At 60.2% G+C, this 227,020-nt stretch carries 214 protein-coding genes, 1 rRNA gene and 3 pseudogenes; 88 read left to right on the top strand and 130 right to left on the bottom strand.

Going from position 1 to position 227,020, the window contains the following annotated elements:
- The first annotated feature begins 94 nt into the window (after positions 1–94).
- From PseuLF5_RS13055 to PseuLF5_RS13030, 6 genes and pseudogenes are all read left to right on the top strand, one after another.
- Complete coding sequence (locus tag PseuLF5_RS13055) at positions 95–1,099, top strand: asparaginase (protein ID WP_123469965.1); 1,005 nt, start codon at positions 95–97, stop codon at positions 1,097–1,099.
- A gap of 167 nt (positions 1,100–1,266) precedes the next feature.
- Positions 1,267–2,262, top strand: a complete 996-nt coding sequence (locus tag PseuLF5_RS13050) for an AraC family transcriptional regulator (RefSeq protein WP_123469967.1) — start codon at positions 1,267–1,269, stop codon at positions 2,260–2,262.
- A gap of 197 nt (positions 2,263–2,459) precedes the next feature.
- A complete protein-coding gene (locus tag PseuLF5_RS13045) occupies positions 2,460–3,485 on the top strand; it encodes a histone deacetylase family protein (protein WP_222834027.1) in 1,026 nt (341 codons plus the stop codon).
- A pseudogene (locus tag PseuLF5_RS13040) lies at positions 3,482–4,582 on the top strand (polyamine ABC transporter substrate-binding protein). Before PseuLF5_RS13045 ends, PseuLF5_RS13040 begins: the two are co-directional and overlap by 4 nt.
- A gap of 144 nt (positions 4,583–4,726) precedes the next feature.
- Entirely contained in the window at positions 4,727–7,171 is a 2,445-nt protein-coding gene (locus tag PseuLF5_RS13035; protein WP_340133710.1) for a dermonecrotic toxin domain-containing protein, read from the top strand.
- 55 nt (positions 7,172–7,226) lie between these two features.
- Positions 7,227–9,329, top strand: coding sequence for a hypothetical protein (locus PseuLF5_RS13030; RefSeq protein WP_340133709.1), 2,103 nt, complete (start codon positions 7,227–7,229; stop codon positions 9,327–9,329).
- Here the strand turns inward: PseuLF5_RS13030 and pdxR are convergent.
- Positions 9,286–10,839, bottom strand: a complete 1,554-nt coding sequence (gene pdxR, locus PseuLF5_RS13025; protein WP_340133708.1) for a MocR-like pyridoxine biosynthesis transcription factor PdxR — start codon at positions 10,837–10,839, stop codon at positions 9,286–9,288. The genes PseuLF5_RS13030 and pdxR overlap by 44 nt on opposite strands.
- Positions 10,840–10,931: 92 nt before the next feature.
- Here pdxR and PseuLF5_RS13020 point away from each other — a divergent pair, with 92 nt between their 5' ends.
- The 3 genes from PseuLF5_RS13020 to PseuLF5_RS13010 are packed head-to-tail and all read left to right on the top strand — an operon-like array spanning position 10,932 to position 12,696.
- Positions 10,932–11,555, top strand: a complete 624-nt coding sequence (locus PseuLF5_RS13020; protein WP_123469976.1) for an FMN-binding negative transcriptional regulator — start codon at positions 10,932–10,934, stop codon at positions 11,553–11,555.
- Between the two features lie 10 nt (positions 11,556–11,565).
- Positions 11,566–12,012, top strand: coding sequence for a GNAT family N-acetyltransferase (locus tag PseuLF5_RS13015; protein WP_128613610.1), 447 nt, complete (start codon positions 11,566–11,568; stop codon positions 12,010–12,012).
- Between the two features lie 12 nt (positions 12,013–12,024).
- Positions 12,025–12,696, top strand: coding sequence for a GNAT family N-acetyltransferase (locus tag PseuLF5_RS13010; protein ID WP_128613609.1), 672 nt, complete (start codon positions 12,025–12,027; stop codon positions 12,694–12,696).
- A gap of 100 nt (positions 12,697–12,796) precedes the next feature.
- Here the strand turns inward: PseuLF5_RS13010 and PseuLF5_RS13005 are convergent, their stop codons facing one another.
- Positions 12,797–13,696 carry a homocysteine S-methyltransferase family protein gene (locus PseuLF5_RS13005; protein WP_128613608.1) on the bottom strand — a complete coding sequence of 300 codons (900 nt, stop codon included), beginning with the start codon at positions 13,694–13,696 and terminating at the stop codon, positions 12,797–12,799.
- Between the two features lie 113 nt (positions 13,697–13,809).
- Between PseuLF5_RS13005 and PseuLF5_RS13000 the strand changes: the two genes are divergently transcribed.
- A complete protein-coding gene (locus PseuLF5_RS13000; RefSeq protein ID WP_128613607.1) occupies positions 13,810–14,631 on the top strand; it encodes an ABC transporter substrate-binding protein in 822 nt (273 codons plus the stop codon).
- Positions 14,628–15,464 (top strand): amino acid ABC transporter permease, encoded by an 837-nt coding sequence (locus PseuLF5_RS12995; RefSeq protein ID WP_340133707.1) that lies wholly within the window; start codon positions 14,628–14,630, stop codon positions 15,462–15,464. Before PseuLF5_RS13000 ends, PseuLF5_RS12995 begins: the two co-directional genes overlap by 4 nt.
- A gap of 32 nt (positions 15,465–15,496) precedes the next feature.
- Here PseuLF5_RS12995 and PseuLF5_RS12990 read toward each other — a convergent pair whose 3' ends face one another.
- The gene (locus tag PseuLF5_RS12990) at positions 15,497–15,775 is read right to left on the bottom strand and encodes a helix-turn-helix domain-containing protein (protein ID WP_128613606.1); all 279 of its coding nucleotides are present in this window, start codon (positions 15,773–15,775) and stop codon (positions 15,497–15,499) included.
- Positions 15,772–15,963 (bottom strand): annotated as a pseudogene (locus tag PseuLF5_RS12985) (type II toxin-antitoxin system HipA family toxin); the annotation flags it as partial. The pseudogene PseuLF5_RS12985 and the gene PseuLF5_RS12990, both read right to left, overlap by 4 nt.
- 166 nt (positions 15,964–16,129) lie before the next feature.
- On the opposite strand from PseuLF5_RS12985, the gene PseuLF5_RS12980 reads away from it, so the two are divergent.
- Together PseuLF5_RS12980 and PseuLF5_RS12975 are read left to right on the top strand one after the other, a co-directional pair.
- Positions 16,130–19,087 (top strand): autotransporter outer membrane beta-barrel domain-containing protein, encoded by a 2,958-nt coding sequence (locus PseuLF5_RS12980; protein ID WP_340133706.1) that lies wholly within the window; start codon positions 16,130–16,132, stop codon positions 19,085–19,087.
- A 198-nt stretch (positions 19,088–19,285) separates the two neighbouring features.
- Positions 19,286–21,535, top strand: coding sequence for an autotransporter outer membrane beta-barrel domain-containing protein (locus PseuLF5_RS12975; protein ID WP_340133705.1), 2,250 nt, complete (start codon positions 19,286–19,288; stop codon positions 21,533–21,535).
- Positions 21,536–21,706: 171 nt separating this feature from the next.
- On the opposite strand, the gene oadA is transcribed toward PseuLF5_RS12975, so the two are convergent.
- Together oadA and PseuLF5_RS12965 are read right to left on the bottom strand one after the other, a co-directional pair.
- Positions 21,707–23,515, bottom strand: coding sequence for a sodium-extruding oxaloacetate decarboxylase subunit alpha (gene oadA / locus PseuLF5_RS12970; protein WP_123469993.1), 1,809 nt, complete (start codon positions 23,513–23,515; stop codon positions 21,707–21,709).
- A gap of 98 nt (positions 23,516–23,613) precedes the next feature.
- Positions 23,614–25,029, bottom strand: coding sequence for an acetyl-CoA carboxylase biotin carboxylase subunit (locus PseuLF5_RS12965; protein ID WP_123469995.1), 1,416 nt, complete (start codon positions 25,027–25,029; stop codon positions 23,614–23,616).
- 190 nt (positions 25,030–25,219) lie between these two features.
- Between PseuLF5_RS12965 and PseuLF5_RS12960 the strand changes: the two genes are divergently transcribed.
- On the top strand, positions 25,220–26,182 hold the full coding sequence (locus tag PseuLF5_RS12960; RefSeq protein WP_123469996.1) for a LysR family transcriptional regulator: 963 nt from the start codon (positions 25,220–25,222) through the stop codon (positions 26,180–26,182).
- Here PseuLF5_RS12960 and PseuLF5_RS12955 read toward each other — a convergent pair.
- The 3 genes from PseuLF5_RS12955 to PseuLF5_RS12945 all read right to left on the bottom strand — a co-directional run bounded on the left by PseuLF5_RS12955 (position 26,124) and on the right by PseuLF5_RS12945 (position 30,446).
- On the bottom strand, positions 26,124–26,336 hold the full coding sequence (locus PseuLF5_RS12955; protein ID WP_123469998.1) for a PA3496 family putative envelope integrity protein: 213 nt from the start codon (positions 26,334–26,336) through the stop codon (positions 26,124–26,126). The two genes, PseuLF5_RS12960 and PseuLF5_RS12955, sit on opposite strands and share 59 nt — an antisense overlap.
- Before the next feature lie 242 nt (positions 26,337–26,578).
- Complete coding sequence (gene hexR / locus PseuLF5_RS12950) at positions 26,579–27,445, bottom strand: transcriptional regulator HexR (RefSeq protein WP_007962240.1); 867 nt, start codon at positions 27,443–27,445, stop codon at positions 26,579–26,581.
- A gap of 127 nt (positions 27,446–27,572) precedes the next feature.
- On the bottom strand, positions 27,573–30,446 hold the full coding sequence (locus tag PseuLF5_RS12945) for a putative bifunctional diguanylate cyclase/phosphodiesterase (protein ID WP_186743841.1): 2,874 nt from the start codon (positions 30,444–30,446) through the stop codon (positions 27,573–27,575).
- Between the two features lie 257 nt (positions 30,447–30,703).
- Here PseuLF5_RS12945 and uvrD point away from each other — a divergent pair, with 257 nt between their 5' ends.
- From uvrD to PseuLF5_RS12925, 4 genes are all read left to right on the top strand, one after another.
- Positions 30,704–32,887 carry a DNA helicase II gene (gene uvrD / locus PseuLF5_RS12940; RefSeq protein WP_123470002.1) on the top strand — a complete coding sequence of 728 codons (2,184 nt, stop codon included), beginning with the start codon at positions 30,704–30,706 and terminating at the stop codon, positions 32,885–32,887.
- Positions 32,888–33,033: 146 nt separating this feature from the next.
- Positions 33,034–33,474, top strand: coding sequence for an EamA family transporter (locus PseuLF5_RS12935; protein WP_016984014.1), 441 nt, complete (start codon positions 33,034–33,036; stop codon positions 33,472–33,474).
- A gap of 176 nt (positions 33,475–33,650) precedes the next feature.
- Entirely contained in the window at positions 33,651–34,526 is an 876-nt protein-coding gene (locus tag PseuLF5_RS12930) for a Tim44 domain-containing protein (protein WP_336347587.1), read from the top strand.
- Positions 34,527–34,664: 138 nt separating this feature from the next.
- Complete coding sequence (locus PseuLF5_RS12925; RefSeq protein ID WP_123470006.1) at positions 34,665–35,072, top strand: SMI1/KNR4 family protein; 408 nt, start codon at positions 34,665–34,667, stop codon at positions 35,070–35,072.
- A gap of 21 nt (positions 35,073–35,093) precedes the next feature.
- Here the strand turns inward: PseuLF5_RS12925 and PseuLF5_RS12920 are convergent, their stop codons facing one another.
- On the bottom strand, positions 35,094–36,857 hold the full coding sequence (locus PseuLF5_RS12920) for a cation:proton antiporter (protein ID WP_123470007.1): 1,764 nt from the start codon (positions 36,855–36,857) through the stop codon (positions 35,094–35,096).
- 280 nt (positions 36,858–37,137) lie between these two features.
- Here PseuLF5_RS12920 and PseuLF5_RS12915 point away from each other — a divergent pair, with 280 nt between their 5' ends.
- A complete protein-coding gene (locus tag PseuLF5_RS12915) occupies positions 37,138–37,620 on the top strand; it encodes an acyl-CoA thioesterase (protein ID WP_003229693.1) in 483 nt (160 codons plus the stop codon).
- A 123-nt stretch (positions 37,621–37,743) separates the two neighbouring features.
- On the opposite strand, the gene pdxY is transcribed toward PseuLF5_RS12915, so the two are convergent.
- Entirely contained in the window at positions 37,744–38,616 is an 873-nt protein-coding gene (gene pdxY / locus PseuLF5_RS12910) for a pyridoxal kinase PdxY (protein ID WP_128615994.1), read from the bottom strand.
- 117 nt (positions 38,617–38,733) lie between these two features.
- Between pdxY and PseuLF5_RS12905 the strand changes: the two genes are divergently transcribed.
- Positions 38,734–39,147, top strand: coding sequence for a DUF3301 domain-containing protein (locus PseuLF5_RS12905; RefSeq protein WP_123470010.1), 414 nt, complete (start codon positions 38,734–38,736; stop codon positions 39,145–39,147).
- A gap of 25 nt (positions 39,148–39,172) precedes the next feature.
- Here PseuLF5_RS12905 and PseuLF5_RS12900 read toward each other — a convergent pair whose 3' ends face one another.
- A complete protein-coding gene (locus PseuLF5_RS12900; protein ID WP_336347589.1) occupies positions 39,173–40,138 on the bottom strand; it encodes a CobW family GTP-binding protein in 966 nt (321 codons plus the stop codon).
- A 27-nt stretch (positions 40,139–40,165) separates the two neighbouring features.
- Here PseuLF5_RS12900 and PseuLF5_RS12895 point away from each other — a divergent pair, with 27 nt between their 5' ends.
- On the top strand, positions 40,166–40,522 hold the full coding sequence (locus PseuLF5_RS12895) for an NADH:ubiquinone oxidoreductase (protein ID WP_186743833.1): 357 nt from the start codon (positions 40,166–40,168) through the stop codon (positions 40,520–40,522).
- A gap of 4 nt (positions 40,523–40,526) precedes the next feature.
- Here PseuLF5_RS12895 and PseuLF5_RS12890 read toward each other — a convergent pair whose 3' ends face one another.
- Together PseuLF5_RS12890 and zigA are read right to left on the bottom strand one after the other, a co-directional pair.
- Positions 40,527–41,177: a DUF1826 domain-containing protein gene (locus tag PseuLF5_RS12890; RefSeq protein ID WP_123470016.1), complete on the bottom strand. Its 651-nt coding sequence runs from the start codon at positions 41,175–41,177 to the stop codon at positions 40,527–40,529.
- Positions 41,177–42,382, bottom strand: a complete 1,206-nt coding sequence (gene zigA, locus PseuLF5_RS12885; RefSeq protein WP_336347590.1) for a zinc metallochaperone GTPase ZigA — start codon at positions 42,380–42,382, stop codon at positions 41,177–41,179. The genes PseuLF5_RS12890 and zigA overlap by 1 nt, the downstream gene beginning before the upstream one ends.
- Positions 42,383–42,606: 224 nt before the next feature.
- On the opposite strand from zigA, the gene PseuLF5_RS12880 reads away from it, so the two are divergent.
- Positions 42,607–42,984 carry a glutamine synthetase gene (locus tag PseuLF5_RS12880; RefSeq protein WP_340133700.1) on the top strand — a complete coding sequence of 126 codons (378 nt, stop codon included), beginning with the start codon at positions 42,607–42,609 and terminating at the stop codon, positions 42,982–42,984.
- On the opposite strand, the gene PseuLF5_RS12875 is transcribed toward PseuLF5_RS12880, so the two are convergent.
- Positions 42,981–44,183 carry an N-acetylmuramoyl-L-alanine amidase gene (locus PseuLF5_RS12875; protein WP_340133698.1) on the bottom strand — a complete coding sequence of 401 codons (1,203 nt, stop codon included), beginning with the start codon at positions 44,181–44,183 and terminating at the stop codon, positions 42,981–42,983. The genes PseuLF5_RS12880 and PseuLF5_RS12875 overlap by 4 nt on opposite strands.
- Before the next feature lie 84 nt (positions 44,184–44,267).
- On the opposite strand from PseuLF5_RS12875, the gene folE2 reads away from it, so the two are divergent.
- Genes folE2 through PseuLF5_RS12845 form a run of 6 tightly spaced genes read left to right on the top strand, consistent with a single transcriptional unit; the run spans position 44,268 to position 49,474 of the window.
- Positions 44,268–45,164: a GTP cyclohydrolase FolE2 gene (gene folE2 / locus PseuLF5_RS12870; protein WP_340133696.1), complete on the top strand. Its 897-nt coding sequence runs from the start codon at positions 44,268–44,270 to the stop codon at positions 45,162–45,164.
- Positions 45,161–45,829, top strand: coding sequence for a metal ABC transporter ATP-binding protein (locus PseuLF5_RS12865; RefSeq protein ID WP_186743828.1), 669 nt, complete (start codon positions 45,161–45,163; stop codon positions 45,827–45,829). Before folE2 ends, PseuLF5_RS12865 begins: the two co-directional genes overlap by 4 nt.
- Positions 45,829–46,695, top strand: coding sequence for a metal ABC transporter permease (locus PseuLF5_RS12860; RefSeq protein WP_123470025.1), 867 nt, complete (start codon positions 45,829–45,831; stop codon positions 46,693–46,695). The genes PseuLF5_RS12865 and PseuLF5_RS12860 overlap by 1 nt, the downstream gene beginning before the upstream one ends.
- 11 nt (positions 46,696–46,706) lie before the next feature.
- Positions 46,707–47,582, top strand: a complete 876-nt coding sequence (locus tag PseuLF5_RS12855; RefSeq protein ID WP_340133694.1) for a metal ABC transporter substrate-binding protein — start codon at positions 46,707–46,709, stop codon at positions 47,580–47,582.
- A complete protein-coding gene (locus PseuLF5_RS12850) occupies positions 47,579–48,139 on the top strand; it encodes a gamma carbonic anhydrase family protein (RefSeq protein WP_128615744.1) in 561 nt (186 codons plus the stop codon). The genes PseuLF5_RS12855 and PseuLF5_RS12850 overlap by 4 nt, the downstream gene beginning before the upstream one ends.
- Before the next feature lie 3 nt (positions 48,140–48,142).
- Positions 48,143–49,474, top strand: coding sequence for a dihydroorotase (locus tag PseuLF5_RS12845; RefSeq protein WP_123470032.1), 1,332 nt, complete (start codon positions 48,143–48,145; stop codon positions 49,472–49,474).
- A 120-nt stretch (positions 49,475–49,594) separates the two neighbouring features.
- Here PseuLF5_RS12845 and PseuLF5_RS12840 read toward each other — a convergent pair whose 3' ends face one another.
- Positions 49,595–50,113: a DUF3617 domain-containing protein gene (locus PseuLF5_RS12840; protein WP_123470034.1), complete on the bottom strand. Its 519-nt coding sequence runs from the start codon at positions 50,111–50,113 to the stop codon at positions 49,595–49,597.
- Positions 50,114–50,244: 131 nt separating this feature from the next.
- Here PseuLF5_RS12840 and cls point away from each other — a divergent pair, with 131 nt between their 5' ends.
- Positions 50,245–51,684: a cardiolipin synthase gene (gene cls, locus PseuLF5_RS12835; protein WP_340133692.1), complete on the top strand. Its 1,440-nt coding sequence runs from the start codon at positions 50,245–50,247 to the stop codon at positions 51,682–51,684.
- Between the two features lie 33 nt (positions 51,685–51,717).
- Here the strand turns inward: cls and cfaB are convergent, their stop codons facing one another.
- The 8 genes from cfaB to hflK (PseuLF5_RS12795) form a co-directional block, all read right to left on the bottom strand.
- On the bottom strand, positions 51,718–52,905 hold the full coding sequence (gene cfaB, locus PseuLF5_RS12830) for a C17 cyclopropane fatty acid synthase CfaB (protein ID WP_340133691.1): 1,188 nt from the start codon (positions 52,903–52,905) through the stop codon (positions 51,718–51,720).
- Between the two features lie 84 nt (positions 52,906–52,989).
- The gene (locus tag PseuLF5_RS12825; protein WP_340133690.1) at positions 52,990–53,775 is read right to left on the bottom strand and encodes a DNA-binding domain-containing protein; all 786 of its coding nucleotides are present in this window, start codon (positions 53,773–53,775) and stop codon (positions 52,990–52,992) included.
- The gene (bufB, locus tag PseuLF5_RS12820; RefSeq protein ID WP_123470040.1) at positions 53,766–54,611 is read right to left on the bottom strand and encodes an MNIO family bufferin maturase; all 846 of its coding nucleotides are present in this window, start codon (positions 54,609–54,611) and stop codon (positions 53,766–53,768) included. The genes PseuLF5_RS12825 and bufB overlap by 10 nt, the downstream gene beginning before the upstream one ends.
- A gap of 65 nt (positions 54,612–54,676) precedes the next feature.
- A complete protein-coding gene (gene bufA2 / locus PseuLF5_RS12815; protein WP_123470041.1) occupies positions 54,677–54,928 on the bottom strand; it encodes a BufA2 family periplasmic bufferin-type metallophore in 252 nt (83 codons plus the stop codon).
- Positions 54,929–55,040: 112 nt separating this feature from the next.
- Entirely contained in the window at positions 55,041–56,948 is a 1,908-nt protein-coding gene (locus tag PseuLF5_RS12810; RefSeq protein WP_340133689.1) for a heavy metal translocating P-type ATPase, read from the bottom strand.
- Entirely contained in the window at positions 56,945–58,006 is a 1,062-nt protein-coding gene (hflK, locus tag PseuLF5_RS12805; RefSeq protein WP_186743815.1) for a protease modulator HflK, read from the bottom strand. The genes PseuLF5_RS12810 and hflK (PseuLF5_RS12805) overlap by 4 nt, the downstream gene beginning before the upstream one ends.
- The gene (hflC, locus tag PseuLF5_RS12800; RefSeq protein ID WP_123470046.1) at positions 58,003–59,043 is read right to left on the bottom strand and encodes a protease modulator HflC; all 1,041 of its coding nucleotides are present in this window, start codon (positions 59,041–59,043) and stop codon (positions 58,003–58,005) included. The genes hflK (PseuLF5_RS12805) and hflC overlap by 4 nt, the downstream gene beginning before the upstream one ends.
- Entirely contained in the window at positions 59,040–61,001 is a 1,962-nt protein-coding gene (hflK, locus tag PseuLF5_RS12795) for a protease modulator HflK (protein WP_340133687.1), read from the bottom strand. Before hflK (PseuLF5_RS12795) ends, hflC begins: the two co-directional genes overlap by 4 nt.
- Before the next feature lie 210 nt (positions 61,002–61,211).
- Here hflK (PseuLF5_RS12795) and lpdA point away from each other — a divergent pair, with 210 nt between their 5' ends.
- Positions 61,212–62,612 (top strand): dihydrolipoyl dehydrogenase, encoded by a 1,401-nt coding sequence (lpdA, locus tag PseuLF5_RS12790; RefSeq protein WP_222834003.1) that lies wholly within the window; start codon positions 61,212–61,214, stop codon positions 62,610–62,612.
- A 94-nt stretch (positions 62,613–62,706) separates the two neighbouring features.
- Here lpdA and PseuLF5_RS12785 read toward each other — a convergent pair whose 3' ends face one another.
- Positions 62,707–63,180: an Lrp/AsnC family transcriptional regulator gene (locus PseuLF5_RS12785; RefSeq protein WP_123470052.1), complete on the bottom strand. Its 474-nt coding sequence runs from the start codon at positions 63,178–63,180 to the stop codon at positions 62,707–62,709.
- 144 nt (positions 63,181–63,324) lie between these two features.
- Between PseuLF5_RS12785 and PseuLF5_RS12780 the strand changes: the two genes are divergently transcribed.
- The gene (locus PseuLF5_RS12780; RefSeq protein WP_123470054.1) at positions 63,325–63,954 is read left to right on the top strand and encodes a LysE family translocator; all 630 of its coding nucleotides are present in this window, start codon (positions 63,325–63,327) and stop codon (positions 63,952–63,954) included.
- On the opposite strand, the gene PseuLF5_RS12775 is transcribed toward PseuLF5_RS12780, so the two are convergent.
- From PseuLF5_RS12775 to PseuLF5_RS12750, 6 genes are all read right to left on the bottom strand, one after another.
- Entirely contained in the window at positions 63,951–66,086 is a 2,136-nt protein-coding gene (locus PseuLF5_RS12775; protein ID WP_340133684.1) for a hypothetical protein, read from the bottom strand. The genes PseuLF5_RS12780 and PseuLF5_RS12775 overlap by 4 nt on opposite strands.
- Positions 66,073–67,269: a DUF3142 domain-containing protein gene (locus PseuLF5_RS12770; protein WP_340133683.1), complete on the bottom strand. Its 1,197-nt coding sequence runs from the start codon at positions 67,267–67,269 to the stop codon at positions 66,073–66,075. The genes PseuLF5_RS12775 and PseuLF5_RS12770 overlap by 14 nt, the downstream gene beginning before the upstream one ends.
- Before the next feature lie 73 nt (positions 67,270–67,342).
- Entirely contained in the window at positions 67,343–68,176 is an 834-nt protein-coding gene (locus PseuLF5_RS12765; protein WP_123470059.1) for a class I SAM-dependent methyltransferase, read from the bottom strand.
- Positions 68,170–68,409: a hypothetical protein gene (locus PseuLF5_RS12760; protein WP_336347606.1), complete on the bottom strand. Its 240-nt coding sequence runs from the start codon at positions 68,407–68,409 to the stop codon at positions 68,170–68,172. Before PseuLF5_RS12760 ends, PseuLF5_RS12765 begins: the two co-directional genes overlap by 7 nt.
- A complete protein-coding gene (locus PseuLF5_RS12755) occupies positions 68,399–69,319 on the bottom strand; it encodes a class I SAM-dependent methyltransferase (protein ID WP_340133681.1) in 921 nt (306 codons plus the stop codon). Before PseuLF5_RS12755 ends, PseuLF5_RS12760 begins: the two co-directional genes overlap by 11 nt.
- The gene (locus tag PseuLF5_RS12750) at positions 69,316–70,620 is read right to left on the bottom strand and encodes a glycosyltransferase (protein WP_340133680.1); all 1,305 of its coding nucleotides are present in this window, start codon (positions 70,618–70,620) and stop codon (positions 69,316–69,318) included. The genes PseuLF5_RS12755 and PseuLF5_RS12750 overlap by 4 nt, the downstream gene beginning before the upstream one ends.
- A gap of 58 nt (positions 70,621–70,678) precedes the next feature.
- Between PseuLF5_RS12750 and PseuLF5_RS12745 the strand changes: the two genes are divergently transcribed.
- Positions 70,679–72,064: a glycosyltransferase family 4 protein gene (locus PseuLF5_RS12745; protein ID WP_340133853.1), complete on the top strand. Its 1,386-nt coding sequence runs from the start codon at positions 70,679–70,681 to the stop codon at positions 72,062–72,064.
- A 128-nt stretch (positions 72,065–72,192) separates the two neighbouring features.
- On the opposite strand, the gene PseuLF5_RS12740 is transcribed toward PseuLF5_RS12745, so the two are convergent.
- From PseuLF5_RS12740 to PseuLF5_RS12695, 10 genes and pseudogenes are all read right to left on the bottom strand, one after another.
- Entirely contained in the window at positions 72,193–74,223 is a 2,031-nt protein-coding gene (locus tag PseuLF5_RS12740) for a pyridoxamine 5'-phosphate oxidase family protein (RefSeq protein ID WP_340133679.1), read from the bottom strand.
- Between the two features lie 45 nt (positions 74,224–74,268).
- Positions 74,269–74,895 (bottom strand): glutathione S-transferase family protein, encoded by a 627-nt coding sequence (locus tag PseuLF5_RS12735; RefSeq protein WP_222833995.1) that lies wholly within the window; start codon positions 74,893–74,895, stop codon positions 74,269–74,271.
- Between the two features lie 105 nt (positions 74,896–75,000).
- A complete protein-coding gene (locus PseuLF5_RS12730; protein ID WP_123470073.1) occupies positions 75,001–75,912 on the bottom strand; it encodes a LysR family transcriptional regulator in 912 nt (303 codons plus the stop codon).
- 389 nt (positions 75,913–76,301) lie between these two features.
- A pseudogene (locus PseuLF5_RS12725) lies at positions 76,302–76,487 on the bottom strand (pyridine nucleotide-disulfide oxidoreductase); the annotation flags it as partial.
- Positions 76,488–76,496: 9 nt separating this feature from the next.
- Positions 76,497–76,985 carry a cyclin-dependent kinase inhibitor 3 family protein gene (locus PseuLF5_RS12720; RefSeq protein WP_340133678.1) on the bottom strand — a complete coding sequence of 163 codons (489 nt, stop codon included), beginning with the start codon at positions 76,983–76,985 and terminating at the stop codon, positions 76,497–76,499.
- Positions 76,986–76,995: 10 nt separating this feature from the next.
- Positions 76,996–77,709: an arsenical resistance protein ArsH gene (arsH, locus tag PseuLF5_RS12715; protein WP_340133677.1), complete on the bottom strand. Its 714-nt coding sequence runs from the start codon at positions 77,707–77,709 to the stop codon at positions 76,996–76,998.
- Between the two features lie 29 nt (positions 77,710–77,738).
- Positions 77,739–78,209: an arsenate reductase ArsC gene (locus tag PseuLF5_RS12710; protein WP_099456559.1), complete on the bottom strand. Its 471-nt coding sequence runs from the start codon at positions 78,207–78,209 to the stop codon at positions 77,739–77,741.
- Positions 78,210–78,224: 15 nt separating this feature from the next.
- Positions 78,225–79,508: an arsenic transporter gene (locus tag PseuLF5_RS12705; RefSeq protein ID WP_222833992.1), complete on the bottom strand. Its 1,284-nt coding sequence runs from the start codon at positions 79,506–79,508 to the stop codon at positions 78,225–78,227.
- 27 nt (positions 79,509–79,535) lie between these two features.
- On the bottom strand, positions 79,536–79,892 hold the full coding sequence (locus PseuLF5_RS12700; RefSeq protein ID WP_123470081.1) for a metalloregulator ArsR/SmtB family transcription factor: 357 nt from the start codon (positions 79,890–79,892) through the stop codon (positions 79,536–79,538).
- Complete coding sequence (locus tag PseuLF5_RS12695; RefSeq protein WP_340133676.1) at positions 79,889–80,311, bottom strand: arsenate reductase ArsC; 423 nt, start codon at positions 80,309–80,311, stop codon at positions 79,889–79,891. Before PseuLF5_RS12695 ends, PseuLF5_RS12700 begins: the two co-directional genes overlap by 4 nt.
- Positions 80,312–80,698: 387 nt before the next feature.
- Between PseuLF5_RS12695 and PseuLF5_RS12690 the strand changes: the two genes are divergently transcribed.
- A complete protein-coding gene (locus tag PseuLF5_RS12690; protein ID WP_340133675.1) occupies positions 80,699–81,241 on the top strand; it encodes an arsinothricin resistance N-acetyltransferase ArsN1 family B in 543 nt (180 codons plus the stop codon).
- Positions 81,242–81,289: 48 nt separating this feature from the next.
- Here the strand turns inward: PseuLF5_RS12690 and PseuLF5_RS12685 are convergent, their stop codons facing one another.
- From PseuLF5_RS12685 to rpmH, 22 genes are all read right to left on the bottom strand, one after another.
- Positions 81,290–81,436, bottom strand: a complete 147-nt coding sequence (locus PseuLF5_RS12685; protein ID WP_340133673.1) for a hypothetical protein — start codon at positions 81,434–81,436, stop codon at positions 81,290–81,292.
- A 124-nt stretch (positions 81,437–81,560) separates the two neighbouring features.
- A complete protein-coding gene (gene glmS, locus PseuLF5_RS12680) occupies positions 81,561–83,393 on the bottom strand; it encodes a glutamine--fructose-6-phosphate transaminase (isomerizing) (RefSeq protein ID WP_123470086.1) in 1,833 nt (610 codons plus the stop codon).
- Between the two features lie 2 nt (positions 83,394–83,395).
- Positions 83,396–84,172: a DeoR/GlpR family DNA-binding transcription regulator gene (locus tag PseuLF5_RS12675; RefSeq protein ID WP_064116539.1), complete on the bottom strand. Its 777-nt coding sequence runs from the start codon at positions 84,170–84,172 to the stop codon at positions 83,396–83,398.
- Between the two features lie 215 nt (positions 84,173–84,387).
- Entirely contained in the window at positions 84,388–85,755 is a 1,368-nt protein-coding gene (glmU, locus tag PseuLF5_RS12670; RefSeq protein WP_336347613.1) for a bifunctional UDP-N-acetylglucosamine diphosphorylase/glucosamine-1-phosphate N-acetyltransferase GlmU, read from the bottom strand.
- Positions 85,756–85,873: 118 nt separating this feature from the next.
- Positions 85,874–86,299, bottom strand: coding sequence for a F0F1 ATP synthase subunit epsilon (locus tag PseuLF5_RS12665; protein ID WP_007954164.1), 426 nt, complete (start codon positions 86,297–86,299; stop codon positions 85,874–85,876).
- A gap of 45 nt (positions 86,300–86,344) precedes the next feature.
- Positions 86,345–87,724, bottom strand: a complete 1,380-nt coding sequence (atpD, locus tag PseuLF5_RS12660) for a F0F1 ATP synthase subunit beta (protein WP_016772406.1) — start codon at positions 87,722–87,724, stop codon at positions 86,345–86,347.
- A 27-nt stretch (positions 87,725–87,751) separates the two neighbouring features.
- The gene (gene atpG / locus PseuLF5_RS12655; RefSeq protein ID WP_008084419.1) at positions 87,752–88,612 is read right to left on the bottom strand and encodes a F0F1 ATP synthase subunit gamma; all 861 of its coding nucleotides are present in this window, start codon (positions 88,610–88,612) and stop codon (positions 87,752–87,754) included.
- 50 nt (positions 88,613–88,662) lie between these two features.
- Positions 88,663–90,207 (bottom strand): F0F1 ATP synthase subunit alpha, encoded by a 1,545-nt coding sequence (gene atpA / locus PseuLF5_RS12650; RefSeq protein WP_123470091.1) that lies wholly within the window; start codon positions 90,205–90,207, stop codon positions 88,663–88,665.
- Between the two features lie 21 nt (positions 90,208–90,228).
- Positions 90,229–90,765, bottom strand: a complete 537-nt coding sequence (locus PseuLF5_RS12645; RefSeq protein WP_007911956.1) for a F0F1 ATP synthase subunit delta — start codon at positions 90,763–90,765, stop codon at positions 90,229–90,231.
- Between the two features lie 12 nt (positions 90,766–90,777).
- Positions 90,778–91,248: a F0F1 ATP synthase subunit B gene (locus PseuLF5_RS12640; protein WP_007954149.1), complete on the bottom strand. Its 471-nt coding sequence runs from the start codon at positions 91,246–91,248 to the stop codon at positions 90,778–90,780.
- A gap of 58 nt (positions 91,249–91,306) precedes the next feature.
- The gene (gene atpE, locus PseuLF5_RS12635) at positions 91,307–91,564 is read right to left on the bottom strand and encodes a F0F1 ATP synthase subunit C (protein WP_003097235.1); all 258 of its coding nucleotides are present in this window, start codon (positions 91,562–91,564) and stop codon (positions 91,307–91,309) included.
- Positions 91,565–91,697: 133 nt separating this feature from the next.
- Positions 91,698–92,567, bottom strand: a complete 870-nt coding sequence (gene atpB / locus PseuLF5_RS12630) for a F0F1 ATP synthase subunit A (protein ID WP_007954148.1) — start codon at positions 92,565–92,567, stop codon at positions 91,698–91,700.
- Positions 92,568–92,583: 16 nt separating this feature from the next.
- Positions 92,584–92,991, bottom strand: a complete 408-nt coding sequence (locus PseuLF5_RS12625) for a F0F1 ATP synthase subunit I (RefSeq protein ID WP_123470093.1) — start codon at positions 92,989–92,991, stop codon at positions 92,584–92,586.
- Positions 92,992–93,139: 148 nt separating this feature from the next.
- A complete protein-coding gene (locus PseuLF5_RS12620) occupies positions 93,140–94,012 on the bottom strand; it encodes a ParB/RepB/Spo0J family partition protein (RefSeq protein WP_041073587.1) in 873 nt (290 codons plus the stop codon).
- A gap of 9 nt (positions 94,013–94,021) precedes the next feature.
- Positions 94,022–94,819, bottom strand: coding sequence for a ParA family protein (locus tag PseuLF5_RS12615; RefSeq protein ID WP_003229787.1), 798 nt, complete (start codon positions 94,817–94,819; stop codon positions 94,022–94,024).
- An 18-nt stretch (positions 94,820–94,837) separates the two neighbouring features.
- Entirely contained in the window at positions 94,838–95,482 is a 645-nt protein-coding gene (gene rsmG / locus PseuLF5_RS12610; protein WP_340133670.1) for a 16S rRNA (guanine(527)-N(7))-methyltransferase RsmG, read from the bottom strand.
- Positions 95,479–97,377, bottom strand: coding sequence for a tRNA uridine-5-carboxymethylaminomethyl(34) synthesis enzyme MnmG (mnmG, locus tag PseuLF5_RS12605; RefSeq protein WP_123470094.1), 1,899 nt, complete (start codon positions 97,375–97,377; stop codon positions 95,479–95,481). The genes rsmG and mnmG overlap by 4 nt, the downstream gene beginning before the upstream one ends.
- A 554-nt stretch (positions 97,378–97,931) precedes the next feature.
- Complete coding sequence (gene mnmE, locus PseuLF5_RS12600) at positions 97,932–99,302, bottom strand: tRNA uridine-5-carboxymethylaminomethyl(34) synthesis GTPase MnmE (protein ID WP_340133669.1); 1,371 nt, start codon at positions 99,300–99,302, stop codon at positions 97,932–97,934.
- Between the two features lie 81 nt (positions 99,303–99,383).
- Positions 99,384–101,066 carry a membrane protein insertase YidC gene (yidC, locus tag PseuLF5_RS12595; protein WP_123470098.1) on the bottom strand — a complete coding sequence of 561 codons (1,683 nt, stop codon included), beginning with the start codon at positions 101,064–101,066 and terminating at the stop codon, positions 99,384–99,386.
- Positions 101,067–101,068: 2 nt separating this feature from the next.
- Positions 101,069–101,314, bottom strand: a complete 246-nt coding sequence (gene yidD / locus PseuLF5_RS12590; RefSeq protein WP_010565858.1) for a membrane protein insertion efficiency factor YidD — start codon at positions 101,312–101,314, stop codon at positions 101,069–101,071.
- On the bottom strand, positions 101,307–101,708 hold the full coding sequence (gene rnpA / locus PseuLF5_RS12585) for a ribonuclease P protein component (protein ID WP_011336726.1): 402 nt from the start codon (positions 101,706–101,708) through the stop codon (positions 101,307–101,309). The genes yidD and rnpA overlap by 8 nt, the downstream gene beginning before the upstream one ends.
- A gap of 16 nt (positions 101,709–101,724) precedes the next feature.
- The gene (rpmH, locus tag PseuLF5_RS12580; RefSeq protein WP_003213577.1) at positions 101,725–101,859 is read right to left on the bottom strand and encodes a 50S ribosomal protein L34; all 135 of its coding nucleotides are present in this window, start codon (positions 101,857–101,859) and stop codon (positions 101,725–101,727) included.
- A gap of 566 nt (positions 101,860–102,425) precedes the next feature.
- On the opposite strand from rpmH, the gene dnaA reads away from it, so the two are divergent.
- From dnaA to gyrB, 4 genes are read left to right on the top strand one after another with little or no spacing between them, the layout of a single operon-like run.
- Positions 102,426–103,949: a chromosomal replication initiator protein DnaA gene (gene dnaA, locus PseuLF5_RS12575; protein WP_186743775.1), complete on the top strand. Its 1,524-nt coding sequence runs from the start codon at positions 102,426–102,428 to the stop codon at positions 103,947–103,949.
- Between the two features lie 39 nt (positions 103,950–103,988).
- Entirely contained in the window at positions 103,989–105,092 is a 1,104-nt protein-coding gene (dnaN, locus tag PseuLF5_RS12570) for a DNA polymerase III subunit beta (protein WP_016772390.1), read from the top strand.
- Positions 105,093–105,106: 14 nt separating this feature from the next.
- Positions 105,107–106,210 carry a DNA replication/repair protein RecF gene (gene recF, locus PseuLF5_RS12565; protein WP_123470104.1) on the top strand — a complete coding sequence of 368 codons (1,104 nt, stop codon included), beginning with the start codon at positions 105,107–105,109 and terminating at the stop codon, positions 106,208–106,210.
- Positions 106,211–106,215: 5 nt separating this feature from the next.
- On the top strand, positions 106,216–108,633 hold the full coding sequence (gene gyrB / locus PseuLF5_RS12560; protein WP_007960764.1) for a DNA topoisomerase (ATP-hydrolyzing) subunit B: 2,418 nt from the start codon (positions 106,216–106,218) through the stop codon (positions 108,631–108,633).
- Positions 108,634–108,744: 111 nt separating this feature from the next.
- Here the strand turns inward: gyrB and PseuLF5_RS12555 are convergent, their stop codons facing one another.
- Entirely contained in the window at positions 108,745–109,464 is a 720-nt protein-coding gene (locus tag PseuLF5_RS12555; protein ID WP_222833988.1) for a response regulator transcription factor, read from the bottom strand.
- Between the two features lie 169 nt (positions 109,465–109,633).
- Between PseuLF5_RS12555 and PseuLF5_RS12550 the strand changes: the two genes are divergently transcribed.
- A complete protein-coding gene (locus PseuLF5_RS12550; RefSeq protein WP_128615004.1) occupies positions 109,634–111,166 on the top strand; it encodes a sensor histidine kinase in 1,533 nt (510 codons plus the stop codon).
- 129 nt (positions 111,167–111,295) lie between these two features.
- Here the strand turns inward: PseuLF5_RS12550 and PseuLF5_RS12545 are convergent, their stop codons facing one another.
- The 4 genes from PseuLF5_RS12545 to glyQ all read right to left on the bottom strand — a co-directional run bounded on the left by PseuLF5_RS12545 (position 111,296) and on the right by glyQ (position 115,706).
- Positions 111,296–112,075: a lysophospholipid acyltransferase family protein gene (locus PseuLF5_RS12545; RefSeq protein ID WP_340133665.1), complete on the bottom strand. Its 780-nt coding sequence runs from the start codon at positions 112,073–112,075 to the stop codon at positions 111,296–111,298.
- Between the two features lie 82 nt (positions 112,076–112,157).
- Positions 112,158–112,697, bottom strand: a complete 540-nt coding sequence (gmhB, locus tag PseuLF5_RS12540) for a D-glycero-beta-D-manno-heptose 1,7-bisphosphate 7-phosphatase (protein WP_177490547.1) — start codon at positions 112,695–112,697, stop codon at positions 112,158–112,160.
- A gap of 4 nt (positions 112,698–112,701) precedes the next feature.
- Positions 112,702–114,756 carry a glycine--tRNA ligase subunit beta gene (gene glyS, locus PseuLF5_RS12535; protein ID WP_123470111.1) on the bottom strand — a complete coding sequence of 685 codons (2,055 nt, stop codon included), beginning with the start codon at positions 114,754–114,756 and terminating at the stop codon, positions 112,702–112,704.
- Complete coding sequence (gene glyQ / locus PseuLF5_RS12530; RefSeq protein WP_003187265.1) at positions 114,753–115,706, bottom strand: glycine--tRNA ligase subunit alpha; 954 nt, start codon at positions 115,704–115,706, stop codon at positions 114,753–114,755. Before glyQ ends, glyS begins: the two co-directional genes overlap by 4 nt.
- 81 nt (positions 115,707–115,787) lie before the next feature.
- Between glyQ and PseuLF5_RS12525 the strand changes: the two genes are divergently transcribed.
- The 3 genes from PseuLF5_RS12525 to PseuLF5_RS12515 all read left to right on the top strand — a co-directional run bounded on the left by PseuLF5_RS12525 (position 115,788) and on the right by PseuLF5_RS12515 (position 117,586).
- Complete coding sequence (locus tag PseuLF5_RS12525; RefSeq protein ID WP_128615007.1) at positions 115,788–116,345, top strand: DNA-3-methyladenine glycosylase I; 558 nt, start codon at positions 115,788–115,790, stop codon at positions 116,343–116,345.
- A gap of 40 nt (positions 116,346–116,385) precedes the next feature.
- A complete protein-coding gene (locus PseuLF5_RS12520; RefSeq protein WP_123454916.1) occupies positions 116,386–117,273 on the top strand; it encodes a lysophospholipid acyltransferase in 888 nt (295 codons plus the stop codon).
- Between the two features lie 73 nt (positions 117,274–117,346).
- Entirely contained in the window at positions 117,347–117,586 is a 240-nt protein-coding gene (locus PseuLF5_RS12515) for a PilZ domain-containing protein (RefSeq protein WP_123470115.1), read from the top strand.
- A gap of 1 nt (position 117,587) precedes the next feature.
- Here the strand turns inward: PseuLF5_RS12515 and PseuLF5_RS12510 are convergent, their stop codons facing one another.
- From PseuLF5_RS12510 to def, 5 genes are all read right to left on the bottom strand, one after another.
- Positions 117,588–117,902: a tetratricopeptide repeat protein gene (locus PseuLF5_RS12510; RefSeq protein ID WP_123470116.1), complete on the bottom strand. Its 315-nt coding sequence runs from the start codon at positions 117,900–117,902 to the stop codon at positions 117,588–117,590.
- 168 nt (positions 117,903–118,070) lie between these two features.
- Positions 118,071–119,447 (bottom strand): Trk system potassium transporter TrkA, encoded by a 1,377-nt coding sequence (gene trkA, locus PseuLF5_RS12505; protein WP_007911861.1) that lies wholly within the window; start codon positions 119,445–119,447, stop codon positions 118,071–118,073.
- A gap of 22 nt (positions 119,448–119,469) precedes the next feature.
- Complete coding sequence (rsmB, locus tag PseuLF5_RS12500) at positions 119,470–120,780, bottom strand: 16S rRNA (cytosine(967)-C(5))-methyltransferase RsmB (protein WP_340133663.1); 1,311 nt, start codon at positions 120,778–120,780, stop codon at positions 119,470–119,472.
- Complete coding sequence (fmt, locus tag PseuLF5_RS12495; RefSeq protein WP_128615010.1) at positions 120,777–121,736, bottom strand: methionyl-tRNA formyltransferase; 960 nt, start codon at positions 121,734–121,736, stop codon at positions 120,777–120,779. Before fmt ends, rsmB begins: the two co-directional genes overlap by 4 nt.
- Positions 121,737–121,793: 57 nt before the next feature.
- On the bottom strand, positions 121,794–122,300 hold the full coding sequence (gene def, locus PseuLF5_RS12490) for a peptide deformylase (RefSeq protein ID WP_027610272.1): 507 nt from the start codon (positions 122,298–122,300) through the stop codon (positions 121,794–121,796).
- Positions 122,301–122,459: 159 nt separating this feature from the next.
- Here def and PseuLF5_RS12485 point away from each other — a divergent pair, with 159 nt between their 5' ends.
- From PseuLF5_RS12485 to PseuLF5_RS12470, 4 genes are all read left to right on the top strand, one after another.
- On the top strand, positions 122,460–123,485 hold the full coding sequence (locus PseuLF5_RS12485; protein ID WP_123470122.1) for a LysM peptidoglycan-binding domain-containing protein: 1,026 nt from the start codon (positions 122,460–122,462) through the stop codon (positions 123,483–123,485).
- Between the two features lie 79 nt (positions 123,486–123,564).
- The gene (dprA, locus tag PseuLF5_RS12480; protein ID WP_267795747.1) at positions 123,565–124,665 is read left to right on the top strand and encodes a DNA-processing protein DprA; all 1,101 of its coding nucleotides are present in this window, start codon (positions 123,565–123,567) and stop codon (positions 124,663–124,665) included.
- A 54-nt stretch (positions 124,666–124,719) separates the two neighbouring features.
- Positions 124,720–125,277, top strand: coding sequence for an L-threonylcarbamoyladenylate synthase (locus PseuLF5_RS12475; protein WP_123470125.1), 558 nt, complete (start codon positions 124,720–124,722; stop codon positions 125,275–125,277).
- Positions 125,278–125,515: 238 nt separating this feature from the next.
- Entirely contained in the window at positions 125,516–126,190 is a 675-nt protein-coding gene (locus PseuLF5_RS12470; RefSeq protein WP_340133661.1) for a hypothetical protein, read from the top strand.
- A gap of 65 nt (positions 126,191–126,255) precedes the next feature.
- Here the strand turns inward: PseuLF5_RS12470 and PseuLF5_RS12465 are convergent, their stop codons facing one another.
- On the bottom strand, positions 126,256–127,233 hold the full coding sequence (locus PseuLF5_RS12465; protein ID WP_340133660.1) for a quinone oxidoreductase family protein: 978 nt from the start codon (positions 127,231–127,233) through the stop codon (positions 126,256–126,258).
- A gap of 163 nt (positions 127,234–127,396) precedes the next feature.
- Between PseuLF5_RS12465 and hemF the strand changes: the two genes are divergently transcribed.
- Complete coding sequence (gene hemF / locus PseuLF5_RS12460; protein ID WP_123470131.1) at positions 127,397–128,314, top strand: oxygen-dependent coproporphyrinogen oxidase; 918 nt, start codon at positions 127,397–127,399, stop codon at positions 128,312–128,314.
- On the top strand, positions 128,314–129,135 hold the full coding sequence (gene aroE, locus PseuLF5_RS12455) for a shikimate dehydrogenase (RefSeq protein WP_123470132.1): 822 nt from the start codon (positions 128,314–128,316) through the stop codon (positions 129,133–129,135). Before hemF ends, aroE begins: the two co-directional genes overlap by 1 nt.
- A 44-nt stretch (positions 129,136–129,179) precedes the next feature.
- Here the strand turns inward: aroE and PseuLF5_RS12450 are convergent, their stop codons facing one another.
- The 3 genes from PseuLF5_RS12450 to betC form a co-directional block, all read right to left on the bottom strand.
- Positions 129,180–130,748 (bottom strand): SulP family inorganic anion transporter, encoded by a 1,569-nt coding sequence (locus PseuLF5_RS12450; RefSeq protein ID WP_340133658.1) that lies wholly within the window; start codon positions 130,746–130,748, stop codon positions 129,180–129,182.
- 255 nt (positions 130,749–131,003) lie between these two features.
- Positions 131,004–131,924: a choline ABC transporter substrate-binding protein gene (gene choX, locus PseuLF5_RS12445; protein ID WP_128615016.1), complete on the bottom strand. Its 921-nt coding sequence runs from the start codon at positions 131,922–131,924 to the stop codon at positions 131,004–131,006.
- 15 nt (positions 131,925–131,939) lie between these two features.
- Positions 131,940–133,454, bottom strand: coding sequence for a choline-sulfatase (gene betC / locus PseuLF5_RS12440; protein WP_128615017.1), 1,515 nt, complete (start codon positions 133,452–133,454; stop codon positions 131,940–131,942).
- 114 nt (positions 133,455–133,568) lie between these two features.
- On the opposite strand from betC, the gene PseuLF5_RS12435 reads away from it, so the two are divergent.
- The gene (locus PseuLF5_RS12435; protein ID WP_123470139.1) at positions 133,569–134,519 is read left to right on the top strand and encodes a choline sulfate utilization transcriptional regulator; all 951 of its coding nucleotides are present in this window, start codon (positions 133,569–133,571) and stop codon (positions 134,517–134,519) included.
- A 51-nt stretch (positions 134,520–134,570) separates the two neighbouring features.
- On the opposite strand, the gene PseuLF5_RS12430 is transcribed toward PseuLF5_RS12435, so the two are convergent.
- Positions 134,571–135,236, bottom strand: coding sequence for an NAD(P)-dependent oxidoreductase (locus tag PseuLF5_RS12430; protein ID WP_322375278.1), 666 nt, complete (start codon positions 135,234–135,236; stop codon positions 134,571–134,573).
- Positions 135,237–135,317: 81 nt separating this feature from the next.
- On the opposite strand from PseuLF5_RS12430, the gene PseuLF5_RS12425 reads away from it, so the two are divergent.
- The gene (locus PseuLF5_RS12425; protein WP_123470143.1) at positions 135,318–135,644 is read left to right on the top strand and encodes a DOPA 4,5-dioxygenase family protein; all 327 of its coding nucleotides are present in this window, start codon (positions 135,318–135,320) and stop codon (positions 135,642–135,644) included.
- An 8-nt stretch (positions 135,645–135,652) separates the two neighbouring features.
- On the opposite strand, the gene PseuLF5_RS12420 is transcribed toward PseuLF5_RS12425, so the two are convergent.
- Positions 135,653–136,060, bottom strand: a complete 408-nt coding sequence (locus PseuLF5_RS12420; RefSeq protein ID WP_340133656.1) for a GFA family protein — start codon at positions 136,058–136,060, stop codon at positions 135,653–135,655.
- Between the two features lie 323 nt (positions 136,061–136,383).
- Here PseuLF5_RS12420 and PseuLF5_RS12415 point away from each other — a divergent pair, with 323 nt between their 5' ends.
- From PseuLF5_RS12415 to PseuLF5_RS12375, 9 genes are all read left to right on the top strand, one after another.
- Entirely contained in the window at positions 136,384–137,691 is a 1,308-nt protein-coding gene (locus PseuLF5_RS12415) for a CitMHS family transporter (protein WP_123470147.1), read from the top strand.
- A 70-nt stretch (positions 137,692–137,761) separates the two neighbouring features.
- A complete protein-coding gene (locus tag PseuLF5_RS12410) occupies positions 137,762–138,529 on the top strand; it encodes a TerC family protein (RefSeq protein ID WP_123470149.1) in 768 nt (255 codons plus the stop codon).
- 446 nt (positions 138,530–138,975) lie between these two features.
- Positions 138,976–140,634 (top strand): Na/Pi cotransporter family protein, encoded by a 1,659-nt coding sequence (locus PseuLF5_RS12405; protein ID WP_322375279.1) that lies wholly within the window; start codon positions 138,976–138,978, stop codon positions 140,632–140,634.
- A gap of 177 nt (positions 140,635–140,811) precedes the next feature.
- A complete protein-coding gene (locus PseuLF5_RS12400) occupies positions 140,812–142,200 on the top strand; it encodes a M16 family metallopeptidase (protein WP_336347629.1) in 1,389 nt (462 codons plus the stop codon).
- A 120-nt stretch (positions 142,201–142,320) separates the two neighbouring features.
- The gene (locus PseuLF5_RS12395; RefSeq protein ID WP_123470157.1) at positions 142,321–143,349 is read left to right on the top strand and encodes a DUF5924 family protein; all 1,029 of its coding nucleotides are present in this window, start codon (positions 142,321–142,323) and stop codon (positions 143,347–143,349) included.
- 54 nt (positions 143,350–143,403) lie between these two features.
- Positions 143,404–144,552: an ABC transporter permease gene (locus PseuLF5_RS12390; protein WP_123470159.1), complete on the top strand. Its 1,149-nt coding sequence runs from the start codon at positions 143,404–143,406 to the stop codon at positions 144,550–144,552.
- A complete protein-coding gene (locus PseuLF5_RS12385; protein ID WP_123470161.1) occupies positions 144,549–145,352 on the top strand; it encodes an ABC transporter ATP-binding protein in 804 nt (267 codons plus the stop codon). The genes PseuLF5_RS12390 and PseuLF5_RS12385 overlap by 4 nt, the downstream gene beginning before the upstream one ends.
- Before the next feature lies 1 nt (position 145,353).
- On the top strand, positions 145,354–146,292 hold the full coding sequence (locus PseuLF5_RS12380; protein ID WP_123470163.1) for an MlaD family protein: 939 nt from the start codon (positions 145,354–145,356) through the stop codon (positions 146,290–146,292).
- Positions 146,289–146,912 carry an ABC-type transport auxiliary lipoprotein family protein gene (locus PseuLF5_RS12375; protein WP_340133650.1) on the top strand — a complete coding sequence of 208 codons (624 nt, stop codon included), beginning with the start codon at positions 146,289–146,291 and terminating at the stop codon, positions 146,910–146,912. The genes PseuLF5_RS12380 and PseuLF5_RS12375 overlap by 4 nt, the downstream gene beginning before the upstream one ends.
- A 119-nt stretch (positions 146,913–147,031) precedes the next feature.
- Here PseuLF5_RS12375 and PseuLF5_RS12370 read toward each other — a convergent pair whose 3' ends face one another.
- The 5 genes from PseuLF5_RS12370 to PseuLF5_RS12350 form a co-directional block, all read right to left on the bottom strand.
- On the bottom strand, positions 147,032–148,261 hold the full coding sequence (locus PseuLF5_RS12370) for a nucleoside recognition domain-containing protein (protein WP_123470167.1): 1,230 nt from the start codon (positions 148,259–148,261) through the stop codon (positions 147,032–147,034).
- 133 nt (positions 148,262–148,394) lie between these two features.
- Positions 148,395–149,726 carry a glutamate/aspartate:proton symporter GltP gene (gene gltP, locus PseuLF5_RS12365; RefSeq protein WP_123470169.1) on the bottom strand — a complete coding sequence of 444 codons (1,332 nt, stop codon included), beginning with the start codon at positions 149,724–149,726 and terminating at the stop codon, positions 148,395–148,397.
- A 703-nt stretch (positions 149,727–150,429) separates the two neighbouring features.
- Positions 150,430–150,894, bottom strand: coding sequence for an inhibitor of vertebrate lysozyme family protein (locus tag PseuLF5_RS12360; RefSeq protein ID WP_340133648.1), 465 nt, complete (start codon positions 150,892–150,894; stop codon positions 150,430–150,432).
- A gap of 2 nt (positions 150,895–150,896) precedes the next feature.
- A complete protein-coding gene (locus PseuLF5_RS12355) occupies positions 150,897–151,061 on the bottom strand; it encodes a DUF1328 domain-containing protein (RefSeq protein ID WP_003177151.1) in 165 nt (54 codons plus the stop codon).
- Positions 151,062–151,134: 73 nt separating this feature from the next.
- Complete coding sequence (locus tag PseuLF5_RS12350) at positions 151,135–151,419, bottom strand: hypothetical protein (protein WP_123470173.1); 285 nt, start codon at positions 151,417–151,419, stop codon at positions 151,135–151,137.
- 427 nt (positions 151,420–151,846) lie between these two features.
- On the opposite strand from PseuLF5_RS12350, the gene algB reads away from it, so the two are divergent.
- Together algB and PseuLF5_RS12340 are read left to right on the top strand one after the other, a co-directional pair.
- The gene (gene algB / locus PseuLF5_RS12345; protein WP_016986437.1) at positions 151,847–153,193 is read left to right on the top strand and encodes a sigma-54-dependent response regulator transcription factor AlgB; all 1,347 of its coding nucleotides are present in this window, start codon (positions 151,847–151,849) and stop codon (positions 153,191–153,193) included.
- A gap of 10 nt (positions 153,194–153,203) precedes the next feature.
- Positions 153,204–154,988: an ATP-binding protein gene (locus PseuLF5_RS12340; protein ID WP_222833972.1), complete on the top strand. Its 1,785-nt coding sequence runs from the start codon at positions 153,204–153,206 to the stop codon at positions 154,986–154,988.
- On the opposite strand, the gene PseuLF5_RS12335 is transcribed toward PseuLF5_RS12340, so the two are convergent.
- From PseuLF5_RS12335 to PseuLF5_RS12305, 7 genes are all read right to left on the bottom strand, one after another.
- Complete coding sequence (locus tag PseuLF5_RS12335; RefSeq protein ID WP_186746980.1) at positions 154,985–156,598, bottom strand: EAL domain-containing protein; 1,614 nt, start codon at positions 156,596–156,598, stop codon at positions 154,985–154,987. The two genes, PseuLF5_RS12340 and PseuLF5_RS12335, sit on opposite strands and share 4 nt — an antisense overlap.
- A 76-nt stretch (positions 156,599–156,674) precedes the next feature.
- A complete protein-coding gene (locus PseuLF5_RS12330) occupies positions 156,675–157,457 on the bottom strand; it encodes an N-acetylmuramoyl-L-alanine amidase (RefSeq protein ID WP_222833971.1) in 783 nt (260 codons plus the stop codon).
- A 101-nt stretch (positions 157,458–157,558) separates the two neighbouring features.
- Positions 157,559–159,634 carry a diguanylate cyclase gene (locus tag PseuLF5_RS12325; RefSeq protein ID WP_340133645.1) on the bottom strand — a complete coding sequence of 692 codons (2,076 nt, stop codon included), beginning with the start codon at positions 159,632–159,634 and terminating at the stop codon, positions 157,559–157,561.
- The gene (locus PseuLF5_RS12320) at positions 159,631–160,509 is read right to left on the bottom strand and encodes an endonuclease/exonuclease/phosphatase family protein (RefSeq protein ID WP_123470183.1); all 879 of its coding nucleotides are present in this window, start codon (positions 160,507–160,509) and stop codon (positions 159,631–159,633) included. The genes PseuLF5_RS12325 and PseuLF5_RS12320 overlap by 4 nt, the downstream gene beginning before the upstream one ends.
- Positions 160,510–160,523: 14 nt before the next feature.
- Complete coding sequence (locus PseuLF5_RS12315; protein WP_123470185.1) at positions 160,524–161,165, bottom strand: thiol:disulfide interchange protein DsbA/DsbL; 642 nt, start codon at positions 161,163–161,165, stop codon at positions 160,524–160,526.
- A gap of 200 nt (positions 161,166–161,365) precedes the next feature.
- Entirely contained in the window at positions 161,366–161,977 is a 612-nt protein-coding gene (locus PseuLF5_RS12310; protein WP_123470189.1) for a c-type cytochrome, read from the bottom strand.
- Between the two features lie 32 nt (positions 161,978–162,009).
- On the bottom strand, positions 162,010–162,315 hold the full coding sequence (locus PseuLF5_RS12305) for a c-type cytochrome (protein WP_123470191.1): 306 nt from the start codon (positions 162,313–162,315) through the stop codon (positions 162,010–162,012).
- Positions 162,316–162,506: 191 nt separating this feature from the next.
- On the opposite strand from PseuLF5_RS12305, the gene yihA reads away from it, so the two are divergent.
- Entirely contained in the window at positions 162,507–163,148 is a 642-nt protein-coding gene (yihA, locus tag PseuLF5_RS12300) for a ribosome biogenesis GTP-binding protein YihA/YsxC (protein ID WP_123470193.1), read from the top strand.
- Positions 163,149–163,476: 328 nt separating this feature from the next.
- Here yihA and polA read toward each other — a convergent pair whose 3' ends face one another.
- Positions 163,477–166,281: a DNA polymerase I gene (gene polA / locus PseuLF5_RS12295; protein WP_267795699.1), complete on the bottom strand. Its 2,805-nt coding sequence runs from the start codon at positions 166,279–166,281 to the stop codon at positions 163,477–163,479.
- A gap of 74 nt (positions 166,282–166,355) precedes the next feature.
- Between polA and PseuLF5_RS12290 the strand changes: the two genes are divergently transcribed.
- Positions 166,356–166,646: a DUF2782 domain-containing protein gene (locus tag PseuLF5_RS12290; RefSeq protein ID WP_123470197.1), complete on the top strand. Its 291-nt coding sequence runs from the start codon at positions 166,356–166,358 to the stop codon at positions 166,644–166,646.
- A gap of 60 nt (positions 166,647–166,706) precedes the next feature.
- Entirely contained in the window at positions 166,707–167,660 is a 954-nt protein-coding gene (locus PseuLF5_RS12285) for a homoserine kinase (protein ID WP_123470199.1), read from the top strand.
- 90 nt (positions 167,661–167,750) lie between these two features.
- Here the strand turns inward: PseuLF5_RS12285 and PseuLF5_RS12280 are convergent, their stop codons facing one another.
- The gene (locus PseuLF5_RS12280; RefSeq protein WP_128615034.1) at positions 167,751–168,671 is read right to left on the bottom strand and encodes a zinc ABC transporter substrate-binding protein; all 921 of its coding nucleotides are present in this window, start codon (positions 168,669–168,671) and stop codon (positions 167,751–167,753) included.
- Positions 168,672–168,737: 66 nt separating this feature from the next.
- Between PseuLF5_RS12280 and PseuLF5_RS12275 the strand changes: the two genes are divergently transcribed.
- From PseuLF5_RS12275 to PseuLF5_RS12260, 4 genes are read left to right on the top strand one after another with little or no spacing between them, the layout of a single operon-like run.
- Complete coding sequence (locus PseuLF5_RS12275; RefSeq protein WP_123470201.1) at positions 168,738–169,220, top strand: Fur family transcriptional regulator; 483 nt, start codon at positions 168,738–168,740, stop codon at positions 169,218–169,220.
- Positions 169,220–170,005 (top strand): zinc ABC transporter ATP-binding protein ZnuC, encoded by a 786-nt coding sequence (gene znuC, locus PseuLF5_RS12270; RefSeq protein ID WP_340133641.1) that lies wholly within the window; start codon positions 169,220–169,222, stop codon positions 170,003–170,005. The genes PseuLF5_RS12275 and znuC overlap by 1 nt, the downstream gene beginning before the upstream one ends.
- On the top strand, positions 169,998–170,786 hold the full coding sequence (gene znuB / locus PseuLF5_RS12265) for a zinc ABC transporter permease subunit ZnuB (RefSeq protein ID WP_016986450.1): 789 nt from the start codon (positions 169,998–170,000) through the stop codon (positions 170,784–170,786). The genes znuC and znuB overlap by 8 nt, the downstream gene beginning before the upstream one ends.
- A 37-nt stretch (positions 170,787–170,823) precedes the next feature.
- Entirely contained in the window at positions 170,824–171,537 is a 714-nt protein-coding gene (locus PseuLF5_RS12260) for a PA5502 family lipoprotein (RefSeq protein WP_340133640.1), read from the top strand.
- A 123-nt stretch (positions 171,538–171,660) separates the two neighbouring features.
- On the opposite strand, the gene katE is transcribed toward PseuLF5_RS12260, so the two are convergent.
- Positions 171,661–173,802, bottom strand: a complete 2,142-nt coding sequence (katE, locus tag PseuLF5_RS12255; RefSeq protein ID WP_340133638.1) for a catalase HPII — start codon at positions 173,800–173,802, stop codon at positions 171,661–171,663.
- A gap of 261 nt (positions 173,803–174,063) precedes the next feature.
- On the opposite strand from katE, the gene PseuLF5_RS12250 reads away from it, so the two are divergent.
- From PseuLF5_RS12250 to PseuLF5_RS12240, 3 genes are all read left to right on the top strand, one after another.
- The gene (locus PseuLF5_RS12250; protein ID WP_123470209.1) at positions 174,064–175,071 is read left to right on the top strand and encodes a methionine ABC transporter ATP-binding protein; all 1,008 of its coding nucleotides are present in this window, start codon (positions 174,064–174,066) and stop codon (positions 175,069–175,071) included.
- Positions 175,072–175,076: 5 nt separating this feature from the next.
- Complete coding sequence (locus PseuLF5_RS12245) at positions 175,077–175,787, top strand: methionine ABC transporter permease (protein WP_177490549.1); 711 nt, start codon at positions 175,077–175,079, stop codon at positions 175,785–175,787.
- 80 nt (positions 175,788–175,867) lie between these two features.
- Positions 175,868–176,641 (top strand): MetQ/NlpA family ABC transporter substrate-binding protein, encoded by a 774-nt coding sequence (locus PseuLF5_RS12240; RefSeq protein WP_123470213.1) that lies wholly within the window; start codon positions 175,868–175,870, stop codon positions 176,639–176,641.
- A gap of 261 nt (positions 176,642–176,902) precedes the next feature.
- Here PseuLF5_RS12240 and PseuLF5_RS12235 read toward each other — a convergent pair whose 3' ends face one another.
- Genes PseuLF5_RS12235 through PseuLF5_RS12215 form a run of 5 tightly spaced genes read right to left on the bottom strand, consistent with a single transcriptional unit; the run spans position 176,903 to position 180,811 of the window.
- Entirely contained in the window at positions 176,903–177,538 is a 636-nt protein-coding gene (locus tag PseuLF5_RS12235; RefSeq protein WP_102355457.1) for an SCO family protein, read from the bottom strand.
- Positions 177,535–178,434 carry a heme o synthase gene (cyoE, locus tag PseuLF5_RS12230; protein ID WP_340133633.1) on the bottom strand — a complete coding sequence of 300 codons (900 nt, stop codon included), beginning with the start codon at positions 178,432–178,434 and terminating at the stop codon, positions 177,535–177,537. The genes PseuLF5_RS12235 and cyoE overlap by 4 nt, the downstream gene beginning before the upstream one ends.
- Complete coding sequence (locus PseuLF5_RS12225; protein ID WP_222833966.1) at positions 178,422–179,501, bottom strand: COX15/CtaA family protein; 1,080 nt, start codon at positions 179,499–179,501, stop codon at positions 178,422–178,424. The genes cyoE and PseuLF5_RS12225 overlap by 13 nt, the downstream gene beginning before the upstream one ends.
- 10 nt (positions 179,502–179,511) lie before the next feature.
- Positions 179,512–180,105: a hypothetical protein gene (locus PseuLF5_RS12220; protein WP_340133632.1), complete on the bottom strand. Its 594-nt coding sequence runs from the start codon at positions 180,103–180,105 to the stop codon at positions 179,512–179,514.
- Positions 180,071–180,811 carry an SURF1 family protein gene (locus PseuLF5_RS12215; RefSeq protein WP_267795677.1) on the bottom strand — a complete coding sequence of 247 codons (741 nt, stop codon included), beginning with the start codon at positions 180,809–180,811 and terminating at the stop codon, positions 180,071–180,073. The genes PseuLF5_RS12220 and PseuLF5_RS12215 overlap by 35 nt, the downstream gene beginning before the upstream one ends.
- A gap of 70 nt (positions 180,812–180,881) precedes the next feature.
- Between PseuLF5_RS12215 and PseuLF5_RS12210 the strand changes: the two genes are divergently transcribed.
- Complete coding sequence (locus tag PseuLF5_RS12210; RefSeq protein WP_123470223.1) at positions 180,882–181,085, top strand: twin transmembrane helix small protein; 204 nt, start codon at positions 180,882–180,884, stop codon at positions 181,083–181,085.
- 84 nt (positions 181,086–181,169) lie between these two features.
- On the opposite strand, the gene PseuLF5_RS12205 is transcribed toward PseuLF5_RS12210, so the two are convergent.
- The 4 genes from PseuLF5_RS12205 to coxB form a co-directional block, all read right to left on the bottom strand.
- Positions 181,170–182,057: a cytochrome c oxidase subunit 3 gene (locus PseuLF5_RS12205; protein ID WP_123470225.1), complete on the bottom strand. Its 888-nt coding sequence runs from the start codon at positions 182,055–182,057 to the stop codon at positions 181,170–181,172.
- A gap of 25 nt (positions 182,058–182,082) precedes the next feature.
- On the bottom strand, positions 182,083–182,634 hold the full coding sequence (locus tag PseuLF5_RS12200) for a cytochrome c oxidase assembly protein (RefSeq protein WP_180698126.1): 552 nt from the start codon (positions 182,632–182,634) through the stop codon (positions 182,083–182,085).
- 114 nt (positions 182,635–182,748) lie between these two features.
- Positions 182,749–184,335, bottom strand: a complete 1,587-nt coding sequence (gene ctaD, locus PseuLF5_RS12195) for a cytochrome c oxidase subunit I (RefSeq protein ID WP_123470228.1) — start codon at positions 184,333–184,335, stop codon at positions 182,749–182,751.
- An 82-nt stretch (positions 184,336–184,417) separates the two neighbouring features.
- Positions 184,418–185,545, bottom strand: a complete 1,128-nt coding sequence (gene coxB / locus PseuLF5_RS12190) for a cytochrome c oxidase subunit II (protein WP_123470229.1) — start codon at positions 185,543–185,545, stop codon at positions 184,418–184,420.
- A 370-nt stretch (positions 185,546–185,915) separates the two neighbouring features.
- Here coxB and PseuLF5_RS12185 point away from each other — a divergent pair, with 370 nt between their 5' ends.
- Positions 185,916–186,548 carry a hypothetical protein gene (locus tag PseuLF5_RS12185; RefSeq protein ID WP_123470231.1) on the top strand — a complete coding sequence of 211 codons (633 nt, stop codon included), beginning with the start codon at positions 185,916–185,918 and terminating at the stop codon, positions 186,546–186,548.
- A gap of 130 nt (positions 186,549–186,678) precedes the next feature.
- On the opposite strand, the gene PseuLF5_RS12180 is transcribed toward PseuLF5_RS12185, so the two are convergent.
- Positions 186,679–188,205, bottom strand: coding sequence for a SulP family inorganic anion transporter (locus tag PseuLF5_RS12180; RefSeq protein WP_123470233.1), 1,527 nt, complete (start codon positions 188,203–188,205; stop codon positions 186,679–186,681).
- Positions 188,206–188,295: 90 nt separating this feature from the next.
- A complete protein-coding gene (locus PseuLF5_RS12175; RefSeq protein WP_123470235.1) occupies positions 188,296–189,027 on the bottom strand; it encodes a carbonic anhydrase in 732 nt (243 codons plus the stop codon).
- A gap of 498 nt (positions 189,028–189,525) precedes the next feature.
- On the opposite strand from PseuLF5_RS12175, the gene PseuLF5_RS12170 reads away from it, so the two are divergent.
- The gene (locus PseuLF5_RS12170; protein WP_267795670.1) at positions 189,526–189,837 is read left to right on the top strand and encodes a hypothetical protein; all 312 of its coding nucleotides are present in this window, start codon (positions 189,526–189,528) and stop codon (positions 189,835–189,837) included.
- A gap of 117 nt (positions 189,838–189,954) precedes the next feature.
- Here the strand turns inward: PseuLF5_RS12170 and PseuLF5_RS12165 are convergent, their stop codons facing one another.
- A complete protein-coding gene (locus PseuLF5_RS12165) occupies positions 189,955–191,013 on the bottom strand; it encodes a PA0069 family radical SAM protein (protein WP_222833962.1) in 1,059 nt (352 codons plus the stop codon).
- Between the two features lie 244 nt (positions 191,014–191,257).
- On the opposite strand from PseuLF5_RS12165, the gene PseuLF5_RS12160 reads away from it, so the two are divergent.
- Positions 191,258–191,560 carry a hypothetical protein gene (locus PseuLF5_RS12160; protein WP_123470241.1) on the top strand — a complete coding sequence of 101 codons (303 nt, stop codon included), beginning with the start codon at positions 191,258–191,260 and terminating at the stop codon, positions 191,558–191,560.
- A gap of 102 nt (positions 191,561–191,662) precedes the next feature.
- Here the strand turns inward: PseuLF5_RS12160 and PseuLF5_RS12155 are convergent, their stop codons facing one another.
- Positions 191,663–192,208 (bottom strand): hypothetical protein, encoded by a 546-nt coding sequence (locus PseuLF5_RS12155; RefSeq protein WP_336347643.1) that lies wholly within the window; start codon positions 192,206–192,208, stop codon positions 191,663–191,665.
- A gap of 234 nt (positions 192,209–192,442) precedes the next feature.
- Here PseuLF5_RS12155 and PseuLF5_RS12150 point away from each other — a divergent pair, with 234 nt between their 5' ends.
- The gene (locus PseuLF5_RS12150; RefSeq protein ID WP_222833961.1) at positions 192,443–192,718 is read left to right on the top strand and encodes a hypothetical protein; all 276 of its coding nucleotides are present in this window, start codon (positions 192,443–192,445) and stop codon (positions 192,716–192,718) included.
- Between the two features lie 59 nt (positions 192,719–192,777).
- Here PseuLF5_RS12150 and PseuLF5_RS12145 read toward each other — a convergent pair whose 3' ends face one another.
- The 3 genes from PseuLF5_RS12145 to PseuLF5_RS12135 are packed head-to-tail and all read right to left on the bottom strand — an operon-like array spanning position 192,778 to position 196,625.
- On the bottom strand, positions 192,778–194,079 hold the full coding sequence (locus PseuLF5_RS12145) for a c-type cytochrome (protein ID WP_340133626.1): 1,302 nt from the start codon (positions 194,077–194,079) through the stop codon (positions 192,778–192,780).
- A gap of 12 nt (positions 194,080–194,091) precedes the next feature.
- A complete protein-coding gene (locus tag PseuLF5_RS12140) occupies positions 194,092–195,876 on the bottom strand; it encodes a GMC family oxidoreductase (protein ID WP_123470249.1) in 1,785 nt (594 codons plus the stop codon).
- A 2-nt stretch (positions 195,877–195,878) separates the two neighbouring features.
- The gene (locus tag PseuLF5_RS12135) at positions 195,879–196,625 is read right to left on the bottom strand and encodes a gluconate 2-dehydrogenase subunit 3 family protein (protein ID WP_340133625.1); all 747 of its coding nucleotides are present in this window, start codon (positions 196,623–196,625) and stop codon (positions 195,879–195,881) included.
- A 305-nt stretch (positions 196,626–196,930) separates the two neighbouring features.
- On the opposite strand from PseuLF5_RS12135, the gene PseuLF5_RS12130 reads away from it, so the two are divergent.
- Positions 196,931–197,575 (top strand): dual specificity protein phosphatase family protein, encoded by a 645-nt coding sequence (locus PseuLF5_RS12130; protein WP_123470253.1) that lies wholly within the window; start codon positions 196,931–196,933, stop codon positions 197,573–197,575.
- Here the strand turns inward: PseuLF5_RS12130 and PseuLF5_RS12125 are convergent.
- From PseuLF5_RS12125 to prlC, 3 genes are all read right to left on the bottom strand, one after another.
- Positions 197,562–199,607 carry a M3 family metallopeptidase gene (locus PseuLF5_RS12125; RefSeq protein WP_340133623.1) on the bottom strand — a complete coding sequence of 682 codons (2,046 nt, stop codon included), beginning with the start codon at positions 199,605–199,607 and terminating at the stop codon, positions 197,562–197,564. The two genes, PseuLF5_RS12130 and PseuLF5_RS12125, sit on opposite strands and share 14 nt — an antisense overlap.
- Before the next feature lie 112 nt (positions 199,608–199,719).
- A complete protein-coding gene (locus PseuLF5_RS12120; RefSeq protein WP_123470256.1) occupies positions 199,720–200,010 on the bottom strand; it encodes a YheV family putative zinc ribbon protein in 291 nt (96 codons plus the stop codon).
- Positions 200,007–202,085 (bottom strand): oligopeptidase A, encoded by a 2,079-nt coding sequence (prlC, locus tag PseuLF5_RS12115; protein WP_340133622.1) that lies wholly within the window; start codon positions 202,083–202,085, stop codon positions 200,007–200,009. The genes PseuLF5_RS12120 and prlC overlap by 4 nt, the downstream gene beginning before the upstream one ends.
- Positions 202,086–202,147: 62 nt before the next feature.
- Here prlC and PseuLF5_RS12110 point away from each other — a divergent pair, with 62 nt between their 5' ends.
- Both PseuLF5_RS12110 and PseuLF5_RS12105 read left to right on the top strand, forming a co-directional pair.
- Positions 202,148–202,693, top strand: a complete 546-nt coding sequence (locus PseuLF5_RS12110; protein ID WP_340133621.1) for a gamma carbonic anhydrase family protein — start codon at positions 202,148–202,150, stop codon at positions 202,691–202,693.
- 28 nt (positions 202,694–202,721) lie between these two features.
- Positions 202,722–203,372 carry an HAD family hydrolase gene (locus tag PseuLF5_RS12105; RefSeq protein WP_128615229.1) on the top strand — a complete coding sequence of 217 codons (651 nt, stop codon included), beginning with the start codon at positions 202,722–202,724 and terminating at the stop codon, positions 203,370–203,372.
- A gap of 100 nt (positions 203,373–203,472) precedes the next feature.
- Here PseuLF5_RS12105 and PseuLF5_RS12100 read toward each other — a convergent pair whose 3' ends face one another.
- Entirely contained in the window at positions 203,473–204,564 is a 1,092-nt protein-coding gene (locus PseuLF5_RS12100) for an aminopeptidase (protein ID WP_340133620.1), read from the bottom strand.
- Positions 204,565–204,622: 58 nt separating this feature from the next.
- Between PseuLF5_RS12100 and PseuLF5_RS12095 the strand changes: the two genes are divergently transcribed.
- Positions 204,623–205,045 carry a PA0061/PA0062 family lipoprotein gene (locus tag PseuLF5_RS12095; protein WP_123470262.1) on the top strand — a complete coding sequence of 141 codons (423 nt, stop codon included), beginning with the start codon at positions 204,623–204,625 and terminating at the stop codon, positions 205,043–205,045.
- Between the two features lie 40 nt (positions 205,046–205,085).
- Positions 205,086–205,505 carry a PA0061/PA0062 family lipoprotein gene (locus PseuLF5_RS12090; RefSeq protein WP_123470264.1) on the top strand — a complete coding sequence of 140 codons (420 nt, stop codon included), beginning with the start codon at positions 205,086–205,088 and terminating at the stop codon, positions 205,503–205,505.
- A gap of 6 nt (positions 205,506–205,511) precedes the next feature.
- Here the strand turns inward: PseuLF5_RS12090 and PseuLF5_RS12085 are convergent, their stop codons facing one another.
- Positions 205,512–205,751, bottom strand: a complete 240-nt coding sequence (locus PseuLF5_RS12085) for a DUF1161 domain-containing protein (protein WP_340133619.1) — start codon at positions 205,749–205,751, stop codon at positions 205,512–205,514.
- A gap of 245 nt (positions 205,752–205,996) precedes the next feature.
- Positions 205,997–206,428: an OsmC family protein gene (locus tag PseuLF5_RS12080; RefSeq protein ID WP_267795648.1), complete on the bottom strand. Its 432-nt coding sequence runs from the start codon at positions 206,426–206,428 to the stop codon at positions 205,997–205,999.
- A 242-nt stretch (positions 206,429–206,670) separates the two neighbouring features.
- Here PseuLF5_RS12080 and PseuLF5_RS12075 point away from each other — a divergent pair, with 242 nt between their 5' ends.
- Positions 206,671–207,672, top strand: coding sequence for an LLM class flavin-dependent oxidoreductase (locus PseuLF5_RS12075; RefSeq protein ID WP_322375295.1), 1,002 nt, complete (start codon positions 206,671–206,673; stop codon positions 207,670–207,672).
- Positions 207,673–207,926: 254 nt separating this feature from the next.
- Here PseuLF5_RS12075 and PseuLF5_RS12070 read toward each other — a convergent pair whose 3' ends face one another.
- The gene (locus tag PseuLF5_RS12070; protein ID WP_222833953.1) at positions 207,927–208,148 is read right to left on the bottom strand and encodes a DUF1161 domain-containing protein; all 222 of its coding nucleotides are present in this window, start codon (positions 208,146–208,148) and stop codon (positions 207,927–207,929) included.
- A gap of 127 nt (positions 208,149–208,275) precedes the next feature.
- Positions 208,276–208,491, bottom strand: a complete 216-nt coding sequence (locus tag PseuLF5_RS12065; protein ID WP_027610201.1) for a dodecin — start codon at positions 208,489–208,491, stop codon at positions 208,276–208,278.
- Between the two features lie 156 nt (positions 208,492–208,647).
- Here PseuLF5_RS12065 and PseuLF5_RS12060 point away from each other — a divergent pair, with 156 nt between their 5' ends.
- Positions 208,648–208,974 carry a DUF883 family protein gene (locus tag PseuLF5_RS12060; protein ID WP_007911686.1) on the top strand — a complete coding sequence of 109 codons (327 nt, stop codon included), beginning with the start codon at positions 208,648–208,650 and terminating at the stop codon, positions 208,972–208,974.
- Here PseuLF5_RS12060 and PseuLF5_RS12055 read toward each other — a convergent pair.
- A complete protein-coding gene (locus PseuLF5_RS12055) occupies positions 208,947–209,864 on the bottom strand; it encodes a LysR family transcriptional regulator (protein WP_340133615.1) in 918 nt (305 codons plus the stop codon). The two genes, PseuLF5_RS12060 and PseuLF5_RS12055, sit on opposite strands and share 28 nt — an antisense overlap.
- Positions 209,865–209,978: 114 nt before the next feature.
- Between PseuLF5_RS12055 and trpB the strand changes: the two genes are divergently transcribed.
- The 3 genes from trpB to PseuLF5_RS12040 all read left to right on the top strand — a co-directional run bounded on the left by trpB (position 209,979) and on the right by PseuLF5_RS12040 (position 212,586).
- Positions 209,979–211,211 carry a tryptophan synthase subunit beta gene (gene trpB, locus PseuLF5_RS12050; protein ID WP_336347650.1) on the top strand — a complete coding sequence of 411 codons (1,233 nt, stop codon included), beginning with the start codon at positions 209,979–209,981 and terminating at the stop codon, positions 211,209–211,211.
- Complete coding sequence (trpA, locus tag PseuLF5_RS12045) at positions 211,211–212,023, top strand: tryptophan synthase subunit alpha (protein WP_123470274.1); 813 nt, start codon at positions 211,211–211,213, stop codon at positions 212,021–212,023. The genes trpB and trpA overlap by 1 nt, the downstream gene beginning before the upstream one ends.
- Before the next feature lie 122 nt (positions 212,024–212,145).
- On the top strand, positions 212,146–212,586 hold the full coding sequence (locus PseuLF5_RS12040; protein ID WP_123470276.1) for an anti-virulence regulator CigR family protein: 441 nt from the start codon (positions 212,146–212,148) through the stop codon (positions 212,584–212,586).
- 65 nt (positions 212,587–212,651) lie between these two features.
- Here the strand turns inward: PseuLF5_RS12040 and PseuLF5_RS12035 are convergent, their stop codons facing one another.
- From PseuLF5_RS12035 to PseuLF5_RS11985, 11 genes are all read right to left on the bottom strand, one after another.
- Positions 212,652–214,613, bottom strand: a complete 1,962-nt coding sequence (locus tag PseuLF5_RS12035; RefSeq protein WP_340133613.1) for a DUF7844 domain-containing protein — start codon at positions 214,611–214,613, stop codon at positions 212,652–212,654.
- Positions 214,610–214,930 carry a DUF2388 domain-containing protein gene (locus tag PseuLF5_RS12030; RefSeq protein WP_123470280.1) on the bottom strand — a complete coding sequence of 107 codons (321 nt, stop codon included), beginning with the start codon at positions 214,928–214,930 and terminating at the stop codon, positions 214,610–214,612. The genes PseuLF5_RS12035 and PseuLF5_RS12030 overlap by 4 nt, the downstream gene beginning before the upstream one ends.
- A gap of 43 nt (positions 214,931–214,973) precedes the next feature.
- Positions 214,974–215,282, bottom strand: coding sequence for a DUF2388 domain-containing protein (locus tag PseuLF5_RS12025; protein WP_123470282.1), 309 nt, complete (start codon positions 215,280–215,282; stop codon positions 214,974–214,976).
- A gap of 106 nt (positions 215,283–215,388) precedes the next feature.
- Positions 215,389–215,706 carry a DUF2388 domain-containing protein gene (locus tag PseuLF5_RS12020; RefSeq protein WP_123470284.1) on the bottom strand — a complete coding sequence of 106 codons (318 nt, stop codon included), beginning with the start codon at positions 215,704–215,706 and terminating at the stop codon, positions 215,389–215,391.
- A gap of 134 nt (positions 215,707–215,840) precedes the next feature.
- On the bottom strand, positions 215,841–216,050 hold the full coding sequence (locus tag PseuLF5_RS12015; protein WP_340133611.1) for a DUF1127 domain-containing protein: 210 nt from the start codon (positions 216,048–216,050) through the stop codon (positions 215,841–215,843).
- Between the two features lie 255 nt (positions 216,051–216,305).
- On the bottom strand, positions 216,306–216,521 hold the full coding sequence (locus tag PseuLF5_RS12010; protein ID WP_041074721.1) for a DUF1127 domain-containing protein: 216 nt from the start codon (positions 216,519–216,521) through the stop codon (positions 216,306–216,308).
- A 320-nt stretch (positions 216,522–216,841) separates the two neighbouring features.
- Positions 216,842–218,335 (bottom strand): acetyl-CoA hydrolase/transferase family protein, encoded by a 1,494-nt coding sequence (locus tag PseuLF5_RS12005; protein WP_123470288.1) that lies wholly within the window; start codon positions 218,333–218,335, stop codon positions 216,842–216,844.
- A gap of 214 nt (positions 218,336–218,549) precedes the next feature.
- Entirely contained in the window at positions 218,550–219,983 is a 1,434-nt protein-coding gene (locus tag PseuLF5_RS12000; RefSeq protein WP_123470289.1) for an NAD(P)(+) transhydrogenase (Re/Si-specific) subunit beta, read from the bottom strand.
- Positions 219,983–220,303 carry an NAD(P) transhydrogenase subunit alpha gene (locus PseuLF5_RS11995; protein WP_003187417.1) on the bottom strand — a complete coding sequence of 107 codons (321 nt, stop codon included), beginning with the start codon at positions 220,301–220,303 and terminating at the stop codon, positions 219,983–219,985. The genes PseuLF5_RS12000 and PseuLF5_RS11995 overlap by 1 nt, the downstream gene beginning before the upstream one ends.
- 15 nt (positions 220,304–220,318) lie before the next feature.
- The gene (locus PseuLF5_RS11990; protein ID WP_336347651.1) at positions 220,319–221,440 is read right to left on the bottom strand and encodes a Re/Si-specific NAD(P)(+) transhydrogenase subunit alpha; all 1,122 of its coding nucleotides are present in this window, start codon (positions 221,438–221,440) and stop codon (positions 220,319–220,321) included.
- Between the two features lie 434 nt (positions 221,441–221,874).
- Positions 221,875–222,774 (bottom strand): LysR family transcriptional regulator, encoded by a 900-nt coding sequence (locus tag PseuLF5_RS11985; protein ID WP_123470293.1) that lies wholly within the window; start codon positions 222,772–222,774, stop codon positions 221,875–221,877.
- A 157-nt stretch (positions 222,775–222,931) separates the two neighbouring features.
- Between PseuLF5_RS11985 and PseuLF5_RS11980 the strand changes: the two genes are divergently transcribed.
- The 3 genes from PseuLF5_RS11980 to PseuLF5_RS11970 all read left to right on the top strand — a co-directional run.
- Positions 222,932–224,113, top strand: a complete 1,182-nt coding sequence (locus tag PseuLF5_RS11980) for an acyl-CoA dehydrogenase (protein ID WP_123470295.1) — start codon at positions 222,932–222,934, stop codon at positions 224,111–224,113.
- Positions 224,114–224,126: 13 nt separating this feature from the next.
- Positions 224,127–225,347: a CaiB/BaiF CoA transferase family protein gene (locus PseuLF5_RS11975; RefSeq protein ID WP_123470297.1), complete on the top strand. Its 1,221-nt coding sequence runs from the start codon at positions 224,127–224,129 to the stop codon at positions 225,345–225,347.
- A gap of 644 nt (positions 225,348–225,991) precedes the next feature.
- Positions 225,992–227,020: ribosomal RNA gene (locus PseuLF5_RS11970) — 16S ribosomal RNA — on the top strand; the annotation flags it as partial.

Genomic DNA, 227,020 nt, shown 5'->3' with positions numbered 1-227,020 from the left:
TAGCGGTTGATCAGTCAACATTAATGTTGAATGGGATGCCCCCTTCGCGAGCCGGCTCGCTCCCACAAGGACCTCATCCTTTCGGAGAATCCCCATGAATTCGTCGACCTACCCCGCCGCTCAACACGTCATGGTGCTCTACACCGGTGGCACCATCGGCATGCAGGCCAGTGCCAACGGCCTAGCTCCGGCGTCCGGTTTCGAAGCCCGCATGCGCGACTACCTGCACAGCCAACCCGAGCTGGTGGTGCCGCAGTGGCGCTTCCGGGAAATGTCGCCGCTGATCGACAGCGCCAACATGACCCCGGCCTATTGGCAGCAACTGCGTGAAGCGGTGGTCGATGCCGTGGACGTGCAAGGCTGCGACAGCGTGCTGATCCTGCACGGCACCGACACCCTGGCCTACAGCGCCGCCGCGATGAGTTTCCAGTTGCTCGGCCTCCACGCACGCGTGTGCTTCACCGGCTCCATGCTGCCGGCGGGCGTCACTGACAGCGACGCCTGGGAAAACCTCAGTGGTGCGCTGGTCGCCCTCGGCCAGGGCCTGGCGCCAGGCGTGCACCTGTACTTCCACGGCGAACTGCTGGCCCCGACCCGCTGCGCGAAAGTACGCAGCTTCGGCCGGCATCCGTTCAAGCGCCTGGAGCGTCAGGGTGGCGGCGTGAAAGCTACGGCGATCCCCGCAGCGCTGAACTACAACCAGCCCAGACAATTGGCGAATGTCGCGGTGCTGCCGCTGTTCCCCGGCATCAGCGCCGGGATTGTCGACGGCCTGCTCGACGGCGGCATCCAGGGCCTGGTGCTGGAGTGCTACGGCAGCGGCACCGGTCCGAGCGACAACGCCGAGTTCCTCGCCAGCCTCGGCCGTGCGCGGGATAACGGTGTGGTGGTGGTCGCGGTCACGCAGTGCCATGAAGGCGGCGTCGAGCTGGACGTTTACGAGGCCGGCAGCCGCTTGCGTGGCGTGGGCGTGTTGTCCGGTGGCGGCATGACCCGCGAGGCGGCGTTCGGCAAGTTGCAGGCGCTGCTCGGTGCCGGTCTGGAAACGGCTGAAGTGCGGCGTCTGATCGAACTCGACCTGTGTGGCGAACTGATCTGACACAACGCAATACCCTGTAGGAGTAAGCCTGCTCACGATAGCGGTCTGTCAGTAAACCCTGGGGCGACTGACAGACCGCTATCGCGAGCAGGCTCACTCCTGCATTTTGATCGTTGTCCGGCATGCAACTTGCTGCGCCTCAGCCATCCCCAAGGCTGGAAGATCCTATGCTGCACTCCCACCTCACCACCCTCAACGCCGTCTCGTTGGTGCTTAACACCTTCAAGGATCAGGGCCTGTCCAGTGACGCCCTGCTCACGGGCAGCGGCATCAGTGCGGCGGATCTGGCCCGCGCCGACACGCGCATCACCACCAATCAGGAAATGCAGGTCTGCGCCAACGCCGTGGCCCTCAAGCATGACATCGGCCTCGAACTGGGCCGGCGCATGCACGTATCCTGCTACGGCATCCTCGGTTACGCACTGCTGACCTGTGCCACCTTCGGTGACGCTTTGCGTCTGGCGATCCGTTATCCGGCGCTGCTGGGAACACTTTTTGAACTGAGTCTGGAAGAGGATGGCGAGCGGGTCTGGTTCGTCGCCGCCGATTATCGCGAGAGCCCGGCGATGGCGGTGTTCAATGCCGAGTTCTGCCTGGTGTCGCTGAAGGTGATTTGCGACGACCTGCTCGGACATCCACTACCGCTGCTGGCCACGCGATTCGAGCATGATGCGCCGGACTATCGCGACAGTTATGCCGAACACTTCGCCAGTGCGCTGCACTTCGCTGCCAAGGACAACGCCTTTGCGTTCGACCGCCGCTGGCTCGAGCAACCACTGCCGCTGGCCGACGTCATCACCCATCAGGCGATGGCTGAACGTTGCCGCAAGCAGAACCTTGAATTCACCGGGCGTCAGGCGTGGCTGGGGCGCATCCGCCACTTGCTCAGCACCCAGCTGAATGCCGCGCCGGGACTGGAAGGCCTGGCCCACCAGATGAAGTGTTCGCCACGCACCCTGCGCCGCCACCTCAAGGACATGGGCAGCAGTTATCAGGAGTTGCTGGATGAGCTGCGTTTCGAGCGCGCCAAGCAGATGTTGTGTGAGGATCAGTTGCCGATCTACCGCATCGCCGAGACGCTGGGTTTCAGCGAGACCGCCAGTTTCCGCCATGCGTTCGTGCGCTGGAGCGGTGTCGCGCCCAGCCAGTTCAGACCCCACTGAGCCCCCCCTGCAGGCTCACTCCCACAAGGATGTTGTATTTCCTGCCCATGACAGGTGCAAACCTGCGCCAGCAAGGGGCGAATTGCGGTCAGACCTTTTGGCCATAACGATCCCCTTTTGGCCTTTTCTGCCGTTCTCCGATTCGCCGCGCGCCGCAACACTGGAGGCCACCGAACCAGCCCTGCGGAGAACAACAAATGCTGACGATCTACTCGGACGATCACCACCTGCACCATGGTCGCTGTGAACTCATCGACGGCCAGCTCAAGCCATGCTTCGAAATGCCCTCGCGCGCTGACCACGTGTTGCAACGGGTGCAGAACCAGCACCTTGGCCCGGTCGAGGCGCCGAAGGACTTTGGCCTGGAGCCGATCGCACGCATCCACAGCCGCGATTACCTCGACTTCTTCAAAGGCGCATGGGAGCGCTGGACTGAATTCAACACCGACGGCGATCTGCTGCCCTACACCTGGCCGGCGCGCACGCTGCGGCAGATCAAACCGACCAGCCTGCACGGCCAGCTCGGCTATTACAGCTTCGACGGCGGCGCACCGATCACCGCAGGCACCTGGCAAGCAGCCTACAGCGCAGCGCAAGTGGCACTGACGGCCCAGGCGGAAATCCAGCGCGGTGCACGCAGTGCCTTCGCCCTGTGCCGTCCACCGGGACACCACGCTGCCAGCGACTTGATGGGCGGTTATTGCTACCTCAACAACGCGGCCATCGCCGCTCAGGCGTTCCTCGACCAGGGGCACAAAAAGGTCGCGATCCTCGACGTCGACTACCACCACGGTAACGGCACCCAGTCGATTTTCTATGAGCGCAGCGACGTGCTGTTCACTTCGATTCACGGCCACCCGGAAGCCGAGTTTCCGTTCTTCCTCGGCTACGACGATGAACGCGGCGAAGGCGCAGGTGTTGGCTTCAACTTCAATTACCCGCTGCCCGCCGGTTCCGGCTGGGACGTGTGGAGCGCGGCACTGGACCAGGCCTGCAACGAGATCGACCGCTACGGCGCCGACATCATTGTGGTCTCGCTGGGCGTCGATACCTTCAAGGACGACCCGATCTCGCAATTCAAACTCGACAGCCCGGATTACCTGGCGATGGGCAAACGCATCGCCGCCCTCGGCAAACCGACCCTGTTCGTCATGGAGGGCGGTTACGCGGTGGAAGAAATCGGCATCAACGCAGTGAACGTGCTGGAAGGCTTTGAACAATGAGCCGACTCAAGCATTTCATCGCGCCAGCCCTGTGCGCGGCGCTGCTGAGCAGCGCAGCCCACGCGTAAGAACGCACCTTGCGCGTCTACAACTGGTTCGACTACATCACGCCCAAGGCCCTGGAAGACTTCAAGACGCAGAACGCCCAGACCAAACTGGTCTACGACATCTTCGACACCAACGAAGCGCTGGAAGCCAAGCTGCTGACCGGTAACTCCGGCTACGACGTGGTGGTGCCGTCCAACGTGTTCCTCGCCAAGCAGATCGAGGCCGGCGTATTCCAGCCGCTGGATCGCAGCAAACTGCCGAACTGGAATCACCTCGATCCGAAATTGATGAAGCTGATCGAAGCCAACGATCCGGGCAATAAATTTGCCGTGCCTTACATGTACGGCACCATCCTGATCGGCTTCAACCCGGCCAAGGTCAAAGCTGCGCTGGGCGACAATGCGCCGGTGGACAGCTGGGACCTGATTTTCAAGGAAGACAACATCAGCAAACTCAAGCAGTGCGGCGTCGCCCTGCTCGACTCGCCGTCGGAGATTCTGCCGCTGGCCCTGCAACACCTGGGTCTTGATCCGAACAGCAAGAACCCGGCCGACTATGCAAAAGCCGAAGCCTTGCTGATGAAGATCCGGCCCTACGTGACCTACTTCCACTCGTCCAAGTACATGGCCGATATCGCCAACGGTGACATCTGCGTCGCCGTCGGTTATTCCGGCAGCTTCTCGCAAGCGGCCAACCGGGCGAAGGAAGCGAAGAACGGCGTGGTGGTCGACATGCGCCTGCCGAAGGAAGGTGCACCGATCTGGTTCGACATGCTCGCCATTCCCAAGGGAGCGAAGAACACCGAGGACGCCTACACCTTCATCAACTACCTGTTGCAGCCGCAAGTGATTGCGCCGGTCAGCGACTTTGTCGGTTACCCGAACCCGAACAAGGACGCCACCGAACAGGTCGATCCGGCTATTCGCAACAACCCCAATCTGTACCCGACCGACGCCGCCATGAACACGCTGTATACCCTGCAACCACTGCCGCGCGACGCCGAACGGGCACGCACCCGGGCGTGGACGAAGATCAAGTCCGGCACCTGACACAACGTTGCTGACGGAGACCCGCCCTTGCGGGTCTTTTTTTTGCCCGCAAGCTTTATGTACCGCACACCGTTGCGACGGGCCTTTTATCTTGCGCTGACTCGCCGCCCATGCCGGGCGCCCCAAACAGAGCAGGACTTGCCCATGACCGAACCCTCCTTACCCAGCGCCGTTGAAGTGATAACGCAACTGGTGACCGGCCCGTCGCCGTGCGAAGTTGCGACCCGGGCGTTGCAACCCGCGCTGAAAGCACTGTACCCGACGCTGGACATCGACCCGCAACTGGCGATGGTGGTGACCCCCTCCTGGCTCATCGCCGACGACCAGGTGATCGCGGGCGCCAGTCACAGCGAATCGCTCACCGATGTGCTGGTACGGCTCGGCCTGTCCGGAACCACGGTGACGTATCTCGAGGGCGAGCACTTTCTCACCTTGCAGCCTGGCGTCCCCGTGTCACTCCAGTTGCCGGTAAAGATCGATGCCATCGGCGCCCTGCTCAACGAACTGGCCCCGCTGCTGTTCATCGCCTACAAAGAACAACAGGTCGAATACTGGGACGAATTCACCAGCCCCGGACAACCGCGCTGGCTGCAATTGTCGGATGCCTTGCGCAACCTGTGGAACGTCGACGCCAGCCTTGGCTGGGATGCCGACCTGCAGGCCATGGCGCACAGGGTTTTCCAGCAGCCGGACAAACGCCAGCGGCTGCCCGGCGATCCCTACAAGACACGCACCTGCCTGATCGACCTCGACTACAGTGCCGAGGCTGAGCGCGGGTACATGGCCCGGCTCGACACAGCCGTGTTGATCGGTACCGCGGCAGAACGCAGCCTGATCATCAGCTACTCGGTGATCAATGGATTTCAGCGCTTCGATTCGCTGGATGAGTTCGCCGACACCCTGCCGCGCCGTTTCGGGCGCAACAGCACCAGTGCCGAGCTCAAGTGGCGGCTGTTCGAGCCCGACGGCAATTTTTTCGATCATCAGGCCTGCAGCCTGATTGCGCTGGAGGCCGATGCGCTGGGGCAGATCAACTTCTTCGATGGCTCGACCGAATACAACCTCTACCCACACGCCGGTACTGCGGGCAATTATCAGCAACCCACGCCACGCCTCAAACCGCATATGGAACGCCTGCAACCGTTGTTACCCTCGTGGCTGAACACCGCATCCCCCGCCGATCAGTCCAGCTACAGCCGGCATCTGCTGGACCTGACCACGGTGCAGCATGCCAACAATGGCAAAACCTTTCAGAGTGAAGTGGACAGCCTGCAGACCTTCACCCGCGATGCCCTGAGCCGGGCAATGCTCAAGGACCATCCCACAGCAGCTGATGTGAACATTGATGACATCCAGGTCAGCATCACCAGCGTGGTGGTCTGGGGCACATTCGTTCTGCCGGGCAATACGCAGACCCGGACCCTGTCGCTCCTCGAACTGGCCCTGCAGAACCTGGCGGGCCTGCCATTGGGCAACAAGACCGTGAGCGCCAGGGACGGCAGCGCATTGCCGGCGTGGATGAGCGTGGCTTACCTGGAAAACCTGGTCAGCACCGTCGACATCGGCAGGACCTACCCGGCGTACCTGAAAGCGCGGCTGGTCGATGACATTGCGCAGGCGCACACCCTGCAAGCGCTCTACACCCGCCAGCTGTGCATCGAACTGCCGCTGCTGGCGTTGCAAAACAAAATTCTTGGCAAGGCCGGTATCGACGAGCAGGGTTACCGCTATGTACTCGCCGCCCTCGGCAGCACTGCCGGCGAGCGTCGGGTCGATGGACTGGACATTGTCATCCGGCCATTGGCATTCGTTGCCCACCGCAGCAGTTCAAGGGCGGACACCGTGCAGAACATGTTCGTCATCGGCCCGCGCGTGGCCGGTTCAGGCCCCTGCGTGTTGTATCGGCCATTGTTTGAAACGGCACTGCTCCAATACCCCGGCCACGCCAACCTGTTGTATGCGATCCAGCATTCGCAACATCTGCGTGAGTCGGTACTGGCCTGGCTGCCGGACGATGTACGGTTCAATTACAGCCAGTTTGTGTTCACCGCCAGACTGCCTTCGGTGTGGACGATTCCGCAGTTGCTGGTCAATCCGGTGACGCCCCTGGACATGTCACGCCCCGTCGAACTGGGCACCACGCTTATCGAAAACGATGCACTGGAGACCCTGTACGCCAGTAACGTCCAGGCGCTTATCACCCAGGCGGATCGTCAGTCGGTCTCCGACGCAGAAGCACGCTGGGCCACGCTCAAGCAGGGTGGCTGGATGCTGTTCAATGCGGCGCTGCCGTTTCTTGGGCGCAGTGTCGGAACGGCAGCATGGATCTGGCAAATCATGGACGACCTGCAGGAAGTCAGCGACATCGCCAATCAAGCATCCGGCGAGGTCGCCTGGTCGGCACTGGCCGATATTCTCCTCGCGCTGGGGATGGTGCTGGCCCATCGCGCGGCGGTCGGCGACAAGCCCCAGACGCAATCTATCAGCGCACCGGAAGAACCCACGCAAGTCCCGAAACCCGTCCCGCAAGCGCTCAAACCGCAGCGTTTGCCGGATGTGATTGACGACGATCCTCTGCCCCCCCCGTGAGACTTCACTCAACACCCCTGCGGCTTTGAAACGCTCACCGACAGCGCTGGCATCCTTGCTCGACCGTTTCAAAGTCACCCGGCCCGAAGACCTCGGCACGCCCCACAGCTCAGGGCCATACAGATCGCTGTATGCCCACGGTACGAAATGGTACGCGCCCGTCGGCCAGCGCTGGTTTGAAGTGCAGATCAACGACAACGAAGACATTCAGGTGATCGACTCGCGCCAGCAGCCACCTCGCGCCGGCCCGGTGCTGGCCCGCACCGTCAATGGCCAATGGATCATCGACCTGCGCTTGCGCCTACGCGGTGGCGGCCTGAGCAGGCGCCAGCGAGAAGCCCGGGAAAGACGGCAGGCGCAAGCCAAGGCACTGAACACGGAAATCGAAGCGTTCGACCTGACCATGCCGGACAAACGTACCCGTCTCCTGGCCGCGCGCGCCGCGCTGCAAGAAGCATTGCCCGAGGCCCGTGAGGGGCAACGCCAGCCATACCTTGATGTCCTCGACGCGCAAAGTCGGGAGTACGGGGCCATGATCGAGAAGCTCAAGGCCCTGGAGCTGATAGAGCCCGAGCCGGCCTTTCGCGGGCTGATGATTCAACGTCTGGAAATGCAGATATTCCTGATACTGGAGTGGCTCAACGAACACTCCGCGACCTATCAAGTCAGCGTCAAGTCAACGATGGACATGATGGCCGCCAACCCCGACACCGAATCGTTGGCGTTTATCCTGGCCTGCGAACGCATGACCGGGCAGACCCAAGGCATCATCGAGAAAATGGAAGCGGTCGAGTCGCGGCTCGAAGAATTGCAACGGCTCGGCAAAGAGGGCGTCGAGCGGGTCAGCAAATATCGCAAGGGCGTGCCCGATTACAATCTGGACAACATGAAGTTGTTGCAGATCAGTCTCGGCCAGGAAATCTGCGTCCGACCCGGCACGTCAGCGATTCACGCCGACGCCCGGCAGATGCTCGAAGCCCTGATCGAAGACGCCGCCCTGAATATTCAGAGTTCACTGAATCTGACCACCGACGAAAGCCTGACCAACCTGCGCGAGCGGACCGAAACCCTGAGCAATCTTTCCGAGCAATTTGCTTCGGTCGATCAGCGCTTCGTCGATTTTGCCGCCGAATTCCCTGAGCAGCTCGACAACGACCGGCTGAACCACGTGCGTGCGCGCACGCTTGAGTTCAAGGTGCGCACGGACGAACGACTGGCCGACCTGCTGCGCAACAAACATTTGCTGGAGCCAATACCTGACCCGTCGAAACCGACGGTCTCATGGAGCCGCAAGATCATCAAAACCAGATTCAAGGGCACCCTCGTCGGCGAACCGGTGACCGGCACAGAGGCAGATTCCGCTCATCTGGTGGCAGTACGAGGCGAGCTGACGGGGGTCATCGCGACCTTCCATGAGAAATCCCCCGGCGAGTGGGTCGAACACCTTTCGCCGAAACCGACGCCAGCCAGAACCACTCCCAATCTTGCGAAAAGCGTCGAGGCCGGTCAGGCCCTGATCGACGGACTGGCGCTGTTCCGGCGACGTACCGAGGCGCTCATCAATCGGGCGCAACGCATTCCGGTGGAGATCGAAGAAATCTACCATCAGCACGCCGCCCGTTTACGCAATGCCGGCGAAGCGATCGACGAGGCGCTGACGGCCAGCAATCAGACCGTCGACTCAAAGCGGCCGACGCAAGCCCTCGGTCACGCCCTGAGCGAAGCCGCGACAGCCCTGTACGCAAAGGGTACGAACGCGCGTATTCAGATGATCAAACAACAACCGCCGACCGCGGCCCGCGTGGAATGGCTCCGGCACAAAAACGAAGTGAAGATCACGCAAACCGTCAAACGCCGCCGGCTCAAAGGGCGAGCCAAAGACTTTCTGGATGAATATGAAGTGCGCGATGCAAAAGCCGGCAAGGTGTTGTGGTACGCGCATTTCCATTACGCGAAAGGCGCTGACGCGGTTGGCCGCTTCACCGCGGCACACATGAAAACCGTCCGGCAACGGCGGCTGGGAGGCGCGTTCTATCGGCAAGGCAACAGCACTCAGGACCTGATCGCAATCTACCGCAGCGAAATCAGCAACCCGCTGGCGCAAAGCCTGTTTTTCACCCCAGCCACGCCTGGCGCAGGCGCATCAGTGCCGCTCTGATGGCCGGCTCCGGAACGGCGGCGAAGCCCAGCACCAGACCGGCGCGGCGATCGGCTGGCGTCGTCGAGTCGGGCAACCAATAGCTGCTCAAACCGTTGATCTCCACATCCGCGCGTGCCGCCTGCTCGACCAACTGCTGCTCGCGCGCGATGCTCTCCACCGCCACCGTCAGGTGCAGCCCGGCCGAGACCGCCGGCAGCGCACCCACCCCGGGAATGCCCGACGGCCAGCCATCGAGCAGCGTATTGCGGCGGTTGAGCGCGGCGCGGCGCATGCGCCGGATGTGTCGCTGGAAATGCCCGGCGGCCATGAATTCGGCCATCACCGCTTGAGTACTCACCTCGGAATGCCGGACATCCACCGCCCGGCGTTGCGAGAACGCGTCCACCAGCCCGGGAGGCAAGACCAGATAACCAAGGCGCAACGCCGGAAATGCGACTTTGCCAAAGGTACCGACGTACAACACGCGGCCCTGACGATCGAGTGCTGCCAAGGGCGCCAAAGGCGCGCCGGTGTAACGGTACTCGCCGTCATAGTCATCCTCGACGATCCAGCCCTGGTTGCGTTCGGCCCACGCCAGCAACTCCAGACGCCTCGCCAGGCTCATCACTACGCCGGTCGGGTATTGATGGGAGGGCGTCACGTAAGCCACGCGACAATCGCTGAGCCCGGCCATCGCCGCACAGTCGATGCCCTCACTGTCCACCGCCACGCCGTGCAATTGCGCCCCGGCCACAGCGAACGCATGACCCGCCGCGCGATAGCCGGGATTCTCGATCGCGACACCGTCGCCCGGCTCTACCAGCAACTGTGCACAAAGACTGATGCCCTGCTGGGCGCCACTGGTGATCACAATTTGTTCAGCCGAACACTGCATGCCACGGGAGCTGCGCAAATAAGCGGCAATCATCCCGCGCAAACGCGCATCGCCGGCCGGGTCGCCGTAGCACAGCTGCTGAAGATCCGGTTTGCGCCAGAAAGCCGCGTTCAGCTTGGCCCAGACCTCGAAGGGAAACAGATCGAACGCCGGCACACCCACGCGAAATGCACGCGGCGGACCACTGGGCGGACGCGGTAAATGGTTCTTTTCGAGGCGCGAAAATGTCGCGCTGTGGATAACTTTACTGGATGAAACCACAGGCAAATCCAGCCAATTTGTGGATAAGGCTGTGGGTAAGTCTGTTGACAACCCTGTGGATACTTTTGTGGATAGTTTTTTTGCCGAGCTCAGCGACTGAGCCAGTTGCGCCACGTAGGTACCGTCGCCGACTCGTCCTTCAATAAAGCCTTCGGCATACAGCTGATCGTAGGCCCGCACCACACTGTTGCGGGAAATCCCCAGTGCTGACGCCAGATCCCGGCTCGCCGGCAAACGCGTGCCGCTGGCCAGCCGGCCATCGAGTACCCGCAGACGCAGGGCCTGGTAGAGCTGACGGCTCAAGCCCTGGCGGCGATCCAGCTCGATACCGGCAGGATTGAATGGCATGGACAGCGGCGGCGAAACGGACATGGCAATGGACCTGTGAAATTGGCCGGTAATGGCTCTTACAACAGTCCAATAGCCTGCCTACGATGCTGGCATTCGCCAAGGAAAATCTCGCCATGTACACGCCCAAAGCCTTTGCCATCGACGAGCTGTCGCAACTGCACGAACTGATCCTCGCCACCCGCCTCGCCATTCTGGTGAGCCACGGCGCCAACGGCCTGCAAGCCAGCCATGTACCGGTGCTGCTGCATCGCGAACAGGGTGAGTTCGGTACGCTGTACGGACACCTGGCCAAAGCCAATCCCCAGTGGAAAGACCTGCGCGACGGTGCCGAGGCCATGCTGATCTTTGCCGGCGCCGATGCTTACGTGAGCCCGGGCTTCTACCCGAGCAAGGCCGAACACGGCAAAGTCGTGCCGACCTGGAATTATGTCGCCGTGCACGCCTACGGCCGCGCCGAAACCTTCAGCGACGGCGGACGCCTGCTCGACATCGTCAGCACCCTCACCGACCGCCATGAGGCTGGCCGCGCACAACCCTGGTCGGTGGCCGACGCGCCGGCCGATTACATCGACGGCATGCTCAAGGCCATCGTCGGTTTTGCCATTCCCGTCGACCGCCTCGAAGGCAAGCGCAAGCTCAGCCAGAACCGCAGCGCTGACGATATCGCCGGCGTGCGCGAAGGCCTGGCCGCCAGTCCCGAAGTCAACGATCAAACCCTCGCCCAACTGATGCGCTAAGGAAATCACCATGAGTCAGATCGAGATACGCCCCGTCACCGCTGGCGATCACGCCGCGTGGCTGCCGCTGTGGCAGGCTTACCTGAGGTTCTACAACACCGAACTGCCGGACACGGTGACGCAAAGCACCTGGCAGCGCTTTCTCGACCCGGGCGAACCCACCCACGCGGCATTGGCCTGGGCCGACGGCAAGGCGGTGGGCATGGTGCATTACATTTATCATCGTTCGAACTGGAGCATCGAAAACTCCTGCTACCTGCAGGACTTGCTGGTGGTGCCGCAAGTCCGCGGCACCGGCGTCGGTCGTCTGCTGATCGAACACGTCTACGCCACGGCCAAGGCCGACGGTTGCTGCAAAGTCCACTGGCTGACCCATGAAACCAACGCCACCGCGATCCAGCTCTACGAGCGCATCGCCGAACGCCCGGGCTTCATCCAGTTTCGCAAAGCCCTTTAAGGAGACGCACGCATGACCGCTTCACTCGCTGACTGGAAAGGCGTCCCCGCCCCCACCGCCACCCTGCTCGAGGGCCGCTTCATTCGCCTGGAAAGACTCGACCCGGCGCGCCACGGTGACCAACTGTTCGCCGCCCTCGAAGGCCCCGGTGCCGACCCCAAACTCTGGGATTATTTACCCTACGGCCCATTCCCGGAGCGCACAGCGTTCGACGCATGGCTGAACAACCACGCGGCCGCCAGCGACCCGTACTTCTTCAGCGTCGTTGATCGCGCCAGCGGTCAGGTGCAAGGTCTCCTCAGCCTGATGTCAATCGTCCCGGCCCAGGGCCGCATCGAAATCGGCCACGTCACCTTCGGTGCGCCGATGCAGCGTTCACCGAAAAGCACCGAGGCGGTTTTCCTGCTGGCCAAGTATTCCTTCGAGCTGGGTTATCGCCGCCTCGAATGGAAGTGCAACAACAGCAACGCCCGCTCCAGATACGCTGCCGAGCGCCTGGGCTTCAGCTTCGAAGGCGTGTTCCGTCAGCACATGGTGGTCAAGGGCCACAACCGCGACACCGCGTGGTATTCGATTCTGGATGGAGAGTGGCCGGCGATCGCGGCAGGGTTCGAGCAGTGGCTGGCGGATGAAAATCAGACGCCAGACGGGCAGGTAAAAGGCTTGGTGGAATGCCGTTCCTGATCGCTTGAAAACAAACGATCGCAGCCCGCGACAGCGCCTGCAGGGGTGCATTTGAATCCCATGCAGGAGCAGCCGCAGGCTGCGATCTTTTGATTGGCTGTCAGCCCAGCTTTTGCGCAAGCACCGCAATGTGCTCCGGGCCGATCCCGCAGCAACCGCCCAAATGGCTGGCGCCACGCTGCTGCCAGTCAATCGCCCAGTGCAAGTAACCCGGTGGATCCAGGTCATCGCGCAACGGATCAAGTCCGTCATTGGCGGTTGCCTCTTTTGGCTGCGGCGGAAACGCATTGGCATACGCACCAATGTGAATCTTCACCCCCAGACGCTCGAAGGTGGCGCGCGCCGCATCAATCGCGGCACCGATCACTTCCGGCTGACTGCAATTGAACAACAACGTCTCGACGCCCAATTCGGCCGCCACCGCGGCCGCTTCGGCCACAGGCTCACCGGAACGCAGACGAGGCACTTCATCGGTGTCTTCATCCTGCAAGGTGAACGACAGCCAGAACGCTTTGCCGTCCTTCGGCAACCCCGCATGGATCGCTCGCGCCTCGGCCAGCGAACTCTGGGTTTCCGCCAGCCACAGATCCACGTGCGGTGCCAGGCCATTGACCAATGGCGCCAGCAACTCGGTCACTCGGTCGGCGTTGAACAGATCCGGCCGATACGAGCCAAACAGCGGTGGCAATGAACCGGCCACCCGCACGGATTTCCCCGAGGCTTGCACCGCACGTTGCGCCAGCTCACCGGCCAACGCGGCCAGCGCCTGCCCTTCAGCGGCGAAGCGTTCTTCGCCAATATGGAACGGCACCACGGCGTAACTGTTGGTGGTAATCACATTGGCGCCACTGGCGATATAAGCGGCATGCACCGCTTCGACCGCTTGAGGCGCCTCGCTCAACGCCAGCGCCGACCACTCCGGCTGACGAAATGGCGCACCGGCGCGCTGCAACTCACGGCCCATGCCGCCATCGAGAATAATCGTGCTTGCTGCGCCCATATGCTTTTCACTCATATGCTTATGAAAATAACTCACTATCGGAGTCGTTCTTATAACTATTTAATACGCACCATTCGGTTAATAACAACCTCTTTTTTGCTCAGGGATCGACTGTGAAATTTCAACCGCTACTGGCCCTGGGCCTGACGATTCTGGCCGCCTCCACGCAAGCGTTTGGCGGTGCCACCCTGGACCGTATCGAGCAAAAGAAAGAGCTGGTCGGCGTGCTGATGGAAAGCTATCCACCGTTCTCGTTCCTCAATGACCAGAACCAACTCGACGGCTTCGACGTGGATGTCGCCAAGGCTGTGGCGGAAAAACTGGGGGTCAAGTTGCGACTCGAAACGCCGTCCTGGGACGTCATTGCCGCCGGCCGCTGGAGCGGGCGCTACGACATCTGCATCTGTTCGATGACGCCGAGCAAGGCCCGCGCCGAAGTGTTCGATTTCCCCGTCGAGTACTACGCTTCGCCGGCGGTGATCGTGGTCAATGCCAAGGATGAGCGCATCCACGACGCCAAGGATCTGAGTGGCAAAAAGGTCGGCCTCACCAGCGCCTCCAGCTACGAAAGCTATCTGAACAAGAACCTGGTGATCGAAGGTGCCGAAGACACGCAGTTGCAGTACCCGTTCGACGATGTGCAGATCGCGCCGTACGACACCGATAACGTCGCCTTCCAGGACTTGGGGCTGGGCGCCGGCGTGCGCCTGGATGCGATTCTCACCAACCTCGTCACCGCACAGCCGCGCCTGAACCAAGACAAACGCTTCAAGCTGGCGGGGCCGGCGCTATACTCGGAACCGAATTCGGTGGCCATCGAAAAGGGCGACGCGCAATGGGATGCCAAAGTTCGCGAGGTCTTCGCGCAACTGAAACAGGACGGCACCCTGAGCCAACTGTCGCAAAAATGGATCGGCGCCGATATCAGCCAATGACTGCTTTCCCGACACCTCCACAGCCACCGCAACCGGTGGCTGAATCACGCCTGCAACGCATATTCGGTTTCCGTACGCGGCTGTACCTGACCTGGGCAGCGCTGTTCTGCCTGTTCGCCGGGTTCTTCCTGAGCTTCGACCTGAAGTTCTCGATCATCCTCGACAAACTGCCCAATCTGGTCGGCCTGCACCTGGCGCCCAACGGTTTTCTGCAAGGGGCGGCGCTGACGCTTTTCCTCTGTCTGTGCTCGATCGTCGCCTCGTCGCTGCTGGGCTTCATCACGGCACTGGCACGCCTGTCGAAAAGCGCCGTGGCGTTCGGCATCGCCAGTTTTTACACCTCGTTCTTTCGCGGCACGCCACTGCTCATCCAGATCCTGCTGATCTACCTGGGCTTGCCGCAACTGGGTATCGTGCCCGGCGCGATTGTGGCCGGCATCATCGCCTTGTCGCTGAACTACGGCGCCTATCTGAGCGAAATCTTCCGCGCCGGTATCCTCGGTGTCGATCACGGCCAGCGCGAAGCGTCGCTGGCATTGGGGATGCGCGAGACGGTGATTTTCTGGCGGATCACCCTGCCGCAAGCCATGCGCACGATCATTCCGCCCACGACCAACCAATTCATCTCGATGCTCAAGGACTCGTCACTGATTTCGGTGATGGGGGTCTGGGAAGTGATGTTTCTGGCGCAATCCTATGGGCGCTCAAGCTACCGCTACATCGAAATGCTGACGACCGCAGCGATCATTTACTGGCTGATGTCGATCGGGCTGGAGCTGATTCAGGCGCGGATGGAACGGCACTACGGCAAGGCTTACGTGCGTCGCAGCTAGGGCGATCGGAACATTGCGGGCAGCGTCGGGTTTTAATTGATCTCTCGGCGCACCCGCACAACGCCCATTTTCAGTCCAAACGGACGAAACACTGCGTTCAACGATTTAAGTGTCTGATTGCCCTCACCGTGTTCGATATGGACCAGCGTGCGCACCGATATTTTGCACATCTTCGCAAACTGGGTCTGATGCAGACCGGTCACTTCCACGCGCAAACGGCGAACGGCCTCACCGATCTCCAGCGTCCCCTGGGCCAGCGCCTCTTGAATGCTTTCGATGAGCACAGTGCGCTCGGCAACCGTCATGGTCATTGCAGATCCCACTCTTTCAAGCGTTGCTCCAGATTTTTCAGATGAATGCCTGGGTGGTTCATGGTTCTGTCGGGCAAACCACTGGCCGTCAGTATGTCGGGCAGCGCCGCCAGACGTTTGGCATCTTCGCGCAATCGTTCGAAAAGCGCTGGCGCATCACATAGCGCTGCCAATGGGTCATTGGGTTCAGCATTTAACGCCTGACAGCCCTCCCTGAATCTGCAACAAATTGCAGATTAAATCCTTATTAGCACGATCCGAATGCAAAATAATGCAGATCAGTCACCGACATCATTCTGTAAAAACCCTTCGCTATACAGAACGGCCCGCTTATAACAAAAAGGCCGTCCGACCATGCCGTTCCCGCCTCAGCGTCTGTCCCTCACCATCGCCCTGCTGATCTCGGCCACCACTGCTCACGGCAAAACCGTGCAGATCGACACCGCCACCACGGCATCGCAGACTCTCGGCGGCAGTGACACGCTGACGATTTCGGCGCCGGGCAGCATCACCAACAGCGGCAAGGCCGTGAGCCTGAAAGACAGCACCAGCGGGGTCGGCGTGGTGATCGACAATGCGGGCAAAATCATCTCCACGGGTGGCCGCGCAATCGACAGCAGCGGCGACCTGACCCGGGCGCGTAACTATCAGATATACAACCGCAGCGGCGGGCAGATTCTCGGCGCCAACGACGCCTTGCGTGTCGACAGCAACTTCGTCAGCGGCAGCCTGCTGATCGACAACAGCGGCATCATTCGCTCGACCACCGGCCAGGGCCTGGACCTTGATGCCCTGCGCAGCGAAGGGGTAACAACCACCATTATCAACCGCGCGGGCGGATTGATCCGCGGCGATGCCAGCGACGGCATGAAAACCGGCGCCCATGCGACCATCAGCAACTACGGCGAGATCTCCACCGGGGATTCGCACAACGCCGACGAGAAGTTCGACGGCATCGACATTGATTCCGCCACCGGTGTCAGCATCACCAACTACGGGGTGATTTCCGGTGGCCGTCACGGCATCACCACCGACCTTGGCGCGACGCTGATCAACTACGGGCAGATCACCGGGCGCAATGGCTCGGGCTTCGGCTCCGACGGCGATGGCACGGTGATCAACCACGGCACCATCACCGGGGCCTATTCCGGGCTGCAAGCCAATGGTGACGGCGACGGTGTGGACATCGACAAGATCGCCCACATCGAAAACTACGGCACCCTCCAAGGCGTCGGCGCCGGCGGCGTGGACAAGGGCGGTTTCGCCAATGGCAGTGAAGGCATCGCACTGGGCGGCGGTTACATCCTCAATGCCAGCGGCGCGCTGATCAGTGGCGCCAACAGCGCGATTCTGGTGGACGACGGCAGCGGCGGTTCCGGGTTGGCGGCAACCACGCTGGAAAACTTCGGCAGCATCCAGGGCCTCGACGGTTTCGGTGTGAAGTTTGTCGGCGAGTTCGCCGACAACGTCATCAACGGCGGCACCTTCAGCGGCAGCAATGGCCTGGCGCTGGATCTGGGCGGCGGCAATGACAACCTGACCTTGCGCAGCGGCAGCCGCTTCATCGGCGTGGTCGACGGTGGCAGCGGTTATGACCGGGTGGTGATGGATGACCCGGCGGGTGGCAACTTCGGCAGCAGTCGCAACTTCGAGTGGCTGGAGGTCAGGCAAGGCGCGTGGACGCTGACCGGCCATGATGACTTCAGCGACGGCGGCGCAGTGCGCAATGGCGCGACGCTGATCAACCAGGGCGGTATTGCCGGCAATCTGACCGTCGATACCGGCGGTGTGTATGCCGGTGGCGGCTCGGTCGGCAGCCTCACCGTCAACGGCACCCTGCGTACTGACACCCGGCTCGGCCGCGCAACCATCGTGCATGACTTGAACCTGGGCAGCGACGCCACCCTCGCCTACGGCGTCAACGCCGACGGCAGCAGTGCGCCGGTGCAGGTCGGCGGCACGGCCAACCTGAACGGTGCAACACTGGCGGTCAAGCCCGGCAGCGGCACCTGGGCGTGGCAGAATCATTACACCGTGCTGCAAGCGGCGCAGGTCAACGGCCGTTTCGGCCAGGTCACCAGCGACTATGCGTTCCTGACGCCGACCCTCGCCTACACGCCGACGCAGGTCGATCTGACGTACACCCGCAACGACGTGGCATTCAGCGAATTCGCCGCCACCGGCAACGGCCGCAACGCCGCCAACAGCCTGGCCTCGCTGGGCACGCAAACGGCGCTGTACAACGCCTTGCTCAACACCACGCAAAGCACCGCCAGCGCGGCCGTCGAGCAACTCGCCGGCGCCAGCAACGCCAACCTGACCAGCGCCACACTTGGCGCCAGCAGTCAGGTCGGCAACAGCATGCTCTCGGCGCTGCAGCAGATGGGCGGCAGCCCGGGACTGCTGGTCAGCCTCGATCAACGCGACACGCCGGTGCTGGCGGCCAACGGCGTGCCGTCCGAGGCGCGCAACCTGAATGACCCGAACGCTCGCGGCCGACTCTGGCTGCAAGGCATCGGTGGCTACGGCAAGCTTGACGGCGAACAGGGCAGCAGTGGTCTCGAACAACGCACCAAGGGCAGCGTGCTCGGCGCCGACTGGTCGCTGAATCCGGCGTGGCGCCTGGGTGTACTGGGCGGTTATTCGAAAACCGATCTGGACGCGACCGGCGTCGACGGCAACGTCGAGAGCTGGCACGCCGGTGTATATGCATTGCATCAAAATGGCCCGATGTCGCTGCGTCTGGGGGCGGCCTACAGCGGCCATCAGGGCGAAAGCAAACGCACCATCGCCTTCAACGGTTTCAGCGACCGGCCCAAAGGCGACTACGACGCCGACAGCCAGCAAGCCTTCGCCGAACTCGGTTACGCCATGGGCAGCGGTCGCCTCAGCGCCGAACCGTATGCCAGCCTCGGCTACCAGCGCTACCACCGCGACAGCTACAAGGAAAAGGGCGGCGCCGCCGCGCTGCAGGTCGACAGCCAGAGCCAGGACAACTTCAGCAGCAGCCTCGGTCTGCGTCTGGCGCACCTGAGCAGCCTGGACAACGGCATGAGCGTGACCCCACGCATGGCTCTCGGCTGGAAGCACACGTACGGCGATGTCAGCAGTTCGACGCGTCAGGCGTTCGTGACCGGCGGCACTGCGTTTAATGTCGATGGCAGCGCACTGGATCGCGACAGCCTGCTGCTCGAAGCCGGCCTCGACGTGGCCGTCTCTGCGCGGCATACGCTGGGGCTGGGGTACAGCGGCGAGTTGGGCAACAACAGTCGCAACCACGGTTTGATCGGGCAGTGGCAAATGAGTTTTTGATATTTGCTAGCAGGCGTCGTCCCGTTTACTTGTAGGAAAAGGGATCGGCAGAACCGCGTAAAAACAACGGTTCCGACTCAGGCGGTGAATTTCTACAGAATGATCCGATGTCCCCTGCAATTCCGTGGGAAGCAGCCGACATCGAAGTTTGCGGTATCTCCCTAGAGTTTGGCCTCCTGTCAAAAGAGGCCGTACTTGATGCCCGTTCAACACACATTCAAACCGAAACATCTGGCGTTAGCGATTGCACTGACCGTTTGCTGCGTGGAGAGCTCCGTCGCTCAACAGGCAGAAGAACCTGTTGTCACCGCTGCAGAAGGAACCAAAACACGTAAAAGGCTCCCCAAAAAGGTTGCCCCCGCCCTGCCTGATGCAGCCATCGAGCAACCGGAGCCCTTCGTCGATCTCTTTGAGATTCCGGATTTTATCGGCCCGATGGAGCATACCCGTCCAGCCATCAATGAGCCGCGTGAAGACGCGATAACGCGATTGCCAGTGGTCGAAGCGGCCAAAGCGGTTGTCGAGTTCGATGACGCCTTCTATGAGTTTCTCGAATTCCCCGAGCCTGAGACTGGAGAAACAGAGATAGCAGAGCTGGATGAAGATTCGTTCGACGAATTTCAGAATGCCTACACCACTCAGATCTCGTTTATCTCGCAAGCACTTGAAAACGTTGAAGGCGTTTCGTTGCAACTCGGTGAGGCGGACGACTTGCTTGTTATCAACAACGGCGCCCGATGGGAGGGCCGGCTCGACGGCGGCGCAGGCAAGAACGGATTACTGCTGAACGCTTCCGAAGGCGGAGAGATCGGGGCAACCGCAAATTTTGCCGGTCTACGTGTCGCGCGAGGGAAATGGCAATTGCACGATGAGTTCCAGGGATCGGCCGAGGTCCAGGCCGGTGCCAGCCTGATGAACAACGGCTCGATTGAAGGCGATGCCTATGTCGACGAATCCGCCGTGTACGGCGGGAACGGCAAAGTCTCCAACTTATATGTCCAAGGCGCACTGGTCGCCAATACCGAAATCGGTTCGCCAATCGTCAAAGGCAACCTGGAATTCACCGAAACCGCGACTTACTCCTACGGAGTGACGGCTGACCAGTTTTCGACCCCCGTTCTGGTAGAAGGCACAGCAACGCTGGCAAATGCCAGCGTTCAGGTTTTTGCCGCCCCCGGCGACTACGCCAACAGTGCCACTCACCCCATTCTGTTTGCAGGAAAAATCGAAGGCGAATTCGGCCGGGTCAGCACTAACCTGGCCTTCCTGACGCCAACGCTTTCGTACACTGACACTGCCGTAGCGTTAACGTACAAACGCAACGATCTGGCACTCGAACGACTGGCGGAGTCCGCCAGTGGCCAGGCGTTGGCGCGCAGCGTTGATACGCCGATGACGGCAACCCTCAACACCGCCGTGCAAGCGCTCGTGAGTAGCACCCGCGCGTCCGCCCCGATCGCCATTGAACAGCTCGCCGGCAGCAGCAACGCCAACCTCGCCAAGGCGACACTCAGCAGCCTCACTCCCGTGAGCAAAAGCATGCTCTCGGCCATGCACCAGCTGAACACCCGCTCGGGCACAACCCATGGCTCCGCCAGTTCGCCGCGCCAGGCCGCTGGCGCGGCTGATACCGGCAGAGTCTGGGTTCAGGCGCTCGGCCATGGCGGCAAGGTTGATCATGACGCTGACAGCGCCCTGAAGCACGCGACCCAAGGCCTGGTCATCGGTGCTGACTGGCGTCTCGATGAGCAATGGCACGTCGGACTGATCGGCGGGAAATCCCAGACAAAACTCGACGCCCGTCAATACGACGGCGACCTCGACAGCTGGCACCTCGGTGCTTATGCCGTGCGTCAGGACGGACCGATGGCACTGCGCCTGGGCGCCACCTACGCAAGCCATGCCGGCAGCAGCAAACGACGCGTGGCGTTCAATGATTTCAGTGATCGCCTCAAAGGCGCCTACGACGTCAATACCCAGCAAGCCTTTGCCGAACTGGGCTTCAATCTTGGCCGCAACAACGTGACGCTCGAGCCGTTCGCCGGCCTCGGTTTTCAACGCTACCAACGCGACAGCTATAGCGAAAAGGGTGGCGATGCGGCGCTGAGAGTCTTCGGCCAGACGCGCGCTAACCTCAGTAGCACCTTCGGGGTTCGCGTTGCCAAAACCAGCTTCCTCGACAACGGCATGCGTCTGACACCGCGCCTGAGCACCGGCTGGAAACACACCTTTGGCGAGATCGAAAACGATACCCGCCAACAACTGGTCAAGGGCGGCAAACGTTTTGATATTGCCGGTGCGGCGCTGGATCGTAACAGCCTGTCCGTGGATGCCGGCCTCGACCTCGGGCTTTCCGCCAACCACACGCTGGGCGTAGGCGTCACCGGTGAAATGGGTACCGACAGCCGCACTCACGGCGTCGTCGGTCAATGGCGCATGGCGTTCTAAAACTCGATCGGTAGTGCTGCCACAGGCTGCGGTCTTTTAATCTGGTTTAAAAAATCAAAGTCAAAGGTTTGCAGTCTGCGGCCGCCCTACAGGTGAGCGTTGTGTTCAGGCAAAAAAAAGGGGAGCACCATGCCCCCCCGAGGTTTAAAGCGTTTGATCGTGGCCGTTATCTCAGCCTTCGATCTCGATCAGGATTTCGCCCGGGTTGACGCGGTCGCCCTTGGCAACATGGATGGCGGTTACCTTGCCGGCAACGGCGGCCTGCACTTCGGTCTCCATCTTCATCGCTTCGGTGATCAGTACGGCCTGGCCGGCCTTGACGGTGTCGCCTTCCTTGACCAGCACATCGACGATGTTGCCCGGCATGGTGGTGCTGACGTGGCCCGGGGCCGACGCCTGCTTGCGTTTGCTGCTGCCACCGCTGACGAATTCGTTGAGCGGTTCGAACACCACTTCTTCCGGCATGCCGTCGATGGACAGGTAGAAGTGACGCTTGCCTTCGGCCTTCACCCCGACACCGGTGATGTCGACGCGGTAAGTCTCGCCGTGGACGTCGATGACGAACTCGGTCGGCACGCCTTCGCCGCCAGCCTTCGCCACACCACCGGCCTCAGGAATCGGCAACAGCACTTCCGGAACGAGGGTGCCGGCGGCACGCTCTTCGAGGAACTTGCGCCCGATGTCCGGGAACATGGCGAAAGTCAGCACGTCTTCTTCGGACTTCGCCAGCGCGCCGATGTCGGCCCGCAGCTTGGTCATTTCCGGCTTGAGCAGATCGGCCGGACGTACGTCGATCACCTCTTCACTGCCGATAGCCTGACGACGCAGCTGTTCGTTGACCACGCCCGGCGCTTTGCCATAGCCGCCTTGCAGGTAAAGCTTCACTTCGTTGGTGATGGTCTTGTAACGCTCGCCGGCCAACACGTTGAAGAACGCCTGGGTGCCGACGATCTGCGAGGTCGGGGTCACCAGCGGCGGGAAGCCGAGGTCTTCACGCACCCGCGGGATTTCCGCCAGCACTTCGGCCATGCGGTTGAGAGCACCCTGTTCTTTCAACTGGTTGGCGAGGTTGGAGATCATCCCGCCCGGCACCTGGTTGACTTGCACGCGAGTGTCGACGGCGGTGAATTCGCTTTCGAACTGGTGGTACTTCTTGCGCACGGCGTAGAAGTACAGGCCGATCTCTTGCAGCAATTCGAGGTTCAGACCGGTGTCGTACTCGGTGCCCTTGAGCGCAGCAACCATTGACTCGGTGCCTGGGTGGCTGGTGCCCGAGGCAAAGCTGGAGATCGCGGTGTCGATGTGGTCGGCGCCGTTTTCGATCGCCTTGAGCTGGCACATTGCGGCGAGGCCGGCCGTGTCGTGGGAGTGGATGAACACCGGCAGCGACTGCTCGGCTTTCAACGCGCGGACCAGTTCGCCGGTGGCGTACGGCGTCAGCAGGCCGGCCATGTCCTTGATTGCCACCGAGTCGCAACCCATGGCTTCCATCTGCTTGGCTTGCGCCACGAACGCGTCGATGGTGTGCACCGGGCTGGTAGTGTAGGCGATGGTGCCTTGCGCATGTTTGCCGGCAGCCTTCACCGCCTCGATCGCCACGCGCAGGTTACGCACGTCGTTCATCGCATCGAAGATGCGGAACACGTCGATGCCATTGACCGCGGCCTTGGCGACGAAGGCTTTGACCACATCGTCGCTGTAGTGGCGGTAGCCCAGCAGGTTCTGCCCGCGCAGAAGCATTTGCAGACGGGTATTGGGCAGCGCGGAGCGCAGTTGGCGCAGGCGTTCCCACGGGTCTTCTTTCAGAAAACGTACGCAGGCGTCGAACGTCGCACCGCCCCAGCATTCCAGCGACCAGTAGCCGACTTTGTCGAGCTTGTCGCAGATCGGCAGCATGTCTTCGGTGCGCATGCGGGTGGCGAGCAGCGATTGGTGAGCGTCGCGCAGGATGGTGTCGGTAACGAAGATCTTCTTAGTCATTGGTATCTCCTCATAGCGGCAAGCTTCAAGCTACGAGCTGCAAGAAAAAGCCGAGTCGCTCTCACTTGAAGCTTGTCGCTGACAGCTCGCAGCTGCATTTATAGGCCTGCGTGGGCGGCGATGGCGGCGGCGATGGCCAGGGCCAGCTCTTCGGGTTTGCGCTTGATCGAGTAGTTGGTCAGTTCAGGATGGCTTTCAACGAAGCTGGTATTGAACTGGCCGCTACGGAATTCCGGATTGCGCAGGATTTCCTGGTAATACGCGGCGGTGGTCTTCACCCCTTGCAGACGCATGTCGTCGAGGGCGCGCAGGCCACGGTCCATCGCCTCTTCCCAGGTCAGCGCCCAGACCACCAGTTTCAGGCACATCGAGTCGTAGAACGGCGGAATGGTGTAGCCGGTGTAGATCGCCGTGTCGGTGCGCACGCCGGGGCCGCCGGGAGCGTAGTAGCGAGTGATCTTGCCGAAGCTTGGCAGGAAGTTGTTCTTCGGGTCTTCGGCGTTGATCCGAAACTGCAGCGCGAAGCCACGGTGCTGGATGTCTTCCTGCTTCACTGACAGCGGCAGGCCGGAGGCGATGCGGATCTGCTCACGAACGATGTCGATCCCGGTGATTTCTTCGGTGATGGTGTGTTCCACCTGCACCCGGGTGTTCATCTCCATGAAGTACACCTCGCCCTCGGCGAGCAGGAACTCCACGGTGCCGGCGTTCTCGTAGCCCACAGCCTTGGCTGCGCGCACCGACAGGTCGCCGATGTAGGCGCGCTGTTCGGGGGTCAGTTGCGGGCTCGGGGCAATCTCGATCAGCTTCTGGTTGCGGCGCTGGATCGAGCAGTCACGCTCGAACAGGTGCACGACGTTGCCGAAGCTGTCGCCGAGGATCTGCGCTTCGATGTGTTTCGGATTAACGATACATTTTTCCAGGAACACTTCCGCCGAACCGAAGGCCTTGGTCGCTTCGGAAATCACCCGAGGGAAATTCTGTTCGAGTTCTTCGCGGCTGTTGCAGCGACGGATGCCGCGCCCGCCACCACCGGAGGTGGCCTTGAGCATGACCGGGTAACCGATGCGGTCGCCCTCGGCCAAGGCTTCATTGATGTCGGCCACGTTGCCTTCGGTGCCCGGGGTGACCGGTACGCCGGCCTTGATCATGCTGCGCCGGGCTTCGGTCTTGTCGCCCATGCGGCGAATGACTTCTGCCGACGGGCCGATGAATTTAATCCCGCGTTCGGCGCAGATGTCTGCCAACTCGGCATTTTCCGAGAGGAAGCCGTAACCGGGGTGCAATGCATCGCAACCGGTTTCCACCGCCAGGTTCACCAGCTTGCGCGGGTTCAGGTAACCGGCCAGTGGCTCGGCACCGATGCTGTGGGCTTCGTCCGCACGCTTCACATGCAAGGCATGGCGGTCGGCGTCGGAAAAAATCGCAACCGAGCGAATGCCCATTTCGGCGCAGGCTCGCACGATTCTTACGGCAATCTCACCACGGTTGGCGATCAGGATCTTTGTTATCACTTGGAGGTTCCCTTGAGCCGGTGGCACCACGACCTGCTAGACCCAGGTCGACGCGTGACCAAATGTTTCAATTTAGTCGCAGCCCCACACTAGCGCTCACAAGGGATTAACAAAAATGAATAAAAATTGGGTCAGGCATAAGCAAAGACTTATAGTTAAACCATCAGCCTGCCGTCAGAGCCTATAAGAAATGCGTAAGTCCTTGATGCGTATGACATTACGCCAGTTGCAGATCTTCAACGAAGTGTGTGATTTGCGTTCTTACAGCCGTGCGGCTGAAGAAATGTCGCTCACACAACCGGCCGTCAGCCTACAGATTCGTCAGTTGGAAGAGTTGATCGGCCAGCCATTATTCGATTATGTCGGCAAAAAACTCTACATGACCGAGGCTGCCGAAGCCCTGCAGCGGGCCAGCCGGGACATCTTCGGTCGCCTGGAAAACCTCGACATGCAGCTGTCGGACATGCAGGGCTCGCTGCAAGGCCAACTGAAGCTGGCGGTGGAATCCAGCGCCAAATACTTCGTGCCGCACCTGTTCGCCGCCTTCAAGCGCCAGCACCCGGAAGTGAACCTGCAACTGACCGTGGTCAACCGTGGCCAGGTGATCCGCCGCCTCTCGGACAACCGCGACGATCTGGTGATCATGTCAATGGTGCCGCAGGACATGGGCCTGGAGTTTCTGCCCTTTCTGAACAACCCGATTGTCGCCGTGGCGCGCCCGGATCATCCGCTGGCGCATATGGGGCCGCTGCGTTTGCAGGACCTTGAACCCTACACACTGCTAATCCGCGAACCGGGTTCGGGCACGCGAATGGCCTGCGAGGACTACTTCAAGGAGAAACGCGTGCACTTCACCCAGACTCAGGAAGTGGCCTCGGCCGAAGCCCAGCGCGAATGCGTGGTGGCGGGTCTGGGCCTGGCGCTATTGACGCGCCACGCCCTGAACCTGGAGTTGGCGACCGGCGGCCTGGTGGAGTTGCCGGTCGAGGAGTTGCCGCTGTTCCGTAGCTGGTGCCTGGTGCAAGCCAAGGCCAAACGGCTGTCACCGGTGGCGCACGCCTTCCTGGCGTTTATCCGCAGCGAACGGGTGCAGATCAGCGCGCTGGTTGAGCGCTTCGACGGGAAGTTGCCGGTACGGCCTGCCAGTAGTTGATTTCAATGTCCTCGGGAAAATCGCTGATTTCGCTTTGAAGCTGACGAAGTTCGAAGCGATCTTCGATGGCGCGACGGAATTCCATGCGGCGCTGGTCTTCCTGTTGACGACGGGTTTTCGCGGCGCTGTTGCGTTCTTCGTAGGGCTGAGCCATTTCGAGTCTCCCAAGGCGAGTACGGGAGTTTCACGATAGGCGTGAGGGATGACGGTTTGGCTGCGCGGGGATGACAGTGCGATGAAACTTGCGCAGGGTTGTGGTGTTTCTGAGGACGCCTTCGCGAGCAGGCTCGCTTCCACATTTGATCTCGGTGTGACACAAAATTTGTGTCCACAACAGAAGATCCCCTGTGGGAGCAAGCCTGCTCGCGATTAAGTTCGGAACGACCTTAGATGACTTCAGTCATCCAGCGCTTTTACGGCTTTTGGCGACAAGCGCAAGCTGCGCAGACTGCGCTTGACGCTCTTCAGGTGATTGACCAGGCTCGGCCCGCGCGCCATCGCCACGCCCATCGCCAACACGTCGATCACCACCAGATGCGCAATGCGCGAGGTCAGCGGCGTGTAGATCTCGGTGTCTTCGTGCACATCAATCGCCAGGTTGACGGTCGACAGTTCGGCCAACGGCGTCTGGCTTGGGCACAGGGTGATCAGCGAAGCGCCACTCTCGCGAACGAGGTTGGCGGTGATCAGCAGATCCTTGGAGCGCCCGGACTGGGAAATGCAGATCGCCACGTCGGTCGGCTTCAACGTCACCGCCGACATCGCCTGCATGTGCGGGTCGGAGTACGCCGCCGCCGTCAGCAGCAAACGGAAGAACTTGTGCTGCGCATCCGCCGCCACCGCGCCCGACGCACCAAAGCCATAGAACTCGACACGCTGCGCCTGAGACATCAGCGTCACCGCGCGCTGCAACTCCACCGGATCAAGCTTCTCGCGAACCTCCATCAGGGTGTGCAGCGTGGTGTCGAAGATCTTCAGGCTGTAGTCGGCGACCGAGTCGTCCTCATGGATCGCGAACTGACCAAAACTGGCACCGGCAGCCAGGCTCTGCGCCAGTTTCAGTTTCAGATCCTGAAAACCTGAACAACCGATGGCGCGACAGAAGCGCACGATGGTCGGTTCACTGATGCCGACGCTGTGGGCCAGATCGGCCATGGAACTGTGCATCACGGCCGCAGGGTCAAGCAGCACGTGGTCGGCGACCTTGAGCTCCGACTTGCGTAACAGGTGACGTGACTGGGCGATGTGTTGCAGCAGATTCAAGGGGCTGGACTCTTCTTATGGGCAAGGATGTAGCACGCTTGTAGTTATACTACATGAATTGGCTTTTTGCCTGCTCAATGCGTAACTCAATGTCCCCGTATTGGGCGTGATGACGCGCATGTAGCACTTAAAACGGTTTTGCCTGCTCACGCAAAAGCCCGGCCAGCGCGGCAGCTTCTACCGGACGACTGATCAGATAGCCCTGCACCTCGTCGCAGCCCTCGGCCCGCAAAAACGTCAGTTGCTCCGGCCGTTCGACTCCTTCGGCCACCACCTTCAACGACAGTCCGTGGGCCATGGCAATGATCGCGCGGGTGATCGCCGCATCCTCACTGCCCTCGCCCAGGCCGCGAATGAACGCCTGATCGATCTTCACGTAATCCACCGGAATCCGTTTCAGATAACTCAACGACGAATACCCGGTGCCGAAGTCGTCGATGGCCAGTTTCACCCCCAGATCACGCAGTTGCTGGAACGTCGCAATGATGTGTTCAACGCTGTCGAGCAACTGGCTTTCGGTCAATTCCAGCTCGAGAAAATGCGGCGCCAGACCGGTCTCCTCCAACACCTGCCGCACCAGGCTGACCAGTTTGCCCTGACGCAGTTGATGCACCGACAGGTTCACCGACACGCGGATCGCTTCCAGGCCCTCGCGCTGCCATTCGCACGCCTGCCAACACGCCTGACGCAGGACGAACTCGCCGATGGGGCCGATCAACCCGGTTTCTTCGGCCAGCCCGATGAAATCGCCTGGCGGTACCTGCCCCAGAATCGGATGTTCCCAGCGCACCAGAGCCTCAGCCGCATTCAGCCGACCTGTCGCCAGGCACAACTTCGGCTGATAGAACACCTTCAGTTGCTTGTCTTCGATGGCTTTGCGCAACTGGTTCTCCAGTTGCAGACGCTCAAGGGTGCTGGCCTGCAGGCTGTCGGTGTAGAATTGGAAATTGTTGCCGCCCAGATGCTTGGCATGTTGCATGGCCATGTTCGACTGACTGACCAGCGCGGAAATTTCACGGGCGTTGTCCGGCAGCATACTGATGCCCATCGAGGCGCTGACCACCAGTTCATGCCCTTCGACGGTCAGCGGCAGACGCAGCTTGCTCGACAACCGCGTGGCGACCCGCGCCAGGCTCGACAGGTTGCCGTAGGCGTCGAACAGCACCGCGAATTCGTCACCGGACAACCGCGCAATCGTGTCCGCTTCCGGCAAGGCATTGACCAGCCGCCGGGACATTTTTTGCAGCAACTGGTCAGCGATCTCATGGCCGAGGCTGTCGTTGAGCAATTTGAAACGATCCAGATTGATGTGCAGCAACGCCAGACTGCGCCGTCCGCCCTGCCGGACCCGTTGGTGGGCTTCGTGCAGGCGCTCGCGAAACAGCGAGCGGTTGGCCAGTCCGGTGAGTTCATCGTAGTGCGTCAGGTAACGCATGCGCTCTTCGGATTCGCGCCGCGCCGAAAGATCGGCGAAGAAGCCGACGATATGACTGACGTTGCCCCGACTGTCGCGCACTGCATTGAGTTGCAGCCACTGTGGATACAACTCGCCGTTCTTGCGGGTTTCCACCAGTTCACCTTGCCAACTGCCATGCTGCTCCAGCGCATGGCGGATCGCGACGTAATGCCGACGGGCATCGCGGCTGCACGGCAACTCGACGACATTGCGCCCGAGCATGTCGTCGATGTCGTAACCGGTCACCCGGCTGAAGGCCTGATTGATCGCGATCAGCGCGTAGTTCGGGTCGAGGATCACAATGCCTTCGCTGGCCGCTTCGAACACCGTCGCCGCCAGGCGCTGCTGCTCTTCGAGGCTTTTGCTGGCACTGATGTCGCGGCGGGTGCCGACCATGCGGATCACTTGCCCGCTCTCGCTGCGTTCAACGGCGCGGCCACGGTCTTCGATCCACACCCAGTGACCATCGCCGTGGCGCACGCGGTATTCGATCTGATAGTCCTCGGTGCGGCCCTTCAAATGCTCGACCAAGGCGTGCTTGAGCGACGGCACATCCTCCGGGTGCAGGCGTGGCTTGAGGTCGCGCAGGATGGCCGTGACGTATTCCGGGGCGAGGCCGAACAGCTCCTGAATCTGCGTGTGATGAACCTCGTCGGTCTGCAGGTTCCAGTCCCACAACCCCAGCTCGCTGGCCTTCAGCGCCAGCGCCAGGCGCGCTTCGCTTTTGCTCAGGGCCTGATTGGCGGCGTCCAGCTCGCGGCTGCGCTGAGCGACGCGGTCTTCCAGGTCGACCTGCGCTTCGCGCAACTGGCCTTCGGCGCAACGCCGTTGCTCGATTTCCCGCGCCAGCTCCTGATTGAGTTGTTCGCTGCGCGACTGCGTCTGCTGAAGATGTTCGATCAGGTGCTGATTCTGAAAGCGCCGCAGCAAACCACGGTCAATCAGGCGATTGACCTGCCACGCCACCACGCTCAGCGAGCCGAGCAGAATCAGGCCCAGCCAGCCCCAGCCGCGCGCCTGCTCGTCGCCGCCCCAGAACAGATAGCCGATCGCCGGCAGCAGGCACGGCAAGGTAAACGACAGAAACGCCGGCAGGCTCACCGCATAGGCGACACTGGCCGACAATGTCGCGGCACCGATCAGGCCGAACACCCAGGCCTGCTGCATGAAGTTGTCGGCCGGCACCAGGGCAATGCCAGCGCCAGCCAGGGTCAGGCCGGTCATGGTCGAGCCGAGCAGGAACATGCGGAACCAGATCGGCTGGGCCTGGCGATTGGGTATCGCCGAATCGAACGCCGCCACTTGAATCACGCGCAACGCCACCAGCGACAGCAACCACACCAGCCAGACACTGACCACGAAGTAGCGCTGCGGGCTCCAGAGCAAAGCGGCGCAGACCAGACCATTGATCAACATGAACAGGGTGGGCAACAGAGAGCCCTGGTACAGCAGGCGCGTGCGCTCCACCGCCATTTCGACGGCATAGTGCTTGCGGATAACCCGGGGTTCCACAGAGGGGCCCGACAGTTCGGAGCTGAGGGTCATGGGCAACGTTCTTGTTCTTATAAGGGGGGCGTGCGCCCGAAACGTGCACGGAGCATACACAAGCCGATCCCGTTGCCAAACTGCCCCAGGTCATAATTTCAGCGAAACATTTGCTCCCCGCAACGACGCCGAAACCCGCAGAGCCACACGGACTCACGCCTTCAGCCGATGACCGACCGGTCGTCATCGGCAGCACTTTCATCGGCTAATGCAAAGCTCGGTTTGCCCGGGCCTGCGGCGCACCCTAGAATGCCCCGATGCGCGATGATCTCTCCCTTCTGCTGAACTCCCTCAACGATGCCCAACGCCAGGCCGTAGCCGCCCCCGTTGGCCGTCAGTTGGTCCTGGCCGGTGCTGGCTCCGGTAAAACCCGAGTGCTGGTGCACCGTATCGCCTGGTTGATCCAGGTCGAAAACGCCTCGCCCCACTCCATCCTGTCGGTGACGTTCACCAACAAGGCCGCTGCCGAGATGCGTCACCGCATCGAGCAGTTGCTGGGTATCAACCCGGCTGGCATGTGGGTGGGCACCTTCCACGGCCTGGCGCACCGCTTGTTGCGGGCGCACTGGCAGGAAGCGGGTTTGAGCCAGACCTTCCAGATTCTCGACAGCGACGACCAGCAACGACTGGTCAAGCGAGTGATCCGCGAGCTGGGTCTGGACGAGCAACGCTGGCCGGCCCGGCAGGCCCAGTGGTTCATCAACGGGCAAAAAGACGAAGGTCTGCGCCCGCAACATATTCAAGCCAGTGGCGATCTGTTCCTGGCCACCATGCGCGGCATTTACGAAGCCTACGAGGCGGCCTGCCAGCGTGCCGGCGTCATCGACTTCTCCGAACTGCTGCTGCGCGCCCTCGACCTGTGGCGCGACCACCCGGGCCTGCTGGCGCATTATCAGAAGCGCTTCCGGCACATTCTGGTGGACGAGTTCCAGGACACCAACGCCGTGCAATACGCCTGGTTGCGTCTGCTCGGCAAGGGTGGCGACAGCCTGATGGTGGTCGGTGACGACGACCAGTCGATCTACGGCTGGCGTGGCGCGAAAATCGAGAACATTCATCAGTACTCGTCCGACTTCCCGGATTCGGTAACCATTCGTCTGGAGCAGAACTACCGCTCCACGGCCGGCATCCTGAAAGCGGCCAACGCCCTGATCGCCAATAACACCGGGCGCCTGGGCAAGGAGCTGTGGACCGATGGCGGCGACGGCGAAGCGATCAATCTGTACGCCGCGTTCAACGAACACGACGAAGCACGTTACGTTGTCGAAACCATCGAAAGCGCGCTGAAAACCGGCCTGGCCCGCAGCGATATCGCGATTCTGTACCGCTCCAACGCCCAATCGCGCGTTCTGGAAGAAGCCTTGCTGCGCGAACGCATTCCGTACCGCATCTATGGCGGCCAGCGCTTCTTCGAGCGCGCGGAAATCAAGAACGCCATGGCCTACCTGCGTTTGCTCGAAGGCCGCGGCAACGATGCCGCGCTGGAACGGGTGATCAACGTACCGGCCCGTGGCATTGGCGAAAAAACCGTCGAAGCGATCCGCGACCACGCACGCCACAGCGATGTGTCGATGTGGGAAGCGATGCGCCAACTGGTGGCCAATAAAGGCCTGACCGGTCGCGCCGCCGGGGCGCTGGGTGCGTTCATCGAGCTGATCGAAAACCTCGCCGCCAAGTGCATGGAGATGCCGCTGCACCTGATGACCCAGACCGTCATCGAGCAGTCGGGGCTGATCGCCTATCACGAAGCGGAAAAAGGCGAGAAAGGCCAGGCACGGGTGGAAAACCTTGAGGAACTGGTCAGTGCCGCGCGCAACTTCGAGAACACCGAAGAAGACGAAGAGCTGACACCACTGGCGGCGTTCCTCGGCCACGCTTCGCTGGAAGCCGGAGACACCCAGGCCGACGAACACGAAGACAGCGTTCAGCTGATGACCCTGCACAGCGCCAAAGGCCTGGAATTCCCTTACGTGTTCCTGGTGGGCATGGAAGAAGGCCTGTTCCCGCACAAGATGAGCCTGGAAGAACCGGGGCGCCTTGAGGAAGAACGGCGCCTGGCCTACGTCGGCATCACCCGGGCCATGCAGAATCTGGTGATGACCTATGCTGAAACCCGACGCCTGTACGGCAGCGAAACCTACAACAAGGTTTCGCGTTTCGTACGCGAAGTGCCGAAGGGCCTGATTCAGGAAGTGCGTTTGTCGAACAGCGTCAGCCGACCGTTCGGTGGCAACCAGTCAATGAGCGGCAGCAACCTGTTCAGCGGCAGCGAAATTCCGGAAACCGGCTTCAGTCTGGGCCAGGCCGTGCGCCATTCGATCTTCGGCGACGGCGTGATCCTCAACTTCGAAGGCGCCGGCGCGCAGGCGCGGGTTCAGGTGAATTTCAGCGAAGGCAGCAAGTGGCTGATGCTCGGTTACGCCAAGCTGGAAGCTATCTAAGGCTTTGCTCGATTGCTCTTCTGCAGGAGTGAGCCTGCTCGCGATAGCTTCACCACGGTTTGACAGTTAGACCGAGGTGCTTCAATCGCGAGCAGGCTCACTCCTACAGAGCTTGTGTGAGCTTTGATGCAATTTGGGAGCACTTCATGGGCTCAGGCTTCTTTTCCTCCTGGACATTCTGGGCCCTGCTCTCGGCGACTTTCGCTGCACTGACGGCGATCTTTGCCAAAGTCGGCATCGAAAACGTCAATTCCGACTTCGCCACCCTGCTGCGCACCATCGTGGTACTGGTCAGCCTGGCCTTGATTTTGTACGCGACGGGCCAATATCAGTCCTTGGGTTCGATCTCCGCCAAGAGCTATCTGTTCCTGCTACTGTCCGGTCTGGGGACCGGTGCATCGTGGCTCTGCTATTTCCGCGCACTGAAAGTCGGCCCGGCCTCGCTGGTCGCGCCAGTGGATAAACTCAGCGTGGTGCTGGTGGCGGTGCTCGGCGTGATCCTGCTGGGCGAAAAACTCGACCTGCGCCAATGGGGCGGCATCGGCCTGATCACGGCAGGTGTGGTGATGTTGGCGTTTCGTCGCTAAGGCGATTTCTCACTGAACCCGTCGTCGTTTCCTACAGCCAAAAGTAAACAGCCTTATTGCCCTGACCGAGCTGAACCTAACCTGTCAGGCAAAAGCCCGAAACACTCTCTCGCTAGCCAGTAACACTTCAGCTGTGCAACATGGCGCGCGTGTCTCCACAAACGGGAATTCCCTTTATGAAACGTTTTCTTAGCATCGCCATGGCGTTGTGCATCGGCCTGACGATGAGCCTCGACGCCAACGCCAAGCGCTTAGGTGGTGGCAAAAGCTCCGGCGCTGCGCCGGCGCACCAGACCAGCCAGATGGCTCCTTCTTCTCCAGGCATGGGCGGCGCAGCAGCGACCGCTGGTGCTGCCGGTGCCGCTGGCGCCGCTGCCAAGGCCGGTGGCGCTTCGAAATGGCTCGGCCCGCTGGCCGGTATCGCTGCCGGTGGCCTGCTCGCGTCCATGTTCATGGGCGGCGGCTTCCAGGGCATGCAGATCTTCGACATCCTGATCATGGCCGTGATCGCGTTCGTGATCTTCCGCTTCATCGCCGCCCGTCGACGCAAGCAGCAGGAGCATCTGGCTCCGGCCGGCGCGCCGATGCAGCGTGAAGTGTTCGAACAGAAGCCTGCTGCCATGGGTTCGATCTTCGGTGGTTCGGCGGCTCCGGTTGCCGCTCGTCCGGTAATCAACGCGCCAGCCTGGTTCAACGAGCAGCGCTTCCTTGAAGCCGCACGCAGCCACTTCCAGTCGCTGCAGCAGCACTGGGACGCCAACGAAATGGACAAGATCGCCGAGTTCGTGACCCCGCAAATGCTTGACTTCCTCAAGCGTGAGCGCGCGGATCTGGGCGACGGCTTCCAGTCGACCTACATCGACAACCTGCAGGTGCAGCTGGACGGCGTCGATGATCGTGCCGACAAGACCATCGCCACCCTGACCTTCAGTGGTGTGTCGAAAACCTCGCGTTTCGACCAGGGCGAAGTGTTCAGCGAAAGCTGGAACATGGAACGTCCGCAGGGCGACAACCAGCCTTGGCTGGTGGCCGGTATTCGTCAGAACGGCTGAGCCTTGCTGCGCTGAACCTGCGACCAAGAAAACCCCGGACTCGTCCGGGGTTTTTCTATTTCGCGGTTGCATCTATAGCGAGCTACTGTATAAACCGGCCCATATAAACCGCGCCATTCAAGCAAGAGGATCCCGGACGTGGAAGAAATCATCGAACAACTGCGCGAAGCCAACGAACCCGTACCGGTTCCTTTGGAATTGCCTGACGAAGACCAACTGGTGGAGATCGAGGAAGAACTGTTCATCAACATTCCGTTCGTCTTCAAAGAGTTTCTGCTGACCGTCAGCGATGTGGTGTTTGGCAGCCTCGAGCCGGTGACCGTCACCGACCCGCAATCGCACACCTACCTGCCGGAAGTCGCGGCCAACGCCTGGGATATTGGCGTACCGCGCGACCTGATCCCGATCTGTCAGGACGGCTACAACTACTACTGCGTTGAAGAAGACGGCACCGTGGTGCTGTGGTCCGGCGAAGAAGAGCTGATCACCGAAGAGTCCTGGGAATCGGTGTGGCATTGGGCGCGGGACGTCTGGCTGGAAAGCTGATCTGCCACACGTCCCGGGAGGTCAATGCCCCGACGACTCCTTGTGGTTATCGAGGGTCTCCAGCAAAGCCACCTGCATCCGCGTGTGCACGCGGATGAACCAGCGCCAGAGCAGCGCCGCCACGGCGGCCGCCACCACGGCGATCAGCACCAGCAACTTGTTGGTCGGCAGGATACTGGCCGACAAGGCTGACAACAGCAGGAAAATCACCAGCAGCGAGAGGATCGGGATCACTTCGGCGATCACCCGGCGCACTCGCTGCGTGTGACGACCGGCCATTTCCGGCTTTACCCCCATCTCTGCCAGCAGCATCGACAGCGCCTTGAGCTTGCGATACGCCGCGATCAAAAACGGCAACGACACCAACAACGCCCCGCCCCAGATCAACGCCTTCTGCCAGCTCGGATCGCTGACCCAGTCTTGCAATGAGGTCGATATACGCTCGGCGAAGTAGGCCCCGGCGAAGAAGATCGCAATCACCAGCGCCAGATTGACCCCGACCTGCAACAGGATTCGCCTGATCATCGACGCCAGCATCGCGCCCTCGCCCTGCGGCTGAATGCTGCGCAGCCACTCGCCGTACATACCCAGAACACGCCCCAGGCGCTTGGGCACAGCGGCGGACAACTTGATCGACAGCGGATCGGCGGCACGAATCAGATACGGCGTCAGCAGCGTGGTAATCACCGACACGGCCACAGCGACCGGGTAAAGGAAGTTGCTGGTGACCTGCAGGGTCATGCCCAGCGCGGCGATGATGAAGGAAAATTCGCCGATCTGTGACAGGCCCATCCCGACGCGCAGTGAGGTGCGTCCGTCATTGCCGGCAATAAAGGCACCGAGGCCGCAGGACAGCATCTTGCCTAGCACCACGGCGACAGTGATCACGGCGATCGGCCAGGCGTATTCGAGCAGAATCATCGGGTCGAGCATCAGACCGATCGCCACAAAGAAGATCGCACTGAACAGGTCGCGCACCGGTTCGATCAGGCGCTCGATTTTCAGCAGTTGCCGCGACTCGGCCATGATCGCACCGATCAGGAAGGCGCCGAGCACCATGCTGTATTCAAGTTTTACCACCAGCAGGCAGAACCCGAAACACAGGCCCAGCACGGTGATCAGCAGCATCTCGTTGCTGTCGAATCTGGCGACGTAGGCCAGCAGGCGCGGCACCAGCAGAATGCCAATGACCAGCGCGACAATCATGAACAGCGACAGCTTGCCGACCGTGGAAAACACCTCGCCGGAACTCACCGTGCCGCTCACCGCGATGCTCGACAGCAACGCGATGATGCCAATGCCGAGGATGTCTTCGACGATCAGCACCCCGAAGATCAACTGCGCGAAACGCTCGTTTTTCATCTTCAGGTCATTGAGCGCCTTGACGATGATGGTGGTCGAGGAGATTGCCAGGATCGCGCCGAGGAACAGCGAGTCCATGGTGTTCCAGTCGAACCAGCGGCCGATTTCGTAGCCGATCCAGATCATCAGGACAATTTCGAGGAACGCTGCAATGAAGGCCGTGGCGCCGACCTTGAACAGCTTGCGCAGGCTGAACTCCAGCCCCAGGCAGAACATCAGGAAGATCACCCCCAGTTCGGCAAGGGTCTTGATGGTTTCTTCGTCGTGGATCAGGCCGAACGGCGGGGTGTGCGGACCGATGATGAAGCCGGCAACGATGTAGCCGAGTACCACAGGCTGCTTGAAGCGATGAAACAGTACCGTGACCACGCCTGCGACCAACATGATCACTGCCAGATCCTGAATAAAGCTGATGGCATGCATGGCGTGGCCTCCTTGTATGACGAGACTCGCGGACAGACGTCAGAACGGTCTGGGCGAGGTGAGAAAAATCCGCTTTTCACGTGGGAATTGCCCTTGGGCAGGGCCTTTTGCAGGTTAACACCGCGACTTCCGCCTGGAAGGCGGTGCAATATATGGAAACAGAACGATTCCGGCGTGACGGCGGCCTGTCGCCCGGCGTCCCGATAACGGTGCTTTTGAAAAGCGACCAGGCACCCGCAGAGGTGCTTTCAGCCACTCAGCCTTGATCCGTGAGAACGTTATGGAACCCGGAAACGCCCAGCTGTCGATGACGGTATTGATGACCCCCGACATGGCCAACTTCTCTGGCAATGTCCACGGCGGCACCCTGCTCAAATACCTCGACGAAGTGGCCTACGCCTGCGCGAGCCGTTATGCCGGCCGCTACGTAGTGACCCTGTCGGTTGATCAGGTGATTTTTCGAGAGCCGATTCACGTCGGCGAGCTGGTGACCTTCCTCGCGTCGGTCAACTACACCGGCAACACCTCAATGGAAGTCGGCATCAAAGTGGTGACCGAGAATATCCGCGAGCGCTCGGTGCGCCACACCAACAGCTGCTTCTTCACCATGGTCGCTGTCGATGACCAGCGCAAACCGGCGGCAGTACCGCCGCTGCAACCGCAGAACAGCGAAGACAAACGCCGCTACATGCAGGCGCAGCAGCGTCGGCAGATTCGCCAGGAGCTGGAGAAGCGTTATCAGGAGATCAAGGGCGACGCCTGACCAGCCCCAATTGATGTGGCTTGATAGATAGCTTTCGCGAGCAAGCCCGCTCCCACATTGGATCTGTGCGGTTCACCAAACCAATGTCGGAGCGGGCTTGCTCGCGAATGCGCATTACACGGCCTACAGACTGATGGCCGTCGCCTCGAATTTCACCCGTGGGTGCGCAATCCGGTCCTGTGCCCGCACCAGTTGCAACTCATAACTGGCACACGCCTGCGTCTCCAGCAGCACTTCATGCACCGCCGCTGCGGTGAATTCAAACGCCGCTACCAGGCTGTCACCGAGCAGCACCCGCGCCAGGAACAGACCGGACGTCAAATCGCCCACCCCCACCGGCTGCCGCGGAAACGCCAGCAACGGCCGGCGCAAATGCCAGCTGCCGTCAGCGGTGACCAGCAACATCTCGAAGCCATCCGCCGGCTTGCCCGGGTAATCCAGATGTTTGACCAGCACCGCTTTCGGGCCGCGGGCCAGCAGGGCTCGCGCCATCGCCAGGCAATCGAACAGCGACTGCGGCTTGCGCCCGGAAAAGCTGTCCAGTTCCAGCTGATTCGGGCACATGATGTCCGCCACGGCGGCCGCCTCTTCCAGCAGGAAGTCACTGACCTCGGTCGGCACACTGCAGCCCTTCTCCGGATGGCCCATTACCGGGTCACAGAGATACAGCGCCTTGGGATTGACCGACTTGATGCGCTCGACGCCGCTGAGAATCGCCCGCCCTTGCGCCGCACTGCCGAGATAGCCGGACAGCACCGCATCGCAGTTGCCCAGTTCGCCGATGGCAGCGATCCCTTCAACCAGTTCGGGGATCTGTTGCGGTGCCAGCACTTCACCGGCCCACTGCCCATATTGAGTGTGATTGGAAAACTGCACGGTGTTGAGGGGCCAGACATTCACCCCGACCCGCTGCATCGGGAAAACCGCAGCGCTGTTGCCGGCGTGGCCGAACACCACATGGGACTGGATGGCGAGCAGATGAGGCGTACGTTTCATTCGGGTCATTCCGTAAAACGATTGAAATTCAAGCCGCGCAGTATGCGACGAAACGCAGCCTGTACGACAGGCCGGCGACGCAGTTAAGCTGACGCTATCTTTTGGAGTCCCCTGTCGATGCTGACCCTCGAAAACATCTTCGTGTTGATGCTGTTCGCCGCTGCCGGCGCATGGCTATGGCACAACCACGGCTTGCGCGAGCGAGCGCTGGAGCGGGTCAAACAGCATTGCATCAACGTTGGCATCGAACTGCTGGACGGTAATGTCGCGCTGAAAAAGATTGGCTTGATCAAGGACGCCAGCGGTCGCCGACGCCTGGCGCGGGTGTACAACTTCGAATTCACCGTCACCGGCGAAACCCGCCACAACGGCACCATCACCCAGTTCGGCGCGCACAGTGCACAGATCGAACTGGCGCCCTACCCGGCGCCGTTCGACGATACGCCGCCGGTGGTCGAGGTGCACAAGCCTCGCGCGGAAGTGATCGAGCTCAGTCAGTGGCGCCAGGAACACACCAAGTGGAAGCCCTGAGTCCCGTCTTGTGAGCTTTTGAGTCTCAGCTTGTCCGCGCACTCGCCAGACCGGCCTGCAATGCCCCGACCTCCTGTGGCTCACTGAAAATCAGCTCGATCCGCGAATCCCGCCGCCATTCGCTTGGTTGCCAATTCAATTCAGCCCGGTCCAGCGCATTCGCTGAAACCCAGCCCGCGACGCTGTGGATAACCAGTTTGGCGCGTTTCCACTCCAAGCTTGCCAGCCAGTCGGCGATTCGCTGGCTGTCGAACGTTTGCCCCGGGTGCCAACGCCAACCCACGCTCCAACTGCCCTCCAGGGCCTGGCTCAGACAGATCGGTTGCGTCGGATCACTCCACACCGTTGGCATGGGCGCCGGGCCGTTGGGCACGATCAGGCTATCCGCACCCGCCGTCGCCCGTGCGGTCAGGCCCGGCAACTCGCTCAGGGACACCTGCGCCTGCTGCGTCCAGAGCAACCGCACGGGCGGTAGTTGTGCGGTTATCTGCCCGCGCAGGCGCTCATCAAGGTTTTCAGCCTTGTTCAGCAACAGTAAACCGGCGCCGGCAAGAGCCTCCTGTTGCGCTGCCGCTAACGGTTTTCCCGCCGCCAGCGCCTGAGCGTCCAGCACCAGAACACACGGCTGTACCGCCAGCACGCCGCGCCACGGCGCTTCACTCAACTGCCTGAGCAACTGCGCCGGATGACCCAGCCCCGACGGCTCGATAAACAGCCGATCCGGCTTTGCCTTGCGCAGCAAGCGCCCGAGCCCGATCTGGAACGGCGCACCATTGACGCAACACAAACACCCCCCGGCCACTTCGCCCAGTGCGATACCATCGGCGTCACGAGTCAGCAGTGCGGCATCAAGGCCGATCTGGCCGAACTCATTGATCAGCACCGCCCAGCGCTCCCCTTCCGGGCGTTGCGCCAGGAGCTGGCGGATCAGGCTGGTCTTGCCCGCCCCCAAGGGACCGGCGATGACATGAGTTGGAATGTTCTGCAACATGGCTGGCATTTTCTGAGGAGGTTGAAGATGCGTTGGGTGGGATGGTCGTTGCTGTTGATGCTGCTGTCGAGCGAAGCGTTGGCTCAGGCCTGTGTCGTGCACAGTCAGGGCGAGCGGCTTGATGTAAAAGTCTGCCAACAGAACCGCAACATCCCGGCCAAGCTGTTCAGCGACGGTTTCTGTCAGCCGACCCTGGCCGGACAGAAAGTCGAGGTGCAGTACGTCGATCAATGCCCCGCCGGCGCCTTTGGCGTGTGCAGCAACGCGCAAGTCGCCAATATGCCTTACCGCCAGGATATCCACTATTACGGCGTCGCCACTGATGCGGCGTATCTGCAACCGTATTGCGAAGGCCAGAGCCAGGGCACCTGGCTCAAACCTTGAGCGCTTAACCGAGCCAGTCGAGGGTCAGCATCAACCGACGCTCGCCCGGCGATAATGCCGGCGAACGATGAATCAAGCCAAAGCCCTCGTTGCCGTGCCATTTTTCACCTTTGAGCAGCGCGACGTGAGCGCTGCCCAGTTGCTGGATCTGCGCGCAATCCTGCGGCTCGGCGTTGGCCTGCCCCAGTTGAGTACGGTCCATGGCGCCCTCGGTGAGCCACTGACTGCCGACGCCGGCGTACGTGGTAATCAGGCGCACCGGCACATGGTCAACGTGGAAGCGTGGGCACATGGCCTTGTCCAGTACCCGCAGCCGCAGGCCGATGCGCCGCGCACCCAATAAACAGGCAAATGCACTGACCAGCCATCTCAGGTCGGCGATAAAGCTGTCGTAGCCTTCCAGGTCACGAAATCCTGCGGCCAGCCCGGCAAGGTCAGGCTCGGCGTCCTCCTCAGGCAACTCCAGGCACAGCGACTCCGCCAAGGGTTCATTGCGCGAAAGCAGCAGCCCGGCGAAATCGGCAATGTGCAGCGGCAGTTGTCGCTGCCAGACCGCGAGGTTGATGTCGTCCTCCAGGATCCGCGCCAATGCATTGGGCGTCGGCCCGTGATGCGGATAACGCGCGCGGTTTTGCAGCTGCTTGAACGCGAGCATCAGGCGGCCTCGTCGTGCCAGGGGCCGAACGGATCCGCTAGCAATCGCCAGCCCTGCGCACCGAGTGCCATTTCCTCATCGCTCAGCAGGCAGTCGTCCAGATCCGCCGAGAGCTGGGCGAAGTCGATGTTCTGGCCAATGAACACCAGTTCCTGACGACAATCACCGACGCTCGGCGTCCAGTTCTGCATGATCGCCTGGGTGCTTTCCTGATCCTGCGGCCACTGGGATTTCGGCACAAAACGCCACCAGCGACCCGCGAAGCCATGGCGCATCAAACCGCCGGCCTGCGACCAGCTTCCGGCATCCGTGGGTTTGCTGGCCAGCCAGAAGAAACCTTTGGAGCGCAGCAGTTTACCGTTCAGCCACGGACGGTCGATGAAGCTGAAAAACCGCTGCGGGTGAAAGGGCCGACGCGCACGGTAGACCGTTGACGCGATGCCGTACTCCTCGGTTTCCGGCACGTGTTCGCCCCGTAACTCCTGCAGCCACCCCGGTGCCTGCGCGGCTTTTTCGAAGTCAAAGCGACCGGTGTTGAGGATCTTCTCCAGCGGCACTTCGCCCATCACCATCGGGATGATTTCAGCATGAGCATTAAGGCGTCCGAGAATGGCCATCAGTTCATCGCGATCACCTTGGCTGATCAGGTCGATCTTGCTGATCAGCAGCACGTCGGCGAACTCGATCTGTTCAATCAACAGATCGGTGATGGAGCGCTCGTCTTCCTCGCCAAGGGTTTCGCCTCGAGAGGCGAGGCTTTCCGCCGCCTGGTAATCGAGGAGGAAGTTCATGCCGTCGACGACAGTGACCATGGTGTCGAGGCGCGCGACGTCAGCGAGGCTCTGCCCCTGTTCGTCGCGAAAGGTGAAGGTTTCTGCCACCGGCAGCGGCTCGGAGATCCCGGTGGATTCGATCAGTAAGTAATCGAAACGACCCTCGCGGGCGAGCTTGCTCACTTCTTCGAGCAAGTCCTCGCGTAACGTACAGCAGATGCAACCGTTACTCATCTCGACGAGCTTTTCTTCGGCACGGTTCAGGCTGACATCGCGCTGAACTTCGCTGCCATCAATATTGATCTCGCTCATATCATTAACGATGACCGCCACTCGCAATCCGTCTCGATTACGTAGTACGTAATTCAAAAGTGTACTTTTTCCGGCGCCGAGAAATCCCGAAAGCACGGTCACAGGCAATGCAGCTGACATTGGGTAATCCTCATCAAATGGTAGCCGACTGGCGCTTTTGCTCGCGCCGGACGTTTTCTGGCCCCAAACGATGGGCTTCAGAGAAAGTAAACGTTCGAAGTCGGTCGGGTCAGGCTCAGTTCAAATTAATGTTATAGTATAACAACGCAAACAAGCCAGCCCTTGTCTTGCCTTGAACGACAAAGCACTGGAAGCTGCAATCAACTGGCTTCTTGGAAAACGTGATGAGAAATGCGCTGAAGTACTCGGTTTTCAACCTCGCGCTGTTGATGGTGGGCAATGCCTGGGCTCAGGTTCCAGCACTGGCCAGCTGCACACGCAGCGCCAATCTGCTGGCGTGCATGGATGCTGATGGCAATGCGTACAGCGTCAACACCGTAGGTAGTACGCTTTACCTGCGTGGATTCGAGAAAGCTGGAAAGCGTTACTGGGCTCAGACCAACAGCCGCTTCGGGCAACTGACGTTCTTCACCGGCATCGCGTCCGACGGTGAAGCCTGGGTGGGCTACACCCGTCGGGTGGGCTGGACCACCATCAATCGCTTCTCCAGCTCCGGTGGTAGCAGCGCAAAGTTCACCTGCAGCCGCATAACGGGCTGTTAGACCCGCGAACTGTGTTGTGCCTGTTGCCAGGCGATGTAACTGTCGACCGGCGGATTCTTTTGAAAATAGCGCTGTAAACCATCGAACAATCCCTCGGCCACCGCTTGCTGGTGCCTCGCCGTAACCAGTCGCTGGCTGTCGCGAGCATTGGAAATGAAGCCGGTTTCAACCAGGATGGAAGGCACATCCGGGGACTTCAGCACGGCAAATCCGGCCTGTTCGACGCGCTTCTGGTGCAGCGTGGTGATCCCCGCCAAGCTGGCAAGCACCGTGCTGCCCAGCTGCAGACTGGCGGCAATCGTTGCATTCATCGACATATCCACAATCACGCTGGCCAGCATCGGGTCTTTATCCTTGAGGTTGAGCAAGCGGGTAGCCCCGAGCAAATCCACACCGTTCTCGCGTTGCGCCATGAAGCGCGCGGTTGCCGACGTCGCGCCCCCTTCCGAAAGACAATACACAGAGGCGCCAGATGCGGTCAGACGTGGCGCTGCGTCAGCGTGCACCGAGATAAACAGGTCGGCCTTGTGCTGGCGGGCGATCTCGACGCGCTTGCGCAGTGGCACAAAAAAGTCGTCATTGCGCACCAATTTCACGTCAAAACCCTTGGTTTTTTTCAGGCGTTTTGCGAGCAGTTGCGCAATCGAAAGCACCACATCTTTTTCACGCTCGCCCTTGGCGCCAACCGCGCCAGGATCCTTCCCGCCATGCCCGGGATCGACGACCACGATAATGTCGCGCTGAGGATGAACGCCTTTTGCAGGTGTTTCACGTGGAACCATTGGGGCGGTCGGGGCCGGTTTGGCGCTCACCAGATCAAGCACCAAGCGGTGCCCTTGGCCATCCTGCGGCGCCAGCAGGAAGCTGTTAAGCAGCACCGGACTGCTCAGATCGAGAACAATCCGCGTGTCACCCTGGCCGAAATGGCCGGATCGAATTGAACGGATCACCGTGTTACCGAGGGCTAACTGACTGAAATCGCCGGTCACACTGGCGCCGCTCAGATCAATGATCAATCGCTCTGGAGCGCTGAGTGCAAAAGTCTTGTAGCGCACCGGTGCGCTCAAATCGAATACCAGCCGCAACTTCTCACCCGAGCGCCAGAGCCGCGCGTTACGAACTTGCGTGGCTGAGACACTGAAAGGAAGGGCGAAGGCCGCGCTGGCCAATATCAGGTTAAGCAGATGGCGTCTGTGCATATGAAAGCCTGTTCATGAAAAAGGCATCGTGATTTGAATTGTTATAATGTAACATCAATTTCAATTAACACGATGGGGCTGAACATGAATGCGCTGACCTTACCGGACATCGCCGCGCAGGCCGCTCGCCAAGCTCTCCCTCTCGAATGGGTGGGCATGCGCGGCATCGCTTTACCTGTGTGGCTGGAAGGCCGACAACTGAGTGCGAAGGCCGATGCTGGCGTGAGTCTGGATGATGGCGAGGCACGCGGTATTCATATGTCTCGCCTCTATCTGGCGCTCGCAACACTCGAGCAGGAAAACCTTTCCCCTGCGCTGATACGGCAGGTGCTGCAACGGTTTCTCGACAGCCATGAGGGTTTATCCAATAGCGCCTATCTGAATATCCACACCGATTTGCTGCTGAAAAGACCCGCACTGGTCAGTCCGTTGAGCGGCTGGAAATCCTATCCGGCAACCATTGCTGCTCGTCTGGAAAAGCAAATGTTCCACGTGGAACTACAAATCGACGTGCCCTACTCATCAACATGCCCTTGCTCCGCCGCGCTGGCCCGCCAGCTGATTCAGCAGCAATTCATCGACGACTTCGCCAACAAGTCGCTGCAACATGCCGATGTCTTGACCTGGCTGGGTTCAACGCAAGGCATTCTCGCCACGCCGCACAGCCAACGCAGCATTGCGGAATTGCACCTTCAACTGGACGAATTCATCGACGAGCTGCCACTGACAGCAATCATCAACGACGCCGAAGCGGCGCTCGGTACCGCCGTCCAAACCGCAGTGAAACGCGCCGACGAACAAGCCTTCGCCCTCGCTAACGGGCAAAATCTGATGTTCTGCGAAGACGCTGCCCGCCGACTGAATCTGGCCCTGCGACGCACGCCGGGCGTCAGCGCGTTCCAGCTGCGCGTGGTTCATGCCGAAAGCCTCCACGCCCACGACGCCGTTGCGCAAAGTCGCTGGCAGCGGGAGCACGCATGATCCGTTGCCAATCCCTGACGTGGGGCGCCCCCGGCCAACCCCTGACATCCCCCCTTTCACTTGAGCTGGACAATGGCAGTCTCACGGCAATCGTTGGCGCTAACGGTTGTGGCAAAAGCAGCCTGCTGAAAGTGATGGCCGGTTTACAAAAGCCGTTGGCGGGCCAGGTCACGCTGAGTGTTCCACGCCAGAGCGGTCTGTCCTTCCTGCCACAGCAACAGCATCTGGACCGACAATTCCCGATCAGCCTCCACGAACTGGTGGCCGCCGGTTTCTGGGGCCGTAGATTATCGACCCAGCTGCGTGCCCAGCGACTCGCCGATGCGTTGGACAACTGGCACTTGAGTGGACTCAGCCACCGGCCGCTGATGGCACTGTCGGGCGGCGAACTGCAACGTGCCCTGCTCGCGCGCTTGAGCCTGACCGACGCGCCGATCCTGTTGCTTGACGAACCCCACGCTGCACTCGATGAACTCGGCCAGCAGTTGCTTTGGGAACATATTCACGCCTGGCACGGCGAAGGCCGAACCCTCGTCGTGGTCTGCCATGACCTCGCTGCCGTCCGCCAACACATCGCTCAAACAGTGCTGATCAACAATCGCCAATGTGTGTACGGCGCGAGCACGGAACTGATTCAACAAACTCCCGACATGCAGGTGGCCTGATGCTTGCCATCGCGCACTTCTGGCAACCGTTCAGCGAGTTCGTTTTCATGCGGCGTGCGCTGCTCGGCGGGCTGGTGCTCGCCTGCAGCGTTGCCCCACTCGGGGTGTTTTTGATTCTGCGGCGGATGAGCCTGATCGGTGACGCCGTCGCCCACGGCATTCTTCCCGGTGCCGCGTTGGGCTTCTGGTTCGCCGGCCTCAGTCTGCCTGCCCTGACCCTCGGCGGTCTCGGCGCCGGTCTGAGCATGGCCGGCCTCGCCGCGTGGATCACTCGCCGCACTGGCCTGCGCGAAGACGCCAGCCTCGCCGCGATCTATCCGATTTCCCTCGCCAGCGGTGTGCTGATTCTCGGCATCGCCGGCAAACGCCTCGACCTCTTGCACCTGCTGTTCGGCTCGGCACTGGCCGTGGACGGACCGACACTCCATGGCATGTTGTGGGTCTGCGCCTTGAGCCTGATCGCCATGGCCCTGATCTACAAACCGCTGCTGCTCGACACCCTCGACCCGCTGTTCCTGAGCACCGTCAGCCGCCTCGGCCCTCTGGCACACGGCGTATTCCTGACCCTGGTCGTACTCAATCTGGTGATCGGATTTCAGGCCATCGGCGCCTTGATGGTGGTGGGACTGATGATGCTTCCCGCTGCAGCTTCGCGATTCTGGAGCCGACACCTGCCGAGCCTGATCGCTATCGCAGCCGCCCTCGGTTGCCTCTCGGTTTGGCTCGGGTTGTTGCTGTCGTTCTACTACTCGCTGCCCAGCGGCCCGGCCATCGTGCTGATTGCCGGCCTCGGTTATCTGCTGTCCGTGGTGTTCGGACCGGTCCACGGTCTGTTGCGCCGCCCGCCTTTGCTCACATCCCAATGAGGTGTCTCCCGATGCGCGCTCTATTTGTGCTGTTCAGCCTGATGCTGTCGATGTCGTTATCGGCGGCGGAAAAACTGCCCGTGGTCACCAGCTTCAGCATCCTCGCCGACATGGTTCATCAGGTCGGTGGCGAGCATGTCCAGATCACCAACATGGTCGGCCCCGACGCCGATGCTCACACCTACGAGCCGACACCGGACGATGCAAAAGCGCTGCTCAAGGCCAGACTGATCATCAAGAACGGCCTCGGTTTCGAGCCATGGCTGGATCGACTGGTGACCAGCACCGAAACCCAGGCCACGGTGATCAGTGCAAGTCACGGGGTGATTCCACGTTCGCTGGATGAAGATGGCGAGACCATCCCCGACCCGCACGCCTGGCACAATCTGGCCAACGCCGAGCTGTACATCGCCAACATCACCAAAGCGTTGATCGCCGCCGACCCGGCCAACAAGGCCGACTACGAACGCAACAGTCAAACCTACCGGAAGCAGATCTACGCCCTGCTCGCCAAAGCCAAGGCCAGGTTCGGTTCGCTGCCAGCGGGCAACCGCAAGATCGTCACCAGCCATGACGCCTTTGGTTATCTCGGCCAGGCCTACGGTATCGACTTCATGGCTCCGCAAGGACTGTCCACCGAACGCGAACCCTCGGCCGCAGAAGTCGCGGCGTTGATCACCCAGATTCGCCAGGCCCACGTCAAAGCGGTGTTCATGGAAAACATCAAGGACGCACGCCTGCTCAAACAGATCGCCGACGAAAGCGGAGCGCACATTGGCGGCACCCTCTATTCGGATGCCCTCGCCGCAAGCGGCCCGGCCAGCACCTTCACCGGTCTGTTCGAGTACAACCTCAACACCCTCTACAACGCACTGAGCCAACCATGATTCGCAAGAACCCATCAGGTGATCTGCCGCAGATTGCCGAATCGGCCTACGTCGATAAAACCGCAATCATCTGCGGCAAAGTAGTGATCGGCGAAAACGTATTTGTCGGGCCTTATGCGGTCATTCGCGCGGACGAAGTGGATGCATCAGGCGAGATGGAAGCGATAACCATCGGTGCCAATTCGAACATCCAGGACGGCGTGGTCATCCACTCCAAATCCGGCGCGGCGGTGACGATCGGCGAATTCAGCTCCATCGCCCACCGTTCGATCGTGCATGGTCCGTGTGTTGTGGGTAACCGGGTATTCATCGGTTTCAACAGCGTGCTGTTCAACTGCGTGGTCGGCAACGGCTGCGTGGTTCGGCACAACTCGGTGGTCGACGGGCGCGATCTGCCCGACGCGTTCTACGTGCCCTCCACCACCCGCATCGGGCCGAAGACCGATCTCTCGCAGTTCCCACCGGTGAGCGTCAGCGCCTCGGAGTTTTCCGAAGACGTGGCGCGCACCAATGTCGATCTGGTACGTGGCTACAAAGCCTTGCAGAACGAGTTCTGAACCATGAGCAGCGTGCTGATTCGCAATGCCAGACTGGTCAACGAAGGGCGTGAGTTCGACGGCGACTTATTGGTTGGCAACGGACGCATCGTCAAGATCGCCCGCAGCATCGAAGGCGAAAACGCGGCGGTGGAAATCGACGCCAACGGTCAGTGGCTACTGCCCGGCATGATTGATGATCAGGTGCATTTTCGTGAGCCGGGTGCGCCAGCCAAGGGCAGCCTATATACCGAGTCCCGCGCGGCGGTGGCCGGTGGCATCACCAGCTTCATGGACATGCCCAATACCCAACCGGCCACCCTCACCCTCGAAGCGCTGGCGGACAAGAAGCGCCGGGCGGCGATGAGTTCGGTGGCCAACTACGGTTTTCACTTTGGCGTGAGTCAGGACAATCTCGACACGGTGGCGGCGCTCAATCCGAGTGAGGTGGCCGGGGTGAAAGTGTTCATGGGCGCGTCCACCGGCAACATGCTGGTGGATGATCCGCAAATCCTCGAACGGCTGTTCGCCGAGGTACCGACCCTTCTATTGGCACACTGCGAACACACGCCGAGCATCGACGCCAACGCGGCCAACCTGCGCAAACGGTTCGGTGCACATCTGCCGCCGGATGCCCATGCACTGATCCGCAATGCCGAGACCTGCTATCGCTCCTCGTCACTGGCCGTGGACCTGGCCAAGCGTCATGGCACGCGCTTGCACGTTTTGCACCTCACCACCGCACGTGAACTCGAACTGTTCGAAGACAAACCACTGGCGCAAAAGCACATCACCGCCGAAGTCTGCCTGCACCATCTGCTGTTCGATGATCGTGACTACCCAACGCTGGGCAACCTGATCAAATGCAACCCGGCGATCAAAACCCCCGCCGACCGTGATGCATTGCGCGCCGCGTTGAACAGCCAGCGGCTGGATGTCATCGGCAGCGATCATGCGCCGCATACCTGGCAGGAAAAGCAACGACCTTACAGCGAGGCGCCATCGGGATTACCGTTGGTGCAACACGCCCTGCCCGCCTTGCTGGAGCTGGTGGCGGACGCTGTCTTGCCGATCACCACGCTGGTGGCGAAGACCAGTCACCGGGTGGCGGATCTGTTTGCCATTCCGGATCGCGGTTATTTGCGAGAGGGATATTGGGCAGATCTGGTGTTGATTGAACCGCAGACGCTGGAGGTGTCTCGGCAACCGATTCTGTCGCAATGTGGATGGACGCCGTTTGCCGGTCGCCGCTTTCGGCATCGGGTGAATACGACAATTGTTTCGGGGCAGATTGCGTGGCGGGACGACCGGGTGCATGACGGGTGTCGAGGGTTGGCGTTGCGATTCTTGCGCTGAGGCATTCAGTGACTGACAAGACGCGATCGCGGGCAAGTCCGCGCCCACAGGTTGCACCGGTGAACACAACATTGATGTCCACTGCAGAACCTTGTGGGAGCGGGTTTGCCCGCGATGTTTTTAAGCTCTTGGTTTAACCGCGCCGCAATCCTGGCCCAACCACACGGCGCGGGTCTCCAGGCTGCCCTTCTGGTTGATCCCGATGGCATTGAACGTGCCGTTGGCTACCGTGGTGAATTCCCGATCGCTTTGGAACGTTGCCACGCCCGTGCCCTGGGCTTTCGGGCAACTGAAGCGGAATTTCCACTGGTTGCCGTTGCGCTCGGTGATCTGTTGCTTGCAACCTGATTGCGGATCAGCCAACGGAATATCGTTGGTTGCCACCTGTTGCGGCGTCAGGCAGGCACGAATGCCTTTACCGCCGATATTGATACCGTTCTTTTCCAGGGCCGCCCTCTGTTGCGGGGTCATCTGGCCTTGAATCTGGCCGAGGATCGACTGCACATCCATCGGCTGATCATCGACTTTGACGTTGCTCGATGTCATTTCCCACAGCCCTGGCTGCAACATCTGCGCTTGCGCAATCACCGGCAATGCCAAACCCAGGCCCAGCGCCAAACCCAGCAGACGAACGTTCATCGAAAAACTCCTGATCAGTAGTGGCCGTTAGACGTCGGCCGATTGCTTCGGTTCATGCACCAATTAAATAGCGACATTCGCAACAGAACATGGTCTGTTAAGCATTAAATCTTCCGGAGCAAGGCTGCCCCATGGATTATTTTGGACCGCACATTTTCGGTTATCTCATCGCTCTGATACATACCCTCGGATTGATTGCCGCCGTACATGCGGTGCTCACCGTGCGTACGGCCCAAGGCTCGATCGCCTGGGCATTGTCGCTGATCTTCATCCCCTACCTGACGCTGATTCCCTACCTGGTCTTCGGTCGCAGCACTTTCGATGGTTACATCAAGGCGCGACGCCAGGCCAACGAACAGATGCGTCAGGCGATTTCCGAGCTGAACTGGCGGCCGTGGGTCGAAGAAGCGCTGGCTGCTCGCGCCTCGAACGCCTATACCTCATTGCGCGCCATGCCCAAACTGGGACGCATGCCGTGTCTGGCGAACAACGAGGTGCAGTTGTTGGTGAACGGCACGGCCACCTTCGACGCAATCTTCCAGGCCATCGAACACGCGAAGGAAGCCGTGCTGATCCAGTTCTTCATCATCCACGATGATCGCCTCGGTCAGCGCCTGCGCGATCTGCTGCTGAAGAAAACCGCCGACGGCGTGGCGATTCATTTGCTCTACGACCGCATCGGCAGCCACGCCCTGCCCCACAGCTATGTGCAGGCATTGCGCGACGGCGGCGTCGAGGTCGAGGCGTTTGCCACCCGCAGTGGCTGGCTCAACCGCTTTCAGGTCAACTTCCGCAACCACCGCAAAATCGTCGTGGTCGATGGTGTAGTCGGTTTTGTCGGCGGACATAACGTCGGCGATGAATACATGGGAGAGAAGCCACCGCTGGCACCGTGGCGCGACACCCATGTGAAAGTACGCGGTCCGGTGGTGGCGTGCATGCAGGAATCCTTTGCCGAAGACTGGTTCTGGGCCGCACGGGCCTTGCCGCCGCTTATTTTGCCGGATGAATACCCGGACGATGGCGTGCTCTGCCAATTGCTGGCCAGCGGCCCGGCAGATGCCTACGAAACCTGTTCGCTGTTTTTCGTCGAAGCCATTCACGCCGCGACAGAGCGAGTGTGGATCACCAGCCCCTATTTCATTCCTGACGAAGCGGTATTTGCCGCGTTACGCCTGGCAGTATTACGCGGCGTCGATGTGCGCTTGTTACTGCCATCGCGGCCCGATCACCGGATCGTCTACGCGGCGTCCAGCCTTTACGCCTTTGAAGCGGTACGCGCCGGTGTGCGGGTATTTCGTTATGAACCCGGATTCCTGCATCAAAAAGTGGTGCTGATCGACAGCGAGATCAGTGCGATCGGCAGCGCCAACCTGGACAACCGCTCATTCCGGCTGAATTTCGAAGTGATGTTGCTGACCGTCGATAGCGACTTCGCCACCAGTGTGGAACACATGCTCAATCAGGATTTCGAGCAATCCTATGAGGTCGCCAAAGAAGAAAGCCGGGAGATCCACCGCCTGCAACAGGTCGGCATGCGGATCGCCCGGCTCATTTCACCGATTCTTTGAGCCCTTTGCCGTAAGGCAAAAGGCGCACTGGCGTCATGGATTGTAGATATCTTCCCGTGTCCATGGCAGTTCATGGCTGCCATCCGGATGCGCCTTGACGGCGAGGATCTGGTGCAGATTGATCCAGCCGCGAGCGAACGCGTACGCACAACCGGCCAGGTACAGACGCCAGATGCGCAACGCTTGATCGGGCACCAGTTTCGCCCCCGCTTCGAGGTTGTCCTCCAGGCGCTCGCTCCAGTGATCCAGTGTGCGCGCGTAATGCAGGCGCAGACTTTCGACGTCGATGATCTCAAGCCCAGCCTCGCTGATCTCGGCCGAAATCATCGCCAGGTGCGGCAGCTCGCCGTTGGGAAACACGTACTTCTCGATGAAGTCCCCGGCACCGCGCCCCACCGGACGACCGTCCGTGTGCTTGGCGGTGATCCCGTGGTTCATCACCAGTCCACCCTCCTTCACCGCGCCAAACAGGGTCTTGCAATACTCGGCAAGATTGGCGTGACCGACGTGTTCGAACATGCCAACACTGACCACCTTGTCGAAGCGCCCGTCCTGCGGCAAATCGCGGTAATCGAGCAATTGCAGTTCGACCTGGTCTTCCAGCCCTTCGGCTTTAACCCGTTCACGGGCCAGTTCCAGTTGTTCCTTGCTCAGGGTGATGCCGAACACCTTGGCACCGAACTCTCGCGCGGCATAACGCGCCAGCCCTCCCCAACCGCAGCCGACATCCAGCAGATAGTCGCCCGGCTGCAAACGCAGCTTGCGGCACAGGTGACGGAACTTGGCTTGTTGCGCTTGCTCGAGGGTTTCACTGCCCGTTTCGAAATACGCGCAGGAATACGCCATGTCGCTGTCCAGCCAGAGCTGGTAGAACGCATTGGACAAGTCGTAGTGGTAGGAAATGGATTTAGCGTCAGTCTCCTTGTCGTGCACGGAACGCACCGGCTGACTGTCTTCCTCTTCATCGAGCAACGCGCTGCTCAACTCATCGCAGACCCGGATGACCTCGCTGATCGAGCCTTCCAGTTCCAGTTTGCCCTCGATGAACGCCGCCCCCAGCGCGTCGAGACTTGGATGAGTAAACTGGCTGACCATCTGCGGGTCCTTGACCACAATGGTGACGCTGGGCGCCGGCCCCAGATTGATTTCATGGCCGTCCCAGAGCCGCAGACGAAGCGGTAACTGCAGATTCTGTAAGGCCGGTGGAAGTTGCGCGAGCATGGAAAATCCCCCTTGTTTCAGACGTCTGATCTGAGGGTAGACCATCCTGAAAAAATAGCAGGCTATCGAATTAATTAGCCGAAACTATGATTGCAGACGCTCCAGCAAGCCATCCTGTAGCCACTGTTTCAACCAGGTGACGGCTTGAAGTGGCGCGCCCTCACCATAAGTGACTGCTGACTGTGCGCACAGTTCAGAGAAGCTCCAGTTCTCGTTCAGCACCCCGTTCAGCGCTTCGCCTTCGGCAGATGGCAGGCTGCGGTAATGACTGACCAGACCCTTTCGCCAGATCAGGCAGATCTGAGGCGTCGCAAGGCTGACGCTGGCAGGGAAAGCGCTTTGCTCCTTCACCGCACGCCATTGCGCAAGGCTGTTGAACCGACACTCAAACCATTGCAACGAAGGGGTCGGTTTGAATCGCAGCCCAGGCCATTCTTCAGGTGCCAGCGTCACCATTGTCTCGATGCTTGACGGCGCGCCTGCGGGCGCATCAAAGGCCAGCGTAAAGGCCCACTCAAGCGCTGCCAATTCAGCCAACGGCGCACTCTGTGCCAGCACCAGATGTTCGCGGATGAACCCTTCGAAGCCTTTGCCCAGCCAGCGCAGGCTGTAATGTGTCGAAGGATGTTGGCGCAGGTAGGCGCTGGCCAGCAGGTCGAATTCCTCGTCGCCCAGCCAGTGCCAGATCGTCGGGAAGTCGCTGCGCAGCACCTCAAGCAGTCGCGCTCGGTAAGCGTTGTGGTAAATCGCCAGACCGGTATCGACATCCAGCGTCGGGCCGCCGACAAGCGAGTCGACCAGTGCCGGATCGGCGACGGCCTCATCCAGCAGAAATGCTTCGAACGCCAACTGCCAGTCATTCAGGCGCATTGCGTGCTCCCCTGCAGGACCATTGCCGCCAATTCACGAGCCTTGTGCAATTCATCAAGCAGTTCGTCGAACGGCGGAAAGTGATCGTCGCGTTCCAGCAGGGTGGCCACCGGGCCGAGGTGTTGCAGCGTACGTTGATACAGCGCCCAGACCGGATCGCTGACCGGATGATCGTGGGTGTCGATCACGTAGTCGCCATAATCGCTGTGCCCCGCCAGATGCAGCTGACGTATCTTGTCGGCCGGCAACTGCTGAATGAAGGTCCACGGATCAAAGCCGTGATTGCGTGAACTGACGTAGACATTGTTGACGTCCAGCAGCAATTCGCAGCCGCTCACCCGGCTCAGGGCGGCGAGAAATTCCCATTCGGTGAAATCATCGGAAGCGGCACGCACGTAACTGGAGACGTTCTCCAGTACCAGTGGACGCTGCAGAACGTCCTGCACCTGCGCGACGCGCCCGGCAATGTATTCCAGACTTTCTTCGGTGTACGGCAACGGCAACAGGTCATGCAGTTGATGGGCGTTGCCACGGCTCCAGCACAAATGGTCGGAGATCCACGCCGGTTTGACCCGTTCGGCCAGTTGTTTGAGGTGTATCAAGTAGTCGCGATCGAGGGCGTGCGGCCCGCCGATGGACAGGGAGACGCCATGCATGACCAGCGGATAACGCTCGGCGATGGCGTCCAGGTAGTACAGGGCCTTACCGCCCGGCACCATGAAATTTTCCGAGATCACTTCGAACCAGTCGACGTCAGGGGCCTGTTCGAGGATCTGTTGATAATAGGCGCTGCGCAAGCCCAGGCCATAACCGAGACAGGGAAGAGAGGCGGACATGGGCGAACTCCTGTTGGTAGTGGCCGCAGTGGCGTTAACCACTGCGGCGACACTTGGCGGTGAGGTTATTCGCCGACCTTGCCACCGGCCTTTTCGCACGCCGCCTGGGTCATGGCCTTGAAGCCCTGGCCCTTGCAGGAGCCCATGCCTTTGCAAGCGTGGTCTTTGGTTTTGCAGTCATTCTGGCCTTTGCAGGCATTCACACCGTAACAGTGAACGTTGGCATCGGCAGCCATCGCATTGGTCGCCACACCGGCAAACATTGTGGCAGCAGCCAGAGCGAGAGCGGCACCGGCAGCAGCGGTCTTGATAGTCATTTTTTTATCCTCGGTCATCGTCAGGGGTTGTCGGCTGGAAGGTTGTTCAGTCCCGACATAGCACTAGAGAGGGCCTACCCTTGTGGCGTTACAGAGGCTGAAAAAAATAATTTCAGGCATCTTCCTTGAGCTTGAGCAGCGGCTCCTGAAAGCGCAACAAACGACCGGCATTGCCCAGCACCAGCAATGTGCTGAGGTTATGCAGCAGCGCGGCAATCATCGCTCCGGCGGCGCCCAGCCAGCCGAATGCAGCGAACACGACGATGGCCAGCGTCCAGCCCAGACCGATGATCACATTCACTTGCAGGGTTCGCCGGCACTGCCGACTCAGGCGCACGCAAGTCCCCAGTCGACGCAGGTCGCTGCCGATCAGCACAATATCCGCCGAGGCCAATACGATATCGGCACCACCCGCCCCCATCGCAACGCCCACCACGCCCGCCTTGAGGGCCAGCGAATCGTTGATACCGTCGCCAACCACCATCGGCCGGAAACCGTTGTCGATCTCCTTGAGCACGCAATTGAGCTTGTCTTCGGGCAACGCCTGCGCTTCAACCTCGTGCAGGCCCACCTCCCTGGCCAGGGCGTGGGCGACGCTTTGCCGGTCACCCGTCAACAACAGTTGCCGGCCCAGACCCAAGTCGCGCAATTCACCGAGGGCAAAGCGCGCTTCCGGTTTGACGCTATCGGCCAGCAGCAACCAGGCGAGGAATTCACCGTTCAAGGCCAGGCCCGCGATCGGGCCATCGTGCTCGGGAATGGCCGTGGTGGTGATGCCCAGTTGAGCAAACAACTCCGGACGGCCGAGTGCCGCTTTGCCCTGCGCGGTCATCGCCACCACACCGAGGCCCTGGCGTTCGTGGATATCCGTCAGCGTCAGGCATTGCTCTTGGCTGACCAGCCCGGCGAGCGCGCGACTGACCGGATGACTGCTCGCCGCGCCGAGGCTTGCGGCCAACGCCATAACGATGGATGCGTCGGCACGCGGCTTGTCGATCGACTGCAAGCGCAACGTGCCGTATGTCAGCGTGCCGGTCTTGTCGACCACCAGCGACGTCAGATCGGCCAACTCTTCGAGGAACGCCGAACTGCGGATCAGAATCCCGTGGCGTGCCGCCACCGCCACACCGGCAATCGCCGTGGCCGGCGCCGACAACACCAGGGCACAGGGACACGCCGCCACCAGCACCGCGAGCATCGCTTGCGCGTTGTGCGTGATGAACCAGGTCACCGCTGCCAACAACAACACCAGCACCATGTAGCTGCCGGCATAACGCTCCAGCAAACGGGTGATCGGGGGTTTCGAACGCTCGGCGTTTTGCATCAGCGCGATGACTTTGCCGAGGGTCGATTCACCGCCGGTGCGCGTCACTTCGATGCGCAGCAGACCGTCGAGGTTGATTGCACCACCAAACACCGTCATGCCGACGCCCGCTTCTACCGGCACCGACTCACCGGTAATCGACGCTGTGTCGAGACTGGCCTGGCCGGACAACACCCGCCCGTCTGCCGGTACACGGTCACCGGCACGCACTTCGACCGTGTCACCGGATGTGAGCGAGCCGTTGTCGACTTCGATGATCGTACCGTCGGCCTGAACCTTGCGGGCGTGGCTGCGGGTCAACTGGCCAAGCGCATGAATCGCTTCCTGGGAACCGATGACACTGCGCTCCTCCAACACATGACCGAAGATCATGATGATCGGCAGCAATGCTGCGGTCAGCAGATCACCCGTCGCCCAGGCGCCGAGCATCGCCAGGGCAATCAATTGATCGGTGATGCCGTGCAGACTCGGGTAACGCAGGCTGAACCACGCCGAGCGCATCACCGGCACGGCAACCAATAAAGAAGCGAAACCGAGCAGCAACTGGCTGACGCCGGTTTGCTCAGGGCTCACCCAGCGCCAGATCAAACCGAGGCCGAGCAGCCCCAAGGCGAGCATTGCCAAGGTCAATTGCCGCGCGGCGCGGCGTTGTTCAGCCGAGGACAACAGGCTCGGTGCAGCGGTAGTCGCGGTCATTTTGCGGCTCCCTGAATGATCAGACGGGAATCGTCCTTCGGATCGACCGTGGTCACGGATCCAGCCTGACCGAGAATTTTCGGCATGCGTTCGCGATACAGACGCAACAGCATCTGCGGGTCAGTGCCCTGCTGTTGGGCTTTGGCCAGACTCGATACGGTGGCGGTATCGGCGGAGGCTTTGGCGAGTCGCTCGCCGGCTTGAGCGTGTGCAACTTGCAGCGCGCGGTCGGCCTGCTCATTGGCCGCCTGAGTGAGTTTTTCCGCATCAGTACGTGCATTCGCCACAGCCTTGTCGGCCTGCTGACTGGCGGTCAACACCGCATTGAAGGCACTGACCGCCGGATCGGGCAGACTCGATTGCACATCGACCCGCGCCACCTCGATACCGATGCCCTGCCCACCCGCCTTAAGCTCGGCCAGGCGTTTGTTGATGCCTTGCACCAGATCGCCGCGCAGTCGTTCGCGACGTTCGGCGGCCTGGTTGTCGGCGCCGATCAACTCCGGACGAGCGACCAGAATGGTGTCCAGATCCCGTGCGGCGGTGAGTGCCACGGCACTGCGCGTGACTAGGCGATCCAGTGCCGGAAGCACATGTTCGCCCTGAAGCACGAAGTCATAGGGGTCGGTGACCTTATAAAAAACCCGCACATCCAGTTGCACGACACCAGCATCACCGGTCAACAGGTATCCGGATCCGGCGAGCGCATCACTGATCGGCACCGCAAACGAGGCGACTCGATCTGCCTTCACCGCCTCAGCGCTGCGCAGCAGGTTGCCAATCCGGCGTTCGATCACCCGGTCCGCTGCCGGCAGCAAAACCACTTGTTCAAATGGCTGCGGCCAGGCCAACAACAGACCGGCATTCTGAATGCGATCCAGCGCACCGAAATGCAAAACCACCGCGCGATTCTGCGGATCGATTTGCCGCACATTGGAAAATGCCCAGGCCAGCGCGGCCAGCAATGTCACCGCATACAGGGCGAAAAACGCCAAGCGTCCTGCCTGAATCCACGGACTGTTCAGCGCATGTGTTCCACGTGGAACTTCTTCACTCATGGCTGCGATCCGGATTTGCTGTCGACGCTGGGCGGGCCGTCAACCAATACGCGGAAGGGGGCGGCGTCGGTGCGCAGAATCAGTTTGGTGTCCGGTGAAACAATGGTGCCAAGGGTGTCCAGCGAGCGCAGCAAGTTATACAGCTGCGGCGACCCGGCATAGGCGCGGCCATAGATTTGTGCAGCTTCAACCCGCGATTGCGCTTCGATATCAGCGGCTTTTACCGTGGCGTCCGCCTGCACGATGCGCGCATCGCGTTCGGCCGCAGAACGGATTTGCGCCGCTTCGCGTTTGCCGATCGCGGTGCGTTCAGTGGCAATGGTTTCACGCTCGGCGCGCATGCGATCCACCGTGGCGGTAAGCGTCACCGACGGCAAGGTCAAGCGCTCGATGCCCACCTGCACCACGCGCACACCATAAGTGGCGAGCAATTGCTGATCGATCTGCTGACGCAGTTGCGCCTCGAAATCAGCGATATGCACCTGACTGGCGTCGGTGTTGACCAGGTTCGCCAGGTCAAAACTGCTGGCGGTGGTTTCCAGCGCCGAGCCCACGAACGTGCGAATCTGCCGTGCCGCTTCATCCGGCTGGTTCTGCACAGCGCGCATGAAACGTTGCACATTGTCCGGATCGCCCTGCACCTGCCACGCCACGTAAGCCTGAACGATGATGCGCAAACCGTCGCGCGTGCCGACATCCTGCAAGCCGCTGGAGGTGGTGCGCAGACGCAGGTCCACCGGGATCGCCGCTTCAAACGGCGCCGGCCAACGCCAGCTCAAACCCGGATCGAGCAGCACACGCGACGGATTGCCGAACCGGGTGATGACCGTGGCCTCGCCCGAGCGAACTTGCACCAGACTCGCCGCCGCGATGGCAAACGCCACCAGCAATGCCGCCCAAGCCATGCGTCGCCAGGGGAACGGCCCCGCTTCTTCCGGCGCACCGTGATGGTGATGGCCATGATGATGGTGATGCCCGCCGTGGCCGTGATCGTGGCCGCCGTGGTCATGGTGATCGTGAGTGTGCGACTGGCTCAATGGGCAACTCCTGGTTGAGCGGTGGTGCGCGCGGGCGATGGATCAGCCGGCAGCGTAAACGTACGCAAGTCGATGGTCGGCGCATTGCTGCTGCCACCCAGACGATGGTCGAGCACCAGCAATTTGGCTTTGCTCAAGCCTTGGCTGAGCTGACTGAGGTATTGCTCCAGCACGAACGCCTGGCCGGCGCTGGCGTAGGCTTTTTGCTCGGCAGTGAATTTCAGCTCCGCGGCCTGCGCCGAAGCGTTGATTTCGCGCGCATTGGCGCTGGCCTGGTCGCGGGCGAGGCTGGCCTGCAACTGCGCCTGATTACTCGCCTCAGCCGCCGCTCCCCGCTCACGGGCGATTAACGCCTGCGCGCCAATCTGCGCTGCTTGCACGCTGTGATACGCGTTGGCCGCACCGGCCGGCGGATGAATGGCTTCAACCACCGTGGCAAGAATCTCCACCCCGCTGTCGAGCTTTTGCAGATCGTTTTGCACCGCGCGTCCAATCTGATCGCCCAGCCCTACCCGATCGGTACCGAGCAAACCGTCGAGCGTGCGCGAAGCGAAATCGTGCACCAGAATCCGGCTGGCCGTGCTGCGGATCAACGTCGGGACATCGGCACTGTTATAGGTCGCCGCCAATGCCGCCTGGTCACTCAGGCCAATGCGATAGACAAACCGCACGTCCATGTTGACGATCTGGAAGCTCTGCTGCTCGCCGCGGCTGCTGGCAATCACCTGAGACTTGTCGTTGACGTGACTGGCGTCCCACAGACGATTGGCCGTCAGGGGGGCCGGGCCTTCGGCAGGATCGGGCTGAACCGGCGCCGGGTTTTCGCCGACGCTGGTCGCCAGTTCGTGGACTACGCCGTTTTCCACGTTCAGCACCCGTCCCAGCGGCCACGGCAAACCAACGTGCAAACCGGGAGCGAACACCTGCACCGGTTTGCCGAAACGCTCGTAGATCCCACGACCTTGCAACGGAATTTCATGAATGCCGGTCAGCAGCCAGCCGAGTCCCACAACCAGCGCCAGCACAGGCAGAAATGCGCGGCGCATGTAGCTGAACGCCCAGATCTGGCGCAGATCGATGCCGAAACGGTTGTGCAACTCGTGCTGCAACGCGAGTAACGGTTGCGGCGGCCAACGCAGCAGATCGGCGCTAAAAGTGCGCGCCAGCAGGGTCGGCTCGAGTTGCTCGCGACGAGGACTGAATAGTGACAATACGGCGCGCAATAACAGCTCGATCGCGACCAGTCCCGGCAAGATTCCAGTCAGTACGGCCACGCGAACCGGCCACACGGCACTCTCGCTGGCGAACAGTAAACACAGTGCGCCCAGCACCAGAGTGATAATCACCACCCGCGTCAGTTGCGCCAGCGCGCCCGCTTCTGGCCATTGCGCCGGACTCTCTTGTGCCAGGTGCCGCTCCAGTACCAGCAAGGCGAAGGCCAGCAACAACGCCATCACCGCGCCAACGGTGGCAGACAAACCCACCGCCGCAGCCGGTAGCGCGAGGTTCCATGCCTGCTCGATGCCAAGCAACACCAGCATCGCCCAGCCACCCAGCCACAACGTCGCCGCACCGATCTGGCCAAGCCAATGCAGACTGCGCTGACTCACGCGTTCCAACAGCTGCTCGTACCATCCCTGCGCAGCAGACGGTTCTTCCATTGTTGGAGGATTCGACGCCAGAGGCGTCATCACCCGCTCACGCCATCGCGCCACCCACCACGCCGATTGCAAACCAGCGACCAGCACCAGCAACGCCGCACTCTGGTTGACCAACAGCGGCAGCCACAACGACTGCGGCGCGAACAACCCGACAAAAAACGCCAACACCCACCCGGCCCCGGCCAAGCCGCCAAGGCCGATGGCCCAGCGCCGTAATCGCCGACCTTGCATCGCCGCCTGCTGAAAGCGCGGCAATCCGGTCACTGGCGTGCCTTCAACTTCCAGATCGACTTGCATAACACCCCGAAATCATTGGTTCACTGCGCATATCGTTACGATATAACGATAATCGTGAAATATTCGTACACAATTGCATTTATCTAAAGATTTCCAACCTGTCGCTTGCCTGAAGCCTTGACCGAAATGTCCATAAACGCACATATTACGTTCGTAATTTTCTTCGCCGACTACTTTTAGCATCCGCATCCATCAAGCAGGAGCAAGCGCATGAGCAACTATGACGTAGTGATTCTGGGCGGCGGCCCCGGTGGTTATAACGCGGCGATCCGCGCTGGCCAGTTGGGTCTCAAAGCCGCTTGCGTCGAAGGTCGCGCGACCTTGGGCGGCACCTGCCTGAATGTCGGCTGCATGCCTTCCAAAGCGCTGCTGCACGCCTCGGAGCTGTATGACGCAGCGATGGGTGCGGAATTCGCCAACCTCGGCATCGAGGTCAGACCCACGCTGAATCTGGCGCAGATGATGAAGCAGAAAGACGAAAGCGTGAGCGGCCTGACCAAAGGCATCGAGTTCCTCTTTCGCAAAAACAAGGTCGACTGGATCAAGGGCTGGGGCCATATCGACGGCCCGGGCAAAGTCAGCGTAACCAACGATCAGGGCAGCAAGGTCGAACTGACCGCCAAGGACATCATCATCGCCACCGGCTCCGAGCCCACTCCCCTGCCCGGCGTGGAGATCGACAACCAACGCATTCTGGATTCCACCGGCGCCCTGTCGCTGAGCGAAGTACCCAACCATCTGGTGGTGATCGGCGCCGGGGTCATCGGCCTCGAACTGGGGTCGGTGTGGCGGCGTCTGGGCGCGCAGGTCACCGTGGTCGAATACCTCGATCGCATCTGCCCCGGAGTCGATGCCGAGGCCGGCAAAACCCTGCAGCGTTCGCTGAGCAAACAAGGGATCGCCTTCAAGTTGAGTTCGAAAGTCACTAGCGCTACCTCGTCAGCCAGCGGTGTGCAGCTCAGCGTCGAGCCGGCGGCCGGCGGCAGCGCTGAGTTGCTGGAAGCCGACTACGTGCTGGTGGCCATCGGGCGTCGTCCGTACACCCAGGGCCTGGGTCTGGAAAACGTGGGGCTGAGCACCGATAAACGCGGCATGCTCGCCAACAGGCAACACCGCACCGAAGCGCCCGGCGTGTGGGTGATCGGCGACGTCACGTCGGGGCCGATGCTTGCGCACAAGGCCGAAGATGAAGCGATGGCCTGCGTCGAGCAGATCCACGGCAAGGCCGGCGAGGTCAACTACGACCTGATCCCCAACGTGATCTACACCAAACCGGAACTGGCCAGCGTCGGCAAGACCGAAGAGCAGCTCAAGGCCGAAGGTCGCGCTTACAAAGTCGGCAAGTTTCCGTTTACCGCCAACAGCCGGGCGAAGATCAACCACGAGACTGAAGGCTTTGCCAAAGTCCTCGCTGACGAACGCACGGACGAAGTTCTCGGGGTGCATCTGGTCGGCCCGAGCGTGAGCGAAATGATCGGCGAATTCTGTGTGGCAATGGAGTTCAGCGCTTCGGCGCAGGACATTGCGCTGACGTGTCATCCGCACCCGACGCGCTCCGAAGCGTTGCGCCAGGCAGCGATGAATGTCGAGGGGATGGCGACGCAGATGTAATCAAGGCAGAGAAACCGTTATCGCCGGCAGGCTGGCTCCCACCTTTGACCGCGTTCCAATCTGGGAGCGAGCCGGCTGGCAATGAAGGCCAGCCTCAATCCGGAAGATGCCCCAACGGCAACGCCCCCGGCGTCTTCACCGTGTGAATCGCAAAGTTGCTGCGAATGTCGCTCACCCCCGGCAACTTCAACAGACACCCGCTGAGAAAGCGGTCATACGCGCGCAGATCCGGCACCACCACCTGCAAGAGAAAATCCGATTCACCGGAAACGAGAAACGCGGAAATGACTTCTGGTAACGCGGTGACCGCTTCATAAAAAGCCTCGGCCTGTGCGTCGTTGTGCCGCTCGACCTTGACCCCGACAAACACCGTCAGACCCAGCCCCACTTCATCGCGATCCAGATTGGCCTGGTAACCGCGAATCACGCCGGCCTCCTCCAGCATCCGCACCCGACGCAGACAAGGCGATGCCGACAGGCCGATTTCGTCGGCCAGCTCGACGTTGCTCAGGCGTCCGTTACGTTGCAGGGCGGCGAGAATCTTGCGATCAAAGGCGTCCAGTTTCATATTTGGCAGATTCCGAGAGGAAAGCCGCTGAAAACCAGCAGGTTATGCCAAACCTGCAGGCTTTTGAAGCGGACTTCGCAAGCACCTGCCCCGCCCTTGCGCTCTAGACTTGGCTCACCGAATCGACAACGAAAGGGGTGTGAGGTGGCGAGTCTCTGGCTGTTTTTTCTGGCTTTGGCGGTGGTCTATCTGCTGCCCGGCCCGGACATGATCCTGCTGCTGCAAACCGGGGCTCGGCAGGGTCGCGGGGCGGCACTGGCGACAGCGACAGGCCTGGCAATTGCCCGCGGTTGTCACGTGGCATTGGCGGCGTTGGGGCTGGCGGCGCTGTTCAAGGCCGCGCCGTGGACATTCGAAGTGGTACGGCTGGCCGGCGCGGCGTATCTGCTGTGGATCGGTATCCAGTGCCTGCGCAGCACGCTGGTGCCGAACCTGAATACCGGCGACGTTGCCGGGATGCCCGGGCAATGGCGTGAAGCGATCCGGCGCGGTGTGCTGACCAACCTGCTCAACCCGAAAGCGTTGCTGTTCTGCTCAGTGCTGTTGCCGCAATTCATCGTCGCCGAAGGCGCACCGGTGCTGACCCAATTCGCCGTGCTCGGCGCCCTGCTGGTCGGCATCGGCCTGCTGTTCGACAGTGCTTATGCCCTGACCGGCGCCGCCCTGGGCCGCTGGCTGCAACACAGCCCGATGGCGCAACGCGTTCAACAGTGGCTGTTCGGCAGCCTGTTGATCGGCTTCGCGGTGCGCCTGACGTTTGTGCAACAGGCTTAGACGTCGGGCGTCTTGCGACGGCGACGGCTGATCAACAACAACGCGGCGGCGCTGCCCAGCCCGAGGACACCGATCACTGGCCATTTGTAGGGTCGCAGCGTTGTGCGCACAGCATCGGTGACCTGGGTGACGTAACGTTTGTCGGCGTTTTCGAAATCCGGATACGGGCACTGATGGCCAAAATCCACCGCCCAGGGCACGTACGGACCTTCCTTCACGTAGCGCTGATATAACGCGCTCTGCTCTTCCAGGCTGCTGTTCCAGCCTGCGGCCGAGCACAACACGGCGGCAAACGCCTGACTGGTGTGCGGCAGGTTGTCGGCGGCGCGACTGGCCAGCGCGGTGGCGAAAAACCGGTAGTGATAACGCTGATCCGGTTGCGCTTCGCTGGCCTTCTGGCGCTGCACTTCGGCTTCGGACACCAGCGGGCCGACGTTCAGCTCGACGGATTCCAGGCTGTAATTGCCCCCGAACGTGGCGTAGTCCGGCGCCATCTCGTATCCGAGGATGTCCATGCCCCACTCACGGGCGGTCCACGCCGCGTTGTACAACGCACTGGCGCGTTTGGTCGGCCACCACGCGGCATCGGCCTTCAGCCGTTGCTCACCGTAGAGACGGGCCTTGTTCTGCAGATCGGGGTTGTCGAAATAAGCCACCGCGTCGGCGTAATGCCCTTCACGCAACAAGCGTCGGCCAAGCAGATTGCGCAGGCTGGCGGCGACCGGCAGCGGCACGTAGTTGTCGCGTTCCTGCTGGGTTCGCGCCGCTGGGGCCGGCACGTTTTCATCCACGTACCGCTTTAACTCCTCCACCGTCAGCACACGTTCGGCCACGGTCGCAGCGTCAAACCAATAGGTGCTGTTGCTGCGATACAACTGCACGAAGGCTTGCAGGTATTCGCCACGCTGCAAGGCGAGAATCGCGCTTTCGCCCTCGACCCGGCATTTCGGCTGAACGGTTTCAAACGCCCAGTCTGGCGTGCGTCGATAGCCCCAGTCTTCGGTCTGCGGGAAGGCTTGCGCGGCTTTCGCATAAGCGGCGGCAGCGCCAGTCTTATCACCGTCACGCACCGCCAGTTTGGCCCGTAACCACCACGCCAGACCGCCGTCCCCGGCATTTTCAAGAAAGGCCTTGGCGCTGGCGTAATCGCCCTGTTGATAACTCATCGCTGCCAGCCGATCGGCATTTTCCAGGCTGCCTCGGGTACTGTCCTGCAGCAGCTTCACGAGTTTTTTCTCGTTCGGCGGTTCATCGCCAAACGACCAGCCAAGACGGCTGACCAGAGAAGCCGTGACCAATTGCTGCACGGCTTTGCGCTGGAGCAAATCCGCCAGTTCAGCCTCGGGCAGCTCGGCCAGCTCATTCATCAATTGCTTCAGAGAGGTATACCCGACGGCCGAGCCGTGCAGGTTTTGCGCTTCATACAGTTCGATCGCGCCACTCCAGTCGCCGGCGGTGCGCAACACGCGCGCCTCTTCGCCGAGGCTGGCGACCCCCAGTTCCAGCGGGTCGCTGAAGCCGTCGATGCTCAGTTGCCGGGCCTGGCGGAAGGCATCGCGCGATTGTTCCAGCGCCTCTGGCGCATCCCCCGCCTCGGTGCTCATGGCAAACCAGGTACGCCCCAACGAGTACGCAGCCCAGGTGCTGCGCAACGGACGTTGATCGGCCGGCAGCGCCAGCAGCTTGTTGAAGTACTCGACCGCCAATGGATGATTGCCCGTGGCAAATGCCACGGCGCCAGCCACATACAAACGGATTTCCGGCGGCAGACTGGCGCCCTGCGCCTCGGCCTGACGCGCATCACTCAAGCCACGCAACTGTTTGACCAGCGCTTGCTGTTCGGCGCTCAGACCGGCCTGTTCGGCGGTCTCCCGCGCCGCAGCAGCTGCGCTCTCATCGCCGTACAGATCATCGGGATTACGCGTCGCGGCCGTGGCGTTTTTCAGCCCGGCGATGGTTTTGCCAAGGCGGCTGATCTCGAAGTTGAAGTTGCCCTCCGGCAGATCGGCCAGGGTCTGCCCGCGATTGTCGAGCAGACGCAGCGGGAAGTCCGGGCCGCAGGCCATCGCCGAACCCAGCGGCAGGCTGAGACTCAGGCAGAGCAAATGGCGGGGCCAGTTACGGGTCAACATGCGAACCTCCTTGATCAATATGTGCGCAACGAGCCCAACCGATGGCGCGTTGTGCGCCTGCCGGCAATCGGCCGTCGCGCAGGCGGGTGAAGGTAAGCAGATCCGGGCTTTGTTGCAATGCATAACCGGCCAGCGCATCGGCGCCTTCGCAATCCCGCGCTTTCACCGTGATACGCGCGGGCCAGGCGCTGTCGAGGTTACCGGGGTTATCGAGTGTGAGGTCGTAGAGTCCGTCGGTTTCGCTGAGCGTCAGGCCCAACTGACTGTTCAAGGCATCGCCTCGGGCAACGGCGCGCAACGTGGTCAGACTCCAGGCACGGCGGTCGTTGGCCAGCGGCAGGCGAAACCAGATCAGCCCGGCCAGATGGGCCGGAGGATCCTCACGCAATGTGTTGCCCAGTTGGCTCAGTTGCTGGGGATCGGCAAGCAGCTCCCGACGCTGACCTCCGCGCTCGAGCGGCACCTCGCTCTCCACCAGCGGCGCACCGCCCTCATCCGGCAGCAATGCCACGCCGTAGGCTGGGAGTGCCAGATAGAACGGTTTATCGGTGATCCGCGCCCAGGCCCTGGCCCATTGCAGCGCCTGATCGGGATCAAACAGACCGCGTCGCGGATCGCTCACTGCGTGCACTTGCAGCACACTGCTGTCGACGGTTTGCAACAGCGTCGCCAATTGCCCGCTGTCGAGCCAGGCGGGCAGCGCAGTGATGCTCAATGGCAGAGAGGGCGGCAACGCAGCGCGCAGATGCTTGAGGAATTGCGCGTACTCCGGCAGCCGTGCGTTGCCGGCATCGTGATCGACCTCGATGCCGCTCAGGGTCAGGCCTTGTGCCTGCCAGTCAGTGATGACCTGGAGAATCTGTGCCGTGACCTGCGCCTGGTCCAGCGACTTGAGTTGTCCGTCGAGACGCATGACCGCGATCAATGGCCGACCATCGCGCTTCAACACCTGCGGATCGATACGCGCCCGGCTCCATCCTGCATTCGGAAAAGCCTGCAAGGCCAGCACGCGCAAGGTCGAGAAGTCCGCACGGCTGTCACGCAATGCAGGGTCATGGGCCGACGTCCACTGGCGTTGCCAGACGTAGAGCTGCTGATCGAGCGGCAATGAGGCCTGCGGCTTGCAGCCGGCGAACAGTAATACAGCGACCGCTAATGTCAGCTGACGAACAAAAAACAGCATGCCGTGAACAATCCTGTGGCGAGGGAGCAAGTTCCCTCGCCAAAAATACAACCCGATGTTGCCGCCACCTTAATCAGGCAACAGGCTTGCGGGCAATGATGACCTGACTTTTCGCCACCACCGCATCCAGCGCTTGCTTGATCTGCAAACCGCGCGGCGAGTCCAGTACGGCTTGCCAGGTATTGGCCCAGTGATTGAGCAGCGGATGATCCGGATCGCTCAAATCGACCTTGGCTTCCCAGAACAGCAGCATCCACAGCGACCAGTAAAAACCGTACTGGCTGTGGCTGATGATTTCCAGCCCGGCCTCGTTGACCATCGCCTTGAACTGATCTTCGCTGATGACGCGTATATGGTTGGGTTTCTGGAAGTACTCAGGCGCGGCGATGTCCTTTTGCAGGTCTTCGGAACTGGGGTGCGGCACACTCAACAGGTACAACGCGCCCGGTTTGCCGACGCGCACCAGCTCAGCGAGGAACTGTGCAGGGTCGTCGACGTGTTCGATGACTTCGGTGGACACCACGCGCGTGGCAGTGGCGTCGGCAATCGGCAGCGGGTTGCAGTCGGTCACGTGGCACTCGATATCGCGCGCCGGAGTGTCGCTCAGGCGCTGACGGGTGGCTTCGACCTTGGCGCCATCAATGTCGGCAATGATGATCTTCGCCCCGCGCATGCCGCAGAAATGCACGTTGCCGCCATCGCCGCAGCCGACATCGAGCACGGTGTCATCGGCCGACACCACAAAGCCCTTGAACAGCTCGTCGGTCTGCTGGTTGAACCAGCCGCTGAGCACCGCATCGTGCAGGCCGAGCGCGTACGAGTCGGCCTTCGCGGCGGGCGCCGCGACAGGCTCTGCCGGGGCTGGAACAGGCGTCGTCGCCGTGAGTTTCTTCAACAGTCTCAGCATGAGGTGGCTCCAGAGGATAGGACGGCGGTTCGGCAAGTGCCGAGGCGTTCGCCCCGTGCAACGCCACGGTAATGCAGGGGCAGTTCGATAATGCGATCGTTGTGTTCACTGAGCATCCGCCAGGATTCCTGACGGTTGCGGCCACCTCGCAGCGCGCGAGTCGGACTACGGGCGGAGAGGTAGGCGCAACTGGCGCGCGGCACCATGATGTCCAGCATTCGTTCAGCGCTCATCGGGCAACCCGGTATCCAGGGGTTTACGGGCAATGATCACCTGGCTCTTGGGCATGAACTGGTCGAGCACTTGCTTGACCGCGAGTCCGTCGGGTCGTTGCAGCAACTCATCCCAGGTTCGGGCCCAGCCTTCCATCAACGGTGGATACGGCGCATGAATGCGATCGCGCACCGCCCCCCCCGGATTCTTGCCGGCAGCCTTTTCGCTGGCCCAGAAGAAAATCATGCCCATCACCCAGAAGAATCCGCTGGCCTGCCGATGCTCGATGACCAGCCCCGCGTCTTCGACCATTGCTGCAAAGCGCTCCGGGGTGAAGATGTGCACATGGTTCGGCGTCTGGTAGTAATTTTCGGGGGCAATGCCTTTTTGCAAATGCTCGCCAACCGGTGCCGGTACGCTGAGCAGATACAACGCACCGGGGCGCCCCATGCGCACCAGTTCGGCCATGAACGGCTCAGGCTCGTCGACGTGCTCCATCACTTCCAGGCACACCACTTTGCTCGCGCAGCCATCAACCAGAGGCAATGGCAGGCTATTACTGACCAGACCCAGACCGGGCCGGGAGCTCTGAGCTTCAACCTGACGGGCCAGATCACGCACTTTGTCGTGTTCGCTGTCAGTGAAAATCACCGAGGCCCCCTTGCGTACCGCGAACAACGTCGCGCCGCCCTCGCCACAGCCGACGTCGAGCAAGGTGTCGTCCGGCGTAATGGCAAAGCCTTTGAGCAATTCGCCGCTGTCATTGAGAAACCAGCCATCGAGTACCGCGTCATGGAAGCCGACATCGCGCGGCGACCAGGTAAACAGCGGTGACGGTTCAGTTGTCGGCTCAGCCACCGGCTCGGCAACAGGTTCAACCGAGGGCGCTGATTGTGCGCCGAGCAAACGCCGAAGCAATCGGCGAATCATGCTCCGGTCGCCTCAATGGCCCGTTCGGCGTGCCGCTCGAACAGTTGCGCAAAAAATACCTGCAACCGCTGCTCCGCCACGGCCTGACTGCAAAAACCTCGCAAACTCTCCACCGCTTGCGCCGACATCAACGCATAGCGCTGTGGATCGTTTTTGGCCACCTCATAGCTGGCGCGGTACGCCGCACAAATCGAAGACCATTGGGTGGCATAGCGCAGCGTGCGGTAAGCCGAGCGTGGATCGTGTGGCCAGGTGGTCAAATCCTCCGTTGCCGCAATCAGGAAAGCGTTATCGGCACTCAGATAGTCGATCATCGCCGTCGTGCACGGCGCCACTGCCGGCTTGCCGCAGGACATGAATTCCATCAGCGGCAGGCACTGGCCTTCACCGTAGGACGTGTTGACGACATAGCGGGTCGCCTGCACCAGACGCTCGTAATCCGCGTCTGCCAGGTAGCCATAGATCAGCACGATACGGCAGCGATAAGACTGATTCTTGTACAAGTGATGAAGGATGTCGGTGAGGGCTTCTTCGGCATCGTGGTGGGTGAGCTTGAGCACCAGCGTCGCGTCTTCGTTGTCACGGAACGTCGCACAGAAGGCACTGATCATGTCTTCCCAGTTCTTGCGCCCGTCGCGGGGGTTGAACACCGAGGTGTACACCACGCCTTCAAGCAATAACGTCTGCTCGGTGACCGGCGCCTGAAAATCAATGCCCTTGCCGCGGCGCAAGCGCACCGGACCAAAAGCATTCAGATCGAGCTTGCGGCTGTCGACGACCAGTCCCTTGATTTTCAACCGCACGGCATCGACGACAGGCTGCCCCTGCAACTGCACGCCCCGCGCGGCAAAACGATCCCAGACCGGTGCAGGCACGGCGACGATCGGGTAATCGGCGTCCATTGCTTCGCGCACGGCATTGACCGTGTAGCTGGAATGAGTGATCGCGGCGCCGCAGGCATTGAGCACGGTGCGCCAGTCGTTCAACGGATCACCGTTGAACGGTTCGTTGGGGATGGTGCTGAATTCCCAGGCGAACACCGGCAACGTCGGGCAGGCCAGATGCACCGGGGTGCGATGCGGGGGCGAGAACGACAGGAACAGGCAGGGCTCGCCACGGGCATGGCAGTCCGCGTACAACGCATCGACTTCAGCGACCGGATCAGCAACCTCGACCACCCGTCCGAGGCGTTCCAGCACAGGCCGATACTCCTTGAGCACGAAGTAATAGCTGTATTCCGACCGGCCAAGGTTGCGGTTGATGGTGTGCTGGTTGGTTTCCGAATGGATGATGATCAGCATGAGGCGTTATCCGTAACCTGGGCAACGTTGCCGGCGTGTGACGCCAGTCCGAAAAAGTCTGCAGATCGCTCTGGGTCAAGCGCATCACCAGCGTTGCGTCGGGCGTGTCGAGTGCATGCCGGTGATCTTGCTCAATGGTCAGCTGTATCGGGTCACGCGCCTGGCCCCTCTGGACACGCCGGTGTTCAACGCCCTGGCGACCTTTGGCGATCGTGTGGAACAGCTGGCCCATCGCTTCTGGCAATGGCAGCAACGGCTCGACGTGCAATGCACATCGAAGCTGGCGCGACGGCTGCTGTATGTCGGCTATCGTGCCACTGCATTCGCCGCGTTCAGTGTGCCGATGCGGGTGTTCCGGCGCATAAGCCGGTTCCAGTTGCTCAAGCGCTGCACCCCGTTGCAACACCAACCGGACGATCAATTGGTGCTACTCGACTCCTCCTGGCATTCGGATTTCTTCCCCCACGTCGAAAAACTCAAACGTGAAGGCGTCGGCCTCATTGCGGTGATTTACGACCTGATCCCGCTCAAGCACCCGCATTTCTATGAATCACGACCGGCGCAGGTGTTCAGTGAGTGGTTCGACTGGATCTGCCGCACGGCTGACGGCTACATGGCGATTTCCGCCACCGTACGCGATGAAGTGCGTGAAGAACTGCAGCGCCGGATCGGCACCGAGCAGAGCGAAAAGCGCTGGTTCGACTATTTCCATTTGGGTTCGGAGCTGGACCTGCGCAGTTCGGACGCCGCCGTCGATCCTGCGTTGCAACGGGTATTCGAGAGTGCCGAGCCCTTCTTCCTGATGGTCAGTACCCTCGAGCCGCGCAAGAACCACGCTTACCTGCTGAACGCTTTCGAACGCGCCTGGGCCAACGGCTCCAAGGCCAGGCTGTGCATCGCCGGGCACGTCGGCTGGAAGTGCGACGAGTTGCTCGCCCGTATTCGCAACCACCCGCAATTGAACCAGCGTCTGTTCATGTTCAACAACCTGAGCGACACCAGCCTGGAGCATGCCTACGCTCATGCCAGCTCCCTGGTATTCCCTTCGGTTGTCGAAGGATTTGGCTTGCCACTGGTGGAGGCCATGCAGCGTGGCTTGCCGGCGATGGGCAGTGACATCCCGGTATTCCGCGAGATTGGCGGCGACTTCATGGCCTATTTTGACCTGCGTGATCCGCGTAGCCTCACAGAACTGATCATTACCTTTGAACGCAGCGGCCAATTCCCTGCCAGCCGCGATGTCCGCGACTGGCGCTGGATCGATTGGCGCCAGGCCAGTCAGCAATTGGTCGAGCGCAGTGCACACCGTGTGCTGAAGGTACCGGCAGCACTCGGCAGCGCCATCGCGGCGGATGGTAGTGAGTCGGCAGCCACGCTGCCGCTGAAACCTGAATACCCAATGCTCCGCCCAGCCGTCTCGGGGTCGGCATCACACCACAGGTGAAAGCGTTTCATCGCGTCTGCGCGAACGAATGAACAAGCCTGCGCCCCATCCAGCGGCGCAGGCTGTTGCGTGCTACCAGAGAACGACCATTGCCAACACCTGTCGCCACGCGCCGACGCCATTCTGCTTCACAGGTCCAGCACCAACGGCTGTGAACTCTGCGCCGGCACCGCACAACAAATCAGCACCTGCCCCTCTTCCGGAATCTCCGCTGGCGGCTGTGGATAATTCACTGCGCCACTGATCAGCCGGGTCTTGCAGGTACCGCATGAGCCCCCCCGGCAACTGAACTCCGGGCGCAGTCCGCGACTTTCCGCCAGCTCCAGCAAGCTGCCGCCGTCCGGTTGCCAGCGCGCCTCTTTGGCCGAGCGCTCAAAGACCACCGGCACTGACGTTGTCGCCGCCGGCGGCTGCTCGATGACGATCGCGTCCGAGTCCCGCTGGCGTACGAGCGTCGACGGGCCGAAAGTTTCCGCATGAATCCGCGCATCGCGCACATCCAGTTCACGCAGGTTGTCATACAGGCCCTGAGTAAAACTGCCGGGGCCACACAGCACGAAGTCGATCTGATCGTAGTCCTCGACCTCCAGCAGATTTCGCAGTAACGCACCGTCGATGCGTCCGTGCCGATCAAAATCCTCGCCCAGGTCGGCATCGTCTTCCGGCTGGCTGAGCAAACGCATCACCTGCACCGCATCGCCCGCCTTCTCCAGCAACTGATTCAGCTCCTTGCGAAACGGCTGGTCTGCGAGACTGCGCGAACTCTGCAATAACCACGTCGGGCGAATCCTGCGGGTACGCAGGCCTTGATAAACCACCTCGCGCAGCATCGACAGCAACGGCGTAATGCCGACGCCCGCCGCCAACAGCACCAAGGGCCGGCGTTCCAGCGGCGCCACGGTGAAATGCCCCTGCGGCGCGCGCGCCTCCAGCACATCACCGACGCGAATCTGTTCATGCAAATGGGTCGAGACCCGGCCTTCACGCTTCACGCTGATGCGGTAGAAACCGTCCGACGGCGCGCTCGACAAGCTGTAGGTGCGGATATGCACCTCGCCATCGAGGGTAAAGCGCAGTGGCAAATGCTGGCCGGCGAGAAATACCGGTAAACCGGCACCATCAGTCGGCTCCAGATAGATGGAGCGAATGTGGCGGCTTTCCGCTTCGATTTTCGCCACCCGCAGTGGTCGCCATTGGTTGCCCAGAGCCTGCGCCTGCAAACGGGCATCCGCCTCGGCCCAGTTGCCGGTCAACAGGCTGTTGGGCGACATCCCGTCGAAGCGCCAGCGCAGAGCCAGGGCTGCCGGGCGCCGCACCAGTTTCTCCACTTCAAATGTCCACAACCGCTCCGCGCCTTGAAAGGCCTCGATCTGCGGGCCTTCAAGGATGATCTCGGTGCGTCCGCTCAGTTGCAGTACATCGCCTGTGGAAAAGTCGATGAACAACAGACCGGCCTTGGGATTGAGCAGCAGATTGCCCAAGGTGTTGAAGTGCAGGTTGCCGGCAAAATCGGGAATGGTCAGGCGATTGCCCTCCACCCGCACGAAACCGGGCTGGCCGCCACGGTGGGAAACATCCACCGCACGCTGGCCGTCGGTATCCACATAACTGGCGACGAAAAACGTGTCGGCGCTGGCGATCAGCGCCACCGCGGCGTCATCCAGCGCCGTCAGATGCCGGGCCGGTCGCGAGGCCGGATCGGCCAGCGGCACCCGTTGAAACTGGCGCAACTGAATGTATTGCGGACAGTTGCCAAAGGCCTGATCCACCGTCAACTCGAATCCGTCAGGCGCAAGATTGGCCACATGCCCATTGAGGCGATTGCGCCGCCGGGTATGCAGTTCGATGCCGAGCAAGCCGACAGGCTCGCCGTCGGCCAGTTGCGCCGGATCATCAGCAGCCGGCAGGCTGGAAAACCTCAGGTGCTGCGGATCAGGCGAGCGGGCAAATCCCGGCGCCCCTTCGAGCACACTGGCCCAGGGACGACCGTCGGCATCGACCGCGCCGAACAGCATGAAAGGCAGTTGCTGATAGAACTCACGGTGCTGATCCGGCATCCAGGTGCGAATCACCTTGCGTCCGAACGCCTCCATACGCTCGGCAACACCCACCTTTTCTTGCAGTTGCCGCTCGCCAGCGTGCCACGGTGAACGTTCCATCACGACCTCCCTTGCGCGCTGCTCGCGCAGTGTGGATCAAGAAAATCAGACTGCGGTTTGCAGTCCGGCAACGGTGCGCGGCATGCCGACAAAACCGGGCAACGCTTCGATCCGGGCCAGCCAGGCGCGCACGTTGCCATAGTCGTCCAGCGACACATTGCCTTCCGGTGCATGGGCGATGTAGCTGTAGGCCGCTACGTCGGCGATGGTTGGCTCGCTGCCCGCCAGATACGGCGTCTTGCCCAGCTCGATGTCCATCACTTTGAGCAAATTGTGCGAACGCTCGATCAGTTCGTCGGCATTGAGTTTCGCCCCGAATACCGTGATCAGCCGTGCAGCCGCCGGGCCAAACGCAATCGGGCCCGCCGCGACCGACAACCAGCGCTGCACCCGTGCAGCACCGACCGGATCGGCGGGCAACCAACGGCCGTTGCCGTACTTGTGCGCCAGATACACCAGAATCGCGTTGGAATCGGCCAGTACCACGCCGTTGTCATCAATCGCCGGCACCTGGCCGAAACTGTTGATGGCCAGGTAGGGCGCCTGTTTGTGCTCACCTTTCGCCAGATCGACGAGGATCAGCTCGGTAGGCAGTTGCAACAGGGACAGCATCAATTCGACCCGGTGGGCGTGGCCGGAACGGGGGAAGTTGTAGAGTTTGATCGCTTGCATGGTCGACTCCGCTGGACAGTGGCGCCGTTGCGGGAATGACAGCGCCGATGGGAGTCATCTTCCACCTATCGGTAAAACTACAGAATAACCAGCAAATGCAATCAATTATTTCAGCAGGCGCAATAGTGCCGGGTGTTCGCGCAGGGCGTTGACCGCGAAGTCGACGAAACTGCGTATGCGCGCGGGGGCCTTGCGCCCGCCTTGGTAGACCACGTGGATCGGTAATGGCGGCAATTCGAATTCGGCGAGGACAATTTCCAGCTCACCTGCGGCCACCTTGCTCGCCACTTGATAGGACAGCACCCGGGTCAACCCCAGCCCCAGACATGCTGCGGCGATCGCGGCCTGATTGGCGGTGACCACCAGACGCGGCTCCGGACGCACAACCAGCGACTCGCCGCGTTCAAGAAACGGCCAACTGCGCGTCTGGCCAGTGGCGGACGTCGCCACCACCGGTAAACCTGCCAGCGCCTGGGGATGTCGGGGACGGCCATGTTCGGCGAGAAATTGCGGCGAGCCGCACACCACCCGGCGCACCTCACCCACCCGAATCGCATGCTGATTGCTGTCCGGCAGCTCACCGATGCGCACCGCCACATCAATCCCCTCCTCGACCATGTTCACCACCCGGTCGAGCAACAGAGCATTGATCGAAACGTCCGGATACTGCGCCAGATACCCGGCCATCACTGGTGTGACAAACAACTCGCCGAACAACACCGGCGCCGTCACCGTCAGTTGCCCACGGGGCTCGGCGTGGCTGCCGGCGGCGGAATCCTCGGCCTCCTGCACTTCGGCGAGAATCCTGCGGCAGTCTTCCAGGTAACGCTGACCGGCTTCAGTGAGATGGACTGTGCGCGTCGTGCGAACCAGCAATTGCGTACCGATCCGTTGTTCCAGTGCCGCGACTGCGCGCGTGATGCTGGCGGCCGACAGTCCAAGACGCCGTGCCGCCGCCGAGAAGCCTTGCTCTTGCGCAACGGTGGCGAAGGTGTGCATTTCCTGGAAACGATCCATGGGTCGACTCTCGCTTGAAAATCAAACGATCACAGCCTGCGGCAGTACCTACAGGGTGAACGCCAATACCTTGTAGGAGCTGTCGCAGGCTGCGAATTTTCCTGTGTTCAGATAAAAAAGGTTGTCACAAACCCCCTTAGTTCTCGACCTCTTCAGGAAAACGCGGACAAGCTACCGATTGGTAAAGGTTGTCACAGCGAATGTTCGGGCACAGAAAAGTAAGGGGGGCGGCATAAAAATGCCCTTGGTAGTTATGATGGTATCTTTTGCCCCCACATGCATAGGGGTAGAAATGTTTGATCGCAAGAACTCATCCCTCCGCCGAATTTCGTTTAAGGGCTTCGGTGTCCTGTAGATAACTTCAGTGTTTAAAGATCTCGTCTCACTCCTCAGACGAGATCTTGAATGAGATAGCGATGAACCTCCTTCACGACGTTACGCGCAGTGCGTGTCACCCCGATCAACGTCGCGGAAGCCAAGCCCGTCCAATCGCCATAGCCAACCAGCCAAAGCCGAGGTTCGATCATCTCCATTTTTCCAGACAACGCCGTCTGGCGTAAAAAACTCAAATGGTCATACGGCTTTCAAGGTCGCTCGATGTAAGAGACGTGCGAAGGTTTTTGGATGGCTCGCGGTCGCAGTTGCTGTACCAACTCAACAGCTCGGGTACGCGGCACTCCTCTGTCGATCATGAGTTTTGCGGCGACCAACCCAGTACGTCCCGACCCACCTTTGCAATGAATCGCAATAGCCTGGTTTGCGTCCAGAAGCTTCGACAACGCTGGGAGAGCCTTCTGCCAGCGGGTCTCAAATTCAGCATCGGGAGCCTCATCATCCTCAATCGGTAGCTGGTACCACGCGAGCCCTGCCGCCTGGACTTCCTGACCTAACTCACCAACACCGTTGTGAGTGAGTTCGGCGTCGGACATCAGACTGACGATGGCACTGGCGCCCGCGTTTTTCAGAGTGCCGAGCGCTTGCTGGAGCGACTCATCCTGAGTGCCCGGACACGGGGTAAAGATGAGAGAGCCCGCACCGTCTGGCATTGCCAGGATCGAGAAAGGGTGAGACATGATGAGATCCTTAGATGGAGCGCTGATTCACTCGTTTCGACAGCTCTTCAGCCGACTCTTTGCGTTCCGAGTAACGGTCTACCAGGTAATCCTGACGGTCACGCACTAGCAGGGTGAACTTCATCAGTTCCTCCATCACGTCGACCAGGCGATCGTAGTAGGACGAAGGCTTCATCCGTCCATTCTCGTCGAACTCGGTAAACGCTTTGGGCACTGAAGACTGATTGGGGATCGTCACCATGCGCATCCAGCGACCCAGTACCCGCAATTGATTCACCACGTTGAAAGACTGAGAGCCGCCGCAAACCTGCATGACTGCCAAGGTTTTACCCTGGGTCGGACGTACCGCGCCCATCGCCAATGGCACCCAGTCGATCTGGGCTTTAAAGACGGCGCTCATCGATCCATGACGCTCTGGGGAACACCACACCTGTCCTTCCGACCACTGCATTAGCTCGCGGAGTTCCACGACTTTGGGGTGGGTATCCGGAGCATCATCAGGCAGTGGTAATCCTGACGGGTTGAAGATTCGTGTTTCCGCACCGAAGTGCTCCAGCAAACGCGCGGCTTCTTGGGTTACCAACCGGCTGAACGAACGCTCGCGGGTCGACCCGTAGATCAGAAGGATGCGCGGTTTATGCGTGGACGGCTCACGAGGAGTGAGTCGCTCCATGCTTGGGATGTCGATGAGATCTGCTTCGATGTTTGGAAAATGGTCTTTCATAGTGACTCCTGGCTCCAGCCACACATGGCCTACAACGTGCCGATGCGGGCTAGCTCAGTTTTAAGGTCTTCTGTGCTCAACGTAGCGATAGGCAACGAAATGAAGGCGTTTACCCGCTCCTGGATTTTGCTCAGGGTTTGCTGGAATGCCGCCTCGATTTGCGCTTCAGATCCCGTAGCTTCGGAAGGATCTGCCAGCCCCCAATGAGCCTTGAGCGCCGGGCCGAAGAAGATCGGGCAGGCTTCACCGGCAGCGCGATCGCACACGGTAATCACGATGTCTGGTGGCGATCCTTCAAAGGCGTCTGACGCTTTACTGCTAAGGCCGTCAGTAGGGATACCTGCTGCTTTGAGCGTTTGAATCGCTCGCGTGTTTACCCGGCCACTTGGGAAGCTTCCGGAACTGACGGCTTCCATTCCTTCAGGAGCAAGGTGATTGAACACCGCCTCGGACAAGATGCTCCGGCAGCTATTGTGGGTGCACATGAATAGGACTTTCATCGTGATCTCCTGGAATCAAAAGCTGAGGCGCAAAGCCAAGGCGCTCAGGGTGGCAATGAGGATTGGAAGCGTGAGCACCACACCGGTCTTGAAGTAGTAACCCCAACTGATGGTGATGTCTTTTTTAGCCAGCACGTGCAGCCAGAGCAGTGTGGCCAGGCTGCCGATAGGTGTGATTTTCGGACCAAGATCGCAGCCAATGATGTTCGCGTAGACCATGGCCTGATGAACTACGCCAGTCGCTTCCGTTGCATGGATCGAGAGCGCGCCGATGAGTACTGTTGGCATGTTGTTCATGATCGAAGAAAGTAAGGCGGTCAGGAGTCCTGTACCCAGCGATGCACCCCAAATGCCATATCCAGCGAAGACGTTAAGCAACTGAGCAATGTGGTCAGTCAGTCCGGCGTTCTTCAAGCCATACACCACCAGGTACATGCCCAGCGAGAAGATCACAACTTGCCACGGGGCGCCCTTGAGCACCTTGCTGGTGTTGATGGCGTGACCTTTGGCGGCGATGACGTAGAGCACCAGTGCGCAGGCGGCGGCGATGGCACTGATGGGGATACCCAGTGGCTCGACAACGAAGAAGCCGACCAGCAACGCGAGCAGCACCCACCATCCAGCCACGAAGGTTGCACGATCCCGGATCGCATCTTCAGGGGCATGCAGTTGTGCCAGGTCATAAGTCTTGGGCAAGTCTTTGCGGAAGAACCACAAGAGCATCCCCAGCGTTGCAGCGATGCTGACCAGGTTGACCGGCACCATGATTGCGGCGTACTCGCTGAAGCCAATGTTGAAGTAATCGGCCGAGACGATATTCACCAGGTTGGAGACCACCAGCGGCAGACTTGCGGTGTCGGCAATGAATCCTGCGGCCATCACAAATGCCAGAGTTGCTGCGGGGGAAAAGCGCAGGGCCAGCAACATGGCGATCACGATGGGAGTAAGGATCAGCGCTGCACCGTCATTGGCGAACAGCGCTGATACTGCGGCGCCCAACAAGATGATGAAGGCAAATAACTTGCGGCTGCTGCCACCTCCCCAGCGAGCGACATGCAACGCAGCCCACTCGAAGAAACCTGCCTCGTCGAGCAGCAGGCTGATGATGATCACAGCGATGAACGTCGCCGTGGCGTTCCACACGATATTCCATACCACCGGGATATCGCCGAGACTGACCACCCCGCTCAGCAACGCGAGCATGGCACCCAATGAGGCACTCCAGCCAACACCCAGCCCTTTGGGCTGCCAGATGACCAGAACGATGGTGACGATGAAAATAAGTAGAGCGATTAGCATGCGAGCGGCTCGTTTCGAAAGGTTGGATCAGCCGCACACGGTCTGATTGACTGGACGATCGTTCATTCCACAAAGCCGCTTGGTTTCTGTGTCCAGCCACTGCTGGTTGGCATCAACGACACCCTTAAGCACTTCGGTGACCCATGTCGGCAGTTCGGGATGGAGTCGGTAGTAAACCCATTGGCCTTGGCGCCGATCCGCCAGTAACCCGGAGGATCTCAGCAGTGCGAGATGTCGAGATATTTTTGGTTGGCTCTGCTCAAGAGCGGCGGTCAGTTCGCATACACAGAGTTCTCCCTCGCGGGCGATGAGTAGCGTTATTTTGGTTCGAGTGTCATCTGCCAGGCTTTTGAACAAAACGGTAGGAGTGATTGGCTCGTTCATGAGGCCTCCAGGTGTTTGGTTTTCACCAATACAAATAATTTGATGCGTTCGTGGATATCGTGAAGGGCGTGTTTGAAGGCGTCCGGGTGGGAGCTGCTCGCTGGATCCTCAAAATCCCAGGCAAGCACTTCACCTGCCTTGGGTATCGCCAGACATTCACGCGCAGACTTGTCGCAGAGGGTGATCACGTAGTCGAAATGCTCGTCACGAAACTCTTCGAAGGACTTGCTACGCAGGCCTTGGGCGTTAATTCCGACGTGAGCCAGTTCGGCAATGGTACGAGGATCAACGTGAGTCGGTTCGGTACCTGCACTGAACGCTTCGAAACGCGCGTCGCTGTGTCTAAGCAGTGCTTCAGCCAGCTGAGATCGAGCGGAGTTAGCAACGCAGATAAAAAGCACTTTGATGGGGGTGCTCATGGCCACACCTCACGCATATGGGAAATCGAATATATGGTAATTCGAATATGCGGTAAAGCGAATGTATCAGGAGACGCGCGCACTACCCTTCTGCGATTTCCACGAGAACCGCAGATTGGTTATTTCACTCGGAAACGGAACCGGGGAAGAATCGTTGAAAATCAGCGGAGGCGGCAGCTGCTTACCGCAGCGTCAGCAGCATTTGCTTGGTAAATACTTGTCACGGCTAAGGTCTTTCAGACCGTAGCGTTGTTCCGTGGCTTTGGCGAAACGACGAAGCATTTAACGCTCCTCTCTTCGAAGCGAAGTACGCGGACCTGACGCGACACCCTGACGGACAGGGCAGCCCTCCAATCACGCTTCTTTACAGGGGCAGCAAGGAAAGACATGAATTATAAAGTGAGGGTTGCTACACCCGCTGATGCCTCTGCCATCCAGGCTATCTATGCACCGATGGTTTTGGATACCGTCATCTCGTTTGAGCTGACGCCACCAACTGCAGAAGAGATGGCAGCACGAATTGCCGCAACACTGCCTACGTATCCCTTTCTGGTAGCCGAGGTGGAAGGCAACGTCGTTGGATACGCTTACGCAAGCCAGCATCGAGCGAGAGAAGCCTATCGTTGGTCGGTGGATGTCACCGTGTATGTCGACCCGACTGTGCACCGAAAAGGGGTTGGCCGTGCGCTTTATCAGCAGCTTCTACCAGTCCTGGAGAAACAGGGGTTTCATGCCGCCTATGCCGGTATCGCCTTGCCCAACGCGGGGAGCATCGGTATCCATGAGGCGCTCGGGTTTACCCACATTGGCACTTACCCTGAGGTAGGGTTCAAGCACGGCCAATGGCATAGCGTGGGTTACTGGCGCAAACCACTCTGTGGGGTGACTCCGCCCATAGAGATCATCCCATTCAGCAAAATAGGGGATTAGGCTTGCTGCTCGGCAAATCGAGCAGCATCCGCCCTGGCTAAAGCGTGCTCACACTTTTACCTGTTGCCGAGCTTCCTGACGCACTTGCTCGCGAGCCTGCACCTGTTGGGCGATAGTCGCCTGAATCTCCGTGTAGAGCTGAGCACGTTCGTCGTCACGGTCAGCACCAGTCACCACCAATGCGTAACGCTCCATATCGAGTACATCAGGGTGATTCCACTCCCTGTCCTATTGGAGGTTGTGGTCGCTTCCCCGGTGGGGAAGCAACCGTGACAACCTTTATTTATTGCAGATATCCGCTATCTCAACTGTGGATAACTTATTCCACGGTCACCGACTTCGCCAGGTTACGCGGCTGGTCGACGTCCGTCCCTTTGAGCACGGCGACGTAGTACGACAGCAATTGCAGCGGGATGGTGTAGAGAATCGGCGAAAGGATGTCGTGGATGTGCGGCATCTGCACCACGTGGGTGCCTTCGCCGTTGGTCATCCCGGCCTTCTCGTCGGCGAACACGATCAGTTCGCCGCCACGGGCACGGACTTCCTGCAGGTTGGATTTGAGCTTCTCCAGCAGTTCGTTGTTCGGCGCCACGGTGACCACCGGCATGTCGTTATCCACCAGCGCCAGCGGGCCGTGTTTCAGTTCACCGGCCGGATAGGCTTCGGCGTGAATGTAGGAGATTTCCTTGAGTTTCAGCGCACCTTCCATCGCCACCGGGAATTGCGCGCCACGGCCGAGGAACAGGGTGTGGTTCTTCTCGGCGAACAGTTCGGCGATTTTTTCCACCGTGCTGTCCATCGCCAGTGCTTCACCCAGGCGGGTTGGCAGGCGACGCAGTTCTTCCACCAGACGGGCTTCAACGCCCTTGGCCAGGGTGCCGCGCACCTGACCCAGCGACAGGGTCAGCAGCAACAGACCGACCAGTTGCGTGGTGAAGGCTTTGGTCGAGGCCACGCCGATTTCGCGGCCGGCCTGGGTCAGCAGAGTCAGGTCGGATTCACGCACCAGCGAACTGATGCCGACGTTGCAGATCGCCAGGCTGGCGAGGAACCCCAGCTCCTTGGCATTACGCAGCGCAGCCAGGGTGTCGGCGGTTTCGCCGGACTGCGAGATAGTGACGAACAGGGTGTTCGGCTGCACCACCACTTTGCGGTAACGGAATTCGCTGGCAACTTCGACCTGGCACGGAATCCCGGCCAGTTCTTCGAGCCAGTAACGGGCAACCATACCGGCGTGGTAGCTGGTGCCGCAGGCCACAATCTGCACGTTGCGCACTTTGGCGAACAGCTCGGCGGCTTGCGGGCCAAAGGCCTGTACCAGCACTTGATCATGGCTCAGGCGACCTTCGAGCGTGCGCTGGACCACCGTCGGTTGCTCGTGGATTTCCTTGAGCATGTAGTGGCGGAACTCACCCTTGTCGGCGGCCTCGGCACCGTCGCTGTACTGCACGGTCTGGCGCTCGACGGCAGTACCGTTTACATCCCAGATCTGCACGTTATCGCGGCGAATTTCGGCGATATCGCCTTCTTCCAGGTACATGAAACGGTCGGTGACCTGACGCAGCGCCAGTTGATCGGAGGCGAGGAAGTTCTCACCCAGCCCCAGGCCGATCACCAACGGGCTGCCACTGCGCGCAGCGACCAGACGATCCGGTTGTTGTGCATTGATCACCGCCAGACCATAAGCGCCGTGCAGTTCCTTGACCGTGGCTTTGAGCGCGACGGTCAGGTCCGGTTGATCCTTGAGTTTGTGGCTGAGCAAATGCGCGATGACTTCGGTGTCAGTGTCCGAGGTGAATACATAACCCAGCGCTTTGAGTTGTTCACGCAGGGCTTCATGGTTCTCGATGATGCCGTTGTGCACCACCGCGATATCGCCGGAGAAATGTGGGTGAGCGTTACGTTCGCAGGGCGCACCGTGGGTGGCCCAGCGGGTGTGGGCGATGCCGAGGCGACCGACCAGCGGGTGCTCGGCCAGTGCGGTTTCAAGCTCGCTGACTTTGCCCGGACGGCGCATCCGCTCAAGGCTTGCGTCATTGGTGTACACCGCCACACCGGCGCTGTCATAGCCGCGGTATTCGAGGCGCTTGAGACCTTCGAGCAGGATGGCGGTGATATTACGTTCAGCAACTGCGCCGACAATTCCACACATGCTTATTTCTCCTGACTGACAGCCGCGCAAATCACGGTGATACCGCGGGCCTGAATCTGATCGCGTGCATCGATAGGCAGGCGATCATCGGTAATTAGGGTATGGACGCTGCTCCAGGGCAGCTCCAGATTGGGGATCTTGCGGCCGATCTTGTCGGCCTCGACCATCACGATGACTTCCCGCGCCACTTCCGCCATTACCCGGCTCAGCCCCAGCAGTTCATTGAAGGTCGTCGTGCCGCGTACCAGATCAATACCGTCGGCGCCGATGAACAACTGGTCGAAGTCGTAAGAGCGTAGTACCTGCTCGGCGACCTGGCCCTGAAAGGACTCCGAATGCGGATCCCAGGTGCCGCCGGTCATCAACAGCACCGGCTCGTGCTCGAGTTCACTCAGGGCGTTGGCAACGTGGAGGGAATTGGTCATGACCACCAGACCCGGCTGCTGACCGAGTTCGGGGATCATCGCGGCGGTGGTACTGCCGCTGTCGATGATGATGCGTGCGTGTTCGCGAATGCGCTTGACCGCCGCCCGGGCAATCGCCTGTTTGTATTTGGAAACGCTCTGGGCAGTTTCTGCCACCAGCTCTTGCGGCATGGTGATCGCCCCGCCGTAACGACGAAGCAACAAGCCGTGGCTCTCCAGTGCGGCCAGATCCTTGCGAATCGTAACTTCTGAGGTTTCGAAGCGCTTGGCCAATTCGTCCACACTGACTTCGCCCTGCTCGTTGAGCAAGGCGAGGATGTTGTGACGGCGCTGGGGCGTGTTGCGTTTCGACATGGCGATATAAGTTTCGATTCGAAAGATAACGGAAGCAATCAAAACCTATCGGCCCTGAATCGTCAAGCAGGCACTCAATAAATATTCTGTGGATAAAAGCATTGCGGGCAAGCCAGCTCCCACCTGGATTCGCTGTGTTTGAAGATCTGTCCTTCAACACGAATCCTGTGGGAGCGGGCTTGCCCGCGATGGCACTCGAACGGCCTGTGTATAACTCAGCTTTTCTTGATCTTCTCCGGCCGCTTCCAGCCGTCGATGTTCCTCTGGCGAGCACGACCGACGGCCAACTGCGCGTTATCCACATTTTGGGTAATCGTCGAACCGGCAGCAGTGGTTGCACCATCAGAGATATCCACAGGCGCGACCAACGAGTTATTGGAGCCGATGAACACATCGGCACCCAACACGGTTTTCCACTTGTTGGCGCCGTCGTAATTGCAGGTGATGGTGCCGGCGCCGATGTTGGTGCGTGCACCGATGTCGGCATCACCCAGATAGGTCAGGTGACCGGCCTTGGCGCCCTCGCCCATGTGGGCATTTTTCAGTTCGACAAAGTTACCCACATGCGCGCGCGCTTCGAGCACAGTGCCTGGACGCAGACGTGCAAACGGTCCGGCATCACTGCCCTCGCCCATAACAGCACCTTCGATATGACTATTGGCCTTGATCACCACGCCTTTGCGCAGGGTGCTGTCCTTGATCACGCAGTTCGGGCCGATCACCACATCGTCTTCGATGACAACGTTGCCTTCGAGGATCACGTTGATGTCGATCAGCACGTCGCGACCAACGGTCACTTCGCCACGCACATCAAAGCGCGCCGGGTCGCGCAGCGTCACGCCTTGGGCCATCAACCGACGGCCAGCGCGCAACTGGTAATGACGCTCCAGCTCGGCCAGTTGCCTGCGGTCGTTGGCGCCCTGCACTTCCATCGGGTCGTGCGGTTGTTCGGTGGCCACGACCAGACCATCGCTGACCGCCATTTCGATCACGTCGGTCAGGTAATACTCGCCTTGGGCATTGTTGTTCGACAGTCGACTCATCCAGTCGGCCAGACGGTTGGCCGGCACGGCGAGGATGCCGGTGTTGCCTTCAGTGATCGCGCGCTGCGCTTCGCTGGCATCCTTGTGCTCAACGATGGCCGCCACCTTGCCGTCGGCGTCCCGCACGATACGGCCGTAACCGGTCGGGTCATCCAGTTCGACGGTGAGCAAGCCCATCTGTCCAGGCACGACGTGCTTGAGCAGACGCTGCAGGGTTTCGACTTCGATCAGCGGCACGTCGCCGTACAGAATCAGCACGGTATCCGCGCTGATGAACGGCACCGCCTGCGCGGTGGCATGACCGGTACCCAGTTGCTTGTCCTGCAGGACAAAATTCAGATCGTCGGCGGCCAGACGCTCACGGACCACATCGGCACCATGGCCGATGACCACATGGATGCGCTGTGGATCGAGTTGCCGGGCGCTGTGGATAACATGCCCCAGCATGGAGTTGCCGGCAATCGGGTGCAGCACCTTCGGCAGCGCCGAACGCATGCGGGTGCCTTGACCGGCCGCGAGGATAACGATTTCGAGAGACATGACTGGCTACCAATCCTGGGTGGTCAGCAACTGCGACCGGGTTCTGGGAATTCGGAAAAGAAAAAAGGGTAGCCGAGGCTACCCTTTTTTATCAATCGCACAACAAGCGGCTGACGGATTAACCGCCAAACTTCTTGCGGATCTGCTGGACGGTGCGCAGCTGAGCTGCAGCCTCGGCCAGACGTGCGGACGCAGCTCCGTAATCGAAATCTGCGCTCTTCTCGTGCAGAGCAGCCTCGGCAGCCTTGAGAGCTGCTTGAGCCTGAGCTTCATCCAGGTCGGCGGCACGTTGCACGGTATCGGCAAGCACCTTGACCATGTTCGGCTGAACCTCGAGGAAACCACCGGAGATGTAGAACACCTCGGCTTCCCCGCCTTGCTTGATCAGGCGGATCGGACCTGGCTTCAGATTAGTGATCAGCGGCGCGTGACCCAGAGCGATACCAAGATCACCCAGTGCACCGTGCGCAATCACCATCTCGACCAGGCCGGAAAAGATTTCCCCTTCCGCGCTGACGATATCGCAATGGACTGTCATAGCCATCTGATTGCCTCAACCTAAATTAGCGCCCGTTGCCGGGCGCCGGGATTACAGTTTCTTGGCTTTCTCGATCGCTTCTTCGATGCCGCCAACCATGTAGAACGCTTGTTCTGGCAGGTGGTCGTAGTCACCGTTGAGGATGCCTTTGAAGCCAGCAATGGTGTCTTTCAGGGAAACGTATTTACCCGATGCACCGGTGAAGACTTCAGCCACGAAGAACGGCTGCGACAAGAAGCGCTGGATCTTACGAGCACGGTTTACCAACTGCTTGTCGGCTTCCGACAGCTCGTCCATACCCAGGATCGCGATGATGTCCTTCAGCTCTTTGTAACGTTGCAGAACGTACTGAACGCCGCGAGCGGTGTCGTAGTGGTCCTGGCCGATTACGTTCGGGTCCAGCTGGCGCGAAGTCGAATCCAGTGGATCTACCGCTGGGTAGATACCCAGGGAAGCGATGTCACGGGACAGAACGACGGTGGCGTCCAAGTGGGCGAAGGTGGTCGCTGGCGACGGGTCGGTCAAGTCGTCCGCAGGTACGTATACCGCTTGGATCGAGGTGATCGAACCTTCCTTGGTCGAAGTGATACGTTCTTGCAGAACGCCCATCTCTTCAGCCAGGGTCGGCTGGTAACCTACTGCCGAAGGCATACGGCCCAGCAGTGCGGATACTTCGGTACCGGCCAGGGTGTAACGATAGATGTTGTCGACGAACAGCAGAACGTCGTTACCTTCGTCACGGAACTTCTCGGCCATGGTCAGGCCGGTCAGAGCTACGCGCAGACGGTTTCCCGGCGGCTCGTTCATCTGACCGTAAACCAGTGCCACTTTGTCCAGAACGTTGGAGTCCTTCATCTCGTGGTAGAAGTCGTTACCCTCACGAGTACGCTCACCCACACCGGCGAACACGGAATAACCGCTGTGCTCGATGGCGATGTTACGGATCAGTTCCATCATGTTTACGGTTTTGCCTACACCGGCACCACCGAACAGACCGACTTTACCGCCTTTGGCGAACGGGCAAACCAGGTCGATAACCTTGATGCCGGTTTCCAGCAGGTCGTTGCCGCCTGCTTGCTCAGCGAACGAAGGTGCTGCGCGGTGAATGCCCCAGCGCTCTTCGGTGTCGATCGGGCCAGCTTCGTCGATCGGGTTGCCGAGGACGTCCATGATCCGGCCCAGGGTCGCTTTACCGACCGGTACGGAGATGGCTGCGCCAGAGTCGGTAACTTCCAGACCGCGCTTCAAGCCCTCGGTGGAACCCATCGCAATGGTGCGAACCACGCCGTCGCCCAGCTGCTGCTGAACTTCCAGGGTGGTTGCGGCCGCGCTTTGTACAGTCAGCGCGTTGTAGATGCTCGGTACGCTGTCGCGTGGAAATTCCACGTCGATAACGGCGCCGATGATTTGAACGATACGTCCGCTACTCATAGCTGGATCCTCTGAATATTTGAACCGTTAAACCGCGGCAGCGCCGCCGACGATTTCCGAGATCTCTTGGGTGATCGCAGCCTGACGCGCCTTGTTGTAGATCAGCTGCAAATCGCTGATCAAATCACCGGCGTTGTCGGTAGCGTTCTTCATCGCGATCATCCGCGCAGCTTGTTCAGCCGCGTTGTTCTCGACCACCGCCTGGTAGACCTGCGACTCAACGTAGCGGACCATCAAGCCGTCAAGCAGCTCTTTGGCATCCGGTTCGTAGAGATAGTCCCAGTGGTGCTTGAGATCCTGATCCGGGGTAGCCACCAGTGGAATCAACTGCTCCACGGTAGGCTGCTGCGTCATGGTGTTGATGAACTTGTTGGATACCACGGACAGGCGGTCAATACGGCCGTCCAGGTAGGCATCCAGCATCACCTTGACGCTGCCGATCAGATCATTGATCGACGGCTCTTCACCCAGGTGGCTGATAGCTGCAACGACGTTACCGCCGAAGTTGCGGAAAAAGGCCGCACCCTTGCTACCAACGACACACAGATCAATCTCGACGCCGTTTTCGCGGTTTACCGCCATGTCCTTGACCAGGGCCTTGAACAGGTTGGTGTTCAAGCCGCCGCACAAACCACGGTCACTGCTCACAACGACATAACCGACACGCTTGATGGCGCGGTCGATCATGAACGGGTGGCGGTATTCCGGGTTGGCGTTGGCCAGATGCCCAATTACCTGGCGGATACGTTCCGCATAAGGACGGCTAGCAGCCATGCGCATTTGTGCCTTGCGCATTTTGCTGACCGCCACTTTTTCCATGGCGCTGGTAATCTTTTGCGTGCTTTTGATGCTCGCAATCTTACTGCGAATCTCTTTTGCGCCTGCCATGTAACACCTATCAGGTTAGCAAGCGGGAGCCTCGCGGCTCCCGCTGCGGCTTACCAGGTTTGGGTGGCCTTGAACTTCTCGATACCGGCTTTCATGCCAGCGTCGATTTCGTCATTGAAGTCACCTTTAACGTTGATCTTCGCCATCAAATCGGCGTGATCGCGGTTGAAGAAAGCAATCAGCGCTTGTTCGAAGCTGCCGATCTTGGCGATTTCAACGTCAGTCAGGAACCCACGCTCAGCGGCATACAGCGACAGCGCCATGTCAGCGATCGACATTGGTGCGTATTGCTTCTGCTTCATCAGCTCGGTAACGCGCTGACCATGCTCAAGTTGCTTGCGGGTCGCTTCGTCCAGGTCAGAAGCGAACTGGGCGAATGCCGCCAGTTCACGGTACTGAGCCAGAGCGGTACGGATACCACCGGACAGCTTCTTGATGATCTTGGTCTGAGCGGCACCACCCACACGGGATACCGAAACACCGGCGTTCACTGCAGGGCGGATGCCCGAGTTGAACATGGCCGATTCCAGGAAGATCTGACCGTCGGTGATGGAAATCACGTTGGTCGGAACGAACGCGGAAACGTCGCCAGCCTGGGTTTCGATGATCGGCAGTGCGGTCAGGGAACCGGTTTTGCCGGTCACTGCGCCGTTGGTGAACTTCTCTACGTATTCTTCCGAAACGCGGGATGCGCGCTCCAGCAGACGGGAGTGGAGATAGAACACGTCGCCTGGGTAAGCTTCACGGCCTGGTGGACGGCGCAGCAGCAGGGAAATCTGGCGGTAAGCCACTGCTTGCTTGGACAGATCGTCATAAACGATCAGCGCGTCTTCACCGCGGTCGCGGAAGAATTCACCCATGGTGCAACCGGAGTACGGTGCCAGGAATTGCAGCGCAGGAGATTCCGAAGCACTGGCAGCCACGATGATCGTGTTGGCCAGGGCGCCGTTTTCTTCCAGCTTGCGAACCACGTTGGCGATGGTCGATTGTTTCTGACCGATGGCTACGTAGACGCAGAAAATGCCGCTGTCTTTCTGGTTGATGATCGCGTCGATCGCCAGAGCGGTTTTACCGATCTGACGGTCACCGATGATCAGCTCACGCTGGCCACGGCCGACAGGGATCATGGCATCGACAGCCTTGTAGCCAGTCTGTACAGGCTGGTCTACCGACTTACGCCAGATCACGCCCGGAGCAACTTTCTCGACCGCGTCGGTCAAGGTGTTGCCCAGTGGACCTTTGCCGTCAACAGGGTTACCCAGTGCGTCGACTACGCGACCCAGCAGTTCCTTACCAACCGGAACTTCGAGGATGCGGCCGGTGCACTTGGCGCTCATGCCTTCAGCCAGAGACTGGTAAGCGCCCAGTACAACGGCACCTACGGAGTCTTGCTCCAGGTTGAGGGCCATACCGTAGACGCCGCCCGGAAACTCGATCATCTCGCCGTACATGACGTCGGCCAGACCGTGAATCCGCACGATACCGTCAGATACGCTGACGACAGTGCCTTCGTTACGGGCTTGGGAGGTCACATCGAGCTTGTCGATGCGGCCCTTGATAATTTCACTTATTTCGGAAGGATTGAGTTGCTGCATTGCTCTGCTGCCCCTTCAAACTCAAGATTTCAATGCTTCGGCAAGTTTCGCGATTTTGCCGCGAATCGAGCCATCGATAACCAGGTCGCCGGCGCGGATAACGACACCACCTATAAGGGCAGCATCCTCCGCAACTTGCAGGCGCACTTCCCGGTTGAGTCGTGCACTGAGAACCTTGGCGAGTTTGTCTTGCTGTTCTTGGTTCAATGCAAAAGCACTGGTCACTTCAACGTCTACCGACTTCTCTTGTTCGGCCTTGTACAGGTCGAAAAGAGCGGCAATCTCCGGCAGAAGCGGGAGACGGTCGTTTTCGGCAACGACATTGATGAAGTTCTGTGCCTTGGCATCAAACTTGTCGCCGCACACGTCAATAAACGTGGCGGCCTTTTCTGCGCTCGTCAGTCGCGGGGCCTTGAGCACGCGCTGCATGGTGTCGTCTTGCGACACCGCTGCAGCCAGGCCGAGCATGGCTGACCAATTGGCCAGTTGCTGGTGGGCCTGAGCGTGCTCGAAGGCCGCCTTAGCGTAAGGTCGGGCCAACGTGGTCAGTTCTGCCATGATCGCCCTCGCTTAGATTTCAGCAGCCAGTTGGTTAACCAGCTCTGCGTGCGCGTTTTGATCGATTGTGGCACCCAGGATCTTCTCGGCGCCGCCGACAGCCAGCAAGCCCACTTGGGCGCGCAGCTTGTCTTTGACACTGTTCAGTTCCTGTTCGATCTCGGCTTGAGCCTGAACCTTCACACGGTCAGCGTCGACACGGGCCTTTTCAACGGCCTCTTCGACAATCTGGTTACCGCGTTTCTTGGCTTGCTCGATGATTTCAGCTGCCTGAGCTTTCGCTTCGCGCAGTTGCTGACCCGCTTTTTCTTGGGCCAACTCCAGGTCGCGAGCTGCACGGCTGGCAGCGTCCAGACCATCAGCGATCTTCTTTTGACGTTCGTGCAGAGCTGCGATGACCGGAGGCCATACGAACTTCATGCAGAACAGTACAAAAATCAGGAACGCAACGGACTGGCCAATCAGGGTCGCATTAATGTTCACGCCAACACCTCGCAGTTACGTTGTCCATCACACCAAATCACTCGGAAAATCCGAATGATTAGCCAGCGATTTGACCAACGAACGGGTTCGCAAAGGTGAAGAACAGAGCGATACCAACACCGATCATGGTTACGGCGTCGAGCAGACCGGCAACGATGAACATTTTAACTTGCAGCATTGGAACCATTTCTGGCTGACGCGCTGCGCCTTCCAGGAACTTGCCGCCCAGCAGGCCGAAACCAATTGCGGTACCCAGTGCGCCCAGGCCGATCAACAGTGCAACAGCGATAGCGGTTAGACCAACTACAGTTTCCATCTTTCCTCCCGACTTTTACGTCGTATGGTTTAGGTTTTTTAGATTAAAGCGGTAAAACAAATCGTTTCAGGTGCCCTGTGAAGAGCCCCTTCCCGTTTGACCGGGAAGGACATCAGACTAGTCGAGACTGGTCTTAATGGTTTTCTTCGTGCGCCATCGACAGGTAGACGATGGTCAGCATCATGAAGATGAACGCCTGCAGCGTGATGATCAGGATGTGGAACACCGCCCACGCCCACTGCAGAACAACGCCCAGGCCGCTCAGCCAGAGCAGGCCGCTGCCGAACATCACAGCGATCAGAATGAACACCAGCTCGCCGGCATACATGTTGCCGAACAGACGCAGAGCCAGAGAGATCGGCTTGGCGATCAGGGTCACGAATTCCAGCAGGAAGTTCACCGGGATCAGCAGAGCCTGAACGAAGATGTTCTTGCTACCGAACGGGTGCAGGGTCAGCTCGCCGATGAAGCCGCCGAGGCCCTTGACCTTGATGCTGTAGAAAATGATCAGGGCGAAAACCGAGAAGGCCATGCCCAGGGTCGCGTTCGGGTCGGTGGTCGACACGGCGCGGAACGGGATGTGGTGGTCGCCGGAGATCAGGATGGCCAGCTGAGGAATCCAGTCGACCGGTACCAGGTCGACGGCGTTCATCAGGAACACCCAGACGAAGATGGTCAGTGCCAGCGGTGCGATCACTGGGCTACGGCCATGGAAGCTGTCTTTCACGCTGCCATCGACGAATTCGACCAATACTTCAACGAAGTTCTGCAAAGCACCTGGCTGACCCGAAGTCGCTTTCTTTGCCGCCATGCGGAAAAGAAGAACGAAGATCAGACCCAACGCGACCGACCAGCCGAGGGTATCGACGTGGAAAGCCCAGAAGCCCATTTCCTTGGCTTCTGCTGCGGTATGGGCAAAGCCCCAGCCGCCGTTAGGTAGCTGACCGAAGGTCAGGTTCTGCAAGTGGTGCTGGATATAGCCCGAAGCGGTTGTTTCTGCCATGGTTGCCTCAAACGCCCTAAGGTCTCGAAAGTCTTGTTCTCATCAGCAGGGGAGCGAACCAGCTGACCGACTGAGTCAGCACGAACGCGCCGAATACTGCGATCGGCGCCAATGGCTTCACACCTGCAAACACCAGTGCAAAGAGCACTGCCGTCAAAATCAGTTTGCCTGCCTCGCCGGCATAAAAAGACCGGACGATGGACTGGGCTGCTCGGGCGCCGGAAAACCGAAATGCCCTGTGAGCGAAATAAACATTGGGCAGCAAGGCTATCAGGCCTCCGCAAAGTCCCGAGTATCCGGCAACGACTCCATGCCATTGCCAGAGCGCCAAAGCGGCAATCAGCAAAACGACAAACTGAGCCATCAACACCGGAAAAACCGCCAGGCGATGGAACGGCAGGCGGTTTGGCTTGCGGGTTTCCATCACGATTGCTCTCCAATGGTCGGCTGCCGAAATTCAATAACTTGGCATAATTTGTGCCGACAAAATGCGCGCAGAGTATAGGGGCGGTTCTGCCCCTATTCAACTGTCAGGTAGTGATTTCCGACTGCGCGCTACATGAGGAAATGTTTCAGCGGATGTGTGCGAGCACACCTTGGAGCTCATCGAGGGAGTTATAACCGATGACCAGCTGACCTTTTCCCTTCTTTCCGTGGCGAATCTGCACCGCAGAGCCTAGGCGCTCGGCCAGACGCTGCTCGAGGCGGGCGATATCCGGGTCGGGTTTGGCTGCTTCCACCGGCTCCGGTTTACCACTCAGCCACTGGCGAACCAGTGCCTCGGTTTGGCGCACGGTCAGGCCGCGTGCGACAACATGTCGCGCCCCCTCGACCTGCTGATTGTCCGGCAGACCGAGCAATGCACGAGCGTGGCCCATTTCCAGGTCGCCGTGGGACAGCATGGTCTTGATCACTTCCGGCAGTGCAATAAGCCGCAACAGGTTAGCCACAGTGACGCGGGACTTACCCACAGCCTCGGCGACTTGCTGCTGAGTGAGCTGGAATTCCTGCTGCAGGCGCTGCAGGGCGACCGCTTCCTCGATCGGGTTGAGGTCTTCACGCTGGATGTTTTCGATCAGCGCAATGGCGATCGCGGTTTCATCCGGCACATCGCGGACCATGGCCGGGATGGTTTCCTGCCCGGCCTGCTGGCTGGCACGCCAGCGGCGCTCACCGGCGATGATCTCAAAACGGCCACCGCCAATCGGGCGCACCACGATCGGCTGCATGACGCCTTGTGCCTTGATCGACGACGCCAGTTCTTCCAGCGCCTGCGGGTCCATGTCCCGACGTGGCTGGTATTTGCCGCGCTGGAGCAAGTCCAGCGGCAAGTGTTGCAACTCACGGGTATCGGCCTGCGCCGCTTGTTCTTCCAGCGCGCTGACGGTCGGACCACTCAGCAGTGCATCCAGTCCACGTCCGAGACCTCGTTTCTTGACGGCCATGGGGATTCCTTAAGTTGGCTGGGCAGCGGCGATGCGTGAATTTTTGCGCTGACGACGAACCATCTCGCCGGCCAGGGCCAGGTAGGCCAGGGCGCCGCGCGATTGCTTGTCGTAGGCCAGCGCCGGCATGCCGTAGCTCGGCGCTTCGGCCAGGCGAATGTTGCGCGGGATCACCGTGTCGTAGAGCTGCTCGCCGAAGTGTTCCTTGAGCTGCGCCGACACATCGTTCATCAGGCTCAGGCGCGGGTCGTACATGGTCCGCAGCAGGCCCTCGACTTTCAGGTTCGGGTTCAGCAGTTCAGCGATGCGCTTGATGTTATCCACAAGGTCGCTCAAACCCTCGAGCGCAAAGTACTCGCACTGCATGGGGATAATCACCCCATCGGCGGCAACCAGTGCGTTCAGCGTGAGCATCGACAGCGACGGCGGACAGTCGATCAGAATGTAATCGTAGTTTTCGCGGATCGGCGCCAGCGCGCTGCGCAGACGGCTTTCCTTCATCTGCATTTCCAGCAGCACTACTTCGGCCGCCGTCAGATCACGGTTGGCCGGCAGCAGTTGATAACCGCCGTGCTCGGAGTAGTGCATGGCCTGGGCCAGATCGCATTCGCCGATCAGCAGGTCGTAGACCGAGTTTTCCAGGCCATGTTTATCCACACCGCTACCCATGGTGGCGTTGCCCTGTGGATCGAGATCGATCAACAGCACCCGGCGCTTGGTGGCGACCAGGGATGCTGCGAGGTTGATACAGGTGGTGGTCTTGCCCACACCACCCTTCTGGTTCGCTATCGCGAATACCTTAGCCATTCTTGCTTGTGTTCCCAATCATGCCGTGCGGCGCAGTATCAGCAGATGGCGTTGGCCTTGGCAACCGGGTACGGCCAGGGCGTGTTCGCTATCGAGTTTGAAGTCTGCCGGCAATGCTACCAGCTCATCGGCCGGATGAACGCCCTTCATTGCCAGCCAGCGTGTATCGGCATCGCCGAGGTGGCGAGTCCAGTTGGTGAAGTTTTCCATGCTGCTGAACGCCCGGGAAATGATCCCGTTGAACGGCTGCGCAGGCTGGAACGCTTCGACGCGACTGTGGATAACTTGCAGGTTATCCAGTTTGAGTTCGAGTTTGACCTGGGTCAGGAAGCGGGTTTTCTTGCCGTTGCTGTCCAGACAGGTGACTTGCGCGTCCGGATACAGGATCGCCAACGGAATCCCCGGCATGCCACCGCCGCTGCCGACGTCAAGCCAGCGGCCGTTTTCGATGAACGACATCACGCTCAGACTGTCGAGCAAGTGCCGCGAAACCATTTCGTCCGGGTCGCGCACGGCAGTCAGGTTGTAGGCCTGGTTCCATTTGATCAACAGGGCCAGATAACCCAGCAGCAATTCGTGCTGGGTTTCAGAGAGATTGACACCGAGCGCGCGGGCTCCTGTGGATAACTCTTCGGCGTGTTGCGAAGTGACCTTAGAACTCAAGCGCTTTGCTCCAACTGACGGCCCGCGCCGCGTTTTTTCAAATGAATCATCAACAGCGAAATCGCTGCCGGGGTCACGCCCGGAATCCGCGAAGCCTGACCGAGCGTCTCCGGACGCGTCGCACCCAGCTTGCTCTGGATCTCCTTGGAGAGACCGGAAATGTTGGTGTAGTCGATATCCACAGGCAGTTTCGTGTCTTCGCTGGCGCGCAGACGGGCGATTTCGTCCTGTTGACGGTCGATGTAACCGGCGTATTTGGTCTTGATCTCAACCTGCTCGGCGACCTGTGGATCTTCAGCACCGTTGCCAGTCACTTCGACCAGACCAGCGTAGTCGATTTCCGGACGACTCAAGAGGTTGAGCAAGTTGTATTCGTGAGTCAGAGGCGTGCCGAATTTTTCGGCAATCGCATCGCCCTGCTGCGTGCCCGGACGTACCCAAGTGCTTTTCAAGCGCTGCTCTTCAAGTTCGATGCTTTCGCGTTTCTTGCAGAAGGCCGCCCAGCGCGCGTCATCGACCAAGCCGAGCTCGCGACCTTTTTCGGTCAGACGCAGGTCGGCGTTGTCCTCACGCAGAATCAGACGGTATTCGGCACGGGACGTGAACATACGGTACGGCTCTTGGGTACCGAGGGTGATCAGGTCGTCGACCAACACGCCGATGTACGCTTCATCGCGACGCGGACACCAGGCTTCTTTGCCCTGCGCACGCAATGCAGCGTTGGCGCCGGCGAGCAGACCTTGTGCACCGGCCTCTTCGTAGCCGGTGGTGCCGTTGATCTGCCCGGCGAAGAACAGACCGCCAATGACTTTGGTTTCCAGGCTGTACTTCAGGTCGCGCGGATCGAAGTAGTCGTACTCGATCGCATAACCCGGACGCACGATGTGCGCGTTTTCCATGCCGCGGATCGATTGCACGATCTGCAATTGCACGTCGAACGGCAAGCTTGTGGATATCCCGTTCGGATACAGCTCATGGGTGGTCAGACCTTCCGGTTCGATGAACACCTGATGGCTTTCCTTGTCGGCAAAGCGGTGAATCTTGTCTTCGATCGACGGGCAGTAACGCGGGCCGATGCCTTCAATCTCGCCGGCAGCCGAATACATCGGCGAACGGTCGAGGTTCGCCGCGATGATTTCGTGGGTACGGGCGTTGGTGTGGGTAATCCAGCAACTGACCTGACGCGGATGCTGTTCCTTGTTGCCCATGAACGACATCACCGGGATCGGTGTATCACCCGGTTGCTCGGTCATCACCGAGAAATCCACAGATTTGCCATCAATACGCGGCGGCGTACCGGTTTTCAGCCGACCGACTCGCAAGGGCAGTTCACGCAGACGATGAGCCAGGGCAATCGACGGCGGATCACCGGCGCGACCGCCGGAAAAATTCTGCAAACCGATGTGGATAAGTCCACCGAGGAAAGTACCGGTGGTCAACACCACGGAATCGGCGAAGAACCGCAGACCCATTTGCGTGACAACACCACGCACTTGTTCCTGCTCGACGATCAGGTCGTCAGCAGCCTGTTGAAATATCCACAGGTTCGGCTGGTTTTCCAGGATCTCGCGGACAGCGGCCTTGTAAAGAATCCGGTCAGCCTGTGCACGGGTTGCACGCACGGCCGGGCCTTTACGGCTGTTCAACACGCGAAACTGGATGCCGCCCAGGTCAGTCGCCATGGCCATCGCGCCGCCAAGGGCGTCGATTTCCTTGACCAGATGGCTTTTGCCGATGCCACCGATGGCCGGGTTGCAGCTCATGGCACCGAGGGTTTCCACGTTATGCGTCAGCAACAGGGTTTTTGCCCCCATACGTGCTGAGGCCAGTGCTGCCTCGGTACCGGCATGACCGCCGCCGATGACGATCACTTCAAAACGGGAAGGGAAATCCACCACGCACCTCGTGCCTGCTTAATTAGGTCATTCAGGAATAGTTTGAGATCAGGTTTCTGGACCTGGTCGACAAGTATAGGGACTTCGCCCTTCCTAAAGAACCCTTTGCACAAAATTTAACCAGCTGTGGAGAACTCGAAGTTAAAAGAATAAAAAAAGAGAGAAATTTATAAAACCTTTGTTTTTATGTTTATTCTTACTGCCCATCCTTTCTGTGGATAGATCTCTACAGGCCTTTATTTTCAATATGTACAGCGATTCAAAACTCTGTGGTCAGGTGCCCATGAGGCCCTTGGATAACCGGTGTAAGCCTGTGGATGAATGAGGTGGTTATCCACAGGGCGGGTTATATCCAGTTTTGAGGCCCTGTTATCAACTGACCTCAGTGGCAGTTATTCACAGGGCTTAATCCACAGAAATCTGATGAACGAGGAGACAGCGGGCAGCGGAAAACCGCTCAGGGCGGAAAAATCTGCCCGGCACTCGTGGAAGGAATTTAAAAAGGAGGGAAGCAGACAGGTCGCGAACGGACCTGTCTGTGAATCGCAGGAGGGTTATTTGCCGATGCAGAAGCTGGAGAAGATCCTTCCAAGCAAATCATCCGAGCTGAATGCCCCGGTGATTTCACCCAGAGCGTGCTGTGCCTGACGCAAATCTTCAGCCAACAGTTCACCGGCCCCGGCCAGCGTCAATTGTGCGCGACCGTGTTCCAGCGCTGCACTGGCGTGGCGCAGCGCTTCCAGATGCCGGCGGCGTGCGCTGAAACTGCTTTCCGAGGTCTGTTCGTAGCCCATGCAGGCTTTGAGGTGTTCGCGCAGCAATTCCAGCCCCTCACCCGCCGATTTGGCGCTGAGGCTGATGGTGACGTGGCCGTCCTCGCTGACTTCCAGGCCAATCGCTTCGCCCGTCAGGTCCGCCTTGTTGCGGATCAGGGTCACTTTCGCCGGATCGGGCCGGGTTTCGAGGAACTCCGGCCACAGGGCAAACGGATCTGCTGCTTCCGGCGCTGTCGCATCGACGACCAACAACACTCGATCGGCTTCTGTGATGGCCTTGAGCGCACGTTCCACGCCGATCTTTTCCACCTGATCGTCCGTATCGCGCAGACCAGCGGTATCCACCACATGCAACGGCATGCCGTCGATGTGGATATGTTCGCGCAGAATGTCCCGCGTGGTGCCGGCGATCTCGGTGACGATCGCAGCTTCACGCCCCGCCAAAGCATTCAACAGGCTGGACTTGCCGGCATTCGGTCGGCCGGCGATCACTACGGTCATGCCATCGCGCAGCAATGCGCCCTGCCCGGCTTCGCGCAGCACTGTGGATAATTCATCGCGTACCTTGTCGAGCATGCTCAGCACATGGCCATCGGCAAGGAAGTCGATTTCTTCTTCCGGAAAGTCGATGGCCGCTTCGACATAGATTCGCAGGCTGATCAACTGCTCGGTCAGGTTATGCACACGCTGGGAGAACGCTCCTTGCAAGGAACGCAGGGCATTGCGTGCTGCCTGTGCAGAACTCGCCTCGATCAGGTCGGCAATCGCTTCGGCCTGGGCCAGGTCGAGTTTGTCATTGAGGAATGCTCGCTCACTGAATTCGCCCGGGCGAGCCAGACGACAACCCAGTTCCAGGCAACGCTTGAGCAACATGTCGAGAACGATCGGGCCACCGTGGCCCTGCAGTTCCAGCACGTCTTCGCCGGTGAACGAGTTCGGGCCGGGAAAATACAGCGCCAGGCCTTCATCGAGCACCTGTTGGTCGTCACTGAAAAACGGCCCGTAATGGGCATAACGCGGTTTCAGTTCTCGGCCGCTGATGGCTTTCGCTGCAACACTGGCCAACGGCCCGGAAATACGGACGATGCCCACACCGCCACGACCTTGAGCGGTGGCGACAGCGGCGATGGTTTCACGAGGTGTGCTCATAAACCGGAATCCAGACAAAAGTGGCAGATAGCAAAACGCCCCACTAGGGGGCGTTTTGAGTGGTGTTATCCACAGTGCAAGTTACGCCTCGGCTTTTTTCGTCGCCGCTTCGATCTTACGCGTGATGTACCACTGTTGTGCAATCGACAGGCAGTTGTTCACAACCCAGTACAGCACCAGACCTGCAGGGAACCACAGGAAGAAGAAGGTGAAGATGATTGGCATCATTTTCATGACCTTCGCCTGCATCGGATCCGGCGGAGTCGGGTTCAGCTGCTGCTGGATGAACATGGTTGCGCCCATGATGATCGGCAGAATGAAGAACGGATCCTTGATCGACAGGTCAGTGATCCACAGCATGAACGGCGCCTGGCGCATTTCCACGCTTTCCAGCAGAACCCAGTACAGCGAAAGGAAAACCGGCATCTGCACGAGGATCGGCAAGCAGCCGCCCAGTGGATTGATCTTCTCTTTCTTGTACAGCTCCATCATGGCTTGCGACATTTTCTGCCGGTCATCGCCATGTTGCTCTTTCAGAGCCGCCAGTTTCGGCGCAACGGCACGCATGCGCGCCATCGACTTGTAGCTGGCAGCCGACAGAGGGAAGAACAGACCCTTGATCAGCATGGTCAGGAAGATGATCGACCAGCCCCAGTTACCGACAATGGCGTGGATGTGTTGCAGCAGCCAGAAGATTGGCTGGGCAATGAACCACAGAATGCCGTAGTCGACGGTCAGTTCCAGACCTGGGGACAACTCTTTCAACACCGCCTGGCTTTTCGGACCGGCGTACAGCACAGCGCTGGTTTCAACTTTGGCACCCGGAGCAGCGGTCAGTGTAGGACCGGTGTAACCGATGATGTAGTTGCCTTTGCTGTCTTTACGGGTCTGGACGATGTTGTTTTCGCCCTTGGCCGGAATCCAGGCTGTCACGAAGTAATGTTGCAGCCAGGCGACCCAGCCACCGGTGACGGTTTCTTTCAGCTGCGCCTTGTCCATGTCCTTCATGGACACTTTTTTGTACGGCTCCGAACTTGTCCACAGGGCAGCGCCCAGGTAAGTCGCGGTGCCAGTAGCGGTTGTGGACGAAGGATCAGCGCTGTTATCGCGCTTCAGCTGGGCAAACATTGCGCCGCTCCAGGGCTGTGCGCTCTGGTTATCCACAATGTAGGAAACGGCTACGTCATACAGGCCGCGTTTCAGTGTGAAACGCTTGATGTAGTTGACGCCGTCCTTGCTGAATTTCAGGTCGACGACCAGTTGGTCCTGACCGTCAGCCAGTTGATAAGTCTTCTTCTCCGAGGAGTAAACCGGACGACCGGCAGGATTTGCATCCGGGCCGTTGGTACCGATCAGACCGCTTTGTGCCAGATAAACACGTTCGCCGCCGTTATCGAACAGCTGGAACGGCACATCAGGACGATCCTGACGACGTGGATACAGAGGCAAGGTCAGTTGAGCAACGTCACCACCCTGTGGATCGATCGCCAGATCGAGCACGTCGGTTTTGATCTGGATCAGATCCTTGCTGGCGGCTACCGGAGTTTCGGCAGGTGCGCTGGTATCGCTAGCGGCGCGCGGAATGTCGTCACTGGCGGCAGTGTTATTGCCAGTGGCGGTGTCCGGCAAACCGGATGTAGTCGTACTGGAAGCAACATTCTGAGTCGGCAGGGCAGCCTGGCCATAGTCCTGGTTCCATTTAAGAACCATAACGTAGGACACGATTGCCAGGGCGACGATCAGGATCGTGCGTTTGATATCCATGATTACTCGGCCATCGAAGAAGAACGGGAGGTAGGGATAGGTGGAACCGGGTCATAACCACCGGGATTCCACGGATGACAGCGACCTAAACGACGAAAGGTCAGCCAGCCACCGCGCAGAAGGCCATGATTTTCGATGGCTTCTAACGCGTAGCAGGAACAACTGGGGTAGAAACGACAGTGGTCGGCCATCAGGGGACTAATGGCGTAGCGGTAAAACTGGATCGGAACGAGGGCCAGTTTACGCATCTGGACTGTCTACCCCTACAGTTTCGGTTTTGACTGCCGGAACCGGCTTGTTACGAGCCAGACGCTTCCAGAGTTTGCCGAAATGCTGAATCAATTCGGGGTTTTCTACATCACCCAAACCTTTGCGCGCGACGATAACGATGTCCCAGCCAACCAGTGAATCCTGGTGCAGACGGAACGATTCGCGCATCAGACGTTTGAGGCGATTGCGCTCAACGGAGAGCTTTACGCTCTTTTTCCCGATAACCAGCCCAAGACGGGGGTGATCAAGATCGTTGTTGCGTGCAAGGAGCAGGAGATTTTTCCCCGGAACCTTGCCGGTAGGGGAGTCAAAGACTGCCTTGAAATGCCGGGGAGTAAGCAAACGCTTTTCCCGACTGAAGTCCTGACTCACCTCCAGTGCCGGATTATCAAACTGCCAGACGCGCACGACCTTTGGCGCGACGACGCGACAGGACGGCACGACCGTTCTTGGTAGCCATGCGAGCACGGAAACCGTGGGTACGAGCGCGTTTGATAGTGCTTGGTTGGAAAGTACGTTTCATGTCGTGTTACCTGGTTCGTCCACAACGGGCCGGAATGGCCCCCGTTTTAAGAGACCGGGGATTCTAGAGAAAGCAAGCCTTCAGGTCAATTTCCAACCAACGTTTCCTTATAAATAGATCTCCGGAGCGTTTCTTCGGGAACGCGTGTTCGCCATACATAAAAATAAAGAAGGAAATTATTTAAAGCTTTTCTGTAAAGCTTATAAAAGCTAGACCCGCCTCCTTCTGTGGATAAGTGGCATAAGCCCTTGTACGACGTGATGTACAGAGAATGACAACTACAGTGGAAAACCGTGTTCAGCCTGTGCTGCGCTGTCGGATAACCTGTGTGTGGAAAGGGCTGTTATCCACAGGCAGGTTATCCACCGAGTTTCGCCCCCAGTTGTCCAGTGCCCTCAGAGGCGGTTATCCACAGAGCTTATTCACACACCGTTGGTCGCCTTTTTAGTGGTTAACGCATTGATAAATCATGATCGGCAGGCCACCTGCATGTGGATAAGTGGACGGCTCGCCGCTACAATGGCCGCTTGTTTTTGCCTCACCGGCTTTCAACTTAGGGGATATCCGTGTCAGTGGAACTTTGGCAGCAGTGCGTGGAGCTTTTGCGCGATGAGCTGCCTGCCCAACAATTCAACACCTGGATCCGTCCACTACAGGTCGAAGCCGAAGGCGACGAGTTGCGCGTCTACGCACCGAACCGTTTCGTGCTGGACTGGGTCAACGAAAAGTACCTTGGCCGTGTCCTTGAACTGCTGGATGAGCATGGCAATGGCATGGCGCCCGCGCTTTCCTTATTAATAGGCAGCAAGCGCAGCTCGGCACCCCGGGCCGCGCCGAATGCACCATTGGCCGCCGCGCAGGTTTCCCAGGCGCAGGCGAATGCCGCTCCGGTCAGCGCGCCAGCCCCTGCACCCGCCCCAGCTGCGGCCAAGCGCTCCACGCAGAAAAGCGCCGAAGTCAGTGAAGAGCCGTCCCGCGACAGCTTCGATCCGATGGCCGGTGCCGCGTCGCAGCAGGCTCCGGTTCGCGCCGAACAGCGCACCGTGCAGGTCGAAGGCGCGCTCAAGCACACCAGTTACCTGAACCGCACCTTTACCTTCGAAAACTTCGTCGAAGGTAAATCCAACCAGCTCGCCCGCGCAGCGGCCTGGCAGGTGGCGGATAACCCGAAGCACGGCTACAACCCGCTGTTCCTTTATGGTGGCGTCGGCCTGGGTAAAACCCACTTGATGCACGCGGTGGGTAACCATCTATTAAAGAAGAACCCGAATGCCAAGGTTGTGTACCTGCATTCGGAGCGCTTCGTGGCCGACATGGTCAAGGCGCTGCAACTGAACGCGATCAACGAGTTCAAGCGTTTCTACCGTTCGGTGGATGCTTTGCTGATCGACGATATTCAGTTCTTCGCTCGCAAAGAGCGCTCGCAGGAAGAGTTTTTCCACACCTTCAACGCCCTGCTTGAAGGTGGCCAGCAGGTCATTCTCACCAGTGACCGCTACCCGAAAGAAATCGAAGGCCTTGAAGAGCGCCTCAAATCCCGCTTCGGCTGGGGCCTGACCGTTGCTGTCGAGCCGCCTGAGCTGGAAACCCGTGTCGCGATCTTGATGAAGAAGGCCGACCAGGCCAAAGTCGAGTTGCCGCACGATGCTGCGTTCTTCATTGCCCAGCGCATTCGCTCCAACGTCCGTGAGCTGGAAGGCGCGCTGAAACGCGTGATCGCCCACTCGCACTTCATGGGTCGTGACATCACCATCGAGCTGATTCGCGAATCCCTGAAAGACCTGTTGGCGTTGCAGGACAAACTGGTCTCTGTGGATAACATTCAGCGCACTGTCGCCGAATACTACAAGATCAAGATCTCCGACCTGCTGTCCAAGCGCCGTTCGCGCTCGGTGGCTCGTCCGCGTCAGGTGGCCATGGCATTGTCCAAGGAACTGACCAACCACAGCCTGCCGGAAATCGGCGATGTGTTTGGCGGCCGCGACCACACGACCGTGTTGCACGCCTGCCGCAAGATCAACGAACTTAAGGAATCCGACGCGGACATCCGCGAGGACTACAAGAACCTGCTGCGTACACTGACCACTTGATGAACACCAGCGCAGCTTATTAAGGCAAGGGACTAGACCATGCATTTCACCATTCAACGCGAAGCCCTGTTGAAACCCCTGCAACTGGTCGCAGGCGTCGTCGAGCGCCGACAGACCTTGCCGGTACTCTCCAACGTGCTGCTGGTTGTCGAAGGCCAGCAACTGTCGCTGACCGGTACCGACCTGGAAGTCGAGCTGGTCGGTCGTGTGCAACTTGAAGAGCCGGCTGAAACAGGCTCCATCACCGTGCCTGCGCGCAAGCTGATGGACATCTGCAAAAGCCTGCCCAACGATGCGCTGATCGACATCAAGGTCGACGAGCAGAAGCTGGTGGTGAAGGCCGGTCGTAGCCGCTTCACCCTGTCGACCCTGCCCGCCAACGACTTCCCGACCGTTGAAGAAGGTCCGGGCTCGCTGACTTGCAGCCTGGAACAGAGCAAACTGCGTCGTCTGATCGAACGCACCAGCTTCGCCATGGCCCAGCAGGACGTGCGTTATTACCTCAACGGCATGTTGCTGGAAGTTTCGGCGGGTGTGATTCGCGCCGTGGCCACCGACGGTCACCGTCTGGCGATGTGCTCGATGCAGGCCGATATCGGTCAGCCGGATCGCCACCAGGTGATCGTGCCGCGCAAAGGTATTCTCGAACTGGCCCGTCTGCTCACCGAGCCTGATGGCAATGTCAGCATCGTGCTCGGCCAGCACCACATCCGCGCCACCACCGGTGAGTTCACCTTCACTTCGAAACTGGTTGACGGCAAATTCCCGGACTACGAGCGTGTACTGCCCAAAGGTGGCGACAAGCTGGTACTGGGTGATCGTCAGGCCCTGCGTGAAGCGTTCAGCCGTACTGCGATTCTGTCCAACGAGAAGTACCGTGGCATCCGTTTGCAACTGGCCAGCGGTCAGTTGAAGATCCAGGCCAACAACCCGGAGCAGGAAGAAGCGGAAGAAGAAGTGGGCGTTGAATACAACGGCGGCTCGCTGGAAATCGGCTTCAACGTGAGCTACTTGCTCGACGTGCTGGGCGTGATGACCACTGAGCAGGTTCGCTTGATCCTGTCCGACTCCAACAGCAGTGCGCTGGTGCAAGAGTCCGACAATGACGACTCGGCTTACGTTGTCATGCCGATGCGTCTGTAATCAGCTGATTCTGGATGTCCTTAAGTCGTGTTTCGGTCACCGCGGTGCGCAATCTGCACCCGGTGACCTTCTCCCCCTCCCCCCGCATCAACATTCTTTACGGCGCCAACGGCAGCGGCAAAACCAGTGTTCTGGAAGCCATCCACCTGCTGGGGCTTGCCCGTTCGTTTCGTAGCACGCGGCTGTTGCCGGTCATTCAGTACGAACAACTCGCCTGCACCGTCTTCGGTCAGGTCGAGCTGGCCGAGGGTGGTCACAGCGCGTTGGGGATCTCCCGTGACCGTCAGGGTGAGTTCCAGATCCGCATCGACGGGCAGAACGCCCGTAGCGCTGCGCAACTGGCCGAGATCCTGCCGCTGCAGTTGATCAACCCCGACAGCTTCCGTCTGCTCGAAGGGGCACCGAAGATTCGCCGGCAGTTTCTCGATTGGGGTGTGTTCCACGTCGAGCCGCGATTCATGGCCACTTGGCAACGTTTGCAGAAGGCCTTGCGCCAGAGAAACTCCTGGCTGCGGCATGGTACACTTGACGCCGTTTCGCAAGCGGTTTGGGACAGGGAACTGTGCCAGGCCAGCGCTGAAATCGATGAATACCGCCGCGCTTACATCAAAGCCTTGAAACCAGTCTTTGAACAGACCTTGAGCGAACTGGTTGAGCTTGAAGGTTTGACGCTCAGCTATTACCGAGGCTGGGACAAGGACCGGGAATTGAGTGCCGTACTGGCTGGCTCCGTGCAACGGGATCAGCAAATGGGTCATACCCAGGCCGGCCCGCAACGCGCTGACTTGCGTCTTAGATTGGGCGCACACAACGCCGCGGACATCTTGTCCCGGGGTCAGCAGAAGCTGGTGGTCTGTGCCTTGCGGATTGCCCAGGGGCATCTGGTGAGCCAGGCCCGACGCGGGCAGTGTATTTATCTGGTGGATGACTTGCCGTCCGAGCTGGACGAGGCCCACCGTCGCGCGCTGTGCCGCTTGCTGGAAGACTTACGCTGCCAGGTGTTCATCACCTGTGTAGATCACGAATTATTGAGGGAAGGCTGGCAGACGGAAACGCCAGTCGCTCTGTTCCACGTGGAACAGGGCCGTATCACCCAGACCCACGACCATCGGGAGTGAAGGCATTGAGCGAAGAAAATACGTACGACTCAACGAGCATTAAAGTGCTGAAAGGCCTGGATGCCGTACGCAAACGTCCCGGTATGTACATTGGTGACACCGACGATGGCAGCGGTCTGCACCACATGGTGTTCGAGGTGGTCGACAACTCGATCGACGAAGCCCTCGCCGGCCATTGCGACGACATCAGCATCATCATCCACCCGGATGAGTCCATCACCGTTAAAGACAACGGCCGTGGCATCCCGGTAGACGTGCACAAAGAGGAAGGCGTTTCCGCCGCTGAGGTCATCATGACCGTCCTCCACGCCGGCGGTAAGTTCGACGACAACTCCTACAAGGTATCCGGCGGTCTGCACGGTGTAGGTGTATCGGTAGTGAACGCCCTGTCCGAAGAGCTGGTACTGACTGTTCGCCGCAGCGGCAAGATCTGGGAACAGACCTATGTCCACGGCGTGCCTCAGGCACCGATGGCCATCGTTGGCGACAGCGAAACCACCGGCACCCAGATCCACTTCAAGGCTTCCAGCGAAACCTTCAAGAACATTCACTTCAGCTGGGACATCCTGGCCAAGCGCATTCGTGAACTGTCCTTTCTCAACTCCGGTGTCGGCATCGTCCTCAAGGACGAACGCAGCGGCAAGGAAGAGCTGTTCAAGTACGAAGGCGGCCTGCGTGCGTTCGTTGAATACCTGAACACCAACAAGACTGCGGTCAACCAGGTGTTCCACTTCAACATCCAGCGTGAAGACGGCATCGGCGTAGAAATCGCCCTGCAGTGGAACGACAGCTTTAACGAGAACCTGTTGTGCTTCACCAACAACATTCCGCAGCGCGACGGCGGCACCCACCTGGTGGGTTTCCGTTCGGCCCTGACGCGTAACCTGAACAACTACATCGAGCAGGAAGGTCTGGCGAAGAAGCACAAAGTCGCCACCACCGGTGACGATGCCCGTGAAGGCCTGACCGCGATCATCTCGGTGAAGGTGCCTGATCCGAAGTTCAGCTCGCAGACCAAAGACAAACTGGTGTCTTCCGAAGTGAAGACTGCGGTCGAGCAGGAGATGGGCAAGTACTTCTCCGACTTCCTTCTGGAAAACCCGAACGAAGCCAAGCTGGTTGTCGGCAAGATGATCGACGCGGCCCGTGCCCGTGAAGCAGCGCGCAAGGCCCGTGAGATGACCCGCCGCAAAGGCGCGCTGGACATCGCCGGCCTGCCGGGCAAGCTCGCTGACTGCCAGGAAAAAGACCCGGCACTCTCCGAACTGTACCTCGTGGAAGGTGACTCCGCGGGCGGCTCTGCCAAGCAGGGACGTAACCGCAAGACCCAGGCGATCCTGCCGTTGAAGGGCAAGATCCTCAACGTCGAGAAAGCACGCTTCGACAAGATGATCTCGTCCCAGGAAGTGGGCACGCTGATCACCGCGCTGGGCTGCGGCATCGGTCGCGAAGAGTACAACATCGACAAACTGCGTTATCACAACATCATCATCATGACCGATGCTGACGTCGACGGTTCGCACATCCGTACCCTGCTGCTGACCTTCTTCTTCCGTCAGTTGCCGGAGCTGATCGAGCGTGGCTACATCTACATCGCCCAGCCGCCGCTGTACAAGGTCAAGAAAGGCAAGCAAGAGCAATACATCAAAGACGACGACGCCATGGAAGAGTACATGACGCAGTCGGCCCTGGAAGATGCGAGCCTGCACCTGAACGAAGAAGCCCCGGGCATTTCCGGTGAAGCGCTGGAGCGTCTGGTTAACGACTTCCGCATGGTGATGAAGACCCTCAAGCGTCTGTCGCGCCTGTACCCGCAGGAGTTGACCGAGCACTTCATCTACCTGCCGGCTGTCAGCCTGGAAATGCTTGGCGACCACGCCAAGATGCAAGACTGGCTGGCCCAGTACGAAGTGCGTCTGCGCACCGTCGAGAAGTCGGGTCTGGTCTACAAGGCCAGCCTGCGTGAAGACCGTGAACGTGGCGTGTGGCTGCCAGAGGTCGAGTTGATCTCCCACGGCCTGTCGAACTACGTCACCTTCAACCGCGACTTCTTCGGCAGCAACGACTACAAGACTGTCGTCACTCTCGGTGCTCAACTGAGCACCCTGCTCGACGAAGGCGCGTACATCCAGCGTGGCGAACGCAAGAAAGCGGTCACCGAGTTCAAGGAAGCCCTCGACTGGCTGATGGCCGAAAGCACCAAGCGCCACACCATCCAGCGATACAAAGGTCTGGGCGAAATGAACCCGGATCAGCTGTGGGAAACCACCATGGACCCAAGCGTGCGCCGCATGCTGAAAGTCACCATCGAAGACGCCATCGGCGCAGACCAGATCTTCAACACCCTGATGGGTGATGCGGTCGAACCTCGCCGTGACTTCATCGAGAGCAATGCTCTGGCGGTATCCAACCTGGACTTCTGATTCCGGTCGGCGTCAAACAAAAGGCCAACGCAGATGCGTTGGCCTTTTTATTGGCAGAGTAAAAGATCGCAGCCCAAGTAGGCGCTGCCAACGGTTGCGATCTTCTACTTTCTATTCGGACCCCGCCGCCACACTCTCCAACCGGTACCCATACCCATAAATCGTCAGCAACTGCCACCCGCGATCCGCCGTCAGTCCCAGCTTGTTGCGCAGCCGATAGATATGCGTATCCAGTGGCCGCGACGACGCCATCTCTTCATGTGGCCAAAACCGCTCATACAGATAATCCCGTGATAACGGCCGGCCAAGATTGCTGAACAGGCAGCGGGCCAGGCGATACTCGCGCTCGGTCATCACGATCGGTTTGCCCTCGCGGGTGACGGTCAGTTCGGCATCATCAAAGGTCAGGTCATTGAAGCTCAGCACTTCCGTTGCAGCCGTGCGCTGCTGGCTGTGCCGGCGCAGTACTGCGGTCACCCGTGCTTTCAACTCATTGGGTCTGAACGGTTTACTGACGTAATCGTCAGCACCGGCATTCAGTGCCTGGACGATATCGCTCTCGCCATCGCGACTGGTGAGCATGATCGCCGCCGGCGGGGCTTCCATGTGTTCGCGGGTCCAGCGCAGCAGGGCCAGCCCGGTGAGGTCGGGCAGTTGCCAGTCGAGGATGAGCAGGTCGAAGGTTTCCCGGCGCAGCTGGCGCAGCAAGTCTTCCCCGCGCTCGAAACTGTGCAGTGACCAGGGCTGCTCGCCGGCGCTGGCCATTTGCTGCAGGGTTTGCTCGACCCGGCGCAGTTCGGCCGGTTCATCGTCCAGTATCGCAACGCGCATACGCGGTGATTCCTTGATGCTTGGGCTGTTGGCCGTGAACCATAGTCGCTCGGCCGATGCCATGAAAGTAAGCGGCCCGCCGTTGGTCGACGTCCGCTATGATTCTTCGGGTCTACGTCTCAGACCTGTGCCCCATGAAACCATTCACACTGCCCTGCTCTTTTTGTCCATGACCAGCCCGCGCCGGCGTGAAAGCCGTGAACCCAGTCAAGTGCAGCGCCTGTTTCGCCAACTGGTGCGTGAGTGGTTGTGGATAAGTCTAGTGCTGTTACCGCTGACTGCGCTGTTGTCGTATCGGGCACAGGTCAACTTGCATGACACCTCGCCGGGTATGGGCGCTTTGCTATCCGTAGGCCTCGTGGCGGGTGTGCTTGGATTGCTGTTGTGGCGACCGCGCTGGGCGCTCTGGATAACACTGGTTGGCATGGCGGGCGTGTTGATAACCAGCGCGGGCCTGGCTGAAATCCGCCATTGGTGGTCGCCGACGCCTGCGGTGCTGGGCATGCTGTTTGGTTATCTGATCTGGAACTGGCGGCGTTTGAGCGTGGTGCTGACCTATTTCGGATGGGAGTTGGCGCGGCTGGACAGTGAGCCGAAAGTGTTCCCTGAACGCCGCCGCACACAATTCACCGGGGCTGATCACTTGCAGGGCCAGATCATGGCGCTTGAGCAAGCCATGAGCCGCACCCGCGACACTCGGCGTTTTATCGCCGATGGCCTGGAGTATCTGCCGGTGGCGACCCTGATCAGCGATCCCAAAGGGCAGATCCTTTTGGGCAATCGCAAGGCGCGGAGCCTGTTTGATAACAATCTGGTGGGCGACGATGTGCTCGGTCAACTGGCACTGCTTGGCTACCCCGAGTTATCCACAGAGCCACGCCCCTCGTTGTCCTCCCTGCCCCTGCTGGAATTTCGCGATCACAAGGAACGTAGCCTGCGTCTGGAGCGTGCCGCGTTGCTGCCCGTCGACGGGGACACGCCGATCGGCTGGTTGTTGAGCCTGACCGACCTCAGTGCCGAGCGCGCCGCCGAGGAACAACGCGGGGTTCTGCTGCGCTTCTTGTCTCATGACCTGCGCGCGCCGCATTCGGCGATCCTCGCTCTGCTCGATGTGCATCGTCATCAGGCGGGCGCAGACTCGCCACTGTTCGAGCAGATCGAGCGCCAGGTACGCCGCGCTCTGGATCTGACCGATGGTTTCGTGCTGCTGGCACGCGCCGAGTCCGAGTCCTATCACTTTCAGCCGAGTCTGTTCGCCATGCTGGTGCTGGATGTACTGGATCAAGCATTGCCCATCGCCCAGCAGAAACGCATCGAGCTGCTGCATGATATGGATGAGCCATCCCAGGAGCGGCTGGTCATGGCCGATCAGGCCCTGCTGACCCGGGCGTTATTCAACCTGCTGGAAAATGCGATCAAGTACAGTCCCGCCGACACCACCATTCAATTGCGCGTCAGTTGCCACGCACAATGGTTGCGCTGCGAACTGACGGATCAGGGCAAAGGCATCGCCGCCGAGGAGTTGCCTGACCTGTTCAGCCAGTACCGGCGGTTTTCCTCTGCGCAAGGCATTGATGGCGTCGGCCTCGGCTTGTCGATGGTCAAAGCTGTGGTCGACCATCATGGCGGCCGGATCGACTGTCAAAGCGTCGTCGATCAAGGCACAACCTTTCTGCTTGAGCTGCCGCTTATCCACGAATGACAGGCACAAAAAAAACTTATGCACGTTTTTCGGTGTTTTATTAGCTTGAGAAATATGTATATAAATCAATTACTTGATTTCAATATTCTGGCTTTTTCAACAAAACCGTACACAGGTTATCCACAAAATTCAGACAGCCACCTGATCGCTTCCGGCCGAGGCCTCTGGCGCCGGTGGCAGCGAGCCCATGTCCCGTTGCGCCTGTTCGTTCCAGGCTTGCACCCGGTCGTTCAGATCGGCAATGGCGCGCGGGCCAGTGCCTTCGGCATACATCGGCTCGCCGATGACCACGGTGATCACGCCGGACATCTTCCCCCAGCCGATTTTCGGCCAGAATTTGCCGGCATTGTGTGCAATCGGCAGCACCGGAAGCGCCGCATTGACGGCCAGTGCGCTACCACTGCGGGAGAACTTGCCGACAGTGCCGTAGGGCACGCGGGTCCCTTCCGGGAAGATCAGCACCCAAACGTTGTCCTTGAGCAACTCGTCACCCTTCGCCGCCACTTGCTTGAGCGCGGCTTTCGGGTTGTCGCGATCAATCGCGATCGGTCGCAGCATGGCCATGGCCCAGCCGAAGAACGGCACGTACAGCAGTTCGCGTTTGAGCACCTGGCTCAACGGCGAGAAATAAGCGGAGAGAAAGAACGTCTCCCAGGTGCTCTGGTGGTTCGACTGAATCACGCAGGGCCGCTCAGGCACGTTTTCCGCGCCTTTGATTTCGTAACGGATCCCGAGAAACACCTTGGTTAACCACAAGGCGCAGCGACACCAGTACACGTTGATAAAACGATAACGCGCCTTGAATGGCAAAAACGGCGCGATAAAAAAACTCAAGCTGCACCACAGCAGGGAGGTGGTGCCCAGCAGCAGGTAAAAGAGAAAAATTCTGATGGCCCGCAGTATCGACATAGTGACGTTTACCGTTACGGGGCAATGCCCGAGTGTTCAAGCGCACTCCCGATCAATCCCTGGTCAGGAATTCAGAAGTACTCTAGTTGTGGATAAGTTCTGCGGCAATCGCCGCCAGATCGTCAAAAATCAGAGTGCCAACCGGCAGGGTTTTGCCCTGAGTCTTTGCGCCTTTTCCGGTCTTTACCAAAACTGGCTGTGAATCGACGGCTTTGGCGGCCTCCAGGTCACCAAGGCTGTCGCCGACGAACCAGACATTGGCCAGCTCGACGTTGTAATGCGCCGCGATGGTTTTCAACATCCCCGGTTTCGGCTTGCGACAATCGCAACCTTCGTCCGGCCCATGCGGGCAATACACGATCAAACCGACTTCACCGCCCTGCTCCGCCACGAGCGTACGCAGGCGCGCGTGCATGGCGTCGAGGGTGGTGAGGTCGTAGTAGCCGCGAGCAATGCCCGACTGGTTGGTGGCCACCGCCACCGTCCAGCCGGCCTTGCTCAACTGCGCAATCGCCTCGATCGAGCCGGGCAGCGGAATCCACTCCTCTACCGACTTGATGTAAGCGTCGGAGTCGTAATTGATCACTCCGTCCCGATCGAGAATCAGCAGTTTCAACAGCAGTCCCTCAACCCAGCAGCGAAATGTCGGCAACACCGAGGAACAAGCCACGCAGACGCGCCAGCAGCGCGTAACGGTTGGCCCGGACCTTGGCGTCTTCGGCATTGACCATGACGGCGTCGAAGAACGCATCCACCGGCTCGCGCAGGGCGGCCAGGCGAGCCAGCGATTCGTTGTACTGACGCGCGGCGGCCATTGGCTGCACCGCCTGATCCGCTTGCTGGATCGCCGAGTACAGCGAGAACTCGTTGGCGTTGTCGAAATACTTGGCTTCGACCACGGTCGGCACCGAGCCTTCGACTTTGCTCAACAGGTTCGACACACGCTTGTTCACCGCCGCCAGCGCTGCCGCTTCCGGCAGTTTGCGGAAGGCTTGCACCGCTTGCACACGTTGGTCGAAGTCCAGCGCCGAACCCGGCTTCAGGGCACGCACCGACAGGTAGGTCGCGACATCCACGCCTTCGTCTTCGTAACGCGCACGCAGACGGTCGAAGATGAACTCCAGCACCGCTTCGTTGAGGCCGGCAGCCTTGACCTTGGCACCGAACGCAGTCACGGCGAAAGCCACGGCGTCGTTCAGGTCCAGATCGAGTTTTTTCTCGATCAGGATACGCAGCACACCCAATGCTGCACGACGCAGGGCATACGGGTCTTTGCTGCCGGTCGGCAGCATGCCGATACCGAAGATACCGACCAGGGTATCGAGCTTGTCAGCGATCGCAACGGCGGCACCGGTCAGGGTTGCCGGCAGTTCAGCACCGGCCCCACGTGGCATGTATTGCTCGTTGAGGGCCAGCGCGACGTCTTCCGGCTCGTTGTCGTTCAGTGCGTAGTAGTAACCGGCGACACCTTGCATCTCCGGGAACTCGCCGACCATTTCGGTGGCCAGGTCGCACTTCGACAGCAGACCCGCACGAGCGGCCCACGAAGCGTTGCCGCCAATGCGCGCGGCGATGTACGCAGCCAGTTTGGAAACGCGCTCGGCCTTGTCGTAGACGCTGCCGAGTTTTTCCTGGAACACCACGTTCTTCAGGCGATCATTGAAGGCTTCGAGCTTCTGCTTCTTGTCTTGCTTGAAGAAGAACTCGGCGTCGGTCAGGCGTGGGCGCACCACTTTCTCGTTACCGGCGATGATCTGCTGCGGGTCTTTGCTTTCGATGTTGGCCACAGTGATGAAACGTGGCAGCAACTTGCCGTCGGCATCCAGCAGGCAGAAGTACTTCTGGTTGTCCTGCATGGTGGTGATCAGTGCTTCCTGCGGCACATCGAGGAAACGTTCCTCGAACGAGCACACCAGCGGCACCGGCCATTCAACCAGGGCGGTCACTTCGTCGAGCAGTGCTGGCGGAACGATTGCCGTGCCTTCCTGACGGGTCGCCAGTTCTTCGGTGCGCTTGCTGATGATTTCGCGACGCTCGTTGGCGTCGGCCAATACATAAGCGGCACGCAGGTCAGCGAGATAGCTCGACGGCGAACCGATGCGCACGCTTTCCGGGTGGTGGAAACGGTGACCACGGGAGTCACGGCCAGCCTTTTGCGCGAGGATGGTGCAGTCGATTACCTGGTCGCCGAGCAGCATCACGAGCCATTGGGTCGGACGCACGAATTCTTCCTTGCGCGCACCCCAACGCATGCGTTTCGGGATCGGCAGGTCGTTCAGCGAATCTTCGACGATGGTCGGCAGCAGACTTGCGGTCGGCTTGCCGGCGATGTTCTGGCTGTAGCGCAGTTTCGGACCGCTCTGGTCGATTTCGCTCAGCTCGACGCCGCACTTCTTGGCAAAGCCCAGTGCCGCTTGAGTCGGGTTGCCTTCAGCGTCGAACGCCGCCTGACGTGGCGGGCCGTCGAGGTTGATGCTGCGATCCGGCTGCTGGGTGGCCAATGCGGTGATCAGCACAGCCAGACGACGCGGCGCGGCGTAGACGGTTTTGGTTTCGTAGCTCAGACCTGCCGCTTGCAGGCCCTTGTCGATACCGGCGAGGAACGCTTCAGCCAGGGTGTTCAGGGCTTTGGGTGGCAGTTCTTCGGTGCCCAGTTCAACCAGAAAATCTTGCGCACTCATTGTGCAGCCTCCAGCTTGGCCAGTACTTCGTCACGCAGGTCCGGGGTCGCCATCGGGAAGCCCAGCTTGGCGCGTGCCAGCAGGTAGGCTTGCGCAACGGAACGCGCCAGGGTGCGTACGCGCAGAATGTATTGCTGACGCGCGGTCACCGAGATCGCCCGGCGCGCATCCAGCAGGTTGAAGGTGTGCGACGCCTTCAGGACCATTTCGTAGCTTGGCAACGGCAGCGGCTGGTCGAGCTCGATCAGGCGCTTGGCTTCGCTTTCATAGAAGTCGAACAGTTCGAACAGTTTGTCGACGTTGGCGTGTTCGAAGTTGTAGGTGGACTGCTCCACTTCGTTCTGGTGGAACACGTCGCCGTAGGTCACTTTGCCGAACGGACCGTCAGCCCAGACCAGGTCGTAGACCGAATCCACGCCTTGCAGGTACATGGCCAGACGCTCGAGACCGTAAGTGATCTCGCCGGTCACCGGGTAGCACTCGATGCCGCCCGCTTGCTGGAAGTAAGTGAACTGAGTCACTTCCATGCCGTTGAGCCAGACTTCCCAGCCCAGACCCCAGGCGCCGAGGGTCGGCGATTCCCAGTTGTCTTCGACGAAGCGGATGTCGTGGACCAGCGGGTCCAGGCCGACATGCTTGAGGGAGCCCAGGTACAGTTCCTGGAAGTTGTCCGGGTTCGGCTTCAGGACTACCTGGAACTGGTAGTAGTGCTGCAGACGGTTCGGGTTTTCGCCGTAACGGCCGTCAGTTGGACGGCGGCTTGGCTGCACGTAAGCGGCGTTCCAGGTTTCCGGGCCGATGGCGCGGAGGAAGGTCGCGGTGTGGAAAGTGCCGGCGCCTACTTCCATATCGTAGGGCTGAAGTACCACGCAACCTTGCTCGGCCCAGTATTGCTGGAGCGCGAGGATCAAGTCTTGGAAGGTACGCACGGCTGGCGTAGGCTGGCTCACGAAATTCACCTGTTTCTTGGGCTGCGATTTAAAGAGCGGGAGTATACCCGATTCATTGCTGCGCACGCCCCCTGGAGCCTTATGCCACGCTGCTTTTGGTGTACCGAAGATCCGTTGTACATGGCTTATCACGACCAGGAGTGGGGCACGCCGCTACGCGATGCGCAGGGTTTGTTCGAGTTGCTTTTGCTCGAAGGGTTCCAGGCCGGGCTGTCCTGGATCACCGTGCTGCGCAAGCGCGAGCGTTATCGCGAAGTGTTGTTCGGCTTTGACGTACAACGCGTGGCGCAGATGAGCGACGCCGAAATCGACGAATTGATGCTCGACCCCGGAATCATCCGCAACCGCCTCAAGCTCAATGCCGCCCGGCGCAATGCCCAGGCCTGGCTGGCGCTGGAGGACCCGGTGGCGTTTCTCTGGTCGTTCGTTGGCGGCCAGCCGATCATCAATCACTTCAAGGATCGCAGCGAAGTTCCGGCGATCACCCCCGAAGCGCTGGCGATGAGCAAAGGCCTGAAAAAGGCTGGGTTCACGTTCGTCGGCCCGACCATTTGCTACGCGTTGATGCAGGCCTCGGGCATGGTCATGGATCACACTCAGGATTGCGACCGCTACGCGCAGCTCGCCAACGGCGGTTAGAATGGCCGCCTCGCGCACAGCACAAGATCAGGAGTGACCTGTGGAAAAGTTTAAAGGCGCCTTGCTGGTAGGCGCTCTGCGGCTGTTTGCCCTGCTGCCATGGCGGGCCGTGCAGGCCGTCGGTTCGGCAATCGGCTGGATCATGTGGAAAACCCCCAACCGTTCCCGCGACGTGGTGCGGATCAACCTCGCCAAATGTTTTCCACAGATGGATGCGGCCGAACGTGAGCGTCTGGTCGGCCAGAGCCTGAAAGACATCGGCAAGTCGCTGACCGAAAGCGCCTGCGCGTGGATCTGGCCGGCACAGCGCTCCATTGATCTGGTGCGCGAAGTCGAAGGCCTCGACATTCTCAAGGACGCATTGGCCTCGGGCAAAGGCGTGGTCGGCATCACCAGCCACCTGGGCAACTGGGAAGTGCTCAACCACTTCTATTGTAGCCAGTGCAAACCGATCATTTTTTATCGTCCACCGAAGCTCAAGGCTGTGGATGAATTGCTGCGCAAGCAGCGTGTGCAACTGGGCAACAAAGTCGCCGCCTCCACCAAGGAAGGCATCCTCAGTGTGATCAAGGAAGTGCGCAAAGGTGGTGCAGTGGGCATTCCGGCTGACCCGGAACCGGCCGAATCCGCCGGGATCTTCGTGCCGTTCTTTGCCACGCAGGCGCTGACCAGCAAGTTCGTGCCGAACATGCTGGCGGGCGGTAAGGCCGTGGGTGTGTTCCTGCATGCGCTGCGCCTGCCTGACGGCTCTGGCTACAAAGTGATCCTCGAAGCCGCGCCCGAAGCCATGTACAGCACCGATACCGCCGAGTCTTGCGCAGCGATGAGTAAAGTCGTCGAGCGTTACGTGGCGGCGTACCCGAGCCAGTACATGTGGAGCATGAAGCGCTTCAAGAAACGTCCGCCGGGCGAAGAGCGCTGGTATTGAGCTGATTGGCATGTTCTGTGGATAACCTCACTGCCGAGGTTATCCACAACCGTTCATCAAAGGGCGCAACAAGATGTCCGAACACCGTAAGTCGTTTCGCATCAAGATCACTCACGACAGCTTCGGCGAATGCCTCGGCCAGACGCGCAACCTCACGCCTACCGGCGTGTATGTGCAACATCCGCGGCTGGCGTCGTTGCCCAAAGGCGCAGTGGTTTACGGACAGGTGCAGGGTTTACCCACAGGTGCGCCGCGGGTGCGCATGGAAGTGGTGACGGTGGATGCCGAGGGTATCGGTCTTCGCTACCTCTGATTTATTGCGCCTGACGATCGAGCTTTTTCAAAAACACCGCCATTTCCTTCTCGGCCTGCTTGTCGCCATGAACGCGAGCTGCTTCCAGACCTTGTTCCCACGCCTGCCGCGCAGCGGCGTGATCGCCCAGCGCCAGGTGTGCCTTGCCCAACAGTTTCCAGGCCGCCGAGTACTTTGGATCGAAGCCGACACAGCGCTCAAAGTGCTCGGCAGCCTTGGCATTTTCCCCAAGATCCAGATAGCCCTTGCCCAGGCCGAAGCGCAGCAAGGAGTTATCCACACCCTTGGCGAGCATTTTTTCCAGGGATTCGAGCATCGGTGGATTCCTTTTCTGCTGTGTCAGGGAAGATTTGTGGCGCTGCCATCGCTGGCAAGCCAGCTCCCACAGGGTTCTCGGGTGCACATCACATTTGTGAACAACCACAAAACCTGTGGGAGCTGGCTTGCCAGCGATGGGGCCAATGAAGGCAACGCTCATTCCGGATCAGAAGAAGCTCAACCCCACATGAAACAGCTTCTCCACATCGCGAATATGCTTTTTATCCACAAGGAACAGGATCACATGGTCGCCCGCTTCGATCACCGTGTCATCGTGGGCGATGATCACCTGTTCGTTGCGGATGACCGCGCCGATGGTGGTGCCCGGTGGCAGGCCGATCTTCTCGATCGGTTTGCCGATGACCTTGCTCGACTTCGCATCACCGTGGGCAATCGCCTCGATGGCTTCGGCCGCACCGCGACGCAGTGAGTGCACGCTGACGATATCGCCACGGCGCACGTGCGCCAGCAAGGTGCCGATGGTCGCAAGCTGCGGGCTGATGGCGATGTCGATGTCGCCGCCCTGAATCAGATCGACGTAGGCCGGATTGTTGATGATCGTCATCACCTTCTTCGCCCCCAACCGTTTGGCCAGCAGCGACGACATGATGTTGGCTTCGTCATCGTTGGTCAGCGCGAGGAAGATGTCGGCGTCGGCGATGTTCTCTTCCAGCAGCAGGTCGCGGTCGGAAGCGCTGCCCTGCAACACCACGGTGCTGTCGAGGGTGTCGGAGAGATAACGGCAACGTGCCGGGCTCATCTCGATGATCTTCACCTGATAGCGGCTTTCGATGGCCTCGGCCAGGCGTTCGCCAATCTGCCCGCCGCCAGCAATGACAATGCGCTTGTAGGTTTCGTCGAGGCGGCGCATTTCGCTCATGACCGCGCGAATATTCTCACGGGCGGCGATGAAGAAGACTTCATCATCCGCTTCGATCACCGTGTCGCCTTGCGGCAGGATCGGTCGGTCACGGCGGAAAATCGCTGCCACGCGGGTTTCGACGTTCGGCATGTGCTCGCGCAACTGCCGCAGTTGCTGACCCACCAACGGCCCGCCGTAATAGGCGCGCACCGCGACCAGTTGCGCTGCACCCTCGGCGAAGTCGATCACCTGCAAGGCGCCGGGATGCTGGATCAGGCGCTTGATGTAGTTGGTCACCACTTGCTCGGGGCTGATCAGCACGTCAACCGGAATCGCTTCGTTCTGGAACAACTGCTCCTCGCGATTGAGGTAGGACGCTTCGCGCACCCGGGCGATCTTGGTCGGGGTGTGGAACAACGTGTGGGCAACCTGGCAGGCGACCATGTTGGTCTCGTCGCTGTTGGTCACCGCCACCAGCATGTCGGCATCGTCGGCGCCGGCCTGACGCAGCACCGACGGCAGCGAGCCCCGGCCCTGCACGGTGCGGATGTCGAGGCGGTCGCCGAGGTCGCGCAGGCGCTCGCCGTCAGTGTCGACCACCGTGATGTCGTTGGCCTCGCTGGCCAAATGCTCGGCCAGCGAACCGCCGACCTGTCCCGCACCGAGGATGATGATTTTCATCCAGTCACTCCGTTGAATCCGTTTAGCCGCGCGCGGCAGCGATCTTGATCAGTTTGGCGTAGTAGAACCCGTCATGCCCGCCCTGTTGGGCCAGCAATTGGCGACCATGGGGCTGCTTGATCCCGGCCGAGGTGGCCAGATCCAGTTCACGGGCACCGGGCGTGCGCTCGAGGAACGCAGCGATAACTTCGGAGTTCTCGGTCGGCAAGGTCGAGCAGGTGGCGTACAGCAGGATGCCGCCGACTTCGAGGGTTTTCCACATCGCGTCGAGCAGTTCGCCTTGCAGTTGCGCGAGGGCGACGATGTCATCTGGCTGACGGGTCAGCTTGATGTCCGGGTGGCGGCGGATCACCCCGGTCGCCGAGCATGGCGCGTCGAGCAGAATGCGCTGGAACGGCTTGCCGTCCCACCATTTCGCCGTATCGCGGCCGTCGGCGGCGATCAGTTCGGCGTTTAGACCGAGGCGTTCAAGGTTTTCCTTAACGCGCAACAGACGCTTGGCTTCCAGATCCACCGCCACCACGCCGGCCAGCGCCGGTTCGGCTTCGAGGATGTGGCAAGTCTTGCCACCGGGCGCGCAGCAGGCGTCGAGCACGCGCTGGCCCGGCGCCAGATCAAGCAGATCGGCGGCCAGTTGTGCGGCCTCGTCCTGCACGCTGATCCAGCCCTCGGCGAAGCCCGGCAGGCTGCGTACATCGGCAGCGGATTCGAGGACGATGCCGTCGCGACTGTAGACGCATGGCGTCGCAGCAATACCTGCGTCCGTCAGCAAACCGAGATAGGCGTCGCGGCTGTGATGGCGGCGATTGACCCGCAAAATCATCGGTGGGTGCGCGTTGTTCGCCGCGCAGATGGCTTCCCACTGCTCCGGCCAGAAGGCCTTCAGGGATTTTTGCAGCCAGCGCGGATGAGCCGTGCGCACCACCGGGTCGCGCTCCAGTTCGGCGAAAATCGTCGCGCTTTCGCGCTGGGCATTGCGCAGCACGGCATTGAGCAGGCCTTTGGCCCAAGGCTTTTTCAGCTTGTCGGCGCAACCCACGGTTTCGCCGATGGCGGCGTGGGCCGGCACGCGGGTGTAGAGCAATTGATAAAGGCCGACCAGCAGCAGCGCCTCGACATCGGCATCCGCAGCTTTGAACGGCTTTTGCAGCAGCTTTTCGGCCAGTGCCGACAGGCGTGGCTGCCAGCGCGCGGTGCCGAACGCCAGATCCTGGGTGAAACCGCGATCGCGGTCTTCGACCTTGTCCAGTTGTGTCGGCAGCGAACTGTTCAGCGAAGCCTTGCCGCTGAGCACGGCGGCGAGTGCCTTGGCGGCGGCCAGACGCGGGTTCATTGCGCGTCCACCACGGCGCCGAGCACGGTGCCGACGGCGAATTTCTCACGACGGCTGTTGAACAAGTCGCTGAAGTTCAGCGCCTTGCCGCCGGGCAATTGCAGGCGGGTCAGGCACAGCGCCTGCTCGCCGCAAGCGACGATCAAACCGTCCTTGCTGGCGCTGAGCACTTCGCCTGGCGCGCCCTTGCCTTCAGCAAGTGTTGCCGCCAGTACTTTCAGCGCTTCACCGTTGAGCGTGCTGTGGGTGATCGGCCACGGGTTGAAGGCGCGCACCAGACGTTCCAGCTCGACTGCTGGACGGCTCCAGTCGATGCGTGCTTCGTCCTTGTTCAGTTTGTGCGCGTAGGTGGCGAGCGCGTCGTTCTGCACTTCGCCTTCGAGCGTGCCTGCGGCCAGGCCGGCAATCGCCTGCACCACCGCTGGCGGGCCCATCTCGGCGAGACGGTCGTGCAGCGTGCCGCCGGTGTCGTCGGCGCTGATCGGGGTGACGACCTTGAGCAGCATCGGCCCGGTATCGAGGCCGGCTTCCATGCGCATCACGGTCACGCCGCTTTCGGCATCACCGTGTTCCACGGCGCGCTGGATCGGCGCCGCACCGCGCCAGCGTGGCAGCAGCGAAGCATGACTGTTGATGCAACCCAGGCGCGGAATATCCAGCACCGCTTGCGGCAGAATCAGGCCGTAGGCGACCACCACCATCAAGTCCGGCTTCAATGCGGCAAGCTCTGCCTGAGCATCCGCGTTGCGCAGGGTCGGTGGCTGCAACACCTGGATATTGTTTTCCAGGGCGAGTTGTTTGACCGGGCTCGGCATCAGTTTTTGCCCACGACCGGCCGGACGATCCGGCTGGGTGTAGACCGCAACGATCTCGTAAGGGCTGTTCAGCAGGGCCTTGAGGTGTTCGGCGGCAAATTCCGGGGTACCGGCAAAAACGATGCGCAGTGGCTCAGTCATGGAAGGCGTCTCATAAAAAGAAAAAGGCTTGCCGCAGCAAGCCTTTGAAGAGGGGCATCAAGCGTTCTGGCGGTGGAGCTTTTCCAGTTTCTTCTTGATCCGGTCGCGTTTGAGCGTGGACAGGTAATCGACGAACAACTTGCCGTTGAGGTGGTCGCATTCGTGCTGAATGCACACCGCAAGCAGGCCTTCGGCGATCAGTTCGTAAGGTTGGCCGTCGCGGTCCAGCGCCTTGATTTTGACCTTCTGCGGGCGGTCGACGTTTTCGTAGAAGCCCGGTACCGAGAGGCAGCCTTCCTGGTACTGATCCATCTCGTCGGTCAGCGATTCGAACTCGGGGTTGATGAACACCCGTGGCTCGGTGCGGTCTTCGGAAAGGTCCATCACGACAATACGTTTGTGCACGTTGACCTGGGTCGCGGCGAGGCCGATGCCCGGCGCTTCATACATTGTTTCAAACATATCATCGACCAACTGACGCACTTCGTCGTCCACTACGGCCACAGGCTTGGCGATAGTGCGCAGACGCGGGTCCGGGAATTCGAGGATGTTTAAAATGGCCATAGGCTGATTGCTGCACATGTTGAGTAAAGTCGGGTCGATGGCCTGGCAGGTCCGAAGATGCAGGCTACCGTTGTGAAGCGTAGCTAATGCAGTTTGCAGTAGCGAGCCACGGGGGCTCTGACGGTTCACGCGAACGCACATGATAAAGGGATTCGCTGCATGAGGAAAACACTACTCGCCCTGCTGCTTCTGGCTTCGGCCGGCGTGGCGCAAGGGCAAGTGCAACTCAGGGATGGTTTTCCACAGCAATACACGGTGGTTTCGGGGGATACCCTCTGGGATATCTCCGGCAAATACCTGCGCGAGCCCTGGCAATGGCCGCAGCTGTGGCGGGCCAACCCGCAGATCGAAAACCCCAACCTGATTTATCCCGGCGACACCCTGACGCTCAGCTACGTCAACGGCCAGCCGCAACTGACCCTCAATCGAGGCGAGTCACGGGGCACGATCAAACTGTCGCCGCGCATCCGCACCAGTCCGGTGGCCGAGGCGATTCCGAGCATTCCACTCAAGTCGATCAACAGTTTTCTCCTGAGCAACCGCATCGTCGACAAGGTCGAGGACTTCGACAAGGCGCCGTACATCGTCGCCGGCGACGCCGAACGGGTGCTCAGCGGCACCGGCGACCGGATTTTCGCCCGCGGCCATTTCGACCCGAGCCAGCCGGTGTACGGCATCTTCCGTCAAGGCAAGGTCTACACCGATCCACAGACCAAGGAGTTTCTCGGGATCAACGCCGACGACATCGGCGGCGGTGAAATCGTCGCCACCGAAGGTGACGTCGCCACCCTTGCCCTGCAACGCACCACGCAGGAGGTGCGTCTGGGTGACCGCTTGTTCAGTGGCGAAGAGCGTTCGATCAACTCGACGTTCATGCCCAGCGCGCCCGCCACCCATATCAACGGCGTGATTATCGACGTGCCGCGCGGTGTCACACAGATCGGCGTGATGGACGTGGTGACCCTGAACAAGGGCAAACGCGACGGCCTCGCCGAAGGGAATGTGCTGGTGGTGATGAAAACCGGTGAGACCGTGCGCGACCGGATTACCGGCCAGCCGCTGAAAATTCCCGATGAGCGGGCTGGTTTGCTGATGGTGTTCCGCACTTACGAAAAGCTCAGCTACGGCCTCGTACTCAACGCATCGCGCTCACTGGCGGTGCTCGACAAGGTGCGAAACCCTTAGCAGGCTCAACAAGTTACCAACAGAGTTATCCACAGCTTGTTCCGAATGGTTCGGGGCTTATAACGATCAAGGATGATCCATGCCGCTGTCTGTCTGTACGCCGGTCTCCCCTGCGGAACTGGAAGCGCGTTTGCGCCTGCACCGTTTGCCGGAAATCGGCCCGAAACGTTTTGCCAGGTTGCTTGAAGCCTTTGGCTCGGCATCCAAGGCGCTCAGCGCTCCGGCCACAGCCTGGCGCTCACTGGGTATGCCGGCGGCGAGTGCCGAGGCCCGGCGCAGCCCTGAAGTGCGCGACGGCGCCAGCCATGCGATGCGCTGGCTAGAGCAGCCCGGGCAGCATTTGCTGATGTGGGATCAAGCGGATTACCCGGCACTGCTGGCGCAGATTCCCGATCCCCCACCGTTGCTGTTCGTCGCGGGCGATCCGCATATTCTGGAAAAACCGCAACTGGCGATGGTGGGCAGTCGCCGCGCCTCGCGCCCGGGGATGGACACCGCAGTGGCGTTTTCGCGCAGCCTGGCCGGGGCCGGTTTTGTCATCACCAGTGGCCTGGCCTTGGGCATTGATGCTGCCGCGCATCAAGCTGCACTGGACGTTGGCGGGCTGACCGTCGGGGTGTTGGGCACTGGACTGGAAAATTTTTATCCACAGCGCAATCAGCGACTGGCCGAGGCGATGATCGCGTCCGGCAGCGCCGTGCTTTCGGAGTTTCCGCTGGATGCCGGACCCAGCGCCAGCAACTTTCCGCGACGTAACCGGATCATCAGCGGTTTATCCCTCGGCGTACTGGTGGTCGAGGCGAGTGTCGCCAGTGGTTCGCTGATCACCGCACGGCTGGCGGCGGAACAGGGGCGCGAGGTGTATGCCATTCCCGGCTCGATCCATCACCCCGGCGCCCGGGGCTGTCACCAGTTGATCCGCGACGGCGCGGTGCTGGTGGAAACCATCGAACATATCCTCGAAGCCCTGCGAGGCTGGCAACATCCAGCCCTGTCCACAGGCACGCCGAGTGCCGATCATCCCTTGTTATGCCTGCTCCATGCTGCGCCGCACACCAGTGAAGCCTTGGCCCACAGCAGCGGCTGGACACTGCCCAAGGTGTTGGCCGCCCTCACGGAGCTGGAAATGGAGGGCCGGGCGGTGAGTGAAAATGGCCGCTGGTTTGCGCGCGTGAGCTAGGTTTTACGGGGAAGATCGGTAAACTGCGCGAAACCTGTTTGCGGAGATTTTTTCATGGTTAACAGTTGGCGTGTGCAACAAGCCGCACGAGAGATTCGCGCCGGGGCGGTGATTGCCTATCCAACCGAAGCCGTCTGGGGCCTGGGTTGCGACCCGTGGAACGAAGAAGCGGTGGATCGGCTGCTGGCGATCAAGAATCGTTCGGTCGACAAAGGCCTGATTCTGGTTGCCGACAACATTCGCCAGTTCGACTTCCTGTTCGAAGACTTCCCGCAGGAGTGGATCGACCGCATGGCCAGCACCTGGCCGGGGCCGAATACCTGGCTGGTGCCGCATCAGAACCTGTTGCCCGAGTGGGTGACGGGCGTGCATGACACCGTGGCGCTGCGGGTCAGTGATCACCCACAGGTGCGCGATTTGTGCTCCATGGTCGGGCCCCTGATCTCCACCTCGGCCAACCCGCAAGGCCGGCCGGCAGCGCGCACGCGGTTACGGGTCGAGCAGTATTTCCGCGGGCAGCTCGATCTGATCCTCGGCGGACAATTGGGCGGGCGCAAGAACCCCAGCGTGATCCGTGATCTGGCGACTGGCAAGGTCATTCGCCCCGACTGATTCGGCCCATACCTTGTAAGGTCAGTACTCCTCGGCTTGATGGCGAGGAGTACTACGCGTGTCTGCGATTTATCCTGCAATGCGGCTGCTTTTCTTGTCTGAAAATTCGCCAACTATCTGGATTCATTGATTTTTCCGACTGGATTATCAGACCTCGTTGCGTGGCGGATTTGCCAAAAGCAACCATCCTTTCCCTGCACTCGAAATACTTCGATAAGTTAAGGTCTGCGGAGAAAGAATGGACACTACGGATTTGCAACTCACGGATTACCTGCAGGCACTTCAGGTGACGTTGAAGAGTCATCATGAGGGTTGCCGTATCGTGAGGCTTGAAGCGGGGTCGGATACTCAGGAGTTCGACCGGTTCATTGATCGGCAATTTCGGCTTCGGCTGCAGCATTACATGCTGACGTCGAGGGCCCGGATGTTCGAAGAGAAACTGGCGATAAGGTCGCGCAGTACGCATTTTCTGCTGTACCGGCACGACCAGCCGCTGGCGGTGCTGAGGGCGACTCCGGCACCGTTCGAATGGGTGTCGCTGGCGCAGCAACATGTTTCTCCGACGGTGGCGTTGTCACGCCATGTCGAATTCAGCCGTTTGGTCTCGTACTCGTCCAACCCGCTACCGGTGGCGGTCAACGGTCTGCTGGCGGCGGCTACCGAGTGGGCGATAAAAAGCGGTTACCAGGGCGTCACCGCCCTGTGCAGGTCGCAACAGCTGCGCTTTTATCAGCGTTTCGGCCTGATGCCCATCGCTTCCAATGCCTTGCACATCGAACAGCGCGCACGCGGCGATTACTGGGTGTTATCTGCGCAGTGGCGGCAAATCCTCGCGGCGCTTCAACAACCTGATCACGCGACGGTTGGCCACCTCGTGCAAAAACCATTGGCGTGTCATCCGCTGCAGTTGTGAAGGCGTTCAAACTGCCTTGCCAGCCGGGTTCTGAAACCCTGACTGGCAAGACGCCGAAGGTTTTATCAGGGCAGCAGGATGGTCGAGCCGGTCGTGCGCCGAGCCGACAGCTCGGTCTGCGCCTTCGCCGCATCGGCCAGTGGGTAACGCTGGCTGATTTCGACCTTGAGCTTGCCGCTGATGATCATCTCGAACAGTTCATCGGCCATGCGTTGCAGGTTCTCGGCGTTGTTGGCGTAGGTCGCCAGGGTCGGCCGGGTCACGTACAGCGAGCCCTTGGCCGCAAGTATCCCCAGATTCACCCCGTCCACGGCACCGGACGCATTGCCGAAACTCACTACCAGGCCGCGGGGCGACACGCTGTCGAGCGAGGTCAGCCAGGTGTCCTTGCCGACGCCGTCATAGACCACCGGGACTTTCTTGCCGTCGGTCAGCTCCAGCACGCGCTGGGCAACGTTTTCATGGCTGTAATCAATGGTCGCCCAGGCGCCGTTGGCCTTGGCCAGTTCGGCTTTTGCTTTCGAGCTGACGGTGCCGATCAGCTTCACGCCCAGTGCCTTGGCCCATTGACAGGCCAGCGAACCGACACCACCGGCGGCGGCGTGGAACAAAATGGTTTCGCCGCCCTTGAGTTCATAGGTCTGGCGCAGCAGGTACTGCACGGTCAAGCCCTTGAGCATCACGCCGGCAGCGGTTTCAAAACTGATTTCGTCCGGCAGTTTCACCAGGTTGTCCTGGGGCAATACGTGCAACTGGCTGTAGGCACCCAACGGGCCGCTGCCGTACGCCACACGATCACCGACCTTGAAGCGGGTGACGTCACTGCCGACCGCGTCAACGACGCCGGCACCTTCCGCGCCCAGGCCTGACGGCAAGGTTGGCGGTGCATAGAGGCCACTGCGGAAATAGGTGTCGATGAAGTTCAGGCCGATTGCCTTGTTGGCTACGCGCACTTGATTCGGGCCGGGCGTGGCGGGTTCGTAGTCAACATATTCGAGCACTTCGGGACCGCCGTGGGCGCGGAACTGGATACGCTTTGCCATCTGCCTGCTCTCCTTGGGTCTTTCGTGAGCCCCCTATCCAACTCTCCTGCTTGATCTTCGTCAACTGCGGTGCGCTTGCCTGCGGTGGTATGCTACGCGCCCATTTGCGTCGACCCCCGCCTGCGGGGCGCCGCGTAGTGATGCCCCGATTCAAGGTGAAGCCATGACGACCCGCACCGACGCCGTAAAGGCCTATCTGCTCGACCTGCAAGACCGCATCTGCGCTGCACTCGAAAACGAGGACGGTGGCACGCGCTTCGTCGAAGACGCCTGGACCCGGCCCGCTGGCGGTGGCGGTCGTACTCGTGTGATCGAAAACGGCACGGTTATCGAAAAGGGCGGCGTCAACTTCTCCCACGTGTTTGGCAGCGGCTTGCCGCCATCGGCCAGCGCTCATCGTCCGGAACTGGCGGGGCGCGGTTTCGAAGCCCTCGGCGTGTCGCTGGTGATTCACCCGCACAACCCGCATGTGCCGACGTCCCACGCCAACGTGCGCTTTTTCATCGCCGAAAAGGAAGGTGAAGAGCCGGTCTGGTGGTTCGGTGGCGGCTTCGACCTGACCCCGTATTACGGCAATGAACAAGACTGCATCCACTGGCACCGCGTTGCCGAGCAGGCCTGTGCGCCGTTCGGTGCAGACGTCTACCCGCGTTACAAGGCCTGGTGCGACACCTACTTCCACATCAAGCACCGCCACGAACCACGCGGCATCGGCGGCCTGTTCTTCGATGACCTGAACGAGTGGGACTTCGATACCAGTTTCGCCTTCATGCGTGCCATCGGCGACGCCTACATCGACGCTTACTTGCCGATCGTGCAGCGCCGCAAACATGATGCGTTCACCGCCAAACAGCGTGAATTCCAGGAATTTCGCCGTGGCCGCTATGTCGAGTTCAACCTGGTGTATGACCGTGGCACCCTGTTCGGCCTGCAATCGGGGGGGCGTACCGAGTCGATCCTCATGTCGCTGCCGCCGCAAGTGCGCTGGGCCTACGATTTCAAAGCCGAGCCCGGCAGCGAAGAAGCGCGCCTGACCGACTACTTCCTGCAAGACCGCGACTGGCTCGCTGAGGACTGCTGATGGATCGTTACGTCGTATTCGGTAACCCGATCGGTCACAGCAAATCGCCGATGATCCACAAACTGTTTGCCGAGCAGACCGGGCAACGCCTCGACTACAGCACCCTGCTGGCGCCACTCGACGACTTTAGTGGCTGCGCCACGGCGTTCTTTCAGGAAGGTCGCGGCGCCAACGTCACTGTGCCGTTCAAGGAAGAGGCCTATCGTCTGGCGAACAGCCTGACTGCCCGTGCGCAAAGGGCTGGTGCGGTAAACACCTTGAGCAAACTGGCCGATGGTTCATTGCTGGGCGACAACACCGACGGCGCCGGCCTGGTGCGCGACCTGACGGTGAACGCCGGTTTCAGCCTGACCGGCAAACGCATCCTCCTGCTCGGTGCTGGTGGCGCAGTGCGTGGCGCGCTGGAGCCGTTGCTGGCGGAAAAACCGGCGTCGGTGATCATCGCCAACCGCACGGTGGACAAGGCCGAGCTGCTGGCCGAGTTGTTCTGTGATCTGGGGCCGGTGTCGGCCAGTGGTTTCGACTGGTTGCAGGAACCGGTGGACGTGATCATCAACGCCACCTCCGCCAGCCTGACCGGCGAGGTGCCGCCGATTGCGCCGAGCCTGATCGAACCGGGCCAGACCCTGTGCTACGACATGATGTACGGCAAGGAACCGACTGCGTTCTGCCGTTGGGCCAGCGAGCATGGTGCGGCGGTGTCGATGGATGGTCTGGGGATGCTGGCTGAGCAAGCAGCCGAGGCGTTTTACCTGTGGCGCGGCGTGCGCCCGGATACGGCGCCGGTGCTGGCCGAACTACGCCGTCAGCTAGCGCAATAAGCCTTGCAGGCTCACGCCTACAGAGGCATGCGGTGTTTGTTGGATCAGTCCTCAAACCGGATCGGGCATTTCTCCGGCCCTTCCAGCTTGCGCAACTCCTCCACCACCTGTGGTCGTGCCCGGCGCAGGGTCAGGCTGCGATTCTGGTGCAGCAGGCGCCGCGCTTCCTGATGCAGCATCTCCACGCCGGAATAGTCGATGAAGTTGATGTGCTGCGCATCAATCACCACCCGCTTGCCGTGCAGCCTTTGCAGGCGCACTTGCAGGTAATGGCTGGCGCCGAAGAAGATCGAGCCACCGACCCGCAGCACATCGTCTTCACCGTCGCGCCAATGCTGGACCCGCGGTTGCGAGGTGCGCTTGAGGTAGAAGAACAGCGACGCCAGCACCCCGGCGTAGATCGCTGTCTGCAATTCCAGCAGCAAGGTCGCGAGGCAGGTCAGCGCCATGACCACGAACTCGGCGTGGCTGACCCGCAGCAACGAGCGGATGCCACGATGATCCACCAGCCCCCAGGCGATCAACAGAATGCTCCCGGCCATGGCGGGAATCGGAATGTGCGAAATCAGTCCGGCGCCGAAAATCGCGAACAACGCTACCCAGATTGCCGAAAATACCCCGGCCAGCGGTGAGCAGGCGCCCGCCTCGTAACTCAGGCCGGAACGGGTGAAGGAGCCGGCGGACAACGATCCGGAAAAGAACGCGCCGACGATATTCGATAAACCCTGCGCACGCACTTCCTGATTGGCATCGAGCAGTTGCTGCGAACGTGCAGCAATCGAGCGGGCGATCGACAGACTGGTGACCAGTGCGAGCATGCCCACTGCCACCGCACTCGGCAGCAAGCGCAGAATCAGATCCAGATCCAGCGGTAACCCACTGAACGGCGGCAAGCGTCCGACAAAGGTGCTGACCAGATGCACATGGCCGAACATCGACGGCCACAGCCACACGACTGCACTGCCCAGCACCAAAGTTATCAACAGGGTCGGCCAGCGTGGCAGCAGTTGTTTGAGCACGAAACCGACCAGCACCGTCGCCACGCCCAATGCCAATGAGGGTTTATCCACAGCCCGCAGGTGTTGCAGCAGGTCCATCAGGCTGGCCAGTGCCGTGGCTTTCGCCGGCAGGTCCAGCCCGAGCAGGTTGGGCAATTGGCCGATCGCAATCACCACCGCCGCGCCGAGGGTGAACCCCAGCACCACGGAATGCGACACGAAATTCACCAAAGCGCCGAAGCGCAGCAAGCCCAGCAGCCACTGGAAGATGCCGGCAAGAAAGGTCAGCAACAGGATCAGCGTGATGTAGTCCTGCGACGCGGGGACGGCCAGTGGACTGACACTGGCATACAACACAATCGAAATCGCTGCCGTCGGGCCACAGATCAGATGCCACGACGAACCCCACAGGCAGGCGATCATCACCGGGATGATCGCGGCATAGAGGCCGTATTCCGGCGGCAGGCCGGCAATCAGCGCGTAGGCGATCGACTGGGGTAACGCGAGAATCGCCCCGCTGAGGCCGACGATCAGATCCCGTCCGACGCTGGCGCGGGTTTGTCGCGGCAACCAGGTGAGGAAGGGGAAGAGAGAGTGGCGGCTGGGGAAGGCCATGGAGCCTCGCGGTTGGGATTTTGTTCAAGGTTATCAGGGTGTCAGGGGAAAGGCCCCTCAGCCTGGCCCTCTCCGGGAGGGAGAGGGCACTGAGCGCGGTGTTTGTCAGAGATTCACCTACCTGCGATTTCAGAGTTGAACGCAAGTTTTGAATCCAACAGATATCGGCTCCCTTCCCCCTTGCCCCCCTGGGGGAGAGGGCTGGGGTAAGGGGGTAAAAATCTCACGCCGGGCACAATTCCAACAGTCCCACAATCAAAGCTTTGCCTTGACCGCCGCCAACGCGTCCTTCCCATCAACGGTCTTCACCCCCTCCAGCCATTTATCCAGCACCGCCGGATTGGCCTTGATCCACGCCTTGGCGGCGTCGGCATTGCTGACCTTCTTGTTCACCACCTCAGCCATGATGCTGTTCTCCATCTCCTGAGTGAACGACAGATTGGTCAGCAATTTACCCACGTTCGGACACGCGTCGGCGTAACCCTTGCGCGTCAGTGTGTACACGCTGCCGGTATCGCCAAAGTATTTTTCGCCGCCCTTCAGATAATGCATTTTCAACTGCACGTTCATCGGGTGCGGTGTCCAGCCGAGGAAGGTGACGAATTTCTGTTTCTTCACTGCGCGCGACACTTCGGCGAGCATCGCCTGTTCGCTGGATTCAATCAGCTTCCACTGGCCCATGTCGAAATCGTTTTTCTTGATGATTTCCTGCAGTGAAATGTTCGCCGGGGCGCCCGAGCCGATGCCGTAGATCTTGCGATCGAACTTGTCGGCGTATTTATTCAGGTCGGCAAAGTTATGCACACCGGCGTCCCACACGTAATCCGGCACCGCCAGGGTAAATTCCGTACCGTCGAGGTTCTTCGCCAGTTGCGTGACATCGCCAGGGGCGACGAATTTGTCGTAAAAGCCCTGTTGCGCCGGCATCCAGTTGCCGAGAAACACATCGACCTGACCGTCCTTCAACCCGCCGAAGGTGATCGGTACCGCGAGGGTATCGACCTTGGCCTTGTAGCCCATGCCATCCAGCAGAAACCCGGTGATGGCGTTGGTGGCGGCAATGTCGCTCCAGCCCGGGTCGGCCATTTTCACTGTGTCGCAGCTTTGTTCGGCGAATGCCGATGCGCTGCTCAGCGCTATCAGGCCGACCGTCACTACTGTGGATAACTTGCGCATGGAATTCCCCTTACATTATTGGTTTTGGCAGGGTTGTGGATAACGGGCCTTGCGCTCCAGGTCATCGAGGTCGATGTGGTTGCGCATGTACTGCTGACTGGCGTCCACCAGCGGCTGGTGATCCCAGCTCTTCAGTTTGCCGATGGTCAGGGCATCGGCAACAAAACGACGGCGGCGCTGGCTGGCGAGTACAGCGCGGTGAATCGCCGGAATGTCCCACTTGGCCCGCGCTTCGGCGAGAAAATCATCGAAAAGCGGGCGATGTTGCGGCGACTGGCTGAGTTCTTCGAGTTCATGCGGATCGTTGTGTACGTCGAAGAGTAGGCACGGGTCGCTTTCACTGTAGATAAATTTGTACGCGCCGCGCCGGATCATCATCAGCGGGCTGACCGTGCCTTCAGCCATGTATTCGCCGAACACTTCGTCATGCCCGCCCTGCCCTTGCAGATGCGCCAGCAGCGAGCGGCCGTCCAGCGGCAAGTTCGGCTCCAGGCTACCGCCGGCCAGTTCGACGAAGGTCGGCAACAGGTCGGCGGTGGACACCGCGGCGCTGACCCGGCCGGCAGCGAATTGCCCCGGAGCGCTGATCAGCAGCGGCACCCGTGCGGCCATTTCGAACCAGTGCATTTTGTACCAGAGCCCTTTCTCGCCAAGCATGTCGCCATGGTCGCCGGAGAAGACGATGATGGTGTCGTCGATCAGCCCGGTATCTTCCAGGGTTTGCAGGAGTTTGCCGACGTTGGCGTCGATATAGCTGCAGGCACCGAAGTAGGCACGGCGCGCGTCGCGAATCTTATCCACAGGCAGCGGCTTGTCCCACAGGTCGTAGACCTTGAGCAGGCGCTGCGAATGCGGATCGAGGGCGTATTGATCCGGGGTGGTCGGCAACGGGATGTCACCATCGTCGTACAAATCCCAGAACGCCTTGGGAATTGTGTACGGGTCGTGTGGATGTGTCATCGACACGGTCAGGCAGAACGGCTGGTCGCCGTCCTCGCGAATGTGGTCGAACAGGTATTGCTGGGCCTTGAACACCACCTCTTCATCGAAGTCGAGCTGATTGGTGCGCACGCACGGCCCTGCCTGCAGTACCGATGACATGTTGTGATACCAGCTCGGACGCACATCCGGTTCGTCCCAGTTCACCGCCCAGCCGTAGTCGGCCGGGTAGATGTCGCTGGTCAGGCGTTCTTCATAGCCGTGCAATTGATCCGGGCCGCAGAAATGCATCTTGCCCGACAGCGCGGTGCGGTAGCCGAGGCGGCGCAGATAGTGGGCGTAGGTCGGAATGTCGGCGGGGAAATCGGCAGCGTTGTCGTAGGCGCCGATCTTGCTCGGCAACTGGCCGCTGACCAGGGTGAAGCGCGACGGAGCGCACAACGGACTGTTGCAGTACGCGGCATCGAACACTACGCCTTGAGCGGCGAGGCGCGAAAGGTTCGGCAATTTGATCGGCGACGGGCCGTAGATTGGCAACATTGGCGCGGCCATTTGATCGGCCATGATGAAAAGAATGTTCTTGCGCTTCATGTGATCGCGGCATTCCATAGTGAATATTTATGCGACATTGCTGCGATCGAGCATGGAGTCCATGCCCTGTCCGGTAAAGCCCGCGCCGGACAATGACTAGGATAAGCACAGCTTATGTATGAAGCCCTCGGCAACCTGTCCCTCGACCTGTTGCGCGCCTTCGAAGCGGCGGCGCGTCATCACAGTTTTACCGCCGCCGCGGTGGAGCTGGGCACCACGCAGCCAGCGATCAGCCAGCAGATCAAGCGTCTGGAAGAACAGCTGGGTGCGCGGCTGTTTGACCGGATCTACCGCGGCATCGAACTGACCGAGGGCGGGACGATCCTGTTCGAGCAGGTTCAGCTCGGTTTGCAGAATATCGACGCAGGATTGAGTGCGATCAGTACGCAACAGCAGCATGAAGTGCTGCAGGTCGCTACCGACTTCGCCTTCGCCGCATATTGGCTGATGCCGCGTTTGCACCGCTTTCATGAAGCCAACCCGCAGGTTGATGTCAGCCTGGTCACCAGCGAGCGCAACCACAACATGCTGCGCACCGACATCGACGTGGCGATCCTGTTTGGCGACGGGCGTTTCAAGCAGGGCGAAAGCCATTGGCTGTTCAGCGAGGAAGTGTTCCCGGTGTGCAGCCCGCAATTGCTCAAGGAGCGCGCCCTGCCCTTGCCCGCCCAGGCGTTGCTGGAGTTTCCGCTGCTGCACTTGCGCGGGGAAAACAGCAGCAACTGGTTTGACTGGAGCGGGCTGTTCCGTGAACTGGGCATCACCACTCCGCCAGCACCGGGGCAGGTGCGTTTCGACAATTACACCCTGTTGATTCAAGCGGCAATCGGCGGCCAAGGCGTGGCGATCGGCTGGCGCCACCTTGTGGATAACTTGCTGAGCCAGGGTTTGCTCTGTCGGCCGATCGCCGAAACCACCTTGTCGCGCCTGGGTTATTACGTGGTGCTGCCCCAGCGTAAACGGCGCGGGGCGTTGATTCAGCAGTTTGTCGACTGGTTGATGGCCGAGCAGGCCAGCAGCGCCGAATCCCTCAAGGGAATGGCCTTGCCTTCGATTGCGGTTTGAGGATCAAAAGATCGCAGCCTGCGGCAGCTCCTGCCGAAGGCTGCGATCTTTTTACGTATCTGTGGCGGCGACAAAATTCACATGTTCACCCACATGCAGCTTCAACCGCAGCTCATCGGCGATCCCCACTGCCACGCGGTTCAGCCGTTCCAGCGGCTCCGCCAGCCCCGGCTCAAGATTGCCGCCCACCTGACTGAAATGCTCGATAGTCAGCCCCGCCACGCCGTGAGGTGCATTCACCAGCGTCCACTGCAGCGGGCTGCTTTGCAGGGCTTCGCGGATTTCTTCGGCGGCGTGGCGTTGCAGTCCGTCGTCCAGCTCCGGCTCGTCGAGGACGGCAAAATTCCCCACCAGAAACAGCCGTGAAACATTGGCCGCCTGCAGGCCGTCGACCAACGCATCGACCGCCAGCACCTGTTCCACCGGGCCGAGCACCACGGACCTTTCCACATGGTCGCTGCTGAACGGCAGGCCCGGTGCATCCAGCAGACAGATCACCGCCGAGCTGCCGGCTACGCTTTGCGTGACCCGCTCGGCGTCGAACAGATCGCCGCTTTTGGTGCGCAGCCCGGGACGTGGCGCGAGTACGTTCAAATCGTCGAGAATCGCGATGACTTCGTGCTGGCGTCTCAGCAACTCAGCCATCAACGCGCCGCCGAGGCTGGCCATGGCACCATAGAGCACCACTTTCACCGTCGGGGTTTCGGCATTTTTCATGGCTGTTTTCCTTGTTGTTGTCCTATATGGCGTGTGACGGTGGAAAACGCCGAGGGTTCGAACCGATTCAGAGGGTTTCAGATGCAAGTCATCAAGGGTTACCACGCCCACGTCTATTTCGACGCCCATACCATCGACCAGGCGCGAGCCCTGTGCGAGCAAGCGGCGCAGTTGTTTGCAGTGACGATGGGCCGCGTCCACGAACGGCCGGTCGGTCCGCACCCGGACTGGAGCTGCCAATTGGCGTTCGGTCCGGAGCTGATCGGCGAGGTGTTGCCGTGGCTGGCACTGAATCGACAGGGACTGGTGGTGTTCCTGCACCCCGACACGGGCGATGACTTGCTCGACCACACCGAGCATGCAATCTGGATGGGGGCAATCCGCCCGCTGGATTTGTCTGTTTTTTGATCAGCCAGTTAAACCTGCAAGGTTTCTTCAGGCTCGCCCGGCAGTTGCTCGTCCAGATGCAGCCAGGGCAATTGGCTGTCGGTCCAGATATGCCGCTCGGCCGGCGCTGACTCCGGGTGGTCCAGCGTGGCGATGGTCAGGTCGATGCTCTCGGGGCTGAGTTGCGTCACCAGCGCCAGTTGCGCGCCGCAGTGCGGGCAGAAATATCGCGCGCAACTGCCCGACGAGTCGTAGCGCGAAGGTGTCCCGGCCAGCCACTGGAAGTTGGCCGCTGGCACCGTAATCCATGTGGTGACGATCCCGCCGCTGACCTTGCGGCAGATCGAGCAGTGGCAGTGAGCGATGTCCTGCAACGGCCCGCTGAACTGATAGCGGATATGTCCGCAGTGGCAGCCGCCGCAGTGCAATTGGCTCATGTCTGTGCCCTCCCGTCCCCGAATTGATTGACTCCAGTCGCATCCGACAGCCGGTTGGCCGTTCGCCTGAAGCTTTCTGCGGCGAAAGGTAGCTGAAAGGTTGCCCGATTAGGATCGCCGCCACTACCGGCAACAGACCGGTTGGCTGCCGTGTGCGATTGCTCGCCCGCCCGGCCCAATTAACAACAACAATGGTGATTCTGATGTCCTCTGTAGCCCGCCTTTTCGCTGTCACTCCGCCCGTACGTCTCGTGCTTCCCGTTCTGCGCTGATCCCGCCCGGTCCGCTCAATCAACTAGCCGCGCTACGCCTGGAGTATTCCCATGCTGACTTTCCTTGGCTTCGCCATGGTCATCACGTTCATGTTCCTGATCATGACCAAGCGCCTGTCCGCGCTGATCGCCCTGATCATCATTCCGATCATCTTCGCTCTGTTCGGCGGTTTCGCGCCGAAGATCGGTCCGATGATGCTCGAAGGTATCACCAAGCTTGCGCCGACCGGCGTGATGCTGATGTTCGCCATTCTGTACTTCGCCCTGATGATCGACTCCGGCCTGTTCGACCCGGCCGTGCGCAAGATCCTCAAACTGGTCAAGGGCGACCCGCTGAAAGTTTCGGTCGGAACCGCCGTACTGGCGCTCGTCGTCTCCCTCGATGGTGACGGCGCGACCACTTACATGATCTGCGTGGCCGCCATGCTGCCACTGTACAGCCGCATCGGCATGAGCCCGCGAATCATGGCCGGCCTGATCATCCTCGCCGGTGGCGTGATGAACATGACCCCTTGGGGTGGCCCGACTGCCCGTGCCGCCAGTGCGCTGCATGTGGATCCGTCGGACATCTTCGTGCCGATGATCCCGGCAATGGCCGCCGGTGTGGTGGCGATCCTGATCATTGCCTACTTCTACGGCAAACGTGAGCGTGCGCGTCTGGGTGAGCTGCACCTGATTGGTGACGAGATCGATCACAGCGAAATCAGTGTGTCGCAGTTCCCGGATGCCCGTCGCCCGAAGCTGATCTGGTTCAACGGCCTGCTGACCCTGGGGCTGATGTGCACCCTGATCGCCGGCCTGCTGCCGCTGCCGGTGCTGTTCATGGTGGCATTCAGTATCGCGATGATCGTCAACTACCCTTGCCTGCAAATGCAGAAGGACCGCGTCGCGGCTCACGCCGGCAGTGTGCTGTCGGTGGTCAGTCTGATTTTCGCGGCGGGGATCTTCACCGGTATCCTGTCCGGAACCGGGATGGTCGACGCCATGTCGAAAAGTCTGCTGGCAGTGATTCCGGATTTCCTCGGCCCGTACCTGGCGGTGATCACGGCGCTGGTGAGCATGCCGTTCACGTTCTTCATGTCGAACGACGCGTTCTACTACGGCGTGTTGCCGGTGCTCTCCGAAGCGGCCAGCCATTACGGCATCACTGCCGTGGAAATGGCCCGTGCCTCGATCGTCGGTCAGCCCGTCCACTTGTTGAGCCCGTTGGTGCCATCGACTTATCTGTTGGTCGCTTTGGCCGGTATCGAATTCGGTGACCACCAGCGCTTCACCTTGAAGTGGGCAGTTCTGGTCTGCCTGTGCATACTAGTGGCCGCCTTGCTGCTGGGAACGTTCCCGCTGTTCAGCACGTTGTAACGGCATTCACTCACCAGGACGCCAGCTGCTTGCTGGCGTCCTGGTTTAACACTCGCTCAAAGGAATACACATGGATTGGCTGACCAACCCCGAAATCTGGGTTGCCTTCTTTACCCTGACCGCCCTGGAAATCGTTCTGGGCATCGATAACATCATCATGATTTCGATCCTGGTCAGCCGCATGCCCAAGCACATGCAGCAGCGCACGCGCATCTTCGGCCTGGGCCTGGCGATGATCACGCGGATCCTGTTGCTGCTGTCGATCACTTGGGTCATGCGCCTGACGGCCGACCTGTTCGTGGTGTTTGGCCAGGGCATTTCCGGGCGCGACCTGATCCTGTTCTTCGGTGGCCTGTTCCTTTTGTGGAAGAGCTCGCAAGAGATGTACCACGCGCTGGAAGGCGAAGACGAAAGCGACGAAACCCCCGGTGGCAAGGGCGGCAACTTCCTGTACACCATCATTCAGATCGCAATCATCGACATCGTGTTCTCGCTGGACTCGGTGATCACCGCTGTCGGCATGGTGTCCCACGTGCCGGTGATGGTCGCGGCGATCGTCGTCGCCGTGCTGGTGATGATGGCCGCCTCGGGCAAGATCAGCGAATTCATCGACAAGCACCCGTCGCTGAAAATGCTCGCGCTGTCGTTCCTGCTGGTGGTGGGTACCGTACTGATCGCCGAGTCGTTCGACGTGCATGTACCGAAGGGCTACGTCTACTTCGCCATGGCGTTCTCGCTGGCCGTTGAAGCGATCAACATCAAGCTGCGCGGCGCGATGGCCAAGAAGAAACAGCAGCAAGATCCAGTGAAACTGCGCAAGGACATTCCGGGCCAATAACCGGGTAATCCAGACGCAGGCAATACCCCTGTGGGAGCGAGCCTGCTCGCGAAAACGGAGTGTCAGTCGACAACCATGTTGGCTGATCCACCGTTTTCGCGAGTAGGCTCGCTCCCACATTTTTTTGTGCAGCATTCAGGCACCGCGGACCCTGTGGGAGCTGGCTTGCCAGCGATAGCGGAATGTCAGCGATAGCGGAATGTCAGGCGACATCAATGTTGGTTGTGCCGACGCCATCGCTGGCAAGCCAGCTCCCACAGGGGCGGCGTTGATTTAAATGGGAGTGAATGAAGCGCTGTTCATGACACTTTTGTTTCAATCAGCACTTTAGCTGTGCAATGCTGGCGCCCAGGCCGTTAGCCAACTACAGCTTAAGTACAAGACGTAGAAACAGCGCGGTACCGTCAACTTGCCCCTCTGGGGCGCTGCGACTAGAGGGGGTCTGCATGCTCACCCTGCTCAATCTGCTTTCCGCCGTGGCCTTGTTGATCTGGGGCACGCACATCGTCCGGACCGGCATCCTGCGGGTGTACGGCACCAACCTGCGCCACGTCATTGGTCAAAACATGTCCAGGCGCTGGCTCGCCTTTGTCGCCGGCATCGTCGTCACCGCGATGGTGCAGAGCAGCAACGCCACCGCAATGCTCGTAACATCTTTCGTTGGCCAGGGCCTGATGGCGCTGACCCCGGCGCTGGCGACCATGCTCGGCGCCGACGTCGGGACCGCGCTGATGGCGCGGGTGCTGACGTTCGATCTGTCGTGGCTGTCGCCGCTGCTGATCTTTCTCGGGGTGATTTTCTTCCTCTCGCGCAAACAGACGCGGCTCGGGCAGATGGGCCGGGTCAGCATCGGTCTGGGGTTGATCATTCTCGCGCTGCAACTGATCGTCGAGGCCGCCGCACCGATCACCCACGCCCAAGGGGTGAAAGTGATTTTCGCCTCGCTCACCGGCGACATCCTCCTCGACGCCCTGGTCGGCGCCTTGTTCGCGATGATTTCCTACTCCAGCCTCGCCGCCGTGCTGCTGACTGCGACCCTTGCTGGCGCCAGCGTGATCAGCCTGCCGGTGGCGATCGGCCTGGTGATCGGTGCCAACATCGGCAGCGGCATTCTGGCGTTCATGAGCACCAGCATGCAGAACGCCGCCGGCCGGCAGGTGGCGCTGGGCAGCCTGCTGTACAAACTGATCGGCCTGCTGCTGATCATTCCGGTGCTCGATCCGCTGGTGCACTGGATGGACGGGCTGGATTTCAGCCCGCAGGAAATGGTCATTGGCTTCCATCTGCTCTACAACACCGCGCGGTGCCTGATTCTGCTGCCGTCGGTGGCGCCAATGGCGCGACTCTGCGCATGGCTGCTGCCTGAGCGGCCGGAGGTCAACGGCACGGCCAGGCCACGCCATCTCGACGCCACCGCGTTGTCGACGCCGAGTCTGGCCCTGGCCAATGCCGCGCGGGAAACCCTGCGCATGGGTGATCTGCTGGAAAACATGCTCGACGCCACTCTCGCCGTGTTGCGCGGCAAGCAAACGGCGGTCACTCAGGAAATCCGCTCGTTGAGCGATGACATCGAGTCGCTTTACAGCGCGATCAAACTGTATCTCGCGCAAATGCCCCGCGAAGACCTTGGTGAGCAAGACAGCCGGCGCTGGGCCGAGATCATCGAACTGGCGATCAACCTGAAACTGGCCAGTGATCTGATCGAACGCATGCTGCGCAAGATTCAGCAGCAGAAGACCTCACAGCGGCGTTCGTTTTCCGAAGAGGGGCTGGAGGACCTGACCGGTCTGCAACAGCAATTGACCGCCAACCTGCGCCTGGGCCTGTCGGTGTTTCTCAGCAGCGACAAGGAAAGCGCCCGCCAGTTGTTGCGCGAGAAACGTCGCTTTCGTGCACAGGAACGGCGTCTGGCCCATGCCCATGTCAGCCGTTTGCAACGTAAGATCGTGCAGAGTCTGGAAACCAGTTCATTGCACCTGGAGCTGATTGCGGATATGAAGCGCTTGAATTCGCTGTTTTGCAGCAGTGCTTACGTGGTGCTGGAAACGACGGATACCGGGGCGCTGGAAGCGGATGATATTGCCGACATTACGCATTCGCCTTGAACGTCTGGGGCTGGGGTCAGTCAGTAACTCAGAGTTCAGCCTCAAGGACGTCTTCGCTGGCAAGCCAGCTCCCACAGGGTTTTGTGAACGCCGCAAATCCTTGTGGGAGCTGGCTTGCCAGCGATGGGGCCCTGACTGACGACACGGATCTCCAAATCAGCCGTACGGAAGCCTGTTATGCGTTGCCTGTTGTTCGCCTGTCTGTTGCTCGGTTCCCTGCCCGCCTTCGCCGTTGATCGCTTTCAGGTCGAAGGCTATGCGCTGCCCAATGGTTTGCAGCTGTTGCTCAAGCCCGGCACCGAACGCGGGCATGTGGCGATCCGCCTGGTGGTCGGCGTCGGCCTCGACGATTTCGACTGCGATGAAAAAGAGCTGCCGCACCTGCTGGAACACCTGCTGTTCAGTGGCGTCGACGCTACTGGCGAAGGCGGGCTGGAAGAGCGCATGCAGGCGCTGGGCGGCGAGTGGAACGCATTCACCAGCAACGCCGACACCACGTTCGTCATCGAAGCCCCGGCGAAGAACCAGCGCAAGGTGCTCGACCTGCTGCTCGGCCTGCTGACTCAGACCCGCATTGACGACAACGCGATCAACGCCGCCAAACGCGTGGTCGAGCGCGAGGACGGCGGCCATTACACGCGTCTGCAGCGTTTTCTCGACCGCCAGGATCTGGGCCACACCGCGAGCAATCAACTGGCGGTGGAGCTAGGCCTGAAATGCCCGCAACGTGCGGAAGTCGGTCACCTGACCCAGGCGCAACTGGAGAAGGTGCGCAAGACCTGGTACGCGCCGAACAACATGTCCCTGATCGTCGTCGGCGAGCTCGATAAACTGCTGCCGGCCTACCTGGAGCGCACCTGGGGCGCGCTCGAAGCCGTGGACCCGGCCGAGCACCGTGAGCTGCCGGACATCCGCACCAGTGCGGCCCATGAACGCACGCTCACCCGCGGCTTCATCGGCGACAGTGCCAAGCTGCACTGGCTGGTGCCGGAGCCGGTGCTCGACGATCAGTACGACGAAACCTTCGACATCCTCAAGGACTACCTCGACTGGGCGCTGTACCGGCAGATCCGCCTGAACCACGGTTTGTCCTACGGGCCATGGGCCGAGCGTGAGGTGTTTGGCGGGGTCGGTTTCATGAGCCTCAATGCCGACGTGGATCGCGATGACCTCGCCGAAGCGCAACAGGTGCTGGAAGACCTCAAGGCCGACTTGCTGAAAAACGGCCTCGACCCCGACACCTTCGCCCGGATCAAACAGGCCGCCATCGCCCATCAGGCCTGGGCCGTGCAAGGCAACAGCGCGATGGCTGATTATTACTGGAGCGCGCTGGGCGACTACGAGGACGGGCGCTTTGCCAACCCTGCCCGCGAACTGCAAGGCGTGACGCTGGAAACGGCAAACAAGGCCATGCGCGAATTGCTGTTGCAGCCGGGGTATCTGCGTATCGAGAAGCCGTTGATCAGTGATGATGAGGCGCTGTGGCTGATTGCCGGCGGTCTCGGCCTGGTGTTGCTGGTGCTGATTGGCTGGCGCCTGCACCGCCGAAAACCCGTCGGACACTGAACCTGTAGGCTCACGCCTACAGGGGAATGAGTTGTGTTCAGGTGACCACCAACCTCGCCACAGAAGCCTGCGGACGGTACTCTGTCGGGGTTTTTTCCTATCCAGCCGTGAACTGCCCACATGCCAAAAATCCCCGACCTGATCCAGCGCATTCTCGAACTGATGAAGCGCTATCCCGGGGTCATTGCGCTTGGCGGTTTCATCTCCGGGGTCGGCAGTTTCATTCTGGTCGATCGCCAGCAGGGGCTGGCGAGCTGGATCACCATCATCATGCTGCTGAGCTGGATCTGGCTGATGCTGGAAAACACCCTGACCGGGCTGTTCACGCGGATCTTCAAGCGGGAAATTCCGCAACCGCTGTTGCGCTACGCAACGCAGATGATCCACCAGGAAAGCCTGTTTTTCGTCCTGCCGTTCTTCTTCATCACCACCACCTGGAACAGCGGCCAACTGATCTTCACCGGCCTGCTGTGCATCGCCGCGCTGATTTCGATTGTCGATCCGCTCTATTACAAATGGCTGGCGCCACGACGCTGGGCGTTTCTCGCGCTGCACACCCTGACCCTGTTCGCTGCCCTGCTCACCGCCCTGCCGGTGATCATGCACCTGACCACGGCGCAGAGTTTCAAATGGGCGCTGGGCACGGCGGTGGTGTTGTCGTTCCCGAGTCTGGCGTCGATCTTCCCGATCCGCACCGTGCGCAACGCGCTGGCCATTCTGTGCATCACTTTCGGCATCGGCGCGGTCGGCTGGACGCTGCGCTCGTGGGTGCCGCCGGCGACGCTGTGGATGACCGACGTGGCGATCAGCACTCAGTTGCAGGACCGCACCCCCGGCGCCAGCCTCGACCAGGTCAGCGCCGAGCAGATCCGCAACGGCGGCCTCTACGCCTACACCGCGATCAATGCGCCGCGCGGGCTGGATGAGCGGATCTATCACGTGTGGCAGTTCAACGGCCAGGAAGTCGACCGCATTGCCCTCGATATCCACGGCGGGCGCAAGGAAGGCTACCGGGCGTGGACGCACAAGCAGAACTTCCCAGGCAACCCGGCCGGCAAATGGCAGGTGCGGGTGTTGACCGAGGATGGCCAGGTGATTGGCGTATTGCGCTTCGAAGTCACAGACAGCACAGCGACCAAAGAAAAGTAATCCGGTTCGTGCTATTACGTTAGTTCGCTCAACAGACGAACAAGCACGGAGCTTATGACCAGCCGTTCGATCACCGGCAGTGCTCACCTGGACACGTCGATCAGCCCTGCCCGCCTGCGGGTCATCGGAGACTGGACGCTCGCCCATTACGCCGAGCTCAAGCACCTGAGCGAGTCGCTGCGCGGCCAGTACGACGCCAATACTCCCATCGACCTTAATGGCCTTGGCACCCTCGATACCGCCGGTGCCTCGTTGCTGGTGGAGTTGCTCGGTTCCGAGCGCCTGGGCAAGTCCGCCGAACATCCCGATTGCACCTTGTCCTCGGCCGACCGTGCCTTGCTGCAAACCGTGTATTGCTCGCTGACCGATTTCTGCGTACCGATCAAGGAGCCGGAAGTCAGCGTAAGCGTGCAATTGCTCACGCGCATCGGACGTGCCGTGGACACGGTCTGGCAGGACACCCTGCAACTGCTCGGCTTTGTCGGGCTGATTCTGGAAACCATCGCGCGTAACCTGTTTCGGCCCAAACGCTGGCGGATCACGCCGATGATCGCGCACATCGAACAGACCGGCCTCGACGCTGCGCCGATCGTGGCGCTGCTGACCTTTCTGGTCGGTGCGGTGGTGGCCTTTCTCGGCGCGACGGTGCTGGCCAGTTTCGGCGCGACGATCTTCACCGTGGACCTGGTGGGATTCTCGTTCCTGCGCGAGTTCGGGGTGTTGCTCACGGCGATCCTGATGGCCGGGCGCACCGCCAGTGCCTTCACCGCGCAAATCGGCTCGATGAAGGCCAACGAAGAAATCGACGCGATTCGCACCCTTGGCCTCGATCCGATGGAGCTGTTGGTGGTGCCGCGCGTGCTGGCGATGCTGGTGGCGCTGCCGATGCTGACTTTTCTCGCCATGCTGTGCGGGATCATCGGTGGCGGTGTGGTCTGCGCGGTGTCGCTGGATATTTCGCCAGCGATGTTCCTGTCGTTACTGCAGTCGGACATCGGCATCCAGCATTTCCTGGTGGGTCTGGTCAAAGCACCGATTTTCGCTTTCCTGATTGCCGCGATTGGTTGCCTGGAAGGTTTCAAGGTCAGCGGCAGCGCCGAATCGGTCGGCGCGCACACCACGTCTGCGGTGGTGCAGTCGATTTTCGTGGTGATCGTGCTCGACGCGGTGGCCGCACTGTTCTTCATGGAGATGGGCTGGTGAGTCGTCTACCCCGCGCGCCCTCGGAGGCGGTGATCGAAGTCCGTGGCCTGTGCAATCGCTTCGGTAGCCAGAGCGTGCACGAGAGCCTCGATCTGGATTTGTACAAAGGCGAGATTCTCGCCGTGGTCGGCGGCTCCGGCAGCGGCAAATCGGTGTTGCTGCGCAGCATCGTCGGCCTGCGCCGGCCCAGCGAAGGCATGGTCAAAGTGTTCGGCAAGAACCTGCCGAGCCTGTCCGAACATGAGCGTTCGCTGGTCGAGCGGCGTTTTGGCGTGCTGTTTCAGAAAGGCGCGCTGTTTTCCTCGCTGACCGTCACCGAGAACGTCGCCCTGCCCCTTATCGAACACGCCGGCCTGAGCCGCAACGACGCCGAGCACCTGGCCGCGGTGAAACTGGCGCTGGCCGGGCTGCCGCTGTCGGCGGCGGACAAATACCCGGCGTCGCTGTCCGGCGGCATGATCAAACGCGCCGCTCTGGCCCGGGCCCTGGCCCTGGACCCGGATATCCTGTTTCTCGACGAACCCACCGCCGGCCTCGATCCGATTGGCGCGGCGCAATTCGATCAATTGATCCTGACCCTGCGCGATGCGCTGGGCCTGAGTGTGTTTCTGGTCACTCACGACCTCGACACGCTCTACACCATCACCGACCGCGTGGCGGTGCTGGCGCAGAAGAAAGTGCTGGTCGCCGGCCCCATCGACGTCGTCTCGGAAACCGACGACGCGTGGATTCACGAATACTTCCACGGCCCGCGCGGCCGCTCGGCGCTGGACGCCGCCAAACTGCTCAACGAGGTCTGACATGGAAACCCGAGCCCATCATGTGTTGATCGGCCTGTTCACCGTGATAGTGGTGGCTGGCGCCCTGCTCTTCGGTCTGTTCTTGGCCAAGTCCAGTGTCGACACCGAGTTCAAGGATTACGAGATTGTCTTCAGCGAGGCGGTCAGCGGGCTGTCCAAGGGCAGCCCGGTGCAGTACAGCGGGATCAAGGTCGGCGATGTGATCAATCTGCGCCTTGATCCCAAAGATCCACGGCGCGTGCTGGCGCGGATTCGTCTGGGCGGCGATACGCCGGTCAAGGAAGACACCCAGGCCAAACTGGCGCTGGCCGGGATCACCGGGACGTCGATCATCCAGCTCAGCGGCGGCACGCCGGAAAGCCCGAAGCTGCGTGGCCATGACGGCAACCTGCCGACCATCGTCGCCTCGCCCTCGCCTATTTCGCGGCTGCTCAATGACAGTAACGATTTGATGAGCGGCATCACCGCGCTGCTGAGCAATGCCAATCAGATGTTTTCCCCGGAGAACGTCGAGCGCGTCAGCAACACCTTGGCCCATCTGGAGCAGACCACCGGCTCGATCAACGATCAGCGCGGCGACCTGCGCCAGGCCATGCAGCAACTGGCGAGTGTCGGCAAACAGGCCGGCAACATGCTCGAGCAGACGTCGCTTCTGATGCGCAACGCCAATGGCCTGCTCAACGATCAGGGCAAACAGGCGCTGGGCAGTGCCGAGCAGGCGATGAAGTCGCTGGAACAGAGCAGCGCGACGATCAACACGTTGCTGAGCAAGAACGAAAATTCCCTCGACAACGGCATGCAGGGCCTCAATGGCCTGGCCCCGGCCATCCGCGAACTGCGCGAGACGCTGACCTCGCTGCGCGCCATTTCCCAACGCCTTGAAGCCAACCCCAGCGGTTACTTGCTGGGCCGTGACAAGAACAAGGAATTCACGCCATGAAGCTGACTCACTTCGCCCTCCTCGCCGGTTTCTCGCTGCTCGGCGCGTGCTCGATCCTGCCGCAGGCCGATCCGTCGGACGTGTATCGCCTGCCGTCGGCCCAGGCGCCCGCCTCGGCCAGCTCAGCCGCCGCTCAGCCCTGGTCGCTGCGGCTGAACAAGCTGCAGGCCAGCGAGGCGTTGAACCGGCCGACCATTGCAGTAATTCCGCAGGGTGATGTGATCAGCAGCTACAAAGGCTCGCGCTGGAGCGATCCGGCACCGGTGCTGGTGCGCAATCGACTGCTCGATGGCTTTGTGCGTGATGGCCGGGTGACGTTGCTGAGTACCGATGACAGCAACTTTGCGGCGGATCTGGAGCTGGGCGGCAGTTTGCAGGCGTTTCAGACCGAGTATCAGGGCCGTCAGGCCAGCGTTGTGGTGCGGGTCGATGCGTTGCTGGTGCGTGGCTATGACCAGAAGATTCTCGCCAGCCGCCGCTTTGAAGAGCGTCAGCCGCTGAGCGATGTGCAGGTGCCAGCGGTGGTTGCGGGGTTTGGCCAGGCCAGTGATCGCCTGACCGCCAAAGTCGTGGCTTGGGCTGTCGACCAAGGCCAAAAACTCGCCCCCAGAAAGCCCTGATTCACCACAATCCATGTAGGAGTGAGCCTGCTCGCGATAGCGGTCTATCAGCCACCATCATCGGTGACTGTCACTCAGCTATCGCGAGCAGGCTCACTCCTACAGTTTTTGATTTGTGGTTAACCGAAGAACCAGTAGCAGACGCCAATCGCGCCCAGTACCCCGGCCAGCTCAGCCAGCAACGCACACCCCACCGCATGCCGCGCCCGCTGAATCCCCACCGCGCCGAAATACACTGCCAGCACATAGAACGTGGTCTCGGTACTGCCCTGCACCGTCGCCGCTACCAGCGCCGGGAAGCTGTCGACCCCTGAAGTCTTCATGGTCTCGATCAGCATCGCCCGTGCGGCGCTGCCGGAAAACGGTTTGACCATCGCCGTCGGTAACGCGTCGACAAACCGCGTGTCCCAGCCGGCCCACTCGACCAGATGGCGGATACCATCCAGACCGAAGTCCAGCGCCCCGGAAGCACGCAGTACGCCGACCGCGCAGAGCATCGCCACCAGATAGGGCAGCAGGTTCTTGGCGACATCGAAGCCCTCTTTTGCACCTTCGACGAACGCTTCGTAGACCTTCACCTTGCGTAACGCGCCGATCACCAGAAACAACATGATCAGTCCGAATAGTGTCAGGTTGCCGAGGATCGACGACAATCCGGCCAGCGCCGTGGCCGACAGGGTCGCCAGCAATGCCATGAAAGCGCCGAGGATCAGCGCGCCGGGAATCAGATAGGCCAGCACCACCGGGTCCCAGATGCGCAGGCGCTGCATGAACGCCACCGAGAGAAAGCCGACGATGGTCGAGCAACTGGTTGCCAGCAGGATCGGCAGGAATACCAGGGTCGGGTCCGGCGCGCCTTGCTGGGCGCGGTACATGAAGATCGTCACCGGCAGCAGGGTCAGGGACGACGCGTTGAGCACCAGGAACAGGATCTGCGCGTTGCTGGCGATGGTGGCGCTGGGGTTGAGCTCCTGCAGCGCCTTCATGGCTTTGAGGCCGATCGGCGTGGCCGCATTATCCAGGCCGAGGCCATTGGCAGCGAAGTTCAGGGTGATCAGGCCGAGGGCAGGGTGACCCGGCGGGACTTCCGGCATCAGCCGCAGGAACAGCGGCCCGAGGACCTTGGCCAGCCATTCGACGATCCCGGCCTTTTCGGCAATGCGCAGGAAGCCCAGCCACAGGGTCAACGTGCCGAACAGCAGCACCATCACCTCGACCGAGAGCTTGGCCATGGCAAAAATGCTTTCCACCATCGCCGCGAAAATCCCGGCATTGCCGCCGACCAGCCACTGCACCAGCGCAGAGATGGTTGCCACGACGAAGAAGCCAAGCCACAGGCCATTAAGCATCAGTCAAAATCCCCCGGAAGATGCGGCGAATGATAGCGGGGTCGCCAGAAACGACAAACCCCGGATTTCTCCGGGGTTTGTTGGTAAGGCTGGCTCGGTCACTGTGGGAGCCAATCTCCCCAGGGTTCAGCAATCAGTTCTTGGAAATCTCGCCAGCCGGCAGTTTTTCCTTGCTGCGCCAGTGCGGCAGGGAGTTCCAGTAGCGCTGGCCCTTGGCGTCGTCGTACATGCCTTCCCAACGAGCGATCACCAGGACCGCCAGGGCGTTGCCGATCACGTTCAGTGCGGTACGCGCCATGTCCATGATGCGGTCGACACCAGCGATGAAGGCCAGGCCTTCCAGCGGAATCCCGACGCTGCCCAGCGTGGCCAGCAGCACCACGAAGGACACGCCCGGTACACCGGCGATGCCTTTGGAGGTGACCATCAGGGTCAGGACCAGCAGCAGTTGCTGGCTGATCGACAGGTCGATGCCGTACAGCTGGGCAATGAAGATGGCGGCGATGGACTGGTACAGGGTCGAACCGTCGAGGTTGAACGAGTAACCGGTCGGCACCACGAAGCTGCAGATGGCTTTCGGTGCGCCGTAGGCTTCCATCTTCTCGATCACCCGTGGCAGCACAGTTTCCGAGGAGGCGGTGGAGTAGGCCAGGACCAGCTCATCCTTGAAGATGCGCATCAGCTTGATCACCGAGAAGCCGAACAACTTGGCGATCAGGCCCAGCACCACGAAGGCGAAGAAGGCGATGGCGACGTAAACCAGGATCACCAGCTTGGCCAGCGGCAGCAGCGAGGCGAAGCCGAAGTTGGCGACGGTCACCGCGATCAGGGCGAACACGCCGATCGGGGCGTAGTTCATGATCATGTGGGTGACTTTGAACATGCTCTCGGAAACGCCCTGGAACATCTTCACCAGCGGTTCGCGCAGGTCCGACTGCAGGCTCGACAGACCGAGACCGAACAGCACGGAGAAGAAGATGATCGGCAGCATTTCGCCGCGAGCCATGGCCGCGAAGATGTTCGACGGGATCAGGTTGAGGATGGTCTCGATGAACGCGTGTTCATGCTGTACTTCGGCGGCGGTCGCCTGGTACTTGGAGATGTCCACAGTGCCCAGGGTGCTCATGTCGATGCCGGCGCCCGGGTGGAACATGTTCGCCAACACCAGGCCGACGAGAATGGCGATGGTGGTGACGATTTCGAAGTAGATGATCGTCTTCAGGCCGATGCGCCCAAGCTTCTTGGCATCGCCCACGCCGGCGATGCCGACGATCAGGGACGAGATGACGATCGGGATCACGATCATCTTGATCAGACGGATAAAGATATCGCCTGCCGGTTGCAGGACGTTACTGATCCACCAGGCCTTTTCGGCACTGAAGTGGTTGAGCAACGCACCAATTGCAATCCCTAAAACCAGACCGATGAGGATCTGCCAGGCGAGGCTGAGTTTTGCCTTCTTCATTATCTTTACCCTTACTTGCGTTTGACTCAGGCACATGCAGGAACTGGAACGCTCTTTAGCGGAAAAGTCTGTGCATCTGCCTCCGTATAAGGTGCCCCGAAGCGCGTGTTTACGGCTCTTCGGCAGGCGAAAAAAGGCGCAACTATTCCGATGCAAGGTTGCGCCGTCTAATGCCGTAAACGCCTACCCTATGCCGAATCGGCATGAGCTTTTTTAAATGAAACTGGCGTCCCAACCGGTTCGATTACGACATTTCAGCCGGCATAAGTGCCGTGAACCGGCCATCACAGCCTAGGTTGGTTGTTTTTTGAACGAGTAAAATCGGCGGAAAATTTAGGAAAAAGCCTACATTGCAAGACTAGAAGTCCTACTGTTTAAACGGTCTCTTTCTCGATATACGGTCGCCAGGAAACACCGCGTAATGTTTTTGCGCGCAGTGTCAGCGATAAAAAGGAGGAGATGGGCGCTCTGGATCAATGTTTTGCGTGTTGCAAAGCCCAGCGCAAGTCCGTCGAACTACTGAGGTTCGGCGAACCTGCGGCGCAGCTTTTACCCTGACCCGGCCCTCGCGCAGGCACTCCCTGTACCCGTAGGTCACTCCGACCCTGTTGCAGTCAGAACGTCCCGGCCCCCTGGTCATGCGCCGGCCTTCATCGGGTGGGCGCAATCAAGAGCAGCGGGGGGCTGCTCTTATGTTCGAAACCTAATACCAGTTCGGATCTTTCTTCAGGGTTTCCATCAGCAGATCCTGCATGCCCTGGTCGGGTTCGCCGAGGAAGCGGTAGGTGGCATGTCGTGTCGGCGACTTGTCGGCCGGCAATCCTTCGGGCACATCGACGAGCATGGCGTAGGCATCTTTCTTGTCGAAGCTGAACGCGACGATCAAGCGGTGATTCAGGCATTTATCCGCCGACTCGCAGAGCGGTCCGACCAGATACTGATCGCCATCTTCAGTCACGGCGTTCATCTGCTGGTCCGGCGTGCCGGACAGGTTCATCACCCATTCCGGCAGGCGTTCTTCCTTCTTCACCACGCCTTGCCAGGTTTCCCTGTATTGCGGGTCGGAGCCGAGCAGCTCATTGACCCGCGTCTGGCCATCATTGGCCGCCAGCGCCATGGCACTACCGCCCAGAAGCAGGGCGGCTGCCAGTGTCTTTAACGCGCTCATCGTTAACCTCGGCCGCGACGGCCAAAGAAGAAGGAAGCGATGAACATCACCAGGAATACGACAAAGAGAATCTTGGCGATACCCGTGGCGGTGCCCGCGATACCACCGAAGCCCAGGACGGCGGCGATGATGGCAATGATCAAGAATGTAATTGCCCAACTCAACATGGTGATTCTCCTTACTTCTCTATTTAGGGATATTGCGTGTTCCGGCGCTGCGCGCCTGAATTCATTGGTTCAATCAGAAAACCCAGCGCTCTTCCCGTGGCAGCTGATCCAGCGGCTGCGTCTGGTCAACATCCATCATGCGCATCGAAGTGCTTTCGGCCTGGCTGCTGCTGACGGCGCTGAAGTGCGTTTGCGTGCTGTGTTGAATCGAAATCAACGGCTCAGGCTGCTGGCTGTTTTCCCAGCGCAGGTATTGCTGGCACGCGATCAGGGTCACCAACAGCGCAAGCACGCCAAACAGGCCTTGCTGGATATGCAGTGGCGAGATACGCACTTGGGCGGCACGTTGGCGAGTCATCCTGGGTTCCTCACACTTATTGGGTTGGGGCAGTTGGTTTCTGCCCGGGCTAAATGAGGTATTGCAGCCCGCGTGCCAGTTTTTTCATTGAAAAATATTCAATAAAATCAATAGGTTATATGCATGGTGAAAAACCTTGGCGACGCATCCTGCACGATGGGTCATCCAAGGTCGTGCGGAATGCACGATTATTTCGTAGGAGATTTCATTCTTATGGAATTGAGAGCACGACACGGATGTCAGAAAGATACGCAGGGAATGTCCTGCAAACCGGTGATTGTTTAAAAAACCAACGAAATCAACGTATTGGCCGTAACGGCAGGAGAGGGCTACCCTCCTATGGCTGGCATCGTTCAGAATCAACCATGCAACTTGCCCGATTTTTCCGGGACTAAACCAAGATCAATCACTATGGAGCGTAGGAAAAATGGAATCTGCCACTGAGCATCAAGGCCGCATTCTGCTGGTGGACGATGAATCCGCCATCCTGCGAACCTTCCGTTATTGCCTCGAAGACGAAGGTTATACGGTGGCCACGGCCAACAGCGCTGCCCAGGCCGAGGCACTGCTGCAACGTCAGGTTTTCGACCTGTGCTTCCTTGATTTGCGTCTGGGCGAAGACAACGGCCTCGACGTACTGGCGCAGATGCGCATTCAGGCGCCGTGGATGCGCGTGGTGATCGTCACCGCTCACTCCGCTGTGGATACCGCGGTCGACGCGATCCAGGCCGGCGCTGCCGACTATCTGGTCAAACCCTGCAGCCCCGATCAATTGCGCCTGGCCACGGCCAAGCAACTGGAAGTGCGCCAGCTCTCGGCGCGTCTTGAAGCCCTCGAAGGCGAAATCCGCAAACCCAAGGATGGCCTCGACTCCCACAGCCCGGCGATGAAAGTCGTACTGGAAACGGCGCGGCAGGTAGCGAGCACCGACGCCAACATTCTGATTCTCGGCGAGTCAGGCACCGGTAAAGGTGAATTGGCTCGGGCGATTCATGGCTGGAGCAAGCGCGAGAAGAAATCCTGCGTCACGATCAACTGCCCGTCGCTGACTGCCGAACTGATGGAAAGCGAGCTGTTCGGCCACAGTCGCGGGGCCTTTACCGGTGCCAGCGAAAGCACGCTGGGCCGGGTCAATCAGGCCGATGGCGGCACGCTGTTTCTCGACGAGATCGGTGACTTTCCCCTGACTTTGCAGCCAAAACTGCTGCGTTTTATTCAGGACAAGGAATATGAGCGGGTCGGCGATCCGGTGACCCGTCGCGCCGATGTGCGGATTCTGGCCGCGACCAACCTCAACCTCGAGGACATGGTGCGCGACGGTCGCTTCCGCGAAGACTTGTTGTACCGCTTGAACGTCATCACGCTGCATTTGCCGCCGCTGCGCGAGCGCGCCGAGGACATCCTGACCCTCGCCGACCGCTTCCTCGCCCGCTTCGTCAAAGAGTATGCGCGTCCGGCGCGCGGGTTCAGTGACGAGGCCCGTGAAGCGCTGCTCGGCTACCGCTGGCCAGGCAATATTCGCGAACTGCGCAACGTGGTTGAGCGCGCCAGCATTATCTGCCCGCAGGAACGTGTGGAAATCAGCCACCTCGGCATGGCCGAACAGCCGGCCAACAATGCACCTCGCGTTGGCGCAGCGCTGAGCCTCGATGAACTGGAAAAGGCGCATATCGGTGCGGTACTGGCCACCGCCGGCACACTGGATCAGGCCGCAAAAACCCTCGGTATCGACGCCTCGACCCTGTATCGCAAGCGCAAGCAGTACAACCTGTGAGCGCCCGACGATGAAACTGGCGATGAAGTTGCGCACGCGGTTGTTCCTGAGCATTTCCGCATTGATCACCGTGGCGCTGCTCGGGTTGTTGCTCGGGCTGGTCAGCGTGATGCAGATGGCCGGTACTCAGGAAACGCTGGTGCGCAACAATTTCGTCACCCTGGATCTGGGCCTCAAGCTGCGCAAGACGCTGGGCGATCAACTGATCATCATGCTCGCCGAAAAGCCTGACCCCGCGGCGTTTGAAGCTTCCAAACAGCACTACTTCCAGTTGCTGGATGAGGGGATCGCCCGGGAGCGGGAGCGGGAGGGTGATGGCCGGCAATACGGTTTCACTCAGGCCAAGGCCGACTACCTGAATTTTCTGCAGTCACTCGACCCCTCCAATGCGATGAGCGGCAACGCCGACTTCCGAGAGCGTTTCAACATTCTGCGCAACGGGCTGATTGCCGAGCACAAGCAGGCCCTCGACAACATCAACGCCGTCCAGCAACAGGCACGCAATCGGGCTTTGCTGATTGCCGGTCTGCTTGGGCTGGTCGGGCTGGCGGTGCTGATCATCGGCTTCGTCACTGCGCATGGCATCGCCCGGCGTCTGGGCGGGCCCATCGAGGTGCTGGCCAAGGCGGCCGATAACATTGGCCAGGGCAATTACGAGGTGACCCTGCCAATCTCATCGGCGATGGAGGTCAACCTGTTGTCCCGTCGTTTCGGGCTGATGGCCGAAGCGCTGCGTGAGCATCAGGCGACCAACGTCGACGAACTGCTGGCCGGTCAGCAACGTCTGCAGGCGGTGCTCGACAGCATCGACGACGGCTTGTTGATGATCGACCGCGAGGGGCATCTGGAACACCTCAACCCGGTGGCTCAGCGGCAGTTGGGCTGGGACGATGATCGACTCGGCCAGGGCCTGGGCTCGGCGCTTGAACGGCCGGAGCTGGATGCACAGCTGCAATTGGTCCTGCGTGGCGGCACCCTCGAGCGTGCGCCGGAGGACTTGAGTATCGAAGTCGACGGCGAATCCCGTTTGCTGACCTACAGCCTGACGCCGGTCAGCCACACCCAGGGGCATATTCTCGGTGCGGTGATGGTCTTGCACGACGTTACCGAGCAACGCGCCTTCGAACGGGTGCGCAGCGAGTTCGTCTTGCGCGCCTCCCATGAGTTGCGCACGCCGGTCACCGGCATGCACATGGCCTTCGGCCTGTTCCGCGAGCGGGCGAAGTTCCCGGCGGAATCGCGTGAGGCCGATCTGCTCGATACCGTGAACGAGGAGATGCAGCGCCTGATGCAGTTGATCAACGACTTGCTCAACTTCTCGCGCTACCAGAACGGTTTGCAGAAGCTGACTTTGGCGCCGTGCTCCATCGAAGACTTGCTGGAACAGGCGCAGCTGCGTTTCGCCGAGTCGGCGGCGCAGAAGGGCATTGCCTTGAATGTGGAAGTGCAAAGCCCGCTGCCGCGCTTGCAGGCGGATCAGGCGCAGCTCGACCGCGTGCTCGATAACCTGATCGACAACGCCTTGCGTCATACCGCCCGCGACGGTCAGATCCGCTTGCAGGCACGTCGACATGGCGAGCGGGTGATCATCAGCGTCGAGGACAACGGCGAAGGCATTGCCTACGGTCAGCAAGGGCGAATCTTCGAACCGTTTGTGCAGGTTGGACGCAAAAAGGGCGGAGCCGGGCTCGGCCTGGCGCTGTGCAAGGAAATTGTCCAGTTGCATGGCGGGCGCATGGGCGTCTACTCAAGACCGGGGCAGGGTACGCAGTTTTACATGGCGCTGGCGGTTTAGGCCTCGTCGTCCAGGCGTCGACCTGCGAGACGGCGTCCGCGGGTGATCAGTTCGATGAACTGCACTGCGCTCAAGGCATGGGCGAACAGCCAGCCCTGACCGAACTTTACGCCCTCACTGCTGAGCAATTGCGCTTGCGATTCAAGCTCGATGCCTTCGGCAATCACCTTCAGATCCAGCGCTTGCGCCATGTGAATGATGTGCGGTGCGACGCCACTGCTGGCGGCATCGTGACCGAGCGCATCAATGAACGCCTTGTCGATTTTCAGGCAGTCGACCGGCAGGGTTTGCAGGTAGGCGAGGCTGCAATAGCCGGTACCGAAATCGTCGATCAGCACCTGATGACCAACAGCGCGCAGCGCTTGCAGGTTTTCCCGCGCCACCACCACATCAATCAGGCCGCGTTCGGTCACTTCAAAAGCTATTTGCCGCGCTGCTACCCGGTGCAGGGTCAGCAGCCGCGCCATGACCTGGCCGATACGCGGCACCATCACGTCGCAGGCAGCGAGGTTGACCGAGATATACAGTTGCGGATTGGCCCGCAATATCGGGCCCAATTGTTCCAGCAGGCGCTGCAGGACAAAGTCGGTCATCTGGCGGATCTGCCCGGTGTTTTCCGCCAGAGGAATGAACAGGTCCGGGCTGGTCAGCGTGCCGTCCGGACGGCGCCAGCGCAACAGGGCTTCGGCGCCGACGCAGTTGCGGCTGTCGAGGTCGAAGATCGGTTGGTACAGCACCTGCAACTCGCCACGACGGATGGCGCCTTGCAGTTCGGCGTCGAGTGACTGGCGCTGGCGCACCAGTAAAAACACGAAGAACCCCACGAACGCGCCCAGCACCAGGCAGGCCGGCACCATCCACCACCAGATGGCAGGAATGTGCATGGCGGTTCTCGGCGTGATCAACACCAGTTGATACTCCGGGTTGTTGGTGGGCATGCGATAGATCAATCGGGACTGGGTAACCTGCAAGGCCTCGCGACTCTTCGGTGGCCACGATTCGCTCGGTGGCCAGGCCTGCGCCGCGCCGAGCACCGGGATCGCCCGGTTGCCATGGTCGAGCACCACCAGCAGGCTGCTGCCGGGCGACAGATCGACCATATCGGTCAGGTGTCCGCGTGACGTGGCCACGCGAAAATTACCGCGCCCGAGCATCAGGGCGGCGCGGTTTTCATCGGGTTCGGTGGTGGTGTTCAGCCAATAGCTGTAAGTCGGTCCCTTGATGTCCGGCGCCCGCACCACCGACAGGCCTTCCTGGCGCGGACGGTTGGAGCAGATGCGTGAGGCATCCATGTAGGCGGCTTCGTAGACGAAGCGATAATTGAAGGTCACCTGTTGCAGCGTGGCGATCATTTCGTCATCGCAGCTGCGCAATGGCTGGGCTTGGAGGTCGTCAAGGCTTTCGCGCAACTGGCCGAACAATTGTTCGAGGCGGGCAAGGAAGCGTTCGCCCTGGGCATTCATTTCCTGGCTTTCGCTTTGCTTGATCTGATGCATGGCGACGAACATTCCGCCGGCGATCAACAGGCTGGCACTGAGGACAGCCGCGATCGTCGCCAAAAACCAGGGGCGATAAAACCAGCTACGCAGCGTCTCTCGGGTAGCAGCCATCATGGAATATCCGAAGAATTACCAATGAGTTATAGCTGCTGATTGCGTTTTCGCCCTGACCGTCGGGCGGGCGTCATTATTTTGTCTGATTCAGCACCAGCAACAGCGCAGCCGTTTGTGCATCGGGCGTTCCGTCGAAGCGAGAAGGGCGGTAGTGCATCTGGAATGCCGCGAGGACATGGCGGGTGGCGACATCCAGTTCACCGGTCTGCGGCGTGTCGTAACCCAGATGCGCCAACTGCGCCTGGAACCAGCTAATGCCCGGCAGTTCACGGCTGTCGAACAGCGCTTGCTGGCGCGCCACCGCTTGCTCATTCGGCCATTTACCCAGGCCTTCGGCGGCGAGGCGCTTCCACGGGAACAGCGGCCCGGGATCGAGCTTGCGCAGGGGGGCGATGTCGCTGTGGCCGATGATGTGTTGTGCACTGATGCCGTGGCGCTTGCTGATGTCCTTGAGCAGGACGATCAACGACTGAATCTGCGCTTCGCTGTACGGATACCACTGGCGTCCGGTCGGAGTGTCCTTGAAACCCGGGTTGACGATTTCGATGCCGATCGAGCTGGAGTTGAGCCAGGTGCGCCCCTGCCACTGGCTTTCCCCGGCGTGCCAGGCGCGCTGGTTTTCATCCATCAGCTTGTAGATGGTGCCGCCCTTGTCGTCGCCGATCAGGTAATGGCTGCTGACTTCACCGTGGGTCAGCAGTTGCAGCGAACGTTCCAGCGAAGTCGAGGTGTAATGGACGATCACGAACTGGATACGGCTGTCGTGATTGGCCGAAGAATGGCGGGTGTCGTAGCGCGGGCCACTGGCACAGCCGGCCAAAACCAGTAACGACGCAATGAGGGCAAAGAATTTCATGGCAGAGGGCAGTACACACAAGACAATAATGCAACAGTGTAACGTACTGCCCTGTCTCTCGACTGTCAGCGGGCGGATTTAAACAAAATGGAACAATTTGCCTAGCCCAGCTCGACTCGGTTGCGCCCGGCGTTTTTCGCCCGATATAGCGCCTGATCGGCTCTTTTCAGCACCAGATCGCTGTGTTCGCCCGAGCGAAACGTGGTCATCCCCATGGAGATCGTGATGGTTACCCGCTCGCCCTTGAAGTGGAACGGGCAGGCTTCAATCGCCGCGCGCAGATTTTCCAGCAGCTTGGCGCCGACCGCTGACGGCGTGGCCGGCAGCAGCAGGACAAACTCTTCGCCGCCGAAGCGGGCAATAAAGTCGGGGCCACGCAGGCGCTTGCGCAGCACCGTGGCGATGATCTTCAACACTTTGTCGCCCGCGAGGTGGCCGTAGTTGTCGTTGATCCGCTTGAAGTGATCGAGGTCGAGCATCGCCAGGCTCAAGGTGTTGCCATGTTGCTGCCACTGCTTGATCTCATGCTCGAGGCGTTCGCTCCAGGCTGCGCGGTTGGGCAGGCCGGTGAGCGGGTCGATCAGGGCTTTCTGGCGCTGTTCCTCAAGGTGTTCACGGAAACCCTGGGCCTCCTGCTCCATGTGCGCCACGCGTTCGGACAGGCCTTTGAGGCGCGCCGCGACTTCCTGCTCGCGAGCATCGCGCTGCTTCTGGTGCTGATCCATCGTGCCAAGCAGGCCTTCGAGATGGTTCTCCAGCACTTGCTTGAGGTCATCCAGATCCGCCGCTTCCTGCACGCTGGTCTGCAAGCCGTCGACCTGTTCGCGGATCTGCGTGTCCATGGCCCGAGCTGCGGAGCTGTTGTCGGCATGCCCTTCACTGGCCGCCTGCAAGTTGCTCTGGAACGCTTCGAGGCGTTCATTGAGTTGCTGCAGATAGGCTTCGAATTCGTGCTGGCCACTGTCGGTGATTGCCAGCATCAAGGTGGCCAGATCGTCGAGGATCGGGATCAGTTCGTACCAGTTCAACCCGTGTTTGAGCCGCTCGCGCATGGCTTCGGCTTGCGGCCGGTGGCGTTCGGGCAGGGTCAGGTCGTCGAGCAGACCGATCAGGGTTTCTTCGATGTGCCTGGCCACGGAGCTATAGGACGGCTCCGGAGAATCCGGCAGGGCGAAGAGAATGTCGTGTTCGGATTGTTCCGGGTCAATCGCGGCCAGGGCTTGAGCGATGGGCTCGGGCAGGGGCAGGCTGTCGAGGCTCAGCGGTGCCGGATCGCCAGGGTGGATCAGTTCGTCGGGGTTGCAGGTGATCGGGGTGATCGACGTCGCGGCCGGGACTGGCGCGACCAGCGCTTCGGGTCCGGACGCGACGGGCTCGACCTTGACCGCAGCAGGCGTTTCTTCAACGGCGACAGTGGGCGGCACAAAGGCAACCACTTCGGGCTCCTGCCGGAGTTGCGGTGCGGGCGTGTCAGCCTCTGACGCAGACATTGGCGCGGCGAGCGTGGGGGCGCTGGTTGCCGGCTCACTGACAGCAACGGATTCGGCTTGCACGGGTTCCGGTGGGAGTTCTGGAGTGATGGGCGTTTGCACCGCAGGCGCCGTCTGAACCGGCGCAGTGGCTTCTGTGCTTGGTGCTGGCGCCTCTTCGCTGTCGCGGCTGCCGAACAGACGCTGAAACAATCCCGGGCGCCCGGGCTCGGCCGGGTTCTCGAGCTGACTCAACGCCTTGCCCTGCAAACCACTCAGCTCGCTCAGCAGCAGCGGCATCTCCCGCGCCTGGCCGACACGACTGTCCAGTTGTTTGGCGAATTTCTTCAGTGGCTGCGCGACTTCCCGTGGCAACGGCAAAGACTGCAATTGGGTCACCAGAGCGGTGAGGGCGGTGCTGACCTGATCGATGCGGGTTTCCCGGCGTTGCTCGGAATCGAGCACGGCCTTTTCCAGGCGCGGCAACAGGGCGGCAAGGCCGGCATCCATGTCGTCGGTGCGGACCACTTCGCGCATCTCTTTCATGCACTGATCAACGACTTTGTCGGTGCCTTCGGCTGCCAGCGTGCTGCGCACCAGACCGCGACGCAGCAAGTCGAGCCGGGCGGCCCAGCGTCTTTCGAGTTTGTCCTGTTGTTCGATGCTTTTGAGGTACTTCTCTTTCCAGCGCTGGGCTTCGTCGCTCATTCAAGGGTTCCGCGAGGGGCAGGACTCAACGCGGGCAATGCATCGGCCGTGAGCGAACCCGGCAGACGAATCTCTACCGCGACCGGCAGGTGATCGGAAATGGGTTGGGCCAGCACTTCGACCTTTTCCAGGGTCAGGGTCGGGCTGAGCAAAATATGATCAAGGCAACGCTGCGGGCGCCAGCTGGGGAAGGTGGCTTCCAGCTGCGGGGCCAGCAGGCCGAGATCGCGTAGCGGTGAATGTTGTAGCAGATCGCTGGCATGGGTGTTCATGTCACCCATCAATACTTGATGTTTGTAGCCACCGATCAGATCACGAATATAGGCCAGTTGCAGGCTGCGCACCCGCGCGCCGAGGGCCAGGTGCATCATCACCACCACCAGCGCCTCCGGGCCTTCGCCGAAACGCAGCAGGATCGCGCCGCGACCTTTCGGGCCGGGCAGCGGATGGTCTTCGATCGCCCACGGCTTCAGTCGACTGAGCACGCCATTGCTGTGCTGGGCCAGTCGACCGAGGTTGCGATTGAGTTGTTGATACCAGTAGGGGAAGGCGCCGAGGTGCGCCAGGTGTTCGACCTGATTGACGTAGCCAGACCGCAGGCTGCCGCCGTCGGCTTCCTGCAGGGCGACCAGATCGAAATCGCCCAGCAGGTCACCGATCTTCTGCAGATTGCCCGAGCGCCCGGTGTGCGGCAGCAGGTGCTGCCAGCTGCGGGTCAGGTAATGCCGATAACGCTCGGTGCTGATGCCGACCTGGATGTTGAAACTGAGCAAGCGCAAACGCTGGTCTGCGGGCAGGCCCGTGGATGCCAGGTGATGCTCGTTGACCTGCGGGTCATGCAGGCCAACGATGCGTTCGGTCTTCCAGCGGCGCATGGCGATGGCCGCGCTTAGTTGGCAGCAGCCTTGGTTGCCGCTCGCTCTTTGGCGACCAGTTGATCAGCCAGTTTCAGCGCTTGTTCGGCACCGCCGGCGGAGCCGATGTCGAAACGGTATTTGCCGTTGACGATCATGGTTGGCACGCCAGTGATTTCATATTTCTTGGCCAGTTCACGGGCTTTCACGATCTGACCCTTGATGGCGAACGAGTCGAAGGTGGCGAGGAACTTGTCCTTGTCCACGCCTTGAGTGGCGAGGAAGTCAGCCATGTCGTTCTTGTCGGTCAGTTTCTTGTGTTCTTTCTGGATGGCATTGAAAACCGCCGCGTGAACCTTGTGCTCGACACCCATGGCCTCGAGAGTCAGGAACATCTGGCCGTGAGCGTCCCAAGGGCCGCCGAACATGGCTGGAATACGCACGAAGTTGACGTCGGACGGCAGTTTTTCAACCCACGGGTTGATCACCGGTTCAAACGCGTAGCAGTGTGGGCAGCCGTACCAGAACAGCTCGACCACTTCGATCTTGCCAGGCTCTGCAACCGGCACCGGGTTGGCCAGTTCCACGTAAGGGGCGGCAGGGGCTTCGGCGGCCTGGGCGGTCACGCCAAACAGGCTGGCAGCGACGAGAGCGGCGCTGATGATCAGATTACGCATGCTTTACTCCTGGACAATTTTGGTCGCCTCGCGCGACCTGTTTTCAGACAGATCCTGGCGGGCATGAGTTCTGTAGTGTAACGGCAGCGGCCACAAAAAAGGGCGGCCAAAGCCACCCTTTTTATACTTGCTGCGCCGGATTAATCGAGCGTTAACGTTGCAGGAGATGTCCGCCCCGGCCAACGCTCGATTTGAGGCCCTTAGTGCAGGCCCTGAATGTAGCTGGCGACCGCGGCGATGTCTTCGTCGCTCAGTTTGCGGGCGATGGTGCGCATGGTCATGGCGTCGCCGTCGTTGGCACGGCCGCCTTCTTCCTTGCGGAAGTCGGTCAGTTGCTTGGCGATGTATTGAGCGTGCTGGCCACCCAGGTGCGGGAAGCCGGCGGCCGCGTTGCCGGTGCCGTTCGGCGAGTGGCAGCCGGTGCAGGCTGGCAGGCCTTTTTCCAGGTTGCCGCCACGGAACAGGGCTTCACCGCGCGCGACGATCTTCGGATCGGCGGCGCCGACGCTGCCTTTCTGGCTGGCGAAGTAGGCCGCGATGTCGGCCAGGTCCTGGTCGTTCAGGTTGGTCAGCAGGCCGGTCATTTCCAGAACCTGGCGCTTGCCCGACTTGATGTCGTGCAGTTGTTTGGTCAGGTAGCGTTCACCCTGGCCGGCCAGTTTCGGAAAGTTTGGCGCCATGCTGTTCCCGTCCGGGCCATGGCAGGCTCCACATACGGCGGCTTTCGCCTGTCCTGCTGCGGCATCGCCCGCAGCATGGGCCATACCGGAGATTCCCACGGTCAACAGCAGACTCACGATCAATTTGTTCATCAGCTAATCCAACTACGGCTAAGGGTTAAGAGTTATGGACCGGGTTTACTCTCGCTCATCCAGAGGATGATGGCCTGGTAATCCTCGGCACTGCAGTCCATGCACAAACCACGCGGCGGCATCGCCTTGAAACCCTGGGTCACGTGTTGCACCAGCGTCCCCATACCTTTCGCCAACCTCGGCGTCCAAGCATCCTGATCGCCTCTTGCGGGCGCCATGGGTAGTTGGCCGGAATGACAGGCACCACAAACACGGTTGTACACTGCTTCCGGATCCTGTGTAGCCTGTGCGCTGTAAAGCGGCATCAAGACTCCGGCAGCCAGCAGCCATTTCGTCATAAAACGACCTTTTCAGGGTTGAGAGCGTTCTGCGTTCTAATGCGCAATCAAGGTCTGTCGCTCTCGTGAACTTCATCCTTCGCTGGGACAAAGCACACACAAAATCTGCGGCATTATATACTGGCGTCACTGAAACGGAAGCGACACCGCGTTCCGCGCCCAATCCCGGCGCCGCCCACATCGGAAATCCCATGCAACTCAAGAATCCCATCCTCGGCCTGTGCCAACAGTCCACGTTCATGCTCAGTGCCGCCAAAGTCGACCAGTGCCCGGACGACGAAGGCTTTGAAGTGGCTTTCGCCGGTCGCTCCAACGCCGGCAAATCCAGCGCCCTGAACACTTTGACTCACGCCAGCCTGGCGCGCACCTCGAAAACCCCGGGGCGCACACAGCTGTTGAACTTCTTCAAGCTAGACGATGATCGGCGTCTGGTCGACCTGCCGGGCTACGGTTATGCAAAAGTACCGATCCCGCTCAAGCAACACTGGCAGCGTCACCTCGAGGCTTATCTCGGTGGCCGGGAGAGTTTGAAAGGTTTGATTCTGATGATGGACATCCGTCATCCAATGACCGACTTCGACCTGCTGATGCTCGATTGGGCCGTTGCCGCCGGCATGCCGATGCACATTCTGCTGACCAAGGCCGACAAGCTGACCTACGGCGCAGCCAAGAACACCCTGCTCAAGGTGCAGTCGGAAATTCGCAAGGGTTGGGGCGATCTGGTGACGATCCAGCTGTTCTCGGCGCCAAAACGCATGGGCCTGGAAGAGGCCTACACTGTTCTGGCGGGCTGGATGGAACTGGCAGACAAAGGCGCCGAGGCGGCTGAGTAAACAGGGATTGGAAAATTGGCTGTGGTGCCTGCGCGTGCCGCAGCCGATTTTCGGGCAAAAAAAGCCCCGGATTTCATTGGGGAGGGAGAAATTCCGGGGTTTAAGTTCCGAACCGCTAGGGCGGGGTTCAGATATCTGCCAACACTTAACACAACATAGGAGCATCGAAGGGCTTCACCAGCCATTCAGTAACTCTGAGTAGTGTGCTGCAAGATTAGTTCAGATTTTTTTTGAAAAGCTTTGGAATAATCCCAAGTGCTTTTCGAAATAAGCAGGACTTGCCGGGTTTGCCGCCACGTCGTGTCGCGGCAAACCGTCGGTAAATGGCTTAGTGAGCCTCATCCCAATTGTTGCCCACACCCACTTCGACCAGCAGCGGCACATCCAGTTTCGCCGCCTCGCTCATGTGCACGCGAATCTCCGCGCTGACCTGCTCGACCAGATCCTCACGCACCTCCAGCACCAGTTCGTCGTGCACTTGCAGGATGACCTTCGCGTCCAGTCCGGACGACGCCAGCCAGTTATCCACCGCGACCATGGCTTTCTTGATGATGTCGGCGGCCGTGCCCTGCATCGGCGCGTTGATCGCCGTGCGTTCGGCGGCTGCGCGTTCCTGCGGCTTGTTCGAGTTGATCTCCGGCAGGTACAACCGACGACCGAAGAACGTCTCGACATACCCCTGATCCGCCGCCTGGGCGCGGGTGCGATCCATGTACTCGCGAACGCCGGGATAGCGCGCAAAGTAGGTGTCGATGTAGGCCTTGGCGGTCTTGGTGTCGACGCCAATGTCCTTGCCGAGCTTCTGCGCGCCCATGCCATAGATCAAACCGAAGTTGATCGCCTTGGCGCCACGGCGCTGGTCGGAGGTCACTTCATTGAGTTCGACCTTGAACACTTCGGCAGCGGTAGCGGTGTGCACGTCGAGGTTGTTGCGGAAGGCGTTCATCAGGCCTTCGTCTTTGGACAGGTGCGCCATGATCCGCAGTTCGATCTGCGAGTAGTCCGCCGCCAGCAGTTTGTATCCTTTTGGCGCCACGAAAGCCTGGCGGATGCGCCGGCCTTCTGCGGTACGCACCGGAATGTTCTGCAGGTTCGGATCGCTGGAGGACAAGCGGCCGGTGGAAGCCACGGCCTGATGGTACGAGGTGTGGATGCGCCCGGTGCGCGGGTTGATCTGCTCCGGCAGACGATCGGTGTAGGTGCTTTTCAGCTTGCTCATCGAGCGGTGCTCCATCAGCACCTTCGGCAAGCGGTGATCGTCCTCGGCAAGTTTCGCCAGTACTTCCTCGGCGGTGGACGGCTGGCCCTTGGCGGTTTTTTTCAGCACCGGCAGGCCGAGTTTTTCGTAAAGGATCACGCCCAGCTGCTTCGGCGAGCCGAGGTTGAATTCTTCGCCGGCGATCTCGAACGCTTCGCGCTCCAGCGCGACCATCTTGTTGCCCAGCTCGATGCTCTGGATACCGAGCAGCTCGGCGTCGACAAACGCGCCCTGGCGTTCGATGCGCGCCAGCACTGGCACCAGTGGCATCTCGATGTCGGTCAGCACGCTGGCCAGGCTCGGGATCGCGCTGAGTTTTTCAAACAGGGTCTGGTGCAGCCGCAAGGTGATGTCGGCGTCTTCGGCGGCATACGGCCCGGCCTGTTCCAGGGCGATCTGGTCGAAGGTCAGTTGCTTGGCGCCTTTGCCGGCGATGTCCTGGAAGCTCACGGTGGTGTGGTCCAGGTACTTCTGCGCGAGGCTGTCCATGTCGTGGCGGGTGGCGGTGGAGTTGAGCACGTAGGACTCAAGCATGGTGTCGAAGGCAATCCCGCGCACGTGGATGCCCTGGCTCTGATCGCCGCCGATGGCGCAGTTGGCCAGGATATTCATGTCGAATTTGGCGTGTTGGCCGACCTTGAGTTTGTTCGGGTCTTCCAGAATCGGCTTGAGCGCGCGCAGCACGGTGTCGCGATCCAGTTGCTCCGGTACACCGATGTAAGAGTGGGTCAGCGGGATGTACGCCGCTTCGTTGGCCTGCACGGCGAACGACAGGCCGACCAGTTGCGCCTGTTGCGCGTCGATGCCGGTGGTTTCGGTGTCGAAGGCGAACAGCCTGGCGTTGTTCAGTTTTTCCAGCCAGACGTCGAAACGCGCCTGATCGAGGATGGTTTCGTAGGCAGCTTCGACGGGAGCGACAGGCGCTTCTTCCGCTGGCGCGCTGAACAGATCGCCGGCCGGCGCAGGCTCGGCAGCAGCGCTCAGTTCCTGACGCTTGGCGTCGCGATCCAGATCATTGATCCAGCTTTTGAATTCCAGCAGCGAGTACAGCTCGTAGAGCTTGGCCGGGTCTTCGGCGCCCATCTGCAAATCATCGAGTTCAACGTCCAGCGGCACATCGACCTTGATGGTCGCCAGTTGATAGGAGAGAAACGCCATCTCCTTGTGCTCTTCGAGCTTGGCCGGCAGGGTCTTGGCCCCGCGAATCGGCAGGGTCGGGACGATGTCGAGGTTTGCGTAGAGCTCGGTCAGGCCGCCGTTAACGCCCACCAGCAGGCCGGACGCAGTCTTCGGGCCGATGCCGGGAACGCCGGGGATGTTGTCGGAAGAATCGCCCATCAGTGCCAGATAATCGATGATCTGCTCCGGAGCGACGCCGAATTTCTCCTTCACGCCCTCTACGTCCATCGAGCTACCGGACATGGTGTTGACCAAGGTAATGTGGCCGTCGACCAGTTGCGCCATGTCCTTGTCGCCGGTGGAGATGATCACCGGGCGATCCGCCGCCGCACTGCTGCGGGCGAGGGTGCCGATCACGTCGTCAGCCTCGACGCCTTCCACGCACAGCAGCGGGAAGCCGAGGGCGATCACGCTCTGGTGCAGCGGCTCGATCTGCACGCGCATGTCGTCGGGCATGCTTGGGCGGTTGGCCTTGTATTCGGCGTACATCTCATCGCGAAACGTCCCGCCCTTGGCGTCGAAGACCACGGCGAACGGGCTGTCCGGGTACTGCTTGCGCAGACTCTTGAGCATGTTCAGCACACCTTTGACCGCGCCGGTCGGCAGGCCTTTGGAGGTGGTCAGCGGTGGCAGTGCGTGGAAAGCACGGTACAGGTAAGACGAACCGTCCACCAGGACGAGGGGGGCTTGGCTCATGAGCAGAATCAACCTTTTCGGCGGGCCCGGCGCTAGAATAGCGGGACCGTTGACGACAAAGGGACAAGGTTATCATGCGTACGTTAAATCGCTTGCTGCTGGTCAGTTTGATTGCTGTCTCACCGCTGGTTGCGATCGCGGCGGATGATGCGCCGTCAGCGGACCCGGAAGTCACCATCCGTACCGAGGGTGACAAGACCATCCAGGAGTACCGTCAGAACGGTTTCCTGTATGCGATCAAGGTCACCAAGAAAGGATTCCCGCCCTATTTTCTGGTGCGTGCGGACGGTACCGATGCAAACTTCATCCGCTCGGATCAGCCGGATATGCTGATTCCGTCGTGGAAGATTTTCGAATGGAAGTAGTCTCTTAACTTTAATCGGCGCCGCTGTGCTGGCGGCGCCCGAACTGAGCAGTTTTTAACCATGTCTGTGTTCACCCCCCTGGCTCGGCCCGAGCTGGAAACCTTTCTCGCCCCTTACGGGCTTGGCCGTCTGCTTGATTTCCAGGGGATTGCCGCCGGCAGTGAAAACACCAATTTCTTTATCAGCCTGGAGCAGGGCGAGTTCGTCCTGACCCTGGTCGAGCGTGGCCCTGTGCAGGAAATGCCGTTCTTCATCGACTTGCTCGACGTCCTGCACGAGGCCGATCTGCCGGTGCCTTACGCACTGCGCACCACCGACGGCGTGGCGCTGCGTGAGCTGAAGGGCAAGCCGGCGCTGTTGCAGCCACGTCTGTCGGGCAAGCACATCAAGGTCGCCAACGCGCAGCATTGCGCGCAGGTCGGCGAGTTGCAGGCACATCTGCACCTGGCGACCCAGGGCGAGCGCATGATCAAGCGCAAGACCGATCGTGGCCTGGACTGGATGCTGGAGGAGGGCACCGAATTTCTCTCGCACCTGAGCGATGCGCCGCGTGCGCTGCTGCACAAGGCGCTGGATGAAATCACCGTGCAGAAAGAGCGGATTCTCGCCTTGCCTCGGGCGAATATTCACGCCGACCTGTTCCGCGATAACGCGATGTTCGAAGGCACGCACCTGACCGGGCTGATCGACTTCTACAACGCCTGCTCGGGGCCGATGCTGTACGACGTGGCGATTGCCTTGAATGACTGGTGTTCGGACGAGGACGGCCTGATCGATGGCCCGCGAGCTCGGGCATTTCTTGGCGCTTATGCCGCGTTGCGACCATTCACGGCGGCGGAAGCTGAGTTGTGGCCGACCCTGCTGCGCGTGGCGTGTGTGCGGTTCTGGCTGTCGCGATTGATCGCGGCGGAGCAGTTTGCCGGGCAGGACGTGCTGATTCACGATCCCAAGGAGTTCGAGCAGCGCTTGGCGCAGCGGCAGCAGGTCAATACACCGTTGCCTTTTGCCCTTTAAAAACTTCGCGAGCAGGCTCGCTCCCCCAGGGTTTCGGCGATCCTGTGGGAGCGAGCCTGCTCGCGAATGGGGGCAATACCGATGCCGGTGTTACAGCGATTCCAGGCACCCTGCCAGATCATTGCCCAGCTTCTCCAGCACTTGCTCATAGCCTTGAGCCGTCGCCGGGGTGTATCCGCCCAGCGCATCCAGCTCCGCCAGTTTCACTGGCAGGCCGGCCACCAAAGTCTCGGCCAGACGCGGACGCAATGGCGGCTCACTGAACACACAAGTCTTGCCCACTTCCTGCAAGCGCTTGCGCATCGCCGCAACATGCTGCGCACCGGGCTGCACTTCGGCGGCTACGCTGAACACACCGGCATGCTTCAGGCCATAAGCTTCTTCAAAGTAATCAAACGCCTCGTGAAAGACGAAGTACGGCTTGCCTTCAACGCTGGCCAGACGCTTCTTCAAACGCTGATCCAATGCATCCAGACGCTCATCAAACGCCTTGGCGTTGCTCTGATAGCGCTCGGCGTTGGCCGGATCGGCAGCGCTCAAGTCAGCGGCCATTTTCTCGGCAATGACCCGCGCGTTGACCGGCGCTAACCACAAATGCGCGTCCAGCGTGCCCGGGCGGTGATCGTGATCATGCTCGTCGGCGTCTTCGGCGTGGGAGTGGCTGTCCTCGGCGAAACGACGCAGTTTCATGCCCGGCAGGTCCTGCACCGCCACGCTCGGCAGGGTTCGCCCGTTCAGTACACGCGGCAGGAAACCTTCCATGTCCGGGCCGATCCAGTACAGCAGATCGACTGATTGCACCTTGCGCACGTCGGACGGGCGCAGCGCGTAGTTATGCGGCGAAGCACCCGGCGGCAGCAGCACCTCCGGGATGGCCACACCGTCCTGCACTGCCGCAGCAATCAGTTGCAACGGTTTGATGCTGGTGAGGACCTTGACCTCGGCCTGAGCCGAACCGATCAGCAGAAAACTGGCGACAAACGCCACAAAAACAGAAAAAAGTCGGGACACGATGACCACTCAATGAGGCGAGAACGGGTAACATAATAACGTCTCTATCAAAACTCGTCGCCGCCCATGCCTATTACACCGATTGCCAGCCGTCCCCACGACCACTCTCATTGCGTGCACAGCGCACTGACCGAGGCCGATGCCTTGTGCGCCCAGAAAGGCTTGCGCCTGACCGCGTTGCGCCGCCGGGTGCTGGAACTGGTGTGGCAGAGCCACAAGCCGCTGGGCGCCTACGACATTCTCGCGGTGTTGAGCGAGCAGGACGGCCGTCGCGCCGCACCGCCGACCGTGTATCGCGCGCTGGATTTCCTTTTGGAAAACGGCCTGGTGCACCGTATCTCCTCGCTCAACGCCTTCGTTGGCTGTGTGCATCCGGAACACGCGCATCAGGGCCAGTTCCTGATCTGCCGCGACTGCCACGCGGCGATCGAACTTGAACAAAAAGTGATCAGCGACGCGATTATCAACAGCGCCAGGGATGTCGGTTTCATCGTCGAAACCCAGACCGTCGAAGTGGTCGGCCTGTGCTCCGGTTGCCAGGGGGCTTGATGAGCAACGCGCTGATCCGTCTGGAACAGGTCGCTGTCACGTTTGCCGGACAGACGGTGCTGGACAATATCGAACTGAGCGTCGAACCGGGGCAGATTGTCACCCTGATCGGCCCTAACGGTGCCGGCAAGACCACGCTGGTGCGCGCCGTGCTCGGTTTGCTCAAACCGGACAGCGGCAGCGTCTGGCGCAAGCCCAAGCTGCGCGTCGGTTACATGCCGCAAAAACTCCACGTCGATCCGACCTTGCCGCTCTCGGTGCTGCGCTTTTTGCGCCTGGTGCCGGGCGTTGATCGTCCGCGTGCGTTGGCCGCGTTGAAAGAAGTCGGCGCCGAACACGTCATCGACAGCCCGGTACAAAGCGTTTCTGGTGGCGAAATGCAGCGCGTGCTGCTCGCTCGAGCGTTGCTGCGCGAGCCTGAGTTGCTGGTGCTCGATGAGCCGGTGCAAGGCGTCGATGTTGCCGGCCAAGCCGAGCTGTACAGTCTGATTACCCGGCTGCGCGACCGTCACGGCTGCGGCGTATTGATGGTGTCCCACGATTTGCATCTGGTCATGAGCACCACCGACCAGGTGGTCTGCCTCAACCGTCATGTCTGCTGCTCCGGGCATCCCGAGCAGGTCAGCGGCGATCCGGCGTTCGTCGAGCTGTTCGGCAAGAATGCGCCGAGCCTGGCGATCTATCACCACCATCACGACCACGCCCACGACCTGCACGGTTCGGTGGTCAAGGCGCCCGATGCGGGCCACACCCACGTTCACGGAGACCACTGCAAGCATGGCTGATTTTCTGTTGTATGCCCTGCTTGCAGGTCTGGCGCTGGCGCTGGTCGCGGGTCCGCTTGGTTCGTTCGTGGTCTGGCGGCGCATGGCGTATTTCGGCGACACCTTGTCCCACGCCGCACTGCTCGGTGTGGCGCTCGGCTTTCTTCTGGATGTCAGCCCGACGGTGGCGGTGACGGTCGGTTGCCTGTTGTTGGCGGTTTTGCTGGTGACCTTGCAACAGCGCCAGCCGCTGGCGTCCGACACGCTGTTGGGAATTCTCGCGCCGAGCACGCTCTCTCTCGGCCTGGTGGTACTAAGCTTCATGCATGAAGTGCGGATCGACCTGATGGCCTATCTGTTCGGTGACCTGCTGGCGATCAGTCCGACCGATCTGGCGTGGATCCTCGGTGGCAGCGCGGCGGTGCTGGTGTTGCTGGTGACGCTGTGGCGGCCATTGCTGGCGATCACCGTGCATGAAGAATTGGCCAAAGTCGAAGGCCTGCCGGTGGCGGGCCTGCGTATGGCGTTGATGCTGTTGATCGCGGTAGTGATTGCGGTGGCGATGAAAATCGTCGGGGTGTTGCTGATCACCTCGCTGCTGATCATCCCGGCCGCTGCGGCACAACGTCACGCCCGCTCGCCGGAGCAGATGGCGCTGGGCGCGAGCCTGCTGGGCATGCTCGCCGTGTGTGGCGGGCTGGCGCTGTCGTGGTTCAAGGACACCCCGGCCGGGCCGTCAATCGTTGTGACGGCGGCCGCACTGTTTCTGCTGAGTTTTGTTCTGCCCCGTCGAGGGGTGTAGACTTGCTCGCTTTTTGCGCAATTAGAGAGTCGCAGGAATGAAGCCGTTCGCCTCCCGTTATCTGCTCCTTGTCGCATTTTCCGTGCTGCTGGGCGCCTGCCAAAGCACGCCGCCGGTGGCTGAAGTCCCCGACGCGCGGGCCGCGGCCATCGCACAGCTGGAGCAAAGCCTGGCCAGCAGCGAACTGGCCACCGCCGAAGACCAATTGGCCGCCTTGCAGGCACAGAGCCCCAACGATCAGTCCCTTGAGCAATACCAGCGGCAGTTGGCCGAAGCCTATCTGCGCCGTAGTCAGATCGTGTTGCAGAAAGGCGACGTGAATGCCGCCGCCACTGCGCTGAGCCGTGCCCGCGCCCTGATGCCCAAGGCTCCGGCGCTGACCGGTGGAGTCAACGGCGCCATCACCGAAGCCCGCAAAGCCGAGCTGGAAAAAGCTGAAGCCGCACTGCTCGCTGCCGAAGCCAAACCGAAAGCCAAGGTGATCGACCCGACCGCCGAGAGCACCACGGTGGCGCTGAACATCACCGATAGCCGCAAACTTCGCCGGCAATTGGATGCGATCGCCGCTGATGTGGTGAATTATGAGTGTGGGGTGACCATTCAGGCGCCGCGTACCGATGACTATCCGTGGCTGGCGACTCTGCTGACCAAGCGGGTGAAGAAGTTGAACCCGGATTTTGATCTGAAGATTGTGAAGCAAACTCTGCGCACAGTACCGGCGCAGATGGTCTTGAGTCCGCGTAAACCTTAAAAGCTTCGCGAGCAAGCTCGCTCCCACATTTGATCTTGGGCCTGACACAAAATCTGTGTTCACCAGAGATCCCTTGTGGGAGCGAGCTTGCTCGCGAAAGCGTCCTTTCAGCCAACGAAGCTTTTAAGCCGGAATGGCTTTCGCCTTAGGCTCCCGCGCCCAAACCCGATGCTGCCCGATCGCGGCAAAGAACGGTTTGGTCAACGCTTTCACATCCTTGCCCTGCAGCAACCCTGCATCCGCTTCCAGCTTCAGCAGATCCTGCAACTGTTCGGCCTCGCCGTGCAGCGCAATCGCTTTCAGATGCTTGTACGCCTCCAGCAGGTAATGCAACGCCACGCCATCGCCGCTCAACGCCTTGATTGACGCCGCGCCACCTGGCACGAACACCGCATCGAAGATCACCGAAGGCATGCCTTCCATTGATGCATCCACCGCCAGGGTTTTGCCGTCGGCAGTCTTCACCGGCGCCGAGGTCGGACCGAGCAATTTGGCGTGTGCACCTTCAGCCGCCAAGGCCTTTTTCATCGCATCAATCGCCGCACTATCGACGCCGTTGGCGGCAAGGATCGCCACTTTGCGGGTCTTGATGTTTTCTGGCAGCAGATTGGCCTGGCTCAGCGCTGGCGAATGATCGAACGAGGTTTTGCGCACCTCGACCGTGCCTTTGCCCGGCGCCGGCAGGCCCAGATTGGCCGCGACGCGTTTAGCCAGTTCCAGGTCGATGTTGGCGAGAATCTCGTTCACCTGCCGCGCGCGGATGAACTCCCGTTCAACCTTGCCCAGTTCGAAGCTGTAGGCGGCGATGATGTGTTCCTTCTCGTGCTCACTCATGCTGTTGAAGAACAGCCGCGCCTGGGAGAAGTGGTCGCTGAACGATTCGCTGCGCTGGCGGATCTTGTTCGCGTCGATGCGTTCCGGGTAGCTCTCGAAGCCACCGTCCTGCGCCGCCGGCGGGGTTTCTTTCGGCCAGCCGCCATCAATCGAGTTTGGTTCGTAGGATGCACGACCCTTGTCGATCACCGTGCGGTGCTGCGCGTCGCGCTGACCGTTGTGGAACGGTGCCACCGGGCGGTTGATCGGCAGCTCATGAAAATTCGGCCCGCCGAGTCGGCTGATTTGCGTGTCGGTGTAGGAAAACAGTCGACCTTGCAGCAGCGGATCGTTGGAGAAGTCGATGCCGGGCACGATGTGGCCTGGGCAAAACGCGACCTGCTCGGTCTCGGCAAAGAAGTTGTCCGGGTTACGGTTGAGGGTCATCTTGCCCAGCGGGGTGATCGGCACGATTTCTTCGGGGATCAGTTTGGTCGGGTCGAGGATGTCGAAATCGAAGTCGTGCTCGTTTTCCTCCTCAATGATCTGTACACCCAGCTCCCATTCCGGGTAATCGCCCATCTCGATGGCTTCCCAGAGGTCGCGACGGTGGTAGTCGGTGTCTTTACCGGCGAGTTTCTGCGCCTCGTCCCACACCAGTGAGCAGGTGCCGGCGGTAGGGCGCCAGTGGAATTTGACGAAGCGCGATTTGCCCTCGGCGTTGACCAGGCGGAAGGTGTGCACGCCAAAGCCCTGCATGCTGCGCAGGCTTTTCGGGATCGCCCGGTCGGACATCGCCCAGATGACCATGTGCGCCGATTCCGGCACCAGGGATACGAAGTCCCAGAACGTGTCGTGAGCCGAGCCACCGGTGGGGATTTCATTGTGCGGCTCGGGTTTCACCGCGTGGACGAAGTCGGGGAACTTGATTGCGTCCTGAATGAAAAACACCGGCATGTTGTTGCCGACCAGGTCGAAATTGCCTTCGTCGGTGAAGAACTTCACCGCGAAACCACGCACGTCACGCACGGTATCGCCGGAGCCGCGTGGCCCCTGTACGGTGGAAAAACGCACGAACACCGGGGTTTTTTTCCCCGGATCCTGCAGGAAACCGGCCTTGGTCAGTGTCGAATGGTTCTCGTAGGCCTGAAAGAAACCATGCGCGCCAGTGCCGCGGGCGTGGACGATACGCTCCGGGATTCGCTCATGGTCAAAGTGCGTGATTTTCTCACGCATGATGAAGTCTTCCAGCAGCGACGGCCCGCGCGGGCCGGCCTTCAGGGTGTTCTGGTTGTCGGCGACCTTCACCCCCTGGTTGGTGCGCAGGGCCTGGCCGGTGGCGTCGGAACGAAAGGTCTCCAGGCTGTCGAGTTTGGCGTTGGTGTTGGCGCGATCCTTGGTATCGGATCCGGCCATCTGGCTTTTGTCGGTCGTAGGTTTCTTGCTGCTCATCAGACGTAAACTCCTCGATTGACCCCGATAAGTGCGGGGACTCTTGAGTGGTTCCCGGGCACGGCACCCAGGGTTTTCAAGTCGCTTACCTAATGACTGACGAGGGTTTTGGGCGTTCCTTTTTTATGACCTTTGATCTTGTTATTGCCAAATCGAAGGTTAATTGCGAAATAAATGCTAAGAACCTCTATACGGACAGGCTAAAATGCGCGCCCGGCTAACCGCTGATCCTTTTCTAACGCGCCCCACAAGGTTCGCTACGTGATCGAGTTTCAAAACGTCCACAAAACTTACCGCGTCGCCGGTAAGGACATTCCCGCCCTGCACCCGACCAGTCTTGCGATTGAAAACGGTCAGGTGTTCGGCCTGATCGGCCATTCCGGTGCGGGAAAAAGTACCCTGCTGCGTCTGATCAATCGCCTGGAAGACTCCAGCGGCGGCAAGATTTTCGTCGACGGCGAAGAAGTCACCGCGCTGGACGCCAACGGCCTGCGCCGTTTCCGCCAGCAAGTCGGGATGATCTTCCAGCACTTCAACCTGCTCGCCTCCAAGACCGTAGCCGACAACGTCGCGCTGCCGCTGACCCTGGCCGGCGAACTGTCGACCAGCGAGATCAATCAGCGCGTCGCCGAGTTGCTGGCGCGGGTCGGCCTGTCCGATCACGCCAAGAAGTACCCGGCACAATTGTCCGGCGGCCAGAAGCAGCGCGTCGGCATCGCCCGCGCCCTGGCGACCAAGCCGAAAATTCTGCTGTGCGACGAGGCTACCAGCGCCCTTGACCCGCAGACCACCGCGTCGGTCCTGCAACTGCTGGCCGAGATCAACCGCGAGCTGAAACTGACCATCGTCCTGATCACCCACGAGATGGACGTGATCCGTCGCGTCTGCGACCAAGTGGCGGTAATGGATGCTGGCGTGATCGTCGAGCAAGGCTCGGTGGCCGATGTGTTCCTGCATCCGCAGCACCCGACCACCAAGCGTTTTGTGCAGGAAAGCGAGCAGATCGACGAAAACGAGCAGCGTGATGACTTCGCTCACGTGCCGGGTCGCATCGTGCGCCTGACCTTCCAGGGCGAAGCGACTTACGCGCCGTTGCTCGGTACCGTCGCCCGGGAAACCGGGGTCGACTACAGCATCCTCGCCGGTCGCATCGACCGCATCAAAGACATTCCTTACGGGCAATTGACCCTCGCCGTCACCGGTGGCGACATGGAAGCGGCCTTCGCCCGTTTCGCCGCCGCTGACGTTCACATGGAGGTGCTGCGTTAATGGAAATGTACGACGCTGCAATCAAGAACTACGACGCCGCAGTAGAAGCCATCAAGCTGTTCTTCCAGAACATCGACTGGCTGGAAATCGGCCTGGCCACCAACGACACCATGATGATGCTCGGTGGTTCGCTGTTGTTCACCGTTCTGCTCGGCCTGCCGCTGGGTGTGCTGCTGTTTCTCTGCAGCCCGCGCCAGTTGCTGGAAAACCGGGTGGTCTACGCGATCATGTCGCTGGCGGTGAACATCCTGCGCTCGCTGCCGTTCATCATTCTGTTGATCGTGATGATCCCGTTCACCGTGATGATCACCGGCACCTCGCTGGGCGTGGCCGGGGCGATTCCGCCGTTGGTAGTGGGGGCGACTCCGTTCTTCGCGCGTCTGGTGGAAACCGCACTGCGTGAAGTTGACCGCGGCATCATCGAAGCCACTCAGTCGATGGGCGCGACCACCCGGCAGATCATCATGAACGCCTTGCTGCCAGAGGCCCGTCCGGGCATTTTCGCGGCGATTACGGTGACGGCGATTACACTGGTGTCCTACACGGCGATGGCCGGTGTGGTCGGCGCCGGGGGTCTGGGTGACCTGGCGATCCGTTTCGGCTACCAGCGTTTCCAGACTGACGTGATGATCGTCACCGTGGTGTTGCTGCTGATTCTGGTGCAAGTGCTGCAAATGGTCGGTGATCGACTGGTCGTGCATTTTTCGCGCAAATAACCGGTTTTTTGTAAATCAAGAGATGAGCCGGCCATTCGCTGGCAGGCGCCACACGGGCGCTTTGAAAAGGAGTTAGCTGAATGAAAAAACTGATCGCTGCTTTCGCTGCCGTAGCCGCTTTTTCGGCCCACGCTGCAGAAACCCTGACCGTTGCCGCCACCCCGGTGCCGCACGCGGAAATCCTCGAGTTCGTGAAACCGGCGCTGGCCAAGGAAGGCGTGGATCTGAAGGTCAAGGTGTTCACCGACTACATTCAGCCCAACGTACAGGTCGCCGAAAAGCGTCTGGACGCTAACTTCTTCCAGCACCAGCCGTACCTCGACGAGTTCAACAAGGCCAAGGGCACCAGCCTGGTTGCTGTGACCGGCGTGCACCTGGAGCCATTGGGTGCGTACTCGAACAAGTACAAGAAGCTTGATGAACTGCCAAGCGGCGCCAACGTGGTAATCCCGAACGACGCCACCAACGGCGGCCGTGCGCTGTTGCTGCTGGACAAGGCGGGCGTGATCAAGCTGAAGGATTCGAAGAACATTCTGTCGACTGTCAAAGACATCGCCGAGAACCCGAAAGACCTGAAGATCCGTGAACTGGAAGCCGCGACCATCCCGCGCGTGCTGACCCAGGTCGATCTGGCGCTGATCAACACCAACTACGCGCTGGAAGCCAAGCTCGATCCATCCAAGGATGCGCTGGTGATCGAAGGCAACGACTCGCCTTACGTGAACATCCTGGTGTCCCGTGCGGACAACAAGGACAGCGACGCGATGCAGAAACTGGCGGCTGCCCTGCATAGCCCGGAAGTGAAGAAGTTCATTACCGAGAAGTACAAAGGCGCGGTATTGCCGGCGTTCTGATTTAGATTGCTGCAACGAAAAAGGGGACGCCATGAGCGTCCCCTTTTTTGTGTCTGGCTTTGGACCTGCTGTGAAGCTTCCCCTCACCCCAGCCCTCCCGAAACGTCGGACCGCCCAGAGGGAGAGGGGGCCGATCTTCAAGCTCTTCGAGCCTGAGTTCGACTCACAATTGCAGGCCGGCGCAACTCGAACAAACACCTCGGTCAGTTCCCTCTCCCTCCGGGAGAGGGTTAGGGTGAGGGGCTTTTCGCTCTTCGGCGTTTATTTGCGGTTGAGCATCACCGGCAACTGCGCGACCAGTTTGGCGTTGTTCAACGGCGCCCGAATAAACCCGCGCTGCGTCCCGTCCGGCCCGATCACCGCCAGGTTGCCGCTGTGATCCACGGTGTAGTTCGGCTTGCTGGTATCGGCCGGAATAAACGGAATGCTCACCGCATTGGCGACCTTCTGCAGCTCTTCGATCGACTTCGGCGTCAGGCCGATGAACTGCGGATCGAAGTAGCCCAGGTACTGCTTCAACTGCTGCGGGTTATCGCGGTTCGGGTCAACGCTGACCAGTACGATCTGCAACTTGTCCACAGCGTCTTTGGGCAACTCGCTCTTGATCTGGCGCAATTGGGCGAGGGTGGTCGGGCAGATGTCCGGGCAGAAGGTGTAGCCGAAGAACAGCAGGCTCCACTTGCCTTTCAACTCGTCGATGGCGACCGGTTGGCCATCCTGATTGGTCATGGTCACGCCCGGCAGGGTGCGGCTCTGCGGCAGCAGGATGATGCCGGCGTCGATCAGCGCGGTGGGGTCGCCCTGGCCCTTGCCACTCAGCACTTTGTTGACGGTAAGTCCCAGGATCAGCGCGATCACGGCGACGAGGATGAAGACGGTTTTCTGGGTTCGAGTCATAAGTTCAACAGTAAGTAGTGGTCTACGAGCAGGGCGATGAACAACAGGAACAAGTAATAAATAGAGTACTTGAAGGTGTTGATCGCCGCGTGCGGCCGAGTGCCACGGTACAGCACCACGGCCCATTGCAGAAACCTTGCGCCCAGCGCGAGAGCGCACAGCAGATACAGCACGCCGCTCATGTGGATCACGTACGGCAGCAGACTCACCGCCAGCAGCGCAAAGGTGTAGAGCAGAATGTGCACTTTGGTGTAATGCTCGCCGTGGGTCACCGGCAGCATCGGGATGTCGGCCTTGGCGTATTCCTCTTTACGATGGATTGCCAGCGCCCAGAAGTGCGGCGGGGTCCAGGCGAAGATGATCAGCACCAGCAGCAACGGTTCGGCGCTGACATGACCGGTGGCGGCGGTCCAGCCAAGCAGTGGCGGGGCGGCGCCGGCGAGGCCGCCGATGACGATGTTCTGCGGCGTCGCACGCTTGAGGAAACCGGTGTAGATCACCGCGTAGCCGAGCAGGGAGGCGAGGGTCAGCCAGGCAGTCAGCGGGTTGGTGAAGGTCAGCAACAAGGCCTGGCCGAGCAGCGCCAGGACCAAGGCAAAGGTCAGTGCCGCAGCCGGCGATACCCGGCCTTCAGCCAATGGCCGCTTGTGGGTGCGCGCCATCACCGCGTCAATGCGCCGGTCCACCACATGGTTGACCGCCGCCGCACCGCCGGCACACAGGGCGATCCCGAGGTTGCCGAACAACAGCACGGTCCACGGCACCCCGGCACGGGTCGCGAGGAACATGCCGACCAGTGAGGTGATGAGCATCAGCACCACCACTTTCGGCTTGGTCAGCTCCAGATAGTCACGCCACAGCGCTTGCGCGGGACGTTCGCCGATCAGAAGCGCCATGGCGTTTCTCCTTTAATGGTGATGGGCGCCGCCACGTGTTTACGCGGGCTGAGGCGCCAGCGTGCGAGCACCGGCTGTTTGACCCGGACCAGACTGGTCCGTGCGTGGTAATTGACCAGCACCATCGTCAGCAACAGCGCCGCACCGCCGGCGTTATGCGCCACCGCCACCGGCAGCGGCAGATGGAACAGCACATTGCTGATGCCGAGGGTGATTTGTGCGCCGAGGGCGACCAGCACCAGCCCGGCGAGCCGGGTCATGCCGACGGCTCTGAGTTGCCAGGCCAGCCCGAGCAGCACCAGCGTCACCAGCAACGCGCCGATGCGGTGGGTCAGGTGGATTGCCGTGCGCGCATCGCTGTCGAGCTGGCCGCCGAGGTAATTCGGGCCGATGTGCTGGGTCAGGTGAAAGCCGTTGGCAAAATCAGCGGGCGGCAGCCATTGACCGTGGCAGGTCGGAAAGTCGATGCAGGCCACCGCCGCGTAGTTGGAACTGACCCAGCCGCCCAGCGCGATCTGGCCGATCACCAGCAACAGTCCCGCCGTCGCCCAATACTGCAAACGCCTGGGCACGGTCAGCGCCGGCAGCACGCCGGAGAGTCTCAAGGTCAGCAGGAACAGCAGGCTCAATGTCGCGAAGCCGCCGAGCAAATGCCCGGTGACCACTTGCGGCCAGAGTTTGAGCGTCACCGTCCACATGCCGAACGCTGCTTGGGCGAACACCACCGCCAGCAGAAACAGCGGCAGCTTCAGCGGCTGTCCCGGATGCCGGCGATTGACCCAGGCGCGTCCGGCCAGAATCGAAATCAGCAGGCCGAGGGTCCCGGCGAAGTAGCGGTGGATCATCTCGTTCCAGCCCTTGTGCGCCACCACCGGCGAGTCGGGGTAATGCAGTTCGGCATGGGCCAGTTGGGCTTCGCTTTTCGGCACGCTGATAAAACCGTAACAGCCCGGCCAGTCCGGACAGCCGAGGCCGGCGTGGGTCAGGCGGGTGTAGGCGCCGAGCAGCACGACGATCAGTGCCAGCAGGGTGGCAAACAGCGCGAGGCGAAATCCAGGTTTGGCCATGACGATGCCCTTATCCGATGTTCGACAGTTTCAGCAGGTGGCGCAGGTCGTTGAGCAAGTCCTTGCCCTTCACACTCGGGTCGTAGCGCAGCACGAGGTTGCCGTGCGGGTCGATGATCCACAGCTGCGGCGTGGCCTTGTCGCCGGTGGTCTTGCTGAAGGTGGCGGCGTCCAGCGGGTAGCGTTGCAGCTGTGGGTATTCGCGGTTCAGCTTGGCTTCGTACTCGGCGCCCAGCGGTTGCGCGGCGGCGAGGGCGTGGCTGGCGCGTCCGGCATCGCGACCGAGGCCGATCTGGATCTGCCGGGCGAGGTACACCAGTTGCTGGCAATCGACCGCGCAGTCCCTGGGTGCGGTCACCAGCATCTGCCAGCGCTGTTCATCGGCCTGCACACCGAGGTCGGCGCGGGACTGACCGTTGCCGATCAGTTCGCCGTGGTAGCTGCGCCCTTCCGGCACCCAGAACTGCAATTTGTACATGCCGGTGGCGAGGATCATCGGGCCGATCACGCCGAGCAGAATCAGCAGCAGCTGGACCCGTCCACGACGACGGCTGGCCGGGTTTTTTGCCTCAGACATGCTGGGTGGATTCATGGCCGTTCCCATGGTGTTTCTCCTTTGCGTTGTGCAATCCAAGGTAGATGTAGAGACCGAGCAGGGCGGTGGCCATGGCAAACCATTGCACGGCGTAACCGAGGTGTTTTTCCGGGCCCATGGCGACCACCGGCCAGTCGGCCTCATAGCTGGCAGGGCCGGGTTCGGCGCGCAGTTCGTAGGCGAAACCGTCGCGGTCGAGGGTTTTCCACAGCCTGGCCGGCTCGACGGCGGTGATGGTTTGCGGCCAGGTGCTGCTGGCCGGGTCGGCGTGCAACTGGAAGGTCGCGCCGGGGGCGACGTAGACCCAGGCATCGAGACTCAGTGCCTCGGCCGGGGTGGTGAATTGCGGGGGTACGCGGCGATCGGGCCACGGCAGCCAGCCACGATTGACCAGTAGCCAAAGACCCGTGGCGCGGTCCTGAAACGGTTGCAGCAGCTCGATGCCGACCTTGCCGTTGCGCTGACGGTTGTCGAGTAGCAGGCTGTGGCCACCATCGAACTGGCCGTAAAGATGCACCCGGCGATAGGCCGGGTCGGTGCTGTGCAGCAATTCGCTGCTGGCCATCGGCGCGGCGGCGCGGCGTTCGGCGTAACTGGCGAGCAGGGCGGTTTTCTCCGCACCCCGGCCCAGTTGCCAGAAGCCCAGCGACACCAGCAGCGGCAGCAACAGCGCCACCACCACGGTCGGTATCACGCCCGGGTGAAAGCGCTTCATGGCCGCGCCACAAAGTCAGTCGTCGCGATCGCTATACTCAACTGCATCGCCTGTCCCCCGGAGTCTTCCCATGCTCAAAGCAGCCATTGTCGTGCTGCTGATTGCCACGGTGATCAGCCTGTTCAGCGGCCTGTTTTTCCTGGTCAAGGACGACAGCAGCTCGAATCGCCTGGTCATCGCCTTGAGTGTTCGGGTGGCATTGGCCGCCATCACCGTCGGCTTGATCGCCTGGGGCTTTTACAGCGGCCAACTGGTGTCCCACGTTACGTGGTAGCTGCAAGCGGTCAGCTACAAGCTACAAGTTAGAAGCTTTACCGCTTTGAGCTTGAGGCTTGCAGCTTGCCGCTTGCGGCTGTTGTCAAAGCACATAAACGAAGATGAACAAGCCGATCCACACCACGTCGACGAAGTGCCAGTACCAGCTCGCCGCTTCGAAACCGAACTGGTGCTCGTTGTCGAAATGGCCCTTCATGATGCGCATCAGCATCACGAACAGAATGATCGTGCCGATGGTCACGTGCGCACCGTGGAACCCGGTGAGCATGAAGAACGTGGCGCCATAAATGCCCGAGCCGAGGGTCAGGCCCAGTTCGTGATAGGCGTGGATGTATTCTTCAGCCTGGAAACCGAGAAACGCGCAGCCCAGCAATACCGTGATCGCCAGCCAGATTTTCAGCGCGCCGCGATGGCCCTTTTTCAAGGCATGGTGGGCGATGGTGATGGTGACGCTGGAGCTGACCAGCAGAATCGTGTTGATCAGCGGCAGGCCCCACGGGCTGATGATGTCTTTCGGTGGCGGGAACAGTTTCGGATCCGGTGTGTGCAGCAGCGGCCAGGTGAACTGGAAGTTCGGCCACAGCATGTGCGCGATGCCTTTGGTGCCTTCACCGCCGAGCGCTGGCCCGGAGATGTGTCGCACGTAAAACAGCGCACCGAAGAAGGCGATGAAGAACATCACCTCGGAGAAGATGAACCAGCTCATACCCCAGCGGAACGAGCGATCCAGCTGGGCGCTGTAAAGTCCCGCGCGGCTTTCCTTGATCACCGTGCCGAACCAGCCGAACAGCATGTACGCGACCAGCAGGCCACCGACAAAAAAGATCAGCGGGCCATGGGATTCGGGGCGCGCGGCCTTCAGATCGTTGAACCAGACGGCCAGACCGTACACGGTGACCAACATCCCGATCGTGGCAATGATCGGCCATTTGCTTTGGGCCGGAACGAAATAGTGCTCATGAGTTGCCATTTATTGTTCTCCTTATCGGGCACGCTCAACCGCCAGTGTTTACAGCCACCGGTGGATGTCGGGCGGTGATATCGAACAGCGTGTAGGACAGCGTCAGGTGCTTCACATCCTTGGGCATGTCGCGGTCAACAATGAAGCGCACCGGCATCTCGATCTGCTGACCGGGCTGCAGCACCTGCTGGGTAAAGCAAAAGCATTCGGTCTTGTGGAAATACGCCGCGGCGTTGCTCGGCGCGATGCTCGGCACGGCTTGCGCACTCATCGGTTTGTCGGTGGGATTGCGCGCGATGAAAATCATCTCGTTGACCGCGCCGGGGTTGGCGGTGAGTTCGTCATGCTTGGGGTAGAAGTCCCATGGCATATCGGCGGTGTTGGTCGAGAGAAACTGTACGCGCACCTGGCGTGAGGTATCGACGACCTGCTCGCCTTCGTACTGCCCGGCGGTCTTGCCATTGATGCCGAAGGCCTTGCACATCACGTCGTAGATCGGCACCAGGGCAAAGCCGAAGACAAACATTGCCACCACGACCCCGAGCAGCCGGGTGACGAGTTTTTTCATCGATACCGAATCAGCCATGATTTTCAGCCTCCACCTGAATCTCTGTGGGAGCGAGCTTGCTCGCGAAGCAGGCGCTGCGGTTTCTCAGTGAAACCGAGTTATCGTTCTTCGCGAGCAAGCTCGCTCCCACAGTCATTTCACTTCCGGCGGCGTAGTAAAGGTGTGATAAGGCGCCGGCGACGGCACGCTCCACTCCAGCCCTTCGGCGCCATCCCACGGTTTGGCCGGGGCTGGCACGCCACCGCGAATGGTCTTGATCACGATGAACAGGAAGAAGATCTGCGTGGCGCCGAACATGAACGCGCCGATCGACGAGACCATGTTGAAGTCGGCGAACTGCAGGTTGTAGTCCGGGATCCGCCGGGGCATCCCCGCCAGACCCACAAAGTGCATCGGGAAGAAGGTCAGGTTCATGCCGACGAACGACAGCCAGAAGTGCAGCTTGCCGAGGGTTTCGTCGTACATGTGCCCGGTCCACTTTGGCAGCCAGTAGTAGGCCGAGGCGAAGATCCCGAAGATCGCCCCGGGCACCAGCACGTAGTGGAAGTGCGCGACCACGAAGTAGGTGTCCTGGTACTGGAAGTCCGCCGGGGCGATGGCCAGCATCAACCCGGAAAAACCGCCGATCGAGAACAGGATCACGAACGCCACGGCAAACAGCATCGGTGTCTCGAAAGTCAGCGAGCCCTGCCACATGGTGCTGGCCCAGTTGAACACCTTCACCCCGGTCGGCACGGCGATGAGCATGGTTGCGTACATGAAGAACAGCTCGCCCACCAGCGGGATGCCGACCACGAACATGTGGTGCGCCCAGACGATGAACGACAGGAACGCGATGCTCGCCGTCGCATAGACCATTGAGGTGTAGCCGAATAGCGGCTTGCGCGAGAAGGTCGGGATGATCTGGCTGACGGCGCCGAAGGCCGGCAGGATCATGATGTACACCTCGGGGTGGCCGAAGAACCAGAACACATGCTGGAACAGCACCGGGTCACCGCCACCGGCGGCACTGAAGAAACTGGTGCCGAAGTGGATGTCCATCAGCATCATCGTCACGCACCCGGCCAGCACCGGCATCACCGCGATCAGCAGGAACGCGGTGATCAGCCAGGTCCAGACGAACAGCGGCATTTTCATCAGGGTCATGCCGGGGGCACGCAGGTTGAGGATGGTGGCGATCACGTTGATCGCGCCCATGATCGAACTGATCCCCATCAGGTGGATGGCAAAGATGAAGAACGTCACGCTTTCCGGCGCGTAGGTGGTGGACAGTGGCGCGTAGAACGTCCAGCCGAAGTTCGGCCCGCCACCGGGGCTGAACAGGGTCGAGACCAGCAGCAGAAACGCCGCCGGCAACAACCAGAAGCTGAAGTTGTTCATCCGTGGCAGGGCCATGTCCGGCGCGCCGACCATCAGCGGGATCATCCAGTTGGCGAGGCCGACGAACGCCGGCATCACCGCACCGAAGACCATCACCAGGCCGTGCATGGTGGTCATCTGGTTGAAGAATGCCGGTTCGACGATCTGCAAACCGGGCTGGAACAGCTCGGCGCGGATCACCATGGCGAACGAGCCGCCAAGCAGGAACATCAGGAACGCAAACCACAGGTACAGCGTGCCGATGTCCTTGTGGTTGGTGGTCAGCACCCAGCGCATCAGGCCTTTGGCGGGGCCGTGGGCGTGGTCGGCATGACCGTGGTCATCAATGACAGCGCTCATGGCCGGTCTCCTTTACGTGAGTGGATGGGGCGGGCCAGGGCGCGCTGCCCCGGCCGGTTCACGACGTACGCGATAGACCGGTTCATTTGCTTTCCGCCTGTTTCAGCTCCAGCACTTCTTTTGGTGTGACCATGTCGCCCTTGTTGTTGCCCCAGGCGTTACGTTCGTAGGTCACGACCGCTGCGATATCGACTTCCGACAGCTGCTTGCCGAACGCCGCCATCGCGGTGCCGGGCTTGCCGTGGAAGACAATGCTCAGGTGATCCTTGATCGGGCCGGTGGCGATTTTCGAGCCCTTGAGCGCCGGGAACATCGGCGGCAGGCCCTGGCCCTCGGCCTGGTGACAGGCCACGCAGGTGGTGTGATAGACCTTGTCGCCGCGCTCTTTAAGCTCGTCGAGGGTCCATTCCTTGCTGGTCAGCTCCTTGAGCTGCGCGGCCTCGGCTTTGCGCTCGGCGAGCCACTTCTCGTAGTCGGCCTTCTCTTTGACCTCGACCACGATCGGCATGAAGCCGTGATCCTTGCCGCACAGTTCGGCGCACTGGCCACGGTAGAGGCCGGGCTTGTCGATCCGGGTCCAGGCTTCGTTGACAAAACCCGGGATCGCATCGCGCTTGACCGCGAACGCCGGCACCCACCACGAGTGGATGACGTCGGCGGAGGTCACGAGGAAGCGCACCTTGGCCCCGGTCGGCAGCACCAATGGCTTGTCGACCTCAAGCAAGTAGTGCTCGCCCTTGGCTTCCTTGTTGTGGATCTGCTCGGCGGGCGTGGCCAGGTTGCTGAAGAACTCGACGTCCTGGCCCAGGTATTTGTAGTGCCACTTCCACTGATAACCGGTGATCTGGATATCAATATCCGGCTCACTGGTGTCGTACATCTTGATCAGGGTGGCGGTTGCCGGAACGGCCATCGCCACCAGGATCAGCAGCGGCACGACGGTCCAGAGAATTTCGACGGTGGTACTTTCGTGGAATTTTGCGGCGACCTGCCCGGTTGAACGGCGGTGCACCATCATCGACCAGAACATGGCGCCGAAGACGATGACTCCGATCACCACACAGATCCAGAAAATGGTCATGTGCAGATCGAATACTGCGTGACTGATTTCAGTCGCTCCAGGCGCCATATTCACAGTCCAGGCCGCGTTGGCCGGGCTGAAAATCGACCACAACAGGAGGCCCATCCAGACGTGTGGATGTCGCATCATTGCGGGTTCCCCTTATCGTTCTTGTTATCCCGGAGGCGTAACGCCTGCGGCAAGGGAGCGGCTGCATCAGACTACGAACTTGAATCGCCGGGCCTTGCTGCGGGTGCAGTCGGGCGTCATCAGCTAACTCCATTCACTGGCGAGTATAGACAGCGAGCGGAATTTGCAATGTGCCGACGTAAATGAACTGAAACAGCGGGTACTTGCGTTCGAGGGCACGAATGGAGAAGGATGCAGACGAGTGGTGGCGAACCGATATAACGCCGGTGCATCAAGGATGAAATAATTATGACAAATGCGTCTTAGCATTTTTCGTAAGCCAGCTAACTTATGTCTTCCCTATTTCATTGCCTTGTACCCTGGAGTTTTCATGAACACCGCCGCATTGCGCGAGCAGATCCAAAAAGCCCGACAAACCGAAAACCAAACCGGACGGCTCAAGCGTCAGCTGGAAGCCAAGTTGCCTCATCTGCATTCGGCCATCCAGTTGCCAGACGCCAACCGTGAAGAAGCGTTGACGAGCTTCGTCACCGCCTATATCGACGAAGTACCAGACATGCTGGATGCAGCCAATGAAGTCGCCAGGGAAGCGGGAATCGAGTCACAGATCAAACCGGTGCTGAGAATCGCCGAGCAGTACTTTATCCAGCCGCCGGGGGGGCTGGACAGCCTGCTGGGCGAAGCCTATCTGGCACACCGCTTTGTCGAAGAGGTCAACGACCTGTACATCAAGCACCTCGGCCAGCCACTGATCCCCCTGGACATGACGGTCGCCAATCTGATTGCTCACCAATTGCTCGGTGAGGAATTTGCCAATCAACTGGACGAAGTGGTGCATCACACCATCGACGAAATGCTCGACGACGAGAGCTTTGCGCTGGAGTCGGTCGAAGCTTACCGCGACAAGCTGAGCAGCCCGGATACCGGTGCTGCGTGGAAGCGCTGGCCATGCATGGGCCGCCGCCTGGGCGTGGGCCTGGAACTGGATCAGCCAGCCGCGTAAGCCACGCACAATCCAATGTCGGAGTGAGCCTGCTCGCGATGGCGATGGGTCAGTCAACAGAGGTGTTGATTGAAACGATCGCCATCGCGAGCAGGCTCACTCCTGCAGGGTTTGAGTTCAACCTGGAGATTTAGCCGGTCGCGCCGACCCCCGTATTGGTCCGAACCCGCCCCTCAAGCCGTCGCTTCAACCCGCGCGACTCGATCAACAGCTTCGATCCCTTAGCCGCATTCGCCCGGCCCCACTCTTCCAGCAACTCCAGACACGAATGGTCGATGTAGCTCAGGTTATTGAGCGGTACATGCACCGTCGTACCTTCGGGAATGCTGCCCAGCACCTGGGTCAAGGCTGGCACCTTGAGGAAGGTCGCCGCGCCCACCAGGCGCAACTCCATCTCGCCATCCTGCGGCAGGTCGATCAGGCTGATCTTCAGGCGCGAAGCCTTGAACGCCAGTTTCAGCAGGGTCAGACCGAAACCGATCAGTACCCCGGTCAACAGGTCGGTGAAGATGATCGCCAGCGCCGTGGCGGCGTAGGTGAACATCGGCATCCGCCCGTAACGGCCCAGACCGCGAAAGGCCTTGAGGTCGACCAGTTTGAAACCGGTGTAGACCAGCACCCCGGCCAGACTCGCCACCGGAATGCTTTGCAGCACGCTCGACAGCAACAACACGAACCCCAGCAGCCACAGACCATGAAAGATCGTCGAATAACGGGTGGTCGCGCCGGCCTGGACGTTGGCCGAACTGCGCACAATCACCCCGGTCATCGGCAGCGCACCGACCAGCCCGCAGAGCATGTTGCCGACACCTTGCGCTGACAGCTCACGGTCAAAGTCAGAGCGTACGCCACTGTGCATGCGGTCTACTGCCGCCGCAGACAGCAGGGTTTCGGCGCTGGCGATAAATGCCACGGCAAATGCCGCGATCAGTAGCGTCGGGTCGGCCAGGCTGAGCAGGTCCGCCGGTTTCAGCCAGTCGATGGCTTCGGCCAGATTCTCCGGCACCTCGACCCGTTTCACCGGCAACGCCAGCAGCAGGCTGGCGCCCGTGGCCAGACCTACGCCGAGCAACGCGCCGGGAATAAACCGCAGCGAGTGCGGACGGAATTTCTCCCACAGCCACATCACCGCAATGGTCGCCAGCCCGAGTAACCCGGCCTGCCACCCAAACGACGGCAAGGCTTGCGCCACCGCGCCGGGGAAGGCCGTCAGGTTATCCAGACCGGAAGGTTGCGGCTTGGCGTCGAGCATCACATGCACCTGCGAGAGCACGATCAACACCCCGATCCCGGCGAGCATGCCGTACACCACTGCTGGCGCCGTGACCCGAAACCAGCAACCGAGCTTCAGGCGACCGGCCACCAGTTGCAGGAAACCTGCGAGCAGCAGAATCGGCCCGAGCATCTCGATACCGTGCTGACGCACCAGTTCGAACACCAGCACCGCCAGACCCGCCGCCGGCCCGCTGACCTGCAACGGCGAACCCGCCAGCCAACCCACCACCAGACCGCCGATGATCCCGGTGATCAGGCCTTTGGCCGGTGGCAACCCGGAAGCAATTGCGATACCCATGCACAATGGCAGGGCGACCAGGAACACAACCACCGAAGCCAACAGCTCCCGTGGCAGAACCGCTTTCAATTGAGCAGCACGCATGGTGATTCTCCCGAAGCTTTCTTCAGGCGTGGCGAGGCCAGGCCGCTGAAACAGCGGCCGGCGTCAAACCACACAGATTTTTAGGAAGATTTAGAAGCGCGCTTTGGGCGTCGCCACCGGAATCGGGTGGCTGCCATCGAGCGGCAGGAAACGTCCCTGATCCGCGTCGTAAGCTTTGATTTCGCTGGTTTCGATGTTGTAGACCCAGCCATGGATGAACAGATGACCGTTCGCCATGCGCGAGGCTACCGAAGGATGGGTACGCAAGTGCTGCAGTTGGGCGATGACGTTTTCCTCGGTGAGGATCGGCATGCTTTCTTTTTCGTCGGCGCAGTGACAGTTGTCGTGCACCATGGTTTTCGCGACTTCGGCGTGGCGCAGCCAGGCTTTGACCGTTGGCATTTTTTCCAGGCTGTCCGGGTTGAGCACCGCACGCATGGCGCCGCAATCGGAATGGCCGCAGATGATAATGTGCTGCACGCCCAGCGCCAGCACCGCGTACTCGATTGCGGTGGAAACGCCGCCGTTCATCTGGCCGTAAGGTGGCACGACGTTGCCGACGTTACGGGTCACGAACAGATCGCCCGGGGAGCTCTGGGTGATCAGTTCAGGGACGATGCGCGAGTCGGCGCAGGTGATGAACATTGCCCGGGGCGATTGCGCCGTGGCGAGTTTCTTGAAGAGTTCTTCCTGCTGCGGGAAGACCTCATGATGAAAATGCAAAAAGCCGTCAACGATCGTTCGCAGCGCTGCATCGGCGGATTCCGCCCCAGGGACGGCTTGCGCCGACGCAGCCAAAGGCTGTTTATCCTTGTCACTCATGATTCATCCTCTTTGGCGGATTCGGGGAGTCGTTCCCGTGTATTCCGGTATGAAGCCAGTGGCTGTTTAAAACATCCGGGTCATCCCGACCCGTCAGTCACTCGATGAACAAGGTAGCCGCCGAAACTTAACTCAAACTGAATCAAGCGCTCTAGAACGTGTGTTCCAGTTCACGAAAAACGTGACTGGCCTGTTCCGGCGGAAGGATTCCAACCCATCAACCATCGACTAATTGTCGCTAAATCAACGACATCTGGCGACCCGGCGGACAGAAGGCGGTGTGATTTACCCCGAAGCCCTCGAGCCAGCGAGCTCGCCGCCGGCACCTCACCTTGGCTGCTGCGCCAGGGGTACTCAGGGATTGGGGCGCGCGAACAGTTGCCGATTAAAACTACGATACTTGATGCAACATATAGTGGATTGCCACTTTGACAGCGGTGCGTATTATCCGAAGAGCCATGGAAGTCATTAGGCAAACAAACTTGAAAGGGATTTTTTATGACATCAATTGTACGTCCAGACAGTGTTCGAGGGGTTTTTTTAGAGAGGGTCGAAATAAATGTCCCTCGAAGCGAAATTCTAGTGGAAATGCGCTTTTCAACTAAGAAAGCAGTGACTGATCCAGCGACCGGGCTGGTATCCGAGATGCTTGTTGATTCAAAGGTCGTGGGTGCAATATCGTCCGATAAAGGCAAAACGTTTAAAATTGGCGGGCTTAAAGATGTAGACGGCGATGGTGATATCGACCGTCACGATCGGGCAAAGTTGATCGCCCTGGCCAAGGCTTATAGCGCCATTATCAATCCTTGAATAAAAACAAAGCCTGTATGACTTCATACAGGCTTTGTTCCCGCGTAAAGGCTCTGCGAAGGGTTCCCGTTTTTTACTGACTTCAATAGACGCGAGTTTGCGACCTCGAGGGATTTGCTAAATCAACGACATCTGGCGTCCCGGCGGACAGAACGCTGTGCAATCGAGGTTGTAGCCCTCGCGATGATTCATGCCTAAACGCTTGATGGCTTTGGCAAAGCGCTGCGCCAGCAGGTCGGCGAACACCCCTTCGCCGCGCATGCGTGCGCCAAAACGGCTGTCGTAGAGCTCACCGCCACGGCTCTGGCGGATCAGGCTCAGCACATGGGCCGCCCGCTGCGGGTAGTGCGCCTGCAACCACTCCTCGAACAGCGGCGCCACTTCCAGCGGCAGCCGCAGCATCATGTACGCAGCGCTCTGCGCGCCGGCCGCATGCGCCTCAGTCAGCAGGCTTTCGATCTCACTGTCATTGATCATCGGAATCATTGGCGAACACAGCACACCCACTGGAATCCCCGCGTCGCGCATCACCCGGATCGCCCGCAGCCGGGCCTTGGGCGCTGCGGCGCGGGGTTCGAGGATGCGTTTGAGTTCGTCGTCCAGTGTGGTCAGGCTGATCATCACCGCCACCAGCCTTTGCTGCGCCAGTTCAGTGAGCAGGTCGAGGTCGCGCAAGATCAGCGAACCCTTGGTGATGATGGTCACCGGATGCCGATAGCGCAGCAGCACTTCGAGGGTCTGGCGGGTGATTTTGTGTTCGCGCTCGATCGGCTGATACGGATCGGTATTGGAGCCCAGGTTGATCGGCGCGCATTGATAGCCTTTTTTCCCGAGCTGTTCTTCCAGCACTTGGGCGGCGTTGGTCTTGGCAATCAGCCTGGTTTCGAAATCCAGCCCGGGCGACATGTCCCAATAGGCATGGCTGGGCCGCGCGTAGCAATAGATGCAGCCATGCTCGCAGCCTCGGTAGGGGTTGATCGAGCGGTCGAAGGGCAGGTCCGGCGAGGTGTTGCGGGTGATGATGGTTTTCGCGGTTTCGATCATCACCTCGGTGTTCTGCGTTTCGGGCACTTCCTGATACCAGCCGTCGTCTTCGGCCACCGAACGGTTCGGCGCAAAGCGGTTGTGCGGATTGGTCGCGGTGCCGCGACCGCGCGGGGGGAGAGGGTTGATCATTGCGCGAACCTCAAATCTGTACATGCATACAGTACAAGGTTACGCCCTTAACGATCCAGTACCGTTCGGCCAAGGAATACGGGCACGGTTTAGGTCTGCCATGTGCTGGGTTGTTCATATAAATAACTGGAACAAGAGAAAACCCAAGAAACATATGTTGGGTTGTGAAGGAAAGTTATCAACTATAGCCTTCGAAACTTACCGGCACTGATGCCTGTATATGAACTCTAAAAGGATTTAATTTATGTCGTTTCTTAATCAGCGTGGTGTATTCCTACAAATGTTGCTGCCGAGCCAATCGGAACCCAATACCATTGTTTCGATGCAACTTGCCCGCAAGGAACTGGGCTGGAATGCCGAGGAGGAGTTGTCGACCGAAGCTCTGGTCGATTCGATCTACGTGGTCGCGGTGTCCAGCGATCAAGGCAAGTCCTTCACCATTCGCACGGACAAAAAAGATGTGGACGGCGACGGTGATATAGATAGTGATGACAAGGCCAAGTTAGTGGCATTGGCCAAGGCTTATGCAAGTATCGTTAATCCGTAACGCACACGGCGACAAATGCAAAAAAACCTGCATGATTTACGCCTGCAGGTTTTTGTCGGACAGTGATTGGTCAAAACGGTAGCAACCATGTGAGTGATTATTTCAAATTTTAAAGTCCCTCATTGATGCAAAGGAACCCGCGATTTTTCTGAAAATAAACTCATCGTCCAGATCAATATCGTTATCACCGTCAGCGTCCGTCGACCCCATCACTTTTTTATACAATCCCTTGTCATAACCCGTGACGGTCACGACTGAATCCGGGCGAGTCAAATCGGAGTTTGCAACATTAAACAAGCCAATATTGACGTCGGCAAGTTTGCCCCCTGAGGCGTTGTCTGCAAATGAGATAAGCATGCAACTGTAAAGACGCCCCGCACCGACGGTGCTCAAGCCGACAATCGCAGAGGCGAGGTCGCCTGCCAGGGTGTAATAGGAGTCGTCATCCTCATCAGTGTCGCCGTCGCCCTCAACGTCGTCGACTCCGCTTACCGTGTCATATTTCCCGTTGGCGATATTGGCGTACGCTGTGACGACGATGTCGGGCAATGAATTAACAGCATCACCATTGTTGTATCGGGAAATGACCGCTTCAGCTGTGCCGTTCCCATCCGTGTCTCTGAACTCATATAACAGTGAGTAGCTCATGTCTGTGTGCTCCCTGCCAGCGCAATATTAAGGACCTGAATCTATGTCCCTTTGCACATTAGGTAACGTAAATGCGAGCGTCTACTGTCAGACTTGACAGGTGTATGCATTTACAGCACGGATGGAACAACGTGACTGACTGAGTGGTTATACACCCTGTCAACTCTGACAGTAGACTGGAATTATCCCCAACTCTAATCTCAAGCACGGATGCAAGTCTGAGGGATTTTATTCATGGCTATCAGAATACTGCTGGAAATCTCGGATATGGACGGAGATGAAAGTCCGGAAATCGCGTTTTATCACTACGATGAAGACGCGACCGAAATGATGGATTACGACTATTCGCTCTATGCTTCGTCGTCGCAGGCCAATGGTCGTTATGACGTGATCTCCGAAGACGCCGTCGAGGCTCACGGCGATGGCGACATCGACACATACGACGAGAAGCTTTACCTGCAGCTGGCCGATGCATTTGCGCAGTTCAAAGGCTTTCAGTCCAAGCGTTGATCGGCCGCTGACACCGCACGAAAAGTCGCACCGTGCCAGCGGCGTATCAATCGCAGCCGTCAGTTATGCGTGGTGACTTGCCCCAAATCATCCTTGGAAGTCGTCTGCATATCGTTCTTGCGCAGGCTCGCGACATCGTCAGCCTTGACCGGCGCGCCCTTGTTACCCCAACTGCCGCGAATAAAACTCACCACATCGGCTACTTCCTGATCCGACAAGCGCCAGGCGAAACCCGGCATGGTGAAGGTCGACGGCGCCGTGTGGGTGGCCGGCAGGGTGCCGCCCTTGAGCACGATGTGGATCAGCGACGTCGGGTCTTCCGATTGCAGCACCGGATTGCCGGCCAGCGCCGGGAACACCCGGGTATAGCCATGGCCGTCGGTACGGTGGCAGGCCGCGCAGTTGTCGATGTACACCGCTGCGCCGCGTTGGCTGTCGTCACCGTTCCATAGAGCCTTGGCCGCTTTTTCGTCGTACTGGTGCGGCTGATCGGCAGGATCATTGGCGGGCAACGACTTGAGGTAGCGGGCGATCGCGGTCAGGTCGGCGTCGGTCATGTATTGCATGCTGTGGGTCACCACGTCGCTCATGCCGCCGAACACCGCGCTGCGGTCGCTGCGTCCGGTCTTGAGGAACTGCACCAGTTGCGCTTCGCTCCAGCTGCCGAGACCGTCCTTGTGATCGCCGCGCAGGCTCTTGGCGATCCAGCCTTCCAGCGGCGCACTGCCGGCGAGGAAGTTTTTGCCGTCGGTGGCGCTCAGGGATTTTTCCTGCATGGTCAGGGCCCGTGGCGTATGGCAGGCGCCGCAATGGCCGAGGCCTTCGACCAGATAGGCGCCACGGTCGATGACTGGATCGTCCGAGGTTGCCTTGTAGTCCTCGACTTTCGGCGCAAACATCCAGCGCCAGCCCATCAACGGCCAGCGCATGCTCAGCGGCCATGGAATGTCGCTGGCCTTGTTCTCCTGCGCGACCGGTTCGACGCCGTGCATGAAGTAGGCGTACAACGCCTGCATGTCGCCTTCACTGACGCGGGCGTAGGACGGATACGGCATGGCCGGGTACAACGTACTGCCGTTTTTCGCGACACCGTGGCGCACGGCCTTGTCGAAGTCCTCGAAGCTGTAATCACCGACGCCGGTTTGGTCGGGGGTGATGTTGGTCGAGTAAATCGTGCCGATCGGGGTTTCCATCGGCAGGCCGCCAGCGAACGGCTTGCCGCCCTTGGCGGTGTGGCAGGCCACGCAGTCACCGGCGCGGGCGAGGTATTCGCCTTGTTTGATCAACGCAGGATCGACGTCGGCAGCGGTTACAGCTGCGCTGCCGAGCAGCGCCAGGGTGGCGATAACGAGGTTTTTCATGGTCATCGCTCCTTATGCCTGAACCAGCGGGCCGGGGTTTTTCAGGTACTGCTCGCGGATCGCCTTCGCCGACCAGTAGGTCAACGCCGCCACCAGTCCGGTCGGGTTGTAGCCCAGCCCTTGCGGGAATGCCGACGCGCCCGGCACAAACACGTTGTGCACGTCCCAGCTCTGCAAGTAGCGGTTCAGGGCGCTTTTCTTCGGATCGGTGCCCATGATCGCGCCACCGTTGAGGTGGGTGGTCTGGTAAGCCGCGGTGTTGAAGTGATCACCGACCTGTTTGCCGATCACCGCGATGGCTTTCGGGCCCATGGCTTGGGCGACCTTGCCCATTTTCTCGACCATGAAGCGGTTCATCTTGATGTCGTTTTCCTGCCAGTCGAAGGTCATCCGCAGCAGCGGCAAGCCGTAGGCATCGCGGTACACCGGATCCAGATCGAGGTAGTTGCCGCGGTAGGACTGATGCGCGCCGTGGGCGTCCATCGACACCTGGTGGGTGTAGTAATCGGCGGTCGCACGTTTCCACGCGCTGCCCCAGGCCGGTGTGCCCGGCGGGTTCGAAGTACCGGCAATCGGCCGGCTGCCGGCCTGGTTGACCCACATCGGCGAGCCGCCGACGAAGCCGTGCGGGCCGTGGTCGAAGTTGTCGGCGTTGAAGTCATCCAGCGCCACGCCGTTGCCGCCGGCACCGATGAAGTTGTTGGTGTGGGTGTCCTTGTCGAAGAACGCCTTGATGGTCGCCATGTTCTGGTAGGCGAAGTTGCGCCCGACCACGCCTTCGCCGCTGATCGGGTCGTAAGGCTTGCCGATGCCCGACAGCAGCATCAGGCGCACGTTGTGCAGCTGGAAGGCGCCGAGGATCACCAGATCCGCCGGTTGCTCAATCTCGCGGCCCTGGCCGTCGATGTAAGTCACGCCGGTGGCCTTGGACTTGGTGCTGTCGAGGTTGACCCGCAGCACATGTGAGTTAGGCCGCAGTTCGAAATTCGGCAACGGCTTTAGCGCCGGCAGAATGTTCACGTTCGGCGAGGCCTTGGAATACATGTAGCAAACATAACCGCTGCAGAAACCGCAGAAGTTGCACGGCCCCATCTGTGCGCCGTAGGGATTGGTGTACGGCCCTGAAGTATTCGCCGACGGCAGGTTGTAGGGTTTGTAACCGACCTCTGTCGCCGCTTTGCCGAACAGCTGTGCGGACACCGTGTTTTTCTGCGCTTGCAGCGGGAACGGATTGGAGCGATCCGGCGCATAAGGGTTGCCGCCCTTGCCCTGACCGACCAGTTGGCCCTTCACGGTCCAGGCCTGGCCGGAGGTGCCGAAGACTTTCTCGGCGAAATCGAAGAACGGCTCCAGCTCTTCATAGCTGACGCCGAAGTCCTGGATGGTCATGTCCTTGGGGATAAAGTTTTTGCCGTAGCGCTCTTCGTAATGGCTGCGCATGCGCAGCTCGATCGGATCGACGCGAAAATGCACGCCCGACCAGTGCAGACCGGCGCCCCCGACGCCATTACCCGGCAGGAACGCGCCGAGCTGGCGGTTGGGCAGGGCGATGTCGTTGACGCTGTGGCGGATGGTGACCGTCTCTTTGGAGATGTCCTGAAAGAGTTTTTTGCGCACGCTGTAGGTGAGTTCGTCGATCACCTGCGGATAGTTGCCGTCGGGGTAGGTGTCCTGCATCGGCCCGCGCTCCAGCGCCAGCACGTTGAGCCCCGCTTCGGTCAGCTCCTTGGCCATGATCGCGCCAGTCCAGCCAAAACCGACGATCACCGCGTCGACCTTCTTCATTACCGTTGCCATGCTTAGGCCCTCTCGCCGCGAATCGAAACTGCCGGGAAGGGGTATTGCTCGTTGCGTTCCACCCAATCCATGAAATCGGCGCGGGCGCCGGGGAAGCCGATCATGGTCCAGCCGACCATGCCTTTATTGCCGCCGTGGATCGGGTCGCAGAAGAACCCTTCCTTGGTGTTTTGCAGCAGCAGACTGAAGAAAATCTTCGCCGGAACCGCATCGAACTGCGGCTTGCCGGCTTCGAGTTGCTTGAGCAAGTCGTCTCGGGTAGCGCTGTCTTGCTCGGCAAATGTTTTACCGTTGAGGGATTTTGCCCACTGATCCGTGGCGGCGATGCCGAGGCGATAGATGTCTTTGGGCACCAGTTTGCTCTGCCAACCCATCTCCGGCGCGGCGTCGGCGTTGAACGGACCCTGCATGTACCACAGGGCACCGGCGGCGTACGGGGTGTTCATCTGGCGGTCGATGTATTCCGGCACGCCGGCTTCGAGGGCACCCGGGCCTTGATCGTCGTTGGGGATCAATTGCGCCACGGCGGCGTTGATGAACGCCCATTCCTCGGCGGTGAAATAGCTCGGCTGGTAAGCGCCGGCCTCGGCCTTCGCCGGAGCTGCCGCGGGCGCCGCCGGGGTAACTTCAGGCGCCGCTTGCAAAACGCTGCTGCCCAGGCCGCTACCGGCGAGGGTGACCACGGGAATCAGGGTCAGGGATTTGCGCAAGAACTCACGCCGCGGGTTGTCTCGATTTGCATCAGACATGGGGGTGCACCTCATCAGGCATTGATGGTTGTCCGTTTCTGCGAACGGCTTGAGCATTTTTTCGTCGCGGCGTGAAGCCCGTGTGACCGGCAAAAGGGGGACGCCTGCAACATCGTGTGACAAATGGTAGCAGGCTAATCATCGGGATTAACCGATTCAGCGGAAAAAACCGCGGTTTTTTCCGCGACGCTCAATGAAATCGCACGGATTCACGATTCTTTGACAAGTGCCTCACAGGGCTTTGACCGTCGTACGTAGACGCTGCAAGGCCTTTCATTGATGAATCCCGATACGGTCAGCCCAGCATGTCCCGAGTGCGCCTTTTCCCTGCTTTGTGTTTGTCGCTTGTTGCCCTGCTGCACTTGATGCCGGCCCAGGCTGACGCCGCTGCAACATCGCGTCCCCCTGAATGGGCGCAACCGGTTGAAGTGCAGTACAACCTGTTCCAGATGTCGCCAACCCTCTACCGCAGCGCCTTGCCGGACGGCGGTGCGGTGCCGTTGTTGAAGAACCTCAAAGTGGCGACGGTGATCAACTTCCTGCCGGAAGCCGACAGCCGCTGGTTGTCCGAGCCAGGCATCAATCAGGTGCAACTGCCTTATCGCACCAACCATGTCGATGACGCCGATGTGCTCAAGACCCTGCGCGCGATTCAGGCTGCCGAAGCCAATGGCCCGGTGTTGATGCATTGCAAGCACGGTTCCGACCGTACCGGCCTGATGGCGGCGATGTACCGGATCGTGGTGCAGGGCTGGAGCAAGGAAGACGCGCTGGACGAGATGACTCAGGGCGGGTTTGGTGAAAGCGGCCATTTCAAGGATGGCGTGCGCTATGTGATGCAGGCCGATGTCGACAAACTGCGTACCGCTCTGGCCAATGGCGATTGCAGCACCAGTGCCTTTGCCACCTGCTCGATGAAGAGCTGGTTCCAGTCGGTCAACCTGAAGTAACCGCGGGCGTATCGGCGGCAAAGAGCTGTGCGGTAACAGGCTCGCCAAGAAACCCATGCGCTGCCTTGAGCAATGAGCGGGAGTCGCCGGGCGTAAAGAACGCCTCGCGAAAATCCCGCCCTGTCTGCGGGGCGAACACACCGTCGCGCTGAAACCGTTTGAACACCTCGCTCGCCAGCACGCCCGACCATTTGTAGGCGTAGACCGATGCCGCGTAGCCGGTCACCAGGTAATCAAAGCTATAGGCGAGGCGGTGATAACCCGACAGTTGCAGGTGGGGGATGTCACGTTGCACATCTTCGAAAACCTGCTGGATGCTGCGGCCATCGCCATGACTTCGATGCAGCTCCAAATCAAATAACGCCGTCATCAGCAACATGGCGGTGGTCCGGCTGGTGTGGGCGTTGATGGCGGCCAGCGCAGTCTCGACCCGTGTCTTCGTCAGTCGCTCGCCGCTCTGGTAATGGGCGCCTAGCCACACCAGAAACTCCGATGACAGGCACCAGTGTTCGAACAACTGCCCGGCGAACTCGGCAGTATCGCGGGCCATTTGCGAAATCCCCGAAAGGTTGCGATGCGGGGATCGCGTGAAAACATGTTGCAGGCAATGCCCGAACTCGTGGAACAGCACCCGCAGGTTTTCGTGGGACAGCAGGCACGGATGGTCCTTGGTGGCAGGCGGGAAGTTACTGTGAAGGCTGGCAATCGGCAGCGATGGGCGCCCTTCGGCATTGATGCGGCGAACGCGCAAGGCCGAGGTGAAGGCATAGTCGGTCGATTCTTCGTGGTGATAGGGGTCAATGTAGATATACCCGATCACTTGCTCGTACTCGCGTACCTCCAGTAACCGCACGCTTTCATGCCAGTGGCTGACCGCTGTCTGTTCGACGATCTTGACGCCGAACATGTGTTCGCTGAATAGACAGAGCCGACGTAGCGTGCCATCGAGCGGGAAGTACTCACGCAAGCTTTTGAGTGCGCCATTCAATTGCCGCAGGCGTAACTGCTCGGCGAGGAAGTCTTCATCCCATGGCTGGATTGGTGCAATCCCCTGGGTGAGCGCGAACGCCTTCAGGGCCTGGGCATCGCGCTGCAAGGCCGGCGTATTTGATGCCACTTGCTGGCGGACAAAGGCGTCGACTTGTTCGGGTGAGGCGGCCATGCGATTTTCGAGGCGAAACTGGACGAAGTTTTCGAATCCGAGTAACCGGGCTTTTTCGTGTCGCAGGCCGACCAACACCGTCAGGACCGGATGGTTGTCGGTTTTGTTCGCTTGGGGGGCCTGGTCGGAGGCGCGGCTGAACCACGCCAAGTAATACTCTTCGCGCAGTGCCCTGTTTTGCGAGTGAATCATGACGTGCTGGTAGGTGTTTCGATCCAGCGTCAGCAGCCAGCCGTCGAATCCTGCCTGTTTTGCATTGCGGGCCAGACGCGCCTGCACCGCAGCAGACAGGCCTTCAAGCTGCGTGACGTCGGCAATGCGTTTGCTCCACGCGGCGTCGGCCAGTTCCAGGTTGCTCAGGAACAGTTGCTCCAGCTGCCGGATGTCGTGATTCAGGCGCGCAAGCGTTTGCTGTTGAGCACGCTGCAGTTCGCTCCCGGACAGGCGAAATTTGCGCAGAATCTTCGCCAGCGAGGCTTTGCGCTGATCATCGAAACTGGCGGCAATCGAGCTGTTCGCCAGCCGTTGATAGGTACGGTACAGCGCCAGATTGGCGGCCTTGTCGGCGCGGTATTGGTCCGCTGCGAGGCTGCACAAGGCGCTTTCCCTGAGCCAGTCGGTGTCGTCGGGTTTGACGCTCGAGAGGGTTTCGATAATGGCCATGGTTTCATCCAGGCGCGCTTCGGCCTCATCGACGGCCACTACCAGATCGTCCCAACCCGGATGTTCGGTCTGGCTGGCGATCACTTGCGTAATGACCTGGTGGTTTGCGCTGATGATCGCGTTGATCGCCGGAACCAGATGCTCGGCGCGTATCGCCGACCACGGTGGCAAAGTCCAGGGTTGTAACAGCGGATTGGTGTCAGGCATGGCTTCTTCCTTGAGGCGTGGCTGAAAAGGGCCAGCTTAGGCAGGAAGCGCAGGGGAAGGGCGGTACATAGTTACCACCTTCCACCGCTGATCGGTGGAAGGTGGCATCGACTCAATGTTGTGCGTCAGGTTTTTTCGCAAGCTTCGGATTGGGGAAGAACTGCACGGCCTGGACATTCTTGTCCGCTGTCGGCTTGAGCGCGCTGGTGTTGACCCGCGTGCCCAGCTCTTTCGGTACAGAAAGCCCTTGCTCGTTCAACGTATCCGAGTAACCACAGGCCACACATTCGCGGTGCGGCACGCTGTCCTCGTTCCACATCATCAGCTTGTCCGGCTCGCTGCACGCCGGGCAGACGGCCCCGGCGATAAAGCGTTTCTTGGTAATCACAGGTGCCTCGCTCATGCTGCTGCGTCCTCACTCAGGCCGCTATGGCGCAAGAGTGCGTCAATCGAAGGCGCACGGCCACGGAAGTCGACGAACAGCACCATCGGGGCCTGCGAACCGCCACGTGCCAGGATCGCTTCGCGGAAAGCGCGACCGGTTTCAGCGTTGAGCACGCCGTCTTCTTCGAATTTCGAGAAGGCATCCGCCGACAGCACTTCAGCCCACTTGTAGCTGTAGTAACCCGCGGCGTAACCGCCGGCGAAGATGTGCGCGAAGCTGTTGGGGAAGCGGTTGTAGGCCGGTGGACGCATCACTGAAACTTCATCGCGTACGCCTTCGAGCACTTGCAGCACGCTGCGACCGTCACCGTGGCTGGCGTGCAGTTCGAAGTCGAACAGCGAGAACTCCAGCTGACGCACCATCATCAGCCCGGACTGGAAGTTTTTCGCCGCGAGCATTTTTTCCAGCAGGTCCTGTGGCAGTGGCTCGCCGGTTTCGTAGTGACCGGAGATCAGCGCCAGACCTTCCGGCTCCCAGCACCAGTTTTCCATGAACTGGCTCGGCAGCTCGACCGCATCCCACGCCACGCCGTTGATCCCGGAGACACCCGCGTGATCCACGCGGGTCAGCAGGTGATGCAGGCCATGGCCGAATTCGTGGAACAGGGTGGTCACTTCATCGTGGGTCAGCAACGCAGGCTTGCCGCTGTCGGCCGGGGTGAAGTTGCACACCAGGTTGGCGACCGGGCTTTGCAGCACGCCGTCGACAGTGCGGCGGCGGTCGCGAGCGCCGTCCATCCACGCGCCGCCTCGCTTGTTGGCGCGGGCGTAGAGGTCAAAGAAGAAGCGGCCGACATGCTGGCCGTTTTCCTTGATCTCGAACAGACGCACGTCCGGGTGCCAGGTGTCGAAGCCTTTCAGTTCGGCGATTTCAATGCCGTACAGACGCTGGACGATCGCGAACAGCCCGCCGAGGACTTTGTCGATCGGGAAGTAGGCGCGCAGGGTTTCCTGAGCGACGCTGTAGCGTTGCTCGCGGAGTTTTTCCCCGTAGAAACCGCTGTCCCAGCTTTGCAGATCAGCGCAGCCCTGTTCGGCGGCGTAGGCGCGCAGCTGTTGCAGGTCCTGCGCGGCGAACGGCTTGCTGCGCTTGGCCAGGTCGCGCAGGAAGCTCAGCACCTGATCGCTGGACTCGGCCATTTTGGTCGCCAGGCTCAGCTCGGAGAAGCTGGCAAAACCCAGCAGCCTGGCCAGTTCCTGACGCAGGTCGAGGATCTCTTCCATGACTGGACCGTTGTCGTTCTGCCCGGCATTCGGGCCTTGATCCGACGCACGGGTGCAGTAGGCGGCGTAGACTTCTTCACGCAGCGCACGGTCCTGGGCGTAGGTCATTACCGCGTAGTAGCTCGGGAATTCCAGGGTGATCAGCCAGCCATCGAGACCTTTAGCCTGGGCGGCGGCCGCCATCTGCGCTTTGGCCGAATCGGTCAGGCCGGCGAGGGCGGCTTCGTCGGTGATGTGCTTGGTCCAGGCTTGTGTGGCATCGAGCAACTGGTTGGAGAAGCGGCTGCCCAGCTCGGACAGTTTGCTCTGCACTTCGGCGTAACGCTTCTGTTCAGCTTCCGGCAGGTCGATACCCGACAGGCGGAAATCGCGCAGGGCATGTTCCAGAATGGTTTTTTGTGCCACGTCGAAACCGGCGGCTTCCTGGCTGTTAGCCAGCGCCTCATAGGCCTGGAACAGTTCGCGGTTCTGGCCCATCTCGGTGGAGTAGGCGCTCAGGGCCGGCAGGCACGACTCGTAGGCTTCGCGCAGTTCGGCGCTGTTGCACACGGCGTTGAGGTGGCTGACCGGGCTCCAGGCGGCGCCGAGGCGATCATTGAGTTCGTCCATTGCCAGCACCAGGCCGGCCCAGGTCGGGTTCTGGCCTTGGGTCTTGAGGATTTCGGCAATGGCGGCGCGGTTGTCGGCCAGAATGGTTTCGATGGCCGGCAGGACGTGTTCGGCACGGATCGTGGAGAACGGTGGCAGGTCGTAGGACTGCAGCAGAGGGTTGTTCACGCTCACGGTTGGCACCTTGGCTGGAAGAAACATGCGCCCATCTTAATTACAATCGGCATTCACCGCAGCTATCGGCGACAGAGAGAGAACTTATCGTGTCCGTTCGCAAGTACCAGAATCACACCCCGCAGCTTCACGAAGGCGCGTTTGTCGACGCCTCGGCGGTGGTGATCGGCGACGTTGAAATCGGCGAAGACAGCTCCGTGTGGCCGCTGACCGTGATCCGTGGCGACATGCACCGCATCCGCATCGGCGCGCGCACCAGCGTGCAGGACGGCTGCGTGCTGCACATCACCCACGCCGGTCCGTTCAACCCGGACGGCTTCCCGCTGCTGATCGGCGATGACGTGACCATCGCCCACAAGGTCATGCTGCATGGCTGCACCGTCGGCAGTCGCGTGTTGATCGGCATGGGTAGCATCGTCATGGATGGCGCGGTGGTCGAGGACGACGTGATCATCGGCGCCGGCAGCCTGGTGCCGCCGGGCAAGCGCCTGGAAAGCGGCTTTCTGTATGTTGGCAGTCCGGTGAAACAGGTGCGTGCACTGACTGACAAGGAGCGCGCCTTCTTCACCTACAGCGCGGCGAACTACGTGAAGCTCAAGGACCTGCACCTGGCCGAAGGCTACGACCAGCTCTGAAACGACTGACACCCGCACAGGATTTCTCATGCACTACCAGACCGTACTGTTCGACCTCGATGGCACCCTGACCGACCCGCGTGAGGGCATCACCCGTTCCATTCAGTTCGCCCTCGGCAAGCTCGGCATCGACGAGCCGGACCTGACCAGACTTGAACACTTCATCGGCCCGCCACTGTTGCAGGCGTTCATGCAGTTTTACGATTTTGATGAAGCCAAGGCGTGGCAGGCGGTGAATTTCTATCGCGAACGCTTCAAGGTCACCGGCCTGTATGAAAACCGCGTGTTTGATGGTGTCACGCCTTTATTGGAAACCCTGAGCGGGCAGGGACGGCAGCTGTATATCGCCACGTCGAAACCGTGGGAATTTGCCCGCGAGATTGCCCGGCATTTTGATTTTGCCCGGCACTTCAAGGTGATCTACGGCAGTGAGCTGGACGGCACGCGGACCAATAAGGTCGAGCTGATTGCGCATCTGATCAAGGAAGAAGGGCTGGACCCGGCCAATACGTTGATGATCGGCGATCGTAAGCACGATCTGATCGGGGCGCGCAGCAATGGGCTGGATGCGGCGGCAGTCGGTTATGGGTTTGGCAGTTTCGAAGAGTTGAGTGCGGAGGCGCCGGCTTATCATTTTGAAACGCTGGACGAGTTGCATCAGGCATTCCTGCGGCGTTGATTAATACGTCATCGCTGGCAAGCCAGCTCCCACAGGTGAGCGATGTGCTCAGGTTCACCACTGTCCCTGTGGGGGCTGGCTTGCCAGCGATGAGGCCAATTTAGCCACGGAAGGTCTGAGCGTCTGCCAATGCTTTCAGCGCCGCTTTGCGCTTAGCCACCGGCAGCGCCCCCAACGTCTCCACTTCAGCATAAAACCTCGGCCAATCCCCCCCAACCTGCCTGAACAACGCCGAAAACGCCGGCACCCACTGGTCATACAGCCCGAACGGCAACAGCCGCGCATTGTTCAGCGGCAAATTCACCCACGCGTCATAACGCTTGTCCCCGGCCCACAGGCTGTCACGCATCATTCGATATTCGCGACGGAACTGCTCGAACGCTGCGGCCTTACGTTCGCGCATCTGCTCGGCCGGCAGCGGTTGGGCATAGAGTTTTTCCAGCCGGGAGCGCGTTTCCAGCACCCGCTCGATGAACTGCTCACGCTGCTTGAGCTGCGAGTCGTTCTGTGCCGGCAACCCGCGAAACGCGCGCCATTGGCGAGTCCCTTCCTGCTCGACGAACGTGGCGAAGGACTCGTTGAACTCGGTGTCATCCTTCACATAGAAGCGCTGATGGGCCAGCTCATGGAAGATCAGGGTGGCCAGACGCTCATCGCCCCAGCCCATCATCGAATTGAGAATCGGGTCATTGAACCAGCCGAGTGTCGAATAGGCTTCGACGCCGCCAATCGCCACGTCCATGCCTTGCAGACGCTGGATCGCCGCTTCGCCCCGTGCCGCGCTCTGGCTGTAGTAGCCGCGATAGGCCACGCAACCGGCGATCGGGAAGCAATGATTCTGCGGGGTCAGAGAAAACTCCGGGGTGACAAACACGTTCCACACCACAAATGGCCGGCCGATGTCGGCGTACAGGCGATAGCTCTGATTGTCGGGCAGGTGCAGCTGTTCGCTGGCGAAGGTGCGGGCCTTTTGTGACTGGGCCAGGTGCGCGCGCAATTTCTCGTCGCGGCTTGGGTCGGCAATCACTCTAGCCACGGGCTCGCGTGCCCGCAGCAGCTGCAACTGACCGCTGGCCAGCTGACTGTAATAGCTGACGCTGGCACAACCGTTGAGCAACAAAAACATCACCCCCGGAAACAAAATCCGAAAAACGCGATCAAGTAACCCATGGCTTGGAAGCGGCCTGCTCAAAATAAAAATCCTTTGGAAAGTCTGCCCGCAAGACTATCCCGCCATTTGGAGCTTCGCTATGCGCATGTTGTTGCTGACAGGAGGCCTGCTGACACTGGCCGGTTGTGCCGGATTCGGAATGCCTGACCCTGACCCCTCACAAGCCTGGATCGATCTCGATGCCCGGCAACAAGACACGGCGCTGCAAGCGCTGCAGGTCGATAGCCGGGCCACGGTCGACAAGCGTTATTTCGAAGTCCAGCCCGGCAGCCATGAGCTGAAGGTGCGTTATCAGTTTCCGGTGGAGGCGACCAATATCGGCCCCGATGCCGAACCGTTGTGGCGTGATTGCCAGTTGAACGTGAAATTCAAGGACTTCAACGCTGGCCAGCGTTACCAGCTGCAGGCCGGCAGTATCGGCTTCAGGCCTTGGGCCAGGCTCTATGACGAGCAGCGAAAAGTCGTAGGGCAGGGAACACCGGCAGGCTGCCAGCGCACATGATCGACGCTATGCTGAGTATTCAGAACGGTGGATATTCATCATGCGCAAGTTGTTGCTGTTGCTCGTTGTCGGTTTCGCAGCTGGTTGTCAGACACCGTTGCCCCCGGTCGACCCGCAAATGGCCTGGATCGACTTCTCGACGCCAACCCCCGGCGGCAAACTGCTGATGGCCGAGCGTCTGGATAACCAGCGCCTGAATGACGGGCGCTTTTTCCAGGTGACTCCCGGCAGTCATGAGCTACGCGTGCGTTTTGATTTCGAAGTCTTCGGCGGCGGCGGTGCCTTGATGACTGGCCCGGTGGAGCGCTTGTGTTACCTGTATATCCGCTACGATCATTTCGAAGCCGGGCAGCGTTATACGCTGGAGGGCCGTTCGCTGGCATTCACCCCGAGTGCAAGGCTGTATAACGCCAGGCGCGAGATTGTCGCCGAAGACCACGATTACAACTGCATTAATTGAGGCGACTCAGCGGTCGTTCTTCTGATAGATGATCGCTTTTCTACCGTAGTCGCATTGGCCGACAATCATGGCAATGTCGTGTTCTTTTGCCTCCTTTTTGCTGACGATTTCCAGCGTATAAGAGGGCACAGCTTTCGCCTGGATCTTGACCTCGATCTCTTTCTTCAATTCTTCACAGTCTTTCGGTGCGGCAAGAGCGGTTGTGGCCAGTGCACTGCAGAGAATCGCCAAGCCAATACGTTTCATCAATGAAGCTCCCTGGAGCAGCGCGCACGGGCGTGCGCTGAACCTGCTGTCACTTATTCGACCACACTTTGAGGAAGCGAGTTCTGACTTCGCGCACATCTCGGGCACTGCACCGAGTTAAAGATCGCTTTCGCGGGCAAGCCCGCTCCCACAGGTTCTGTGTTTGACACAAATCCCTGTGGGGGGGGCGGGCTTGCCCGCGAAGGCGTCAGTGCTGTTTATGCCTTGATCGAAACCAGCGCAGATCAGCTGACCAGCGATGCCTCGAGGGTAATTTTCGCGTTCAGTACTTTCGACACCGGGCACCCTTCCTTGGCCTTGTTACTCAATTCTTCAAACTGCGCCTGGGTCGCTCCCGGAATCTTCGCCTTGAGAATCAGCTTCACCGCCGTGATGGCAAAGCCACCATCCACTTGATCGAGGGTGACTTCAGCGTTGGTATCAATGCTCTCTGCTTTGAGGCCGGCATCGCCGAGAATCATCGAAAACGCCATGGAAAAGCAGCCGGCGTGCGCTGCCCCGATCAGTTCTTCCGGGTTGGTGCCCTTGCCGCCTTCGAAGCGGGCCTTGAAACCGTAGGGTGCTTCTCTGAGGACGCCGGTTTCGGTGGAAATCGAACCGATGCCGGTTTTCAGGTCGCCTGCCCAGTGTGCGGATGCTTTCTTCACGATAGCCATGTCTGCCTCCTCAAGATCTGACGCGGAATCGCCGCGCCGTCGTGGTTTTTGCTTGCAAGGCTTCTGAGGATAGACGCCGCAGCAAAGTTCAGCCCGGGTGAATCGTTGACTTTTTTAGTAGGAAATTTCGCCGCTGCTATTGAAACTCGGGTATATGCCCTCATTGCACAGAACACGCTTATAGATTCGGCAGGTTTTCGTTCGCTGGAAAAACCTGCCTCCTCATTCGGAGACGCAGGTTTATGAAGCAACTGTCCGACGTAAAATTTTCCACCCTCGATCTGGTGCCCGTGCGCGAAAACGGCAGCCCGGCGCAATCGCTGCGCAACTCGCTGGACCTGGCGCAGCATGTCGAAAAGCTCGGCTACACGCGGTTCTGGGTGGCTGAACACCACAACATGGACGGCATTGCCAGTTCGGCGACCTCGGTGTTGCTGGGGTATCTGGCGGGCGGGACGTCGACCATTCGCGTCGGCTCCGGCGGCGTGATGCTGCCCAACCATGCGCCACTGGTGATCGCCGAGCAGTTCGGCACCCTCGAAAGTCTGTATCCGGGCCGCATCGACCTGGGGTTGGGCCGCGCTCCGGGGTCCGATCAGATGACCGCCCGCGCGTTGCGCCGTGAACGCTCCGGCAGCGCCGACGATTTCCCGGAAGATGTCGCCGAGCTGGCGCGTTTCCTCGGCCCGCGCACCCCGGATCAACGGGTGATCGCCATGCCGGGCACGGGCACCAATGTGCCGATCTGGCTGCTCGGTTCCAGCCTGTTCAGTGCGCAACTGGCCGGTGAGCGCGGTTTGCCCTACGCCTTTGCCTCGCATTTCGCCCCGCGTTTCATGCACGAGGCAATTCGGGTCTACCGCAACCACTTCAAGCCATCCGCCGTGCTCGACAAGCCTTACGTGATGCTCGGTGTGCCGCTGGTGGCGGCGGATACCGACGAGCAGGCCGATTACCTGGCGACTTCGGTGTACCAGCGCATTCTCGCGCTGATGCGTGGGCAAAGCCTGGTGCAGCGTCCGCCGGTGAAAACCATGGACGGCCTATGGTTACCGCATGAGCGTGAAGCGGTGGGGGATTTCCTCGGTCTGGCGATGGTCGGCAGTCCGCAGAAGATCCGCGCCAAGCTGGAGGTGTTGGTCGAGCAGACACAGGCAGATGAACTGATCTTCACCTGTGATCTGTATGAACATGCCGATCGCCTGCATTCCTACGAACTGCTCGCAAAAGTCATGAGGGGCTGAAAAGCCCCTCACCCTAGCCCTCTCCCGGAGGGAGAGGAGACTGACCGGGTTGACTGTTCGAGGTACGCTGACCTGAAATATCCAGTCGTACTCAGGTTCTGAACGACCCCCGATCTGCTCCCTTTCCCCTCTACCCCTTGGGGGAGCGGGCTGGGGTGAGCGGGTTGGATTTCAAATCCACCAAAAACCCCAAATCCCGGACACAAAAAAGCCGACGCATTCGCGTCGGCTTTTGTATTTCAGGCGGTATCAGCCTACTTCTTGTAGACGATTTCCTTGGTGCCACCTTCGCAGGTGCCAACGACGTCGCCACCAGCGGCTGCACCCTTGTCGACAATCTCCAGCGAATACCCGGAAACGCCCTTGGCATCCAGCTTCGCCGCAATCTCGCTTTTCAGCTCTTCACAAGGCTTGCCGGCAGCAAACGCACCACCCGCAAGGCTCAACAAACCTACTGCCAACATGAACTTCTTCATCGGTCGCACTCCCTGGTCGGATTAAAAGAGGCGGGCATCGGACATTCACCCGATGCGCTCACCTTGTAGCGCTTTGCCATTCCTATGGCACTCGGCCAGCGCGCAAGTTCAGAAGCGTAGCCCAAACTCAGCTGCTGGCAATGCGGAAGCCGACTTTCAGCGTTACCTGGAAATGCGCAGCCTTGCCGTCCTTGATGTGGCCACGGGTCTCGACCACTTCAAACCATTCCAGGTGCTTGATGCTCTTGTTCGCTTCCGCCAGCGCGTTGTTGATGGCGTCTTCGATGCTGCTGGTGGACGAGCCGACCAGCTCGACTTTCTTGTACGTGTGATGGTCACTCATGGCGATCTCCTTGGCGTGTGAAATTGAGACTAGCAGTGATTTGCACTGTTGATTTCGGTGCCACGGCGCAAGCGAAGTTCAGATTTTCTGCACTTTCTCAAACCGCTGAAGTCCCAATCAACACACGCCACTCATCACCAATGCAGGAGAGCCACCATGGCCAACACCTCTTTACGTAAAGCCTCGTTGCAAAGCATGGAAGCCGAGATCGAGAGTCTGCTCAAATCGTTGGAAAGCCTGAAGGACGACGCTTCGGACGAGTCGCGCAAGACCCTCAAGGCGCTCAAAAGCAACGCTGAAAGTGCGCTGAAACATTCGCGCCACCTGCTCAGCGATGCCTACGAAGAAGTCAAAGTGAAAACCCGTGAGACCGGGATTGCCACTCGCGATTACGCTCAGGAACACCCTTGGACCACCGCTGGTGTGGCGGTCGGTGCAATCGGTCTGCTGGCCGCTTACTTGTTGTTCAAGCGCGGCGAGTGATCCGTCTGGCGCAGCTCGTTCTTGAGCCATTGCGCCAGTTGCCGGGCGCGCCCGTCTGCGGCGCGCTTGGGTAGCCACAACGCCAGTTGCGCCGGGGTTTCACAGAAGCCCCACGGCGCAACCAGGCGACCGGCTTTCAAATCTTCCGCTACCAATGGCTCTGGCGCGATCGCCACGCCGAGTCCGGCCACCGCGGCCTCCAGCAAATAATACAAATGCTCAAAACCTTGCCCGAGCTTCAACGCCTTGGCGTCGAGGTGGTTTTGCTGTGCCCAGCTCGGCCAGGCTTGTGGGCGAGAGGTGGTGTGCAGCAATGGTTCGCCGAGCAAGGCTGATGCCGGCGCGGTCTGCAGGCGCTGATAACCGCTGAACAACGGGCTCATCACCGGCCCGATGCGTTCTGCCGCCAGTTCATACACCTGCATGTCTGCCGGCCAGGGTGGTTCGGCGAACAGCAGCAAGGCGTCAAGTCCGGGGCGCCGTGGGTCAAGATCGCCTTCGCCGGCCGACAGGTGCAGACGCAAGTCCGGCAGGTCGGTATTCAGCCGGCCCAGACGTGGAATGAACCAGCGCGCCAACAGGCTGCCCGAACAGCCGAGCACGAACGGCGCGTCAGCGGTGCTTTGCATCAGCTCGGCACACACACTGCGCAACCGATCGAATGCTTCGCCGCTGACATCCCGTAGCCGAACCCCGGCATCTGTGAGTTTCAGGCCGCGACCATCCTTGACGAACAGGCTCACGCCAAGATGCTCTTCGAGCACTTTGAGCTGGCGGCTGACCGCGCCGTGAGTGACGTGCAGCTGTTCGGCTGCCTGACTGACGCTGTTGAGCCGAGCGGTGGCTTCAAAGGCACGCAAGGCGTTCAGCGGGGGGAGGTCGTGGCTCATGATATCTGTGAGATTTCCTGACAGGTTGCGGCAATCTTATCGGTTTTCAGGCTGCAAGGTCAGGGGTAGAGTGGTCGTCATTGTCTTCTGACCCGAATTCACCTGGAGCAACTCATGACCCAGACTTCGAACACTTCCAATCTGCGCAGCGGCCCCGACGATAACGGCCTGTTCGGTGCGTTCGGTGGCCGCTACGTGGCCGAAACCCTGATGCCGTTGATCCTCGATCTGGCCCGCGAATATGAAGCGGCCAAGGAAGATCCGGCGTTTAAGGAAGAGCTGGCCTACTTCCAGCGTGATTACGTCGGACGTCCGAGCCCACTGTATTTCGCCGAGCGCCTGACCGAATTCTGCGGCGGCGCCAAGATCTACCTCAAGCGCGAAGAGCTGAACCACACCGGCGCGCACAAGATCAACAACTGCATCGGCCAGATCCTGCTGGCGCGGCGCATGGGCAAGAAACGCATCATCGCCGAAACCGGCGCCGGCATGCACGGCGTGGCGACGGCCACCGTGGCTGCGCGCTTCGGTCTGGACTGCGTGATCTACATGGGCACCACTGACATCGAACGTCAGCAGGCCAACGTGTTCCGCATGAAGCTGCTGGGCGCCGAAGTGATCCCGGTGGTGGCCGGCACCGGCACCCTGAAAGACGCGATGAACGAAGCGCTGCGTGACTGGGTGACCAACGTCGACAGCACTTTCTACCTGATCGGCACCGTGGCCGGCCCACACCCGTACCCGGCGATGGTGCGCGACTTCCAGGCCGTGATCGGCAAGGAAACCCGCGACCAGTTGCAAGCTCAGGAAGGTCGCCTGCCGGACAGCCTGGTGGCGTGCATCGGCGGTGGCTCCAACGCCATGGGCCTGTTCCACCCGTTCCTCGATGACAAGAGCGTCGAGATCATCGGCGTTGAAGCGGCTGGTTACGGCATTGAAACCGGCAAGCACGCGGCCAGCCTCAACGGCGGCGTGCCGGGTGTGTTGCACGGCAACCGCACCTTCCTGCTGCAGGACGACGATGGCCAGATCATCGACGCCCACTCGATTTCCGCCGGTCTGGACTATCCGGGCATCGGCCCTGAGCACGCCTGGTTGCATGACATCGGCCGCGTCCAGTACACCTCGGTGACCGACGACGAAGCCCTTGAAGCGTTTCACAAATGTTGCCGTCTGGAAGGGATCATTCCTGCACTGGAAAGCGCTCATGCGTTGGCTGAAGTGTTCAAACGCGCACCGAAACTGCCGAAGGATCACCTGATGGTGGTCAATCTGTCCGGCCGTGGCGACAAAGACATGCAGACCGTCATGCACCATATGGAACAGTCGAAGCAGGAGAAACACTGATGAGCCGCCTGCAAACCCGCTTTGCCGACCTCAAAGAACAGAACCGCGCTGCGCTGGTGACCTTCGTCACCGCCGGTGACCCGGACTACGCCACGTCGCTGGCGATCCTCAAAGGCCTGCCGGGCGCTGGCGCCGACGTGATCGAACTGGGCATGCCGTTCACCGACCCGATGGCCGACGGCCCGGCGATTCAACTGGCGAACATTCGTGCGCTGGGCGCCAAGCAGAATCTGGCGAAAACCCTGCAAATGGTCCGCGAGTTCCGCGAAGGCAACAGTGACACTCCGCTGGTATTGATGGGCTACTTCAACCCGATCCACATGTACGGTGTTGAGCGCTTCATCGCGGATGCCAAAGAGGCGGGCGTCGACGGTCTGATCGTGGTCGACATGCCGCCAGAGCACAACGCCGAACTGTGCGACCCGGCGCAGGCTGCCGGTCTGGACTTCATCCGCCTGACTACACCGACCACTGACGATGCGCGTCTGCCGAAGGTGCTCAACGGCAGTTCCGGTTTCGTTTACTACGTGTCGGTGGCCGGTGTGACCGGTGCCGGTGCGGCGACGCTGGAACACGTCGAAGAGGCGGTGACGCGTCTGCGTCGGCACACCGACTTGCCGATCAGCATCGGCTTCGGCATCCGCACGCCGGAGCAAGCGGCGTCCATCGCACGCTTGGCGGATGGTGTGGTGGTGGGCTCGGCATTGATCGACCACATCGCCAATGCAACCACGCCGGATCAAGCCATCGACGGTGTGCTGAGCCTGTGCTCGGCATTGTCCGAAGGGGTGCGTAAGGCCCGCGTCAGCTGAAGGTAAAGTTCCTGATACAGAGGAATTAGCGCCTCGCTACACAGCCTAAATGAGCAAGACCGAGGGATTCAGAACCACGTTCTGAATCCCTTTTTGCTGTTGGTGCAGTGAGGAAAAACCCGATGAAAATGCCGAAACGTCTGATTGCCGGACTGGGCGCTCTGATGATCAGCGCGACACCGCTGCTGGCCAGCGCCGATCCACGTGATGATCATGACCACGGCGGCCCGCAACCGGGCCATTACGAGAACCACGGTGACGATCACCGTGGTCCGCAGAACGACCACCGTGGCGGCCCGCCGCGCGATTTCGGACCGGTACGGCAGACCATCCGCGACAACCATGGCTACTTCGTGCGCGGTGCACCGCCACCGCCGGGCATCCATCTGGAACGCGGCCGGCCGTTGCCGCGCGGCTATTACGGCGAACGGCTGGACGGTCGGGCGCTGAGCCGCTTGCCGGTGTACCCAGGCTATGAATGGCGCCGGGCCGGGGGCGACATCGTGCTGATTGCGGTGGGCACCGGGATCATTTACGAAATTCTGGATGGGGTTTTGTATTGATGTAAGGAGAACACGTGTGGCGAGGGAACAAGCCCCTCGCCACAGGCATTGTTCCTTTTCGTGTATCAGGGCAGTTCCAGTCCGCCGGAAGCCTTGTGCAATTTGCGCAGATGTTCACCGATCTGTTTCACATTGGTTTCACTGGCTGCAATTTCGGCCGCGCGCTTGAGTTCCAGCAACTTGCGCACTTCCGCGTCCAGATCTCCGGACAGCGCCAGCAGTTTTTTCTGCCGCTGACTGCTTTCCGCTTCCAGGCGGCTGAACTCGGTCGGCTGTGGCAAGCCGTAACCGCGGCTGTCGAGCAATTCCGCCGGGCGGCTGAGGAAGCCACTGTTGGCGAGAATCTCCTGCAAGGTCGCATTGGCCTTGTCCATGCCGCCGTTTTCCAGCTCGCGAGCACCCAGGTAACGCTGCTTGACCTCATCCTGCGCCAGCAACAACTGACGGCGGTAACTGGCCTGCTCCAACAGCAGCAGGGCAGCACTGGTGCGCAGGTCAGCGCGCTCGAACCATTGCCGGCGCTCTTCGGCCGATAACGACAGCCACTCTTCAACGGTGTTCTGTTTGATCGGCAACTGCTTCTTCAACACATCGAACATCGCCTGGTAGCGGTCGCGGAACGAGTCGAAGCGATAGCCCAGGCGCAGCGCCTCTTTCGGATCATCCAGCACGCTGGTATCGGCCAGGCCACGGCCCTTGAGCACTTCCAGCAAACCGTTGGGCATGATGCTGTCCAGACCGACGAGTTGCGCGTTGTCGCTGCCGCTGCGCAACAGCTTCAGACCTTCCACCGCGCAGTTGTTGGAGAGGAAGAAGTAGTTGCCGTCGTAGCTCCAGTGCATCTCGGCGGCGTGCTCGACCACCCCTTCGATTTCAGCGCGCGACAGGTTCAGCGGCACGGAGGCAAGGCTGCGCAGTTCAGTCTTGGTGTATTCGTCGATGACCTGGGCCAGCGGCAACACGAACAGGCGTGACGGATACTTGCCGACCAGTCCGTCCCAACTCGACAGTTGCACGTCGCCGACGAAGGCGCGATAGGACAGCACCAGATGCTGGTCCAGATCGAGTCGGCAGTCCGGTCCGCGCGGCCGACCCGGTGCGCAGATCACCAGGCGCAACATACTGTGGCCCCAGCGACTGACCCAGTTCTGATTGGCTTCGGCCAACAGATAGTCGACGGCGTAGACCCGCTCCGGATCGACCTGTCCCAAGGGTTGCTTGGCGAAGTCGTTACCGGCGTTCAGGAAGGCGAAGGTCTTGCTGCAGGTGTCCTTGGTCGGCGGCGCCCAGCCGAAGTGTTGCTGGTAATAGCGGTACAGCGCCGGACGCCGACAGGCGTAACTCGGGTCGAGGAGGAAATACTCCATGTTGACCGCGACGAATTCCTTCGGGCTGGAGATCTCGTACAGGTCCGGGCTGCGGGCAATCTGCCGATTGTGTTGTTCACGTTCCCCACGGCGACCGACATATTGCTGCCATCCGGCGAGGTCGAGCAGGCGCGGATCATCGCTGAGGGTGAAGCGGCGGCCGTTCTGGCCACGACACTCATCGGGAATGCCGATCAGCCCGGCGCTGTTGAAACGCCGGGTGCAGCGCTGGATCAGCGTACGTTCGGCGCTGGGCCACAGGCGGGCGCGGTCATAGATGTGGGTGATTTCGTGCAGCACCGTGGCGAGCAGTTCCTGACGCACAGTGCCGTGGGGGCGATTGGTTTTCTCTTTGGCCGCACTGCCGTCGGTGAGACCGGCGAGCAGTTTGCGGTTCAGATCGAGTTCCGCCACCAGCGTGGCCTGGCCATAGGCATTGCTGGGCATGTCGTCGGTCCAGCCGACATCAATGCGCCGGTCCAGCCGCTCGATGAAGCTGGGCGGCAGCTTCTGCAGGGCTTCATCGATCAGCGCCTGACTGGCCTGTTGCTGGGCAGGGCTCAGACCGTCGGTCTTGAGCCGCAGTTGCAGGCCCGCGTGGGCGCTGTTGCCAAGCAGCAACATCGCCCCGGCCAGTAGCCAGGCGCCGAGTGACTTCACAGTGCGAGGATGGCTTCGGCGAGTACCTGATCACTGGCGTCGCGCGCTTCCGGCACACGAGTGCGCAGAGTGTTGAGCGCAGCTTCGAGGTGCGCGCCACGGATCTCGCCGTTGGTGGCGACGAAACTGGCCGCGTCATCGTGGGCTTCGCGGATGATTTTCGAATCGCGAATCGACGTGGTGGTATCGGACGTGAAATCAATGGTGCGCTGGGAGGCACGAACGATGATGTTACTGGTGGCTACCAGGGTGTGCGCCTGGGCCACGTCGGCCAACAAAAACAGGCCAAGGGCGGCAGCAATCAGCGGGCTACGCATGGAACGACTCCGAAGGGGTAATGATAACTAGGGACTGGGATAACTATTGGACGAGAATTGCCTGTGCCAGTTCAAGGTCGCTGACATGAAGTTTTGGTCGGGATTTGCGCAGGTAATGCAGGGCGGATTCGAGCTGCGCGCCTCGCAATTCACCGTCACTGGCAACAAACGCCGCCGCGTCATCGTGAGCGGCGAGCAACAGTTTACGGTCGAATGGCGCAGAAGACACCATTCCGGTAGCCCATACCGTCACTACGGTGTTCTGGGTGGAAACATCGAAGGCATCGACCGACGTCGCCCAGCAGGCGCTGATCAAGGCAGAAGGAATAAGCAGGTTGGTCAGAAAACGCATGGGACTCGATAACGGTTAGCGAGTCTCAAGGCTAGCGCAATGCCCGGGCCAGAGCCAGCGGCGAAACATCGGGACACGGCTGGCGTGTCCCTGCTGGCCATGCGGATCAGATCGCCAGAATGGCTCGCGCCAGTTGATCGTCGGTGGCGTTCAGTTGCGGTGCCTGATGACGGATGAGGTCCAGGGCACTTTCCAGTTTCACGCCGCGGATCTGGCCTTGGCTGGCAACGAAGCTGGCCGCATCGTCACGGGCAGCGATCACGACTTTGTTGTCGCGCAGCGAAGAGCTGACGTCGGAGGTGGCGTCCGAAGAGGATTTCAGCGCGCCAACCACGGCGTCGGTGGTCACGATGAAGCTGGTTGCGCTGGCGTTGGCAGCCACGGCCAGCAAGGCGGCAGCGCTGAGCAGTCGAAGACGGGACATGGTGTATCTCCTGAAGGTAAACCGTATTGAGAAGTGGCTTGTGTCTGATGAGTCAGACGTGGGTACCAGAAGATTCGCCACGTTCTGCCATGGATATTAGGCCTGCGCGTGGGGTTAAAACAGTGGGCAGAATGCTAGCGCCAGAAAGGTTTCTCCAGTTCGTTGAGCCGATCGGCGTGACTGAGGCCCAGGTCCGCGAGATCACGTTGCTCAATCTGAGCCAGCAGACGCCTTGTCCTGGGGCGCTCCAGTGCTTGCCACACGCCACTTAGCAGCCGGCGCAGTGGGTGTGGGCGAACAAGTGCTTGGACCGGAATTGCTGAAACATCCTGTAAGTCTTTCATGGCGCATTCCTTAAGCCGGGGAGGGTTAAGGACATGCTCCGTCGAATACAGCGCGAGTAGCAGATACACCGATGCGAAATTGTACTGGTTCAGAATCGGCTTTTAGAAAACTGTACCTGTTAATCCACTGCGCCGCTGTACGGATGTTTTTCAAGCCCTGAAACGACAAAACCCGTTGCGGTTTCCCGCAACGGGTTTTGTTTGTTCAATTCGGGTGCTGGCGGTGGGTCTTGCGACCAGAGCCAGCGACGCTACTTAGCGCCAGAACGGCTTGCTCAGCTCTTCGTAGCGTTGTGCTTCGCTGATACCGGCGTCAGCCAGCAGACGCGAATCCAGACGAGCCAGTTGGTGGCGGCTGGAGATGCGGCGCTGCCACAACATCAGGTTGGCGATAACGCGCAGAGGCAGGGAAGCCTGGGATTTTGCAGCTTTGTCTTCGAAGAACAGTTCGGAACTGAGTGTACGTTCCATGGTTGACATCCTTCCGCTTGTGGCGGGATCAGGTAGTGGTTTAACTGGTGCCCATGATCCTCTCGTTTGCCAAGTCTCTCTAGATACAGTTCAACTGTATTGTGAGTGACCAGTTAACTGTTTATAGGGGGTGTACGGGTCAAAATTGAGCAAACTGTACCTGTCCGCACTTAAATAGTGCATTTTTGCTCAATTCGAAGGTTGGCGTAGGTAAAAGCTGTAGGAAAACACCGGTACAGCAGTACAGTTTTTGCCAGATGAGGCGCGTAGAAAAAACCGCTGACGCAAACTGTGTTTGCATCAGCGGTTGACTGTGCGAATTACACTGCCAGCATGCGCCCGGTTTCTTCCAGGTTCATGTGCCAGCTCAACGCTTCGCGCAGGATATGCGGGGTATGGCCACCGATGGCGCAGGCGGCGGTGAAGTAGTCATTCAGCGCCTGGCGATAATCCGGGTGTACGCAGTTGTCGATGATCACCCGTGCCCTTTCACGCGGCGCCAGGCCACGCAGGTCGGCCAGTCCGACTTCGGTCACGAGGATGTCGACGTCATGCTCGGTGTGGTCGACATGGCTGACCATCGGCACCACGCTGGAAATCGCGCCGCCCTTGGCGATCGACTTGGTTACGAACACCGCCAGGTGCGCGTTGCGCGCGAAGTCGCCGGAACCACCAATGCCGTTCATCATCCGCGTACCGCAGACATGGGTGGAGTTGACGTTACCGTAGATGTCGAACTCAAGCGCCGTGTTGATGCCGATGATGCCCAGGCGGCGCACCACTTCCGGATGATTGGAGATCTCCTGCGGACGCAGGACCAGTTTGTCCTTGTACTTCTCCAGATTGCCGAACACGTCGCTGTTGCGCCGCTCCGACAGGGTGATCGAGCTGCCTGAAGCAAAGCTCAGCTTGCCGGCATCGATCAGGTCGAAGGTCGAATCCTGCAGTACTTCGGAGTACATGGTCAGGTCTTCGAACGGCGAATCGATCAGGCCGCACATCACCGCATTGGCAATGTTGCCGATTCCGGCCTGCAACGGACCGAGCTTGTTGGTCATGCGTCCGGCATCGACTTCTTGCTTGAAGAATGTGATCAGGTGCTCGGCGATGGCATTGGTGTCGGCGTCCGGGGTCGATACCGTGGACGGCGAATCCGCTTGCTGGGTGATCACGATAGCGACAATCTTCTCCGGCGGAATCGGGATCGCGGTACTGCCGATGCGGTCGTCGACTTTTACCAGCGGGATCGGTGTGCGCGTCGGGCGGTAGGTCGGGATATAGATGTCATGCAGGCCTTCGAGGTTGGCGTTGTGCGCCAGGTTGATCTCGACGATCACCTGCTTGGCGAAGATCGCGAAGCTTGCCGAGTTGCCGACCGAGGTGGTCGGCACGATGTGGCCCTGTTCGGTGATGGCCACGGCTTCGATCACTGCGATGTCCGGCAGCTTCAATTGCTGGTTGCGCAATTGTTCGACGGTTTCCGACAAGTGCTGGTCGATGAACATGACTTCGCCGGCGTTGATTGCCTTGCGCAGGGTGCTGTCGACCTGGAACGGCATGCGGCGCGACAAAACGCCGGCCTCGGTCAGTTGCTTGTCGAGGTCGTTGCCCAGGCTGGCGCCGGTCATCAGGCTGATCTTCAGCGGCGTGACCTTGGCTCGCTCGGCCAGTGCGTGAGGGACGGCCTTGGCTTCGCCGGCGCGGGTGAAACCGCTCATGCCGACGGTCATGCCGTCTTCAATTAGAGCGGCGGCGTCGGCGGCGCTCATCACTTTATCCAACAACGAAGGCAGGCGAATACGGTCACGGTACATGGATTATTTTCTCGGGAAGCGAGTAGCAGGATGCGCAGTCTAGTGAATTTCGCGGGCGCCTGTCCCGCTACCAAGGTCGCAAACGAGGCGTCTATTTAGCGGGTTTCAAGTAAAACACCGTTACCGGATCTGCAACAACGCGGCAAATTGTCCAACGCTTTGCGCAAACAAAAACGCCCCGACAAGTCGGGGCGTCCGGTACAGCAGCGATGGATTACTCGACCGCTTTGACCATGTCTTCGATGACTTTTTTCGCGTCGCCGAACACCATCATGGTCTTGTCCAGGTAGAACAGTTCGTTGTCCAGACCGGCATAGCCGCTGGCCATCGAGCGCTTGTTGACGATGATGGTCTTGGCCTTGAACGCTTCGAGAATCGGCATGCCGGCAATCGGCGATTTCGGATCGTTCTTCGCGGCCGGGTTGACCACGTCGTTGGCGCCGAGTACCAACACCACGTCGGCCTGGCCGAACTCGGAGTTGATATCTTCCATCTCGAACACCTGGTCGTAAGGCACTTCGGCCTCGGCCAGCAACACGTTCATGTGTCCCGGCATACGACCGGCCACCGGGTGGATCGCGTATTTGACGGTCACGCCACGGTGGGTCAGCTTCTCGGTCAGCTCTTTCAATGCATGCTGCGCACGGGCCACCGCCAAGCCATAACCCGGGACGATGATCACGGTGTCGGCGTTGGTCAGCAGGAAGGTCGCGTCGTCAGCCGAACCGGATTTCACCGGACGGGCTTCTTTCGCACCGGCCGGGCCAGCATCAGCCGTGTTGCCGAAACCGCCGAGCAGCACATTAAAGAAGGAACGGTTCATCGCCTTGCACATGATGTACGAGAGAATCGCACCGCTCGAACCCACCAAGGAACCGGCAATGATCAGCATCGAGTTGTTCAGCGAGAAGCCGATACCTGCCGCTGCCCAGCCCGAATAGCTGTTGAGCATCGACACCACCACCGGCATGTCGGCACCACCGATCGGGATGATGATCAGCACGCCCATCACGAACGCCAGAACTAGCATCAGCGCGAACGCGGTGAGATTGCCGGTGAACATGAAAGTCAGGCCGAGTGCCAGTGTCGCCAGACCCAGTACGGCGTTCAGCTTGTGCTGACCGGCGAACTGTACCGGTGCGCCCTGGAACAGACGGAACTTGTACTTGCCCGACAGCTTGCCGAACGCAATCACCGAACCGGAGAAGGTGATCGCACCGATCGCCGCGCCGAGGAACAGCTCCAGACGGTTACCTGCCGGAATCGAGTCGCCCAGTTGTTTAACGATACCCAGCGATTGCGGCTCGACCACCGCAGCAATCGCGATGAACACTGCTGCCAGACCGATCATGCTGTGCATGAACGCGACCAGTTCCGGCATCTTGGTCATTTCAACGCGCTTGGCCATGATCGAACCGGCCGTGCCGCCGACCAGCAGGCCAACGATGACGTAACCGATACCGGCCGTGGCGAGCTCAGCCCCGAGCTTATAGATGAGGCCGACGGTGGTCAGGATTGCCAACGCCATGCCGAGCATGCCGAACAGGTTGCCGCGTCGCGAGGTGGTCGGGTGCGACAGGCCTTTGAGGGCCTGGATAAAGCAGATCGACGCGATCAGGTAGAGCGTCGTGACGAGATTCATGCTCATTACTTCGGCGCCTCTTCTTTTACTTTCGGGGCTTTCTTCTTGAACATCTCAAGCATGCGGCGGGTGACCAGGAAGCCACCGAAGACGTTGACCGCCGCCAGTGCCACGGCGAGGGTGCCCATGGTTTTGCCCAGCGGCGTGACGGTCAGTGCGGCTGCGAGCATGGCGCCGACGATCACGATCGCCGAGATGGCGTTGGTCACTGCCATCAATGGCGTGTGCAGCGCAGGTGTGACGTTCCAGACCACGTGGTAACCGACATAAATCGCCAGCACGAAGATGATCAGGTTGTAGATACCGGGGGAGATAAGCTCTTCCATCGTCTGAATCCCTGCTTAGGCGTTTTTGCGGATGACTTGGCCGTCGCGGCACATCAGGCACGCGGCGACGATGTCGTCTTCGAGGTTGACGTCGAACTGGCCTTCTTTGGTGAACACCAGCTTGAGGAAGTCCAGCAGGTTGCGCGCGTACAGTGCCGAGGCGTCTGCAGCGACTTCACCAGCCAGATTGGTCGGGCCGCAAATGGTCACGCCATTCTCGATCACGACTTGATCAGCCACAGTCAGCGGGCAGTTGCCACCCTGAGCAGCGGCGAGGTCGATGACCACCGAGCCCGGTTTCATCTGCGCCACGGTGTCCGCGCTTAGCAGCGTCGGTGCCTTGCGGCCAGGAATCAGCGCGGTGGTGATGACGATGTCAGCCTGCTTGGCGCGCTCGTGCACGGCCTGGGCCTGACGCTGCATCCAGCTCGCCGGCATTGGCCGCGCGTAACCGCCGACACCGACCGCGCATTCGCGCTCTTCATCGGTCTCGTAAGGCACGTCGACGAACTTGGCGCCGAGGGACTCGATCTGCTCCTTCACCGCCGGACGCACGTCAGACGCTTCGATCACCGCACCCAGGCGTTTCGCCGTGGCAATGGCCTGCAATCCAGCCACGCCTGCGCCGAGAATCAGCACGCGCGCCGCTTTCACGGTGCCCGCAGCCGTCATCAGCATCGGCATGAAGCGCGGATAGTAGTGCGCGGCCAGCAACACGGCCTTGTAGCCGGCAATGTTCGCCTGCGACGACAGCACGTCGAGGCTCTGTGCGCGGGAGGTGCGCGGCGCGGCTTCGAGGGCGAACGCGGTGATCCCGCATTCGGCCATTTTGGCGATGGTTTCGTTATTGAACGGATTGAGCATTCCGACCAGCACCGCGCCGGGCTTGATCAGCGCCAGTTCGGCGTCGCTGGGGGCGACCACTTTGAGAATCAGCTCGGCACCGAACGCATCGTTGGCACTGCCAATGATCGCGCCCGCCGCTTCATAGGCACTGTCGACAACACTGGCTTTAACGCCGGCGCCGGTTTGCACAGTGACCTTATGACCTTGGCTGATCAGCTTTTTAATGGTTTCCGGGGTTGCAGCAACCCGTGTTTCACCGGTCTGGGTTTCGAGAGGAACACCAATGTGCACGTCAAATCTCCTGCGTGATCTTATTGAGTAAACCCAGGCACTGCGGATGGTGCGACTGGGGCGGCCGATCAGCACGATCCCGCCAAATCAGGGCGGGGCGCGGCATTTTGCAGGCGAACTTTATGCCCTTCAAGGGATTATGACGGGTGACGGAAAATTAACTACAAGTCATGCCGTGACCGAATGTCGCAGATAGCTAGTGCAATCCCTTGCAGGCCGTGCCTTGTAAGGATTCTGGCTGAATTTGAAAAAATTTCTCATCGGCGGCGTGAATAGGCCGTAATGAGTCGCGGATGGAGGCTCAAAGCCACGTCTTCAGGCGCTTGTGGGACGTCTGTACGACTTTCGGATACAGTCTGCGATTTTGCGACAAATACTTATATCTGTAGGGCTTTGATTTTCCTGACTACCGGGTTAGCAATCGCTGTAGGCCTTTATCCTTCTAGGCTGTAGCTATTTGCCTGGTTGACCAGCCAATCGCGAAATGCCTTGAGTGACGCCGATTCGACCTTTCGCTCAGGAATCATCAGGTAATAGGCTTTGATACTTGAGAGCGCATTGGGGTTGGCAATCACCAGGCGTTTCTCGGCTAATTCACGCTGAATCAGGAACGGTGGAATCAGCGCGATCCCCATGTCGTGCATGGCGGCCTGAGCCAGCATGGAGAATAGCTCGTAGCGCGGACCTGTCATGTCGCGAGGAATATTCAAGTGTTGCGAGTTGAACCACTGGCGCCAGGCGTAGGGGCGGGTGGTTTGCTGCAGGAGTGGAAGATCGGCAATCTCGTCAGCTGTCAGATGCGTGTTTTTGCCCAGCAGGGCGGGACTGCATACCGGCATCGGATTTTCGCCCATCAGTCTGTGGGATTCGGTACCGGACCAATCGGCGTCGCCAAAGTAGATCGCCGCGTCAAAGTCAGTGTCGGCGAACAGGAACGGGCGGGTACGGTTGGTCAGGTTGACGGTCACCTCCGGATGCTTGAGCTGGAAGTCTTTCAGCCGGGGTAGCAACCATTGCGTACCGAACGTCGGCACCACCGCCAGCTCGATTACGTTGGTGCCTTGCTGGCCCATCACCGACAGCGTATCGCGCTCGACGGCATCCAGTTGCGTGGCAACGCGGCGGCTATAGGACAGTCCTGCTTCGGTCAGCTTTACGCCACGCCGCGAACGTCGGAACAGTTCCACGCTAAGGAAGTCCTCAAGGCTGGCGATCTGTCGGCAAATAGCACCTTGGGTGAGGGAAAGTTCTTCGGCTGCCTTGGTGAAGCTCTCGTGACGAGCGGCGGCCTCAAAGCTGATCAGAGCGGTAGTGCTGGGGATCTTCCTGCGCATGTACGTTAACCTCACTAATGCAGCGCGTAAAAGGCATTCGGCGTCGTCTCGGAGTGAGAAATTAGCACAACAGGATGCGAAATCCTCGTTTGCCGGGATGACGAACCGGGCCTAGGATCAATGCCACGTTAATTCACCGATTTGCGAGGACACACTCATGGGCGGTAAAGCTAGCTTCAACTGGATCGATCCCCTGCTGCTGGATCAACAGCTCACCGAAGAAGAGCGCATGATCCGCGACACCGCCGCGCAGTTCGCTCAACAGAGCCTGGCGCCACGTGTCCTTGAAGCATTCCGTCATGAGAAAACCGATCCTGCGATCTTCCGCGAGATGGGCGAAGTCGGTCTGCTCGGCGCAACCATCCCGGAGCAATACGGCGGCAGCGGTCTCAACTATGTCAGCTACGGTCTGATCGCTCGCGAAGTGGAGCGTGTTGATTCCGGCTATCGCTCGATGATGAGCGTGCAGTCCTCGCTGGTGATGGTGCCAATCAACGAATTCGGCACTGAAGCCCAGAAACAGAAATACCTGCCAAAACTGGCGTCCGGCGAGTGGATCGGCTGCTTCGGCCTGACCGAACCGAACCACGGTTCCGATCCGGGCGCGATGATCACCCGTGCGCGTAAGGTCGACGGCGGCTACAGCCTGACCGGCGCCAAGATGTGGATCACCAACAGCCCGATCGCCGATGTGTTCGTGGTCTGGGCCAAGGACGATGCCGGCGACATCCGTGGCTTCGTGCTGGAGAAGGGCTGGAAAGGCCTGAGCGCTCCGGCGATTCATGGCAAGGTCGGCCTGCGTGCGTCGATCACCGGTGAAATCGTCATGGACAACGTGTTCGTGCCGGAGGAGAACATCTTCCCTGACGTGCGTGGTCTGAAAGGTCCGTTCACCTGCCTCAACTCGGCGCGTTACGGCATCTCCTGGGGTGCATTGGGCGCTGCCGAGTTCTGCTGGCACACCGCTCGCCAGTACACCCTTGATCGCCACCAGTTCGGCCGGCCGCTGGCGGCTACTCAATTGATTCAGAAGAAACTGGCCGACATGCAGACCGAAATCACCTTGGCCCTGCAAGGCTGCCTGCGCCTGGGACGCATGAAGGACGAAGGCACGGCTGCGGTGGAAATCACTTCGATCATGAAGCGCAACTCGTGCGGCAAGTCCCTGGACATCGCCCGGATGGCTCGCGACATGTTGGGTGGCAACGGTATCTCCGATGAGTTCGGCGTGGCACGTCATCTGGTCAACCTGGAGGTGGTGAATACCTATGAAGGTACTCATGACGTCCACGCGCTGATCCTGGGGCGCGCGCAAACCGGTCTGCAGGCGTTCTATTAACAGGAGAGCGACCATGGGCGCGTTGTCGCATCTGCGGGTACTGGATTTATCGCGAGTATTGGCCGGGCCGTGGGCCGGGCAGATCCTCGCCGACCTTGGCGCCGAGGTGATCAAGGTCGAGCGCCCCGGCAACGGTGATGACACGCGCGCCTGGGGACCGCCCTTCCTTAAGGACGCTTATGGCGAGAATACGACAGAAGCGGCTTATTACTTGTCGGCCAACCGCAATAAGCAATCGGTGACTATCGACTTTACGCGGCCCGAGGGGCAGCAGCTTGTGAGAGAGCTGGCGGCCAAGTCGGACATTCTTATCGAGAACTTCAAGGTCGGTGGTCTGGCCGCTTACGGTCTGGATTACCCGTCGCTGAAGGCGATCAATCCCGATCTGATCTATTGCTCGATCACCGGCTTCGGCCAGACCGGGCCGTATGCCAAGCGTGCGGGTTATGACTTCATGATTCAGGGGCTGGGCGGCTTGATGAGTCTGACGGGCCGGCCTGAAGGCGATGAAGGCGCCGGACCGGTGAAGGTTGGTGTGGCGTTGACGGATATTCTCACCGGCCTGTATTCGACGGTGGCGATTCTGGCTGCGCTGGCCCATCGCGATCACGATGGCGGTGGTCAGCATATCGACATGGCATTGCTGGACGTGCAGGTGGCGTGTCTGGCGAACCAGGCGATGAATTACCTGACCACAGGCAATGCGCCAAAGCGTCTGGGGAATGCGCATCCGAACATCGTGCCTTATCAGGATTTTCCTACCGCTGATGGTGACTTCATCCTCACCGTGGGTAATGACGGGCAGTTCCGCAAGTTCGCCGAAGTGGCGGGGCAGCCGCAGTGGGCCGATGATCCGCGCTTTGCTACTAATAAGCTGCGGGTGGCGAACCGCGCGGTGCTGATTCCGCTGATTCGGCAGGCCACAGTCTTCAAGACGACGGCTGAGTGGGTTGCCGAGCTTGAACAGGCGGGTGTGCCGTGTGGGCCGATCAATGATCTGTCGCAGGTGTTTGAAGATCCGCAGGTGAAGGCCCGGGGGCTGGCGATAGAGCTGCCACATGCGTTGGCCGGGATGGTTCCTCAGGTGGCCAGCCCTATCCGGTTATCGCAGACGCCGGTTGAATACCGACGTGCCCCTCCTTTATTGGGCGAGCACACGCTGGAGGTTTTGCAGCGGGTGCTGGGGTTGGGCGCGGGTGCGGTGGCGGCGTTGAAAGAGGATGGAGTGCTCTGAGGTGGCCTTCTATATAGAAGGCTGGGTGACTTCTTCTATATAGAGGGGTGATTTGGCTGTTTTTTAGCCTGATCGTAAGTTATTGAAAGAAAACTGAAATTAAGTGTTGACGGCAGATTCTGGAAGTCTATAATTCGCCCCACTTCCGGCGCAGTCGAAACGGAAAACTCCTTGAGATTCAATGAGTTACGCAGTTTTCGACAGCGACTTGCTTCAGTTAATCGAAGCCTGGAAGGCGTTGGAAATGCCGGTTGATCTGGCGCTTTCAACGGTTCGATCTTCTCGGTCGAAAGCGGAGAAAAAGAGGTGTTGACAACAGCGAGTAACGCTGTAGAATTCGCCTCCCGCTAACGAGAGATCGGAAGCGCAAGTGGTTGAAGTTGTTGAGGAAATCTTCGAAAACTTCTGAAAATAATCACTTGACAGCAAATGAGGCTGCTGTAGAATGCGCGCCTCGGTTGAGACGAAAGATCTTAACCAACCGCTCTTTAACAACTGAATCAAGCAATTCGTGTGGGTGCTTGTGGAGTCAGACTGATAGTCAACAAGATTATCAGCATCACAAGTTACTCCGCGAGAAATCAAAGATGTAACCAACGATTGCTGAGCCAAGTTTAGGGTTTCTTAAAAACCCAAAGATGTTTGAACTGAAGAGTTTGATCATGGCTCAGATTGAACGCTGGCGGCAGGCCTAACACATGCAAGTCGAGCGGATGAAGTGAGCTTGCTCATGGATTCAGCGGCGGACGGGTGAGTAATGCCTAGGAATCTGCCTGGTAGTGGGGGACAACGTTTCGAAAGGAACGCTAATACCGCATACGTCCTACGGGAGAAAGCAGGGGACCTTCGGGCCTTGCGCTATCAGATGAGCCTAGGTCGGATTAGCTAGTTGGTGAGGTAATGGCTCACCAAGGCTACGATCCGTAACTGGTCTGAGAGGATGATCAGTCACACTGGAACTGAGACACGGTCCAGACTCCTACGGGAGGCAGCAGTGGGGAATATTGGACAATGGGCGAAAGCCTGATCCAGCCATGCCGCGTGTGTGAAGAAGGTCTTCGGATTGTAAAGCACTTTAAGTTGGGAGGAAGGGTTGTAGATTAATACTCTGCAATTTTGACGTTACCGACAGAATAAGCACCGGCTAACTCTGTGCCAGCAGCCGCGGTAATACAGAGGGTGCAAGCGTTAATCGGAATTACTGGGCGTAAAGCGCGCGTAGGTGGTTCGTTAAGTTGGATGTGAAATCCCCGGGCTCAACCTGGGAACTGCATCCAAAACTGGCGAGCTAGAGTATGGTAGAGGGTGGTGGAATTTCCTGTGTAGCGGTGAAATGCGTAGATATAGGAAGGAACACCAGTGGCGAAGGCGACCACCTGGACTGATACTGACACTGAGGTGCGAAAGCGTGGGGAGCAAACAGGATTAGATACCCTGGTAGTCCACGCCGTAAACGATGTCAACTAGCCGTTGGGAGCCTTGAGCTCTTAGTGGCGCAGCTAACGCATTAAGTTGACCGCCTGGGGAGTACGGCCGCAAGGTTAAAACTCAAATGAATTGACGGGGGCCCGCACAAGCGGTGGAGCATGTGGTTTAATTCGAAGCAACGCGAAGAACCTTACCAGGCCTTGACATCCAATGAACTTTCCAGAGATGGATTGGTGCCTTCGGGA

Source organism: Pseudomonas sp. LF-5 (genome assembly GCF_037626295.1).
GTDB classification, from domain to species: Bacteria; Pseudomonadota; Gammaproteobacteria; order Pseudomonadales; family Pseudomonadaceae; genus Aquipseudomonas; species Aquipseudomonas monsensis.
This window is presented reverse-complemented; position numbering and strand designations above follow the sequence as displayed.

Coding starts and splice junctions, on each gene's coding strand:
- PseuLF5_RS12860 (WP_123470025.1), top strand. CDS start 45,829: ATGCTTGCCATCGCGCACTTCTGGCAACCGTTCAGCGAGTTCGTTTTC.
- PseuLF5_RS12550 (WP_128615004.1), top strand. CDS start 109,634: ATGACCAGCCCGCGCCGGCGTGAAAGCCGTGAACCCAGTCAAGTGCAG.
- PseuLF5_RS12165 (WP_222833962.1), bottom strand. CDS start 191,013: ATGATCAACCCTCTCCCCCCGCGCGGTCGCGGCACCGCGACCAATCCG.
- choX (WP_128615016.1), bottom strand. CDS start 131,924: ATGCGCAAGTTATCCACAGTAGTGACGGTCGGCCTGATAGCGCTGAGC.
- mnmE (WP_340133669.1), bottom strand. CDS start 99,302: ATGAGCACACCTCGTGAAACCATCGCCGCTGTCGCCACCGCTCAAGGT.
- PseuLF5_RS12465 (WP_340133660.1), bottom strand. CDS start 127,233: ATGGCAAAGCGTATCCAGTTCCGCGCCCACGGCGGTCCCGAAGTGCTC.
- PseuLF5_RS12730 (WP_123470073.1), bottom strand. CDS start 75,912: ATGGATCGTTTCCAGGAAATGCACACCTTCGCCACCGTTGCGCAAGAG.
- PseuLF5_RS12330 (WP_222833971.1), bottom strand. CDS start 157,457: ATGAAATTCTTTGCCCTCATTGCGTCGTTACTGGTTTTGGCCGGCTGT.
- PseuLF5_RS12305 (WP_123470191.1), bottom strand. CDS start 162,315: ATGACGAAATGGCTGCTGGCTGCCGGAGTCTTGATGCCGCTTTACAGC.
- PseuLF5_RS12200 (WP_180698126.1), bottom strand. CDS start 182,634: ATGGCTGATTCGGTATCGATGAAAAAACTCGTCACCCGGCTGCTCGGG.
- PseuLF5_RS12180 (WP_123470233.1), bottom strand. CDS start 188,205: ATGCGTGCTGCTCAATTGAAAGCGGTTCTGCCACGGGAGCTGTTGGCT.
- PseuLF5_RS11975 (WP_123470297.1), top strand. CDS start 224,127: ATGGGCGCGTTGTCGCATCTGCGGGTACTGGATTTATCGCGAGTATTG.
- PseuLF5_RS12980 (WP_340133706.1), top strand. CDS start 16,130: ATGCCGTTCCCGCCTCAGCGTCTGTCCCTCACCATCGCCCTGCTGATC.
- PseuLF5_RS12160 (WP_123470241.1), top strand. CDS start 191,258: ATGTCGTTTCTTAATCAGCGTGGTGTATTCCTACAAATGTTGCTGCCG.
- atpD (WP_016772406.1), bottom strand. CDS start 87,724: ATGAGTAGCGGACGTATCGTTCAAATCATCGGCGCCGTTATCGACGTG.
- atpB (WP_007954148.1), bottom strand. CDS start 92,567: ATGGCAGAAACAACCGCTTCGGGCTATATCCAGCACCACTTGCAGAAC.
- PseuLF5_RS12095 (WP_123470262.1), top strand. CDS start 204,623: ATGCGCATGTTGTTGCTGACAGGAGGCCTGCTGACACTGGCCGGTTGT.
- atpE (WP_003097235.1), bottom strand. CDS start 91,564: ATGGAAACTGTAGTTGGTCTAACCGCTATCGCTGTTGCACTGTTGATC.
- PseuLF5_RS13015 (WP_128613610.1), top strand. CDS start 11,566: ATGAGTCAGATCGAGATACGCCCCGTCACCGCTGGCGATCACGCCGCG.
- PseuLF5_RS12825 (WP_340133690.1), bottom strand. CDS start 53,775: ATGCGCCTGAATGACTGGCAGTTGGCGTTCGAAGCATTTCTGCTGGAT.
- PseuLF5_RS12370 (WP_123470167.1), bottom strand. CDS start 148,261: ATGCTTAATGGCCTGTGGCTTGGCTTCTTCGTCGTGGCAACCATCTCT.
- PseuLF5_RS12395 (WP_123470157.1), top strand. CDS start 142,321: ATGCCAAAAATCCCCGACCTGATCCAGCGCATTCTCGAACTGATGAAG.
- PseuLF5_RS12335 (WP_186746980.1), bottom strand. CDS start 156,598: ATGGCTGCTACCCGAGAGACGCTGCGTAGCTGGTTTTATCGCCCCTGG.
- PseuLF5_RS11995 (WP_003187417.1), bottom strand. CDS start 220,303: ATGGAAGAGCTTATCTCCCCCGGTATCTACAACCTGATCATCTTCGTG.
- hflK (WP_186743815.1), bottom strand. CDS start 58,006: ATGAGTGAAGAAGTTCCACGTGGAACACATGCGCTGAACAGTCCGTGG.
- hemF (WP_123470131.1), top strand. CDS start 127,397: ATGACGACCCGCACCGACGCCGTAAAGGCCTATCTGCTCGACCTGCAA.
- yidD (WP_010565858.1), bottom strand. CDS start 101,314: ATGCGTAAACTGGCCCTCGTTCCGATCCAGTTTTACCGCTACGCCATT.
- PseuLF5_RS12705 (WP_222833992.1), bottom strand. CDS start 79,508: ATGCTAATCGCTCTACTTATTTTCATCGTCACCATCGTTCTGGTCATC.
- def (WP_027610272.1), bottom strand. CDS start 122,300: ATGGCCATTTTAAACATCCTCGAATTCCCGGACCCGCGTCTGCGCACT.
- PseuLF5_RS12545 (WP_340133665.1), bottom strand. CDS start 112,075: ATGTCGATACTGCGGGCCATCAGAATTTTTCTCTTTTACCTGCTGCTG.
- PseuLF5_RS12665 (WP_007954164.1), bottom strand. CDS start 86,299: ATGGCTATGACAGTCCATTGCGATATCGTCAGCGCGGAAGGGGAAATC.
- lpdA (WP_222834003.1), top strand. CDS start 61,212: ATGAGCAACTATGACGTAGTGATTCTGGGCGGCGGCCCCGGTGGTTAT.
- PseuLF5_RS12055 (WP_340133615.1), bottom strand. CDS start 209,864: ATGAGCCACGACCTCCCCCCGCTGAACGCCTTGCGTGCCTTTGAAGCC.
- PseuLF5_RS12325 (WP_340133645.1), bottom strand. CDS start 159,634: ATGAGCGACGAAGCCCAGCGCTGGAAAGAGAAGTACCTCAAAAGCATC.
- PseuLF5_RS12080 (WP_267795648.1), bottom strand. CDS start 206,428: ATGGCTATCGTGAAGAAAGCATCCGCACACTGGGCAGGCGACCTGAAA.
- bufA2 (WP_123470041.1), bottom strand. CDS start 54,928: ATGACTATCAAGACCGCTGCTGCCGGTGCCGCTCTCGCTCTGGCTGCT.
- pdxY (WP_128615994.1), bottom strand. CDS start 38,616: ATGAAACGTACGCCTCATCTGCTCGCCATCCAGTCCCATGTGGTGTTC.
- znuB (WP_016986450.1), top strand. CDS start 169,998: ATGGCTGATTTTCTGTTGTATGCCCTGCTTGCAGGTCTGGCGCTGGCG.
- znuC (WP_340133641.1), top strand. CDS start 169,220: ATGAGCAACGCGCTGATCCGTCTGGAACAGGTCGCTGTCACGTTTGCC.
- glmS (WP_123470086.1), bottom strand. CDS start 83,393: ATGTGTGGAATTGTCGGCGCAGTTGCTGAACGTAATATCACCGCCATC.
- PseuLF5_RS12005 (WP_123470288.1), bottom strand. CDS start 218,335: ATGTACCGTGACCGTATTCGCCTGCCTTCGTTGTTGGATAAAGTGATG.
- prlC (WP_340133622.1), bottom strand. CDS start 202,085: ATGTTTCTTCCAGCCAAGGTGCCAACCGTGAGCGTGAACAACCCTCTG.
- PseuLF5_RS12150 (WP_222833961.1), top strand. CDS start 192,443: ATGGCTATCAGAATACTGCTGGAAATCTCGGATATGGACGGAGATGAA.
- arsH (WP_340133677.1), bottom strand. CDS start 77,709: ATGAAAGACCATTTTCCAAACATCGAAGCAGATCTCATCGACATCCCA.
- PseuLF5_RS12285 (WP_123470199.1), top strand. CDS start 166,707: ATGTCTGTGTTCACCCCCCTGGCTCGGCCCGAGCTGGAAACCTTTCTC.
- atpG (WP_008084419.1), bottom strand. CDS start 88,612: ATGGCAGGCGCAAAAGAGATTCGCAGTAAGATTGCGAGCATCAAAAGC.
- PseuLF5_RS12415 (WP_123470147.1), top strand. CDS start 136,384: ATGCTGACTTTCCTTGGCTTCGCCATGGTCATCACGTTCATGTTCCTG.
- PseuLF5_RS12995 (WP_340133707.1), top strand. CDS start 14,628: ATGACTGCTTTCCCGACACCTCCACAGCCACCGCAACCGGTGGCTGAA.
- PseuLF5_RS12025 (WP_123470282.1), bottom strand. CDS start 215,282: ATGCGTTTTCTGACCAACCTGCTTATTCCTTCTGCCTTGATCAGCGCC.
- PseuLF5_RS12470 (WP_340133661.1), top strand. CDS start 125,516: ATGGACACTACGGATTTGCAACTCACGGATTACCTGCAGGCACTTCAG.
- bufB (WP_123470040.1), bottom strand. CDS start 54,611: ATGTCCGCCTCTCTTCCCTGTCTCGGTTATGGCCTGGGCTTGCGCAGC.
- polA (WP_267795699.1), bottom strand. CDS start 166,281: ATGAGCCAAGCCCCCCTCGTCCTGGTGGACGGTTCGTCTTACCTGTAC.
- PseuLF5_RS12555 (WP_222833988.1), bottom strand. CDS start 109,464: ATGCGCGTTGCGATACTGGACGATGAACCGGCCGAACTGCGCCGGGTC.
- PseuLF5_RS12700 (WP_123470081.1), bottom strand. CDS start 79,892: ATGAACGAGCCAATCACTCCTACCGTTTTGTTCAAAAGCCTGGCAGAT.
- dnaN (WP_016772390.1), top strand. CDS start 103,989: ATGCATTTCACCATTCAACGCGAAGCCCTGTTGAAACCCCTGCAACTG.
- PseuLF5_RS13020 (WP_123469976.1), top strand. CDS start 10,932: ATGTACACGCCCAAAGCCTTTGCCATCGACGAGCTGTCGCAACTGCAC.
- PseuLF5_RS12140 (WP_123470249.1), bottom strand. CDS start 195,876: ATGGCAACGGTAATGAAGAAGGTCGACGCGGTGATCGTCGGTTTTGGC.
- ctaD (WP_123470228.1), bottom strand. CDS start 184,335: ATGAGCGCTGTCATTGATGACCACGGTCATGCCGACCACGCCCACGGC.
- hflK (WP_340133687.1), bottom strand. CDS start 61,001: ATGCAAGTCGATCTGGAAGTTGAAGGCACGCCAGTGACCGGATTGCCG.
- PseuLF5_RS12015 (WP_340133611.1), bottom strand. CDS start 216,050: ATGAAAGACTTACAGGATGTTTCAGCAATTCCGGTCCAAGCACTTGTT.
- PseuLF5_RS12685 (WP_340133673.1), bottom strand. CDS start 81,436: ATGGAGCGTTACGCATTGGTGGTGACTGGTGCTGACCGTGACGACGAA.
- PseuLF5_RS12875 (WP_340133698.1), bottom strand. CDS start 44,183: ATGCACAGACGCCATCTGCTTAACCTGATATTGGCCAGCGCGGCCTTC.
- zigA (WP_336347590.1), bottom strand. CDS start 42,382: ATGTCAGCTGCATTGCCTGTGACCGTGCTTTCGGGATTTCTCGGCGCC.
- yidC (WP_123470098.1), bottom strand. CDS start 101,066: ATGGATATCAAACGCACGATCCTGATCGTCGCCCTGGCAATCGTGTCC.
- PseuLF5_RS12205 (WP_123470225.1), bottom strand. CDS start 182,057: ATGGCAACTCATGAGCACTATTTCGTTCCGGCCCAAAGCAAATGGCCG.
- dprA (WP_267795747.1), top strand. CDS start 123,565: ATGCCGCTGTCTGTCTGTACGCCGGTCTCCCCTGCGGAACTGGAAGCG.
- PseuLF5_RS12425 (WP_123470143.1), top strand. CDS start 135,318: ATGCAAGTCATCAAGGGTTACCACGCCCACGTCTATTTCGACGCCCAT.
- PseuLF5_RS12065 (WP_027610201.1), bottom strand. CDS start 208,491: ATGAGTGACCATCACACGTACAAGAAAGTCGAGCTGGTCGGCTCGTCC.
- PseuLF5_RS12060 (WP_007911686.1), top strand. CDS start 208,648: ATGGCCAACACCTCTTTACGTAAAGCCTCGTTGCAAAGCATGGAAGCC.
- glyS (WP_123470111.1), bottom strand. CDS start 114,756: ATGAGTGCGCAAGATTTTCTGGTTGAACTGGGCACCGAAGAACTGCCA.
- cfaB (WP_340133691.1), bottom strand. CDS start 52,905: ATGCTCGCGCAACTTCCACCGGCCTTACAGAATCTGCAGTTACCGCTT.
- PseuLF5_RS12215 (WP_267795677.1), bottom strand. CDS start 180,811: ATGAAGCGCTTTCACCCGGGCGTGATACCGACCGTGGTGGTGGCGCTG.
- pdxR (WP_340133708.1), bottom strand. CDS start 10,839: ATGTCCGTTTCGCCGCCGCTGTCCATGCCATTCAATCCTGCCGGTATC.
- PseuLF5_RS12960 (WP_123469996.1), top strand. CDS start 25,220: ATGCGTAAGTCCTTGATGCGTATGACATTACGCCAGTTGCAGATCTTC.
- PseuLF5_RS12240 (WP_123470213.1), top strand. CDS start 175,868: ATGAAAAAACTGATCGCTGCTTTCGCTGCCGTAGCCGCTTTTTCGGCC.
- PseuLF5_RS11985 (WP_123470293.1), bottom strand. CDS start 222,774: ATGCGCAGGAAGATCCCCAGCACTACCGCTCTGATCAGCTTTGAGGCC.
- PseuLF5_RS12890 (WP_123470016.1), bottom strand. CDS start 41,177: ATGCTCGCGTTCAAGCAGCTGCAAAACCGCGCGCGTTATCCGCATCAC.
- PseuLF5_RS12125 (WP_340133623.1), bottom strand. CDS start 199,607: ATGCCTGACACCAATCCGCTGTTACAACCCTGGACTTTGCCACCGTGG.
- PseuLF5_RS12410 (WP_123470149.1), top strand. CDS start 137,762: ATGGATTGGCTGACCAACCCCGAAATCTGGGTTGCCTTCTTTACCCTG.
- PseuLF5_RS12740 (WP_340133679.1), bottom strand. CDS start 74,223: ATGGAACGTTCACCGTGGCACGCTGGCGAGCGGCAACTGCAAGAAAAG.
- PseuLF5_RS12225 (WP_222833966.1), bottom strand. CDS start 179,501: ATGGCCAAACCTGGATTTCGCCTCGCGCTGTTTGCCACCCTGCTGGCA.
- PseuLF5_RS11980 (WP_123470295.1), top strand. CDS start 222,932: ATGGGCGGTAAAGCTAGCTTCAACTGGATCGATCCCCTGCTGCTGGAT.
- PseuLF5_RS12775 (WP_340133684.1), bottom strand. CDS start 66,086: ATGTTGACCCGTAACTGGCCCCGCCATTTGCTCTGCCTGAGTCTCAGC.
- PseuLF5_RS12935 (WP_016984014.1), top strand. CDS start 33,034: ATGGGCTCAGGCTTCTTTTCCTCCTGGACATTCTGGGCCCTGCTCTCG.
- PseuLF5_RS12770 (WP_340133683.1), bottom strand. CDS start 67,269: ATGCTGTTTTTTGTTCGTCAGCTGACATTAGCGGTCGCTGTATTACTG.
- PseuLF5_RS12145 (WP_340133626.1), bottom strand. CDS start 194,079: ATGAAAAACCTCGTTATCGCCACCCTGGCGCTGCTCGGCAGCGCAGCT.
- gltP (WP_123470169.1), bottom strand. CDS start 149,726: ATGAAGAAGGCAAAACTCAGCCTCGCCTGGCAGATCCTCATCGGTCTG.
- PseuLF5_RS12720 (WP_340133678.1), bottom strand. CDS start 76,985: ATGTCTCACCCTTTCTCGATCCTGGCAATGCCAGACGGTGCGGGCTCT.
- PseuLF5_RS12245 (WP_177490549.1), top strand. CDS start 175,077: ATGTACGACGCTGCAATCAAGAACTACGACGCCGCAGTAGAAGCCATC.
- PseuLF5_RS12380 (WP_123470163.1), top strand. CDS start 145,354: ATGGAAACCCGAGCCCATCATGTGTTGATCGGCCTGTTCACCGTGATA.
- PseuLF5_RS12360 (WP_340133648.1), bottom strand. CDS start 150,894: ATGAGCGCGTTAAAGACACTGGCAGCCGCCCTGCTTCTGGGCGGTAGT.
- PseuLF5_RS12880 (WP_340133700.1), top strand. CDS start 42,607: ATGAGAAATGCGCTGAAGTACTCGGTTTTCAACCTCGCGCTGTTGATG.
- PseuLF5_RS12090 (WP_123470264.1), top strand. CDS start 205,086: ATGCGCAAGTTGTTGCTGTTGCTCGTTGTCGGTTTCGCAGCTGGTTGT.
- cls (WP_340133692.1), top strand. CDS start 50,245: ATGGATTATTTTGGACCGCACATTTTCGGTTATCTCATCGCTCTGATA.
- PseuLF5_RS12010 (WP_041074721.1), bottom strand. CDS start 216,521: ATGGAACGTACACTCAGTTCCGAACTGTTCTTCGAAGACAAAGCTGCA.
- PseuLF5_RS12785 (WP_123470052.1), bottom strand. CDS start 63,180: ATGAAACTGGACGCCTTTGATCGCAAGATTCTCGCCGCCCTGCAACGT.
- PseuLF5_RS12845 (WP_123470032.1), top strand. CDS start 48,143: ATGAGCAGCGTGCTGATTCGCAATGCCAGACTGGTCAACGAAGGGCGT.
- PseuLF5_RS12350 (WP_123470173.1), bottom strand. CDS start 151,419: ATGACTCGCCAACGTGCCGCCCAAGTGCGTATCTCGCCACTGCATATC.
- PseuLF5_RS12075 (WP_322375295.1), top strand. CDS start 206,671: ATGAAGCAACTGTCCGACGTAAAATTTTCCACCCTCGATCTGGTGCCC.
- PseuLF5_RS12120 (WP_123470256.1), bottom strand. CDS start 200,010: ATGAGCGAGGCACCTGTGATTACCAAGAAACGCTTTATCGCCGGGGCC.
- PseuLF5_RS12840 (WP_123470034.1), bottom strand. CDS start 50,113: ATGAACGTTCGTCTGCTGGGTTTGGCGCTGGGCCTGGGTTTGGCATTG.
- betC (WP_128615017.1), bottom strand. CDS start 133,454: ATGAAGCGCAAGAACATTCTTTTCATCATGGCCGATCAAATGGCCGCG.
- PseuLF5_RS13045 (WP_222834027.1), top strand. CDS start 2,460: ATGCTGACGATCTACTCGGACGATCACCACCTGCACCATGGTCGCTGT.
- PseuLF5_RS12750 (WP_340133680.1), bottom strand. CDS start 70,620: ATGCTGATCATCATCCATTCGGAAACCAACCAGCACACCATCAACCGC.
- PseuLF5_RS12290 (WP_123470197.1), top strand. CDS start 166,356: ATGCGTACGTTAAATCGCTTGCTGCTGGTCAGTTTGATTGCTGTCTCA.
- folE2 (WP_340133696.1), top strand. CDS start 44,268: ATGAATGCGCTGACCTTACCGGACATCGCCGCGCAGGCCGCTCGCCAA.
- PseuLF5_RS12975 (WP_340133705.1), top strand. CDS start 19,286: ATGCCCGTTCAACACACATTCAAACCGAAACATCTGGCGTTAGCGATT.
- PseuLF5_RS12855 (WP_340133694.1), top strand. CDS start 46,707: ATGCGCGCTCTATTTGTGCTGTTCAGCCTGATGCTGTCGATGTCGTTA.
- PseuLF5_RS12185 (WP_123470231.1), top strand. CDS start 185,916: ATGAACACCGCCGCATTGCGCGAGCAGATCCAAAAAGCCCGACAAACC.
- PseuLF5_RS12310 (WP_123470189.1), bottom strand. CDS start 161,977: ATGAACAAATTGATCGTGAGTCTGCTGTTGACCGTGGGAATCTCCGGT.
- PseuLF5_RS12315 (WP_123470185.1), bottom strand. CDS start 161,165: ATGCGTAATCTGATCATCAGCGCCGCTCTCGTCGCTGCCAGCCTGTTT.
- coxB (WP_123470229.1), bottom strand. CDS start 185,545: ATGATGCGACATCCACACGTCTGGATGGGCCTCCTGTTGTGGTCGATT.
- PseuLF5_RS12850 (WP_128615744.1), top strand. CDS start 47,579: ATGATTCGCAAGAACCCATCAGGTGATCTGCCGCAGATTGCCGAATCG.
- katE (WP_340133638.1), bottom strand. CDS start 173,802: ATGAGCAGCAAGAAACCTACGACCGACAAAAGCCAGATGGCCGGATCC.
- trpA (WP_123470274.1), top strand. CDS start 211,211: ATGAGCCGCCTGCAAACCCGCTTTGCCGACCTCAAAGAACAGAACCGC.
- trkA (WP_007911861.1), bottom strand. CDS start 119,447: ATGAAAATCATCATCCTCGGTGCGGGACAGGTCGGCGGTTCGCTGGCC.
- PseuLF5_RS12375 (WP_340133650.1), top strand. CDS start 146,289: ATGAAGCTGACTCACTTCGCCCTCCTCGCCGGTTTCTCGCTGCTCGGC.
- PseuLF5_RS12760 (WP_336347606.1), bottom strand. CDS start 68,409: ATGAGCGCTGAACGAATGCTGGACATCATGGTGCCGCGCGCCAGTTGC.
- PseuLF5_RS12070 (WP_222833953.1), bottom strand. CDS start 208,148: ATGAAGAAGTTCATGTTGGCAGTAGGTTTGTTGAGCCTTGCGGGTGGT.
- PseuLF5_RS12485 (WP_123470122.1), top strand. CDS start 122,460: ATGAGGAAAACACTACTCGCCCTGCTGCTTCTGGCTTCGGCCGGCGTG.
- PseuLF5_RS12235 (WP_102355457.1), bottom strand. CDS start 177,538: ATGACTCGAACCCAGAAAACCGTCTTCATCCTCGTCGCCGTGATCGCG.
- PseuLF5_RS13035 (WP_340133710.1), top strand. CDS start 4,727: ATGACCGAACCCTCCTTACCCAGCGCCGTTGAAGTGATAACGCAACTG.
- PseuLF5_RS12510 (WP_123470116.1), bottom strand. CDS start 117,902: ATGCTCGAATCCCTGGAAAAAATGCTCGCCAAGGGTGTGGATAACTCC.
- uvrD (WP_123470002.1), top strand. CDS start 30,704: ATGCGCGATGATCTCTCCCTTCTGCTGAACTCCCTCAACGATGCCCAA.
- PseuLF5_RS12390 (WP_123470159.1), top strand. CDS start 143,404: ATGACCAGCCGTTCGATCACCGGCAGTGCTCACCTGGACACGTCGATC.
- algB (WP_016986437.1), top strand. CDS start 151,847: ATGGAATCTGCCACTGAGCATCAAGGCCGCATTCTGCTGGTGGACGAT.
- PseuLF5_RS12515 (WP_123470115.1), top strand. CDS start 117,347: ATGTCCGAACACCGTAAGTCGTTTCGCATCAAGATCACTCACGACAGC.
- PseuLF5_RS12405 (WP_322375279.1), top strand. CDS start 138,976: ATGCTCACCCTGCTCAATCTGCTTTCCGCCGTGGCCTTGTTGATCTGG.
- PseuLF5_RS12155 (WP_336347643.1), bottom strand. CDS start 192,208: ATGAGCTACTCACTGTTATATGAGTTCAGAGACACGGATGGGAACGGC.
- PseuLF5_RS12260 (WP_340133640.1), top strand. CDS start 170,824: ATGAAGCCGTTCGCCTCCCGTTATCTGCTCCTTGTCGCATTTTCCGTG.
- PseuLF5_RS12915 (WP_003229693.1), top strand. CDS start 37,138: ATGGAACCCGGAAACGCCCAGCTGTCGATGACGGTATTGATGACCCCC.
- PseuLF5_RS12955 (WP_123469998.1), bottom strand. CDS start 26,336: ATGGCTCAGCCCTACGAAGAACGCAACAGCGCCGCGAAAACCCGTCGT.
- PseuLF5_RS12085 (WP_340133619.1), bottom strand. CDS start 205,751: ATGAAACGTATTGGCTTGGCGATTCTCTGCAGTGCACTGGCCACAACC.
- PseuLF5_RS12620 (WP_041073587.1), bottom strand. CDS start 94,012: ATGGCCGTCAAGAAACGAGGTCTCGGACGTGGACTGGATGCACTGCTG.
- PseuLF5_RS12000 (WP_123470289.1), bottom strand. CDS start 219,983: ATGAGCATGAATCTCGTCACGACGCTCTACCTGATCGCGTCGATCTGC.
- yihA (WP_123470193.1), top strand. CDS start 162,507: ATGCAACTCAAGAATCCCATCCTCGGCCTGTGCCAACAGTCCACGTTC.
- PseuLF5_RS12210 (WP_123470223.1), top strand. CDS start 180,882: ATGCTCAAAGCAGCCATTGTCGTGCTGCTGATTGCCACGGTGATCAGC.
- PseuLF5_RS12945 (WP_186743841.1), bottom strand. CDS start 30,446: ATGACCCTCAGCTCCGAACTGTCGGGCCCCTCTGTGGAACCCCGGGTT.
- PseuLF5_RS12525 (WP_128615007.1), top strand. CDS start 115,788: ATGCCACGCTGCTTTTGGTGTACCGAAGATCCGTTGTACATGGCTTAT.
- PseuLF5_RS12420 (WP_340133656.1), bottom strand. CDS start 136,060: ATGAGCCAATTGCACTGCGGCGGCTGCCACTGCGGACATATCCGCTAT.
- PseuLF5_RS12710 (WP_099456559.1), bottom strand. CDS start 78,209: ATGAAAGTCCTATTCATGTGCACCCACAATAGCTGCCGGAGCATCTTG.
- PseuLF5_RS12220 (WP_340133632.1), bottom strand. CDS start 180,105: ATGGGAACGGCCATGAATCCACCCAGCATGTCTGAGGCAAAAAACCCG.
- PseuLF5_RS12675 (WP_064116539.1), bottom strand. CDS start 84,172: ATGTCGAAACGCAACACGCCCCAGCGCCGTCACAACATCCTCGCCTTG.
- PseuLF5_RS12865 (WP_186743828.1), top strand. CDS start 45,161: ATGATCCGTTGCCAATCCCTGACGTGGGGCGCCCCCGGCCAACCCCTG.
- PseuLF5_RS12895 (WP_186743833.1), top strand. CDS start 40,166: ATGCGTTGGGTGGGATGGTCGTTGCTGTTGATGCTGCTGTCGAGCGAA.
- PseuLF5_RS12695 (WP_340133676.1), bottom strand. CDS start 80,311: ATGAGCACCCCCATCAAAGTGCTTTTTATCTGCGTTGCTAACTCCGCT.
- PseuLF5_RS12645 (WP_007911956.1), bottom strand. CDS start 90,765: ATGGCAGAACTGACCACGTTGGCCCGACCTTACGCTAAGGCGGCCTTC.
- PseuLF5_RS12275 (WP_123470201.1), top strand. CDS start 168,738: ATGCCTATTACACCGATTGCCAGCCGTCCCCACGACCACTCTCATTGC.
- PseuLF5_RS12400 (WP_336347629.1), top strand. CDS start 140,812: ATGCGTTGCCTGTTGTTCGCCTGTCTGTTGCTCGGTTCCCTGCCCGCC.
- PseuLF5_RS12435 (WP_123470139.1), top strand. CDS start 133,569: ATGTATGAAGCCCTCGGCAACCTGTCCCTCGACCTGTTGCGCGCCTTC.
- PseuLF5_RS12765 (WP_123470059.1), bottom strand. CDS start 68,176: ATGCTGAGACTGTTGAAGAAACTCACGGCGACGACGCCTGTTCCAGCC.
- PseuLF5_RS12430 (WP_322375278.1), bottom strand. CDS start 135,236: ATGAAAAATGCCGAAACCCCGACGGTGAAAGTGGTGCTCTATGGTGCC.
- PseuLF5_RS12105 (WP_128615229.1), top strand. CDS start 202,722: ATGCACTACCAGACCGTACTGTTCGACCTCGATGGCACCCTGACCGAC.
- PseuLF5_RS12135 (WP_340133625.1), bottom strand. CDS start 196,625: ATGTCTGATGCAAATCGAGACAACCCGCGGCGTGAGTTCTTGCGCAAA.
- oadA (WP_123469993.1), bottom strand. CDS start 23,515: ATGACTAAGAAGATCTTCGTTACCGACACCATCCTGCGCGACGCTCAC.
- PseuLF5_RS12040 (WP_123470276.1), top strand. CDS start 212,146: ATGAAAATGCCGAAACGTCTGATTGCCGGACTGGGCGCTCTGATGATC.
- PseuLF5_RS12175 (WP_123470235.1), bottom strand. CDS start 189,027: ATGAGTGACAAGGATAAACAGCCTTTGGCTGCGTCGGCGCAAGCCGTC.
- PseuLF5_RS12755 (WP_340133681.1), bottom strand. CDS start 69,319: ATGATTCGCCGATTGCTTCGGCGTTTGCTCGGCGCACAATCAGCGCCC.
- PseuLF5_RS12030 (WP_123470280.1), bottom strand. CDS start 214,930: ATGCGTAGCCCGCTGATTGCTGCCGCCCTTGGCCTGTTTTTGTTGGCC.
- aroE (WP_123470132.1), top strand. CDS start 128,314: ATGGATCGTTACGTCGTATTCGGTAACCCGATCGGTCACAGCAAATCG.
- PseuLF5_RS12810 (WP_340133689.1), bottom strand. CDS start 56,948: ATGACCGCGACTACCGCTGCACCGAGCCTGTTGTCCTCGGCTGAACAA.
- PseuLF5_RS12625 (WP_123470093.1), bottom strand. CDS start 92,991: ATGGAAACCCGCAAGCCAAACCGCCTGCCGTTCCATCGCCTGGCGGTT.
- trpB (WP_336347650.1), top strand. CDS start 209,979: ATGACCCAGACTTCGAACACTTCCAATCTGCGCAGCGGCCCCGACGAT.
- rpmH (WP_003213577.1), bottom strand. CDS start 101,859: ATGAAACGTACTTTCCAACCAAGCACTATCAAACGCGCTCGTACCCAC.
- PseuLF5_RS12735 (WP_222833995.1), bottom strand. CDS start 74,895: ATGCAAGCGATCAAACTCTACAACTTCCCCCGTTCCGGCCACGCCCAC.
- PseuLF5_RS12450 (WP_340133658.1), bottom strand. CDS start 130,748: ATGGCCTTCCCCAGCCGCCACTCTCTCTTCCCCTTCCTCACCTGGTTG.
- PseuLF5_RS12130 (WP_123470253.1), top strand. CDS start 196,931: ATGTCCCGAGTGCGCCTTTTCCCTGCTTTGTGTTTGTCGCTTGTTGCC.
- PseuLF5_RS13050 (WP_123469967.1), top strand. CDS start 1,267: ATGCTGCACTCCCACCTCACCACCCTCAACGCCGTCTCGTTGGTGCTT.
- PseuLF5_RS13010 (WP_128613609.1), top strand. CDS start 12,025: ATGACCGCTTCACTCGCTGACTGGAAAGGCGTCCCCGCCCCCACCGCC.
- PseuLF5_RS12340 (WP_222833972.1), top strand. CDS start 153,204: ATGAAACTGGCGATGAAGTTGCGCACGCGGTTGTTCCTGAGCATTTCC.
- recF (WP_123470104.1), top strand. CDS start 105,107: ATGTCCTTAAGTCGTGTTTCGGTCACCGCGGTGCGCAATCTGCACCCG.
- PseuLF5_RS12355 (WP_003177151.1), bottom strand. CDS start 151,061: ATGTTGAGTTGGGCAATTACATTCTTGATCATTGCCATCATCGCCGCC.
- PseuLF5_RS13055 (WP_123469965.1), top strand. CDS start 95: ATGAATTCGTCGACCTACCCCGCCGCTCAACACGTCATGGTGCTCTAC.
- PseuLF5_RS12320 (WP_123470183.1), bottom strand. CDS start 160,509: ATGCGCCGCTGGAAGACCGAACGCATCGTTGGCCTGCATGACCCGCAG.
- PseuLF5_RS12170 (WP_267795670.1), top strand. CDS start 189,526: ATGACATCAATTGTACGTCCAGACAGTGTTCGAGGGGTTTTTTTAGAG.
- rsmB (WP_340133663.1), bottom strand. CDS start 120,780: ATGAACCCGCGTCTGGCCGCCGCCAAGGCACTCGCCGCCGTGCTCAGC.
- atpA (WP_123470091.1), bottom strand. CDS start 90,207: ATGCAGCAACTCAATCCTTCCGAAATAAGTGAAATTATCAAGGGCCGC.
- PseuLF5_RS12990 (WP_128613606.1), bottom strand. CDS start 15,775: ATGACCATGACGGTTGCCGAGCGCACTGTGCTCATCGAAAGCATTCAA.
- PseuLF5_RS12930 (WP_336347587.1), top strand. CDS start 33,651: ATGAAACGTTTTCTTAGCATCGCCATGGCGTTGTGCATCGGCCTGACG.
- glmU (WP_336347613.1), bottom strand. CDS start 85,755: ATGTCTCTCGAAATCGTTATCCTCGCGGCCGGTCAAGGCACCCGCATG.
- PseuLF5_RS12905 (WP_123470010.1), top strand. CDS start 38,734: ATGCTGACCCTCGAAAACATCTTCGTGTTGATGCTGTTCGCCGCTGCC.
- cyoE (WP_340133633.1), bottom strand. CDS start 178,434: ATGGCGCTTCTGATCGGCGAACGTCCCGCGCAAGCGCTGTGGCGTGAC.
- PseuLF5_RS12475 (WP_123470125.1), top strand. CDS start 124,720: ATGGTTAACAGTTGGCGTGTGCAACAAGCCGCACGAGAGATTCGCGCC.
- PseuLF5_RS12020 (WP_123470284.1), bottom strand. CDS start 215,706: ATGTCCCGTCTTCGACTGCTCAGCGCTGCCGCCTTGCTGGCCGTGGCT.
- PseuLF5_RS12690 (WP_340133675.1), top strand. CDS start 80,699: ATGAATTATAAAGTGAGGGTTGCTACACCCGCTGATGCCTCTGCCATC.
- fmt (WP_128615010.1), bottom strand. CDS start 121,736: ATGACTGAGCCACTGCGCATCGTTTTTGCCGGTACCCCGGAATTTGCC.
- PseuLF5_RS12615 (WP_003229787.1), bottom strand. CDS start 94,819: ATGGCTAAGGTATTCGCGATAGCGAACCAGAAGGGTGGTGTGGGCAAG.
- PseuLF5_RS12920 (WP_123470007.1), bottom strand. CDS start 36,857: ATGCATGCCATCAGCTTTATTCAGGATCTGGCAGTGATCATGTTGGTC.
- PseuLF5_RS12900 (WP_336347589.1), bottom strand. CDS start 40,138: ATGTTGCAGAACATTCCAACTCATGTCATCGCCGGTCCCTTGGGGGCG.
- PseuLF5_RS13005 (WP_128613608.1), bottom strand. CDS start 13,696: ATGGGCGCAGCAAGCACGATTATTCTCGATGGCGGCATGGGCCGTGAG.